The organism is Parabacteroides goldsteinii (assembly GCF_020091425.1).
Lineage (GTDB): Bacteria > Bacteroidota > Bacteroidia > Bacteroidales > Tannerellaceae > Parabacteroides > Parabacteroides goldsteinii.
Genome location: NZ_CP081906.1, coordinates 5,536,455 through 5,767,140, shown reverse-complemented (window position 1 = coordinate 5,767,140; position 230,686 = coordinate 5,536,455). Strand labels below are relative to the sequence as shown.

General features: G+C 43.8%; 152 protein-coding genes, 1 tRNA gene and 3 pseudogenes (1 of these 156 running past the window's edge). 58 read left to right on the top strand and 98 right to left on the bottom strand.

Annotated features, from left to right (window positions below; translation table 11 throughout):
* Positions 1 to 57: 57 nt before the first annotated feature.
* From K6V26_RS23755 to K6V26_RS23735, 5 genes are all read left to right on the top strand, one after another.
* Positions 58 to 1,188: a hypothetical protein gene (locus K6V26_RS23755; RefSeq protein ID WP_224264063.1), complete on the top strand. Its 1,131-nt coding sequence runs from the start codon at positions 58 to 60 to the stop codon at positions 1,186 to 1,188.
* 9 nt (positions 1,189 to 1,197) lie between these two features.
* The gene (locus K6V26_RS23750; protein ID WP_010801012.1) at positions 1,198 to 3,063 is read left to right on the top strand and encodes a DNA topoisomerase IV subunit B; all 1,866 of its coding nucleotides are present in this window, start codon (positions 1,198 to 1,200) and stop codon (positions 3,061 to 3,063) included.
* A gap of 23 nt (positions 3,064 to 3,086) precedes the next feature.
* The gene (coaD, locus tag K6V26_RS23745) at positions 3,087 to 3,548 is read left to right on the top strand and encodes a pantetheine-phosphate adenylyltransferase (protein WP_129698056.1); all 462 of its coding nucleotides are present in this window, start codon (positions 3,087 to 3,089) and stop codon (positions 3,546 to 3,548) included.
* Between the two features lie 23 nt (positions 3,549 to 3,571).
* Positions 3,572 to 5,161, top strand: coding sequence for a S41 family peptidase (locus K6V26_RS23740; protein WP_129698057.1), 1,590 nt, complete (start codon positions 3,572 to 3,574; stop codon positions 5,159 to 5,161).
* A gap of 252 nt (positions 5,162 to 5,413) precedes the next feature.
* Positions 5,414 to 6,229, top strand: a complete 816-nt coding sequence (locus K6V26_RS23735; protein ID WP_224264062.1) for a permease — start codon at positions 5,414 to 5,416, stop codon at positions 6,227 to 6,229.
* Between the two features lie 7 nt (positions 6,230 to 6,236).
* Here the strand turns inward: K6V26_RS23735 and K6V26_RS23730 are convergent, their stop codons facing one another.
* Positions 6,237 to 7,013 carry a nitrilase-related carbon-nitrogen hydrolase gene (locus K6V26_RS23730; protein WP_224264061.1) on the bottom strand — a complete coding sequence of 259 codons (777 nt, stop codon included), beginning with the start codon at positions 7,011 to 7,013 and terminating at the stop codon, positions 6,237 to 6,239.
* A 146-nt stretch (positions 7,014 to 7,159) separates the two neighbouring features.
* Here K6V26_RS23730 and K6V26_RS23725 point away from each other — a divergent pair, with 146 nt between their 5' ends.
* Positions 7,160 to 7,798, top strand: coding sequence for an HAD family hydrolase (locus tag K6V26_RS23725; RefSeq protein ID WP_224264060.1), 639 nt, complete (start codon positions 7,160 to 7,162; stop codon positions 7,796 to 7,798).
* 499 nt (positions 7,799 to 8,297) lie between these two features.
* Here K6V26_RS23725 and K6V26_RS23720 read toward each other — a convergent pair whose 3' ends face one another.
* A complete protein-coding gene (locus K6V26_RS23720) occupies positions 8,298 to 8,846 on the bottom strand; it encodes a hypothetical protein (protein WP_224264059.1) in 549 nt (182 codons plus the stop codon).
* An 822-nt stretch (positions 8,847 to 9,668) separates the two neighbouring features.
* Between K6V26_RS23720 and K6V26_RS23715 the strand changes: the two genes are divergently transcribed.
* From K6V26_RS23715 to K6V26_RS23695, 5 genes are all read left to right on the top strand, one after another.
* Positions 9,669 to 11,042 carry an IPT/TIG domain-containing protein gene (locus K6V26_RS23715; protein ID WP_009860192.1) on the top strand — a complete coding sequence of 458 codons (1,374 nt, stop codon included), beginning with the start codon at positions 9,669 to 9,671 and terminating at the stop codon, positions 11,040 to 11,042.
* Between the two features lie 22 nt (positions 11,043 to 11,064).
* On the top strand, positions 11,065 to 14,148 hold the full coding sequence (locus K6V26_RS23710) for a SusC/RagA family TonB-linked outer membrane protein (RefSeq protein ID WP_009860193.1): 3,084 nt from the start codon (positions 11,065 to 11,067) through the stop codon (positions 14,146 to 14,148).
* Positions 14,149 to 14,159: 11 nt separating this feature from the next.
* Positions 14,160 to 16,181, top strand: a complete 2,022-nt coding sequence (locus K6V26_RS23705; protein WP_224264058.1) for a RagB/SusD family nutrient uptake outer membrane protein — start codon at positions 14,160 to 14,162, stop codon at positions 16,179 to 16,181.
* 38 nt (positions 16,182 to 16,219) lie between these two features.
* The gene (locus K6V26_RS23700) at positions 16,220 to 17,101 is read left to right on the top strand and encodes a BT_3987 domain-containing protein (protein WP_009860195.1); all 882 of its coding nucleotides are present in this window, start codon (positions 16,220 to 16,222) and stop codon (positions 17,099 to 17,101) included.
* A 137-nt stretch (positions 17,102 to 17,238) separates the two neighbouring features.
* Positions 17,239 to 19,827 (top strand): hypothetical protein, encoded by a 2,589-nt coding sequence (locus K6V26_RS23695; protein ID WP_224264057.1) that lies wholly within the window; start codon positions 17,239 to 17,241, stop codon positions 19,825 to 19,827.
* Here the strand turns inward: K6V26_RS23695 and K6V26_RS23690 are convergent, their stop codons facing one another.
* The 5 genes from K6V26_RS23690 to K6V26_RS23670 all read right to left on the bottom strand — a co-directional run bounded on the left by K6V26_RS23690 (position 19,828) and on the right by K6V26_RS23670 (position 24,556).
* Entirely contained in the window at positions 19,828 to 20,919 is a 1,092-nt protein-coding gene (locus K6V26_RS23690) for a tyrosine-protein phosphatase (RefSeq protein WP_048314327.1), read from the bottom strand.
* Positions 20,920 to 21,130: 211 nt separating this feature from the next.
* A complete protein-coding gene (locus K6V26_RS23685) occupies positions 21,131 to 22,018 on the bottom strand; it encodes a HEPN domain-containing protein (protein ID WP_048314325.1) in 888 nt (295 codons plus the stop codon).
* Positions 22,019 to 22,075: 57 nt separating this feature from the next.
* The gene (locus tag K6V26_RS23680) at positions 22,076 to 23,242 is read right to left on the bottom strand and encodes a type II toxin-antitoxin system HipA family toxin (protein ID WP_010801024.1); all 1,167 of its coding nucleotides are present in this window, start codon (positions 23,240 to 23,242) and stop codon (positions 22,076 to 22,078) included.
* Positions 23,220 to 23,555: a helix-turn-helix domain-containing protein gene (locus tag K6V26_RS23675; protein WP_010801025.1), complete on the bottom strand. Its 336-nt coding sequence runs from the start codon at positions 23,553 to 23,555 to the stop codon at positions 23,220 to 23,222. Before K6V26_RS23675 ends, K6V26_RS23680 begins: the two co-directional genes overlap by 23 nt.
* A 107-nt stretch (positions 23,556 to 23,662) precedes the next feature.
* Positions 23,663 to 24,556: a HEPN domain-containing protein gene (locus K6V26_RS23670; RefSeq protein WP_224264056.1), complete on the bottom strand. Its 894-nt coding sequence runs from the start codon at positions 24,554 to 24,556 to the stop codon at positions 23,663 to 23,665.
* A gap of 367 nt (positions 24,557 to 24,923) precedes the next feature.
* Here K6V26_RS23670 and K6V26_RS23665 point away from each other — a divergent pair, with 367 nt between their 5' ends.
* From K6V26_RS23665 to K6V26_RS23655, 3 genes and pseudogenes are all read left to right on the top strand, one after another.
* Complete coding sequence (locus K6V26_RS23665; protein WP_224264055.1) at positions 24,924 to 25,130, top strand: hypothetical protein; 207 nt, start codon at positions 24,924 to 24,926, stop codon at positions 25,128 to 25,130.
* A gap of 953 nt (positions 25,131 to 26,083) precedes the next feature.
* A complete protein-coding gene (locus K6V26_RS23660) occupies positions 26,084 to 26,650 on the top strand; it encodes a GNAT family N-acetyltransferase (RefSeq protein WP_224264054.1) in 567 nt (188 codons plus the stop codon).
* A gap of 317 nt (positions 26,651 to 26,967) precedes the next feature.
* Positions 26,968 to 27,276, top strand: a pseudogene (locus K6V26_RS23655) (hypothetical protein); the annotation flags it as partial.
* Between the two features lie 89 nt (positions 27,277 to 27,365).
* Here the strand turns inward: K6V26_RS23655 and K6V26_RS23650 are convergent.
* Both K6V26_RS23650 and K6V26_RS23645 read right to left on the bottom strand, forming a co-directional pair.
* Positions 27,366 to 27,758 carry an ASCH domain-containing protein gene (locus tag K6V26_RS23650; protein WP_010801029.1) on the bottom strand — a complete coding sequence of 131 codons (393 nt, stop codon included), beginning with the start codon at positions 27,756 to 27,758 and terminating at the stop codon, positions 27,366 to 27,368.
* A gap of 152 nt (positions 27,759 to 27,910) precedes the next feature.
* Positions 27,911 to 28,489 (bottom strand): Crp/Fnr family transcriptional regulator, encoded by a 579-nt coding sequence (locus K6V26_RS23645; protein ID WP_010801030.1) that lies wholly within the window; start codon positions 28,487 to 28,489, stop codon positions 27,911 to 27,913.
* 411 nt (positions 28,490 to 28,900) lie between these two features.
* Here K6V26_RS23645 and K6V26_RS23640 point away from each other — a divergent pair, with 411 nt between their 5' ends.
* The 4 genes from K6V26_RS23640 (at position 28,901) to K6V26_RS23625 (ending at position 31,397) form a co-directional block, all read left to right on the top strand.
* Positions 28,901 to 29,470, top strand: coding sequence for a Crp/Fnr family transcriptional regulator (locus tag K6V26_RS23640; RefSeq protein ID WP_224264053.1), 570 nt, complete (start codon positions 28,901 to 28,903; stop codon positions 29,468 to 29,470).
* 95 nt (positions 29,471 to 29,565) lie between these two features.
* Positions 29,566 to 29,961 (top strand): hypothetical protein, encoded by a 396-nt coding sequence (locus K6V26_RS23635; protein ID WP_129698065.1) that lies wholly within the window; start codon positions 29,566 to 29,568, stop codon positions 29,959 to 29,961.
* A gap of 280 nt (positions 29,962 to 30,241) precedes the next feature.
* Positions 30,242 to 30,757: a helix-turn-helix transcriptional regulator gene (locus K6V26_RS23630; protein WP_121719534.1), complete on the top strand. Its 516-nt coding sequence runs from the start codon at positions 30,242 to 30,244 to the stop codon at positions 30,755 to 30,757.
* Positions 30,747 to 31,397, top strand: coding sequence for a nucleotidyl transferase AbiEii/AbiGii toxin family protein (locus K6V26_RS23625; RefSeq protein ID WP_010801033.1), 651 nt, complete (start codon positions 30,747 to 30,749; stop codon positions 31,395 to 31,397). The genes K6V26_RS23630 and K6V26_RS23625 overlap by 11 nt, the downstream gene beginning before the upstream one ends.
* A 58-nt stretch (positions 31,398 to 31,455) precedes the next feature.
* Here K6V26_RS23625 and K6V26_RS23620 read toward each other — a convergent pair.
* The 4 genes from K6V26_RS23620 to K6V26_RS23605 form a co-directional block, all read right to left on the bottom strand.
* A tRNA-Leu gene (locus K6V26_RS23620) sits at positions 31,456 to 31,537 on the bottom strand.
* A gap of 34 nt (positions 31,538 to 31,571) precedes the next feature.
* Entirely contained in the window at positions 31,572 to 32,630 is a 1,059-nt protein-coding gene (locus K6V26_RS23615; protein ID WP_010801034.1) for a S41 family peptidase, read from the bottom strand.
* Between the two features lie 10 nt (positions 32,631 to 32,640).
* A complete protein-coding gene (locus tag K6V26_RS23610) occupies positions 32,641 to 33,510 on the bottom strand; it encodes a DUF3316 domain-containing protein (RefSeq protein WP_009860206.1) in 870 nt (289 codons plus the stop codon).
* 3 nt (positions 33,511 to 33,513) lie between these two features.
* Complete coding sequence (locus K6V26_RS23605; RefSeq protein WP_009860207.1) at positions 33,514 to 36,237, bottom strand: DNA gyrase/topoisomerase IV subunit A; 2,724 nt, start codon at positions 36,235 to 36,237, stop codon at positions 33,514 to 33,516.
* A gap of 158 nt (positions 36,238 to 36,395) precedes the next feature.
* On the opposite strand from K6V26_RS23605, the gene ilvA reads away from it, so the two are divergent.
* Positions 36,396 to 37,595: a threonine ammonia-lyase gene (gene ilvA, locus K6V26_RS23600; RefSeq protein ID WP_009860208.1), complete on the top strand. Its 1,200-nt coding sequence runs from the start codon at positions 36,396 to 36,398 to the stop codon at positions 37,593 to 37,595.
* A gap of 114 nt (positions 37,596 to 37,709) precedes the next feature.
* Here the strand turns inward: ilvA and K6V26_RS23595 are convergent, their stop codons facing one another.
* Positions 37,710 to 39,428 (bottom strand): RagB/SusD family nutrient uptake outer membrane protein, encoded by a 1,719-nt coding sequence (locus tag K6V26_RS23595; protein ID WP_224264052.1) that lies wholly within the window; start codon positions 39,426 to 39,428, stop codon positions 37,710 to 37,712.
* A gap of 13 nt (positions 39,429 to 39,441) precedes the next feature.
* A complete protein-coding gene (locus tag K6V26_RS23590; protein ID WP_224264051.1) occupies positions 39,442 to 42,486 on the bottom strand; it encodes a SusC/RagA family TonB-linked outer membrane protein in 3,045 nt (1,014 codons plus the stop codon).
* Positions 42,487 to 42,723: 237 nt separating this feature from the next.
* Between K6V26_RS23590 and K6V26_RS23585 the strand changes: the two genes are divergently transcribed.
* Complete coding sequence (locus tag K6V26_RS23585; RefSeq protein WP_010801037.1) at positions 42,724 to 43,107, top strand: helix-turn-helix domain-containing protein; 384 nt, start codon at positions 42,724 to 42,726, stop codon at positions 43,105 to 43,107.
* Positions 43,108 to 43,320: 213 nt separating this feature from the next.
* On the opposite strand, the gene K6V26_RS23580 is transcribed toward K6V26_RS23585, so the two are convergent.
* The 4 genes from K6V26_RS23580 to K6V26_RS23565 form a co-directional block, all read right to left on the bottom strand.
* Positions 43,321 to 43,488 (bottom strand): hypothetical protein, encoded by a 168-nt coding sequence (locus K6V26_RS23580; RefSeq protein WP_010801038.1) that lies wholly within the window; start codon positions 43,486 to 43,488, stop codon positions 43,321 to 43,323.
* A complete protein-coding gene (locus K6V26_RS23575) occupies positions 43,485 to 46,646 on the bottom strand; it encodes a GH92 family glycosyl hydrolase (protein ID WP_224264050.1) in 3,162 nt (1,053 codons plus the stop codon). The genes K6V26_RS23580 and K6V26_RS23575 overlap by 4 nt, the downstream gene beginning before the upstream one ends.
* Positions 46,647 to 46,875: 229 nt before the next feature.
* A complete protein-coding gene (locus K6V26_RS23570) occupies positions 46,876 to 49,197 on the bottom strand; it encodes a TonB-dependent receptor (RefSeq protein WP_046145962.1) in 2,322 nt (773 codons plus the stop codon).
* A 174-nt stretch (positions 49,198 to 49,371) separates the two neighbouring features.
* Positions 49,372 to 51,255, bottom strand: a complete 1,884-nt coding sequence (locus tag K6V26_RS23565) for a hypothetical protein (RefSeq protein WP_224264049.1) — start codon at positions 51,253 to 51,255, stop codon at positions 49,372 to 49,374.
* Between the two features lie 186 nt (positions 51,256 to 51,441).
* Between K6V26_RS23565 and K6V26_RS23560 the strand changes: the two genes are divergently transcribed.
* The gene (locus tag K6V26_RS23560; protein ID WP_224264048.1) at positions 51,442 to 52,749 is read left to right on the top strand and encodes an ATP-binding protein; all 1,308 of its coding nucleotides are present in this window, start codon (positions 51,442 to 51,444) and stop codon (positions 52,747 to 52,749) included.
* 44 nt (positions 52,750 to 52,793) lie between these two features.
* On the opposite strand, the gene K6V26_RS23555 is transcribed toward K6V26_RS23560, so the two are convergent.
* Entirely contained in the window at positions 52,794 to 53,390 is a 597-nt protein-coding gene (locus tag K6V26_RS23555; RefSeq protein WP_224264047.1) for an HU family DNA-binding protein, read from the bottom strand.
* 509 nt (positions 53,391 to 53,899) lie between these two features.
* Between K6V26_RS23555 and K6V26_RS23550 the strand changes: the two genes are divergently transcribed.
* On the top strand, positions 53,900 to 55,135 hold the full coding sequence (locus tag K6V26_RS23550) for a site-specific integrase (RefSeq protein ID WP_224264046.1): 1,236 nt from the start codon (positions 53,900 to 53,902) through the stop codon (positions 55,133 to 55,135).
* A 12-nt stretch (positions 55,136 to 55,147) separates the two neighbouring features.
* Positions 55,148 to 55,510, top strand: a complete 363-nt coding sequence (locus K6V26_RS23545; protein ID WP_224264045.1) for a RhuM protein — start codon at positions 55,148 to 55,150, stop codon at positions 55,508 to 55,510.
* Positions 55,511 to 55,617: 107 nt separating this feature from the next.
* Here K6V26_RS23545 and K6V26_RS23540 read toward each other — a convergent pair whose 3' ends face one another.
* The 3 genes from K6V26_RS23540 to K6V26_RS23530 are packed head-to-tail and all read right to left on the bottom strand — an operon-like array spanning position 55,618 to position 57,316.
* Positions 55,618 to 56,631 carry a DUF2971 domain-containing protein gene (locus K6V26_RS23540; RefSeq protein WP_138298249.1) on the bottom strand — a complete coding sequence of 338 codons (1,014 nt, stop codon included), beginning with the start codon at positions 56,629 to 56,631 and terminating at the stop codon, positions 55,618 to 55,620.
* A gap of 55 nt (positions 56,632 to 56,686) precedes the next feature.
* Positions 56,687 to 56,992 carry a helix-turn-helix domain-containing protein gene (locus K6V26_RS23535; protein WP_195203166.1) on the bottom strand — a complete coding sequence of 102 codons (306 nt, stop codon included), beginning with the start codon at positions 56,990 to 56,992 and terminating at the stop codon, positions 56,687 to 56,689.
* Positions 56,993 to 57,022: 30 nt separating this feature from the next.
* Positions 57,023 to 57,316: a helix-turn-helix domain-containing protein gene (locus K6V26_RS23530; protein ID WP_074855532.1), complete on the bottom strand. Its 294-nt coding sequence runs from the start codon at positions 57,314 to 57,316 to the stop codon at positions 57,023 to 57,025.
* A 209-nt stretch (positions 57,317 to 57,525) separates the two neighbouring features.
* Between K6V26_RS23530 and K6V26_RS23525 the strand changes: the two genes are divergently transcribed.
* From K6V26_RS23525 to istB, 8 genes and pseudogenes are all read left to right on the top strand, one after another.
* Positions 57,526 to 57,885, top strand: a complete 360-nt coding sequence (locus K6V26_RS23525) for a helix-turn-helix domain-containing protein (protein WP_394373104.1) — start codon at positions 57,526 to 57,528, stop codon at positions 57,883 to 57,885.
* Positions 57,886 to 57,888: 3 nt separating this feature from the next.
* A complete protein-coding gene (locus K6V26_RS23520) occupies positions 57,889 to 58,239 on the top strand; it encodes a helix-turn-helix domain-containing protein (protein ID WP_195203164.1) in 351 nt (116 codons plus the stop codon).
* A 20-nt stretch (positions 58,240 to 58,259) separates the two neighbouring features.
* A complete protein-coding gene (locus K6V26_RS23515; protein ID WP_224264044.1) occupies positions 58,260 to 59,828 on the top strand; it encodes a DUF3945 domain-containing protein in 1,569 nt (522 codons plus the stop codon).
* 62 nt (positions 59,829 to 59,890) lie between these two features.
* A complete protein-coding gene (locus K6V26_RS23510) occupies positions 59,891 to 61,981 on the top strand; it encodes a type IA DNA topoisomerase (protein ID WP_224264043.1) in 2,091 nt (696 codons plus the stop codon).
* A gap of 166 nt (positions 61,982 to 62,147) precedes the next feature.
* Entirely contained in the window at positions 62,148 to 62,600 is a 453-nt protein-coding gene (locus K6V26_RS23505; RefSeq protein ID WP_224265872.1) for a DUF1896 family protein, read from the top strand.
* A pseudogene (locus K6V26_RS23500) lies at positions 62,590 to 64,383 on the top strand (N-6 DNA methylase); the annotation flags it as partial. The gene K6V26_RS23505 and the pseudogene K6V26_RS23500, both read left to right, overlap by 11 nt.
* 154 nt (positions 64,384 to 64,537) lie before the next feature.
* On the top strand, positions 64,538 to 66,070 hold the full coding sequence (gene istA, locus K6V26_RS23495; RefSeq protein WP_224263457.1) for an IS21 family transposase: 1,533 nt from the start codon (positions 64,538 to 64,540) through the stop codon (positions 66,068 to 66,070).
* Complete coding sequence (gene istB / locus K6V26_RS23490; RefSeq protein ID WP_224263458.1) at positions 66,067 to 66,858, top strand: IS21-like element helper ATPase IstB; 792 nt, start codon at positions 66,067 to 66,069, stop codon at positions 66,856 to 66,858. The genes istA and istB overlap by 4 nt, the downstream gene beginning before the upstream one ends.
* A 62-nt stretch (positions 66,859 to 66,920) precedes the next feature.
* Here istB and K6V26_RS23485 read toward each other — a convergent pair.
* From K6V26_RS23485 to K6V26_RS23460, 6 genes and pseudogenes are all read right to left on the bottom strand, one after another.
* A pseudogene (locus tag K6V26_RS23485) lies at positions 66,921 to 67,235 on the bottom strand (PcfK-like family protein); the annotation flags it as partial.
* Positions 67,236 to 67,239: 4 nt separating this feature from the next.
* A complete protein-coding gene (locus tag K6V26_RS23480) occupies positions 67,240 to 67,497 on the bottom strand; it encodes a DUF6926 domain-containing protein (RefSeq protein ID WP_224264042.1) in 258 nt (85 codons plus the stop codon).
* Between the two features lie 11 nt (positions 67,498 to 67,508).
* Positions 67,509 to 67,724 carry a hypothetical protein gene (locus tag K6V26_RS23475; protein ID WP_224264041.1) on the bottom strand — a complete coding sequence of 72 codons (216 nt, stop codon included), beginning with the start codon at positions 67,722 to 67,724 and terminating at the stop codon, positions 67,509 to 67,511.
* A gap of 7 nt (positions 67,725 to 67,731) precedes the next feature.
* Positions 67,732 to 68,067, bottom strand: a complete 336-nt coding sequence (locus K6V26_RS23470) for a molybdenum ABC transporter ATP-binding protein (RefSeq protein ID WP_224264040.1) — start codon at positions 68,065 to 68,067, stop codon at positions 67,732 to 67,734.
* A 1,051-nt stretch (positions 68,068 to 69,118) separates the two neighbouring features.
* The gene (locus K6V26_RS23465; protein ID WP_009860298.1) at positions 69,119 to 70,555 is read right to left on the bottom strand and encodes a Gfo/Idh/MocA family oxidoreductase; all 1,437 of its coding nucleotides are present in this window, start codon (positions 70,553 to 70,555) and stop codon (positions 69,119 to 69,121) included.
* Positions 70,556 to 70,680: 125 nt separating this feature from the next.
* Entirely contained in the window at positions 70,681 to 71,235 is a 555-nt protein-coding gene (locus tag K6V26_RS23460) for an NAD(P)H-dependent oxidoreductase (RefSeq protein WP_009860299.1), read from the bottom strand.
* A 568-nt stretch (positions 71,236 to 71,803) separates the two neighbouring features.
* Between K6V26_RS23460 and K6V26_RS23455 the strand changes: the two genes are divergently transcribed.
* The 4 genes from K6V26_RS23455 (at position 71,804) to K6V26_RS23440 (ending at position 79,089) form a co-directional block, all read left to right on the top strand.
* A complete protein-coding gene (locus K6V26_RS23455) occupies positions 71,804 to 75,094 on the top strand; it encodes a SusC/RagA family TonB-linked outer membrane protein (protein WP_224264039.1) in 3,291 nt (1,096 codons plus the stop codon).
* Positions 75,095 to 75,117: 23 nt separating this feature from the next.
* The gene (locus K6V26_RS23450) at positions 75,118 to 76,782 is read left to right on the top strand and encodes a SusD/RagB family nutrient-binding outer membrane lipoprotein (RefSeq protein WP_224264038.1); all 1,665 of its coding nucleotides are present in this window, start codon (positions 75,118 to 75,120) and stop codon (positions 76,780 to 76,782) included.
* A gap of 155 nt (positions 76,783 to 76,937) precedes the next feature.
* The gene (locus K6V26_RS23445; RefSeq protein WP_224264037.1) at positions 76,938 to 78,482 is read left to right on the top strand and encodes a glycine--tRNA ligase; all 1,545 of its coding nucleotides are present in this window, start codon (positions 76,938 to 76,940) and stop codon (positions 78,480 to 78,482) included.
* A gap of 4 nt (positions 78,483 to 78,486) precedes the next feature.
* Positions 78,487 to 79,089 carry an FKBP-type peptidyl-prolyl cis-trans isomerase gene (locus tag K6V26_RS23440; protein WP_010801047.1) on the top strand — a complete coding sequence of 201 codons (603 nt, stop codon included), beginning with the start codon at positions 78,487 to 78,489 and terminating at the stop codon, positions 79,087 to 79,089.
* Between the two features lie 438 nt (positions 79,090 to 79,527).
* On the opposite strand, the gene K6V26_RS23435 is transcribed toward K6V26_RS23440, so the two are convergent.
* The 10 genes from K6V26_RS23435 to K6V26_RS23390 all read right to left on the bottom strand — a co-directional run bounded on the left by K6V26_RS23435 (position 79,528) and on the right by K6V26_RS23390 (position 96,702).
* Entirely contained in the window at positions 79,528 to 81,870 is a 2,343-nt protein-coding gene (locus K6V26_RS23435; protein WP_224264036.1) for an alpha-galactosidase, read from the bottom strand.
* 253 nt (positions 81,871 to 82,123) lie between these two features.
* A complete protein-coding gene (locus K6V26_RS23430; protein ID WP_224264035.1) occupies positions 82,124 to 83,701 on the bottom strand; it encodes a RagB/SusD family nutrient uptake outer membrane protein in 1,578 nt (525 codons plus the stop codon).
* A gap of 21 nt (positions 83,702 to 83,722) precedes the next feature.
* Complete coding sequence (locus K6V26_RS23425; protein WP_224264034.1) at positions 83,723 to 86,815, bottom strand: SusC/RagA family TonB-linked outer membrane protein; 3,093 nt, start codon at positions 86,813 to 86,815, stop codon at positions 83,723 to 83,725.
* Positions 86,816 to 86,836: 21 nt separating this feature from the next.
* Positions 86,837 to 88,834, bottom strand: a complete 1,998-nt coding sequence (locus K6V26_RS23420) for an alpha-galactosidase (RefSeq protein WP_224264033.1) — start codon at positions 88,832 to 88,834, stop codon at positions 86,837 to 86,839.
* A gap of 23 nt (positions 88,835 to 88,857) precedes the next feature.
* Entirely contained in the window at positions 88,858 to 91,062 is a 2,205-nt protein-coding gene (locus K6V26_RS23415) for an alpha-galactosidase (RefSeq protein WP_224264032.1), read from the bottom strand.
* Positions 91,063 to 91,240: 178 nt separating this feature from the next.
* Positions 91,241 to 92,461, bottom strand: coding sequence for a hypothetical protein (locus K6V26_RS23410; protein WP_224264031.1), 1,221 nt, complete (start codon positions 92,459 to 92,461; stop codon positions 91,241 to 91,243).
* A gap of 300 nt (positions 92,462 to 92,761) precedes the next feature.
* Positions 92,762 to 93,568, bottom strand: a complete 807-nt coding sequence (locus tag K6V26_RS23405; RefSeq protein ID WP_010801055.1) for a LytR/AlgR family response regulator transcription factor — start codon at positions 93,566 to 93,568, stop codon at positions 92,762 to 92,764.
* 2 nt (positions 93,569 to 93,570) lie between these two features.
* Positions 93,571 to 94,320: a LiaF transmembrane domain-containing protein gene (locus K6V26_RS23400; RefSeq protein ID WP_224264030.1), complete on the bottom strand. Its 750-nt coding sequence runs from the start codon at positions 94,318 to 94,320 to the stop codon at positions 93,571 to 93,573.
* A 405-nt stretch (positions 94,321 to 94,725) separates the two neighbouring features.
* Positions 94,726 to 95,310, bottom strand: a complete 585-nt coding sequence (locus tag K6V26_RS23395; RefSeq protein WP_224264029.1) for a DUF417 family protein — start codon at positions 95,308 to 95,310, stop codon at positions 94,726 to 94,728.
* A 177-nt stretch (positions 95,311 to 95,487) separates the two neighbouring features.
* Positions 95,488 to 96,702, bottom strand: coding sequence for a radical SAM protein (locus K6V26_RS23390; RefSeq protein WP_224264028.1), 1,215 nt, complete (start codon positions 96,700 to 96,702; stop codon positions 95,488 to 95,490).
* Between the two features lie 240 nt (positions 96,703 to 96,942).
* Between K6V26_RS23390 and K6V26_RS23385 the strand changes: the two genes are divergently transcribed.
* Complete coding sequence (locus tag K6V26_RS23385; RefSeq protein ID WP_009860312.1) at positions 96,943 to 97,788, top strand: helix-turn-helix domain-containing protein; 846 nt, start codon at positions 96,943 to 96,945, stop codon at positions 97,786 to 97,788.
* A 298-nt stretch (positions 97,789 to 98,086) separates the two neighbouring features.
* Here K6V26_RS23385 and K6V26_RS23380 read toward each other — a convergent pair whose 3' ends face one another.
* The 3 genes from K6V26_RS23380 to K6V26_RS23370 are packed head-to-tail and all read right to left on the bottom strand — an operon-like array spanning position 98,087 to position 101,572.
* A complete protein-coding gene (locus K6V26_RS23380) occupies positions 98,087 to 98,842 on the bottom strand; it encodes a succinate dehydrogenase/fumarate reductase iron-sulfur subunit (RefSeq protein WP_009860313.1) in 756 nt (251 codons plus the stop codon).
* A gap of 27 nt (positions 98,843 to 98,869) precedes the next feature.
* Complete coding sequence (locus K6V26_RS23375; protein ID WP_009860314.1) at positions 98,870 to 100,813, bottom strand: fumarate reductase/succinate dehydrogenase flavoprotein subunit; 1,944 nt, start codon at positions 100,811 to 100,813, stop codon at positions 98,870 to 98,872.
* Between the two features lie 33 nt (positions 100,814 to 100,846).
* Positions 100,847 to 101,572 (bottom strand): succinate dehydrogenase/fumarate reductase cytochrome b subunit, encoded by a 726-nt coding sequence (locus tag K6V26_RS23370; protein ID WP_224264027.1) that lies wholly within the window; start codon positions 101,570 to 101,572, stop codon positions 100,847 to 100,849.
* Positions 101,573 to 101,810: 238 nt separating this feature from the next.
* Here K6V26_RS23370 and K6V26_RS23365 point away from each other — a divergent pair, with 238 nt between their 5' ends.
* The gene (locus K6V26_RS23365) at positions 101,811 to 103,208 is read left to right on the top strand and encodes a phosphatase PAP2 family protein (protein ID WP_224264026.1); all 1,398 of its coding nucleotides are present in this window, start codon (positions 101,811 to 101,813) and stop codon (positions 103,206 to 103,208) included.
* A gap of 3 nt (positions 103,209 to 103,211) precedes the next feature.
* Here the strand turns inward: K6V26_RS23365 and K6V26_RS23360 are convergent, their stop codons facing one another.
* A complete protein-coding gene (locus K6V26_RS23360; protein WP_224264025.1) occupies positions 103,212 to 105,035 on the bottom strand; it encodes a heparinase II/III domain-containing protein in 1,824 nt (607 codons plus the stop codon).
* 730 nt (positions 105,036 to 105,765) lie between these two features.
* Between K6V26_RS23360 and K6V26_RS23355 the strand changes: the two genes are divergently transcribed.
* The 8 genes from K6V26_RS23355 (at position 105,766) to K6V26_RS23320 (ending at position 114,357) form a co-directional block, all read left to right on the top strand.
* Complete coding sequence (locus K6V26_RS23355) at positions 105,766 to 106,242, top strand: pyridoxamine 5'-phosphate oxidase family protein (protein WP_186957788.1); 477 nt, start codon at positions 105,766 to 105,768, stop codon at positions 106,240 to 106,242.
* A gap of 20 nt (positions 106,243 to 106,262) precedes the next feature.
* Positions 106,263 to 106,730: a hypothetical protein gene (locus K6V26_RS23350; RefSeq protein ID WP_224264024.1), complete on the top strand. Its 468-nt coding sequence runs from the start codon at positions 106,263 to 106,265 to the stop codon at positions 106,728 to 106,730.
* 59 nt (positions 106,731 to 106,789) lie between these two features.
* Positions 106,790 to 107,689, top strand: coding sequence for a serine O-acetyltransferase (locus tag K6V26_RS23345; RefSeq protein ID WP_224264023.1), 900 nt, complete (start codon positions 106,790 to 106,792; stop codon positions 107,687 to 107,689).
* Positions 107,690 to 107,714: 25 nt separating this feature from the next.
* Positions 107,715 to 109,313, top strand: a complete 1,599-nt coding sequence (locus K6V26_RS23340; protein WP_009860321.1) for a THUMP domain-containing class I SAM-dependent RNA methyltransferase — start codon at positions 107,715 to 107,717, stop codon at positions 109,311 to 109,313.
* Positions 109,297 to 111,513 (top strand): S9 family peptidase, encoded by a 2,217-nt coding sequence (locus tag K6V26_RS23335; protein WP_224264022.1) that lies wholly within the window; start codon positions 109,297 to 109,299, stop codon positions 111,511 to 111,513. The genes K6V26_RS23340 and K6V26_RS23335 overlap by 17 nt, the downstream gene beginning before the upstream one ends.
* 130 nt (positions 111,514 to 111,643) lie before the next feature.
* Positions 111,644 to 112,912 carry a phosphoribosylamine--glycine ligase gene (gene purD, locus K6V26_RS23330; RefSeq protein WP_224264021.1) on the top strand — a complete coding sequence of 423 codons (1,269 nt, stop codon included), beginning with the start codon at positions 111,644 to 111,646 and terminating at the stop codon, positions 112,910 to 112,912.
* Positions 112,913 to 113,923, top strand: a complete 1,011-nt coding sequence (locus K6V26_RS23325) for a hypothetical protein (RefSeq protein WP_224264020.1) — start codon at positions 112,913 to 112,915, stop codon at positions 113,921 to 113,923.
* The gene (locus K6V26_RS23320; protein WP_224264019.1) at positions 113,908 to 114,357 is read left to right on the top strand and encodes a YqaA family protein; all 450 of its coding nucleotides are present in this window, start codon (positions 113,908 to 113,910) and stop codon (positions 114,355 to 114,357) included. Before K6V26_RS23325 ends, K6V26_RS23320 begins: the two co-directional genes overlap by 16 nt.
* Positions 114,358 to 114,372: 15 nt before the next feature.
* Here K6V26_RS23320 and K6V26_RS23315 read toward each other — a convergent pair whose 3' ends face one another.
* From K6V26_RS23315 to K6V26_RS23255, 13 genes are all read right to left on the bottom strand, one after another.
* Positions 114,373 to 115,089 (bottom strand): DUF5036 family protein, encoded by a 717-nt coding sequence (locus tag K6V26_RS23315; RefSeq protein ID WP_009860326.1) that lies wholly within the window; start codon positions 115,087 to 115,089, stop codon positions 114,373 to 114,375.
* Between the two features lie 48 nt (positions 115,090 to 115,137).
* On the bottom strand, positions 115,138 to 116,427 hold the full coding sequence (locus K6V26_RS23310) for a S28 family serine protease (protein ID WP_009860327.1): 1,290 nt from the start codon (positions 116,425 to 116,427) through the stop codon (positions 115,138 to 115,140).
* Positions 116,428 to 116,430: 3 nt separating this feature from the next.
* Complete coding sequence (queG, locus tag K6V26_RS23305) at positions 116,431 to 117,450, bottom strand: tRNA epoxyqueuosine(34) reductase QueG (protein WP_224264018.1); 1,020 nt, start codon at positions 117,448 to 117,450, stop codon at positions 116,431 to 116,433.
* A gap of 48 nt (positions 117,451 to 117,498) precedes the next feature.
* Complete coding sequence (locus K6V26_RS23300; protein WP_009860329.1) at positions 117,499 to 118,110, bottom strand: polysaccharide deacetylase family protein; 612 nt, start codon at positions 118,108 to 118,110, stop codon at positions 117,499 to 117,501.
* A gap of 3 nt (positions 118,111 to 118,113) precedes the next feature.
* Positions 118,114 to 121,359: a DUF2723 domain-containing protein gene (locus tag K6V26_RS23295; protein WP_195438712.1), complete on the bottom strand. Its 3,246-nt coding sequence runs from the start codon at positions 121,357 to 121,359 to the stop codon at positions 118,114 to 118,116.
* A 228-nt stretch (positions 121,360 to 121,587) separates the two neighbouring features.
* Entirely contained in the window at positions 121,588 to 122,856 is a 1,269-nt protein-coding gene (locus K6V26_RS23290) for an ATP-binding protein (RefSeq protein ID WP_224264017.1), read from the bottom strand.
* 298 nt (positions 122,857 to 123,154) lie between these two features.
* Complete coding sequence (locus tag K6V26_RS23285; protein WP_224264016.1) at positions 123,155 to 123,865, bottom strand: hypothetical protein; 711 nt, start codon at positions 123,863 to 123,865, stop codon at positions 123,155 to 123,157.
* A gap of 147 nt (positions 123,866 to 124,012) precedes the next feature.
* Entirely contained in the window at positions 124,013 to 124,357 is a 345-nt protein-coding gene (locus K6V26_RS23280) for a hypothetical protein (RefSeq protein WP_009860333.1), read from the bottom strand.
* A gap of 18 nt (positions 124,358 to 124,375) precedes the next feature.
* A complete protein-coding gene (locus K6V26_RS23275) occupies positions 124,376 to 125,488 on the bottom strand; it encodes a 6-bladed beta-propeller (RefSeq protein WP_009860334.1) in 1,113 nt (370 codons plus the stop codon).
* Between the two features lie 447 nt (positions 125,489 to 125,935).
* A complete protein-coding gene (locus K6V26_RS23270; protein WP_224264015.1) occupies positions 125,936 to 126,538 on the bottom strand; it encodes a porin family protein in 603 nt (200 codons plus the stop codon).
* A gap of 56 nt (positions 126,539 to 126,594) precedes the next feature.
* Positions 126,595 to 127,242, bottom strand: coding sequence for a hypothetical protein (locus tag K6V26_RS23265; protein ID WP_224264014.1), 648 nt, complete (start codon positions 127,240 to 127,242; stop codon positions 126,595 to 126,597).
* 22 nt (positions 127,243 to 127,264) lie between these two features.
* The gene (locus K6V26_RS23260; RefSeq protein ID WP_009860338.1) at positions 127,265 to 127,678 is read right to left on the bottom strand and encodes a DUF3244 domain-containing protein; all 414 of its coding nucleotides are present in this window, start codon (positions 127,676 to 127,678) and stop codon (positions 127,265 to 127,267) included.
* 151 nt (positions 127,679 to 127,829) lie between these two features.
* Entirely contained in the window at positions 127,830 to 129,638 is a 1,809-nt protein-coding gene (locus K6V26_RS23255) for a tetratricopeptide repeat protein (protein WP_224264013.1), read from the bottom strand.
* A 237-nt stretch (positions 129,639 to 129,875) separates the two neighbouring features.
* Between K6V26_RS23255 and K6V26_RS23250 the strand changes: the two genes are divergently transcribed.
* Positions 129,876 to 130,154, top strand: a complete 279-nt coding sequence (locus K6V26_RS23250; protein ID WP_224264012.1) for a Fic family protein — start codon at positions 129,876 to 129,878, stop codon at positions 130,152 to 130,154.
* Positions 130,155 to 130,386: 232 nt separating this feature from the next.
* Here the strand turns inward: K6V26_RS23250 and K6V26_RS23245 are convergent, their stop codons facing one another.
* Positions 130,387 to 131,274 carry a Fic family protein gene (locus K6V26_RS23245; RefSeq protein ID WP_010801077.1) on the bottom strand — a complete coding sequence of 296 codons (888 nt, stop codon included), beginning with the start codon at positions 131,272 to 131,274 and terminating at the stop codon, positions 130,387 to 130,389.
* Between the two features lie 274 nt (positions 131,275 to 131,548).
* On the opposite strand from K6V26_RS23245, the gene K6V26_RS23240 reads away from it, so the two are divergent.
* The 10 genes from K6V26_RS23240 (at position 131,549) to K6V26_RS23195 (ending at position 150,115) form a co-directional block, all read left to right on the top strand.
* The gene (locus tag K6V26_RS23240; protein WP_224264011.1) at positions 131,549 to 134,362 is read left to right on the top strand and encodes a M16 family metallopeptidase; all 2,814 of its coding nucleotides are present in this window, start codon (positions 131,549 to 131,551) and stop codon (positions 134,360 to 134,362) included.
* 326 nt (positions 134,363 to 134,688) lie between these two features.
* Positions 134,689 to 135,642 (top strand): IS110 family RNA-guided transposase, encoded by a 954-nt coding sequence (locus K6V26_RS23235; RefSeq protein ID WP_010800681.1) that lies wholly within the window; start codon positions 134,689 to 134,691, stop codon positions 135,640 to 135,642.
* Entirely contained in the window at positions 135,639 to 135,947 is a 309-nt protein-coding gene (locus K6V26_RS23230) for a hypothetical protein (protein ID WP_007657317.1), read from the top strand. The genes K6V26_RS23235 and K6V26_RS23230 overlap by 4 nt, the downstream gene beginning before the upstream one ends.
* Positions 135,948 to 136,234: 287 nt before the next feature.
* Complete coding sequence (locus K6V26_RS23225) at positions 136,235 to 137,359, top strand: Fic family protein (protein ID WP_224264010.1); 1,125 nt, start codon at positions 136,235 to 136,237, stop codon at positions 137,357 to 137,359.
* The gene (locus K6V26_RS23220) at positions 137,356 to 139,110 is read left to right on the top strand and encodes a DUF6377 domain-containing protein (protein WP_394373103.1); all 1,755 of its coding nucleotides are present in this window, start codon (positions 137,356 to 137,358) and stop codon (positions 139,108 to 139,110) included. The genes K6V26_RS23225 and K6V26_RS23220 overlap by 4 nt, the downstream gene beginning before the upstream one ends.
* A 217-nt stretch (positions 139,111 to 139,327) precedes the next feature.
* Positions 139,328 to 142,543 (top strand): SusC/RagA family TonB-linked outer membrane protein, encoded by a 3,216-nt coding sequence (locus tag K6V26_RS23215; protein WP_224264008.1) that lies wholly within the window; start codon positions 139,328 to 139,330, stop codon positions 142,541 to 142,543.
* Positions 142,544 to 142,564: 21 nt separating this feature from the next.
* Positions 142,565 to 144,280 carry a RagB/SusD family nutrient uptake outer membrane protein gene (locus K6V26_RS23210; protein ID WP_224264007.1) on the top strand — a complete coding sequence of 572 codons (1,716 nt, stop codon included), beginning with the start codon at positions 142,565 to 142,567 and terminating at the stop codon, positions 144,278 to 144,280.
* Positions 144,281 to 144,361: 81 nt separating this feature from the next.
* The gene (locus K6V26_RS23205; RefSeq protein WP_224264006.1) at positions 144,362 to 146,602 is read left to right on the top strand and encodes a glycoside hydrolase family 3 N-terminal domain-containing protein; all 2,241 of its coding nucleotides are present in this window, start codon (positions 144,362 to 144,364) and stop codon (positions 146,600 to 146,602) included.
* A 5-nt stretch (positions 146,603 to 146,607) separates the two neighbouring features.
* Positions 146,608 to 147,873: a glycoside hydrolase family 5 protein gene (locus K6V26_RS23200; RefSeq protein ID WP_224264005.1), complete on the top strand. Its 1,266-nt coding sequence runs from the start codon at positions 146,608 to 146,610 to the stop codon at positions 147,871 to 147,873.
* A gap of 4 nt (positions 147,874 to 147,877) precedes the next feature.
* Complete coding sequence (locus K6V26_RS23195) at positions 147,878 to 150,115, top strand: glycoside hydrolase family 3 C-terminal domain-containing protein (RefSeq protein WP_224264004.1); 2,238 nt, start codon at positions 147,878 to 147,880, stop codon at positions 150,113 to 150,115.
* Positions 150,116 to 150,203: 88 nt separating this feature from the next.
* On the opposite strand, the gene K6V26_RS23190 is transcribed toward K6V26_RS23195, so the two are convergent.
* From K6V26_RS23190 to K6V26_RS23030, 33 genes are all read right to left on the bottom strand, one after another.
* Positions 150,204 to 152,681 (bottom strand): outer membrane protein assembly factor BamB family protein, encoded by a 2,478-nt coding sequence (locus tag K6V26_RS23190; RefSeq protein WP_224264003.1) that lies wholly within the window; start codon positions 152,679 to 152,681, stop codon positions 150,204 to 150,206.
* A 40-nt stretch (positions 152,682 to 152,721) separates the two neighbouring features.
* On the bottom strand, positions 152,722 to 153,663 hold the full coding sequence (locus K6V26_RS23185) for an endonuclease/exonuclease/phosphatase family protein (protein ID WP_009860352.1): 942 nt from the start codon (positions 153,661 to 153,663) through the stop codon (positions 152,722 to 152,724).
* A 160-nt stretch (positions 153,664 to 153,823) separates the two neighbouring features.
* Positions 153,824 to 155,611: a RagB/SusD family nutrient uptake outer membrane protein gene (locus tag K6V26_RS23180; RefSeq protein ID WP_046145926.1), complete on the bottom strand. Its 1,788-nt coding sequence runs from the start codon at positions 155,609 to 155,611 to the stop codon at positions 153,824 to 153,826.
* A gap of 19 nt (positions 155,612 to 155,630) precedes the next feature.
* Positions 155,631 to 159,095, bottom strand: coding sequence for a TonB-dependent receptor (locus K6V26_RS23175; protein WP_009860354.1), 3,465 nt, complete (start codon positions 159,093 to 159,095; stop codon positions 155,631 to 155,633).
* Between the two features lie 123 nt (positions 159,096 to 159,218).
* Complete coding sequence (locus tag K6V26_RS23170) at positions 159,219 to 160,301, bottom strand: FecR family protein (RefSeq protein ID WP_224264001.1); 1,083 nt, start codon at positions 160,299 to 160,301, stop codon at positions 159,219 to 159,221.
* A gap of 65 nt (positions 160,302 to 160,366) precedes the next feature.
* Positions 160,367 to 160,915 carry an RNA polymerase sigma factor gene (locus K6V26_RS23165; RefSeq protein ID WP_009860356.1) on the bottom strand — a complete coding sequence of 183 codons (549 nt, stop codon included), beginning with the start codon at positions 160,913 to 160,915 and terminating at the stop codon, positions 160,367 to 160,369.
* 637 nt (positions 160,916 to 161,552) lie between these two features.
* Positions 161,553 to 162,443: a YitT family protein gene (locus K6V26_RS23160; RefSeq protein WP_129697078.1), complete on the bottom strand. Its 891-nt coding sequence runs from the start codon at positions 162,441 to 162,443 to the stop codon at positions 161,553 to 161,555.
* A gap of 173 nt (positions 162,444 to 162,616) precedes the next feature.
* A complete protein-coding gene (locus K6V26_RS23155; RefSeq protein WP_224264000.1) occupies positions 162,617 to 163,759 on the bottom strand; it encodes a glycoside hydrolase family 43 protein in 1,143 nt (380 codons plus the stop codon).
* A 4-nt stretch (positions 163,760 to 163,763) separates the two neighbouring features.
* Entirely contained in the window at positions 163,764 to 164,648 is an 885-nt protein-coding gene (locus tag K6V26_RS23150) for a TIM barrel protein (RefSeq protein ID WP_009860359.1), read from the bottom strand.
* Between the two features lie 120 nt (positions 164,649 to 164,768).
* Positions 164,769 to 167,885: a glycosyl hydrolase gene (locus K6V26_RS23145; protein ID WP_224263999.1), complete on the bottom strand. Its 3,117-nt coding sequence runs from the start codon at positions 167,883 to 167,885 to the stop codon at positions 164,769 to 164,771.
* Between the two features lie 112 nt (positions 167,886 to 167,997).
* Positions 167,998 to 170,655 carry an alpha-L-rhamnosidase gene (locus K6V26_RS23140; protein WP_224263998.1) on the bottom strand — a complete coding sequence of 886 codons (2,658 nt, stop codon included), beginning with the start codon at positions 170,653 to 170,655 and terminating at the stop codon, positions 167,998 to 168,000.
* An 8-nt stretch (positions 170,656 to 170,663) separates the two neighbouring features.
* Positions 170,664 to 173,336, bottom strand: coding sequence for a glycoside hydrolase family 78 protein (locus K6V26_RS23135; protein ID WP_224263997.1), 2,673 nt, complete (start codon positions 173,334 to 173,336; stop codon positions 170,664 to 170,666).
* A gap of 51 nt (positions 173,337 to 173,387) precedes the next feature.
* Positions 173,388 to 175,940: an alpha-L-rhamnosidase-related protein gene (locus K6V26_RS23130; RefSeq protein ID WP_224263996.1), complete on the bottom strand. Its 2,553-nt coding sequence runs from the start codon at positions 175,938 to 175,940 to the stop codon at positions 173,388 to 173,390.
* 91 nt (positions 175,941 to 176,031) lie between these two features.
* A complete protein-coding gene (locus K6V26_RS23125) occupies positions 176,032 to 178,932 on the bottom strand; it encodes a glycosyl hydrolase (protein ID WP_224263995.1) in 2,901 nt (966 codons plus the stop codon).
* A gap of 76 nt (positions 178,933 to 179,008) precedes the next feature.
* Positions 179,009 to 180,553, bottom strand: coding sequence for a RagB/SusD family nutrient uptake outer membrane protein (locus K6V26_RS23120; RefSeq protein WP_224263994.1), 1,545 nt, complete (start codon positions 180,551 to 180,553; stop codon positions 179,009 to 179,011).
* A gap of 13 nt (positions 180,554 to 180,566) precedes the next feature.
* On the bottom strand, positions 180,567 to 183,620 hold the full coding sequence (locus K6V26_RS23115; RefSeq protein WP_224263993.1) for a SusC/RagA family TonB-linked outer membrane protein: 3,054 nt from the start codon (positions 183,618 to 183,620) through the stop codon (positions 180,567 to 180,569).
* Positions 183,621 to 184,283: 663 nt separating this feature from the next.
* A complete protein-coding gene (locus tag K6V26_RS23110; RefSeq protein ID WP_224263992.1) occupies positions 184,284 to 187,454 on the bottom strand; it encodes a DUF5107 domain-containing protein in 3,171 nt (1,056 codons plus the stop codon).
* Between the two features lie 246 nt (positions 187,455 to 187,700).
* Complete coding sequence (locus K6V26_RS23105) at positions 187,701 to 190,691, bottom strand: glycoside hydrolase domain-containing protein (protein ID WP_224263991.1); 2,991 nt, start codon at positions 190,689 to 190,691, stop codon at positions 187,701 to 187,703.
* Between the two features lie 19 nt (positions 190,692 to 190,710).
* The gene (locus tag K6V26_RS23100) at positions 190,711 to 191,718 is read right to left on the bottom strand and encodes a sulfotransferase family protein (protein WP_009860371.1); all 1,008 of its coding nucleotides are present in this window, start codon (positions 191,716 to 191,718) and stop codon (positions 190,711 to 190,713) included.
* Between the two features lie 4 nt (positions 191,719 to 191,722).
* Positions 191,723 to 192,901, bottom strand: a complete 1,179-nt coding sequence (gene chrA / locus K6V26_RS23095; RefSeq protein WP_009860372.1) for a chromate efflux transporter — start codon at positions 192,899 to 192,901, stop codon at positions 191,723 to 191,725.
* 1 nt (position 192,902) lies between these two features.
* Complete coding sequence (locus tag K6V26_RS23090) at positions 192,903 to 194,390, bottom strand: aryl-sulfate sulfotransferase (RefSeq protein ID WP_009860373.1); 1,488 nt, start codon at positions 194,388 to 194,390, stop codon at positions 192,903 to 192,905.
* 78 nt (positions 194,391 to 194,468) lie between these two features.
* Positions 194,469 to 196,007 carry a RagB/SusD family nutrient uptake outer membrane protein gene (locus tag K6V26_RS23085; protein ID WP_195584372.1) on the bottom strand — a complete coding sequence of 513 codons (1,539 nt, stop codon included), beginning with the start codon at positions 196,005 to 196,007 and terminating at the stop codon, positions 194,469 to 194,471.
* Positions 196,008 to 196,026: 19 nt separating this feature from the next.
* Entirely contained in the window at positions 196,027 to 199,185 is a 3,159-nt protein-coding gene (locus K6V26_RS23080; RefSeq protein ID WP_009860375.1) for a SusC/RagA family TonB-linked outer membrane protein, read from the bottom strand.
* An 898-nt stretch (positions 199,186 to 200,083) separates the two neighbouring features.
* On the bottom strand, positions 200,084 to 202,915 hold the full coding sequence (locus K6V26_RS23075) for an NPCBM/NEW2 domain-containing protein (protein WP_009860376.1): 2,832 nt from the start codon (positions 202,913 to 202,915) through the stop codon (positions 200,084 to 200,086).
* 92 nt (positions 202,916 to 203,007) lie between these two features.
* Positions 203,008 to 205,767, bottom strand: coding sequence for a GH92 family glycosyl hydrolase (locus K6V26_RS23070; protein ID WP_394373102.1), 2,760 nt, complete (start codon positions 205,765 to 205,767; stop codon positions 203,008 to 203,010).
* A gap of 438 nt (positions 205,768 to 206,205) precedes the next feature.
* Positions 206,206 to 206,712, bottom strand: a complete 507-nt coding sequence (locus K6V26_RS23065) for a glycoside hydrolase family 97 C-terminal domain-containing protein (protein WP_224263990.1) — start codon at positions 206,710 to 206,712, stop codon at positions 206,206 to 206,208.
* Positions 206,663 to 207,412: a glycoside hydrolase family 97 N-terminal domain-containing protein gene (locus tag K6V26_RS23060; protein WP_224263989.1), complete on the bottom strand. Its 750-nt coding sequence runs from the start codon at positions 207,410 to 207,412 to the stop codon at positions 206,663 to 206,665. The genes K6V26_RS23065 and K6V26_RS23060 overlap by 50 nt, the downstream gene beginning before the upstream one ends.
* Positions 207,413 to 207,721: 309 nt before the next feature.
* A complete protein-coding gene (locus K6V26_RS23055) occupies positions 207,722 to 209,299 on the bottom strand; it encodes a glycoside hydrolase (RefSeq protein ID WP_224263988.1) in 1,578 nt (525 codons plus the stop codon).
* A gap of 11 nt (positions 209,300 to 209,310) precedes the next feature.
* Positions 209,311 to 210,945, bottom strand: coding sequence for a RagB/SusD family nutrient uptake outer membrane protein (locus K6V26_RS23050; RefSeq protein WP_009860380.1), 1,635 nt, complete (start codon positions 210,943 to 210,945; stop codon positions 209,311 to 209,313).
* 11 nt (positions 210,946 to 210,956) lie between these two features.
* Positions 210,957 to 214,268, bottom strand: coding sequence for a SusC/RagA family TonB-linked outer membrane protein (locus K6V26_RS23045; protein ID WP_224263987.1), 3,312 nt, complete (start codon positions 214,266 to 214,268; stop codon positions 210,957 to 210,959).
* 254 nt (positions 214,269 to 214,522) lie between these two features.
* On the bottom strand, positions 214,523 to 215,509 hold the full coding sequence (locus K6V26_RS23040) for a FecR family protein (protein WP_224263986.1): 987 nt from the start codon (positions 215,507 to 215,509) through the stop codon (positions 214,523 to 214,525).
* Positions 215,510 to 215,649: 140 nt separating this feature from the next.
* Positions 215,650 to 216,210, bottom strand: a complete 561-nt coding sequence (locus K6V26_RS23035; protein ID WP_224263985.1) for an RNA polymerase sigma factor — start codon at positions 216,208 to 216,210, stop codon at positions 215,650 to 215,652.
* A gap of 176 nt (positions 216,211 to 216,386) precedes the next feature.
* Positions 216,387 to 217,253 carry a DNA-directed RNA polymerase subunit alpha C-terminal domain-containing protein gene (locus tag K6V26_RS23030; RefSeq protein ID WP_129697118.1) on the bottom strand — a complete coding sequence of 289 codons (867 nt, stop codon included), beginning with the start codon at positions 217,251 to 217,253 and terminating at the stop codon, positions 216,387 to 216,389.
* 600 nt (positions 217,254 to 217,853) lie between these two features.
* Here K6V26_RS23030 and K6V26_RS23025 point away from each other — a divergent pair.
* Positions 217,854 to 218,303 carry a helix-turn-helix domain-containing protein gene (locus tag K6V26_RS23025; protein ID WP_122326600.1) on the top strand — a complete coding sequence of 150 codons (450 nt, stop codon included), beginning with the start codon at positions 217,854 to 217,856 and terminating at the stop codon, positions 218,301 to 218,303.
* Positions 218,304 to 218,426: 123 nt separating this feature from the next.
* On the opposite strand, the gene K6V26_RS23020 is transcribed toward K6V26_RS23025, so the two are convergent.
* The 6 genes from K6V26_RS23020 to K6V26_RS22995 all read right to left on the bottom strand — a co-directional run bounded on the left by K6V26_RS23020 (position 218,427) and on the right by K6V26_RS22995 (position 227,868).
* The gene (locus tag K6V26_RS23020; RefSeq protein ID WP_048314097.1) at positions 218,427 to 219,533 is read right to left on the bottom strand and encodes a metallophosphoesterase; all 1,107 of its coding nucleotides are present in this window, start codon (positions 219,531 to 219,533) and stop codon (positions 218,427 to 218,429) included.
* Positions 219,534 to 219,576: 43 nt separating this feature from the next.
* On the bottom strand, positions 219,577 to 220,623 hold the full coding sequence (locus tag K6V26_RS23015) for a family 43 glycosylhydrolase (RefSeq protein WP_224263984.1): 1,047 nt from the start codon (positions 220,621 to 220,623) through the stop codon (positions 219,577 to 219,579).
* An 83-nt stretch (positions 220,624 to 220,706) separates the two neighbouring features.
* The gene (locus tag K6V26_RS23010; RefSeq protein WP_048314102.1) at positions 220,707 to 222,494 is read right to left on the bottom strand and encodes a RagB/SusD family nutrient uptake outer membrane protein; all 1,788 of its coding nucleotides are present in this window, start codon (positions 222,492 to 222,494) and stop codon (positions 220,707 to 220,709) included.
* A 17-nt stretch (positions 222,495 to 222,511) separates the two neighbouring features.
* The gene (locus K6V26_RS23005; RefSeq protein WP_224263983.1) at positions 222,512 to 226,018 is read right to left on the bottom strand and encodes a TonB-dependent receptor; all 3,507 of its coding nucleotides are present in this window, start codon (positions 226,016 to 226,018) and stop codon (positions 222,512 to 222,514) included.
* A 204-nt stretch (positions 226,019 to 226,222) separates the two neighbouring features.
* Positions 226,223 to 227,209, bottom strand: a complete 987-nt coding sequence (locus tag K6V26_RS23000) for a FecR family protein (protein WP_129697120.1) — start codon at positions 227,207 to 227,209, stop codon at positions 226,223 to 226,225.
* A 74-nt stretch (positions 227,210 to 227,283) separates the two neighbouring features.
* Positions 227,284 to 227,868, bottom strand: a complete 585-nt coding sequence (locus K6V26_RS22995) for an RNA polymerase sigma-70 factor (RefSeq protein WP_048314106.1) — start codon at positions 227,866 to 227,868, stop codon at positions 227,284 to 227,286.
* A 150-nt stretch (positions 227,869 to 228,018) separates the two neighbouring features.
* Between K6V26_RS22995 and K6V26_RS22990 the strand changes: the two genes are divergently transcribed.
* On the top strand, positions 228,019 to 228,243 hold the full coding sequence (locus tag K6V26_RS22990; protein ID WP_048314108.1) for a helix-turn-helix domain-containing protein: 225 nt from the start codon (positions 228,019 to 228,021) through the stop codon (positions 228,241 to 228,243).
* 74 nt (positions 228,244 to 228,317) lie between these two features.
* Here K6V26_RS22990 and K6V26_RS22985 read toward each other — a convergent pair whose 3' ends face one another.
* Complete coding sequence (locus tag K6V26_RS22985) at positions 228,318 to 229,169, bottom strand: sugar phosphate isomerase/epimerase family protein (RefSeq protein WP_046145894.1); 852 nt, start codon at positions 229,167 to 229,169, stop codon at positions 228,318 to 228,320.
* 16 nt (positions 229,170 to 229,185) lie between these two features.
* Positions 229,186 to 230,686, bottom strand: the 3' portion of a protein-coding gene (locus K6V26_RS22980; RefSeq protein WP_224263982.1) for a Gfo/Idh/MocA family protein. 14 nt of this gene lie beyond the right edge of the window; the window shows 1,501 of its 1,515 coding nt (coding positions 15–1,515); its start codon lies beyond the right edge, outside the window — the gene reads right to left on this strand; the stop codon is at positions 229,186 to 229,188.

The following is a 230,686-nucleotide window of genomic DNA, read 5'->3' as shown; positions in this document are numbered from 1 at the left end:
AAAAGGTCGATGTAACGAATTTATTATGTAAATTTGCCGTTCTAATAAAAATAACCAATGGGTGTAGTAATTAAAGAAGTTACCAGCAAAAAAGAACTGAAGAAATTCGTTAAGTTCAATATTGATTTATATAAAGACAACCCCTACCATATACCGGGATTGATCGAGGAGGAGATGGTTACACTGGACAAGAAGAAGAATCCGGCATTCGAAGTTTGCGATGCCATCTATTTTCTTGCCTACAAAGACGGTAAAATCGTCGGCCGTATTGCCGGAATGATTAACCGCCGTAGTAACGAAGTGTGGAACCAACAGCGCGCCCGCTTCGGTTTTCTGGATTTCATCGATGACGCAGAAGTCGTAGACGCTTTGTTCAACGCCGTTGAAAAATGGGCTAAAGAACAAGGAATGAAAGAGATTCACGGCCCGCTGGGATTTACGGATATGGATCATGAAGGTATGCTGATCGAAGGATTCGACCAACTCGGAACCATGGCCGCCATCTATAACTTCCCTTATTACCCGCAGCATCTGGAACGTATAGGATACGAAAAAGATCAGGATTGGCACGAATTTAAAATATATATCCCGGAAGGTGTACCCGACAAACACCTGCGCATCGGAGAAATAGTAAAAAAGAAATATGGCCTTAAAACGATGAAGTTCAAAAAGACGAAAGAGATATGGCCGTATGCACAAAAGATTTTTGAAACACTGAACGAAGCGTATGCACCATTATATGGTTTTGCTCCACTGACCCAGAAGCAGATCGACTATTATGTAAAAATGTATATCCCGATGATCCGTCTGGATCTGGTGACTCTTATCATCAGAGAAGAGGATGACACCGTAGTCGGTTTCGGAATCTCATTACCCAGCCTTTCACATGCCATGCAAAAGGCAAAAGGACATTTATTTCCTTTCGGCTGGATACATCTGCTGAAAGCATTGAAAACAAAGCCCAAAGTAATCGACTTGTATCTGACGGGAGTATTGCCTGAATATCAGAACAAAGGGGTAAACGCATTGCTGTTCAACGACCTTATTCCCGTATATATCGGTCTGGGTGTCGAATATGCCGAAAGTAATCCGGAATTGGCAAGCAACAATGCCGTACAGGCCCAATGGGACTATTTCAAACGTGAACATCACAAAACAAGAAGAGCATTTATCAAAAAATTAAAATAAGGATTTTCTATGGAAGAACTGAATTCAACAATGCAACAACCGACAGCGTATAATGACGACGATATCAAGACGCTGGACTGGATGGAACATATCCGCCGGCGCCCTGGTATGTATATTGGTAAACTGGGAGATGGTAGCTATGCGGATGATGGGATCTATGTATTGCTGAAAGAAGTACTCGATAACTCCATCGACGAATACATGATGGGGTATGGCAAAACTATAGAAGTGACCGTCGAAGAAGGAACTGTTTCCGTCAGGGACTATGGTCGTGGCGTTCCGCTGGGAAAGGTGGTCGACGTATCCAGTAAAATGAACACTGGTGCCAAGTACGACAGCAAGGCTTTTAAAAAGTCTGTCGGACTGAACGGTGTCGGTATCAAGGCTGTGAATGCCCTGAGCAGTTATTTCCTGATTACCAGCTTCCGCGAAGGAGAGTGTAAACGGGTCGAATACAGCAAAGCCATCATTACAGAGGAGTCTGGAATCCAACCGACTGACGAAGCAAACGGAACACTTATCTATTTCATTCCGGACAAGGAAATCTTTAAAGAATATCAATACAAGGACGAATTCATAGAAAGCCTTTTGAAGAATTACGTCTTTCTGAATTCGGGCCTGACCATTATGTTCAACGGCAAGAAATTCCATTCACGCAACGGACTGGTCGACCTGTTGAACGAAAATATGACCACCGAGCCCTTATATCCGATCATTCATCTGAACGGAGAAGATATCGAAGTGGTTATCACACACAGTAACCAATACGGTGAAGAATATTATTCGTTCGTAAACGGACAATACACGACTCAGGGCGGAACGCATCTTTCCGCTTTCCGCGAAACGCTGGGACGTGTCATCAAAGAATATTATAATAAAAACTTCGAATATTCGGACATCCGTGCCGGTATCGTTGCCGCCATCAGTATTAAGGTGGAAGAGCCTGTGTTCGAGAGCCAGACAAAAACCAAGCTGGGTTCGAAAGATGTCGGTCCCGAAGGTCCTACCGTGGCAAAATTCGTCGGCGACTTTATCAAGAAAGAACTCGACAACTACCTGCATAAGAACACAGATACTTCGGAAGCCCTGCTTCGCAAGATCCTTGAATCGGAAAAGGAACGTAAAGCGATTGCCGGTGTAACGAAACTGGCCCGTGAACGAGCTAAGAAGGCGAACCTGCATAACAAGAAACTCCGTGACTGCCGCATCCACCTCAACGATGCCAAAGGCGACCGGACAGAAGAAAGTTGTATCTTCATCACCGAGGGTGACTCGGCCAGTGGATCGATCACCAAAAGCCGTGACCCGAACTTTCAGGCTGTTTTCAGTCTACGCGGTAAACCGCTTAACAGCTACGGCCTGACTAAAAAGATCGTTTACGAAAATGAAGAATTCAACCTACTGCAAGCCGCCCTCAATATTGAAGACGGACTGGACGGTCTGCGGTATAATAAAGTTATTATCGCTACCGATGCCGACGTCGACGGTATGCATATCCGGTTACTGCTGATCACGTTCTTCTTGCAGTTCTTCCCCGACCTGATCAAACGGAATCATGTCTATATCCTGCAAACCCCGCTTTTCCGTGTACGCAACAAACAAAAAACGTATTATTGCTACACCGAAGAAGAACGTCTGGCTGCAATCCAGGCAGTAGGAAAGAATCCGGAGATCACCCGATTCAAAGGTCTGGGAGAAATTTCACCGGACGAGTTCAGAAACTTTATCGGCAAGGACATGCGTCTGGACCCGGTAACGATGAAAAAAGAAGACCTGGTTAAAGATATGCTCGAATTCTATATGGGTAAAAACACCATGGAAAGACAGAACTTTATTATTGACAATCTGGTTGTAGAAGAAGACGTTGTCAATTGAAAATTAAATATTGAACATTGAAAATGAAAAAGCGTATCGCTTTGTTCCCCGGAACGTTCGATCCTTTTACGATCGGACACCAATCGTTGGTAAGCCGTGGGCTAGCCCTGGTTGACGAGATCATCATTTCTATCGGTATTAACGATAAGAAGCAGACTTACTTCACACTTGAAAAACGCTTGGAAGCGATCCGGTGTCTTTATAAAGACGAACCACGGGTAAAAGTGATGTCGTATAACTCACTGACTGTCGATTTTGCAGAAGAAGTCGGTGCCGAATTCATTATGCGCGGTATCCGTACCGTCAACGATTTCGAGTATGAAAAAAGTATTGCCGACGTCAACCGGAAGTTGAGCGGCATTGAGACATTCATTCTTTTTACAGAACCCGAACATACACACATCAGTTCCAGTATTGTACGTGAATTGTTGCGGTATGGCAAAGATATTTCTCCCTTCGTTCCGAAGGGAACCAATTTATATTGACTATTTACGAAACAAAAATTAAAATGAAACGAATCGTAGTATCCCTGCTCGTTGCAATGATTGCCATCACAACGGCTGTGGCCCAGAAACCGAATCAGGATGCCCGCAAATTATCCATGGCTTTATATGCCATCTCGAATCTATATGTAGATCCGGTGGATGATTCCAAGCTGGTAGAAGATGCGATCACCGGTATACTGGAAAAGCTGGACCCACATTCAAACTATATGGATCCGGAAGAGACAAAAGAGATGACCGAACCTTTGCAAGGCAACTTCGACGGTATCGGTATCCAGTTCAATATGCTGACCGATACCTTATATGTCATTCAGGTAATTCCCGGCGGTCCGTCCGAAAAGGTCGGCCTGATGGCTGGCGACCGTATCATCATGGTCGACGACACCCTGATAGCCGGTGTAAAAATGAAGACGACCGACATTATGAAACGTCTGCGTGGTCCGAAAGGAACTGAAGTAAACATCAAGGTATTGCGAAATAAGAATCCGGAACTGATCGAATTTAAGATCATCCGCGGAAAGATACCTGTTACCAGCCTGGACGCCGCTTATATGGCAGACAAACAGACCGGCTACATCAAACTGAACCGTTTTGCCGCTTCATCAGCCGATGAGTTCCGCGACGCACTTGCCAAGTTGCAAAAACAAGGTATGAAAAACCTGATCCTCGACCTGCAAGGTAATGGGGGCGGTTATCTAAATATTGCCATCGAACTGGCAGACGAGTTCCTCGATAAAGACAAACTGATCGTGTATACCGAAGGTAACAAACAACCGCGCGACGAAGCCAAATCGACAGCCAAAGGCAATTTTGAAGAAGGCCGTCTGGTCGTTATGGTAGACGAATCATCTGCCTCTGCCAGCGAAATCCTTTCGGGTGCCGTACAGGATTGGGATCGTGGTGTCGTAGTAGGACGCCGTACATTCGGTAAAGGTCTGGTCCAGAAACCAATTCCGATGCCGGACGGTTCTATGATCCGTCTGACAGTAGCCCGTTATTATACGCCTACCGGACGTAGTATCCAGAAACATTACGAAAACGGTAAACTGGAAGATTACCAGCACGACCTGATCGACCGTTATAATCGCGGCGAGCTAATGAGTGCCGACAGCATCCATTTCCCGGATTCTATGAAATACAACACACTGGAAACCAAACGTATCGTTTACGGCGGTGGCGGTATCATGCCGGACGTTTTCATCCCAGTAGACACAACCCGTTATACGGATTATCACCGTAACTTGGTTGCATCCGGTCTTGTAAACCGTGTTTCCATGAGTTACCTGGACCGTAACCGTGCGGCAATGAACAAGAAATATCCGAAATTCAGCCAGTATAAAAAAGACTTTGTTGTCCCCGAAGAAACTCTTCAGGAGTTAATTAATCTGGGTAAAGAAGATAAGATCGAGTATAAAGAAGAAGAATACAACCGTTCAAAACCGCTTATCGCCTTACAGATAAAGGCTTTGATAGCCCGTGACCTGTATGATATGGCAGAATATTTCCAGGTAATCAATGATGATAATGCCAGCTTCAAAGAAGCACTCCGCATTATTAATGATGAAGAAGTCTATAATAAAGAATTGGGTAGGTAACACGTACATTCATATATATAAGAAGAGGTGGAACATTGGCTTGAAGCCTTTGCACCACCTCTTCCATTTTTTACCAGCCCGAAAAAAAGCCAGGAAACACCTCAAAAAAGTCAGGTCTTTACATTTCAAAACATAGGACCTTTATCTGACACTCACCACTTCACCACGTAAATACTTATATTTTTTCCAACAGATGCAACTATCCAAATTACTATCGCATCATATTTATAAAACTATAAACAACTAATTATTATGAAACTATTCATCCATACCCTTGTCTCGACAGCTCTGATTGCTGTAAGTTTTTGTCTGTTTTCCTGTGATGACAATACCGAAGGTTTCGGTTCGACAGGGAGAGACGGTCTCCCCAGTGCATTCAAAACAGAAAATCAAACAACCCATCTATCGTATTCCGGTAACCGGTTGCTGCAAATGATGAACCAAGACGGTTTCACCACTACTTTCAACTACGAAGGCAATGAACTTCGCGGTATCTCCTACGCTCCTCCTGCTGATCCCAATATAGCGGACGGACACGGCTATACAGGTTTCGAAAAGGAAGAAAATAAAATCATTGTAAATCAAAGTGGAGAACCAAGCATGGATATTTCCTATAATCAGGAAATTGAACTGGATGGAAACGGATTTCCTACAAAAATAACAGATCTGGGTGCATTTCAAATAACTAGCGAAGGGTATAAGAAAGTATGGGATGGAAAATATTACTATGCCTTAACTTTCGAGCCATCTACGAAAAACCTGTTAAAACTCGAAAAGTTCAGCCTCGAAGATTCGACACTTATCACAACCTCTAGTTTTCAATACAGCAACCAACCCGGTTCAATGAGCCAAGTGGAATTACCGTTATGGTTCTTCAGTTATCATTCACTTACATCAGGAATATCTTCCCGCCAGTACCTCAATTATCGGAACACACTTATGGAAGAAACCGTAACAGATGGAAAAACCGGCAACACCCATACGACTTATTACAAATATACTTATAATAAGAACGCATATCCGGTAGCTGTTGATAATGGAGAAGAAAAAATGGATATAAGATATTGACTGGTAATTATAAATCTACAATCAGTATATCATCTTTGTAGGCTTCACATTCCCCGACAATCTTCCCTTCGGGAGACAAGAGGTAAGAATCGCCTGCATAGATGATACCTCCCAGATCAGTCCCGGCACAATTGACTGCGATAACATTGGCCTGATTCTCTATAGCCCGTTCACGAAGAAGCCGGTTCCAATCATCACGCCGGGACTCCGGCCAGTTGGCTATATAAATAGCTGTATCATAGCGGTCTTCATTCCGACTCCAATCCGGGAAACGGAGATCGTAACAGATATAAGTAGCCAAACGGTGTCCTTTCCAGTTCAGGACCAACTGTTTTTCTCCCGGAGAAAAACTTCCTTTCTTAAAACAGTTATGTTTGTCATAATATTCATAATGTCCATCAGGAAAGACAGCAAGTAAGCGATTATAAAATTTCCCTTCTTCTTTATATATTGTAGAGCCGATTATCAAGGCTCCGCTACCAGCCGCCCATTCCTTCATTTTCTCAATGACAACCGGATAATAACCCGCTATTTCATCTTTCGTCTGTACAGCGACTTCCTTATCCTTCTTTTTCATTTCGCATCCGGAAACAAACAACTCGGGAAACACAATCATATCACATCCCCGGCATTTCTCTACCCGCTTCTGAAAAGCTTCAAGGTTTGCATCAACATCTCCCCATGCAAGATGTGCCTGCACCAAGGCGACCCGACAGGTTTCTTTCGTTTGTGCCTGAACGGCCGTATTAACCAATAAAATAAGAACAGCCAGCAGATATTTCATACATTCACAGGATTAAGAGACGGGCGCAAATATAAAAATAATGTACCACAACGCGACCGACACAGCCGGATTATATAAGAAATCTGCCTATCTTTGTCTACTATCTTTCTCCAAAGAAGACGAGTAAAAACACTTAAACTAAAAAAATGATTTTATCAGAAACAGAAACTTTAATCTGGGATTGGAACGGAACGTTATTAGACGATGTAGAAGTAAACGTCAAGGTTATCAACGAAATACTCTCAAAAAGGAATTTACCCCTACTGGATATAAATACCTATAAAGAGATATTCTGCTTCCCCGTCAAACAGTTCCATATCCGGATAGGTATCGACTTCGAAAAAGAGTCAATCGAAAAGATATCCGCAGAATATATGGAACGTTATAAAAACTACGAGAAAGATATAAAGCTGCATGCTGATGTCCCTTTTATCCTGGATGCGATCAATGCAAAAGGCATCAGCCAATATATTCTATCTGCTGCCGGGACAAACGATCTATTGCGCATGCTTGACCGTTTCCACCTGACGGATAAATTCAAAGGAATATACGGTTCAGATAACATCTGCGCTACCGGAAAAATCGGGATCGGCCAAAGACTGATAAAAGAAAACTTCCTAAATCCGGAAAAAGCGCTCATAATAGGAGATACATTACACGATGCGGAAGTGGCAAAAGCTTTGGGAATAAACTGTATTCTGTATTCGGGAGGACATAATAACTATAATCTCTTAACAAAAAAATCCAAGGTCATCAGAAATCTAAAAGACATCCTACCTCATTGAATAGCATGCAGAAAATCCAGCCCATAGCAATGTAATTTTCAAAGCTCACCTTTCAGGCGTCAGTCGTAATCTCCCATTGAAAGATAAACGGTCCGACTGAAAGGTGATATAACCGGACTTAGATTCCGCCAGATAGTTATCCGTTTGCCAATCAATAGTTATCCATTCTCCAACCAATAGTTATCCATTTGCCTGCAGGTAATTATCCTGCTCGTAAAACATAGGTGTTTCGGAATGTTAAGTCAGGACCTTTGACGACAAAACATATATGCTTTGCTGGAAGTTATTTTACCTCGAATTTCCGTATACACCTTTTCACGGTTTCATCCCTTCAGCCGGATAGATTGAAAAAACAGGCCATCCCGAACAACTGAAAGCTGAAAGCAGTAGTCTGAAATGACATAGAGAACAGCCCAGACATACAAACTGATTTCAGCTATATAGTATTAATTCTAAAAAACAATTGTATTTGATCCCGAAATAGTTGTTCTAATTTGTGTTAGAATTCCGAATACCCCACAGTAGTCTTTGTAGTACTGGACCATAAGGTATTGATAAAAACATTTTCGTAAATGACCCCGAGTGTGTCGGAAACTACACAGACAGTCTTATAAATAGTACCATCGCATGTCCATTCCAATTCCACTTCTTCCAGTCCAAGACGCAACCGCAACATTTGATCCAAATACGTCTTTACTTTTTTCCTCATATTTTCTGCCTCTTCCTTGTCGATAGAAGAGAATTCTTTTAAACTCTTCAATGTCGTTTTTCCACTTTCTACAAAGGGATAGCCTGTACCATCAAGTATCGCAAGCTTTACTCTCTCCAGATCCTCTTCCGTAGATATTTTGCCGATGTATTTATAGCCTGTAAGGATATACCCTAGATGAAATTCAGCAGTATTTTTCTTCATCGTATCCAGATGTTGTTTCCATAAAACGGAATCGGCCGGTTGGCCACCGGAGAGATAGGGCGTAGCTCCACACAAAAAGGATGCGCCCATGAACAAGCAAAAAAAGAGACTGATAATAATTGCTTTTGTCTTCATGATGTTAGAGTATATAAAAAGTATGTCATGCACAAATGTAACAAGATTACAGACTAATAAGCAAAACGCCCCTGTGTTTTAATTAATTTTAATTAATTTATTTAAGAAATGAAAGCAAATATAGGAAATGACAGCATTGAGGCTCTCTTTTAGTATGTAGTTAAAAGTAACAATACAAACAACGCACCAGACATTTTACGAATAAACGATTAAATAACAAGGATTATATAAACAAAAAAATAAAATTTAAAGGAACAGGTCATTCTTCATACCCAATTCAAATTAAGTAAAAACTGAGACAAATTAATTTGATACAGCATAATTCTTATTGATAACAACACCATAGTCTTCGTAGAACTATGGCATTATTTCTCATATTATTTAATTAATAATACAAAATAACAAGCTTTTTAAAGGCATAAAAATGGACAATATTACTACAATGATGGACAATATTTCGATTTTTCATAAATAAATGAAATAAATTGCCATTTATGTCTCCCAATTCTTCGCCTAATGCCATAGTTCTACGAAGACTACAGCATTAAAGTTAACGTATACTAATTACAAACCAGAAAGACTACAGTCTTTCACAAATAACATTATAACATGACCTGAAATACCCTTAGTCGCATTATTCAATTACATACTCTAAGAGAATGTGTAATCTTTATTTGTTAAATTAGATCTAATATGATCCTCTTTTGCTATACCATGCAAAAGCCTGCTTACATACAATCATCATTATTCAGTTGCAAATGAATAATTACTGATTGTACTAACGATACTTTGCACCTAGTATTAAACATAGTACATTAGACAATGAAAACCTCAAAAATTAATGTAACCTTATTCTATCTATTTACCGCATTTCTTTTCATAGGAGGACTTACAGCTTGTAATGATGACAACAGTTCTTCTGAAGATAATCCGTATTCCCCTGATAAACCGTTGGTTGTATCAAGCATAGGTCCCGAAAAAGGAGGAATAGGAACCCGTGTAGTGGTGAGTGGCTCCAACTTCGGAAATGATATATCCAAAGTAAAATTGTTTTTCAATCAAAAAGAGGCCTTGATCCTTAAAGTACAAAACAACGCTATCTATGCCATGGTCCCCAAACAACCCGGAGAACATTCTACCATCAAAGTAGCAGTAGAAGATGGAGTAAATTCAGACGGATCACCCAAATACAGGGAAGAAACGCTTAAAGATAAATTATTTAAATACAACATTAAAGCCACCGTTACTACTGTAGCCGGACAATTAGACGTGAAAACGGCTAAAGACGGCCCAGCTTTGGAAGGTTCATTCGGACGTCCCGTCATGCTGGCTGTCGATGATGAAGGGACTGTATTGATTGCTGACGATGGAGGCAAGATGGTTAGGATGCTTTCCATCCAGGACAACAAACTCAGCACTGTACTTTCCGGGATGCATGAGCCCTGGCAATGTTCATTCAATCTGGACTTTACAAATTATTATGTACTGGAAAGACGTACATCCATGCGCCCGCTTCTTTTCTACGGATTGTATAAATCGAGCAACTGGCAGGAAGCTGAAGCTTATTATGATCAAAAAAATGACAAAGGTGACTACATCGCCGGAGCCATGGATTATTTTGGGCTGGCTGCCGACAATGACTATGTTTTCCTGTTATCCTCTTCAGGTAAACGCCTGATCCGTGTAAGCATTGCAACAAAAAAGGTAGAGCTGATCGGAGAGAATCTGAATATGGATTCATGGGCACACATCGCCTATAATAAGAAAAACGGATATCTCTATATCACTTCCGAAGCCTGGGGACGCCTCTATCGCCTGAATCCTTATCATACTCCTGCCGGACATTCTACTCCATGGATTACACAAAACGAGATAGAACATATCGTTGGAACAGGTAAAGGCGCGGCTAAAGAAGGAAACGGAAAAGCCGCACAACTCGGAGAGATCGAAGGAATGGCCGCCGACCAGGAAGGGAACGTCTATCTGGCAGACTACACCAACCATGTCATCTGGAAAGTAGATGAGGAGTTCAATGCAACCATCTTCGCCGGAGTTCCGGGAGAATCCGGATATAAAGACGGTAAACCCCAGGAAGCACTTTTCAATAAACCTTACGATGTAGCAGCTACCCCCGACGGTATCCTATATGTGGCCGACACCTACAATTATTTGATCCGTTGTATAGCTATTCAATAACCATAGATTAAAATACATAAAAATGAAAAAATATATAGCATTGATCGTCTTGTTTTTGACGATGCTGCCGGCTTTTGCCTCAGCGCAAAAAACAATTAATATTCAGGGAGTAGTCACCGACTCTAATAATGAGACTCAGATCGGTGTAAACATATATCCGCGAAACGACCAGTCGCATGGAACCGTTACAGATATAGACGGCAAATACACCATTCAGGTCAAACCTGGCACAACGCTCGTTTTTTCTTATATCGGATTCAAAACACAAGAGATCAAAATCGGCACGGCCAAGGAACAAACAATCAATGTGGTACTGGATGCCGATGCACAGCAACTGGAAGAAGTCAGTATCGTAGGATATAGCACACAACGAAAAGTCAGCGTAGTCGGAGCCATTACAAGTATTAAACCGACGACATTGAATGTGGGCGGTGTAACTTCAGTCAGTAATGCGCTAGCCGGACGTGTAGCGGGGCTGATCGGCGTTCAGCAGAGTGGCGAACCGGGCAGCGATGTATCCGAATTTTGGATCCGGGGTATCAGTACATTCGGAGCCAATAGCAGTGCCTTAATACTGATAGACGGGATAGACCGCGGAAGTTCCAGCCTGAACGAACTGGCTCCCGAAGATATCGAGAGTTTCTCCGTTCTGAAAGATGCAACAGCAACTGCCGTATATGGTGCCAAAGGTGCGAATGGTGTGGTACTGATCAATACCAAACGCGGTGTTGAAGGAAAAGTTTCGATCAACGGCAGTGTTAAGACGATGATAGAAACACTACCCAGACTTCCCAACTATCTCAGAGCTTACGACTATGCCAGACTAGCCAACGAAGCCAAAGTAGTGAGAGGCGATAAATCGGTTTATTCTCCCGAGATTTTCGATATTATAAAATACAACATGGATCCTGACCTCTATCCGGATGTTAGCTGGCAGGATGAGATATTGAAAAAACGGACACTGGGTGTACAGGGCAATATCAATATTTCCGGCGGTAGCAAACTGGCCCGTTATTATATGAGTGCCTTTTACCGGACCAACGATGCCATTTACAAACAAACCGGCATGGAACGTTATCACTCGAATGTAAGACGTAATCAATATACTTTCAGAAGCAACATCGATGTCGATCTGACCAAAAGTACACTGATTAGTTTACTCTTATCCGCCAAATTGGTTGATATGAACCGTCCGGGCATGGGCACGACCAAAGAGATATGGGGTGCACAAGCATCCTTAACCCCGTTGACTGTTCCGGTACGCTATTCGAACGGACAGCTTCCCGCTTACGGAAAAGGAGACATGACCTCTCCTTCCGTATTGCTAAATGAAACCGGCTTCCTCACCGACCGTGATAATTCTATAGAATCTTTATTGAAAATAGAACAATCGCTAGATTTTATCACGAAAGGCTTAAAAGCGACGGCATCTCTGTCGTTCGACAACTACAACAATCATCTTACCAGCCGTACCAAAATGCCGGATCTGTATAAAGCGACTGACCGCAACTGGAATACCGGGGAACTGATGACACTCAAAACTGTTGTTGCCGAGCCAATGACTTTCAAAAGTACTTCGTACGGTATCCGTACGATTTATGTCGAAGGTAAAGTGGAATACAACCGGTTATTTGCCGAAAAGCACCGTATCGGAGGACTGTTCCTCTACAATCAAAAGGACTACCAACGCACGGATGCAGACGGTGAACTGGCATCTATCCCGCATCGTAATCAAGGGATAGCCGGACGCCTTACTTATTCTTATAATGATATCTACTTTATAGAAGGTAACTTCGGATATAATGGTTCCGAAAATTTCCCGAAAGGAGAACGCTTCGGATTTTTCCCCTCAGCCGCTTTGGGGTATGTTATTTCCAACTATCCGCTGGTGAAAAAGAAATTACCGTTCATCACGACCCTAAAACTCCGCTATTCATACGGTTTGGTAGGAAACGACCAGATCAGTAACGATGTCCGTTTTCCTTATCTTACAACCGTAAATATGAGTGCACCCGGATATGTCTTCGGCGACCAGTACCAAAATTCGGGAGGTGGAGTAACCGATGCCGTACTGGGTTCCACCGGCCTTGTCTGGGAAAAAGCGATCAAACAGAATTTCGGTATCGACCTTACCCTTTGGGAAGCGCTTGACATCACGGTAGATGCTTTTATCGACAAACGAAATAATATCTTCATGGAACGTGCCACACTGCCCGGAACCATCGGCGTAGGAACAAAACCCTGGGGAAACGTGGGCAAGATGAAGAGCTGGGGAGCAGACGGTACAGCTTCTTATACCCATCGTTTTGGTAATGTAGACGTTGAATTACGCGGAAACTTCACACTGACAAGAGATAAGATCATCGATTACGACGAGGTACCTCCCCGCTACCCTTATCTGGCTAAAAAAGGAACCAGTTATGGTGTGACCCGTGGTTTAATCGCTCTGGGACTCTTCAAAGATGAAGAGGATGTTAAAAACAGTCCTACCCAATTCGGCAAAGTTCTTCCAGGAGACATTAAGTATCAGGACATAAATGGCGATGGCCGTATCGACGATTATGATATTGCTCCTATCGGTAATTCCAACATACCAAAAGTTCAATACGGATTTGCGACCAGTGCCAAATGGAAAGGTTTCGACATCAGTGTATTTTTCAGAGGTGCAGCACAGGTTGATTATTTCATGGGAGGAAACGGATATTACCCGTTTGCCGGAGGTGTGACCGGCAACGTTCTTTCCATCGTGAACGATCAGAAAAATCGCTGGACACCGGCTTCTTACTCAGGAGACCCGTCGACGGAGAACCCTAACGCCCGTTTCCCCCGTCTTACCTACGGAGAAAATGTAAACAACAACCGGCCCTCTTCTTTCTGGCTTGCCGATGCAGGATATCTCCGTTTAAAAACTCTTGAAATAGGATATACGATCCCTAAAAAAATATTGTCGAAAATAAACATGAGCAATTTACGTATATCTGTGCTCGGAGATAATTTATGTGTCTGGGATAAAGTAAAATTATGGGATCCCGAACAAGCAAGCGACAACGGTGCCGTTTATCCTATTACCCGTTCTTATTCAATGGTCTTACAAGTCTCATTTTAATTCATCGAATCATGACAAGCAAAAAAATAAAAACAAGTCTATTTGCCTTCTTATTCGTTATCCTCAACAGTGCAGGAATTACCTTCCAATCGTGTAACTTTTTGGATATAGATCCGTATGTAGCCGATCTGTTCACCCTTGACACTGTGTTTGCAAAAAAAGAATATACACAGAAGTATCTGAATAACGTATATAGTTACCTGGTCGACTACGGTTCGCCAAGCGCATGGACAGACAATGCGCAACCTTGGGTGCTTATCAGCGATGAAGGTGTAGCAGGCTACAAGAGAAACAGACACAACTACAATTATTTCTGTAACAATGAAATGAAAGCGGAAGATCTGGACCACTTCGACTATTGGAATTATTTTTATGAAGGAATCCGCAAAGCCAATACTTTTATTCAAAGAGTAAATGAATGTCAGGAAGTAAGCGCTTTACAACGATCGGAATGGATCGGACAGGCGACATTCGTTAAAGCGATGATCTATTTTGAACTGATGCTGGCCTATGGTCCCGTCCCCATTGTTCCTGATACGCCTGTCGACTTCGACACTCCTATCGACCAGATGATGGTCGAACGCAACACATGGGATGAATGCAGCGATTATGTATCAGCCTTGCTGGAAGAAGCAATCAAACTATTACCCACACAGGTCAGGGATAATTCGGAAATCGGCCAGGCAGTAAAGAATTCTGCACTGGCAGTACTGTCACGCCTGACGCTTTATACGGCCAGCCCGCTTTATAACGGTGAAAATTCAGAATTCAGCGATTTTATAAACAATGAGGGGGTACCTTATCTCAATCCGGTAAAAGATATAAAAAAATGGGCTATCGCTGCTGCCAATGCTAAACGATTGGTCGATATCAAACCCAACGATCTCTATACTGTTCCCAAAATGGAGAATACTCCGACTTTCCCTGTACCGGCAGCCGAACAAGGTGATTTCCCGGATGGCGTAGGAGGCATCGATCCTTACCATTCTTACATAGATATGTTCAATGGCGAATGTGTATTAGCATCATCTAACCGGGAGATACTTTTTAGCCGCCAAAGTACGGGAATCAACGGCATGAATAAATATGCCGCCCCGGGTGTACTGAATGCATGGAATGTATTCTTTGTACCGCAATCACTGGTCGATGCTTACTACATGGCTGACGGACGTACCATCAATAATGCAAGTGAAGCCTATCCTTATGAAGAAGGTTACACAAATACGGATCTGGTATTTTCCGGAGAGAAAAACAGTAATGGTTTTACGCTGCTGAGCGGAACTCATAAATGGTATGCGAATCGTGAAATGCGCTTTTATGCAACGATTGCCTTCAATAACTCCTACTTCCCCTCCACCTCAACTCCTCCCGACAAAGTGGACCAGCAGGATGGCAAAGTGGCCAAATATTTCAGCGACTCAAAAAGTGGACGGGACTATGCCCTGAACCGTCCCCAAGGCGAAGCCGAAGAATACCCGATGACCGGATATCTCTGCCGGAAATTCCTTCATTACGAAGATTCATGGATCAGCGGCGGAAGGCAGAAAACCAAATATTGTCCGGCCTACCGTATGGCCGAAGTATATTTAAATTATGTAGAGGCGATGAATGAACTGGATCAGGCATATACCATCAACGACATTACAGTGACACGCAACACAGGCGAAATGAAACGTTGTTTCAACCTGATCCGTTACCGGGCCGGATTACCGGGCATCACCGACGCCGATGTTGCCAATGTAGAAAGAATGAGGGAGTTGATTGCACGGGAACGTCAGATCGAATTTGCCTGGGAAGGACGTAGATATCATGACCTGCGACGTACTAAAAAAGCAATTATCTACGAGAACGCACCGGTTATGGGATGTGATGTAAGCGCAACAGAAGCAGAAAAGGATAAATTCTACAACATTATCCAGGTAAAAGAAAGAGACTGGATCTACAAGGTCTTTACCCGCAGACAGACTTTCTTCCCCATACCTAAAAGTGAAGTGGATAAAAATCCTAATCTGGACCAGATGCCCGGATTTTAATAATATGTTTTTAGACAAATACATTAATACAGTTTATTATGAAACCAGATAAATTAAAGCTCATATTATTTTCCCTGTCAGCCTTCATATTTTGGAGTTGTTCAAGTGAACCGGCTGATTTTGGTGAACAATATAAAAAAACACTCTATATCGTAAACAGCCGTGATATGCTCTACGTGGGTGAACATGCTTACGGAAGTGAAAACAATTCCATGTCATTTTCAATTTATTGCGCCTCCTCCGAACCTATCAAGTCCGACCTGACGGTTCAACTGGCAATCAACCCGAATGCGCTTGACTCACTCAATAAAAAAAGTGCATTGGGGAATCCTTTATATATCGACAAAAAACTATTGCCGGAAGCGAATTACACATCGACAGATTTATCGGTAACCATTCCGGCAAATGCTCAATACGGAGTACTTCATATCCCCTTAAAACCACAAGGGCTTGATCCCGACATCTCGTATGCCCTACCTCTCACAATCGTCTCAAACAGCGAAGGGTATGATGTGAACGAAGAATTGAAAACAATGGTTTACGAAGTTAAAATGGTCAACGGATTCTCTGGAAATTATGCGGGTAGTTCTATTGAGTTACCTAAAACAATCCGTTCGGTACAGCCAACCTTGAAAGCCATGTCTTCCAATTCTGTACGGATGCCTATCCATTCATTGTCCGGAGAAGCCAAATACATAAAAACCAATTTTATGCTTCTCACTATCGGTGCGGATAGCACATCTGTTACTATAAAACCCTGGCTGGATGCCCAAATAACTGATCTGGGTAAAAGTACTTACGATAAAACAAGACAAAGTTTCTATCTAAGATACAGTTACACAGATGCAGACGGCAAAACATTCGATATAGAAGAGAAAATAACGAATCTCGACGCTCCTGTAATCGATACGGAGGAATAAGGAAGATTGAAGAAAAAGGGCACATGCTATTCCGAAAAAGCATGCGCCCTTTCTAAAAAAAGCCTGCATCCCTTTGCAACATTTTTATTTATCTGTAACTTCGTATATTCTTCCATATAAGGGAAGTACGAAGTCGCATGAAAACACATTACAACGTTATCAACTATATTTTTCTCTTACTATTTTGCCTTAAAGCATCGGGGCAGGAACCGGACAGTGTACTCAATAAACTAACCCAGTTTATTCGTGCGACCGATCAGTTTTCCCAATATATTCCCCACGAAAAAGTCTACCTGCATTTCGATAACACCAGTTACTATCAGGGCGATAATATTTGGTTTACATGTTACGTCGTAACCTCCGAATTGCACCAGGCAACCGAACTGAGCAAAACCCTGTATGTCGAACTGCTCAATCCCGGAGGAGAAATAGTGGACAAGCGTGTCTTGAAAATAGAAGACGGCCGGTGCCATGGTGATTTCACGCTAGGCCAGCTTCCCTTCTATTCCGGATTTTATGAAGTCCGTGCCTACACGAAATATATGTTGAACTTCGGCGAAGACGTTATCTTCTCCCGGCTACTGCCCGTATTTAACAAGCCCAAAGAAGAGGGAAACTTCGAAGAGAAAAACATGCTGAAATACGGATACGGCAAATACCCGAAGAAACGGGAGAAGCCTCAAAAAGACAAGAAAGTAACCTTGAAACTCTATCCGGAAGGAGGAAACCTGATCCACGGCATCACTTCACGGATTGCATTCGAAATAACCGATGCATTCGGTAACCCACTGGAAGCCTCCGGAAAGATCATCAATGAAGACAAAGAAGATATCTCCACCTTTTCAACAGTTCACGAAGGACGAGGTTTCTTCGACTATACACCTGACGAAAGCAAACGAAAAGCAATAGTCGACTACAACGGCAAACAATACCAGTTTGATATGCCCAAGCCATTACCACAAGGATTCACCTTCCATGTGGACAACCTGTCTTCTCCTGACAGTCTCGAAATCTCCTTACAGAAAAATAAATATACTCCCGCCGAGAAACTGGGCCTGGTTTTTATCAGCAGAGGACAACTACATGGCTACAGCCTTATTAATGTCATCCATAATGAAACAATCCGGTTTAAAGTAGATAAAACAAACTTCCCGGCAGGTGTTGCACAAGCCATATTATTCAATTCCGATGGAGAAATACTTTGCGACCGCCTCCTATTCAACAACAAAGACAACCAATTTAGTATTCAGTCAAAAACCTCGAAAGAGACATACGAGCCTTACGAAGCAGTCGATATGGAATTTACCCTAACCGACCGGGAAGCCAATCCCGTACAAACGCCATTCTCCTTATCGGTGAGAGACGGCATGAACGAAGTTGCGTGGAATCATACTATCCTGACCGATCTACTGCTGATGTCCGAAATCAAAGGGTACGTCCGCAACCCGTCTTACTATTTCGAAGCGGACGACTCTACCCATCGCTCAGCTCTCGACCTTCTTATGATGGTGCAAGGCTGGCACCGTTATTCCTGGAAGCAGATGGCAGGTATAGAACCATTCGACTTGAAATACAGGCCGGAACAAGGTATCGAAATGCACGGCCAGGTAGTTTCATTTGTCAGGAAAATACCCAAACCGAATGTCACCGTCTCTTCCTTCCTGCTCAAAAGGGGCGAAGAGGAAAAGCCCGGCAATGCGTTCGATGTATTTGTTACAGACAGCCTGGGACGTTTCGCTTTCCGTACAGATATTACCGGGAAATGGAATATGATACTGGCTGTAAGCGAAAAAGGGAAAAAGAAAGACCACCGGATCATACTGGACAGGCTTTTCACTCCGGAACCTAAGAGATACCGCTATGCCGAGATGCAAGTGAACATCGCCGATAGAGCGGAAGGAGATAAAGAAGAAAAAACTGAGCCGGAAGATGTTCCCAATATTCAGGAACCGGAAGAAGATATCAACGCCCTGCTGACTTCTTACGAAGATTCATTGGCCAAAGTGGGAAACAAAGAAAAAATCCTCCGCCTGGATGAAGTAACCGTTACCGCTAAAAAGAGATCACGTGAAAAGGATATCTACAACAACCGATCGAAATCTATCGCCTATTATGACGTTCAGTCAGAATGGGATGATATCACGGACCAGGGCAAATACATCGGAAAAGATATCCATGAACTGATGATTAATATGAATAATAATTTCAGAAAAGCCTTCTCCAGACAGGACGAATATCTGCAATACAAAGGCAGAATGCCTCTTTTTGTAATCAACTATGAACCGACGATGGCTACTGAAATGGATTACAACAAATACAAACTGATCCGGCTCGAAGCCATCAAGTCTATCTACATCAACGAGGATATCTCCACTATGTGTAAATATGCAGATCCAAGAATATCTCCGCTGGAAATAGATAAGATATATGGTTGTGTCGTTTTTGTTGAAACATACCCGGAAGACAAGATTCCGACAGATGCAGGTAAAGGGGTACGAAAAACCTGGCTGGAAGGTTACAGCCAGGTCAAAGAATTTTATAGTCCCGATTATTCAGTGCTTCCTCCCGAACCGGATTACCGACGCACTTTATACTGGAATCCCTCCGTTACTCCGGATGAAAAAGGCAAAGCCAGTATCCGGTTCTACAATAACAGCAGATGCCGGAAGTTCAAGGTAAGTGCCGAGACAATTACAGCAGATGGAATAATCGGGGTTTACAAGTAATCAATACAAGTATAACTGTTTCATCTTCTGGATATCGACTCCTAACGTTTCTGTCAGGAACTTAGTCATGGAGCCATACTTTTCGTCTATCTTATCATAGGCGGCATTCAGATATTTTTCATCGACAGTTACTAACGGGGCGATCTGAGGATAATATTTCAAATACGAATCATATTTACCCTTAATATATTCTTTACTAAGCAAATAATCCTTCATAATCGTCGCCTTATCCACATCGAGAGCCGACAGGATAAGCATGGTCGCAACCCCGGTACGATCTTTACCAGCTGAACAATGATAACTTAACGGTAAAGAATTTTCATCCTGAAGATATTTAAAGAACTCTTTGTATTTGGCCACATAATCATCATAACTGATCATTTCGATATACCCGTCAATCATGATCTGTGCAGTTTCTTCCTCACTAAGTCCCTTAGATATACTTCCGATAATTTCATCAGAAAATATATTACCGGCATTGATCTCTAAATTATAAGGATTCTTTACAGTAGAAGGCAATTTATCCGGAGCAGCCGGCATCATACCGCCAAATCCACCTTCTTTTTCTGTTGCAGTACGAAAATCGACAACGGTTTTCAGTCCCGTACTTGCCAGATATGTCAGGTCGGCATCAGTCATCTTATTCATTTCGTCCGTACGGAACAATTTTCCCCAACGAACAAACTTCCCCTCTTTATTTTTTATACCGCCCAAATCTCTGAAGTTATACGCAGTGACCGGCAACAATCTTTCTGCTAATAAAGCCTGACCTTCAGCCGTCTTAAACAAGAATACGGATCTTTTTCCGGCATCAACGCTCAAATCGAAAGAGCCTTTTCCGTCACCGGTCAGACAAGGTGTATTCATATCGATATCTTCAGCTGTAGAACCGGCATATAATTCCCAGGCTTTATCGGTATCCACACTCAGCACAGCCTTTTTCGTCTCTTTATCACGGGTAATCCCAGCATCTCCGCTTATATCCTTACCCGAATATCCAACAGTCGTTTTCTCATCATCGTCCCCACAAGAAACAAATACTCCGGAGGCACAAAATAGTAGCAATAAACAGCTAAACAAATTCTTCTTCATAACACGCTTTTACTCATTAATAAATATTTTAAAAGGCGCGCAAGATACAGGTTTAAAACCAATTACACAAAAACAGAACCGGTTTTAGCCCTATAAATGAAATTTAGAATATCGTTTATTTATTTTGGAATATAAAAAAAGGTAACCTCGTTTGTCATCTTATTTTATCAATGCAAAGCATTCATTAAATTGCAATATAATTGATTTCTGGTCAATCAGTATTTCCATATTCCTTAATTTTCTCCTCACAAATCCGCATTGTAATATCTCGAAGCATTTCCACCTTTGGTATAAGTGCATCAATATCTTCTTTTGTGACTACAAAATGAGGATTATAGCGGGCATCCACATAGGCAGCTTTTAATAGTTTAAAAAATCGTTTCTCTTCGGAGGTGTTTTGAGGAAATACATTATTCAGATCATCGGAATAACGTCTTACAGAAGATATTAATTTGGAAAGGTTATGCTGTTTACTGTTTCGTAGTGTATGTGTTAAACGGATAGCATAGTAATAATTTTCACAGGATTGATGAAGAAAAAAAGATGCCTCTTTATAATCTGTCTCTTTGTCAGCCATTATTGCATACTTTAAAAAGTTATTTGCTCTCACACACTTTTCATCAAAATACTCTTGTGCCTGCTCTCTGATCTCTTCAAAGTTTAATTTCCGACGACGAGATAATTTATATCTCCCACTATCATAAAGAATAATTCCTTCCTGCTTTATTTGTGTATAGAAATACCGCCCCTCTTCAATGAACTTATTAAGCTGCTTAATATCATCATTGATAAACTCAACAGGGGTATCGCGGTCAAAATCTTTTCCGGCAAAGAAGATATCTTCTACGTTATCCAAGATGGTTTCCGCTTTTTTACTGTTTATTCCGCTTGTTATCACGTAAATGTCATAATCTGATATTTTAACGGTAGGAATACCGCCGTCTTCAATCCGTATACTACGGCGAACATAATTGCCCCTCGCATAACTTCCATACAGAATAATAAACTCCGTCTGAGGTAAGCGACGAAGTATCTCCGTTACAAGAAAATTCAGTTCTTCCTGTTTGTCTTTAGGCAGATAAGCGATCGAGTCTTTCATTATGCTTGATTATGTACAACGTTAAAATACAAAAGTACATTATTATGTGAACAACTGCTACTTATTGGATCTTTCTTTGAATCTGTCGGCAAGAATTTCTTTGCAGACTTCTTTAAGCTGACCGATAATCTCTTGTCCTTTTTTACGGGAAATACGGATACCCTCGCCCACGACAAGCATGTCTTCAATAGTTGGATTTCCGCTGCCGTTAGCAGTTGTAGCGTGTTCACCATTATAACCGCCACTACATCTTGTCAAATCGTAGGCTGGTGCCAATTCCCATTGGGCGTTCCTATAATAAAAACTGAAGTTTTTAGCATGGTCGTCTTTGTTTTCAGCCAGTATATTAAAGACCATTCTTCGGAACATTTCTTCCACCTGAACAGGGTCTTGCGTGATGACTCCGGTTAAAGCCAATAAATTCTCATAAGTCAATGCCGGATAATGGATAGATTGGTTAAGTAAAGCTCCGGCTGTTGCAGTGTGTAAACGTTGACCATCTTCTATATCAAATCGTTTTGTAGCAAAATATTTATTTTCAATAAGTTTAAAGTCAGGCACATTGATACCTGATGCACGAGCAGCTTTATTATATTGATATTCCATTTTACCCATATCTTTCGGATCATTGATATGACGGAATTTCAATATCCAATCTCCTTCCTCATCTTTATAAAGTGATTTTGGGCGACAGCCACCTGAATTACCACTATTAAAATAAAGAACATCGACATCCTTATCCGTTTTCTCGGCAAGCACCTCGAGAGCTAAATTTTGCATATAATCTAATTCCGGTAGACCTTTTGGCTCACCGATATATAATTCAGGCACATACGATAAGGCCCCCATTCCGGAAGCGCCAACAATACTTAAACGTTGCACAGGAGTCAAGCTTGTATCATCTATCCCCTCTTTTTGCAATATTCTGTTTAAAAGATAACGCCCGTACCCGTCAGGCAGGCTGTCTTCAAAAATTCCAAAATTGCCATAGAAAGGTTCTATGGGGGCAATAAACAAACCTTCTTTCAAGTCTAATTGCCTTGGAGCAATAGAAAAACCGGACTTTAGCCATTCTTTATCATATTCAAAAGCACACCTTTGAGTAGGAGTCATAGCAAGTTCACCCACCTTTTTGTCTCCATAGAATACAGACACTTTATTTATCTGTCTGATTTTCTCCAAAGACCTTATCTTCCTGGTTTCACTCTTTTTCTTTCCTGACATTACGGCTTCCTCTTTTCCTGTTTAAATTCCTGTTTATCTCATCCAGTTCAGCCATTGTGTTGTATAATGGTTCTGACAATAATTGTTTCAAATCATTGGTATATCCCAACGCTTTTGCCAATGCAACAAAAGAAACTAAAGATATGACATGCTTCGTTTCAAATTTCGCGATTGTAGCAGCAGGAACCTTACTCAAATCTGCCAAAGCATCTCGTGAGAGGCCTTTTTCCAAACGTCTCTTCTGACAGTTTTGTGCCAGAACCTTCATTATGGCTTCTGTCTTATCTTCGTCGAATGTATATAATAAAGTCATACTATAGTAGCAATAAACGGCTTAATCAATATTATTGTATTAGTTACAAAGATAATATTTATTTCCAGTAAATACAAAAAGGACAACTATCGAAAGTGTCGATGTATCTATATACCACTCTGCTCCCCATACTCCTTAATTTTCGCCTCACAAATCCGCTTCGTTATATCCCTAAGCAATTCGACTTTTGGGATAAGCGCATCGATATCCTCTTTAGTCACGACGAAGTGAGGATTATACCGGGCATCCACATAAGCGGCTTTTAATAGTTTAAAAAGTCGTTTCTCTTCAAGTGTGTTTTGAGGGAATACAGTACTCAGATCATCGGAATAGCGCCTGGTGGTAGAAGATAATTTGGATAGATTATGTTGTTTGTTATTTCGCAAAGTAAATGTCAATCGGATAGCATAGTAATAATTTTCACAGGATTGATGAAGATAAAAAGATGCCATTTGATACCTATCTCTTTCTTTATTTGTTATGGCATCATCAAAAAAGAAATTTCCTTTTTCAAACTTCTCATTAAAATAGTCCTGTGCCTGTTTCTTTATCTCATCAAAATTGAGTTTTCTCCTACGAGACAATTTGTATTTTCCACTATTATAAAGTATTACTCCTTCCTGCTTTATTTGTGTATGGAAATACCGGCCCTCTTCAATAAACTTATTAAGCTGCTTAATATCATCGTTGATAAACTCGACCGGAGTGTCGCGGTCAAAATCTTTTCCGGCAAAGAAGATATCTTCTACGTTATCCAGAATGGTTTCTGCCTTTTTGCTGTTTATTCCGTTTGTTATCACGTAGATGTCATAATCTGAGATTTTAACGGTAGGAATACCGCCGTCTTCAATTCGTATGCTACGGCGAACATAATTACCCCTCGCATAACTTCCATACAGAATAATAAACTCCGTCTGAGGTAAGCGACGAAGTATCTCCGTTACAAGAAAATTCAGTTCTTCCTGTTTGTCTTTGGGCAGATAAGCGATTGAATCTTTCATTATGCTTGATTATGTACAACGTTAAAATACAAAAGTACAAAAAAAGCAGAATTGCCTTTAGCTTTTTGATTCTAAATCATATATTTACACAACGTTCCTGTTTTTATTTGTTTTGTTTGATAGTACAGAATGAATAAGTCTATATAATACAGGCAATTAAAATATCATAGTATTAATATAAGCTCGATTCCTCCGAATCAGGCTTAGAAAGGAACGTATTCATATGGACAATAATAATATAACTGGAATAAAAGGCTATTACTATCTGCTACAACAAATTACTTCTTTATTAAATCTGTCATTACCAGAAATCAGACAGAAATATATAAACTATCCATATTGCTTAATTGACTATTTCGAAAAAAATGTGGAAGAAAAATCGATCGAGATACGATTTGACCAGGAAGCATTTACGATGACTTGTCTTTTCAGCAACGAAGGTAAATGTGAGTTTGTTTATTTATTCCCTGATAAAAATGAGTATGTAAAGGGATTCATCTCTTATCTAGAGATAACCCAAAACTACGACTATTTAATGAATAGATTAGATGGGCGATACCAGGTTGTTACATAAAAGCGAAGGCAATAGAACATCTATCCAATAATATTTGTCTGATGTTTTATAATTAACCGGTAGTCCCTAAACCATAAGAAGACTATAGCAAAAGCCTTTTTATACTTTCTTACAGGCACGGATTATACGGATTTGACAAATTGCTTATTTATCTAAACAATGAAATCTGTATAATCCGTACTTGAATTATATTATTATGAAGAACTCACGAATATCAAACTGTCAATTCAACCCTCCTATGGAAAGGCTGCACGGGAGAGAATCAAGACCTGCTACCTTTTACATCACTGTCAGCAACTTAAGAAATAACATATCATCTTGCCTGAAGCAAACAAAACAGCATTATGCTGCCCATATCAAATAAAACAAAACAATCGACCAAATATTTATTGTATACACTACATATTGTCAATCCACTTACAACACTCATCTGCCTTGTTATAGAACACAAAAAGTGTTATTCAACATGCTTTTATACTACAAAATAGCTTCAAAAGAGGCCATAATCAACACTTATTAACAAAGAATTTCCCTTTAAATAAATCCCTATCTCATTTAAAATGAAAAAAAATTCGTTTTAAACGAGATGGAAAATCCTTTTAAACGAATTGCAAAAGTCATATACCTAAAGGGGATTGTTAAATATTGTATTCAACACTCTTCTATAACACTAATTTGACATAACATACAAGTTACTAAAAGAGCTATAATGAAATCTTTTTATTCAAAAGAAAAGCAATATTACCTCATTTTGTCAAATTCCATAATTTCACTTCAAAAGTTCGTGTTGTCATCTTATCATTTCACGTAATATCCCACTTTAACACATTGCATTAAAGGATAAAACAGCTGTTTTCCAAATATTTACTATCTTTGGAGATGAGTAAAAATTGTATTCTTAGAAAATACAATTGCCACAATGGAGTCTTAAATCAAATAAAAAGAAAAGACATATGCTTGAATCCAAAAACGTTGATAGAGCAGGTACTACTTTCGGCAATATTCTGACCGACAGGTTGATTATACGGTTAGCAAACCCGGATGATGCGGAAGAAATATACGCTTACCGCTCTGATACTATTGAAAACCAATATCAGGGCTGGTTCCCCGAATCTGTGGAGGAAGTTCGTAATTATATAACCAATATGCCGATGACTATAGATATAGCCGACATATGCTTTCAATTTGCCATTCTTACCAAGAATGAAAACCGTCTGATCGGAGATTTGGGAATAATCTTCACAGGACACGAAAGAATGCAGGTAGAGATCGGTTGTACGTTGAATAAAACTTTTCAAGGTAAAGGATATGCCACCGAAGCATTAACGGCAATGGTAAACTATTTTTTCACAATCCTAAAGAAACATCGTATTGTAGCATCTATTGATCCAAGAAACACCGCCTCTATCCGACTTATCGAACGACTGGGATTTAGGAAAGAAGCTCATTTCAAAGAGAGTTATTTCCTTCGTGGCGAATGGGTAGACGATATAATTTATGCTATGCTCGATAAGGATTAGGGTAACAAATGAATACTTACACTTTTTCCAATGCTGCGATCATATTTTTCTTCGCTTATATGTATCTCTATATTCCCGGAGCAATTGATTGACCATAGCATCACCACCTTCAAATGTTCTCATCCGCTTCAACATGCGGGCTACACAATCATAAGCAGAGGAATGAGTTATTAAAGCCTCTTCCTCTACATAGTCATGGTAAATATCCAATATCTCTTTTTCGAAATGTGGCTTTAGAGAAAATTCTCGAACGAGCCAAGTATTTTAAAGAAAAGCTAAAGGTATTGTTTCCGGCTGATACGCAGCAAACGGAAAGGGCAGGAATAATCATTTGCCTTACGTCGTTAGTCCTGAATATTCGTTTTGCGGAATGGATGCAGCAGTTACAAGACAATGATATGAAATACCGTTATCTCCTGATGAAATGAAAAGCGGACGGGAAAAGCCTTGATTTGCTGGAGATGAATTTTAACCGGAAACGGGATAATGTATTTATTCAAAGCGTAACAGATACGGTTATAGATTTTGAATATCGTAGCAGGTTGTCATCTTCAGGCAGCACCTTGAAGAGGTGGTTTATCAAGTTGCCGTTTAAACTGCTCGGGATATTTTATTTGCTATTCTAAAATGTGTATTTCATTATTTATTAGTCCTATTGCTTCATCAATGAGATACCAATAAGACATTTTCACTTATATTTCAGTGAGAAAGTAGTTTATTCTTGTGTCTTGGGTACAACAACAGTAAACCATTCACAAAGCAACCTTGTTTCTCCTGTGAGTTTTAACCCAATTTTCTTTAATATAGAAGAATAGTATTCTGTATGAATTCTTTTCCAATTTTCTAAACTTACATCTCCTTCTTCTATTGAAAATTTTTCTGTAATACTTTCGAATTTTACAATTTCAATTTTAGTAATTTGTATTATACAGATTTCTTTATTGTGTGAATCAAGTATAGAAGCAAATTCATTTACTTTTATTATATCTTTGTATTCATTGTAGTGATAATCATATAAAGATGAAGTCGCTGTTTTTTTTCCTGATAATACTTTCATTGCTAATTCATCAGCATTACATCCAAACTGAATTTTATGTTTTATATCCATTTTAATTGTGTTCTTAGTTGATTGATATTAAAAATCGCAGATAATCTAATCAGTATACAACCTGTGTTATAGTTCATTTGCAGTTAGCAGAAGGCGTTATATAATAAAGATGCAAAGTAAGGCAGAATGCAGTAAAAAAGTCTTGAAAAAATTCAAGACTCTTTTAATAATATTTTTTTTCGGATATGGCTGACGGTCTCAGGAGTAACACCAATAAAAGACGCAATTTCTTTTAGAGAGACTTCTTCTTTCAAATTGGGACACCGCTGCATTAACGTTATGTACCTCTGTTCTGGAGAATCACAATATGCCTGCAGCATTCGTTTGTATGCCATTTTAAACATAGACTCTGCTACATTACGCCCCAATCTCTGTGTATCTGCGTTCATTTCTAAGAAATCAATTAATTCTTTATATGTTAGTTGATAAACTACACAATCTGTAATGGCTTGAATGCTTACAAGTGCTGGTTCTCTATGGATAAAAGAAGCATAATCACAAACAAATTCTTTCTCGAACGAAAAACAGACAATACGTTCATTTCCAGCTTCATTCATGTAAGTATATCGAAATGAACCATTTTCTATCCATCCAGCAATTAGAGATGGAAAATTTTGTTGCAAGAAGTATTCCTTTTTTGTGTATTCAACTCTTTTGCCTTTTTCTAAGAAAAACTCTTTGAGAATTGTGTAACTATTTAAATGTGATATTGATAAATTGACCTCTGACATAGTATTTCTTTTTGCCTGATGCACAAAGATATAAAGAATATCCTATAAAAGCCTCTTTTTTAGAACAAGTGCGTACATTCCTTTTTCCTAAAACATCTTTTTTAATTTAGAATTATCCAAATCATTTATATGGGATTAAAAATTTCATTTCTATATTGACTTTGTTTACTTCAAAATTAGAAAAAACATATAAAGCAAAGTTCAAAAATTGTTGAATACTCGTTCCACATCCCCATGAACAAGAAAGATGTTTCGAATTTTCCATTGGTGAATTGTTCGATCTACCTTTTATTCCCAATAGTACCAACCCCAAAGAGGAGGAGTTCAGAAAAAGGTAACCACTTCTTTGTGTATGTTCAAAATAATTACCGCCTAAAAATCATATCTTTGCAAATATAAGCGGATTATAAGATGGTGAACTTCAATGAATACATAAATGAGATTGATTTCTCAGAATTCAAAAAGTACTTTTTAGAAAAGGGAAAGTCAATCGAGATTAAAAAGAAGGATTATTTTGTTAGACAAAATGAGCCATGTAAATATGTGGGATTTGTCGAAAGTGGCATTTTTAGATATACTCGTATTGATAATGCTGGTAACGAACCTATTGTCGGTTATAGTTTTACCGAAGATTTTGTGTGTGATTACCCATCACTGATTAAGCACATGGGGTCATTAACCAATATTCAAGCTGTTACAGATTGTTCTGTGTACGTGTTATCTATGAAAGAACTGAATGATTTTTGGGAAACAAGCATAAATACTCAACGTTTTGGTAGATTGGTAGCAGAAGAAATTTTTGTAGAAATGTATCAACGGCTACTTGGCTTTTACTGCGACACAGCAGAGCAGCGTTATGTTGCGCTACTAAAGCGCTGCACAAACCTCCCCCAGCATATTACTTTAAAAGAGATAGCCTCGTTTCTTGGTGTGACACCTGAAACCGTCAGCCATATACGAAGAAAACTACGGCAAAAATGAAAGTCTTGAAGTATTTCAAGGCTTTTTTTATTCATGTTCTCCAACTTTGCACGTATTATTATTCCCTGAATTATTATCAATTAAAATATAGTTATATGAAAAATTTATTCAGAACATTTGTAATACTGTTTTTGGCAATCGTATCCACTTCTTGCAGTAATGATAATGATGATTTTAGATTTGACTCTGAATCATTGAAACAGACGACATGGGAGGGAGTTAATCTCGTAACCGATGGAGATAAAACTATAAGGACAATTAACGTAGAGATGCAATTCTTTGATACACAGAATGGTCAATATATTCTTAGGGAAGACGGATTCGGAGCTGAGGTATATAAGTTTAACTATTCCATTGAAGGTAAAATTATGAATATAGAGGACGGACCTCTTTTTAGTAAACGTACTATGTTAGAATTTGCTAAAGATAGGATGGTATTAGAAGCACTTAGTTCATACAAGTCGACACTTACCTTAAATCGACGATATTAACGAAACTGTTTATCACCAATTATTACTGACATTTGATAATTAAAGGAAATTATAAGCAAGGGGGGACTTATTCTCAAATTGGAGTGAAGTACCCCTTTGCTTGTTTTCAGAAGTTCGTAAAATTGGGGTTCAGGAAAGAAGCACTATTTCCTTCGTGGCGAATGGGTAGACGATATAATTTATGCCATGCTCGATAAGGATTGGGGTAATTGAGTAGGGGGAGCTAAATAAATATCCACATATTGTATTTCTAAACAAATTTGTTTATTTTTGTAGTGATATGAAAGATCAATTAGAAATATTGAAAGGTGTTCACCCTGGCTTATTTTTAAGCAGGGAGTTACGAAATCGTCAATTAAGAAGTGGTGCATTTGCAGAATCCATAGGAGTTCATCCTCAAACGTTAAGTGCCATCATTAAGGGACGAAGAAATATGAACATACCTTTGTCTCTAAAGATCGAGAGATCACTCCATTTAGACGAAGGACTACTAATGACCTTACAGGTTTATTATGATATTGAATTGGAAAAGAAGAAAGAAGCTCAATCATATCATCCTGATCTTTCTATATATCGTAAGATCTTGTTTTGGGATACAGACTTTGATAAATTAGATTGGAACACCAATAAACGGTATATCATTAATCGTATTTTTGAACGGGGAAATGAAAAAGAAATACTTGAAACAATTCGTTTCTATGGTAAAGACACAATCCTGTCGTTGCTGGACTTAAATAATAAGTATGCAGTCAATCTAAAATCTAACATTCAAAAATATCTGAATTATGCCAACTAAACTCAAATATCAAACAGTAACGCCATTACTAAAAAAGGTATTGACACAATTAATGTCCAATGACCTTTTTCACCCCTTCCAGCTTGTAGGTGGAACATCATTGAGTTTACAGTTAGGACACCGTATCTCTGATGATATAGATTTATTTACTGATTACGAGTATGATTCTATTGATTTTAGGGTTATTCAAGACTGGCTAAGAACTCAATTTGCATACTGTAACGGAGATTGTGGTGAAATTGTTGGTTTCGGATGTTCCTATATAATAGGTGACTCTGTTGACGATTCTGTCAAACTCGATCTATTTTATACAGATCCTTTTATTCGTCCTGCAAAAGTCATTGATAATATACGTCTAACGTCTTTTGAGGATATTATAGCCATGAAACTAGATGTAATCGGGCGTGGTGGACGAAAGAAAGACTTTTGGGATATTCACGAATTACATAATACATATTCGATAACTGAAATGTTAAACTTATATGTAGAACGTTTTCCTTACAATCATACGAAAGAAGAAATTATTCAAGGTTTCACTAATTTTGATATTGCAGATTCCGACCCCAATCCCAAATGCTTAAAAAAGAAGAACTGGCAACTGATAAAATTAGATTTCATTGATTGGCTAAAACAAACCTAGCAACCAGCATAAAACAAAAAATCCCTCTAAGAACATCTTAGAAGGATTTTACATTTTGTGCGGCTGAAGGGACTCGAACCCCCACGCCGTGAAGCACCAGATCCTAAGTCTGGCGTGGCTACCAATTACACCACAGCCGCATTTGGTTTGCGGTGCAAAGGTAAATCTTTTTTATTAATCTGCAAGTATTTCGGGGGAGATTTTATTTATATCAGGCTCTGACAGTTCTGAGCCGGACAAAAGGCGCGAGATAGCAGCTTCTATAATAGTGTCTTTTCCTTTCTGCATATCTTCTTTGGTCATGGCTACTTCCTGATCCGGGTCAATGCCAAACTCTGTATGTTTCTTGTCTGCATCAAGGATCGGGCAAGCGGAAAAACGGACACTCCACCCTATGGGTAACTCCGTTGTAAAAGGGAAACCGCTACCACCTCCGGTACGGTCACCCATAATCATTACGTGGGGTAATAAACGCATCGTACTCACAAAATTATTCGTGGCACTGTAACAATGACGGTTCGTCAAAACGATAACCGGTTTCTGCCAGCGAAGCCGGTCGGACGGAGAAAGATATAAAGGATAAGGAGTGGAAAAGTCATTATGCCCATTCCCTTTTTTATACATGACATAGCCGGTCAATATCTTTTCTTCCAGGAAACGTTGGGTGATCCGGTCCGAATTTGACATCGCACCTCCCCCGTTATTTCGTACGTCAAAGATGATACCTTTACAGTCTTTGAAATGCAGGAACATATTATCCAGATTACTTTCGCCTACCCCGCTGGAGAAATTACCATAGTAAACATAACCCACCTGGTTATCAGACAGACATTTATATTTCAGTCCACCGGCAATTTTATAATCTGTCCCCAGATAATTCTTCTGTATGTCCGAATCGAAATTAGCCGGATAATCCTCATACCAAGCCCAGTAACGGGCCACATCGAATGAAGAAAACAGATTCGTATGCCCGTCCTTCAGTTCCGCCAGCATTTTACCCAATACATCAAACAGGTCGTACTGGCTCATCTTATCATCGATCTGAACACTGTAACGGTCGTGCACTTCATCCCAATCGATATTCTTAAATTCGAAGAAACAATAATTCTCATCCAGAATCCGCCAAAGCGCCTCAAAGTTATCCCTGGGAGACGGATTATACTTATCCGCCTTCTCGCAAGCCGAAAGAAGGATACCCGTCAGGAATAAATAATATAGAATATGTAATTTCATTTTTTCGCTTTCAATAGTAGGCACTGCTGTACTTATGCCTCTGTTTCAGGCGTTTCCCTCCAAAGGAATAAAATTCCTTCACCAGGCCGATCATAAAGGAGTTGGATAAAACATGCGTCTTAATCCCGTTCACATCTGTCCGGTACATGCTGTTCAGATAGCCGGCCCTCACCGTAAAATTTGCTATCGGAAAGTCGAAAGTGAAATAATTCCTCATGGCAAATTTATTATGAAGCGAACTGAACTTTATCACACCGCTACGGTCTCCCTGGCTGAGATAATAATAAGGTTGACCTTTATGGATGGCAAACAGGGCACCGATAAACGGTATTTCCATCTGGTAACGGAAAGTCACCGGATAATTCCCGAACTTAAAACCATAAATCCCCATCGCCGAGAAGTTCAAATCCAGATCAGCCTTGCCCGAAGCCGGATTGTTCGTGTTACGAGTATTATAAATAAAACCACCCGACAAACGACCTGAAAGGCCTGTCAGAACTTTCAGATTCGGCAACAGGTTGGTAAATCGGTAGTGATATCCAAGCGAATAGTCCACAAAACCCACATAATCGGTTGCCACGTCCGCAGCATTCCGGGTAGATGCAAACTCGACATTGAGAAACTGCTGGCGCGATACCTTATAATCCGCCAGCCGGACAATCTTCATCCGTTCATTCTGTATCCGTACACCCCATCCCGTATATTTCGTTTCTATTCCGGGAGTCAGGTAGGTATCCATGACATTGTAACCGCCTATTCCTATCATCGTCGCCTCATTGACCGATCGCGGAATTTCGTCTTCCACATTTTTGTCTGTCTGAGCCGCAAGCGGAAACACCAGACAAAACGACAAAATCATCAGAGAGGCCAACGTCTTCATAGGCTATTCATCAAACAGCTTCATCTGCCCGGTTATTTCGTCTATAATATCCGAATCACTCTCTGTTTGCCCGGTATCGTCATTATCCGGATTACCTTCTCCACTCGTATCTCCCGGCTGTTCCGCAGGAGCGAAGCGGGTTGGTTCAAGCTCGTTGACTGTTTCCACCTCAAAGGTAGAGATACGTTTGCCTTTCGCTTTGAAGCCTTTCACTGCGATAAACTCTTCCGCGTCCAGCACAAGAGGCTCGCGGAAAGCGTCATGACCACCGAATACCACCTCAATACGGGGATAAACCTCATCGGTAAGCAACATCAGGCGGCTCTTCGGATTCTCACCCAGGAAGTTCTGCTTCTTGCTACCGGCTTCCAGCACGAAACGTTTCAGATACGGATATTTCTGGTCGGCATCATATAAAGCGGCCGTCCAGACTTTATTCGAGTTAAATTTCTCTATAATCTGTATATTGTCGTCGTAGTGATTGCTCAGATCAAAGTTCGTCGTATAGAAATCGCCGTTGCGTAAAACTACCAGGATCAGGTCATCGCTCTGGAATTCGCCCAGTTCGTCACCGCGACCGTCATAGTTCAGGCGCAGCACATCCCAGTCGAACCAAACCTGGCGTCCTCCCAACGTAGAACTACCCTTCTGTTTCAGGCTGATCTTATGCACATCCGCCTTTGTCAGGATATTTCCCATCGAGCCACGTCCCTTAATGGCGATCTCGCTGAAATCTTTTTCAAACACAAGCAGTTTCTGGCGGGGTTTCGGTTTAAGGATCACCTTGACCGTTTCAGCTTCCCCATTGGGATTCGCACTGAAATATAACACCCGTGAGCCCTCCGTTCCTTTCGTCACGTCATACTCCTTATCACGTGTCACACCGGTGACGGCAAAACGTTTGATGTAGTTATAACCGACTTTTCCATCACGGTAAATAACATTGTAAATAGTACGGGTATCGTTACGTTTGAATACATTCACATACAAAACATCTTTCCCGACAAACATTTTATCGCTGACCTTCACGATCTTATACGTTCCGTTACGATAGAACAGAATGATATCGTCTATATCCGAACAGTTACAAACATATTCATCTTTCTTGAGGCTCATTCCCATGAAACCTTCCGCACGGTTGATATAGAGCTTTTCGTTTGCTTCCACCACCTTCGTTGCTTCGATCGTGTCGAAGTTACGGACTTCGGTCATACGCGGATAATTCTTGCCATATTTTTCCTTCAACATGGTAAACCAGTTGATCGTATAGTCTACGATATTATCCAGATGATGATTGATGCGCTCGATCTCTTCGCGAATCTGGGCAATCAATGCATTGCTCTTTTCCGAGTTGAATTTAAGGATACGTCCCATCTTGATCTCCATCAGTTTGAGGATATCTTCGCGGGTTACTTCACGGATAAAATCAGGCTTGAACGGAGTCAGGCGCAGGTCGATATGAGCCACGGCCTCATCCATATCCTTCGAGTTTTCAAACTCTGCATCCTTATAAATACGTTCTTCAATAAATATCTTTTCGAGGGAAGCGAAAAAGAGAGTTTCTTCCTGCTCGGCTTTCTGTATCTGTAATTCGGTACGCAACAGATGCAGCGTATCATCTGTCGAATGGCGCAACACATCGCTCACTTTGAGGAAGTGAGGTTTGTTGTCCATGATCACACAACAGTTGGGCGAAATGCTGATCTCACAATCTGTAAAGGCATACAAGGCATCGATCGTTTTGTCTGACGATACGCCCGGAGCCAGATGCACCAGGATTTCTACATCTTTCGCCGTATTGTCATCGACTTTCCGGATTTTGATCTTTCCCTTGTCGTTTGCTTTCAAGATGGATTCGATCACGGAAGAAGTCGTTCTTCCGTATGGAATTTCGCTGATTACCAATGTCTTGTTATCCAGCTTGGTTATTTTAGCACGGACTTTTACCGAACCGCCGCGCTCACCGTCATTATATTTAGAGACATCGACATAACCTCCTGTCTGAAAATCAGGATATAAAGCGAAGTCTTCCCCCTTCAGGTAAGCTATCGAAGCGTCCAGTAACTCGTTAAAATTATGAGGAAGTATTTTAGAAGAAAGACCTACGGCAATACCTTCCACTCCCTGTGCCAGCAGCAAAGGGAATTTCACCGGCAAAGTAACCGGTTCTTTATTACGCCCGTCATAAGATAGCTGCCAAAGGGTAGTCTTCGGATTAAAGACTGTTTCAAGAGCAAATTTGGAAAGACGTGCTTCGATATAACGGGGAGCAGCGGCACCGTCACCGGTAAGGATATTACCCCAGTTTCCCTGGCAATCGATCAACAGGTCTTTCTGTCCCAACTGTACCAGCGCATCCCCGATAGAAGCATCTCCATGAGGGTGAAACTGCATGGTATGCCCCACGATATTGGCGACCTTATTATACCGTCCGTCATCCAAACGCCTCATCGAGTGCAAAATACGACGCTGAACCGGTTTCAGACCGTCATTGATATGCGGCACTGCACGTTCCAGGATCACGTACGAAGCGTAATCCAAAAACCAATCCTGATACATCCCCGACAGATGATAGGATACGCGGCCTTCTCCCTTCCCGGGTATTTTATATTCCGAATGTGTAGTAGAATCAGATTGCTCACCATTTTCCTGTGAGTCTGTATTTGTCTGTTCTATTTCCTCGTTCTCGTTTTCTTCTGTGAAATCTTCAATATCCTCTGGTTTCATATACTTATATGGTGCTCTATCTTCTTTTTCAGCCTCTGCCGGAAAGTAAATTCCAGCGTGTAAATATACGAAATATTGGCGAGATAATAAAAAAGCATTATTGTTTCGGTGAGATATCTGAATTCTCCCTATATTTGTCTCCTCAAAAATTTAGCGTAATGCTCACACTCGATAAGATTTATCAGGCATCTTTTGCCTTGAAAACAGTTATCCGTCGCACCGACCTGATCAGTGCGCCCAACATCAATCCGGATTCTCATATCTATCTGAAACCGGAGAACTTACAGATTACTGGATCATTCAAAGTCCGCGGTGCCTGCTTCAAAATCGCCCAACTGACAGAAGAAGAGAAGGCCAAAGGCGTCGTAGCCTGTTCCGCCGGTAATCATGCACAGGGTGTCGCCCTGGCTGCCACCACCCATGGCATCAAGTCACTGATCTGCCTGCCGGACAATGCACCGATCTCCAAGATAGAGGCTACCAAATGGTACGGTGCCGATGTTTGCTTGGTCGAAGGCGTGTACGACGACGCTTATCAGAAAGCCCTGAAGCTGAGAGATGAAAAAGGATATACGTTCGTTCATCCTTTTGATGACGAAGACGTTATTGCCGGACAAGGGACTATCGGACTGGAATTATTGGAACAGTTGCCCGACCTGGATGCCGTAATCGTTCCGATAGGCGGAGGGGGACTTATCTCCGGCGTCGCCTTTGCAATCAAACATCTGAATCCGAATGTAAAAATATACGGCGTACAGGCCAGCGGTGCACCAAGCATGCTGAATTCTATCGAGCACAATAAAATCGAACGGATGGGATTCGTCCGTACCATTGCCGACGGTATAGCCGTAAAAGAACCGGGTGAACATACATTTGAATATTGTAAAAAGTATGTGGATGAAATCGTTACAGTCAACGACGATGAGATTTCGACCGCTATCCTGGCTCTGATCGAACAGCACAAATTAATCGCCGAGGGAGCAGGGGCGGTAGCCGTAGCGGCAGCCATGTTCAATAAAGTTCCCATAAAAGGTAAAAAAGCGATCTGCCTGGTATCGGGAGGAAATATCGACGTAACGATCCTCTCTCGCGTTATCGGACGGGGCTTGCAGAAATCCGGCCGATCCTACACCATGACGATCGAACTGGTCGACAAACCCGGACAGTTACAGCACGTTTCTGAAATTATTGCCCGCACCGGAGCCAATGTGGTATCCGTCCATCACGAACGAGTTAGCCATACCGCCGACATCAACGGCTGCTATCTCCGTCTGGAAATGGAAACACGTAACCAGGAACATATCGACCAAATACAATATACGCTGACGGCAGCGGGGTATAAGATTATTCCGGGATAACGTTAAGAGGCTGTCACAAAGACCTGAATCAAAGAAACAGATAACTTTTGACAGCCTCAAAACACGAAAAACTATATTTAATTAAAACACAACATTCTTTCGAATCTTTTCTTATTACTCACCATAGCCAGGATTTTGCTTGATCAGGTTATTAGCACCGATAATACTGTAATGTATCGGGAAGCGATTCAGATTTTTATTATTGGTTGCCTGATGATCCCACCAGCTTTCCGTCACATAAGCATCCCAGCGAACCAAATCAGTACGTCTCCGTCCTTCACCCAGAAATTCCAGTTGCCATTCATCCAACATACGATATTTATCCAAATTGGCAGACGTGACAGGATCAGGATCGTTCCCGCCCTCAAAATAACGCTTCCGGACAGTATTGATCAGATCAGCGGCTCCCTCTTTGTCACCGGCACGCATCTTACACTCGGCCAACGTATAATAAATCTCAGCCAAGCGGATGACAGGAACATCCGGATCAAACTTACGTTTCATCTCATCCTGGTTGGGACGTGGACTGAATTTTACCAGCCGGACACAAGAGTTTTCTTCCGCCATGCCCACATTAGACGGGAGCGATTCGAGATCCGGATACTTCGCATCTTTACCCACTTTGGCAAAATAAGCGACCTGATCGACTACCGTAATTACTTCCCCTTTATATTCACGGCTTCCCGTACAAGTCCATTCCGGATGAATCGGATTAACTAACTTGCCAACAATGAACATGCCTCGATATTTACCGCTTCCTTCATATACATACGGTTGTTTGCGTACATCCCGATCGTGAAATTTTCCATAAGCACCTCCGAGTTTATACGGATACTTCTTACCTGTCGGATCCAGACTCGGTATCAATCCTATTCCATTGTTGGATCCGGAACCTTCCAAACCACCCAGATAATTTTTGTAATTATAAGGGACAGACCAATCCCAATAGCCGGCATCCGTCTCCAGTTTTGCATTCTGGCTCGGGATAGACCAGATCAGTTCCGGGCAGGCTTCATTGTCGAAACCAAAAATATTCGTCCAGTCGGAAGCCAACGCATACTGCCCATATTTCCCATCGATGATATCTTTACAGATACCGGCAGCTTCAGCAAACATCTCTTTACCGATATAAGATTTTGCATTGAAATAAAGACGCACTTTCAACGCAGCGGCGACAGCTCTGTTGATACTTCCGGTCTCTTGCGCTCCCAATCCCTCCTTTAGCGGAAGTTCGGGAATAGCCTCCGTCAATAAAGAATCGATAAAATTAAATGTTTCCAAATCAGTCGACCGCCCTTTGATATCACTTTGCGTCGTCGTATAGAGCGGAACACCGCCAAACAGATCAAGCCCGTCCAAATAAAGCGAAGCCACCAACACTTTCTGCTGGTTCAGCATCGACTCGCGTGTCCCGTCGGCAAAACCCAAAGCATCGAAATCGATTTTAGCCAAATCCTCCAAAGCATCCCAGGCCAAAGCTACCCCCATGGAAAAGCCATACCATCCGTTGTTGACAAATGCCATATCTTCGGTATAAGCATGATGATGCACTTTCTGGTAATAGGCTCCGTCATACCAGTCGCTGCCACGGGTTGGCAGGCAAAATTCATCTGTGCCAATTTCCTGCAAAGCCCAACGATCATTATTGGACCCGACAAACCAACGCCAATGTGTAAACGGACGGTTAAAGCGCTGCCACACGGCATCCTGAGAGGTATAAAACGTTTCAGGAACCGACTGCGAATAAAATGTCGGATCTATATCACAAGACGTAACAGCCAACAGGCTTATGATTCCTGATAAAAACAAATGGATTATATTTCTTTTTTTCATCTTACAATCTGTTTTAGAAGTTAAACTGCATGCCTAATGTATATGTGCGAACCATCGGATAAAAGCGTTCCGTATCCCAAAACTTCTCAGTACCCTGATCCCAGCCGGTAATGTTTACCTCCGGATTCATTCCACTGTAACCGGTAATCGTACAGACATTGCCGACTGTGCCGTAGATACGTATCCGATCGATCAGATTCTTCGTATACTTCTTCATCGGCAACGTATAACCCAACGTAATAGCGTCGATCTTCAGGAAAGTACCGTCTTCCAGATAATAATCGCAAATCTGCTTTTCCCCTTTGATATGACTGAACTTGCCGTAAGCGTCTTTCAACACATTGAAATTACCTTGTCCCTGTATACCATAGTACATATTAATTGTGTTATAGACATCGAAGTCTATCCAGCTACGGAGGTTGACACCCAGATCAAAATTCCTGTAAGTAAATGTATGACTCCAGCCGACAATCAACTTTGGGGTATAGTTTCCGACATAACGTTTGTCATTCTCAGTCTTATCCTTTGCAGGAATCACATTGTTGTCTTTGTCGTACAACAAAAAATTGCCCTCATCATCGAAACCGGCAAACTTCCAGATATAAAAAGAACCGATCGTCGATCCCTCTTCCATGCGTGCCGCATCACCCGGTGAACCCGGGGCAACGAAACCGTTACCGTTTTTATAAGTATTATTTCCCCAAAGCGTAGCAATCTTGCCCGAATTATGGCTAAGATTTAAGTTGGAAGACCAAACAAAATCCTTTGTGCGGATGATATCTCCTCCGACTTCAAACTCCCATCCCTTGACTTCCATACTACCGATATTCTGCCACTGCGTGTTCTGTGTATAAGGAGGCTGAGGCACGGCCACTTCATAAATCAGATTGTCGATCGTACGTTTGAAATAGTCAAATTTTCCATATAGCCGGTTGCCAAATAAAGAATAATCACCCCCTAAGTTCCATTCTTTCTTCTCTTCCCATCCTAAATTCCGGTTCACATTCTGCGTTTTACCAAAAGAATAAGCCCATTCGCCATTCGGAAGCATCCAGTATGTATCAGAGCCCAGCATATCGGCCATATAAGAGGCATCGAAATCGTTATTGCCTGTCACACCATAACCAAAACGGACCTTCAGGTCATCTACCCATTTTACCTCTTTCATAAAGTTCTCTTTAGAAATACGCCAACCGGCACTGGCAGACCAGAAATTAGCCCAACGATTGTCTGCAGAAAACTTGGAGGAACCCTCATGACGGATGGAAGCAGATAATAAGTACTTATCCCGATAAGCATAGTTAGCGCGGGCAAAGACAGAGAACAGACGTTCCGTGATATTTTTGCCGGAACTCATGCCAGCCTTACCGTCACTCAGATAACTACCTTTGCCGATATCCCAATATTTCAGACCATCGACAGAGAAATTATAGTTATCCATACCGAAATTCTCGCCGTTATGCTCGAAATAAGAATAACCGGCGGTAACATTCAAGCTATGATCTTCCTTAAAATCCTTTATATAAGAAAAATATCCCTCGGAAGTCAGATTCTCAGTCTTGCTGAATGCGAGATGCGCATGTCCTTTACGTGATTCGTTCAACTCAGAACGATGCGTCCGCGGCCAATATTGGTGCAACTCCCACTGGCGGTTTTCATATCCCAGGATCTGCTGGTAAGAGAGGCCTGGAACCGGTTTGATATTCAAATTCATATTCACCTCCGGCTTAAACCATTTGTCCACTCCGTAGTAATCCTCCAGCATAGCATCGGCCACCACGTTATAATCGAGCGATTCATTCAGCCATACATTATATCCGGTTTCATTTTCCGGATCATAAGGAGAACGTGTCGGATTATTACGCATAGCCTGCTGGAAATTTGGAAAATGGTTGTTACGTGCAGCCTGCCGATAATCGACAGCCGGATGTATCTCCAACCAATCGTCAAACAGTTTGAAATTAGCATTCACACGCCCTCCATAATCCTGACGTCCATCCTGCTTGGCCACTCCCTGGTTCTTTTCATAGAAAAAAGAAGTATAGACCTGCGCCTTTTCGGTTCCGAACTCCAATGCAAGATGATGCTTTTGCGAAAAATTACCATGATTCAGCAATTCATCCCACCAATCTGTATCCTGTCCATAATCGGTACCGATTTCATAATCTGCATATTCACGCCCGGAGAGCATTTCCGGAGCATTATATCCCTGTTTCTTCGTGAATTCGTTACTATAGGTTAGTTTCACTTTTCCATTCGTGTCCGAACCACTTTTGGTCGTAATCAGAATCACACCGGAGGCAGCCCGTGTACCGTAGATAGCTCCGGCAGAACCATCTTTCAAAATGTCGATCGACTTGATATCGTCTTGCGTCAAAGACCGGATATCACCTCCCGGAAAACCATCGATGACGATTAGCGGAGCTTTGCCGGCATTGATGGAAGTCATGCCACGTAACTGGAATGTGGTGCCTGCATTGGCACTTCCAAGATTATACATCACCAGACCACCAATTTTGCCTTGCAAAGATGTAGAAATGTCGGCACCACTGACACCAACCATCAGGTCGTCAGCTTTCAAAGAGGTGATAGCGCTGGTGACTTGCTTTTTATCCAGTGAGCCATAACCGATAACTACAACTTCTTGCAGGGTCTCGGCATCTTCTACCAATTTCACTTGAATTGAATGCTGTTTCCCTACTTTCACTTCCTGGCTTATATAACCTATATAGGATATGACCAAAGTCGAATTATCCGGGATATTTTGCAGGATAACCATTCCATTATCATCTGATATATTCCCTATTGTCGTTCCTTTTACCACAACATTTGCTCCTATGACAGGCCCGGTTTCATCGCGTACCATAACAGTCACTGTTTTTTCCGCCTGATCAGGCATCCTGTTCTCTATCCAACTTGAGGTTAACAATTCAAGATTCTCATCCATAGCAAAAACTTCTGTCGGCAAACATAAAAACAAGCCACACATAATCTTTATTGCCTGGGAAATCGAATCCTTTCTTCCCGGGAGAAAATCACAATTCTTTTTTTGTTGCATTTTCTTGTATTATTTTACAGGTTAATAATAATTTGACAAGTCATAATTTTGACACGTCTAATGCCGAAGCATAAGACTTTACGGTCTCTATACCATTCACTTCACAGGCCTATTGATCTAAATGATTTTAAGAATTATTGACTTTACAAAGTTAAATTGAAAAGAGGTTACATTATATCCACATTATTTGTTACTTTTGACCGATAAAATAAGAATATTAATCAATTATTTACGAGTATGGAAACAGATTTGAAAAAACTGGTAGGACAACGCCTTCAATTACTTCGTCTGGAAAGGAATTTGACACAAGAACAAATGAGTGAAAAACTCAATCTTTCTACGAGTGCCTATTGCAAAATTGAATATGGCGAAACCGACCTCACCCTTACTCGTCTGAACAAAATAGCGGATATACTCAACATGTCCGCAGTTGAACTATTCACGAGAATAGAAGGAGATACGTATAATAACTATCCTAAAGATTATGGTCGCGTATGGATTACGCGTGACAGTAGTATTGTAAATGTAGACAATAGCGATGACCTCCGCGAATTGGTTAAATCTAATTCCCGTCTTATCGATGTTCTTTTGAAAAGGATTGAAGAGCTTGAAAAGAAATAAAGGTGTTTACTTGCTCCTATTCAGGACAACCACACCAAAATAACTTGTTTCAGATTTTGTCAGAAGCGAACTATCTTGTCCCCGTGCTTGACACGGGGTCGCAGAAGAACCGGCTGTATCAAAAAATACATACAGGATACGGTTTGTGCCTTTGCGATCCCGTGTCAAGCACGGGATCGGGATAGCTCAATTATTTCTAGATTGGAACATCCTTTAGCTACAGTTGCTTTGTTTACTATTGAGGACTCGCTTTTCACGTGCTGCACGAATTTTCACACCGACACGAAGAGATTCCAATTCTCTTTCAAGCTCATTGCGCTCCGGTGTCCCTATTTCACCATAATAACGATCTTTTATCTGATCTAATGATGTTACGTTCATTTCTTTGCCTCCTTTCCCATCTCAACTACAATCTTTCCCCCTTTCAACACTTCATCCTGTGGTATTTTAAAACCATCGACTGGCTTTCCATTCAAAGTCACTGATTGAATGTATTTATTTTCCTTAGATGCACCGGGAGCTTCGATCACAAAAGTTTTTCCCCGACCATACTTACCGTCCAGGCGGATCGTTATTTTCGGATAACGGGGGGATGCCAGTTCATAGAAAGGCTTTTCCGAACAACCGCCCTCCATCTGAAACAGACCGATGGCACTCATAACAAACCAACTACTCATCTGCCCCAGATCCTCATCACCCGGATAAGCGTCATAAGGGGTAGTCCCGTAATACTGTTCCTGTATAGCACGTATCCATTTCTGTGTCAGATGGGGAGCACCTGCCCAATTGAAAAGATAAGCCACTTCCATAGATGTCTCGTTGCCATGATTAATCGGAAAGGCCGAAAAATTATCGCCGGCCGCATTGAAATTGGCATGCGACGACTGCTCCATCGCCTTATCCAGGCGGCTTATAAAGCGTTCTTTACCGACCTCACGAATTAACTTTTCGGGGTTATGAGGAACAAACCAGGAATAATTGAAAGCATTCCCTTCCGTAAATCCGGGAGTATGATACGGATCGAAAGGTTCCACCCAGTTTCCATGTTCATCTTTGGGCCGCATAAAACCGGACTCAGGATCAAACAAGTTACACCAATTGTTCGAACGTTTATCAAATAATTTAAAATCATCGGTCTTCCCCAGGATCTTAGCCATCTGCCCCAGGCACCAGTCATCATAAGCATATTCCATCGTATTAGAAACCGTCCCTTTTCCTGCAGGAATATACCCATACTTCATATAGGGAACTAAATTCTCAACACCAACAGTTCCACCGCCTTCGTATTTCTGAGGAGGTGTCGTCATCATCTTTTTCAAACCATCATACGCAATATTCAAGTCAAAATCACGTATACCACTTTGCCAGGCTCCCAGAATCTGAGAGATCGGATGCATGGCAACCATAACACCGGTATGTTCGATTCCGGCAGGGTCCGTATTGAACCATCCGCTATTCTGGTAAAGCTGAATAGCCGAACGTGCCCATTGGCTGGATATTTCAGGAGCCATCAGATTAAATAACTGCTGATTATTCCAGAACGTATTCCAATATTCACCGCTCACGATACAATCGTCCGGTTTCTCCAACTGCCTGATCCGCTCGTCTTCATCTACAAAACGACCATCCACATCGCTCCAGGTTGCTTTAGCTGCCAAGGCACGATAAAGATTCGTATAGAATTTTTTCTTTTGCAGGTAATCATCTGTTTCAATCGCTATCCTGCCCAGATATTCATCCCAGACGGAACGGGCATTATCCACGACTTTCTCAAAATCCCAACCAAACGGATCAGCCAGTTCCTGTTTCAGGTTATTTCGTGCCCCAGCCATATCAACCAGAGAGACACCCGAACGGACAAGAATCTCTTCATTCTCCTTCGTCTTATAATTTAGGAATATACCGACATCACCTTTGCCATCTATCTGCGTGATATTCTGTTTTATTTCAGCAGGAGTCTCAAACTCGTGATTCCTGTTCCATCCAGGGATATAACCGGTTACCGGTTTAACACCTTCGTTCACCCATCCCCCCATCGAATCAAAAGGCTTACTAAATTGAAGGACAAAATATAACGTATAGTTCTGCTCCAACGTATAACCGGTAAAAGCATTATAATAAGTCGCATACCCTTCTATCTCAGTATCATTTACTTTCGTGATATGCGCATTCACCAGATTATGCGGATACTCGTTGGGAGTAAACATATCGATCAGAATCCGGGCATCTTCCCTGGCCGGGAAAATATACCGTTGCAGGGCTGCACGACGCGTTGCCGTAATCTCCGCTTTGATCTTTGTGTCGGTCATATAAACGGAATATCTGCCTATTTCAGCTTTTTCGGAAGCCTTATCGATACGCGAACGATAACCTTCGTCGGGAAAATCCTCCCGTCCAGGATTTACTTTCAGTTCCCCGCAGGTAGGCTGCATCAGGAATCCGGTCATGGTCCAGTCGCTGAAATGATTGAAGCCCATGATATTTTCAATCGTATATTCATATCCGGCTTTCCATATCTCATCCTGGTTATCAGGGGCGATCTGCACCATACTCAGCGGGAGACTCGGTCCGGGTTTGAACATCCAGCGTGAATTACCGGTACCCATCAGCAGGTCGACATCATCCGAATAAGAATGAAGAGGCTGCCGGCTACGGGTAATTTCTCCTTTATAAACAATCTCCTTGCCATCCTGAATCGTGAACTGCAAAGTTTCCTGTTTGTCATTGGTCTTGGCAGCAGGCATCCATATCTCCTGGATACTCTCGCCCGTTTCAATCACACGCGAAACCGGCTGGCATCCCTCTATCCGGAATGTCAGTTCCCGGGAATGGTCAAACTGGTCCATATCCACCAGGACCGGTTGCATACGTTCCCCGTTTTCTTTCCGGTATTCGAACGGAGCTGCTTTGACAGAACGTATCAGGGAAGAAGAGGCTTTCCCCAGCCGGATGCCGGCCGGTGTTTCCAAACGGATACAATCGAAAATCGCCCAGGTTCCTTTGATTGTTCCCAACTGGATTTTATTCATCCCGGCAGTAAGCCACGCAGCAGGAAACTGTATTTTTATTTCTTTCGCCTTTCCGGTCTCCTTGTTCGTAAGTAACTCTCCTGAGTTTTCTCCGTTCAACTCTTCCTCAAACCGGTTACCGTTTATCTCCACCCGTATCTTCACAGGATAGCTGTTATGCGCCCCGGTAAAGAAAAAAGTCAGGGAACATTCTCCCTGCGCAGAGACCTTATCCAGATTAAAAAACACAGCAGGGAAATGGCGGGGATGAAACCCGGCCCAATATCCGCCGCCAGCCCAGCTATCCAGCGGTCCCGGCAAAACATAAGGCCAGTGCTTACCGGCCGACGAATAACCGACATAAAAAGATTTCTCCCCTCCGAAATTAGCCAAAAAACTATTATAGTTATCGGGATACAAAGCAAACTCGGCAGCTGAATTATCCTGCTTGCCTATTTCAAAAAGGATCTTGTTCCCTGCGTACGTACCGGAAGACAGTAGAATAAAAAGAAGAAAGAATAGATGTTTCATTTTAATTAATCAAATTAGCATACAAAAATAAAAGAATCCATGGACAATCTATTTATACATTTTTTCTATTGAGTTATATTATCTTACGTTTAAAGGAGAGTCATAATTGAGAAAACGTACAAATACTCAATGGCGATGGCGGGCCAACCTGCACCTGCGGGGCGAACAGGTTTTGCAGATGTAACTGATACGAACAGGAATAACAGCCGGCAAGCTGTCAGACAATCATTTATTTGCCGGCATTCATTATTCCCGAATCATTATCCTGGTTATATATCTTCTTCCCGTCACTCTGGTATTTGCGACCGAACCGGAAATTCCAAGCAAAGGTCAGGAAAAAGGCATGAGAGCTTTCATTGATATAATTCTCCTTGTACGAGGAAACATACTTATTCCAGTTTTCATAAATCCGTTTATAGTTATTGGCAAAAGGATTGATCATACCGGCTCCGACTGAGAACTGTTTATAATTATACCGGACCATCAGCATATGAAGATTCTCTCCGCTCGACATTTTCTCTCCCCAGAAACTATTCCGGCGGTTGTAAATACTGAACATAGCCGTCAAATGTTTATACTGCCCCATTATCTCTGCACGATAATACCAGTTCGTATAGGTATGCCGGTAATCTTTCCCATCACTCCAGTAACGGTTCACGCCTCCGCTAAGAGAAAATTGCAGGATATTCCATAACATACCGGCCCGCAGGTTCAACTCGCCATTCAAGGACTGAAAACCATCCTGATTTTCATAAGTATGAATAAACATGCCATCCTCAATAAAAGTAGATTCCATTATCGCTTTCGGAGCATTCCGATAACGGGAAGACAAGCCGACAGAGACTTTCCCCTTCCGGTATTCCATATATAAATCGGCCTGGTAACGGTTGTACGGATTCAGGTCCGGATTTCCCCGCTGTATCTGCATCGAATCGATCAGTTGCTCGACAGCACTCAACTCCGACAGTGCCGGCGGATTGTTCGTCAGGCTGCCATTCAGGCGCGCATAGAAATTATCAGAGAAAGCATAACGGAAAGAAAAACGAGGCCAGAACGTATAGGTCTGATAACCATCTTCCCCTTCCTGTTTCAGCCATGAACGGGTAACACCCACACCCAACGAATAATTGAGCTTTTGCCATTTGCCCTGAAACTCGGTATATAAATAGGTATCCGACTGTTTCATCTCCGTTTTATATGTCATATTTCCATCATAGGTATTCTCCGAAAAGGCTTGTGAATGTTTCAGTCCTGCACTTAACCGGCCTTTTTCAAAACCTTTTTCATAAATACCTTCACCAATCACGGAATATTTATTCCCTTTTACACCGGAGTAGATATCAGTCAGTAACAGATCGTTCTGCTTTTCCTGATAAGTACGCTTGGAGTCGGTGTAGATATATGTTCCGACCAGGTTGAGCGCCAGAAACTGTTTGTGCTTCAGGTTCTGCTGATAATATAAATCGACATACGGACGATGTGTTTTTTTATCATTGTTGTCCCGCATATCCGTTACATGGTCCGGATACTCGACATTATACAACTCACTTCTGTAATCCGTATGCGGTTGCAGATACCCCCAGTAACCCAGCTTTGCATTCAGCAGGTATTTATCCGGTTCTTGATAATTATAGGTGAAAGAACCGCCATGATTCAGCTCCTGAAAATGTCCGGGCTGCCCTTTTTCATACCGGTGCAGGGAGGTACCATCTTCAAAGAGGAAAGATTCTTCATTCGTGCGCCAGCATTTGTAAAAGTCACGCGGACTGGCATAATAACTCAGACCAAACTCCGATTTCTTATGATTCAGTTTGGCTGATATTTCATCATTATGGAATACTACATGCGGGGAATTCATCATATCCAGGCTAACGGAGCCACCTGTTTCGTACCGGCGGGTGATATAATTCAATACGGCTTCGGCATCTCCGTAACGCAGGCCGGGATTCTCCAGATATTCAATACGTATGATATCGTTCGGCTGTAATGCGGAAATATCCTTTGCATCCACTTTCGCTCCATTCAGACAAAGCTGTACAGAGCCGCCACCGGAAACACTGATATCCCTTGTCATCGGATTCACCTGAATGCGCGGTAACATCAGGGCCTGAAGCAAATTCACCCCATTTGTAGAGGCTGCCAGCTGTTGTTTATTGGGAAATACGATCTTACGGTCCGCCCGGTTGACAATATTGGCGGCTGTAACTGTCACCTCATCGAGTTGTTCCGCAGCTTCATTCAATGTTAGTTTTCCCAAATCAACTGACTTGGAAAGACCATTCAGATCGGTTATATTATCTGTATACCCAATAGCGGAAATAATCAGACGATAACTGCCTGTTTCTATTTTTTCCAACTGAAAACGTCCCTTCGTATCAGTCGATACACCTGTGACAAAAGTTGAATCGAGCGTTTGCAACACGACATTGGCAAATTCAACAGAGGCATCCGTACTTCCATCTGTCACCATTCCGGAGATCTTTATCTTTTGCGCATAACATAGACTGACTGACAGAACAGCACCTAAAATAAATAGATATATTCTTTTCATATAACATAGAATTTGAGTGATTATCTGAAGGCAAAGGTAGAGCCTCCACAGTAGACAACCTTGAATTCCATATGGACAAAGAATACCGGATACCTGTACAATGACGCACAGCTAAACTGCTAATAAACAATCAAATAAAAGAATCTATATTTTTCAAGTGGACAAATCACCTCATCAAAATCCCCACAGATAGACATCGGCCGGCTGATTCTTCCCGATCAACTCGTTTTTTCCCTGATTAATCCGTTCCTTTATACGCTGTTTCCGTTTGGTGACAGAAGAGGGAGCAATACTATACAACCGGGCAATAGCCGAAGTGGACAGTTGTAATTTAATCAGGCAGCAGCACTGAATATCTTCCTCCGTCAGCAACGGGAAAGAAGCACGAAGCCGCCCGGTGTAATTATTAAATATCTTATCTATCAATTTATAAATGACAGGCCAGTCTATATCCGACAGATTATGGACCTCTCCTTGATACAAACGTTCCAACTCTTTATATTGCAAGATAACCTGAAGAGACAATTGTTTCGTGCTGGTTGTAAGCGCTTGGTTTTGTATGACCATCCGCTCATACGAATCCATTTCAACGTTTTTTTCCGGGATATTCTGAGCATATCGGGCCATTTCCTGTTGCAGCTGCTTCTTTTCCCGGTTCAATAGCTCATTCTCCTGACGAATCCGTTCAATTTCAGAGAGCTGGTCGTTCAATTGCTGTTCGGCTATTTCCTCCTGCTCCGACTGGCGGGCTGACAATTGTTCGATCGCCTCCTCATTTTGCCGGATCAGCTGTTCCTTTTCGCTTAATGCAATTTGATGCAGTCGCATCTGCTCTCTCATCTGCCGGATAAAACGTTCCTTCTTCAACAATTTACGTTGGTATAAATAAGCCAGGAAGAAAATCAGGCAAGCGGCTGCCGACAGAATATAAAGAGCCAGGCGGTGGTTCCGGTCTTTTTGAATCTTCAGATTCAGATTCCTCCGTTCCAGTTGGTTCTGTACAAACAACCGCTCTTTTTCTATTGCCACATTCCTTCTTTCCACCGATGCCACCTTTTCACAAAAATCATAGACAGCAATGATATTCAGAGCATTATTCTTCTTTACATCATAAACACTACGAAGCAGTTTCTCCACATAAAAAAAAGAGGTACGATATCCGTTCCCGTAATAATCCCGGGGGATTAAATCGCAACAATGTTCCAATTGTTTCAGGTAAACCTCCGCAGAATCCAATTTCCCCAGATTTAACCAAAGACATACATAAGTAGCAGTCTTTACAATACTATCATGCAGATGTTTCGGAGGATATTCCTGATCTAACTTCCTCATCAGCGGCAAAGCCTTTTCACTCTGATGGAAAGCATTCAAACCATCTATATAATTACGGAGAATCGAACTGTTATCAACTCGCAGCTCTTCCGCCAGTTTTAGTGCCCGTATCATATAATGCTCCATTGAATCCGGTTCCTGCCGGGAAGCATAATAACAACCGAGACCATACAAACAATGAATCATCTGCAACGAATCTAAAGCATAATAATCGAATATAATGTGCTTAACGTCTTCAGGTACCAGAGAAAGATTCCCCGGAAGCAGATCATGATAACCCAGAGTCGAAGCAAGCTCCACCAGCAAAGTGGTATCTTTATTGTTTGCTGCAATCTGTATTCCTTTTGAAATAAACTCTTTAGCCTCTTCCCTTTTATCTCCCGAATAGTTCACCTGCATAGCAGCTAACATATATGCTTCTGTCAGACGAGGGGATTGTTGTTGCTCATAACAACGAAGTGTATAATGAATCAGCGAATCATTCACCATATTCCGTCCCTGTCGTTGATGCAGCCGGGTGATCCACCAGCCATATTCCGCCCGAAGGCTATCCGAGAGTTCGGATGGAACGACCTGCTCTTCCAGTATCATCGCCAGGCTGTCCGGATTTTCCCGCAGCAGACGTTCAGCCAAACCTTCATCCGGAAAGAAAGCCTCCTGCCGTCCCCACTGACAGGAAGGTAAAAGGAGAGTAAAGAACAAGATCAGACAGCAAATGTATTTCATAAGAGCGTTATTATAAAGGCTACAAAGATAATGATAATACCCCGGCAAAAGAAGCCTGTAAATAAAGTCTGATCGGTTTACTTCAAAAACATCATTATAATTATTTCATAACAAGCATATTATAACTACATTTGCATTATTGTAGCGAAAGTTACAGTAATATTGACTACAATAGAAGGATAGCTTATGAAATTTTACAATAGAAATAAAGAATTACAATTACTACATGACTGGGAAGAGTTGTCTGCCGAAGCAGCACAAATGACAATTGTAATCGGGCGCCGGCGTGTCGGAAAGACTACATTGATTAAGAAAGCTTTCGAAAACAAAAAGATGATTTACTTCTTCTGTACTAAAAAGAATGAAGTACTTCTCTGCGAAGAATTTGTAGCAATTGCCAAAGACATATTAGGTACAGATATCCTTGAATACCGTAACTTCCGGGATTTATTCCGATATCTGATGCGCATATCAACTGAACAAAACTTTACATTGGTAATAGATGAATTTCAGGAATTCTATTATATTAATCCCGCCATTTACAGCGAAATGCAAAATGTATGGGATGAAATGAAAGATCACGCAAAAATAAACTTAGTACTTTACGGCTCGATCTATTCACTCATGAAACGCATATTCGAAAACTCCCGGGAACCACTATTCCAACGAGCCGATCATCGCATTGTGTTACGCCCATTCACAGTAGATGTGATAAAAGATATCATAAGAGATCATTTCCCATCTTTCACTCCGGAAGATTTACTGGCTTTTTATACAGTAACCGGAGGTGTTGCACGGTATATAGAACTATTAATCAAGAGCAAAGCTTTTACAAAAGAGAAAATACTGGATACTATTTTCAGCGAAAACTCTTTCTTTTTAGAGGAAGGAAAAAATGTTCTCATAGAAGAATTTGGAAAGGATTATACTGTTTATTTCTCTATTCTTTCCCTAATAGCCTCTTCTAAAACATCCCGGCCGGAAATCGAAGGCGAATTAGGTGTTTCAGTCGGTCCCCAATTAAAAACATTGGAAGAAGACTTTAATGTCATTACCCGTACCAGTCCAATATTTTCAAAGCCGAATACCCGGCAGATCCGTTATTATATTGATGACAATTTCCTGAACTTCTGGTTTCGCTTTATTTACAAATACAGAAGCGCAGTAGAAATATCCAATCTGGGATTCATTCGACAGGTGGTAGAAAGAGATTACAACACATATATAGGACGAATACTTGAAAAATATTTCCGAGACCAGCTAATCTTATCCAAAGAATGGTCTGCTATCGGTTCTTATTGGGAAAACGGAAATAAAAACGAAATAGATATCGTTGCCGTAGACGAATTCAATAAGAGAATGGTCATCGGTGAAGTAAAACACAATCCTAACGAGATCAACTTAGGGACATTAGAATATAAAGCCAAAAATATTGCTGCAAGCCATAAAAAGTACACAATAGAATATAAAGGTTTTTCTCCTGATGACATGTAAGGTAAGTCTGCTCCCGGGAAAACATGCGAAGGGAAAAAAGTACTTTACTCTTTCGCGGCCAACACATAAACCCTGTGCGTTTTATATCCCATCTTACGGATGATACCTTCTTCCAAAAACTGTTTCAGTTCTTTACCTGCCCGGTAACGAGTGCAATTATTCAACTCGGCATAATCCGATTCATTGATGCTTTCATGCTTGCGAATATATTCCAACATCTTTTCCTTCCGGGTTTCGATGGGTTCGGAAGAAACATTTGCCCTTTTTACTTTCTTAGGACGTTCTTCTTTAACCATCTCCTTCAAACGGTTGGAACAGCGAAAATTCACCCCGTCGACAGAAACACTAAACCTGATTTTTCCGTTTTCCTCAGAAATTTTCCGGGTACGCAACGCCGGGGAGAAATGTCCGATCCCCTCCAACTCGATACTATATCCGTAGCCAAGTTCTCTACCCATATATACGGTCAATGCTTCCAGCACACCTTTTATATCGGCCGAATTAACCGTGCAAGCATCCGAGAGATCTCTGCATATCTCTTCAAGACCTTTTGTTCCTCTCGAAACAAGACGTGCATGTTCTAAGTTATCTTTACTCCCTTTAGGCCGGGGAGTCTTATAAACACTGAATTTGATACTCATGGGAATTTGATTTAAAAGGTTACGTACGGTATTTTTCGGGATGCCATACTGTACTAAATTTTATGCCTTACTAACTTATTGCCGACAGCCATCAGTAATATAACTGATAGCTGTCCGTAAAATTACTGATGGCTATCGATAATCTTATCGAAACCAATCGACAATCAGTTTGTTGCGGTACAAAGTTACTACAAAAAAGTGGAATACGGAAGAATGAAGTAATAGAATTGATTTACAGCGGTTTCATTTAAGCTGCCGATTATCTCCAACGCCACCACAATCCTTGCCGAAGCCAAGTCAAGACGCCGCTACGTTACTTGTTCGTAACCACGCCAAATAGATGATGAAATGGGTACGAATGACAAAACAAGGCATTGTGATATAGTGAGTTACTGACAACTCACGCGACAAATCCGGTTACGGAAAAAGATTGCGCCGTTCCTCCGTGTTTTGCGTACCGACGAAGGATTCTTCACCGACTAATTTTGAACCTAAAAAAATTAAGGACGATGAAGAGTACATTTTCAGTAATCTACTACCTCAAACGTCAGGTAGTGAAAAAGGACGGGACAGTGCCCGTCATGGGACGCATCACGGTGGACGGCAGCCAGACGCAGTTCAGCTGCAAACTGACCGTCGATCCCAAACTGTGGGACACCAAAGGGGGACGTGTCACGGGCAGAAGCACGGCGGCACTCGAAACGAACCGTATGCTCGACAAGATGCGCGTGCGCATCAACAGGCATTATCAGGAAATCATGGAGCGTGACAACTTCGTCACTGCGGAAAAGGTGAAAAACGCCTTTCTCGGACTGGAACACCGCTACCACACGCTGTTGCAGGTGTTCCGGCAGCACAACGAGGACTATGCCAAGCAGGTGGAGGCAGGCATGAAAGCCAAAGGCACGCTCTTGAAGTACAAGACCGTTTACAAGCACCTGCAAGAGTTCATCGCCATCCGTTACCACGTGAAGGACATCGCCCTGAAAGAGCTTACACCCGCTTTCATTTCCGATTTTGAAATGTTCCTGCGCACGGACAAACACTGCTGCACCAACACCGTGTGGCTGTATGTCTGCCCACTTCGGACAATGGTGTTCATCGCCATCAACAACGAATGGCTCACGCGCGACCCGTTCCGCGAGTATGAAATCAAGAAGGAGGAAACGACCCGCAGCTTCCTGACGAAAGATGAAATCCGCCTGCTGATAGAAGGCAAGCTGAAGAATGCGAAGCAAGAACTGTATCGTGATTTATACCTGTTCTGTGCCTTCACCGGCTTGTCGTTCGCCGATATGCGCAACCTGACGGAAGAGAATATCCGTACCTACTTTGACGAACACGAATGGATAAACATCAACCGCCAGAAGACGGGTGTGGTGTCCAACATCCGTATGCTTGACATAGCGAAGCGCATCATCTACAAATACCGTGGGCTGTGCGAAAACGGCAGGATTTTCCCTGTACCCCACTACAACACGTGTCTTGCCGGAATCCGTGCCGTCGCCAAGCGTTGCGGTATCACCAAGCATATTACATGGCATCAAAGCCGCCACACGGCAGCCACGACGGTGTTCCTCTCCAACGGCGTACCCATCGAAACGGTCAGTTCCATGCTGGGACACAAAAGCATAAAGACAACGCAGATATACGCGAAAATAACCAAAGAGAAGCTCAATCAAGACATGGAGAACCTTGCCGCAAGATTGAACCAAATCGAGGAATTTGCAGGTTGCACCATCTAAAACAGAGAAGCCATGAAACGTGACATAATCATTATAGAGAATAAGACCGTCAGCGTAACCGGTAACGAGGTATGGATGACCGCCGGAGAAATCGCCGGACTGTTCCACACGGGTGTCCCGGCAGTGAACGCTGCCATCAAAGCTGTCCGCAAGACGGACGTACTGAGCGATTACGAGGTATGCCGCTACATTCAGCTTGAAAACGGTCTGTATGCGGATGTTTACTCGCTTGAGATAATCATCCCCGTCACCTTCCGGCTGAGCACATACCATGCCCATCTTTTCCGCCGCTGGCTGATGGACAAGGCACTCGCAAAAGACAAGCATACCGCCTACATGGTATTCGTACATAGCGGAAAAGGCGGTTACTGCTGAAAAGACGATGACAATCAATTAAAAACGGACAACCATCAAGCTGTCCGTTTTAACTTTAAGATAGTCAATTTGGAATATACAAATTATGTGCTAAAGAATATGAGGTATCAAAATTGAGATGGCTTATATAACATCTCATACTTTAACGAGCCACAATCAATGTACATATCATATTCCGCAATTCCTTTTTCTTGTGCTATATAATGCAAAATTTTCTTGTGGATGTTTGAAATTCTCTCTCCATAATAGATTGCTTTAGGAACAATTTTCAGGCTTGTTGCACGAGAATGTGCGGCAGGTTGTTTCTCTGAATGAATAATACGCCATTCATTTTCATATTCCCACTGTGTGGATTTGTGAATAGCCATTTTCAAATGTGATAGTGAATCTATATTTTTAACATCCAGCCCCAAACTCTTTGCTATATACCATTGAATAAAGTTATTTGCATCAAAACGGTCATTATCATATATAACAGGCAAAATACAACAATTCATTTCTCCTTGTTCCAATAAGAACCTTAAATCATATTCCAATGCAAACCCTTCATGATTTTGGGCATAGTGGCTCCACATTATAACAGAATCAATGCTTTCACTTAAACATGCTATTGTAGATACGACCTTTAATGTATCCCCCATTTTTAATAGGATTTCTTTCAATATGTTTTCCATTGCAACACTAAAAAGAGCTAATGTCAATGGATTTATACCATTACACGATATTACCTGTTCTTTTAAACCTGCCAAATTGTTTCTTCCAAAAAATTGGATTACACTTGGAGGAAAATCGAAATCTTTAGCTTCAAGTATCTGTTTGAATTGTTCAAGAAATTCTTCTGTACAACAAGCTCTCATTTGCTCTTGAATATTATCCAAACTATAATAAACAAGAGTGTCATAGGGATCATTAAACTTATCAGCAGTAACAGCATAAACCAGATCCTTGTCAAAAGCATCAAGGTTTAATGTTGAACAACTCCTATATCTATACAGTTTTTGTGGCAACATTGACATCAATGCTGTACTTATAGGATATATTCGGGATTTTATATCCTCTTGCTCAATTCCTTCAGGAATTATTGTGGATTCTAACAATTTTGCAAATTCACTCCGAAGCATAATGGTATTTCGTTTTAACTACAAAGGTACGCTTTTATTCCGAAATGCCGGAACATTATTCCATCGGCTTGCGGTAATTCGTCTCCAGCAGTTCACGTAATCCCGATTCGGGGTAAAGCACTTTTCCTCCTAAAAGGATAAAGGGCAACACCCTGTTGTTGCGGTATTCCTGCAAGGTACGGCGGCTCACACGGAGCAAGTCCGCCACCTCCCTGTCCGTCAGGTAACGTTCCCCGTCCAGCGGCGGACGGTAGTTTTCCAAAAATGCGGAGAGCCATTTAGAGCCTTTGCGCATATTCTGCACCACGGTGGCAACCGGTTCGTCCTCCAGTGTAAAAACATCGTTGTTCTCGTTCATCATAACTTCGGATTCAGTGGGTGAATAATAAGATTACCTGCCGCCGGGATAGAGCGTGCCGATAAGCGGAATCAGCCTTCTGACCTCTTCCGGCTTGTAATAGAACCTGCGGTTTATCTGCGAGTAGCCGATAAGCCGCCTGTCGCGCAAGGTCTGCAACGTGCGCGGGCTGATTCTCAACTGCCCACAGACTTCCTCGCCCGTGAGCCACCTTTCCAACCGCCCTCCGTCGCTCTTGCGCCTCAGGGCGGCAACCTTCTCCGAGAGGGCGTTGAAGGACGCCACCATCATCTCGAAGGTCTTTTTCTCGATAGATACAATTTCCATATTCAAAACATTTTTAGAGTTTACCGCAAAGGTAACGCCGTCCGCATGAATCCATATCGTTTCCCGCTGAAAGGCTGTATGTTGCGCCGTCTGTCCGGGTTACGGAGCCATTCCCAATAAAAATCTTACGTGAGACACGTAGTGAGCTGTTAAAGCCCCTTTTGTTTATTGCCGAATTTTGCCGCAGAAACCAAAAGAAAGGACTGAATATGAAAGTAATAACGATGGAAAGTTCCGCTTTCACCGCATTGACGGAACAGATAGCCGAAATAGCGGCACACGTGCGTGCCGTTTCCGGCGAAAGGAAGGAAAAATCCGCAGACAGGTTGCTCACCACCCGTGAGGCGGCGCACCTGTTGAATGTGAGTTGCCGCACCCTCCAGCGTATGCGTAGCGAACATCGTATCGGCTATGTAGTGCTGCGCGGCAAGTGCCGCTACCGCCAGTCTGAAATCGACCGCCTGCTTGCGGACTGCACCGTCATGGAAGACGCGGCGACACCGACGGAACTGAAACGGAACCACACGCTACGCATGGGCGGCGGCAAATCCAAAGGAAGGAGGACGTGACGTATGGAACTGCTTACCCGAAACAATTTCGAGAGCTGGATGCAGAAACTGATGGAACGGATCGACCGTCAGGACGAACTGCTGCTTTCCTTACAGCCGTCCGGCAAAGCCCCGAACCCGATGGAACGTATCAGGATGTTCGACAACCAAGACCTCTGTATGCTGCTCCAGATAAGCAAGCGTACCCTGCAACGCTACCGCAGCATCGGCGCGTTGCCGTACAAGACGCTCGGCAAAAAGACCTATTACAGCGAGGAGGACGTGCTGACGTTCCTTTCCGGACACGTAAAGGACTTCAAAAAAGAAGATATCGCCTTCTACAAGGCTCGTATCCATAATTTCTTTCAAAAATAACCCATTAAAACATTTTTCAAATGGCAAAGAAAACAACTGAAAAGGACGTGCTGATAGTCCGTGACGAAAAGACGGGCGAAATCAGCGTGGTAGCCGGGCTGGATGCCGACGGCTCTCCCAAGCGTACCCCCGCGAAAGCGGAGAACGCGCAGAGTTTCCTGCAATTCGACCGCCACGGCGACGTGTTGGACAACTTCTTCAAAAACTTCTTCCGGCAGTGCAAGGAACCCAGCCGCTTCGGTTTCTACCGTGTCGCGGCAGACCAAGCCGACAAACTGCTGGAGGTGATGAAAGACTTGCTGAAAGACCCTGAAGCCAACAAGGAACTGCTCGCACCCCACAAAGTGGACACCTCCGGCTACGAAAAGCAGGTAAAGGAAGAACAGACTACCGAAAAGACGGAACAAACGGAGCATAAACAGGAAGAAATGGAAAAGAAACAGGAACAGAATCAGGAAAGCCCACAGCAAGCACAGGGCAGACGGGGCTACCAGCCCATCGACGAGAACAAAATCAACTGGCAGGAGCTGGAAGAGAAATGGGGCGTGAAACGTGACGACCTTGAAAAGTCCGGCGACTTGACCAAGATGCTCAACTACGGCAAGTCCGATTTGGTGAAGGTGTCGCCCAAGTTCGGCGGCGAGGCTTTCGAGCTGGATGCCCGCCTCTCTTTCAAGAAAGACGGTGAAGGCAATATCAGCCTCGTGCCGCACTTCATCCGCAAGGAACAGAAACTCGACGAGTACAAGGAACACAAGTTTTCGGACGAAGACCGTAAGAACCTGCGCGAAACTGGCAACCTCGGCAGGGTCGTGGACCTCGTGGACAAAGAAACAGGTGAAATCATCCCCTCGTTCATCAGCATAGACCGCAAGACGAATGAAATCACGGACATTCCAGCAAACAAGGTGCGCATACCGGAGCGCATCGGAAAGACGGAAATCACTAAGCAGGAACAGGATATGCTGCGTGCCGGGCTGCCCGTGCGCGACAAGCTCATCGAGCGCAATGACGGCAGGAAGTTCGTCACAACCCTGCAAGTGAACGTCGAGCAGCGAGGCGTGGAGTTCGTACCGGGAACCGGCAGGTCGCCCCGTACCGCCCAGACGCAGGAAGCCAAGAACAATCCCACGCAGGGACAGGCGCAAGGCATGGAAAATTCCGCAGCCCCACAGAAAGAGCAACGCCGCAACACGTGGACGAACGCCGACGGCAGCATCCGCCCCATCAGCAAATGGAGTGGTGTGAACTTCACCGGACAACAGAAAGCCGACTACGCTGCTGGTAAGGCGATAAAGCTGGAGAATGTAACGGACAAGCAAGGCTTCCACGCCACGATGTACATCAAGTTCAACCCGGAGAAGGGACGTCCGTACCGCTACGACACCAACCCCGACAACGCACAGAAGGTAGCCCCCTCCAACGAAAGCCGCACACAGGTGGCGGTGAACAGCGAGGGCAAGACCAACGAGGCGACCAAGAACCTGAAAGAGCCGTTGCAGAAGGGACAGACCGCTCCGAAGGACGACAAGCAGCAACAGCAGCAGGAGAAACCACAGAAGAAAAACAACAAGGGCATGAAGATGTAATCTCCCGTGTCCACCACTAAATCCAAAATAGAATCCAAAGTATCACTAAAAAGCAAGAAAACATGAAGACAATCATTGCAGAAAAGCCATCCGTGGCACGTGAAATCGCCCGCATCGTGGGCGCGACAAAAAGAGAGGAAGGATATTTTGAGGGAGGCGGCTATGCCGTGACATGGGCATTCGGACACCTCGTCCAGCTTGCCATGCCTGACGGATACGGCATACGCGGTTTCGTCCGTGATAACCTGCCCGTCATCCCCGGAACCTTCACGCTCATTCCCCGTCAGGAAAAGACGGAGAAGGGCTACAAACCCGACAGCGGCGTGGTGTCGCAGATAAAAATCATCGCCCGTCTTTTCAAAGAAAGCGAGCAGATCATCGTGGCGACCGATGCAGGGCGTGAGGGCGAGCTTATCTTCCGATACCTCTACCATTATATCGGATGCACCACGCCTTTCGTGCGCCTTTGGATAAGCTCGCTTACCGACAAGGCTATCCGGGAGGGTCTGCGTAACCTCGAAGAAGGAAGCAAGTATGATAACCTCTACCTTGCCGCCAAAGCGCGGAGCGAATCCGACTGGCTTGTGGGTATCAACGGCACTCATGCGCTCTCCATCGCTGCCGGACACGGCACTTACTCCGTCGGACGAGTGCAGACGCCCACGCTGGCGATGGTGTGCGCACGTTACTGGGAGAACCGCCGTTTCACGGTTGAACCGTTCTGGCAGCTTCATATCGCCGCAGACGGAGGCGACGGCGAAGTGGTGAAATTCTCGTCCTCCGAGAAATGGAAAGAGAAAGAGCCGGCGACGGAACTATATAATAAGGTAAAGGAAGCAGGTACAGCCACAGTCACGAAAGCCGAACGCAAGGAGAAGATAGAAGACACTCCGCTCCTGTACGACCTGACCACGCTCCAGAAGGAAGCCAACGCCAAGCACGGCTTCACGGCGGAACAGACGCTTGAAATCGCGCAGAAGCTCTACGAGAAGAAACTCATCACCTATCCGAGAACCGGAAGCCGCTACATTCCCGAAGACGTGTTCGCGGAAATCCCCAAACTCCTTGCCTTTATCGGCAATCTGCCCGAATGGAAAGGCAAAGTCAATCCGAAAGATATGCCTACACGCCGCAGCGTGGACGGTGGCAAGGTAACGGACCACCATGCCCTGCTCGTCACGGGCGAGAAACCGCTGTTCCTCTCCAAAGAGGACAATATCATCTATCAGATGATTGCCGGACGCATGATCGAGGCTTTCTCTGAAAAATGCGTCAAAGACACCGCCACCGTCACGGCAGAGTGTGCCGGAGTAGAGTTCGTGGCAAAAGGCAGCATCATCAGGCAAGCTGGGTGGCGTGCCGTCTATGGCGAGGAAGAAAAAGAGGAAACCATCATCCCCGGCTGGCAGGAAGGCGATACGCTGACACTGAAAGCTGCCTCCATCACGGAGGGCAAGACCAAGCCCAAACCGCTGCATACCGAAGCGACCCTGCTGTCCGCTATGGAAACGGCTGGCAAGGAGATAGAGGACGATGCGCTGCGTCAGGCATTAAAGGATTGTGGCATCGGAACGCCCGCCACCCGTGCCACCATCATCGAAACGCTCTTCAAACGCGGTTACATGGAACGTTGCAAGAAGTCGCTCGTACCCACCGAAAAAGGGCTTGCCCTCTACTCGGTCGTGAAGACAATGCGCATCGCCGATGTTGCCATGACGGGCGAATGGGAGAAGGAACTGGCACGCATCGAGCGCGGGGAACTGCCCGCCGAAACCTTCCGCAAGGAGATAGAGGCGTACACAAAGGAGATTACCTCCGAGCTGCTCTCGTGCGACAAGCTGTTCGCCCGCAGAGATTCCGGCTGCAAGTGTCCCAAGTGCGGGACGGGCAGTATGCAGTTCTACGGCAAGGTAGTCCGCTGCGACAACGCGGAGTGCGGGCTGCCCGTGTTCCGCCTGAAGGCAAACCGTACCCTCACCGATGACGAGATTAAAGACCTGCTCACCGACGGACACACGAAGCTGCTCAAAGGCTTCAAGAGCAAGCAGGGCAAGAGTTTCGATGCCGTGGTTGCCTTTGACGGGGACTACAACACGACTTTCGTGTTCCCCGAAAGGAAAACGACCAAGAAATTTTCAGGACGGAAGAAATAGTGTTAACTTTGCCACTGATTCAGAGTAATGAACTGTTCTTCGATACCGGATTACACTCATACTTTGGATTTAGTGGTGGCACTCGGAGGGATACCGAGTGCCTTTTCTTTCTCCTTTCAGACAGTTATCCCAGTCATTATCTACCAATCCACTAAATTCCAAAGTAATGAACAACAAGAAGAAAAACGAAGGACAGACCGACTTTTCCTACTACGATCTGTACCTGCTGGACTATCTCCGAACAAACGGGTTTGAACAGGCGACCGACGAAGCCTTCATCCGTGAACGCGCCGACCGTGCCGCAGGAACGTATGAACGGGCAATGCTTGAAGGCTATCCTGCTTCTGGTGCGCAGGAACTGGCGATGCGCACGCTGCTGGAGGGGCTTCGCTACTCCAAGTACGCCATCCTGCGCGAAGTCGTGGAAAACGAGTTTGCCGACGATGTGCCGGAAGCGGAGCGTGAATCCTTTACCCGGAAACTGCTTCCGCTTGTCGGAAACGTATTCTCCATTTATGACCTTGCGGACGACAATTTCGCCCTGTCGCCCGATTACGACCTGCTCTATACGGAGCTGACGGGGGCTGTCGTCCTTTATATAGAGGAATATGGCGTTTAACCGTAAACAAAGGTTGCGGGACAACATCGAGGCGATACGGACGGCATTCGTCCTTGACAAGGAACAGAGAACGGCGACAACCGAGGAACAGGCGATACTCCGGAAGTATTGCGGTTTCGGCGGCTTGAAATGTATTCTGAACCCTGCAAGGGAATTGACGGATGCCGTCCACTGGGCGAAATCCGACCTCGAACTGTTTGCCCCTACCGTGGAACTGCACAGGCTGATACGGGAGAACAGCCGGAACGACTTGGAGTACAAACGGTTTGTGGATTCGCTGAAAGCGTCCGTGCTGACAGCCTTCTACACACCGAAAGAGATAACAGACACCATAGCCGATGTGCTGGCGGATTACGGTGTCCGCCCGTCGCGTGTGCTGGAGCCGTCGGCCGGTGTCGGCGTTTTCGTGGACGCCGTGCTGCGGAACAGTCCCGACGCGGATGTGATGGCGTTTGAAAAAGACCTCCTCACGGGTACTATCCTGCAACAGCTCCACCCCGACAAAAAGATGCGCATAGACGGTTTTGAGAAAATCGAAAAGCCGTTCAACAACTATTTCGACTTGGCGGTGTCCAACATCCCTTTCGGTGACATAGCCGTGTTTGACGCTGAATTTCAAAGGAGCGAATCTTTCGGCAGACGCTCGGCACAGAAAGCCATCCACAACTATTTTTTCCTGAAAGGGCTGGACACGGTGCGCGAAGGCGGCATCGTGGCTTTCATCACGTCGCAGGGAGTACTGAACAGTGCCAAGACCTCCGTGCGCAACGAACTTTTCAGTCAGGCGAATCTGGTATCGGCAATCCGCCTGCCCAACAACCTGTTTTCGGACAATGCGGGGACAGAGGTGGGCAGCGACCTGATAATCCTGCAAAAGAACCTGCACAAGACAGAACTGTCGCAGGATGAACGGCTGCTGACCGTGATACAGACGGATACGAAGACAAACCTGACGGACAACGCCTATTTCATCCATCATCCCGAACGCGTCGTGCATACATCCGCAAAACTCGATACCGACCCTTACGGCAAGCCCGCTATGGTTTATCTGCACGAGGGGAAAACCGCAGGTATCGCGGAGGACTTGCGACGTATGCTTGACGAGGACTGCCACATGAGGCTTGTCATGCGCCTGTATTCGGGCGCAATCGGGCAAGCGAGGGAGCAAAAAGCGGTTGCCGTTGAAGTAAAAACGGAACAGCCTGCCATGAAGCCGGAAGCAACAATTACGGCACGGACGGAAGAAGCCCAAGCCGAAAAACCGCAACCCATAGCCGAAAAGCCAGAGATTGAGCCACGCCAAACGAATCATTCAAATGCCGTTCAGCTCACTCTACTTGACCTTTGGGGGATGCCCATAGAAGAACCTGCCAAAAAGAAAAAGGCAACCAAAAAGGAAAACAAGGCAAAGCGTTTGCCATCCAAACCGAAGCCGCAGGTTATGGCTGCACCTCCTGTTGAATCCATCAAGCCTGCAACCGAAAGCAAGGAGGCAAAGCCGGAAAATGCAGGGAAGCAAGGCGACCCAGAAGATATTTATGCCACTTTGGACTGGGAAACCAATCCGCCCATCAACGGCTTCTATGAAACGATGATGAGCCTGACACCGGAACGGCGCAAGGCTCTACGGCTTGAAGCGGAACGGCACAGACAGGAACAGCAGAAAAAATCGGGGGTCAAGGACACGATGAATCCTGCCTTTGTGCCTTCGTCGGATAACAAACCGGAGCAAAAGGAAGCAGCACAACAACCCGAAGCACAGCCGGAGGCAACTCCCGTTCCTGTTACGGACAATAGTTGTAATCGGTAACTTTGTCTCGTCAAAAATCGGAAAAGTAAAATCGACATGATTCTAAAAAAAATAGCATTGTAATTTTGTGGTGCGAACTACTAATTACAATGCTATGACCGAGACTTCCCAATTAAAGAAGTATCTGATGTGGTACAAAGTTAACGAATTATTTTCAGATGGCCTAAATAAGACACAAATAGGTCAATCCTTAGGTCTTCACCGTCAAACGGTGGCCAAGTATCTGTCCATGACAGAAGAAGAGTTCATTTCCAGCCAGAGCTATGACCGTCATTACGGTCATAAACTTGACGGCTATGAATCTTATGTAGTCAATGAGTTGCGCAAGTGGCCTTTTTTGTCCGCTCCGCAACTCCATGACCGCTTGAAAGAGCATTTTTCGGATCTTCCCTGCGTAACCCCCAAAACGGTCTTCAACTTCGTCAACCGGTTGCGTTTAACGCACCATCTTCCCAAGGAGTTTGAAAAGAGTTACCGCCCCTACGAGAAGCAACCCGAGACTCCCTATGGCGAATACGCCCAATGCGACTTCGGTGAACGGTGGATGAAGACACTTCAGGGACAGTCTTTAAAAGTGTATTTCTTTGCGATGTGTCTGAGCCGCAGCAGGTATAAGTTCGTCTACTTTAGCCGTACACCGTTTACCACCGCTCTTGCTGTTTATGCCCATGAACTGGCTTTCGAGTTCTTCGGGGGAGTACCCCGAAAAATAGTTTATGACCAGGACAAGGTGTTTCTTGTCAATGAAAACCTTGGTGACCTGGTGCTTACCCGCGTTTTCCGCACCCTTGTCCGTGAACATGGCTTTGAACCCGTGTTCTGTCGCAAATCCGATCCCCAGAGCAAAGGTAAGATAGAGAATGTCGTCAAATATGTGAAATACAACTTCCTTCGCGGCCGCGAGTTGGTTGACATGGACCTGCTCAACAAGGAAGTCCTTGGCTGGTTGGAACGCACGGCCAACGGCACGGAACATCACGGCATACGTCGTGTCCCGTCTGAGGAGTTTGAGACGGAAAAAGGACACCTCATGCCTTATAAGGGAGTCCCGACTGTTCCTTGCGAAACCCTCTTGCCGCATCACGTGCGAAAGGACAACGTGATAACCTACCGGGGCAATTATTACAGCGTTCCCACAGGCACCTACCACGGCCATCAGACGCTGGTCTATATCGAAGAAAAAGAAGGCCGGCTATATATCTACAGCCATGAGACAGGCAAAACCCTTGCCGTTCACAAAATAAGCGGAGATAAGGGGCGTCTGGTAAGCAATACCTCCCACCGGCGTGACCGCGAAGCCTCGCTGGATGATTATGAGGCTTTTGTACGCAAAGAACTTCCCGCAAGCACGGTGATTGATACATATTTATTACAACTACGTGTGCATAAGGCCCGTAATTACCGCGACAACCTCCAGTTTATAGTCCGGCGCCACGCGGCATACTCGGACATCACGCTTACCGAAGCTTTTGACGAGTGCCTTAAAGCAGGTGTCTTCAACGGATGCAGCCTGATGGAGGTAGCCGAGACCCTCAGGATCCGTAAAGGAGAACCCCCCATTGAGGTCCGGACGGAAACCGAGCCGGTTCCCGGGGCTGATACATCCGCCATGATCCCCGAGAAAACAGACATATCCACCTTTAACACCCTTTTCGTATGATAACAAACGAACAAATCAAAAACCTGTGCTCGCGTCTGCGCCTGTACGCTCTGCCACGCCTGCTGGAATCAGAAGCTCATCTGGCGCAGGAGCAGGGAAAAAACCATGTCGAGTTCCTGCATGACCTGCTCTCCCGCGAGGTTCAGGAAAGAGACAGCAAGGACTTCCAACGGCGGCTGAAAGCGGCGGCCTTGCCGGCAAGACACGACCTCGACCTTTTCGACCACAACTACTCGCAAGGTATAACCGCACCAAGATTGCGTGAACTGCGCCGGCTGGGGTGGCTCGAACAGAATTACAACCTGATACTCATGGGACCTTCCGGAACAGGTAAGACCTTTATCGCCGCAGGACTTGTGTACGAAGCTGTGGGGCAGGGATACAAGGCGTATATGGTCACGATGGAGGATGTCATAAACACCATCAAGATGAAAACGCTGATGCCTTCGGCCATGAGCGCATACAACCGTCTGCTCAAAGCCGACTTGGTAGCCATCGATGACATAATGCTCTTCCCGGTGAAAAAAGAGGATGCCGCAGGATTCTTCAATCTGATCAACACGCTTCACGAGAAAGCCTCACTGATAATTACCACGAACAAGGCACCCACCGAATGGGCCAAAACGCTGGATGACGAAGTGCTGGCTTCAGCAATACTGGACAGGCTGTTATATCACTGCGAGGTCATAAAACTCACCGGGCAAAGCTACCGGATGGGAAACCGAAAATCCATTTTTGAAGAGGAAAAAGACACATCTTTGGCTGGGGGTACCCCCAGCCAAAGATGACCGACATTAAAATGTAATCAATAGTATAAACTGATAGTCTCTATTATTAGATGGTGATTTAACTTTACCGAAAAATGACGATTTAAAATTTGCTTATTACAGGTGAGTTCCACCACATGGTTCACGGCTACATGACACTGGATAGGCTTGCCCACCTCTATCTCGTTCTCGTCATAGTAGTGTACGGCTTGTCCGTATATTTCCCCGTCCGTGAAGCCGTTGCAACCGCTTTTCTGCACATAGTTCAGAATGTAGGTCACACAATCGTCTATGTTCTTGGCAGGGTTACGGTAGTTCTTGGCAAAGAGCGCATCTTCCGCTGCACGTTGCTCCAAATACATCTGTATCGTTCTCTTGAAATGGTCTGTCGTTTTCATATCGCTATATTTTTGATGGGTTGTCATTCAAATAAAGTATGTCGCAGTCCTCCACTTCGGCAGGAAGTCCGAAAAGCGGATAGCGTGAAAAGTATGGTTGTGCGTTTCCTTCCTCATCTGTAATGGGTGAAATGATTTGTACCTGCCAATCATTCATCCATTTATCAATCAAGAGGATTTCATTGTCCGTCAATCCTGTTGCGTCCCCATTTATGAGGTAACATAAACTCCATGTAGGCATTTTTTCCGTTGTCTTGTTCATGTCGGTAAGGATTAAAGGGTGAATAACCAAAGGATGAAGCCGAAGAAGGCGATAGTGGAAAAGATTGCCACGATTATGCCTATCGCCACTCGGAACATTCCGTTTACTATCTCTCTGACGATGCCCCAAAGGATGCCGGATACCCAAAGGGCGGTGCGCATGGTTAGGGCGCATATCGCAAGCCCTATGTATTGGACCACTTGTCTGAAGTCTGCCGTTGCTGTCATATCCTCGCTATTTATCAAGTTCTACAATGTTGTCTATCCTGCCGTATAGGTATCTGCGAAGCCCTGTCTTGTCCGTTGCCTTGTATTCCGCCCAATGTCCGTATTGGCACACGAGGAATGTGCGGAGTACATCGGAAAAGTCAAACCTCCAGCCTTGCAAGGGGACTGCGCTCTTGAAATAGGTATTGCTGTTCACGTTGCGTGTAAGCCAATCCTTTTCCTCTCGGTTCATTCGTTCCCCGTTGTTCAGTTTCTCACGGAGATTATAAACTTTGCTGCCTTTCAGTGCTTCCAATGTCGGCACTTCCCAAGTCACAAATTTTGTTGCCATCGTTGTTTCCATATCCGTTCTGTTTTTGATTTTTTATTTTTAATGCGGATTCAAGAGCTGAGGGAGTTGAGTTTCAAACTATCTTATCTGCCTCTCGTTTATCCGACATTTTTTTAATGCGTCTTTCTGTCGCATCGGTCGTTTTCGTTTCGGGTGCTTAAAAAGGTAGGGATTAGGGAATGCAAGGTTTTTCGGGAAAAATACTACCCGCAGGGCTGGAGATTTTTCCCGAAAACAGGAGGCTTGACCTTGCTTTCCCGTCAAATCCCGGAGTTACCTTTGCGCCCAGAACGGAAATGACTGCCTGATGCGGCCCACTGAAAGGCGCGAAAATGGAGGTAAACGGAAGTAGAGGCAGATTAGACTGAAAACTTCAAAAGAGAAATCCGTGAAAAAAGGAAGTCCCCAACAAAAAAAGGACATAGCCGGTAGCGTGAAACCGGGCAAACCACCTGCAAGGAAGTATGGTTTTATCTGTCCGGCCGGACGTGTCGGGGCGGGCAGATAAAATCATTCTTCCCGGTTTGCCTGCTGTGGGTGACGGCTTGTTCCATTTATGGACAAGCGGTCATATACGGCTTTACGCTTCCGGCTCAAAAGAACAGCGAAAAAGAAAAATCATCTGAAAAGCCGTAAAAGCACCTCTTTGGCATAAGCACAAAAGAAATGGGCTTTTCCTCATCAGTCTAAACTGTTGCTTAAACGTGAGGCAAAGCCCTTTTCTCCGCTTATGCAGTAGTCGGCACACGTTCGTTCAAAATCCTTTTGGGCGATGGTGTACCGACGAATAAAGCCGCTTTTACGGAAAAACTTGTATGAGATAGAAAAAATCAGGGAGATTCATATCAAAATCTCCCGTTTTATTGTTACTTTTGCATACGAAGAGTTCTTTGAAGGTTACGCAACGCGCAGAAGAATAATGCAGCAGATAACTAACTAAATCGTAACCTATTACTATCATGAGTGATTAGCATACGCTCATTTCCAATAAAATACACTCTTTTCGTAACTTCATTATACAAATATACGAAGGAAAGGGATAAATTATTCTATATAACCAACACTATACATTATAATACTCTTCCCATCCTTTGCGTGGCGGCTGTCCGCTCAGCATCTGGTTGGCGAAGCTGTCGTTGACGATCTCTTTGGTGGTGCGGTCGAGAACTAACTTACGGTTCAGGCGCTGTGCTAATACACCCAGGCAGAATACCTGGCTCAGCGGACCGGCGATAGAGAACGGTGAACGGGGCTTTTCCTTGCCCTGGCAAGCCAACAGGAAGTTCGCGTAATGGTTGGAAGGACTCTTCTGGTATTCGGGAAGGGTTGGATTCATTTCCTTGGCAATCTTATCCGGGATGACAGACAATGTACTTCCATGAGAACCTCCTTTGAATGTCAGCGTCTTCGTATAAATTTCCTTACCCGGATTCAGTTTCATCAATTGCAGTTTGCCACCGGCTACAGTCGGAATATTCGGATCGACATCCGAAGAACCGAAGTTTTCAGGAACAGGAGGGATATTATCCAGACCATCGTACCAGGTAACATCTATTCCCGGCATATCGCCTCTTTCGGGGAATTTGAACAGGATAGTCGACGACATCGGGAAGAAGAATTTATTATGATCTTTCAGATACAACGGGTTGATCTCTGTAGGCAATCCCATATCCAGGAATTCGTGTGCCGTATCCAGAATATGTGCACCCCAGTCACCCAGCGCGCCCATACCGAAGTCATACCAACAACGCCATTGTCCCATATGATAATCATGGTTATAGTCATGATGCTGCACTACCCCCAGCCAGGTATCCCAATCCATTGTTTCAGGAATCGGTTCTCCCATCGGCATATGCTTGATATTCGGATTCCATCCGTGCCAACGACGCGGAGAGTTCATATGAGCGGTGATAGCTGTTACATCCTTTATCAGACCAGCTTCTTTCCATGCCTTGAACTGGAAATAATTGGCTTCGGAATGTCCCTGGTTACCCATCTGTGTGACCACGCCATATTTCTTTTCACCGCGCATCATCAGTTCTATTTCCTGGAAAGTACGCGCCATCGGTTTTTCAACATATACATGTTTGCCGTGGGCCATTGCCTCGATTGTGATCGGGAAATGGGCATGGTCGGGAACCCCCACCGTCACAGCATCGATCTTATCCGCCATCTGATCGAACATCTTACGGAAATCCTGATAACGGGGAACTTTCGGGAACATGGAGATCAGTTCCTGCGTATGCTTCGCCCCCATATCCACATCGCAAAGGGCTACAACATTACACAATCCGGTCTTATACAATTCCTTGGCAATTTCACCACCCCGGTTACCAATGCCAATAAATGCGATATTAACTTTCTCGTTCGCACTAACGAACGGTACACCCGGCATTGCACCAGCCTTCGAAGGGATCCAAAACGAAGGTATTGCAGTAGCTGCCGATAATGCCAATGCCCGTTTCAGGAACGAGCGACGTGAGATGTCTTCTGATTTCATGGTATTCTATTTAGATAATTAATATTGTCTGCGCAAACATTAAAAACATCAACTTCGCAAAAATAGATATTTTTTGTTGATTTGAAAGGAATTAAGGCAGAAAGTTCATTAATTATCCGAAAACTTTACCAGGCATTATTCACCGTATGATCAGCCAGTACCGTTTCCACCATCTTTCTGTAAACCTCGACACCCGTTGCTATATTCCTGGAAGCATCGGCACTTCCCATGCCATAAACCACCAATGGCGTCTGCCAGGTCATTCCGGCATGTATTGCACATCCCTGATAAGGACGCAGAAGTTCATCCATCGTGAAACAATTCCTGCCTCCGCTACGGTAAGCGGCATACTCCGAACCTGTTGTAGTGACGATCTGCAACGGCTTGCCGGCTACAGCTGGTGTCTTTGCCAGGGAAGTAAAGACCTCGTCCAGCCATCTTTTCAACAACGAAGGTGCTGACATCCAGTGGAAAGGAAATTGAAAGACCACCATGGAAGCATCGGATATAATCGTGCTCCACACATTTACATCAAAAGACTGATCCTGATATTCATACAGATCGTATACCATCACGCCATCGATATCTTTTACCGCATCGGCTAAAGCCTTGTTAGCCTGTGATTCTTTCAGATTGGGATGAGCCAAAAGAACTACTACTTTTTTTGAAACGTCATTCATATTATTGTGTTTTATAATGTAAAATCGTATTAAAACATAAGCTTTCACAAAGCTAAACAAATCCATGAAAATACATCAGGGAGATTTAGATTAAAATTACCAGCATTATCTAAATAACAATTGATTACATAAAAAAGCATTTCAGCAGGAGAGAAAAATAGCAGACAATAGAATATTTAACATATCGAAACATTCAAAAAAGACTCGATACTGTAAATTAAAAATTAAGGCAAACAAATGAACTATAAATATATAGTCAGCATTTTAATGATATTGTTCTAGTAGAACTAATTCATAATATCTATCAAAAAATAGATTAGCAGTTAACATCTCATTTCTGACCTCATTTTTTTATAATTAATTACAACTAATTTGTGACAAAATTAACCCTTTTAGCGCACACAAGCTGGCGGTTAACTAATTTAAAATAGATTTATCCTATTTTAAGCAATTCATCATACTTTCTTTTTGACATAATTCCATAGTTCTACTAGAACTATGATAATAATTTAATTGATGCTGAAACACATTATACACACATCTATTTTTACTTATAAATCAAACGCTTATGTCTAAAAAATTGAAATTTCCAAGCTTGATTTTGCTTGCCGGTGCATTAGCATCTCCGATAGGAGTCTACGCCGACGTATTGCCCGACAGGCAAAGTGTAAACATTTCCCAACAGAGTGGGAAAGTAACCGGAGTCGTAGAAGACGCATTAGGTCCGGTAATTGGAGCTTCTGTGGTAATCAAAGGCACCACTAATGGTATTATGACTGATCTTGACGGTAAATTTACACTGGATAACGTCAAAAAAGGTCAAGTCCTACAAATCTCTTTTGTCGGATACAAAACAAAAGAAATCGCCTACACGGGACAAACGACAATGAAAATTCTTCTGGAAGAAGATTCACAAGCCCTGGATGAAGTTGTGGTAACAGCCCTGGGTATGTCGCGTGACAAAAAATCACTGGGTTACGCCATGACAGAACTGAAAGGAGATGAAATCGCCAAAGTAAACTCTCCTAACCCGATCAATGGTTTGCAAGGTAAGGTTGCCGGTGTACAGATTAACATGGGTAACTCCGGTCCGCAATCTTCACAACGCATCATCATCCGTGGTAATACTTCTTTGGGCGGCAACAACCAGCCGATTTTCGTTATCGACGGTATTATCATCGACAATGAAGTAACAAAAACGGGAGCAGGACAAGACTGGGGTAATGACCTGAAGAACCTGAATGCCGATGACTTCGAATCAATGTCCGTATTGAAAGGTGCTGCCGCAACCGCTTTGTACGGTTCACGTGCTGCCAATGGTGTGATCTTGATCACGACCAAAAAAGGTCGCAAAGGAGAAGGTATAGGCGTTTCCGTTTCGCATACGCAGCAGTGGGAAAAGATCTATGCCACACCCGATTTACAGAATGAATTCGGTTCGGGTTCATCGCCGGTATGGGCATTGAATGACGACGGGTCTGAAAACCGATACACCTCGGCCGGCCGTAGCTTCGGACCTCGTTTCGACGGTAAGCCGTTCTATGTAGACGGACAGGAAATGATCTATTCTGCCAAAGACAATAACCTGAAGAATCTTTACCAGACAGGTCATTATATGAATACCAACGTGGCCCTGCAAGGTGGTTCCGAAAAAAGTGCTTTCCGCTTTTCTTATTCAAATCTGCAATCGGAAGGTCTGACATTCAATAACGAATTCAATCGTAATTCATTCAGCTTAAACGCATCACACGATATCAGTTCCCGCCTGAAAGCGGAAGGAGGATTCTCGTACATCGAGTCGACAGCACAGAACCCAACAAGACAGGGAGGTTCGGGATCTCCGATCTACGACTTCATGTACAGCATCGCTCGTGAATATGATACGGACTACTGGTTGAATAACAAAAATTATATCAGTCCGGCCGGCGACGGTTACAACTCACAGGATCCGTATGGTTATTCCAAAACAATTTATGACTATCTGGAAAACATCTATACACAGGACGAAATGAGTGTACGCGCATACTTGAACCTGGATCTGAAGCTATTGGACTGGTTGTCTTTGAAAGTGAAAGGTGATATCTATAAACTCTACACCACCAACGAATCGAAAGTAATGGCTACAGGTGCCAGCAACTACGACGGTGCGGCATACAAGATTCATGAAAACAAGAAAGACCAGTACAAAATCACCGGTATGCTGACAGCCAACCATTCGTTCGATGACTTTAATATCAGCGGTAGCGTGGCTGTTGAACAATGGGATACGAAGAGTGGCTACCATAAAACCGACTCAAAGAACGGTTTGCGTGTGCCCGGCTTGTTCGACATGACAAACTCGGTCGAAAGAGCGACCACCGAAGTAAGGTACAATACAAGCAGAAAGCGTATCAACTCTATCTATGCTTTTGCCAATATGGACTACAAGGGTGTTTACTTCCTGGATATCACCGGACGTAACGACTGGTCGTCTGCTCTGATCTACGAAAACGGAACAGGAAATACCTCCTATTTCTACCCTTCTGTAGGTGCTTCCTGGTTGTTTGCCGAAGGCTTGCGCGATGCAATTCCCGAATTTATCTCTTTCGGTAAGCTGAGAGCATCTTACGCTATCGTAGGTAACGACTGTGCCCCTTACCTGACAACAGGTACCGGCTATTATGCATTCGATAATACGTTCGACAACCAGATTAACGGCGGTACGTATCCGTATTATAAATTTGACAAAGATGAATTGCCCAACCTGAATCTGAAGCCGGAGAAACAGCATTCAATCGAGATCGGTCTGGATATGCGTTTCCTGAAAAACCGTCTCGGCTTCGACTTTGCGTGGTATAAGACAAATACGAAGAACCAGATCCTGGCATTGCCGATCGCCTCTGAATCCGGTGTTTCAAAACGTTGGATCAATGCCGGTGATATCCAGAATAAAGGTATCGAGTTATTGATCACCGGTACTCCGATCGAAACGAAGGACTGGCGCTGGGATTTGTCTTTCAACCTGACACGCAACAGAAACAAGATCGTTTCTTTGTTTGAAGGCGTTGAGAAATATCAACTAGTAGGAGGAGGTACAGATACACAGGCATGGGCTACCGTAGGTGGTGCTTATGGTGACATCTATACATCTTATGCTTATACACTCAATGATAAAGGAGAAAAGCTGTTGAATGCAGACGGTTCTTATCCGCGTTCGAACAAAAGTGAAAAAATCGGTTCTTTGCAGCCGAAGTTCTTGTGGGGTGCCAATACATCGGTAAGCTGGAAAGGCATCACGTTGAATGCCGTCATCGATGCCCGTTTCGGAGGAGACATCTTCTCGGCAAGTTATTACTATGGAATGAACTCCGGTAACATCAAGTCTTCACTGGCCGGTCGCGATACACAATATGGCGGTCTGCCTCGTACATTGGCTGACGGAAGAACCGTTAACGACGGTGTCATTCCGGAAGGCGTATTTATGCCCGGCACAGAGATTAAAGGGGTAGACGTTTCCGGCATGAGTTATCAGGCAGCTTACGAACAAGGTTTAGTCGAGCCGCTGTCAGCTTACAAATATTACGACAATGTATACAGCTGGTCAGGCGGTATACGTTCGGAAGGTATCCACAAATGTTCCTGGGTCGCCTTGCGCGAACTTTCAGTACATTGGCAGTTACCTAAAAAATGGGTGAACAAAGCCTACATCCAGAATGCAAGCGTCGGTCTGATGGCCCGTAACCTGGGATTCCTGTACAACAGTCTGCCGGATAATATCCACCCGGAAGGACTGAACACATCTTACAGTTCTGAATACATGGAAAGTGGTGGTGCCGTGTTCTCACGCAACATTGGTTTCAGCGTGAATGTTTCGTTCTAATAACTTATATACAATAAAACAAGATGAAAAAAATTAAATATTATATTTTCGGAGCATTGGCTTCCATGGTTGCACTGACCTCCTGCGATGCCGATTTCGTCGAAATCAACAAGAACCCTGATACAGTCTACGAGGTTGACCCGGAAGTATTCCTCTATCAGATTGAAAATGTAATGTGCAACGCCGGCGAAACATGGGCCGATTCATACGCTTGTCGCCTGAGATGGATGCAGTATTGTGCCGGAATCTGGGGATATAGCACAACCAACTTCACCGAATGTGCCGGTTGGGCCGGAACATTATACAGCAACTATGTAAATGCCGGTAAGTATGCCCGCCATATTCCTTATTACGTTAAGACCAATATGCCGGAACAGGAAGCTGCTTACAGCGACTTAACCGAGGTCGCCCGCATCCTGCTGATTACAAAAGGTATCCAGGCTTCCGACACATATGGTTCTTTGGTTTACACCGACGGTTGGGGTACACGCAACGGCAATGTGGAAATTCTTGAACCGGCTTTCCAAACCCAGGAAGAGTTGTTTACAATCTGGAACCAGGAGCTGAAAGAAGCTGCCAATAAACTGGCAACGTCTACCAATCAGGTAACTTTCAAAAATTATGACCTGGCTTATAGCGGCGATATGTCGAAATGGGTGAAGGCTGCCAATGCCGTTCGTCTGCGTATTGCCCTGAGATTGTTGAAACAAAAACCGGAAGAAGCGAAAGCCATTGCTCGCGAAGTGCTGTCTTCAGGCAACATATTCAGTAGTATCGACGATAGCTTTATCCTTTATTTCGATAACCACTGGACCACATTGGGCGACTGGCATTCTGTGATTGACATGGACCGTGCATCTTCTGCTTTCATGGCTTACTTACTGAAGTATAACGACCCGAGAAAACGCCTGTTTTTCCAGATCAACAATTTGACTCCGGAGAATGTAGCCGAGTTCAATGCCAAAGAGACAACCACTCCTGCGCAAGTCATCCCGACCCATCTGGGACGTTGGTGCGGAGGTAGCGTAAGCTATGATAAATGGGCTACCGACTCTTGCCGTACATCACGTTATCTGGACGACATCGACATGCGTCCGATGAACAGACCTCAGACTCGTCTGTGGAAAGGTGCACAAGACAATGGTAGTGCCGGCGGCTGGATTCCTTTGGTAACATATGCTGATTTCTGTTTCATGGCTTCCGAATTTACACTGGAAGGCGTTGCCAACGGCAAAACGGCTCAGGAATGGTATGAAGAAGGAGTAAAATCGTCTTTGAGACAATGGAGTAAAATTGCAGATTATTGTAAAATCAATGACTACGAAGCTGTCACAGAAGCTGAAATCGACGCATTCCTGGCACAGGATGGTATCGCCTGGAACAGTGCCATAGCCAAAGAGCAGATTTACTGCCAGACTTGGGTAGAACATTTCAAAAACAACAATGAATCATGGGCTATGTACAAACGTACCAATTATCCGAGTACAACATCCACGTTGGTTACCTGGGAACCGATCAATGTATACGGAGAATTGCAGCAAGTACCACGCCGTAAAAAATTCACCATGCCGGCTGAAGGTTCTGCCAACTATGCAAATCAGGTAAAACGCCTTGAAGACATGCAAAAAGAATCGAACTTCGGTCGTTTGGACAGCGAGTTCGGCCGTATCTGGTGGGACAAAGAATAAACCCAAAACTAATTTTTCAATATAATTTTTGATGGTGAAGGGTGGCCGTGACGGTCACCCTTCTTTTGTATGTATTAACGAATAAGCCGCTGGAAATGCTGTAACTTACAGAAAAAATCATTTACTTTGCAGGTTGATAATAATTACATATAGTTATGGCACAAGAAGATGTTTTCAAGAAATTAGTTTCACACTGCAAAGAATACGGATTTGTATTTCCCTCTTCAGAAATATATGACGGTTTGGGAGCAGTATATGATTACGGACAGTATGGCGTAGAGCTGAAAAACAATATAAAGAAATACTGGTGGGACAGCATGACGCTGCTTCATGAAAATGTGGTAGGTATCGACTCCGCTATTTTTATGCATCCGACCATCTGGAAAGCATCCGGCCATGTGGACGCGTTCAACGACCCTTTGATTGACAACAAGGATTCAAAGAAGCGGTATCGCGCCGACGTACTGATCGAAGATTACCTGGCTAAGATCGACGAGAAAATACAGAAAGAAGTAGACAAAGCCGCTAAAAAATTCGGCGAAGCATTCGACGAAACACAATTCCGTGCTACCAACGGCCGCGTGTTGGAACACCAGGCTAAACGCGACGAGATACATACCCGTTTCGCTAAAGCACTGAACGATTCCAACTTCGAAGACCTCCGTCAGATCATTGTCGACTGCGAAATAGCATGTCCGATCTCCGGAACACGCAACTGGACGGAAGTTCGCCAGTTCAACCTGATGTTCTCCACAGAAATGGGTTCTACCGCCGATGGTGCTTCCAAGATATATCTGCGTCCGGAAACGGCACAGGGTATTTTCGTTAACTTCCTCAACGTACAGAAGACCGGCCGTATGAAGATTCCTTTCGGTATCGCTCAGATCGGTAAAGCGTTCCGTAACGAGATCGTTGCCCGTCAGTTCATCTTCCGTATGCGTGAGTTCGAACAGATGGAAATGCAGTTCTTCGTTCGTCCGGGAGAAGAAATGGAATGGTTCAAGATGTGGAAGTCTACCCGCTTGAAATGGCATAAGGCTATGGGATTAGGTGACCAAAAGTATCGTTACCACGATCACGAAAAGCTCGCCCACTATGCCAATGCCGCTACCGACATCGAATATGAAATGCCGTTCGGTTTCAAGGAAGTGGAAGGTATCCATAGCCGTACAGACTTCGACCTGAGCCAGCACGAAAAGTTCTCAGGAAAGAAAATACAATATTTCGATCCGGAATTAAATAAAAGCTATACTCCGTACGTTATTGAAACATCTATCGGTGTTGACCGCGTATTCCTGAGCGTTATGGCAGGTTCATACTGCGAAGAGACACTTGAAAACGGTGAAACACGCGTTGTTTTGAAATTGCCGGCAGCCCTGGCTCCTATCAAACTCGCCGTATTGCCACTGGTGAAAAAAGACGGGCTTCCTGAAAAGGCTGAAGAGATCGTCAACATGCTGAAGTTCGACTTCCGTTGCCAGTATGATGAAAAAGATTCTATCGGTAAACGTTACCGCCGTCAGGATGCTATTGGAACTCCGTACTGTATTACAGTTGACCATGATACTTTGAAGGATAATTGTGTAACGATCCGTTTCCGTGACACCATGGAACAGGAACGTGTAAGCATCGACAAGCTGCACGATATTATCTCTGAAAAGGTAAGCCTGAAGACTTTATTAAAAAAGATAACTGAATAATTAAATGAAGAAGTACCTGCAATTCGCGTTGATGATTTTTTGTATGTCTGCCGTCTTTACTTCCTGTAAAGATGACGATGATAGTGATGATGTAGCCGTTGAAGCCTACAAGCTGGAAAACGAACAGGCTTTCGCGGCGAAGGCTAATGACCCGGATTTCTTTAAGGTAAGCATACAGGGAGCCGGAGAAGATTTCATTTATGCTAAAAGGCTCAAAGAAGCAGATAAACCTGAAATTCCAATCTATTACAACAGTCGTGTCACTGTTTATTACAAAGGATGGTTCCCTAACAGCGAGGATGGTGAATATTTCGATAAGAAAGAATTAGAAGACGGATCACCTTCCGAATGGGCTGTCAGTACAGCCTCTTCAAACTACAATAGTTACTATGGAACAGGAATTCCCAGTCCCATATCAGGATGGACTATCGCTCTGCAAAATATGAAAGTAGGCGAGAAATGGGAAGTCTGGATTCCTCAAAGACTAGGTTATGGTTCGGTTGACAAAAAAGACAGCGCCGGGAATGTTACTATCCCTGCCTACTCTACTTTAGTTTTTGAAATTGAAGTAGTAGAGCGGACAGCCGAAGTTGCCGGTACAACTTAATCCGTTCTTATATAAAAGAAAAGGGAACATCAATCGACCTGATGTTCCCTTTTTTATTGTCTGTTAGTTTGTATAATAAGGCTCGCATAAAGCAAACCCCTATAAACAATTAAAGCCTGTCTCACGACAAGCCCTAACCAAACTTTGTTAACCTTAAATCTAATACTATTATGAAAAAACCACAGTACAAAGATAAGGTTGTAGAGGCCTTTTGTCAAGCCTTTTCAGACTAATAAACGTTAAGCAAAACACTTGTTCCAGTCAAATTTTGTTACTGAACACAAAACTATATAGATTACAGCCAAATTCTACTAAAATTAACAGCCGGAGAGTAACTTTTCCCCTCTGGAGAGGGGGCAGGGGGTGTGTTATCATTCCGCCTTATAGCTAGCTTTAACACACCCCTTAATCCCCTCTCCTGAGGGGAAACAGATACCATTATTTCACGAACTTCAAACATTCTGACTCCTGCACGGAAGTGACTGCCTGAACAAGAAACATGCCTTTTGGCAAATCAGCAATATTTATATCATAGCGGGCCTGCGGATATAAAGCCGGAAGTTGCTTTACCAATGTTCCCTGCGCCGAGTAAATGAAAAGCCCTTTCAAAGTCTCTTCACTCTGAATGAACAAATGATCATCCTTCACCCAGCCTGTAATCTTTTTATCCGGTGCAGTAAGACCAGATATTCCGGTACCGGTACCTTTCTTCTCTATCTTATATAGTTTCACGCCATACTTGGGTAAGGATACAGGGATTTCTTCACCTTGCAATGATACATCCTGCCCGGTCCACAATTCCTTAATTCCTTTTACATCGGAAGAAGCGATTCCCAGTCTCGACAATTTTATATTTTCCGAGAAGGCCAGGTCTTTATAGTTGAAAGCCGCAACATACAGATAATCTTCCGTATCCAGCATAAAGAGATTCTCGCCGCGGTTACGTCCCCAACTATTCTTTCCCGAAGCCTTTGCCCCTTCTACCGGATAAAAAGATTTACCGATACGGGCAACTTCGTTTACTTCCGCATTCGTTGCAAACTTTTCTGCTTTCTGTCGGGCTGCCAATTCCCCGACACATGTTCCCTTCTGGCTGAAGTTATCACCCAGGATATATGTTCCGGTAATCACACCGGAGGTAATACGCATACGGTTCTCATCCTCGTTATAATCGTCTCTATGAAGCACCAGGTGGTCGGCATCATTAAAGTTATACACCTTGTCGAGCCACCAACCATAAGAAAGGCCGTTCATAACATATTCCGTATCCTCTTTGGCTCCCCAAGCATCACAACTGATACGACGGGAATTGCCGTATTGAGCCGGAAATGCAGGCGCAATGGATAGAGCCATAAACAGATCGTCTCCGCACAATTCCGTCAGATATTTCATTCCGCTGTTGTAAGCCTGAACGCCAGTCGTTACATTCTTATCATAATAAGAGTCCGCTTCAAGGATCGCATTATTCAGGAAATCGAACTTGATATATTTATAACCTAAATCTTTAAAGCGGTTGATGAAATAACTCATCCGCTGGCGGGTTCCGGGATGCGTGGGGTCCAGGGCACGGGAAGCGATCTTTTTAGGCTGTCCGTTTACATATAAATAGGCTTCCCCGTATTTATAGTTACTTCCTTCCATCGTGCGGCTGCCGTTTTCCCCCCAGTCGGAGAAAGGAGCCCAGTAAATGCCGGGAACCTGCCCGTTGGCAACACATCGTTCGGCAAATGATTTCAACTGGGTATCGGTCAGATTATCCCAATAAGAATCGAGGATGACATAAGCCGTACCGTCATTGGTAAAATTGTTCGGTTGCAGGTTCGTACTGATATAATCAGAGACATCCAGCACACCTTCGTAGTTTAGCTTCTCAGCCATGGCGCCCCAGCTGTTCCAACCGAAGATATTGCCTTTCGACCATTTACGGGGAGGCGCGATCAAGGCATTGGCCTCGCCATAGGCTTCCAGCCCTTCGCGCCAATCGTCGAACATACCGATTAAAAGCTTCGGTGATTTCAGTTTAGTGCCGGAAATGCTGCCGTGGGCTTTTGCTCCGGTAGCATCTATATCGTGGGTCACGCGATGGCTTATGCCGCCAAAACATTCGAGACGGTTTACCTTCTGGTTGCCGGAAGTGGAATAACGGACTCCGGTCTTCCAGGTATCGTGTTCTACCGAGCCGATTACCAACCCTTCGCGGGTATCACCACAGTAGAAAGAAGTAACCTCGAACGACACGGAGTCGACCGACAAGGCCAGGGAGGAATAGCCTATCCAGGCATCATTATCGAAGGGGACGGATAACACACGGTTGGAGGTATTCGTATTCAGGAAAGAGTTGACTGTTTCGGTAACAACCGGAGCGATATAATTACTCGACGTACCGGCTTCTGAAAGGATAAAAGCCTCTGTCAGGAAATAGCTTTTATCAGGATAGAAATAAAACAGCTGTTGCAAGGAAGGTGCTCCCTCCTGTCCGGCATAGGTAAATGTATATTTATGGCCGGCACCGAAAACGTCATCGACAGCTTCTTCCGAGAAGGTCGGCTGCCCGTATTCCGTACTGCGCAGCAGTTGGTCTTTATCTTTGGCCTGGACGAAGACACCCGCCAGGATTGTTTTTCCTTTATGGATAAAATCACAGGTTTTCGTATCGTTGTTATAAACGATCTTCCAGTCACCGGAAGTTATCGTCTGCTGATCAGCCGCAAACGTCTCCCTCCCGATAAACAGGCAGACAAGACAAAAGAGCAGGGTAATTCTTTGTAAATTCTTTTTCATGATCCTTGTATATTAGCTTAATTCGGTTAGTAAATAAAACACCGGGCAAAGACATGCCTCCCCGGTGTTTTTCTTCTTACAATCTTTTTGCCATTATCGACTAGTGCTTAGTCGATTACAGTTCCCTCGTAGTTCCCTGTTTTGGAAACTCCCGTTTCCTGCGGAGGAAACTGTAATTTCCTGCCTGGGGAACTGTAGTTTCCTAAGGAGGAAACTATAGTTTCTTCCTTAGGAAACGGGGGCAGCCCTACTACTATCTGTAACCCGGGTTCTGATCGTCTTGCGTCATGTCCGGATTCTGTTCGATCTCTTCGTTAGGTATCGGATAACGGACATTATAATCCTGTATCGTACCCGAACGTTTTGCCCATTTATTGCGTTCCTTAATATACTCGACAAACTTGCCTGTACGGATCAGGTCGGCACGGCGCCAGTTCTCACCCAGAAACTCACGGATACGTTCATCCAATATCTTTGTACGGAAAACATCTTGCGACATGCCTGCATCCCATTTCTTATCAGCCGGGATACTAAAGCCCCACGCACGGTTACGCACTTCGTTTACCTTTTCGACAGCCTGCCCGGTTTGTCCCAATTCATTCAGACATTCAGCATAACTGAGAAGCACATCGGCATAACGGATAACCGGGATATTCTTACCCGAGTTCCACATATTATTGATACCCAGTCCGGAATGCTGGTCGGTACGGAAATCTTCATATTTCTTTACATGCGGTTTCAACTCGTCATGGTCTTCACCCAGGTCTTCCCAGGCAACACATTCATAGTTGGGAACTTCGCCATAATAAGTGAAATCGTAGCGGATACTTTCTTCTTTACGAACATCGCCGTCTTCCCAAATACCGCCGTTCTCTACGGTTTCATAAGCATATTCAGTAACAACTACATGGTCGTAGCCAGCAAAATAACAACCATCGGTCCACCAGTTCTGTGCTACACGCGAACCGATCTGAAACTGAATCTGATTACGGTTCGGGTTATTGTTGAACTGAAATTCGTAGATAGACTCGGCTGTATTCGGTTTTTCGTAATTCCACAGATCGGCATAAGGAACCAGTTGGTATCCCATACCTATTACCGCTTCAAAGCATTCCTTTGCCTTATTGAAGTCACGGAGCCCTGTTTCAACCGGGGCAGACATATAGGCTTTACCCAGCATAGTGTAACCGGCACCGGAAGTAGCACGACCGGCGGTATTGGTTTTCGGAGCATACTTAGCAGCCTTTTCCAGGTCGTTGATAATGAATTGCCATACATCGGTCAGCGGCTGCCGGCCATAACCCGTTTCATCCAGCTTATCCAGGTCGATGATAGGAATTTCACCCCAGTACATAGCCAGTTCATAATCGACGAAACCACGGACGAAACAGGCTTCACCCAAAAGTCCGGCTTCTTTCGATCCCTCAACCAGTTCAGGAGTATCCAATGCACGGATAATCTTGGCAGCGGCAGTAACAATTGGGAAACGTTTGTTCCACTGATCTTTTACCTTACTATGCAATGAATTCATATTAGCATCGTAACGGTCCATTGCCGCGCCTTCACCGCCTCCTTTATTCTGAAGGGCTCCACGTTGGATTTCATCGGTACCGGTCATCAGGAACCAGGCCCGTTCATCCTGGCGGGTGTTATCACGCCAGGTATTGTATATACCTTTCAGATTCAGTTCGATAAACTCGACATCTGAATAGATCTGCTCTTCTGTCAGTGCTTTCTTGTTCTCCTGTGTCAGGAAATCGGAACAAGATGTGGTGATCCCGGCTGTAAGCGCCAAAGCCAGTAATCCGATTAAATTATATCTCTTTTTCATAATTGCTTCCTATTTATTCCATTAAAAACTAAAGTTTAAACCTAACACATACATCTTTGTCGGAGGATAACCGTAGTCGCCTGTTTCAGGATCGAACCCCTTGTATTTGGTGATACAGAACAAGTTGGATGCAGTGAAGTAAACACGCAGGTTTTCTACTTTGATCTGGCTCAACAAAGGCTTCGGGAATGAATAAGCCAATGTCAGGGTAGACAAACGCAGATAAGATGCATTCTGGATCGTGTAATCCATATCCGACGGGTTGTAACGGTTGTAGCCGCTGCTGGTATTGGCGATCACGCGGGGAACGGAGGCTCCTGTATTTTCCGGTGTCCAACGATTCAGCAAATCTTCGGAAGCCATGCTTGTACCTGTACTGTTAATCAATGTTTCATAATAAGAACTGATCTTCTTCGCCCCATAAGAATAATTGAAAACAGCATTCAGGGTGATACCTTTATAGTTGAAGTCTGTTGCAAATCCACCGTAGAATTTCGGGTCTTTCTTACCCACCACTACACGGTCAAGCTGGTCGACTACGCCGTCGGGCACACCGTCAGGACCGGAAACATCCAATGGGAACAAGTCACCCAAGCTGACATGTTTACCGTTGAAATCCAGATTTTCCCATTGGCTACGGTTCGACTCATTAGCAATACCGCCTGTTTTATAAGTATAAATGTTATTCAGCGATTCGCCCAGGAAGATGTTCTTCTCACGGTCGGAACCGTTCAGGATTTCCTTTACATCGCCATACAGTTTCGAAACCTCGTTCTTGTCAAAGGAGATGTTAGCATTTACATTCCAGGTAAAGTCTCTTGTCTGTATCGGGGTTGCGTTGATAGTCGCTTCGAAACCTTTATTCTTCACAGAACCGATATTCTCCCATGTTTCACTGTAACCGGAAGTCAACGGCAATGAATGTTTCATCAGCAAGTTATCGTTCTTGATAAAGAACCCGTCCAGAGAAACGTTCAAACGATCGTTCAGAAATGCCATATCGACACCGATATTCGTTTGTTTCTGTTTTTCCCAAGTGATGGCAGGCGTACCTCTCAAACCACTGGTCGCGTAAGAAGCCTCACCGTTGCTGACAGAAGAGAAATAAAGCGTACGATACGCATAGTTTTCGATATCCTGGTTACCAACCACACCGTAACCGACACGCATTTTCAAACGGTCAAAGATTGTCTGGTCTTCCATAAACGCTTCATTCGTCACATCCCATGCAGCAGAGAAAGAAGGCAGGACACCCCAACGGTGGCCTTCGGCAAACTTGGAAGAACCGTCGTAACGGGCCGTTGCCGTCAGGTAATAACGCAGGTCATAATTGTAGTTCACTCTACCCAAAACAGAAACGAGGGTATTGCCCTTGAAATCTGAATCAAGTTCTTTTTTATCGTTGGCGGCAGCACCTTTCAGGTCGTTCCACAACAGGTCGTCGCTGGCGAAACGGTCGCCCTGCGCTTTTGTATAGTTTTCGGTATTCTTAGTCGTACTCGTACCGAACAGAAAGTTCATGCGGTGTTTGTTGATCGTCTTATCGTAAGTGATCGTGTTATCCCACTGCCAGTTCAGCTGTGACCATCTTTCATGTTTTGCTCTTGCATCACCGTTATAATGGCGGATCGCTTCCTGGATGTAGCTCGGTGTATATTCGAACCATGTCTGTGAAGAAACGTCCAGCGCGAAAGTTGAACGGATATTCAGTCCTTCAATCGGATTGATGTTGATGTAATTGGATGAAAGGAAACGGTTACGGGCACGTTCACGGGCTACTTCCTGCGAGTTGAACGGGTTATAATCGTTGTTGTTTCCTTCATTGTGGACACGGTAATACAGTGTCAGATAATCCCAGGTATAGCGGGTCGACGGATCGCGGAACGGTTCCGGATTCAGCAACGGGTTTGCATTCAGCGCCTTGTCGTACACGTCGTCTGTCGGCAAATTGTTTTCCGTACGTGAGAAAGAAGAGTTCGTACCGATCTTCAACCACGGTTTGATCATCGATTCCGCATTGACACGACCGGAATATTTCTTTTCTTTCGAATCACCGATCAATCCATCGATATTGGCGTAATCGAAACTGATATAAACGTTGTTCTTTTCCGTTGCATTGGAAAAACTTACGGAATGGTTCTGCTGGAAACCGCTGCTGATCACTTCGTCGAGCCAGTTGTAGCTTTTGCCCGAACGATACGTTTCAAATTCAGCATCGGAGAAAGCCGTATTGGTTTTCATCAGCGTATTGTCGATATAATCCTGGCGGTTTGCCGTTGGATTATCATGCATGTAACCATTGGCAAAAGCATCCACACGCAGGTCGAACAACTGCTGTGCATTCAGTGTCTTCGGACGCTGGGTGATTTTAGAGAAACCTACCCATCCGTCATAGGTTACGCGTCCTTCGCCAATCTTACCTTTCTTGGTCGTGATAAGAACTACACCGTTAGCACCACGCGAACCGTAAAGAGCCGTAGCCGAGGCATCTTTCAATACCTGTACCGAAGCGACATCGTTTACATTGATCGCATTAAAACCACCATAACCATTGCCCATCACCAAACCATCGACAACGTAGATGGGGTCCGAGCCTGAGTTAATCGTATTCACACCACGGATCTTGATGCTGGAATCGTCGCCCGGACGGGTTCCCTTAGTGATCAAGACACCGGCAACACGTCCCTGAAGGGCCTCGTTGACGGTTGTTACCGGTCTTTCCTCCAACACCTTGGCGTCAACATGGGAGATAGCACCGGTCAGGTCGCTTTTCTTCATGGAAGCACCTACAATCACAACTTCGTCGATAGATTGCGAGTCTTCCGAAAGAGTTACGTTAATAACATTCTGGTTTCCAACTTTTACTTCTTTGGTGTCATATCCGATATAGCTGATCACCAGTGTGGCGCCCGGTGTTGCAGAGATGGAATATTTTCCATCCATATCCGATATAGTCCCTTGCGTTGTTCCCTTGAGAACAACGCTCGCTCCCGGGAGCGACTCCGACGTTTTAGCGTCGGTGATTGTACCTGTTATCGTTATGCCCTGTGCGAAAACGGTACCGCAGCATAACACAAGCATCATCAAAATACTAAAAAGCTTGATCTGTTTCATAATTGATAAATTTAAGAACATTTAGTTGTTTCTGATTTTATAAAGCAACGCATCCTTGGCAGGGACCGTCACAGTTAGTTTTTCCTTTACCGGTTGTTCATTTCCACTCCAGAGCTCTTTGGCCTGATAGTTTGCCGCAGGGTCAAGTCCCATACGTTCCAGTGAAATAGTGGCATTCATCTCATCTTCCGAATAATTAAAGATAGCAAAATAAGATGTACCATCTGCATCATGATGAATAAATTGATGTTCCGATTTTTCACCGTTTCCTTCTACCGGAGAGAAAGAAACCCCTTTGGCTACGGCATTCACATCCGGGTTCGTCAGGAATTTCAAGGCACGATCCTTGTCGATCTGTTTGCCGCCTTTGCTGAAATCGTCGCCAACGATATAAAGTCCGGTAATGGCGCCGGAAGTGATACGGGCACGGTTTTCGCCTTCGGTAGCTTCGCGCAACACCAGGTGGTCGGCATCATTATACTGATACACCTCATCCTGCCACCATCCGTAAGAAAGGGCATTCAGCGTATACTCGGTATCCTTGATCTTGTTCCAGGCATCACAGGCGATACGGCGTGAGTTGGCATAATGGGCCGGGAATACAGGCGAGATGGATAAGTTAAGATACATATCACCGAAATACTTATTCAGCAACTGCATACCGTAATTATATCCCTGGATACCTGTACGGATTTCCGGGTTATACCATTTGTCGGCTTCCATCGCACCATGCGTCATAAAGTCCATCTTTACATACTTGAAACCGCAACGGCGGAAAAGATCGGATGTTTTCTTCATCATCTCCTCAATAGCCGGATGGGTCGGGTCGATGGCATAAGCACCGTCCAGTTCCTGCGGCTGGCCATTGGCGTAGAGGTAGACATCCTGGAATTTATAGTCAGGAGCGTCTTTAATCGTCCGTTCGGGGTGTTTTCCCCAATCGGTGAAAGGCGTCCAGTATACACCTGGAATCTGGCCGTTGGCAGTACAATGATTCACGAAGTCCTTCAACTCTTCTTCCGTGAAACTGTTCCAGCCTGAATCGAGGCCGATCGTCACATTCCCGTCTGTATTGACGAAATAGTTATTTTGCAGGTTTTCTTTGAAGAAGTCGGACACTTCAATTGCATTCTGATGATTCAGCCTGAACTGTAACGCGCCCCAGCTGTTCCAGCCAAAGGTAACGGCACCTGGCCATCTTTTTACAGGGGCAACCACCGCATTCGCTTTTCCATACTCTTCCAGTCCGGCACGCCAGTCGTTGAAGATACCGAAAAATACCTTAGGAGACTTTACCATTTTTCCTTTTAAAGCACCGTGTGCCTTAGAGTCGCGTGTCAACGAATCGGCAACGCCGCCGAAGCAAACCAATGAACCGATATTATTACGGTCGCCTTTCCCCATATCGATACCGGTCTTCCAGTCGGAGTGTTCCACTGAACCGATGACAAAACCTTTACGGTCGTCGTTGTTGAAGACAGTCGCTACTTCATAGCTACGTAATTGATCGAAAGTGAGCGGATGAGACTGATAACGTATCCAGCAATCGTTATCGAAAGGCTGGAATAACGCGCGATTATCACCTTCAGTCAACACGGCCGGCATGCGGTCGATAGTAACCGGGGCCATATAATTCGATTCAACGTCAGCGGCTCCTCCCTGAAGAGTAAATTCCGTCAGCAGATAATCTTTCTCCGGATAGATGTAGAAAGATTGTACAAGCGTAGGCAGGTTGCTATCCGTGTAGGTCACCTGCAACAATGAACCCTGACCGAAAGCATCGCTGATAGCGGTGACTTTCGAACTGCTCTTTTTGTAGTCACGGGTCGTGACCAACTTATTACCCAACTTGTAGGAGGCATAAACCCCATCGGAAAGAAGCTGGTTCTCCTTCTCGATACGGTGGCCTTTCTGCACCTGGTCATAGCTAACCGTCCACTTTCCCGAAGAAACGGATGATTCGCCGCAGGATACAAGCAGGGCGAGCAATAGCAGCAGATTTAAATTGATGAGTTTCATGTATTGATAATTTATAGATAGTTTCATTGTTCCGTTATCAACAGAACGGTACTTTCATAAGTATTCCCTATCGTCAGGCTGATTCCGGCTTTCATCAGATAATCACCGGGGAAAACCTGACCGTCGCCATAGAAGGTGCTGTTCCCGGCTTTGTTCAACTCTGTGATCTTATACATTTTAGCCGGGTCCAGTCCTTTCAATCTGGTCTCAAAGAATGTTGTACGTCCGTGGTATTTCAGGCTATAAGCAAAAAACACCGATTCCTTTTTATCCTTAGATATATACATATGTGAAGCCCAGCCGGTTCCGTCGTAAGGAGATTTCAGGCGATAGAGGTCTCCAAACTGTACGATCGGGCGGATACGTTTATAATTCTTTATAGCTTGCTCAGCGAAAGGTAGTTCGTCGCCGGTCAAGTCTTTGGGTTGCAGCTCCATGCCCAGGCGGCCTGTCATAGCCACATCAAAACGGAACTTCAGCGGCGCCATCATACCCGTCTGATGATTCGGAGTAGTCGAAACATGGGCGGCCGTAGCCTTTGCCGGGAAGAAAAGATTTGTGCTGTATTGGATGAATATACGGTCAAGCGAATTGGTGTTATCGCTAGCCCAGAACTCGTCATGATATTTCAATGCACCGAAGTCGAGACGGCCGCCACCCGAAGAACACAACTGAATAAGAACATCCGGGTGTTTTGCACGAATCCGTTCGTAAACACTGTACAAGCCCTTTGTATAGTCAATCCAGAAATGAGTCTGATTTTCTTTGGACAGATATTCGGAACCGAAATTGTCCACATGACGGTTTGCATCCCATTTTATATAAGAGATATCAGGAGACAAAGCGATCACTTCATCAAACGTCTTTACAACAAAGTCCTGTACCTCCGGATTACTCAAATCGAGTAACCACTGGTTACGCATCGGGATTATATCACGTTTACCGCTCTTGACGATCCATTCCGGATGCTTCTCTGCCAGTTCACTCTTGGGACTTACCATTTCAGGCTCAATCCAGATACCGAACTTCAATCCTTTACTTACCGCATGCTTCGCCAGATAATCGATTCCGCGTGGCAGTTTTTTCCTGTTCACCTGCCAATCGCCCAAACCAACCTTATCCGAATTGCGGGGATATTTATTTCCGAACCATCCGTCATCGAGTACGAACATTTCAACGCCGAAAGCAGCAGCGTCATCGATCATATCCGTAATCGTTTTTTCATTAAAATCGAAATAAGCGCCTTCCCAGCTATTCAGGACGATAGGCAATTCCTGATCTCCATGGGCCGATGCATAGTTACGCGACCAGTCGTGGAGGTTTCTCGATACCTGTCCCTTACCGGTAGAACTATATGTCCAGACCATTTCCGGAGTCTGCAACGTTTTACCCGGTTCCAGATTATAAGTAGAGGCAAAATCATTCATCCCGCTCATGACATGCAACAAACCGCATTCGTCTATCTCAAAGGAAGACAGATAGTTACCCGACCAGGCCAGGGAGCCGGCATACACTTCGCCCATGTCTTCATTGGCAGGGCCATTCAGGGAAAGCAGGAAAGAAGAGTTTTCAGACTGGGTAGTACGTATCCCCTTCTTGGATTCCACCCGTTTCACACCCGGTGTCAGTTGTTCTTCTACCAGTTGCATTTCGGAAGCCCAGGCCCCGTGGAAATGGGTCAGATAATAAGAATCTGCATGAAGGGGAAGATAAGCGGAGGCAATATTCTCGACAGCCAGCTTGTTTTTCTCCTGATGGGATATGGAGACTGACTGGCAGATTACATTTTCTTTCTGATAAGCCGTGAAGTTCAGGTTAACGAAAACCGGATACAAAGGATCTTTCAATTGTATCACTGTTTCTATTCTATTATTATCTATATTCTTTACCTGATGAGCTGCATATATTAATTCGGTTGTCTGAACGCCGTCGTCATGGGTCAGTTTCAATGCCGGATTCAGGAAGAAACGTCCTCCGTAAGCCGGATAGATTACCGGAGCATAACCGATTCCGTTATCCGGTTGTTCTTTATACTTCTTATGAAGGAAAGGGGAAACGTCCTGGAATTTATCGCCAAAATAGTTATACACTACTTTCTTATCCGGAGAGATCGAAAAGACCATACTCAGATCGTTTGTAGAGACGGTAATTATCCCTGTATCTTTATCCTGTGAGGAAACGGTTACGCACCCCAGCAGCAGGGCAACAGTTAACAATAGTGCTTTCATGTCTATCAAATTTATTTTACTTATTCAAGGTTGATGGTGCAAACTAAATCAATAAACAATAGCACAAAAAGCACGAACTCGCCAATTATTTGTAATTATGCGCTTAATTCATAGAGGTTTAATAAAAATGCAACATTTACGTCATTTTTTGACGCATCTGTTACAAAGGGATGATCGATCACTGATCCTTTTCTCGAGAGGCTATCAGGTCAGCTAGCCTTCTGGTCAAATAGGTTAATATATAAGTATCCACATTATCGACCGTCAAAGGCGGGTCTGCCGTCCAGAAATTTTGTTCTCCTGTTTCATCCAATGCCCTTTTAGCTTTATATAACAGATCATATTCTTGCAACAGAGGCAGCCTGGAAGATTGATAGAGACTGGCCAGACATTGTATAATCTCCAAAACAGACCTTCGTTCTTCCTGTTCTTCCAGTATAAGGAATATCAAATAATTATTTAATGCAGTCTCTTTAGAGAAATACAAATTAAACTCCAGGAAAATCACCTCCACTCTTTTCTTCAATTCTTTTTGAGGGAGAGTCAGAGATGCTTGTTCAGCCATAATTTTCATATTATCACTCACAAATCCGGCATCAAGCATCAGGTTAGCCCAATTCAGAAACCTTTGGTCTATTTTTTGACCGAAAATAAACAGTGCCTGTATTTCCAGTGTTTCAGGAACTTTCAAAGTTATATCCTGCGCCTTGAAGAGTGTTCCGGGGCGAAGGGAAAAACGTTTCATCACATAAATCAACTGATCAATATCTTCACGCAAATCCAGTTTCTGAAACATTTTAAACGACATTCCCAAACATGCCATATCTGGCTCAATCACGAAAAGAGACTTGCCTTTCAGATAAGCAATTATATCTTCGGCATGTATCAGCTCCTTTTCTATCGGTACATAGAAAGGAACGGATATGAAAATCAAAGACACATTACGCCCTTTGGGATTCATTTGCCGCAAAACTTCCGTTCTAAACAGAAAATGGTCCTTCCTGCATTCCAACTGCAACCGTCCGGTTTGATTGATAGGACCATCCCATTCGTAACGCATCAAAACCGTCTGCATTAGTTCCCTCAACTTTTTGGGTTTTCTGTAATTGTTGATGAAAGTCAATAACAATGTCAAAGGCAAAATAAAGAGGAAAGGGATAAAAGAAACAGCCAATAATAATCCGCTATCTATATTTCCGGATAAAAGACCTGTTATTAATAAAATGATTACACAAGGTATACACAACAAAAGAACTAATGACAAAGAATAAACCAACCAACCTTTAATGGTTTTGAATTCAAGCAAATTCAATTCATCCATATTACCTTTCAAAAGAGAAAGATATTTTATAATATCAGCAAGTGATATTTTATCTTCATGCAGTCCTATATATTCCATAGCTTGCAAAGATAACACCTCAAAATCAAAGATTCATACAAAATGATGAGAAAAGAACCCCCTATAAACAATTAAAGCCTGTCTCACGACAAGCCCTAACCAACTTTGTTAACCTTAAATCTAATACTATTATGAAAAAACCACAGTAGAAAGATAAGCCTGAAACAAGCGTTTGTCAAGTCTTTTACAGACAATATATGTTAAGCCTTTCGGGCATTGTAGCTAAAAATTGTTTCCGAACACAAAACTTTATACAATACAGACAAAAACTGCTAATTTTAACAGTTAAAACAGCCAAATCTATAGAGAAAGACGTTCTTTAAGCAACTTGTATCCGGTCAGGCTGGCACGCAGACAGACACCTGTTTTAAGACGAACCTGGTAACTTTCCTTGCCGAACAGTTCCACACGCATGATCTGTTCGCTATTAACGATACAGGAACGGTGAATACGGATAAACAGGTTTGCCGGCAGATGCGATTCAAAATATTTCATTGTCTGATCTTTTATATACTGTCCGTCGGTCGTGAAGAGTGCCACATAGTCACCGCTGGCCTGGATATAAAGTAACTCCTCCAGGTGGATAAGATGGATACGGCTGCCATCCTTCACAGAGATGCGATCCAGTATTGCTTCCTCTTCCGGTGACGATACGCCTGTTTCCGCCGGAGCATTTTCTTCTTTTCTCTGTTCCTCCTGTATCTCCATCTGCAACTCCTTCCAACGGATATAATACCACTGGGCCAAAATAATCCATCCCAGCAAACCCAACAAAATACGGAACGGAATGGTAGATGCAAACCAATCCATCCTATCCGGATAAACCAGCGCCCCGGCCATATATCCTCCGGTAACGGATATGATAAGGACGCCAACAGCCAATGCAATCTGGGCCTGTAATGGCCGCAATATGCCTGTTACATACCAGAACAGGAAACCGGAGACACAGAATATACCGACCGAAACCAGACTATCCAACCATGCGACAAGCCATCCCGTATGTCCGTAATAATAGAGGAGCAAGGCGCTTATGCTGCAACTGACCACAGCCAAAGCCACACCAGCCATTCTACACAGGACAGAATTTATAAACGGATGTGTCTGCATAATCAACTCTTAAATTCAATGCCACCGAACATAACAATTCCCCGTACAACCAGTATATGTTCTTTATCCATTTCCATAGAGGCATTAAAACGTTTATCCTCGCATGCCCCCATGATCGGACTGCCATGAAAATTGACCGCCCAATCCCCAGGAAGATAGATTTCCACACCGGCAAACTTACAATCGATATCAATATAGGTTTTAGCACTATCCAGCTTCGTCTTCCGCAAATCCAGGACCGTTCCCCCAAACACAGTTCTAATCCTGGCTCCTTTAAATACCGGATCTAAAATAAGTTGTTCCACATAGCCAAATGTATTATCCGATTCCACATATCCGTCCGTATTAATAAAATCACTTTTTACTTTACCGGCAACGGCATCTCCCCGGATATCTTCTCCACCGGTATCCTCTCTCCGGCTATTGTAATGATAGGAGTTCTTTTTACGCGGTTCGAAGATCAGCATTAAACCGACAATGACAAAAGCAGCCGGCCAATAGACCTGCAACCAATCGCTATCCATCCACCCCAGTCGTGGCAGTAAAAATGCCGCACCAACCAAAAAGGTAATCAAACCGCCTATATAATGTCTCCGGGAAATACTCCCTATACCTATATACATTACAAGCATCTGCCAGGATACAATGATATGAAAAAGATCATCCGTGATCATGCCTGTGTTCCTCATGATCCATACGACCCCCACTACAATAAACGGGATGGCCCAAAATAAGTTTTTCCTAAGATTCATACGATATACAGTTTAATTGTTTGAGAGCAAAAGTATGCTCCTGTCAGCCTTCCGGCAATAGAAATACGTCCTATTACAGTCAAATATCGGTGAATTGCCGAATATTACCGATAAAAAAGGGAGTTATTTTTCAGAGAATGCCATATTTAAAAGAAAAAAGGCTTGCATTTCCGAATGCAAACCCCTATAAACAATTAAAGCCTGTCTCACGACAAGCCCTAACCAACTTTGTTAACCTTAAATCTAATACTATTATGAAAAAACCACGATGCAAATATACTGCTTAATCCAAACCTGTCAAGAGGTTTTATGCTAAATGGTGTTTCATACACTATAAGAAAAGCTAACAAGGTTCAATATGTTTGTTTTTTGCTTCCAAAGTGTTAAAATAAACACTTTTTGTTCCTATTTCTTCTTTAATATACGTTGTGCACAGTCGGACAATACCACGATCGCTCCGGCTATGATTGCCGTATCTTTTATTACCAGCCGACCTGCTCCGGTCAGTAAGGGGAAACCATGTTCTCCGCTTCCCAAATCGGACACCCACACTTCAGGTGTTGTCACCAGGAATGAAAGCGTACCCAATGTCATTATGATCGCCAGTCCGGAACCTATCAAGCCAATTTTCGGAGAAAAGATACCCAGGAAAGTCAGGATACCGATCGCCATGATCATAATGCCTAGTCCATGTGAAAAAATATAGGTATTGTTTTCTACATGCCACTGATGCTTGGCTTCATTGAATTCACCTTCTTTCAACTTATATTCTTTGTATTCCGGTGCACTCTTTGCATAGAAAAAGCTCATAAACGGACTGTTTGCCACAAAAGGAACGATCCCTTCCGCTTCATAATTATAGAATTTCAGCCCGCCGATCCATACGAATATAATCAGGATAGCTACGCGGATCAGGTTAATACCCAGTTTCTGTGAAGAAGCTGCAATGTTCAGAAATGTGTCGAATAAATCTTTTAATTTAGTAGTCATGTCTTTCTTTGTTTATCAGTTTAACTTATGATGCAAAGGTCCGACATTTTTCCCCTATGGGAAATGGCAATTCTACCGGATAATTTGACAATTATTCCCTTAAACACAATAAAGCCGGTTAACAGAGGTATATTTCCCGTCAACCGGCTTTATAAATGATCCGTTATCGGAACTATTTTAATTACGAACCCCCAGCTCCACCAGTTTCTGTTCGTCCAAGGCATATTTGCGTTCGATGCTCTGCAAAAGCTCTTCACTGATATTCAGAGGACGGTTCAGCTTCTTCATCTCCCGGTATCCTTTATAGACCTGCGTGATCATCTTGCGGGGATTGAAAACAAGCGATGAAGTGATCCAACACCCATGCGTACACCAGCAGTTAGCCTTGTCACCATGACCGATAGCGGCAATCTCCTGTTTCATGGCATCGCTCTCCATAATCTTTGCGATATTGCAATCATAATCCTTTACATTACCGAGCGGTTCGCGAAGTTCACAGGCACGGAAACGACCGTCATAGTCTATTACCAGTGTTGTTTCGCCGGCCGTACAATCCATACCCCAGGGGGTCGGATGATCGATATTGGTCGCACGTACATTATATAATGTACGTATGAAACCCAGGTAGAAGAAACGGGCGATAGGTTTTCTGAATCCACCGGTTTCCTCCGCCATACGCTCCCCATATACATTATAAATAGGAACAACCTTATCCTGCAAGGCGCGTAGAGTAGGCTCGGTAAGAACCTTCACTCCGTCGTCGCGGGTCATACCGCGTGCAGCTTCGATAATATGATTGGAGAGATGAAAACGTCCGAGCATCCATATCATCAGATCCTCGACCTCATTCTCGTTATATTTGGTGATTACGGTGGCCAGGTTTTTCAACACCCTGCCGTCGTCAGCAAAGTTTTTTTCAATCAGCTTCAGTGTCCCCATCGCTTTGTAGAAATTGCCGGGAACGCCGCGCTGTATATCATGCGTATCACCGAAACCGTCCAAAGAAAGGCTCAGGTTGATATTCAGTTCCGGACAATTCCGGCGGATCTGTTTTACCCAGGCGACGATCCGGTCAGGCTTCAATCCGTTGGTAGGGATATTCACGTCCTTTATCTCGTTATTCTTGTAGAACATCTCTATAATTTCAGGTAACTCCTCACGCAGTGTCGGTTCACCGCCGGATACCCACAAACGGTTGAACTGCCCGGCTGTTTCGGAGATTGTCTTGATTTCTTCAAAAGTCAGGTCTTTCTCCTTTTTATCCATGTCTTCTGCATAGAAACACATTTTACATTTAGCATTACACCGTCCTGTGACAAACAGGAAAACAGATTCTAATTTTCTGTTTGTGCTCATTGTCCTGAAAGAGCTCTTTGTTCTTTTCGTACTCATTGTTATTATCGATTAGATTTCTCTATTAGTATTAGCTCCCATATCTTATTTAGCAGATAGACAAATATATACCATCCCAACAAATCTATCAGCAAGACTTGAAAACATTCGCAAATTTCAACTATTATACAGCACAAAACAATCTCCATTTGTGGGATTCGATGTTCTATATTTAAGATTATCGACTAACTTGTCTCAAAAAAACTATCTTTGTACATTCAATTAAGTGTATATAAAAGTATGGAAGACAATATTCCTAAATTCGACCTCCCCGTAGATTTTATTGTAGGAAACAGTATTACAGGTGAAATACTGAACCAGTACGGACGTTTCCCGTGCAAGATCAAGGCTGGCATATTCGTGCTTTGCGTACAAGGGACAGTCCACGCGACTGTAAACTTAACTGAGTTTACCATCCGGAAGAACGACTTTATCACCTTACCCCCGGGTTGCTTCATTCAGATACATGAGGTTTCCGATGATGTAAAACTGTGTTTTGCAGGCTTTTCTTCCGTATTCGTCAGCCATATCAATTATATAAAGACGATTACGAACTATCTGCCTGTCATATTCGACAGTCCGATCATGCCTCTGCCGGAACATATATCCTTACTCTACCAACAGGCTTTCGACTTGCTGATCAATGCTTATTCCATGCCTAAAACCATCGAGAACAAGGAGATTATCAAGGCAATCTTTACTATCTTCATGCAAGGGGTTATTGAATTATACAGGAATCATACGCCATATAGCAATGCTCCCATGACGCGTAACATGGAAATATGCCGGGAGTTCGTACAACTGGCGATGGAAAACTACACGAAAGAGCATAGCGTGTCTTATTACGCCAAAAGGCTCAACATCACCTTGCAGCATTTCTGTTATGTGATAAAAAAGGTCAGCGGACGGACTGCATTGGATATCCTGAGCAATATCATCATTATGGATGCCAAAGCGCAGCTTAAATCGACCGATATGCCGGTCAAGAAAATTGCATTCGCCCTGGGTTTCGACAACCTTTCGTTCTTCAACAAATATTTCCGGCAACATGTAGGAATGACCCCGCAGGAATACAGGGAGAGCTAAAAAAAGGGATATGCCGGACGCAAACCCCTATAAACAATTAAAGCCTGTCTCACGACAAGCCCTAACCAACTTTGTTAACCTTAAATCTAATACTATTATGAAAAAACCACAGTACAAAGATACAGGTATTCTCCAACTTGTCAATAGTTAAAATGCTAATTAGTGTTGTATAGCATATAAGAAACACTAACAACATTCAAGATGTTTATCTATGACTTCAGAAATGTTAAAATAGGGGCAAAAAAGAAGAGGCGCTGCCATAAGCAACGCCTCTCCGGACATACATATATAATGTATATTAGTCTTGCAATTTAGCACAAATGAACTCGCGGTTCAAACGAGCGATGTTGCTGACAGAGATGTTCTTCGGACATTCCATTTCGCAAGCACGCGTGTTGGTACAGTTACCGAAGCCCAGTTCGTCCATCTTGGCAACCATTGCTTTCGCACGACGAGCAGCTTCTACCTTACCCTGAGGCAACAGAGCCAACTGGCTAACCTTTGCAGAAACGAACAACATAGCCGAACCGTTCTTACAAGCAGCAGCACAAGCACCGCAACCGATACATGCAGCAGCATCCATAGCCATTTCAGCATCTGCACGAGGAATAGCGATTGAATTGGCATCAGGTACACCACCTGTGTTCACTGATACGAAACCACCTGCCTGGATAATTTTATCGTAAGCATAACGGTCTACCATCAAGTCGCGGATTACCGGGAAACCGGCAGAACGCCACGGTTCGATTGTAATAGTTTCGCCATCATTGAAGCGACGCATATAAAGCTGGCAAGTAGTTGCGCCGGTTGCAGGTCCGTGCGGATGTCCGTTTACATACAAAGAACACATACCGCAGATACCTTCACGACAGTCGTGATCGAATACGATCGGCTCTTTACCTTCACTGACCAAACGTTCATTCAAAATGTCTAACATTTCCAGGAAAGAAACACTCTGATTGATTTTGTCTATTTGGTAAGTCTCAAATTGTCCTTTATCTTTCGGACTTTTCTGACGCCAAACTTTAAGTGTTACTTTTATATCTTTATCCATGATTCTAATTTTTGTGATTGATGATTATTACTTCTTGTAGTTACGTGTTTGAGGAACAACGAACTGATAGTTCAAATCTTCCTTCAGCATAACCGGGTCTTTGTCTTCACCCTGGTATTCCCAACAAGATACGTACATGAACTTATCGTCATGACGCAGGGCTTCGCCTTCCTCGGTCTGGTGCTCTGTACGGAAGTGTCCTCCACAAGATTCGGCACGGTCCAATGCATCGTGTGCCATCAATGTACCAATCTCAATAAAGTCAGCCAAACGCAATGCCTTATCCAACTCTACGTTCAGGTTATCGGCTTCACCCGGAATATATACATTACTCCAGAACTCTTTCTTCAGCTCTTTCAACATCTGGATCGCTTCCTGCAAACCTTTTGCATCACGTGCCATACCTACATGTTCCCACATGATATGACCCAGTTTCTTATGGATAGAATCTACCGACTCTTTACCCTTGATACTCATCAATTTCTTGATGCGGTCTTTGATACCCTTTTCAGCTTCTGCAAACTCAGGCAGGTCGGTGCTGAAACGCGGAACCTGGATCTGGTCTGACAGATAGTTCTGGATTGTATAAGGCAATACAAAGTAGCCATCGGCCAATCCCTGCATCAACGCAGAAGCACCCAGACGGTTAGCTCCGTGGTCAGAGAAGTTAGCTTCACCGATAGCGAACAGACCCGGAATAGAAGTCATCAATTCATAGTCAACCCACAGACCACCCATCGAGTAGTGCAATGCAGGATAAATCATCATCGGAGTTTCGTATGGATCGTCGTTGGTAATTTCTTCGTACATGTCGAACAAGTTACCATATTTAGCTTTTACAACATCTTTACCCAGACGGTTGATAGCGTCGGAGAAGTCGAGGAACACGGCCAGACCTGTGTTGTTCACACCGAAACCGGCGTCGCAACGTTCTTTAGCGGCACGTGAAGCCACGTCACGCGGAACCAGGTTACCGAATGCCGGATAACGGCGTTCCAGATAGTAGTCGCGATCTGCTTCAGGAATATCTTTACCTTTCTTTGTTCCGGCCTGTAATGCTTTTGCATCTTCCAGTTTCTTCGGAACCCAGATACGACCGTCGTTACGCAATGATTCAGACATCAAAGTCAGCTTAGACTGATAGTCGCCTTTCACCGGTACACAAGTCGGGTGGATCTGCACCATACAAGGGTTAGCGAAGTAAGCACCTTTCTTGTAGCACTGCCATGCAGCAGAACCGTTGGAAGCCATTGCGTTAGTAGACAGGAAGAAAGTATTTACATAACCCCCTGTTGCCACCACTACTGCGTGAGCAGAGAAACGTTCGATCTGACCTGTGATCAGGTTACGTGCGATGATACCGCGGGCACGGCCATCCACCTTCACAACGTCCAGCATTTCGTGGCGGGTATACATCTTTACTTTGTTCAAACCGATCATACGGCTCAAAGCAGAGTAAGCACCCAGCAACAACTGCTGTCCGGTCTGACCGCGGGCATAGAACGTACGGGATACCTGAGCACCACCGAATGAACGGTTATCCAGCAGACCACCGTATTCGCGGGCGAAAGGAACACCCTGTGCTACGCACTGGTCGATAATAGAGTTGGAAACTTCAGCCAGACGATAAACGTTTGCTTCGCGGGCACGATAGTCACCACCTTTGATTGTATCGTAGAACAGACGGTAAACAGAGTCACCATCATTCTGATAATTCTTTGCAGCATTGATACCACCCTGTGCGGCGATTGAGTGTGCGCGACGGGGAGAATCCTGGATACAGAAGTTCAATACGTTGAATCCCATTTCTGCCAGAGAGGCAGCAGCAGAAGCACCGGCCAGACCAGTACCAACTACAATCACGTCCAGACGACGTTTGTTTGCGGGGTTCACCAGTTTCTGATGATCTTTATAATTTTTCCACTTCTCAGCCAACGGGCCCTGAGGGATTTTAGAATCTATTTGAGTCATAATGATTTATTTTCAATATTGTTACACCTTAAATTAATGTCCTGCACAAACAGCTACATAGTCACCACCTACACCATTCAGGTAGAAAACGATAGTAATGATAGCAAACACTACGCAAATAACGGTTGCTACAATCTTGGAAATGCAGATCCAACGGTTCATCCAGATCGTGTTATTCCAACCGATAGTCTGAATAGCGCTCCAGAACCCGTGAGTCAGGTGGAACCACAAAGCTACGTACCATACCAGATACAGCACTGTATTCAGGATATTACCCTGGAAATAGTAGTTGATAAACGCTGCACCGTCCTGAGGAGATACGGTTGTTGTTCCGTCGCAAAGTGTTACCATGTGATTGCCAAGGAGTTCGGCGAACATCATCTTATACCAGAACTGGCTGAAGTGCAACACCATGAACAGGATAATGATAATACCCAGTACCAGCATGTTCTGAGATGCCCATTCCACCCCTTTCGGACGAGCGTTAATTGCATAACGGTCGTTACCGCGAGCCTTACGGTTTTGCAGTGTAAGGAGAACAGCATACACAAAGTGAATCACAACGCCTGCTGCCAGCACCAATGTTGCTGCCACGGCATACCAATTTGCTCCCAACAATGAACAAATCATGTTATAGGCTTCTCCCGAGAAAGCAGCCGCCACATTCATTGACAAGTGGAACAATAAGAACAAAACAAGAAAAAGGCCTGATACACTCATTATCAGCTTCTTCCCGATAGAAGAATTAAGTAACCACATAAGATAATAATTTAAGTTATTTAATTGTTTTTAGAAATTCATATCAATATACTCAATTATCAGGCAAAGGTATGCTAAATACACGTATCACGCAAACGATTAAAGAAATATTTCGTCAATCAAACCTATACATTTCAGGAGGGACAAACGGTAAATCCTATTCAATAAATAAATTAACAAAAATGTAACCAGTACTAACCGGCATTTTTATATCTTCGTGGCATAATCAGGGGATCGTATGTTACAACGTAAAATGCTGAGCTTCTTATTTATGATGATTTTTATACCGTCTGTTCGTGCTCAGTGGAAAGATAGTACGAGATTCATAAATAAAGAACATGAATTTGAAACCACTTACAACAAAATATCAGAGAATAAGGTATACCAGATGCTGCGTGTCCCTGTTCCTCTTTTCGCCATTTCAGCCATAACATATGGGCAGGGTGATAAATTCCGGACATTGCGCAATACGCATACGCCCAACTTCCATTACAGATACGATGATTTTCTGCAATATACTCCGTTGCTTGCTGTTTACGGGATGAAACTCGGCGGTGTGGAAAGTCGTAGTTCATGGCCCCGGATGATCGTATCGAACGCTTTTTCGGCAACAATCATGGCCGCTACCGTCAACAGCATGAAATATACGATCAAACGGGAACGCCCCGACGGCTCAAAGAACAACTCATTCCCTTCGGGACACACGGCAACCGCTTTCATGGCTGCTACCATCATGCACCGGGAATATGGTCTGACCCGCAGCCCGTTATATAGTATCGGGGGATATACAGTCGCCACAGCCACCGCTTTCAGCCGGCAACTGAACAACCGCCACTGGCTGAGCGACGTACTGGCCGGGGCCGGTATCGGCATTTTATCCACAGAGTTAGGGTATTTTCTGGCAGACCTGATCTTCAAGGACAAAGGATTGAATCTCCCTGACAAGCTCAAGGAGTCTGCCCCCAAAGGAGGACGCCCTTCTTTCCTGGAGTTCGCCGTAGGATACAGTATCATCAACGGAAGTATCGAGGTAGGTAAAAATATACGTCTGAGCTCGCCGGGAGCAACCAATGTCAGCGTAAAAGGCGGTTACTTCTTCAATCCCTATTTCGGTATCGGCGGCGAAATAACAGCGCTGGCAAGTCCGATGGCATTCGACATGTCGCTTTATACAGGAACAACCCCTTCAACCAAATATGACATCACCCGCGTCCATGCCGATCCGACCGGTGTTTTTACTTTTACGGCAGGGCCTTATTTCTCGTTACCTGTAGCCAGTAAATTGCTTTTAGGAACAAAGTTCCAGGCCGGATATTCCTATCTGGTGAAAAATGAAGTGGAAATGGACTTACAGGAAAAGCAGGCCCCATACGGAACCATAAATAATATTGCTTTTATGAAAGGCAACGGCAGCAGCAACTACGTTTTACGCACAGGCATTTCAGCGACCGGGATTGTCAGCCGCAACCTGGGTATCCGCATGTTCGTAGATTACGATTATACGTTCCTGAAAGCACCTTACGAAATCTTAACCAGCCTCAGAGACAGCCAACCAGTCTACGGCGAGAGCCATTTAAGCAAGCACAAAATACACTACTTTACGATTGGCGCAACCGTAACGGCACTGTTCTGGTAATCATCAGTTGACAGCAGGAACCAGCCGGACTTTAATATCGCTCTCCTGCCCGCTTTCCAGACTCACATCGAAAACGATACGGCAGGTTCCCTCATTGGAAGCATCATAGCTATTCTTCGATACATTATCAAGGACGGACACAGATGTTACGGACGGACTATCGACGATCAGTTGCATACATTTGCCGTCTTTTGTCAGTTCCACCATATGACTGTCCAATACACGGGGAATGGCCCCGGTTTCAATCGTCCATCTGACAGTTGCCGGCTGACTGCCAGCTTTTACACGATCAATCACCGACAGATATTTTTCATTGATCAGAGCGACTTCACGGACAGCATTTTCCAATTCTCCGCCGAACAAGTCCGTCATATTCAGAGAGGCTCCGAGTTTATGCGCTTCCGAAAAGATATTTGTCACAGGTACAAAACCTTTTACATCATGGTATTTACCATTTACAGTCAGTGTATTATGCGCCAGGTTATTATAACGGAACACATTCCAGCGCTGCCCGTTCTGCGACATATTCCATAAATCTACATTTTCCTTTTCCAGCGAATAATATTCCTGCATCCCCAGGTCCTGCACCCAGCGAACACCCAAAGCGTCGAAAACGAACGATCCGGCATCCATATGGGCATGGCTGGTCGAAGCCGTTCCGCCTTTTATTCCCAGATAGAAACCTTCTCCATTCTCCCATCCCGTACGGACCAGCACGACAGGCGTCTGTCCGTTAGCCGCCCACAATTTCATGGAAGGAGGCGCCAGTTCATTCATTTTATATTGTGAACCATAAATCGGTATCAACGGAAGGAAACGGCTCTCCTCATCCGAAAAGGACAACTCCGCCCGACTCAACATATCCTTTTCATTCCAAAGCAGTGTAGGGTCTTGCAGCTTGTCGGCAAACCAGTACATAGCCGGCAAAGCAAAGACACTCTCACGGGAATCGCTGAAGTTAAAGCATTTACCGGTCGTTCCGGTCATAAACTGCATAAAACGGGCAGAAGCCAGAAAACCTTCAGCCGAAGAGAGACCGCCGTCAGTCCCCAAGGCAGATTCCAACGCTGCATTCAAAAGAACCTGGAAGGTAGTCCCGTATCCCCAATAATTATATCCTTCGGGATAAGCGCCATCGGGACCATAGCCTTTCAAAGTCAGGCCGACTGTAGACAAAGCACGTTCAATGATTTCACGGGCCTCTTCCGGATGATCTTCCAACACAGCCAGCGCACCGTAAACCAGTCCGGCATTACAGACCTGGTTCCAGTTATTGGTCGCCCTCAGAAACCAGTTATATTTTTTATCCCTCGACGGGGCAAAACCTTTATTCAGAATCGCCTCCTGCACCAGCCTCCGGGCATCCGGAGATAACCGATCGAACAACCAGTCATAACCGATTGCAACGGCCATAGTCATTTCGCCCGTATCCAGAAAATGGGACGGGTTCCAATCGGTAAACGAACACACGGCAATCATCTCCTGCTCTGCCCGCAAACGATACTTATCCTCTCCTGTCATCCGGTAAGCATATGAAAGATAGAAGATACGCCGCAAGGCTTCACGCGATACGGCCAGCAACCGTTTCCCTTCCTTTTTATATGCCAGCACAGGCGTCGTGATCAGATCGTCGCATTGCCCAAGTAGATAGTTATGCAACCGGAGCATTTCCGGATTAAGAGCCAGATCGGATTTAATCTTTTGCTCCTCTCCTTTCTTTACCAGCAACCGGGGATGAGAAGGATAAGAATCAAAGCGTATTCCCTGTGAATACCCCGAAACGAACAGGGAAAAGCAAAACACAACAAGCAGGATAGTTTTATTCATACAGGTATTATATTTAATTGGAGTTACAAATATAGGAAATCGCTTGAAAAAGTGTGTTCTTATCCGGATTCCTTTTAACAGACAAGAAAATACCATTTTGCTGCAATTTTCGACAATAGCAGATCATTTTGTGTATTTTTTCCGCATATACATATCTGCTATATTTCACAAAACAGTAGAAATAGAAGATCCAAAAACACAATATTTAACACTTAGCGTATTCATATAGATTTTCACTCTTCATTTTAAACAAATTGTAATCTCGTTTAAAACGAATTTTTTTTCATTTTAAATGAAATAGAGATTTATTGCAGATGAAAAATTTGTTAATTCTGTCCAAAAAAGTTATTTCAAACAGGCTTTTGGGCCTCAAATTACATGCTAAACAACACATTTTATCTCCAGAACGAGTAAATATCCAGACCAAACCCGAACAGCACATTCATATATTTCAAATATATTTTACGACATTTATCAACAACTACCACACATCATCAAACATAAAGCCACATTTATTAATCAACAATTAAAATAAAGACATTCGCAATCATTCCGTAGAGCGAATAAAAACAACAAACCCGATTTAGGACACGTACAGCTCACTGACAGAAGGACTATTTGACATTTTGACACATTGACGAAAACAGTACATATATAATAAAGTCGCAAAAGTAAGTCCGAGAAGTTGAACTTTTTTACTATGTTTGCAAAAGCATAATTAAAAATAGTAATGAAGACACTGGTACACACAGAGAAAGAACATATCGAGGAGATTATCCGTAGTTGCGATGTCTGTTTCGTCGGACTGGCTGATACGGATGGTACGCCTTACGTTATACCTATGAACTTTGGCTATCGGAACGGTGTTATCTATTTACATTCAGCGCAGGAAGGCCGAAGTATCTCAATCCTGGAACGTAACCCGAAGGTTTGCATCACCTTCAGCACCGACCATGATCTGGTATTCCAGCATCCCGAAGTGGCTTGCAGTTACCGTATGCGTTCTAAAAGCGTTATCGCATGGGGCGAAGTGCGGTTTGAAGAAGACTTCGACAAGAAAACGGAAGCGCTGGATATAATTATGAAACAGTATTCGGACAAGGAATTCCGTTATTCCGACCCGGCTGTGAAAAACGTAAAAATATGGCTGGTAGACCTCGATGAAGTAACATGCAAAGAGTTCGGGGCACCGCACAAGAAATACTAAACATTTAAGAGAGTGAATATATGAAAAATCTGTTAGCAATATTTTTAATGGTGTTCCTGTTCGCTTCATGCGAAGGACCGATGGGCCCTCCGGGACAAGATGGCGGTATTACCGAATGGTGGATAAAGGAGGATATAAAAGTCAAATCGAGTGATTGGGAATTGGTCTACAACGAGAATAAGGATCCGATTTATATCTATGAATACAGGATTGACGATCAGGATATGAGCTTGTATACAGATACTTATCGCAAGGGGTTAATAACGACCTATATGTATTTGGATTTTGATGATGATGCAGAAGCACAAACAGCACTGCCAAATTCCGTACACCGAAGAGATGCAAAAGATAACAGCATCTTATGGACAGAAACCTATTCATGTGATTACACCCGTGACGGTTTCCTCATCTTCAAGGTGACATTCTCCGATTTCTTTACTGATCAACGGCCGCCGGAAACGCACTTCAAAGCAGTTTTAACCTATTAAAAAGTACACATATATCAGATATTTAATGTACTTTTGCCCAAAATAAGACTTTCAAAATAATGGGATTGCAAAAGCATAGCAAGGTATTGAATGAAACAGTAGAAAAGCTGTCGGACGAATGTTCATACAAACAACTGTTTCATGCCTACCGCGATGAAGAGGCATTGCCTTCAGGTGAAGTACTGGAGGAGATCATTGACTTGTGTCGTGCAATCCTGTTTCCAGGCTATTACGGGAATGCGCGAATCAGTACGCAAACGATCCGTTTCCATACCGGGGTCAATATTGAAAAGTTGCACGAGCTGCTCAGCCGTCAAATCTATGCGGGCCTTTGCCTGGCCGACACCAACTGTACTTCCTGTGCGGAAGAGCTGATCTTCAGCCAGGCAAAAAAACTTTCCGAAGCGTTCATTTCCACACTGCCGGAAATGCGCTGTCTGCTTGCCACCGATGCCGAAGCCGCCTACAACGGTGATCCGGCAGCACAAAACATCAATGAAGTTATCTTCTGTTACCCGGGCTTCCGGGCAATAGGCAATTATCGTATAGCGCACCAACTTTATAAGCTGGGCGTTCCTTTTATACCCCGGATGATCACCGAAATGGCTCATTCCGAAACCGGTATCGACATTCATCCGGGAGCTCAGATAGGACATTATTTCTCTATCGACCACGGTACGGGTACCGTGATCGGCGAAACCAGTGTGATCGGGAATAACGTACGCATCTTCCAGGGTGTCAGCCTTGCCGGAGAAAAGCTGCCGCCCGATGAGAACGGGAACGCGATCCGCGGTATCCCCCGCCATCCCATCCTGGAAGACAATGTGACCGTCTACTCCAACGCGACGCTATTGGGGAAAATACGCGTCGGCAAAGGCGCCACGATATGTGGCAACGTCTGGATCACCGGAGATGTTCCCCCCGGTGCTGTCATTACACAAAATAAAGTAACTAAATAAATATCTTTTCTTACAACGCACGCAAATGAATAACGAGACATTTGAAATGGTGGCCAAAACCCTGTACGGGTTAGAAGAAATACTGGCCGGTGAGTTATTAGCTATAGGCGCCAACGATATAGAAATTGGCCGCCGGATGGTATCCTTCACAGGAGATAAAGAAGTGCTTTACAGAGCCAACTTCTGTTGCCGCACCGCCTTACGCATCCTGAAACCGATCTATCATTTCAAGGCAAAAGATGCCGATACGGTTTATAAGGAAGTGAAAAAGGTCGTATGGGAAAACTATATGTCACTGGACAAGACGTTCGCGATCGACTCCGTGATCTATTCAGAAGATTTCAATCACTCTAAATTCGTGGCTTACCGTACAAAAGATGCGATCGTTGACTACTTTATGGAGAAGCACAACAAACGTCCTTCCGTACGTGTGAACAATCCCGACTTATACATCAATATACATATCTCGCACAACGACTGTACCTTGTCTATCGACAGTTCGGGCGAGAGCCTTCACAAACGCGGATACCGCGTGGAACAGACCGAAGCGCCGCTGAACGAAGTGCTGGCTGCCGGTATGATCCTGAAGACAGGCTGGAAAGGCGAATCCAATTTCGTCGACCCGATGTGCGGTTCCGGTACGCTGCTGATCGAAGCGGCTATGATCGCCCTGAACATCGCCCCGGGTATCCACCGCAAGGAGTTCGCTTTCGAGAAATGGATCGACTTCGACCAGGAACTGTTCGACCGCATCTATAACGACGAAAGCCAGGAACGCGAGTTCACTTTCAAATGCTACGGTTCGGATATCAATCCGGCTGCTATCGAGATCGCCCAGAAGAATATCCGTAGCGCAGGCCTGGCCAAATATGTCGAACTGAAAACGATGCCTTTCCAGCAATATACGGAAGCACCACAACCGGGTATCCTGGTAACCAACCCGCCTTATGGCGAACGTATCTCCTCCCGCGACCTGCTGGGACTTTATAATATGATCGGCGAACGCGTCAAACATGTGTTTACCGGATATAAAGTATGGATACTCAGCTACAAAGACGAATGTTTCGACAAGATCGGCCTGCGTCCCAGCGAACGGATGAAGCTGATCAACGGCTCGCTCGACTGCGAATACCGTTGCTACGAAATATTTGAAGGAAAGAACAAAGACTATAAGAAAGCATTGAACGAGGAAGGCGCGGAAAGAACGGAAGATTCCGCCTCACGCCCAAGGCCCTCGTTCCCAGAAAAAAGATATGACACCCGTCCTGCTGGTCGCCCGAACTTCAAGACCGACCGCATGGACCGCCCCGACCGTCGTTTTGCCGCCGCTCACAGTGAAGACGAAAACGAACGTACATCCGCAGCACCGGGAAAACGTTTCTTCGGTGAAGAACGCGGTGACGGCCGTCCTGCCCGCAAACAGTTCGGAGGCGAACGTGGTGAACGCCCGGTTCGCCCGATTCTGCACAAAGCCGGCGAAAAACGCCCCGTCAAAATGCGTTACAAAGACGAAGACGACAGGTTCTCTAAAAACAGAAAGAACTTCGGAGACAGAAAACGCGGAGAAGGCCGTCCATTCAAGAAACCATTCAGAAGAGAAGACAACGATGACTTTGAAGATTAAACACTTCCTGGTTCTTTGCGTGTTCGCTTTATCTACAACTATGACGCTGATGGCACAGGACAAACAACTCACATTACACGACCTGCTTCCGGGAGGGAAGACACACAATAAATTCGTCCCGGCCAGTCTCAAACAGCTGCAATGGTGTGGGGACACTTACCTGTATGTCAAAGGAGACAGCATGATAAGCGGCGTACCTGAAAAGAAAGAGCAGGTTGCCTTTACACGCAGCCGACTCAATGAGGCGCTTTCGGCAGTCGGACTTCCGACGGTAGGCAGCCTGCCCGGATTTTCGGTTCCCTATAAGGACCAGCCGGTACTGGCTTTTACCAGTAAAGGCCACCGCCTGCATTACAATTTTGCCGAAAACAAGATAATTGGCAATTATCAGCTGGACAGCAAAGGATCGAACTATAACTTCTGTCCGGCCAATAACTGCCTGGCATTCACGGTGGGGAACAACATACAGATTCTTTCACCGGAGAATCAGACAAGCATTGTTACACGTGAAACAAAAGACGGAATCGTATGCGGACAAGCAGTCCATCAACGTGAATTCGGCATCAGCAAAGGACTGTTCTGGTCACCGGCAGGCTCCGCCCTGGCTTTCTACCGGATGGACGAGAGCATGGTCACAGACTATCCTATCGTCAATATCGATGCCCGTTGCGCAAAAGCCGAACCGGTTAAATATCCGATGGCCGGCATGAAGAGCCATGAGGTGACAGTCGGTGTGTATAATCTCTCGACAGGCGAAACCGTTTGGCTGGAAACCGGAACCCCGAAAGAAAAGTTCCTTACCAACATCGCCTGGAGCCCGGATGAAAAGAGCATCTATATTGCCGAACTGAACCGCGAACAGAATGAGATGAACCTGGTTCGCTATTCTGCCCTGACCGGCAAGAAAGAAGCCGTCCTTTTCACAGAAACGAACGAGCATTACGTTGAACCGCAATATCCGGTACTCTTCCTCCCGAACGATCCCGGCAAATTCATCTGGCAAAGCCAGAAAGACGGATACAACCACCTGTATCTGTATGACACCACCGGTAAACAGCTGAAACAACTGACACAGGGAGAATGGGTAGTCACCCAGGTAATCGGTTTCGACGCCAAAGGCGAGAACCTGTTTATCACTTCCACCCAGCCACATATACGGAGTTCGTTCAATTACGGCACTCCGATGAATGTAAACGGCTGGAAGCTGAATCTGAAGAAGGGGGAGACATCCCTGCTGACTCCGAATGCCGCCCTAGAAAGTGTGCATAACCTTTCGGTCAGCGCCTCCGGCAAATATGCGATCGACAGTTACGACGCTCCGAAAATCCCGCGCATCATCAACCTGATCCGGACCAAAGACGGCAAGGAGATCAAAAACCTCCTGACCGCCCGGGACCCGTACAAAGGCTACACACTGCCGGAAATAGAAGCAGGTACCATAAAATCTGCCGACGGCAAGACCGACCTGCATTTCCGCCTGGTCAAACCTGTCGGATTGGATGAGAACAAGAAATACCCGACCATCGTCTACGTCTACGGCGGCCCCCACTCACAACTGGTAACGGGTGGCTGGCAGAACGGTGTAAGAGGCTGGGATATCTATATGGCACAACGCGGCTACGTGGTTTTCACGGTCGACAACCGCGGCACGTCCAACCGGGGATTCGCTTTCGAAAGCGTGATCCACCGCAACTTGGGTGTCAACGAGATGGCCGACCAGATGAAAGGTGTGGAATATCTGAAATCACTTCCTTACGTGGATGCCGACCGTATCGGTGTGCACGGGTGGAGCTACGGCGGCTTCATGACGACCAACCTGATCCTGACGCATCCCGACGTCTTCAAAGTCGGTGTTGCCGGCGGCCCGGTGATCGACTGGAGCAACTACGAGATCATGTACGGCGAACGTTATATGGATCGTCCGCAGGATAATCCGGAAGGGTATAAGAACGCCAACCTGAAACTGAAGGCAGGCAACCTGAAAGGCCATCTCCTCCAGATACACGGCGACATCGACCCGGTAGTGGTATGGCAACATAGCCTGGGCTTCCTGAAAGCCTGCGTGGATGCAGATACCTATCCCGATTATTTCGTCTACCCCCGCCACGAGCACAACGTGACAGGCAAAGACCGCCCGCATCTCTACGAGAAGATAACACGGTATTTCGATGACTACTTGAAAAATACGAACAAAGAGTAACAGTTTCCCCTCTTGAGAGGGGATAAGGGGTGTGTTAAAGCTAGTTATAAGGCGGGACAATGACACACCCCCTACCCCCTCTCAAGAGGGGAAACTGTTACCATCAGATAATATAATAAACGATAACGATATGAACATTCTATTATTAGGCTCCGGCGGCCGCGAACATGCAATAGCCTGGAAGATTTCCCAAAGTCCGAAAGTGGATAAGTTATTCATTGCCCCCGGCAACGCAGGTACTGCACAGGTGGGAACCAATGCATATATCAAGGCGGACGATTTCGCCGCCATCAAAGACTTTGTACTGGCTAACGATGTGAACATGGTTGTTGTCGGTCCGGAAGACCCGCTGGTAAAAGGTGTTTACGACTTCTTCAAAAACGACGCCTCGCTATCCGGCATCCCCGTGATCGGCCCGTCCAAAGCCGGAGCGCAACTGGAAGGCAGCAAAGACTTTGCCAAAGCATTCATGATGCGCCATAACATACCGACCGCCCGTTACAAGAGCATCACAGCCGAAAATATCGCCGAAGGATACGCCTTCCTCGAATCGCTGCCTGCCCCTTACGTGCTGAAAGCCGACGGACTGGCTGCCGGAAAAGGCGTACTCATCCTCGAAACGCTGGAAGAAGCGAAAAAAGAACTGGGCGACATGCTGAACGGTATGTTCGGCGATGCCAGCAAGACAGTGGTTATCGAAGAGTTCCTGACAGGTATCGAATGTTCGGTATTCGTCATGACCGACGGTACGAACTACAAAGTGCTCCCCGTAGCCAAAGACTACAAACGGATCGGCGAAGGCAATACCGGCCTGAACACCGGCGGTATGGGTGCCGTTTCCCCTGTTCCATTTGCCGACGAGGGGTATATGGCCAAAGTGGAAACACAGATCATCCGTCCGACCATCGAAGGTCTGAAAGCGGAAGGTATCGACTATAAAGGCTTCATCTTCCTGGGCCTTATCAATGAGAACGATCCCAAGGTGATCGAATACAACTGCCGTATGGGCGACCCGGAAACGGAAGTGGTCATGCTCCGCATCCAGAGCGACCTGGTAGACCTGCTGGAAGGCGTGGCCGAAGGCAACCTCGACAAGCGTACCCTGACAATAGACCCGCGTGCAGCCGTTACGGTCATGCTGGTAAGCGGCGGTTATCCCGAAGCCTACGAAAAAGGCAAACTGATCTACGGATTGAACGACATCACCTCCGACAACATTATCTTCCACGCCGGCACCGTCTCCGCCAGCGACCGGATCATGACCAACGGCGGACGTGTCATCGCTGTCAGCTCTTACGGAGCCAATAAGGAAGAAGCCCTGGCCAAATCATTCGCCGGAGCAAAAACCATCATGTTCGACAAGAAATATTTCCGAAGCGACATCGGGTTCGATTTGTAAATGAACAATACATACAGCTATTCTCGCAGACACACCATTTCGGGACCGGCAACTTTTGCCTGTACCCTGATGGCCTGTGTCGCCTGCTGGATCGTGAGTTACCTGAACTCGGTCGGCTATCCGGTGTATGGAGAAGTGACGGCACCGCCCCTATGGAATGCTATCTGTCAGGTATTGCCCGGCAAGGCTTTCACCTATGCCATCGGCATGCTGCTGATGTTCGGGGGCGCCTTCCTGCTCCACCGTGCCAACTATATCCTGGTGCTGATCCGCGAGAAGACGTTGTTGCCTTTCCTGTTTTATGTACTGTTCATCAGTACCAACCCGGATTTCCTGCCACTGAAATCCACCTCAGTCGGCGTATTCTGCCTGATTCTGGCCATCTATCAGCTATTCACCTCTTACCACGACCCCGGTGCTAAGAGCAAAGCCTACAATGCCTCTCTGCTGATCGGGATCGGAAGCCTGCTATGGGTACATATCCTCTGGTTCATTCCTCTGTTCTGGATAGGGATGTATAACTTCAGGAGCTTGAGTATCCGTACCTTTCTAGCCTCCCTGCTCGGTGTAGGTACCGTCTACTGGTTCCTGCTGGGTTGGTGTATCTGGTTCCGCGACTTCACGCCGTTCACGATTCCGTTCGCCACGCTGTTCAAGATACGCATCCTGGCCGCTGCCGGCATCGGGTTGCTCGACTGGGTCGGCATCATCGCCATCGCCATACTGACGGCTGTATCCGCTATCAACATCATCACGCACGAATACGAAGATGTGCTGCGCACACGCCAGTTCCTGTCCTTCCTGATCTGTATGTCGGTGTGGGCCTTTGCGCTCTATTTTCTGTACGAGCAGGCATCGGAAGAGTTTCTGGAGACAGCCTGTATCCCCTCTGCCATACTGATCGCCCATTTCTTCACCGTCATGCGGGGTAAGATCGTTTTCTGGACCTTCTATTCCACCATTGTTCTATTTATCGCTCTCTTGTTTCTACGCTTATGGAATTTCTTATAGAATACGGATATATCGGGGTGTTCATCGCCTCTTTCCTCGCAGCGACGATCCTGCCTTTCAGCAGTGAAGTCGTCCTGACCGGTGTTTTACTGGCTGGTTCTGCCTACTGGCCCTGCATGGTCGCTGCCACACTGGGCAACTTCCTGGGCGGCATGAGTTGTTACTGGCTCGGCATGCTGGGAAAAGTGGAATGGATCGAGAAATACCTCAAACTGGATGCCAAAAAGCTGCAAAAGGTACAGGACTGGATTGCCGGTAAAGGTTCCTGGATGGGTTTCTTCGTCTTCCTCCCCGGCATCGGCGACCTTATCGCGGTAGCGCTCGGTTTCCTGCGCGCCAACGTCTGGATCGTCGCCATCTCCATGTTCCTGGGCAAAGCCATCCGCTATTGGGTATGGATGGAGTTTGTATATAAGGTGCAGGGAATGTTTTAAACTTTCTTTCCCTTATTATACTACCTGAATGATGACTTCCGTAAAGATACTACCGCGGCGCACATAGATGGAGTATTCTTTCGAATCGGTCCAATAATAATAGGTAACAGTCAATTTACCACCATCGGTCGTTATCTCGAATCCATTGGATGTTGAGTATAAGAACTCGACATCTTTCGGAAAATCCATTTCCACCACATCACCGCTGTTACTCACCTCACCGATCACGCTGCCGTATTCCGGCAAGCCTTGCGGATCGGGATAGACGGGGGCATATTTGACTACGGCTCCCACATTGACTGCCGTTCCCGTATTCGCTATATCCTTCACGATTTCAGATTCAACATAAAACTGGTAATAAGAGGCTTCGAGAGCAATCGCTGGTTTTCCGGAAGGAAATTCGAGTATCGAATTGCGATTGAAGGCCTGATAAAGGCATCCCGGCAACACGGCCGCCTTCCGCACGAGTCCGTCTCCGACCCTGGGAGGAACAACCTTTCCAATCCCGTTTGCACCACCGAGTTCCACAAGCAGGCACGACGAGCCGCTGAAATTGTTTTCATCCGTGATATAAATGTCCGAATTGCCCAGATACGTTTTTCCGTTATCCTCATTGAGCATATTCAATGTGGTGACATCCTCCAATTCTACTGAATCATCATCGGAACAAGATGTTGCGAAAAATACATTCGCAACAAACAGAAGTTGAAATAATAGCTTCTTTTTCATCATTTCTTAATTAATAGTTTTACAATAGGAAACACACACAAAGTGTTTATGTTATTCCGCCAGCCACTGATTCAGCTGCGTCAAGATCTTTTCCTTGATGTCTTCAGGCATATTACCGATGCGGGCACGATGGCTACCGCGGGGCTGGAAGTAGACCTGTTCATTCTTCTTTCCTTTGAAAACCGGAGCATGGGCGGCACTCCACGGGTCGATTTCACCGTAAATAAAGATCATCTTCGGATCATTGTCCTTCAGAAAATCATAAATCTTATGATAAAGGGCAGGGCGGAACTCGACCTTGCCAACCAGCTCTTTGGGCAACATGATGCGGTTCAGATAACCTTTACTGCTGTCGATAGTCAGGTATTTACGGAACGGCTTCGTGTCATATCCGTAATAACCCAGTTCACGGGCGGCCTGAACAAAGAAAGAAATATTCGGTTGGTTCTCCGCAAAATAGTCAGGACTACTGATATCCATCAGGTGTTTGAACAGCGTCGGGGTATCGGAATGGAGAGAAGGAATAACAGATACGGACGTTCCCCACTGCCATAAGGCAAAGGGATACTCCAGCACGCAATAATCGAGTACTTCGGGCATCGGAATACGGTATTCCAGGTTCTTTTCTTTGGAAAAAGCCTCCAGCAAAGGAAGAATCTCTTCTTTGCGTTTCAAGACCTCCTTTTGGAACGCTTCTATCTTGCGGCGCTCCTGTTTCGTACCGACCTTACGCAGGAACGGTTCGTGGCGACCGTCTTCAACGCCTTTGCACAGCGGGCCGACGTAAGGGACGGAGATATCCACATCGTCCGGGAAAAAGGCACGGTAAAGCATGGTCGTCTGGCCACCTTTGCTGATACCGGTGCTGATCCATTTGCCGGTATAAAGCTGCTTGAAAGTCTGGTTGACATTATGCAGGTCGTAAGCGGAATTTTCGGCAGTCAGATAATCCCAGTTACAGGGTTCGGGTGTGGATTCCAGGAAATAACGATACTCCACAAAGACCAGGTTGGCATTCAGCAGCTTGGTCAGTTCCTCCTCGTATTTGGGATTCAGGGCATAAGCGCCGCCATATCCTTCGGTGACAATAACGGTCGGACGGTCGAAACCGACATGGCCAACAACAACGCGCTGCGTGAAAGTGCCGGCCTCCGGATTCTTAGGGTCGACAAGCTGGGTGATACGTACAAGATACTTTTCGGGATAAACGTCCGATTCCAGTTGTTCGACACTGGTGATCCCTTTCAGGGCGGCAAGCTTCTCCTTCAGTTCGCCCGGCGCGGCAAAGGCAGCCAGGGTACAGAGAAAAGAGAGAAGCAGAAGATTGAATGTTCTTCTCATGGCTTATTCTTTTTTGTTATTTATTGTTCTTATCAGTCCTTCATATTTGGCTCGTTTCACAGCCGACCCCGCAAAGATACGATTATAATCGTCGCGGGTAAAGCAGCGAAGGTCTTCTTTTTTCAAAGACAGGAAAGCCGGGGAAGGAGAAAAAGCCGCTTCACGGGTAGGACTGGCAAAGCGGTTCCAGGGACAGACCTCCTGGCAGGTGTCGCAACCGTAGAGGCGGTCACCCAGGCGGGAAGCCTGTTCGGAAGGGATATCGCCTTTATGCTCGATCGTAAGGTAAGAAATGCACTTGTTTGCGTTCAGGTAGCCGGGACGTTCCAGGGCACCTGTCGGACAGGAATCGAGGCAACGGCGGCAAGCACCGCAACGGTTCTTCTGAGGGGTGTCGTAATCCAGTTCCAGGGTGGTGACGATCTCTCCGAGAAAGAAAAAGGAACCTTTGCCGGAGATGATCAGGTTGGTATTCTTCCCGATCCAGCCAAGGCCGGCTTTCCAGGCCCAGTAACGTTCCAGGATGGGAGCGGAGTCGGTGAAGAGGCGGGCGGCAGGAAGGGTGGAGTCAGCCTGTCCCCGTGCTTGACACGGGGCCGCCGAGGAACTGGTCTCCTCATTTTCCGGTCGAAGCGGCCTGCTCACTTGCGGCCCCGTGTCAAGCACGGGGACAAGGCTTGTTATGTACTCCCAGAGCTGCCGGAGTTTGTCTTTCACAACGATATGATAGTCCTTTCCATAAGCATAATAGGAAATGCGCGGGGAACCGGGAAATTGCTTCTGTGGCGGATAGTAATTAAGAGCCACGGAAATAACGGAACGGGCACCTTCCACCAGCCCTGCAGGATCAAGCCGGATATCACGGTAGTTCTCCATATATTTCATGCCGGCATGACATCCTTCGGCTATCCACCGGTCAAAAAACAAAGCTTCGGTGTCTGCGGAAGCCACTTCAGCTATTCCGCAGGCATCGAAGCCTAATTCCTTCGCTTTGTTCTTTATTAATATGGATAAACTATGCATCTCAACTAAATGGGAACCTCAACATTCTGTCATGACGGGCTTGACAGATTATTCAAACACCTTAAACACATACCCTTCCTGCTGCAACCACTCGATAGCGCGGGGCATGGCTTCGCGCATGTTCGTTTCGGCTTTCAGGGAGTCGTGGAAGACAATAACGGAGCCGTTACGGGTATAGTTCTTTACCACATTGAAGACACCGTTCGGGGTCATGTGAGGACTGTAATCGCGGGTCACCACGTCCCACATGATGATCTTGTACTTCCGGCGCAAGGCGACAACCTGCGGAAAACGCATATGCCCGTGGGGAGGACGATATAAATCGCTCTGAATATATTCGGCAGCCTTCTCTATGTTATCCAGATAATTCTTCGTCCAGTATTGAAGTCCCTGGATATGATTGTAAGTATGGTTCCCTACCCGGTGGCCGCGGTCGAGCACCATCTGGTAGATATCCGGATGTTTGCGGACATTATCTCCTACACAGAAGAAGGTAGCCTTCACTCCATATTTGTCGAGTATATCCAAAACCCAAGGGGTAACCTCGGGAATAGGGCCGTCGTCGAAGGTGAGATATACACACTTCTCCTTGGCCGGTATCCGCCAGATTACCCCTGGGAACAGGACCCTGTAGAACCAGGGCGGTTGTTCTATAAACATACGTTATTTATTTCCACGCACCGAACCCCAAGCCATCCGGTAGTTGTCAAACTCTTCCTGATACTTAGCAGCGAATTCGGGATTATAATGTTTGCTGACCGTCAGCACTTGATTCATGACAGCCAGGTTATGTTCCAACTCTCTCGTTACAGAAGCCAGTTGAGAAGGTCTCAGACGGAAGAACCAGTCGATATTACGCATTGCATTCTCTGCAATTCCGGTAAAGACCTCTTCTGCCTTTTCATCCTGGTCGAGCGCATAATACAATTCGCCTGTCGTAAGAGCGGTATAATCCAACGGAACATTCTCCGGCGGCAGTACTTCCATACATTTGTTCAGTACATTCAGCGCTTTTTCACTCTTACCTTCCTTCAACAGGTCTTCAGCCAACTTATTGAACAATGCCATACGGTAGCTCTTGCACATACGCATCACGTTTTCATCGATGTAAACGCCCGGTTTGTCTACGCCACCCCATTTGAACTTGTTCATCACGTTGTCGTACATCTTTTCCGTGTTGGTGCCTTTGTTCGCCTGCTTCGGAACGATCTGGTAAGCCAGACCGGTCTGTTCGAAGTAACCGTCCAGACCGACAAACTGGTCAGGATTTACGGTGATCGCATAATAAATAGGACGTTCCCAGTTATTGGTCTGCAACATATCCAAGATCATCAGTTCCTGTTTGCCCAAAGCAGTCTTGCCTTTCAGGCTGATTGTCATTTCCTTCAATAAACCGGTCGAATCAGTAGCCAGGCCTTTAGCAACGGCTGTCGCCGAATCCACCTTATAAACAAGCGTTTCCGAAGGGATATAGTCGAGTTCCTGATTGAAACCAGGTATCTTCTTGAATTTCGGATCATTGCTACGTACAAAGTTCAGCCCGGTACTCAGGTCGATAGGTTTATCCATCATCGGGACAATATAGGCAGCATCACGCGTACCCTGTATGTAATCGGCACGGTCCCATGAAATAGGCAGCGGAGCCGATTCGTACGCCTGTTTCTTCATCTGGTCGATATACCAGTCTGTCTGCAAATAACTGGTGTTACATACGCGGACATCGGTACGGATACCCTCCACTTCCTGCGCATACCACAACGGGAAAGTATCGTTATCGCCATTGGTAAAGATCACGGCATTCGGTTCGCACGATTCCAGGTAGTTAGCACCGAAATCACGGCAGACATAACGTCCCGAGCGATCATGGTCGTCCCAGTTCTGCCCCGCCATCTGGATAGGCACGAACAGGCACAGTACTGTCGCAACAGAACCTGCCACCACCGGAGACAACTTGCCGTACTTCTGCATCAGCTTCGCCAGGGCCGCGACACCGAACCCGATCCAGATACAGAAGGCATAGAAGGAGCCTGCATACGCATAGTCTCGTTCACGCGGTTGATAGGGCGTCTGGTTCAGATAGAGCACGATAGCGATACCTGTCATGAAGAACAGGAAGAAAGTGATCCAGAAACTCTGGATACCACGCTGTCCGGAATAAGCCTGGTACAAAAGTCCCAGGATACCGAGCAGGAGCGGCAACATATAATATACATTATGTCCTTTATTGTCAGCTATATCGGAAGGCATGTTGTCCTGCGGACCTACAAGCACCTCGTCGATTGCCTTGATACCGGTAATCCAGTTACCGTTCATCACTTCACCATTTCCCTGGATATCATTCTGACGGCCGGAGAAGTTCCACATAAAGTAACGCCAGTACATGAAGTTCAGCTGATAGGCAAAGAAGTAACGCAGGTTTTCGGCAAACGTCGGCTTCATCACCGTCACGTTCTCACCGCAACGGTTGAACTTCACAGGTTCTCCCTTGAACTGCGACCATTCCTTATAAGCTCCCACATGCGCATCCACATTGCTGTACATACGTGGGAAAAGCATATTCAGTTCGTCTACATATTCATATTCCACATCGTGGCGCGAAACAAAATATTTGTCTTTTTCACTCGGATCTTTCTTGATGACGCGGCTCCATACAGCTTCACCTTCCTTGGTTACAGGAGCACAGTTACCGCCCTGGTTCTCACGCTGTACTTCCGAAGCAAACGTCTGTCCGTACAACAACGGTGTTTTACCATATTGTTCACGAGCCAGATAAGAACGCAAAGTGAAAATATCGCTCGGAGCATTCTGGTTCATCGGCGTATCGGCCGTCGCACGAATCATCGTCAGCGCATAAGAAGAATAACCGACAACGATCACCATCAGGCAAACCAATACGGTATTCAGCATCTTGATATTCACCTTCTTGCTCATAAACAAATAAGCAGTCAGGGCACCTGTCAGAATAACCGCCAGCACATAGCCGCTTCCGATAAACGGCACACCCACCAATACGATAGACAGGATAAACGCCACCTTCATGCGCACCGGATTAATTTCATCGCGCATCGTTTCCCAGATAGACCAGATCAGCACGGCGGCCAATACAATCACATAGGCAAATACACCTGAATTGTAAGGCATTCCCAACACATTGACAAACAACAGTTCGAAATAACCGCAGACTTCAACCAGTCCCTGTACGACACCATACATCATCAGTCCGACGATCGCGAACGAAACCAACAACGCATAAATAGTTCCCTTCATCGTAGGATTCGGGAATTTCTTATAGTAATAAACCAGCACGATAGCCGGGATACAAAGCAAGTTCAACAGGTGGACACCGATACTCAACCCCATCAGATAAGCGATCAGTACGATCCATCGGTCGGCATGCGGACGGTCAGCCGCCTCTTCCCACTTCAGGATCAGCCAGAAAACCAATGCAGTAAACAGAGAAGAATAAGCATATACTTCACCTTCCACGGCACTGAACCAGAATGTATCGCTAAATGTATAGGCCAATGCTCCTACCAGACCGCTACCCATAATTGTGATCATCTGACCCAATGAGATTTCACTCTCATCGTCCACCATGATCTTACGGGCCAGGTGTGTGATACTCCAGAACAGGAACAGGATCGTCAGCCCGCTAAAGAGTGCCGACATCGAATTGACCATTTTAGCCACTGAGGAAGCATCGGATGCAAGCTGCGTGAACAGGTTGGCCGTCAACATAAAGAACGGTGCTCCGGGCGGATGCCCAACTTCCAGTTTAAAAGCAGAAGAGATGAACTCACCACAATCCCAGAAACTGGCAGTGGGTTCGATAGTCATCAAATAAACGGTTGAAGCGATCAGAAAAACGATCCATCCCAACACGTTGTTGATTAGTTTATACTTTCTCATGTTTGTATAAAGTGTGATAATTAGTTGTCAAATTACGCCATCCTCACACGGACAGTCGGCCGCAAAGGTAAGCATTTACGTTTAATACCAACGCCTTAATACTCCATAAATTGTATTGAAGAGATTAGAATTATATTAAAAAAAGTCTGATTTTTAGCTGACTGAAGATGACAATAATATGACACGGATGTCATATAGCAAAAACCGCCTTTTCATCGGTTACTTTGATCAGATTACCTCTGCCAGTTTCCAGGCTTGAATATGTTTTATGCCCTTATGGGAAGGATACGAAATCTCATCAAAAGAAACTACATACTTATCATAATTATCCTGAATTGCTTCCAAAGGCGCATATTCACGACGGACCGTTTGCTCATCTGACAACAAGTAGGTACTTTGCAAATAAAGAATATGATCCCCTTTCATAGCGACAAAATCAACTTCTTTATCCCGCATAGCACCGACATACACATCATATCCGGAACGCCGCAATTGTAAATAGACAAGATTTTCCAGCTTATAACCGATTCCGTAGGCAAAACCCGGATAAAGATAATTTTTATAAGCAAGGTCATTAATGTAATATTTGTAATTGCCGGAAATCGTCCCCTTTCCTCTTATATCATAACGTTCAACTTTATGAATAAGAAACGTATCTTCTATATAGCCAATATAGTTAGAAATAGTATCATAGGTTGTTTTCCGCTTCTTGCTTTTAAAGAAATTCAAAATATTGGTTATCGAAATCAGGTTAGAGGCATTGTTCACAAGATATATAAAAATATCTTCCAATAACTTAGGGTCCTTTATGCTATTTCGTTGTATAATATCCCTTAATAATACGGTATCTTTAATTGCCGCAACATAATTACGCCTCGTCTCATTGTTAGGTAAGATAAATAATTCAGGTAACGCCCCACTTTCCATATAGTCTAAATAACTTTGCCTGTGATCGTCTTTTCCGGTTATCCCGATATATTCCTGATAACTAAACGGAAATATCTCAAAATTCACATATCGTCCGGACAAAAGAGTGGCAAGTTCTCCTGATAACATCTTTGAATTAGAACCACTTATAAAGATTTCATAATTATCAGCAAAATTCTGAGAATAAGAATTCACAAAATGCTCCCATCCTGTAACATTTTGTATCTCATCAATAAACAACCAGACTTTTCCTACAGGTTTTAATGCTTTTTTATATTGTTTCAACAAGATTTCCAGATCATGATAATCTTTTACGCAATCAAAATCCGTAAACTCTTTATTGATATAAAATATATTCTGAGGATTAATACCGTCCTGAACCAATCTGTAAGCAATTTGCCTAAGTATATAGCTTTTACCAGCACGACGTTGACCGACAAGCACTTTGACTAACCTGTTTCCTATATAATCAAAAATTTTATCTGTATAACCAACCCGTATAAAACCTAATTCAGGAACATTCCCATTCCAAAAATTATACTTTGCCAACAATGCAAAATTTTCTTCCATACTCGAAAATATTTCTTCAAATGTAAGAATATTCTTCCACACTCGAAAATTTCGCACTACTAAAATCACATTTTCGGTCTTACTCTTTTAATTAGACTATTTTATAAATCCTTTTTCTTCAAAAAATCCGATAAAAGGTTTTATCCGTTTGCTATAAACAGGTCGTTCAATTATCTTCATAATTTTATAAGTCATAACTTATAAACATCAGAAAATATCATCCTGTATAAGTTATGTTTGATAACCTAATAATGATACAAACACATATTCTATTACAAAGACCGGGGTGAGTGCGATTTTATCGCGATTGGAAAGAGACATATCCGCGAGCTCCATTGCTTAAACCATTCGCACTGAAACTCCATTGAGTATTATTCCCATTGGGGTTGTTGGCATGCCACCAGTTTGTAAGTGTCGTACCGACTGTACCCACCCAATAAATATAATCCTGATCATTACTTAGCTTCCCGGTACTGCAATCAAAAGTCAACACATAGGGAGAATTCCGACCCGGAGAAATGGAAATATCTGTCCTTACCCGAGTTCCTCCGGTGAAAGAGGCACTTCCTCGCTCTTCGGAATCAATAACCATAGAAGCATCGGCCCGCGTGGCTATCAGACCCGGATCATTCGAACCAATCTCATATGCAAGGTTAAAAGCTGTTTTCTTAACCAGGACGCCCTGGCGTTCCGTAACCATCAGAACCTGCGAACATTGGTAATCGTTCAATGCTTTTTTCGTTTGTAGATTTATACTATGCAAATCACCTTTTAGTCGTGCAATATGTCCCGGATAAATTCTCAACGGATCGGTAACCTCTTTAGTTGCACTAAGCTCAAACTCATCATATTCATTCACGATTATATAAGGACGTAGCAATGCATAAGTCTCATCATAACTCCTCGAAGAGTACATCTTTTCATCGTCATCATATGCGCATGAACCTAAAACAGTACCTACCGTAACCAACAAAAGCAATAAACGAAATTTTAAATTCAGAGTATCCATAATCGTATTTTCTTAAATTAATACTTTTCTTACTTCCACCCACAAACCTTATCTTTCATTCGTTCCGGAGCAAAGATACACCAATGTTAGAATTCCCGGACAGATAATGCCCGAATTATGAGAGCGTTTCGTATTTTTAAGAGATTCTCATTCGCAAAGATCCGGAAATATCCGCCCTTTGAAACCGTTTGATATCGGAGCCAGAACATGAAGGGCCGTTTCTCCTTTTCTTTTACTGATCAAACTCTTATCCGAAGCAAAGATGAATATACTTTTTCCCGTTTGGTTTTTAAGAAGCCGGACAACAAGTTCTTTCCCGCCATCTTCCTCATTCTTCACATACAACAGATAGTATTCGTCCGTCTTTTCTTTTTTGATAAGATCGCCTTTGATAGCTATCGGATACAATGTTTTCTCATAAAAAGCCTTACAGTCAGGTTCATCCCCCGTAAAACCTTGCATTAAAATAAATAACAACAGTAATAGTTTCATATCAACAACAGTTTATAATTAGAACTTCTTAAAAGTAGCAAACATCAGCACCGGATTATTATCTTCCGGCAATTGAACAGCCTTTTCACCGGACATCGAATTGTATTCTACAGGAGATAAAGGAATGACAAACTGATTTCCGACACAACACATAGAAAATTTCTCATACTGGTATTTCTCGTCCTTCATCCCCTGTTGCAGAAACCGATGACCGGTTTCCTTATCTATCAGCAGATAGTACTTGTTCTCCCCATACATAAATTCACCATAAATATGTGATCCGGATTCCAACATATTGAAGTAGTGAACAAAATTCGCATTGTTTAATTTATTCATAAACTCAATAGCATCTTTCCATTCAGTATCTATAAATTCCTGGCTAACCCATTTATCCCCAAAATCAAACGTATAACGAGGCTTTAGCTCCGACGACTCAATAGTGTATACAGTAGGACTATATAAGGGTATAAACAAAATCTCACCGTTTACATCCTGAAGAGTAACACGCGAAGAAAAACAAATGCTCAAAGGTTTATCATAAGGCATAAATTTACTGATCTCACCAGTAAAGTCCTCTTGATTTACTGATAAATTATATTGCCATTCCTTTTCATAAAAAGAACGCTCAAAATCGTATGCATATTTATCTCTATCTACCTGGCAAAAGCGTATGGGTGAAGGAGATACCGGCAGTTTCGTTTCTCCCGTAAAGTGGCCATCCAAATCAAAAGAAACAACTTTCACCTGCATAGCATCCAGGATTTTAATTTTCTCCTCAAACTTATCGATGGCAATATCGGCCATCTGTGCATATTCTCCCGGTCCATTGCCAGCAGCCTGTATCTTAGAATAATATCGACCATCCTCTGTAAAAATAAAAACCGTATTGGTCAACTCGTCCACAACAATATATTTCCCATTATGATATAAGACCCGACTGATCCGACCGATTTCACATTCATCGGTTGTTTCCAAAGGAATATAAGCGACACTGTCGAACATCGAACTAAAGCCTTTTTTCTCCGCCTCATCCACATTAATAACATAGACATGCTCTTCATTCTCATTCTGGGATAAACCGCACGAAAAAAGCAGACAAAGGTTTAACAAGATTAATACAGTTTTTCCCATAAATACGGAGATCTATTAATTATTAAGACCTGCAATATAGCAATTATTTTTTCTCCTGCGTCAAAAGACTTCAAGCTTTTTATAATTATCCCCAAAAATTCCAAAGGCGCATATTACTGTTGGAATTGTTGGTATACCAATCTAATTGAATCAGTAACCAATGGCCGTTTAAAACCTCTCCATTCTCAATAATTAAAACTTTTTCCTCAATACGATACTCGAAGGTACTCTCAGTCGGTTGATCCATAGTTTTCCATTTCAGACCATATCTTCCCTTGGTTTCTGATTCAAAGATTTACTTTATCTTTCAATTAAAATATAATTTAAATCACTCTTTCAAATGTGTTTTTATTTAGAAATAAATTGAGTAACTCAGCAGTAAGAATATTCTAGGAATCTAATTTTATCAGGTAACAAAACAGAATATTAATCTAAATAGGTTCTAAATTACAACACAAATAAGTATCCTACAGAGAATTCGATAGTACGTTTATTCATTCCTTTAATACTTTTATAACTATTAATAAGTCCCCAACAATATCTTAAATCAAAATCCAAACACCGTTTATAATTAAAACCTAATCCTAGAAGAATTCCGAAATCCAAATTATTCTTATGTCCAAAAGGTTTTTTATACTCTTTTACTTTATTATATTTTATAAACTCAGAAAAACAATATTGGATCATAAAACCTGAATGCAAATTCAAACCATTTCTAAAAGGATAACACTTTACAACTACAGGAAAATTTATGTTGTTAGAATTTACATTCATGTCATATGACTCTTCATAATTATAAATTATATCTTTTTCCTTGAATCCCTCCCTTGAATACAACAATTCCCCTTGAATACCCAATAAAGTATTTATTTGATAATTAGTTATTAGCCCCAATTTGAAACCATTTTTATAAGAAGAGTTTTCCAAATTATATGGATAATTTATTACATTAGACCAATTCGATGCGGCTTTAACACCTAAATACCACTGTGAAAAAGCATAATTAAGAGAAAAAAGCGAACAAATAAATACTAAAACAATCTTTCTCATATACATATTAATTAACACAAGGTGAGCTCAATAATTAAACTCACCTTATTAAGTCTTTATTGAAATATCCCAAGAAGATAGTTCCACTCAAGATTTTCGGGATTAATAGGAGACCATCGATTTATACTTCTTCCACTAATATCATATTTAACATGGGTCAAATTAGTTTTTAACGTTACAATACCATTTTCTTCATCAAGTAAATAACCTCTTATAGGATCTACAGAACCAGGCTTATATCCACACTTTGGAGAGTCAGTTTTTCTTGCAATCTGATCAGAATTAATACGAAAAGATATTGTCGCTTCACAAAAATCTACAATATAAACCATATCTGGGCTAATACCCATCTCTAGAGCATCTTTTGAATAAAATTTAGTTTTTACATTTTCTTTTCCTGATCTAGGTTTCAATGTATCATATTTATACAGAGTTTTTGTTGCAGCTCTAGACATAATTACATTTTCAGAATTTTCATTTTCACGTGCTATAGGTTCTGCCATAAAACGATACATATCTTCCAAAGTCCAATAGAATATTCCCACTGTATCTAAAGATAAATAATCAATAGATAAACAAGATTCCTTGTCGGTTAAAACATCAGACATTTCCATTAAATTACCCTTGTCAATATTCATTGACGAGTCATCATTATCACAAGAAATTAAAACAGCAAAAAATAATAAAAAAGAAAAATACTTCATAATATTTATTTTTAACATTAAATTAAAACATTGATAATAAGTGTGCAATATCTCCTATATAAAAAAATCCATTTAAACAATCTCCCCACTGATTCCTCAAATCTACAGAATAGCAACCTTCTTCAAACTCAGTTAAATCAATCGTAACATAGTCTGTCTTCAATGCAGGAACAGTCTCCTCATAAACTACTTCATCCTCTTTCGATATACATATTGTTATATCGGAACGTTGAGTACTACTATGAATGGATAAGATACCCTCATTAACAAAAACGGAGATTGGAATTGAAGAAGAAATGGAACGAGCACCTTCTTTCCAATTACCACAAATAGGGATACTTCTATTTCCCTCCGCCGATACACTCTGCAATAATAGACTACTGAAAACAAATAATGTACACATTACCCAAGCAAGCTTTTTTTGAGCCTTTACCATAACGATAATTTTAATAATTTCTACTCTGCAAAGGTATGAGGTTTATATATAATACCAATGGATAGCAAGTGGACAGTCAAGAACGCCCTAAGGATTGATAATAAACACTTTTAAAGAATGAGTCAAAGGTAGAATGTGGACAGCCTGTTTCTCAGTATTTCCAAAGGTAAGCTTCAATGGACATTTCACCCTCTAACGGAGTCTTCAGATGTTGATTGATCCGTTCTTTCAAACGTTGCTTGCGTTTAGTAACAGAAGAGGGAGCAACGGCAGTCAATCTAGCCATAGTAGAATTATTCAATTGCAATTTTATCAAGCAACAAATCCATAGATCACTATCCGTTAATGAAAAATCTTTCTTCAAACGATCAATCAGATTTGGATAAACAATATTCATTGAATCAAAAATTTCAGGCCATCGGGATTCCTCGATATATTTCGGATCAGACTTAAGGCTATTAAGTATCTCTATATGGTTAATCAATTGAATACAAAGATATTTTTCACGGTCATGCAATTCCGTATTTTCCAAAACAACATGTCCATAAGTTTCCAATTCTCGTCCTTTCTCCCACAAATCCGTTTTGAATTTTTCTATATCTCCTTCTAAGCGTCTATTCTGAGATTGTAATGAAGCACTATCTTTATGAAGTTGTTCGATCTCCAAGATCTTATTATTCAAATCAGCCTCTAAATCAGAATTATTTTGTACTTGTAAAGACAATGACTCTATCTGGTGTTGATTTTGACTAATAATAGCATTATTTTCATTAATGCGAGTCATATGAGAATCTAATTCTTTTTTTATATACTCTATTTCATGTATTCTATTTACCAGTTTTCTGCGATAAACATATACTATTATAATAATTAAAAACAATAATATTGATAAAACAGACCAGCCTAAAATTTCGTTACTTCTCTTTGCTATTTCTAATTGATTATTTTTATTTTGCAATTTCTCCTTATCATACTTTGCTTGAATTTCTGCAATCTTTGTACAACGATTGATATTTTCAATGGAATCGTTATAAGTCCAATATTGCTCATTATACTTTATAGCATCCTCATATTTCCCCAAATCTCTATACAAATAATATAATATTTGAATAGCATTACACTTTGTATAAATATTTGTAGTATTCAATGCCTTCTCCAGATAAAAATAAGCAGAATCGGATTGTCCCATAAAATAATAGGTTTCCCCGATTCCTAAATATGTTTGTGACAAAGCAAAAGTATTACGTATCTCTTCTATCTCCTTTGATTTCTTAAGATAATACATAGAAGAATCAAGTATAGATAAAACTCTGTACACTGTCGATATTTCCCCATAAGCCAATGTCAAAGCTTTTAAACTTTCCGACTGTTCTGCAACACTAATCGCTTTTTTATAGTAATCCAATCCCTTTGGCAAATCATTACCTAGCGCAGAAACACGCCCTAGATAAGAATAAGAATAGGAAATTAGAGCACTATCTTTTAATTGGTTTGAATAATCATACGCATTCTTATAAGCCTCCAATGCCAAATCGGTCAAACCCCGATAAGCATATAACGTACCTAATTGCGAATTGATCAAATACAACAATGTATAATCCGTCGTATTCTTCGCCACATCCCTAGCCCGTAAATAATAATCAGTTGCCTCTTCCGCATTATTCATATCATGGTTAACCCGTCCTTCATAATATAACGCTGTCGCTTTCCTCACCGGATCATCCTGTTTTTCAAAATAAGTCAGTGCAATATTGATCAAAGAATCAGAAGTATGCTTTACATAGTTTTTATCACGTGCCTGAGTAATCAACAAACACCACGTAGCATATTGAAATTTATCTGACGGAGAGGGTACTTCCATTGAATCCAATACCACCAGAGCACTGCTCGGGCAACGTTGCATAAGCGACTCTGCATAAGACAGTTCCGGCAATAACTCTTTTGGTTGTTCAGTACACATCGCGAAAGAGAACAGACAGAATATTATGTAAGATAGGTATCTCATCGCTGCATGGCATAATTGTTATAGCCTCAAAGATAATGAAACAATTCAATCCAAGGCTATTAATAATCAATTTTTTTATACGAAAAGGCGTTGAACCGGATATGAGTTTCTTAGTTTTGTTTTTCAGGAATCTGATGATGGGAGAAAATAACGAATTGAAAAATAGAATTATGATTATCAATCCCTCTCAGCATGTTGACCGAACAAGCACCGAACAAGCTAACCGAACAACTTAACACACAAATTTCAGTAATCGTAAAAGCTATTGGAACAGAACAACATTCTTTAAAAACATTAATGGAGAAAATGAAATTAAAGCATCGTCCCACTTTTATTGCTAATTATCTGACACCGGCTATTCAAGGGGGCTTTGTTACTCCTCTTTATCCTAATAACTCCAAGCATCCTCGACAAAAGTACCTGTTAACGGCGAAGGGGCTGGCTGTTTTTAATTCAAACAAAACAACATAAATCGCAACTAATCGTAATTCTTATAAAAGATTCCCTCCATTATCAAAATGTCACTACTCTACCAGATAAATCGGATTAATATACCGGGTAAATAAAAATACCCCAGCGGGTAATATTTTTTAACATATCAATCCGTTTACAAAACACTTAAATAATAATCATATTGTCATTTGTAAGAAATATAGCGAAAAGGGACTTTACGCCATCCGGTATTCCATAAAATATTCGAATCTCAATACTTAATCCTATACTTATCCAATACCTCTTTATAATTATCCTGCGCAGTCAAACAAGTATCCCGCAAATAGTCTTTGATATGATTCCACTGTTGTAATCCCCGATAATAGAACATTTTCAACTCTTCGGTGATAATAAAGGGGACATATCCGTTTGCAAGGCATTCTTTAAACAGGATCAGGCGACCGACACGTCCATTACCATCCTGAAAAGGGTGAATCGCCTCAAAACAATAGTGCCAGTCCAAAATGTCATCAAAAGATTTCTGTTTTTTCGAATTATAGGCTTTCAGCAGTGCCTTCATCTCCTTATGAACGTTCTCCGGCAGTGTTGTATCAGCACCGCCAACCTCATTTGGCAAACGTTTATAATCGCCTACGGCAAACCAATCTTTCCGGCTATCCGATGTGCCGGATTTCAGAATATTGTGCAATTCTTTAATGAAAGTCTCAGATAAATTCTCCTCAGCCCTGTCAAGGATAAGATCAATACACCGAAAATGATTGGTGGCCTCGATAATATCGTCCACATTGATGCTTTCATCAGTTACTCCGATGGTATTGGTCTCAAAAATATAACGGGTTTGGTCATGAGTCAGACGACTGCCTTCGATGTGATTCGAGTTATATGTAAGATCGATCTGCGTTTTGTGATAGATACCGCCTTTCAATTTCATCTGCTTTTGTTCGCGCAACACGGCAAGCAAAGGCATAATCTTCACTTTCGACTTTTTCTGTGAAGGCAATTCCGCATCTTCCGGTATGTTCCATGTCTTGCCAGTAAGGAATGCACCCTCGATTTTTCCGATAGCGCAATAATTACGTGCCGTACGCTCTGAAACACCGTACTTTCCTGCAAATTCTCCGACTGAAATATATTTCATATTCAAATTCTATCGGCAAGTTTTACACCGATTTTCACTTCAAAGATAGCACATCTTGCCGATATCGGCAAGATATAGAAATAAAGTATAGTATAAATATTCCATAATTATACCTACCCTGAGTACAATTCCTGCTATTGCATCGTATATTTGCCCTCAACCTTTTTTCCTGCCGATAATTGTCGACAGGCAATTCCGTCGGCAGGAAAACGGGAAGGCTACGTGCTGTTTTTTCAGGTACACCAGTATAAAACAAAATAAATAAATATCCCAAATGAGACAAAAAAGATTTTTAAGTTTATTCCTGTTGAGCTTCTTCTGCCTTTTCCAGCTGGCTGCCCAGCAACAGGAATTGCAACCGTTACCTATCGACCCGCAGGTTCGTTATGGAAAGTTGCCGAACGGATTAACCTATTACATCCGTCATAATGAACAACCGAAAGAACGGGCTGACTTTTATATCGCCCAAAACGTAGGCTCCATGCTGGAAGAAGAGAACCAGCGCGGACTGGCACACTTCCTGGAACATATGGCCTTCAACGGCTCGAAAAACTTCCCGGACAAAGGAATGGACGAATTTACCCAAAGCATCGGCATGCGTATGGGTGAAAATTTCAATGCCTATACCAGTTTCGACGAAACGGTCTATATGATCATGAATGCCCCGGTGACACGCGAAAGCGTGGTCGATTCCTGCCTGCTGATCCTGCATGACTGGTCTGGCTTCATCACGCTTGCCGATTCTGCGATCGACAAGGAACGCGGCGTGATCCGCGAGGAATGGCGCACACGTCAGGACGCACAGGCCCGCATATGGGAACAACAGCTTCCGAAAATCTATCCGGACAGCCGTTATGCCCACCGGATGCCGATCGGCACAATCGACGTGATCGACAATTTCAAACCGGATGAACTGCGCGATTATTATCACAAATGGTACCGCCCCGACCTGCAGGCGATCATCATTGTAGGCGACATCAATGTCGACCAGGTAGAAACAGCCGTCAAACGGATTTTTGCCGACATCCCGGCACCGGTAAACGCGGCTCCGCGACCTCTGTTTGAAGTGCCCGACAATGACATGCCGCTGATCTCCGTGGCTACGGACAAAGAGGCTTCGAACACGATCCTGTCCATCTCCTATAAACACGACAAGATGCCGCAGGATATGTACGGAACGATTGCCGGATTGGTGAAAGATTATATCCAGAGCGTAGCAGCCACGATGATGAACGAACGCTTCAACGAGATGGTACAGAAAGCAAATCCTCCGTTCGTTGCCGCCCAGGCTTCCGACGGCGATTTTATGATCTCGAAAACGAAAGGTGCCTGGTCGGTAGCCGCACTGGTGAAAGATAACGAAGTGGATTCGGCCATGAATGCGCTGGTAACGGAGACGCAACGTGTGAAACAATTCGGTTTCACCCCGTCGGAATACGATCGCGCCCGCATCAATGTGTTGAAACAATATGAATCCCTTTACAACGACCGCGACAAACAAAGAAACAGCACATTCACCAAGGAATACGTACGTCACTTTACCGAAGGCGGTTACATCCCCGGAATCGAAACAGAATACGCCCTGATCAGCCAGGTTGCACAGGCTGTACCGGTAGAACAGGTCAACAAGTATATCCAGGATATGATCGGCGATACCAACATCGTGATCAGCCTGACCGGTCCGGAAAAGGAAGGCCTCTCCTATCCTACCGACGAAGAACTGCTCCGCGACTTTATGAAAGCACAGCAGATCCCTGTCGAACCTTACCGGGAGACCTTATCGGACGAACCGTTGATCCCCTCATTGCCGGCACCCGGCAAGATCACGGAAAGCAAGGAAGATCCGCTCTTCGGCGCTACCGTCCTGACATTGAGCAACGGCATCAAAGTCGTGTTGAAACACACGGACTTCAAAAAGGATGAAATACAAATGACGGCTACCAGCCCGGGAGGAAGCACACTGTTCGGCAACAAAGACATCGACAATCTGAAAGTGTTCAATGAGGTAATCGAACTGGGCGGCCTGGGCAATTTCTCGGCTACCGATCTGGGCAAGATGCTGGCCGGAAAGAAAGTATCCTGCTCCACTTCCCTGGGACTGGACAGCGAAAATGTGAACGGCTCCTCCACCCCGTCCGACCTGAAGACCTTGTTCGAACTGATCTACCTCAGCTTCACTGCTCCGCGCATGGACGAAGAAGCTTACGCTTCCTTCGAAAACCGTATGAAAGCGCAACTGAAGAACCTGGAACTGAATCCGATGGTTGCCTTCAGCGACTCGCTGACGAAAGCCATTTACAACAACAATCCGCGTGCGATGCGCATCGATCCGGCCGATTTCAAGAATATCAGCTATCCGCGTATCATGGAAATGTATAAGGAACGTTTCGGCGACGCCTCCGGTTTCGTCTTTACCTTCGTAGGAAACATCGACACCGACAGTATCCGTCCGCTGGTAGAACAATACCTGGCTACATTACCTGCAAACGGCAAGATAGAGCAGGGCAACCCGAAAGAAGTACCCGCCATCCGCAAAGGCGACTATGTAAACCGTTTCAAACGCCAGATGGAGACGCCGAAAGCCTCCGTCGTGAATTTCTATTCCGGGCAAATGGACTATAACCTGGAAAATATCGTTACAGCCACCATGTTGAAGCAGGTACTCGACCTTGTTTACACCGAAAAGGTCCGCGAAGACGAAGGCGGAACGTACGGCGTACAGACATCCGCCCGCATCTCTTCCTTCCCGGAAGGACAAACATTCCTGCAAGCCTATTTCGACACCGACCCGGATAAACGGGAAAAGATGAACACGATTGTCCGCAACGAATTGAAACGCATCTCCGACATCGGTCCGACCCCGGAAGATTTCAAAAAGACGCAGGACAACATCCTGAAACGTCACGCAGAAAGCCTTCAGGAGAACGGTTACTGGTTAAACACGCTGGATAACTATTATTACAAAGGCTTCGACGGCTCGACCAAATACGTCGAAACAGTCAACAGCATCACTCCTGCCAAAATACAGGCCTTCGCCAAAAAGTTACTCAGCCAGGGAAACAGTATCGAGGTGGTGATGGAGCCATAAAACGATAATAACATATACGCCAAATTTAAAATATGACAAAACTCGTATGAGATACTATCTTATTTTAAATTTGGCGATTTTATTGGAATATCACTCGGCTTATTTTACTTTTGTACCGAAAACTAAAATAACGTATTAGCTTATTTTACTTTTGTACCGAAAATTAAAATAACGCATCAGCTTATTTCAATTAGATGGTAAATCCTAAAATTAGTTTATTCCCCCGATATTATCATGAAACATCCATGAAATAAATTTCGTCCAAGAGCATGTAAATAGGGGGGTATTGTTTACTTTAGTGTCATTCACTCGAAAAAACGAATGCAATGAAAACAGTACCTTTTGAACAAGTCATCCTCCGGGGTTGTGGAATAGATGTCCACAAGGACATGGTAGTTGCTACGATAAGTGGCGAAGGTCTCAAAACTGAAACCCGCAGTTACAAGACCTTCAGTAGTTCTTTGACAGAATTAAAAGAATGGTTATTATCCAGTGGCATTACGCATGTAGCCATGGAAAGTACCGGTGTTTACTGGAAGCCGGTCTATAAGATTCTTGAATGTCCTGATATGAAAGTCTGGATCGTGAACGCACGGCACATCAAGTATGTTCCCGGGCACAAAACGGATAAAAAGGATAGTGCCTGGATTTGCAAACTGCTTTTAGCAGGTTTGTTGAAACCGAGTTATATCCCGGAGCGTGAACAACGTGAGCTTCGTGATTTAACCCGTTACCGTAACAAGTTGATCCAGCATGTATCTTCTGAGAAAAACCGTATTGTTCGTATCCTGGAAGATTGTAACATCAAACTTTCCAGCGTGGTGTGCAGCCTGGACGGAGTCGTGGCGAACAAGCTGATAGATATGTTGATCGATAAGGGTCATGTAACAATGGATGACATAACTTGCATCTATCATAAAAAACTTGAAGCCAGTCCGGAACTTCTTTATCAGGCTTGTGAAGGCTTTATAGAACCGCATCACATCTATATGTTGCAGACCATCCGTAAAGATATGGAACAGACGAAAGCCATCATAGCTGACCTTACCTGCCGTATAAAAGAGGTTTTATCTCCTTATGAGAATGTGATGGAACTCTTGCAGAAGATCCCCGGACTTAGCCGGAAAACGGTTGAAGACCTGATAGCAGAGATAGGTGTGGATATGGAAGCCTTTCCAACCGAAAAGCACCTGGCTTCGTGGGCCGGTGTCTGTCCTGGCAATAACGAGAGCGCAGGTAAAAAAAAAGTGGTAGAACCACCCATGGCAACAAACAGTTGAAAGCCGTAATCACGGAGGCTGCGTGGGCAGCCACCCGTACCAAGAACACCTTTTACAGTGCACGTTATCACCGTTTAGCCGCCCGTCGAGGGAAAAAGAGGGCTTTAGTAGCAGTAGGACACTCGATCCTGAAATCGGTATGGCATGTACTGAAAGAGGCTTGTGAGTATAAGGAACTCGGTGCGGAATATCTCAACCAAAGGATGGAGCAGAAACGGAAAAATTACTTGAAGAAAGAGCTGGAAGCACTTGGCTATAAAGTTAAAATCAGCCGTGATGATGGTCCAATCCCAGAAGTAGGTTAAAAACATAGAGAAGGTCGATTTTTACTGGCTTGTTGTCGTAAGAAACAGCAAGAGGTCGCTCATGAAACTGATCTCAACTGCTAAGCGGTCAAGACTGCGAGTCCTTTAACGCGTGTATGAAATTTTTTTTCTTAGCTGTTGTAAAATTATAAAATGCCCAAAGATAATAGCCAACCGCATTTGTATCTATACAAGTGCTCTCTTTTGTTTTGTCTGAACTCTAAAAAAATCAATTTATTAATGGTTTAAACGGCTCTCTTGAGATAGGGAGCGCAATTTATTTACATATGAAAAACTTTAAATCAGGCACATACATAAACCAAGGTTACTACAAGAGTTTTCAACCGAACTTAATTAACAACCCTTGGGTAATTGAAAACATGGAGATAGTAACATTGTTAAGCAAAGCGGACAGAATGCTTGGCAGACTAGACATGTATTCAGAACATATACCCAATATCGATCTTTTCATTAGCATGCACATAATGAAAGAAGCGACTCAATCTTCTAAGATAGAAGGTACTCAAACAAATATGGAAGAAGTACTCATGTCTAAAGAAGATTTGCCATTGGATAAAAGAGACGATTGGACCGAAGTTCATAACTATATATCTGCGATGAATGAAGCTATTAAAATGCTCGAGACATTGCCTTTTTCTGCAAGGCTTATAAGAAATGTACATAAAGTATTACTTGCCGGGGTCAGAGGTGAATATAAACAACCAGGAGAATTTCGGAAAAGTCAAAACTGGATTGGAGGTTCATCTATTAACGATGCCATTTTTGTTCCTCCGGTTTGTACTTCAATTCCAGAGTTAATGGAAGATATAGAGAAATTTGTACATAATAATTCTATTTTCTTCCCTGAACTATTAAAGATAGCCCTGATACATTATCAGTTTGAAACGATCCACCCTTTTTTAGATGGTAATGGTCGAACAGGAAGATTACTAATTACCCTGTACCTTGTAAGTAAAGGTATATTAAAACGTCCTATTTTATATTTATCCGATTATCTGGAAAGGCATAGAAGTTCATATTATTCTAATCTGATGAAAGTTAGATTTGAAAATGATATCGAAGGTTGGCTTAAATTCTTCCTCCAGGGAGTTATTGAAACAGCAGAAAACGGAGTAAAAACATTTGAGGAAATATTACTTCTACAAAAAGAATATGAAGAGTGTATAAAACAATTAGGCAGCCGATCAGCCAACGCTTTAAAAGTAATAACCGAACTGTATAAAAAACCGATTATAGATGCAGCCCAGGTTTCAACTATAACAGGTATAAGTCAGGCATCCTCTTACAAACTTATTGAAGAATTAGAGAAGCTTGATGTTTTAAAAGAGATTACAGGTGGGAAACGTGGACGAATCTATATCTTAAAAAAATATGTAGAGATATTCAGATGATATTTTTTATCTTTGTTCCTGTGAACCTTAAATTGAATAAAATGTACATACGAGTAATTCTCTATCTGTTGCCATTTCTGATACTATCCGGAAATATATCCGGACAAACTATTTCTGCTGAGACTGAAAAAATGCTGGCCAGCCTCGACTCGTTGTTGGCTAAAAATGAGACTTTTGTCATTGCCAAGGAAAAAAGAATCGAGGACCTGAGGAAAATGGAACAGAAAGTTGCAACAGAGGAAGAGCAATACTGGATGAACAAACTGTTTTATGAAGAATATATGGTCTATGACAGCGACTCTGCATTTAGTTATATCCATAAAAATCTAGAAATAGCACAACGACTGAACAATCCCCAATGGGTTGCACAGTGGAAGATCGAACAGTCGTTCATCCTGACAGCCACCGGTTTTCTGAAAGAGGGACTGGATGCCCTGAATGAAATAAACCCCGAAAACCTGTCGCCTTATTACAGAACGGACTACTATGGACAAATGATGTATCTTTACTCTCATTACGGGCAATATTCCGGTGAAAACACCGCTCAAAGTACCTTCTACTATGCGAAAGAACAAACCTATCGGGATTCGATCTTCGCCAGTATTCCTGACAACCATCCATATGGTTTATGGTACAAAGGCTGGCAATACAACAAGACTCCACAAGCTGCAGAAGTAAAAGAGCAATTGAAAGAAGAACTTGCTTCCGCCTCCTTCGATTCCAGGAAAGACGCCATGAATGCTTATATCCTGGCAATCATGTATAGGGACGAAGGTAACGAAGATGAATATTTTCGTTACCTCATTTTATCAGCCATGGCTGATATACGGTCGGCCAACCACGATATCGCTTCGCTGGAAGAACTCGGAAAAACCTTGTATGAAAGAGGTTACATCGACCAGGCATATTCTTATCTGAACTACTGCCTGGGATGTGCACAACTCTATAAAAACAGGATACGTATGGTCGGCATTTCGTCCGCACTGGACGCCATTCACAAGACATACGAACAAAGAAACAAAAAGCAGGAAGCCGACTTGCGCCGGTATCTGTTCATCGTCAGCACCTTGTCGCTGGTCCTGCTGGCAGCACTGTTCTTTATCGGACTACAGATAAAACGGCTGAAAGAGTCCCGCAGAAAACTGAACGATGCCAACCAGACCCTGAACAAGCATGTAAGCGAACTGGAAAAAGCGCATACGCAACTGGCAGAAGTAAACAGCCAGCTCCAGTCACTGAACGAACAATTACTCGACACGAACTCCAAGCTGACGGAATCCAACTATGTAAAGGAAGAATATATCGGTTACGTCTTCAACATCTGTTCCAGCTATATCAGTAAACTGGACGAATACCGAAAAAATATCAACCGGAAAATCAGGACCGGTATGGTCGACGAAGTCAAAAAGATGACAGACTCCTCCACGCTGGCTGCCAACGAACTAAAAGAGTTTTACAGTAATTTCGATGCCATCTTCCTGCATATCTATCCTGACTTTGTCTCGGATTTTAATGCTCTATTACAACCCGACAAACAAATCATACCCAAAGAGGGAGAACTGCTGAACACCGAACTTCGTATCTACGCTCTGGTACGCCTCGGCATCAGCGATAGCGTGAAGATTGCCGAGTTCCTGCACTGCTCCCCTCAGACGGTCTACAATAATCGGCTGAAAACGCGCAGCAAAGCAATCGTTCCTAAAGAACATTTTGCAGATATTGTGAAATCTTTAGGGAAAATAGAGCGTTGAAACCACTCGAAAAAGCCTCCCAGACTACATTCGGAAACTTACTTTTTACGTATCAAACCACATATTCAAACCACTATATATCAACAATATAACAATTTTATAGATTTACCGATCCGGTTTACCAGTCCATTGGCACCGGTTATTCGCGCTATACTTTTGCAAGTACAAAAAGTGTAGAACAAATTAGTACGTTAACTTTAAAAAATGTATTCGTCTTATGAAAAACATTTTATTAAAAAAGAGGCTTCTTAAAGGTATGATACCTTTGTTGTGCCTATTGTTATTTCCAACATTTGTGTTTGCCCAAAAACTGACAGTCAGTGGACAGGTCAAAGACGCCCTCGGCGAACCGGTCATCGGCGCTAATGTAGTAGTAAAAGGAACCACCAACGGGGCCATGACGGACCTGGACGGTATGTTCACCATCAATGAGGTAGAAAAAGGCTCTACCATCGTCGTTTCTTTTATCGGTTATTTACCCCAATCCATCGTTGTCTCAGGCAATGCGCCATTATCCGTTACGCTGGCGGAAGACAACCAGGCGCTGGATGAAGTGGTCGTTATCGGTTACGGTGTGCAGAAAAAGAGTGTGGTAACGGCCTCCATCGCCAAAGTAGGTGCGGACGAATTGGCCCAGACAGCTCCCGTCCGTGTCGATAATGCGTTGAAAGGTCTGGCAGCCGGTGTACAGGTGACCACACAGAACGGCCAACCGGGTACAGGTTCAGTTATCCGTGTACGCGGAACAGGCACCATCAACACCGCCGACCCTCTTTATATCGTAGACGGCATGCCCATCAACGGAGGTATCGACAACATCAATCCGGCCGACATTGCTTCTATCGAAGTATTGAAAGATGCCGCTTCGGCAGCTGTGTACGGTTCACGTGCCGCCAACGGGGTCGTTTTGGTTACGACCAAGCAAGGGGCCATCGGCAAAGTGAAAGTGTCTTACGACTTCTCTTATGGCTGGCAATCCGCCTGGAAAAAACGCAGTATGCTGAATGCGTCCGAATACGCGACCCTGATGAACGAAGCACAGCAGTATTCCAACGGCACCGACCGTTTTTCAAACACTAATCTGGGTGTAGGCACCGACTGGCAGGATGTATTGTTTAACGACGGCGCTCCCGTACAGAACCATCAGTTAAGCATCAGCGGGGCAAACGAGAAAGTAAGTTACTATTTCTCCGCCGGTTATTATAACCAGGAAGGTATTATCGGTGGAAATTACGACCGTTCCAACTACGAACGCCTTTCATTCCGCAGTAACACCCTTTATACCTTATTCGACGAAACGAAGAACCGCAGCTGGTTAAGAAAAATGACCGTCGGTGTCAATATGTCTTATTCCCGTATAAACAATATAGGGGTAAGCGCCGGTAACCTGACCGGTTCCCCGCTGGGAGATGCTCTTTTCCTGGACCCGACAATGGAAGTCTATGCACAGGATGAGGACCACGTAAACGGCTATACGGCAGATATCCGCAGCAAGTACGGCGACCCTGTACGCGACCAGCTCACCGGACAGGTATTGCAGATTCCGGAAAACTTCAACGAAATTACGAATCCGCTGGGCCGCATGTCCGCACAGCCCGGAAGAAAAAACAATTCAGACAAAGTCATTGCCAACCTGACGGCCGAACTCGGTATCTGGGATAACCTGAAATATAAGTTCTCCTGGGGCTCCGACCTTGCACTCTGGGGATATGACGAATGGAACCACCCTTATTATCTGGGCAGAAACTGCAACCAATCCATTGCAGACGGACGTTCCAGCGTGATGTCCGAAATGAATCGCGGCTATACCTGGCAGATTGAAAATGTGTTGACTTACGACAAAACAATCAGCCAGCATACTTTCAACGTGGTATTAGGACAATCTGCCGAACGCAACACAGGCCGTCGCCTGTACGGTATGGCAAAAGATTTGATTGCCTACATGGGTGATAAGGCCAATATAGACTTTACGACCTCCCTTCCGAACAACGGAAACCGGAATACCGAAGGAGGATTAACCGACCCGCACTCGCTGGCTTCTTACTTCGGACGTTTAAGCTACAACTTCGCCGAACGTTATATGTTGCAGCTCACCGTACGCCGCGACGGTTCATCACGCTTCGGTGAAAATAACAAGTGGGGTACTTTCCCTTCCGTTTCTTTAGGATGGAATTTAACGAACGAATCGTTTATGGAAAAACGCCCGGACTGGCTGACCAGTACGAAAATACGCCTTTCATGGGGTAAGAACGGTAACGAGGCTATCGGTAACTTCCGCTACACGGCGAATGTATCGATGAATAATAACTATCCTTTCGGCGCTTACGGCAGAGGCCAACAAATCGTAATGGGTTCCAAACCTTCCGGCACTCCTAATGCCGATTTGATGTGGGAAGAATCAGAACAGTATGATGCCGGTATCGATTTCGGCTTCCTGGGCAACGCATTGACCTTCACGGTCGATTACTACCAGAAGAAGACCAACGGTATGCTGAAAGAAATGGCCATACCGAACTATCTGGGCGAATCCAAGCCCTGGGGGAATGTCGGTTCGATGAAAAACGAAGGGGTTGAATTTGAAGTCGGTTATAAATATAGCCACAAGGACTTCCGTTTCGGCGTCAACGCCAACCTCTCTTATTTGAAAAACAAATTGGTAGACTTAGGCACAGCCGACGGTTTCGAGATGATGGACCAGGTACATATCCTGGGAAATGTCGGCCGTGCGGAGAACGGTATGCCTTATCCTTACTTCTACGGTTACAAGACTGCCGGTATCTTCCAGAATCAGGCGGAAATCGACGCTTATACAAACAGCAAGGGAGAGAAATTACAGCCGCTTGCCGTTCCCGGAGATGTGAAATTCGTAGACTTTGACAATGACGGTACAATCGACGATAAAGATAAAACCATGATTGGTAAAGGTACTCCGGACTGGACTTTCGGTCTGAACCTGACGGCCGCTTATAAAGACATTGACTTTTCAGTCTTGTTTTCCGGTTCATTGGGACAGGACATTATGGACGTAACCCGCCGCCTGGATGTGTCTTCCGTAAATGTGCCCCAGGAGTTTATGAAACGCTGGCATGGAGAAGGTACTTCCAACACAATGCCCCGCTTCTGTTACCCGGGTGACGATATGAACGGTAACTGGAAGAAAGTATCCGATTTATACGTCCACAACGGTAGTTTCGCCCGCATTAAAAATATGCAGATAGGTTACACCTTGCCGAAGAACCTGACACGCAAATTCTTTGTCGACAGACTTCGTCTCTATGTCGCCGCCGAGAACTTGCTGACACTGACCTCCTATAAGGGTCTTGACCCGGAAATAAATGCGACAGACGTAGCCGGAGATAAATCAAACGGCATCGACCGCGGCTATTATCCGCAGGCACGTACATTCACAGTCGGCTTAAATCTTAATTTCTAATCACTTAATAACGGAATAGATATGAAAAAGAATAGACTATATACTTTCGCCGCAGCCATACTACTTGCATCAGGACTTGTTTCGTGCGGCGACAGTTTCTTAACCGAAGAACCGGCAAGCAGTGTGCCCATCACAGGGTATTATACTGACAATGCCAAAATGATAGAAGCCATGGCAGCCGCTTACGACCCGATGCAGTGGTTCGATTACTATAACGGCTGGTTCCCTCTGAACCTCGCCTGGGATGCTGCAAGCGATGATATTTACCCGGGTGGCAGCGACACGTCCGACCAGGGTTATCTTCACGAAATCTCCTGGTATGGCTGTAGCCCTACCAATGACATAAAAGGAGCATGGACCGTTGCCTACTCCGGCATCAACCGCTCCATCCGCTTAATGGACAATGCTGAAGAGGCAAACATCTCCGAAGCAGATAAAAAGTCTTACAACGCAGAAGGACGGGTATTGCGCGACTGGTATTACCTGGTATTGTGGAAAACCTGGGGGAATGTTCCATTTTATACGGAGAACCTGACTTTCCCGTATATCGCAGAACAGTTAAAAGCAGACGAAGTATACAATAACATGGTAACCGACCTGGAAGAGGTGCTGGATTCCAAAATTCTTCCGATGAAACGTGAACTCACATGGGCCGGACGAATGACTCAGGCAGCCGCTGCCATGATCTATGCCGATTATGTCATGTACCAGAAAGACGAAAGCCGTTACTCCAAAGCGTTGGGTTATGTAAAAGAGGTTATCGCTTCGGGACAATATAAACTGGTTACAGACTACGACGACCTGTTCACTTATGCTACGGAATGGTCCGATGAAATCATCCTCGATATCAACTACATCTCTGCCGGTGGTAAACGCGGCTGGGGCAATGCTGGGGCCTGTGGGGGTACTGTAATCCCTGCTATGATTGGTGTAGACGGTTTGACTTACGTCGGCGGTCAGGAAACGGGACATGGCCCGTATACCGAATTTGAAGGTGGCTGGGGTTTCTGTGTGATTACTCGGGATGCATATGAAGCCTTCGAACCGGGAGATATCCGTCGGGATGTAGCAGTCCTGAACCTGGATACGTACCAGGAGGAAATGATGAACAGGGGAATCGCCGTGAATTATACGGGACGTTACCAGAACACCGGTTATTTCCTGCGCAAATATCTGGGCCGTCCGGGCGGTAAGGCCGACCAGGCTGGCGATGCGGACCTGAACTGGGAAAACAACTTCCACCTGTATCGTTATGCAGAAACTCTGCTGGTTGCAGCAGAACTGGCATGGCGCACCAATTCGGGAGAAGCACAAGGTTATTTCGACCAGGTACGCGAACGTGCCGGTCTGAGTCCCAAAGCAATTTCCGAAGAAGCCATCATGCAGGAACGCCGGGTAGAATTACTGGGTGAAGGAAAACGTTATTTCGACCTGGTTCGTTTCGATAAAGCCGCTGAAGTCCTGAAACCGGGTGGCGGTGCTATTTATGTGACAAAGGATGCCCACCGTTTTGTCTGTACGGATGGTACCGTTACGCAGGACAAACCGAAAGGCGAAGTTAAAACCAATGCAGACGGAAAACCTCTCAACCTCGTTATCAACGGCGAACTGAAATGGACAGGGAAAGGAGCTGCTATTCCGCAACGTCCGCAGTGGACCGAGAACAAAAAGTATCTTCCGATTCCCCAGATTGAAATTGAATCATCTCATGGAGCTACTGTTCAGAATCCATATTAATTGATTATTAAATAGGGGATATCCAAAGAATGAAATAAGCTGTTTCATCCCGGAGGATATCCCTGTTTATCTTACTATGCCATGAAAATAAAACGATTATCTGTCTACCTGCTGCTTTTGCCATTCTTATCGTGCGCAGAACCCCAGGGAACCCAAGAAGGAGATATTGAAAGCCGGGTGAATACCTTGTTAGGACAAATGAGCTTGCAGGAGAAGATTGGCCAAATGAACCAATTAAGCCCTTTCGGCGGCCTGGAAGAAATGGCCGGGTTAATCCGGGAAGGGAATGTCGGTTCGCTGTTGAACCTGACCGAACCGGAGCTGGTAAACAAAGCGCAAAGAATAGCCGTAGAAGAATCCCGCCTGGGTATTCCCCTACTTATGTCGCGCGACGTCATCCACGGTTATAAAACCATCTTCCCCATCCCGTTGGGACAGGCGGCGACTTTCAACCCGCAACTGGTGGAAGACGGTGCCCGTGTGGCGGCTGTCGAAGCATCGGCCGACGGCATCCGCTGGACCTTTGCCCCGATGATCGATATATCGCGCGACCCACGGTGGGGACGCATCGCCGAGAGCTGCGGTGAAGACCCGTATCTGAGCTCCGTGATGGGGGTAGCCATGGTGAAAGGTTTCCAAGGTGATTCCCTGAACAATCCGACGGCTGTTGCAGCCTGTGCCAAACACTTTGTAGGCTACGGTGCATCGGAAGGAGGACGCGATTACAATTCCACCTTTATTCCCGAACGCCAGCTGCGCAACGTCTATTTTCCTCCGTTCGAAGCAGCCGCCAAAGCCGGATGCGCCACGTTCATGACTTCTTTCAATGATAACGACGGAATTCCCTCGACAGGTAACAGTTTCATCCTGAAAGATGTGCTGCGCGGCGAATGGAATTACGACGGACTGGTGGTAACAGACTGGGCATCCTCTGCCGAAATGATTTCCCACGGTTTCTGCAAAGACGAGAAAGAGGCAGCCATGAAATCCGTGAATGCCGGCATCGACATGGAAATGGTAAGCGGCACGTTTATCCGTAACCTGGAAGAACTTGTCAAGGAGAAGAAAGTATCAGAAGCAGCGATTGATGAAGCAGTCCGTAACATCCTCCGCCTTAAATTCCGCCTGGGACTGTTTGATAATCCATATACAGACACAGACCAACAAGTAAAATATGCGCCCACCCACCTGGCAAAAGCCAAAGAGGCGGCAGAACAATCGGTTATCTTATTAAAGAACGACCGCGAAACCTTACCTTTTACCGATAAGATACGTACCCTTGCCGTAATAGGCCCGTTGGCTGACGCCGCCCACGACCAGATGGGAACCTGGGTATTCGACGGAGAAAAAGCACATACGCAAACGGTTCTGACCGCTTTGAAAGAGATGTATGGCGATAAAGTACGAATCATCTACGAACCCGGATTAGGTTATAGCCGCGACAAGCATACAGCCGGCATCGCCAAAGCCGTGAATGCCGCTATGCATGCCGATGCCGTACTGGTATGCGCCGGAGAAGAATCTATCCTCTCAGGCGAAGCGCACTCCTTAGCCGACCTGCATTTGCAGGGAGCACAGAGTGAACTGATAGCCTCCCTGGCAAAGATAGGGAAACCGCTTGTGACGGTGGTTATGGCAGGCCGTCCGCTGACAATCGGGCAGGAAATCGAACAGTCCGACGCCGTTCTCTACGCTTTCCATCCGGGAACAATGGGCGGACCGGCCCTTGCCGACCTGCTCTTCGGAAAAGCGGTACCAAGCGGAAAAACACCCGTTACCTTCCCGAAGATGGTAGGCCAGATACCTGTTTACTATGCACATAACAATACGGGCCGCCCTGCCTCCCGCCAGGAAACGTTGATAGACAATATCCCGCAGGAAGCCGGGCAGACCTCCCTGGGCTGTACTTCCTTCTACATGGATGCCGGTTTCGACCCTTTGTTCCCGTTCGGTTACGGATTGTCTTACACCACCTTCGGCTATGACAACCTGCAATTGGCAACGAATCAGTTGGCTGTCGACGGAACACTGGAAATCAGCTTCGACCTGACAAACACCGGTAAGTATGAAGGCACGGAAATCGTGCAACTGTACGTACAGGACAAAGCCGGTTCCATCACCCGCCCGGTCAAAGAGTTGAAAGGCTTCCGGCGGATTCCTCTGAAGCAGGGTGAGACAAAGACAGTCTCTTTCTCACTCCCCGTCGAAGAACTGGCCTTTTGGAACATCGACCGGCAAAGAGTAGTCGAACCGGGCGAATTTAACCTCTGGGTCGGCCCTAACAGCGCCGAAGGATTACAAACAACATTCACAGTAAAATAACAGACATGAAAAAGAATATCTATTTAATACTCATGCTCCTGCTGGTATCCGTTACCGGATGCCGGCAGCACACCGGCACTACAGATGCGGATACGGCCGACCTGCCGCCGGAAGCATTCATGCGTATCTCCGGCACCGACCTGATTACCCCCAAAGGGCAGAAGTTCTTTATCAAAGGGACGAACCTCGGCAACTGGCTGAACCCGGAAGGGTATATGTTTGGCTTCAACAAGACAAATTCGCCGGGACGTATCAACCAGATGCTCTGCGAACTGGTCGGCCCTGACTTCACAGCCGAGTTCTGGAAAGCGTTCAAAGATAACTATATTACCCGCGACGATATACGGTTCATTGCGGCGACCGGGGCTAATACCATCCGTCTTCCCTTCCATTATAAACTCTTCACCGACGAGGATTATATGGGATTGACGGCCGATCAGGACGGTTTCGCCCGCATAGACAGTGTAGTCGGCTGGTGCCGCGAGACAGGCCTCTACCTGATTCTCGATATGCACGACGCTCCGGGTGGACAGACCGGTGACAACATCGACGACAGCTACGGGTATCCCTGGCTATTCGAGAGCGAAGTCAGCCAGCAGCTATTCTGTGACATCTGGAAAAAGATTGCAGGCTATTATAAGAACGAGCCGGTTATCCTCGGCTACGAACTGGCAAATGAGCCTATCGCGCCCTATTTCAGCAATATGGAAGAGTTGAACGGCAAGCTGGAATCGTTGTATAAACGAGCCACAGCCGCCATCCGCGAGGCAGACACCAACCATATCATCCTGCTGGGCGGCGCGCAGTGGAACGGTAACTTCCGTCCGTTCACCGACTCCACCTTCGACGATAAAATCATGTACACCTGCCACCGTTACGGAGGCGATGCCTCCAAAGCAGCCATTCAGGAGATTATCGACTTCCGCGACCGGGTGAACCTCCCCATGTATATGGGTGAAATCGGACACAATACAGAAGCTTGGCAGAATGCTTTCTGCCATGTGATGGAAGAGAACAATATCGGCTGGACGTTCTGGCCGTACAAGAAAATCGACAAATCCTCCTTTGTCGGCATCAAAGCACCGGCCGGCTGGGACACTGTCGTTGCCTTCTCCGAAGCTCCCCGGGGTACATACCAGGAAATCCGTGATGCCCGGCCGGACCAGGAAACAGCCAAAGCTGCTTTAACGGAGTTTATCGAGAACAGCCGTATACAGCAATGCGTCATACAAAACGAATATATCCGCTCACTAGGTTTAAAGACACAATAACAATATGAAACTGATTAAATACATCGCTTGCAGCCTGTTGTTGCTGCCCGGTTTCGGGCAGGCACAGCAAGAAGTCCCCACTTATCTGGACAGTAGCAAACCCATTGAAGAACGTGTGGAAGATGCCTTGTCGCGCCTCACGCTGGAAGAAAAGGTAGCACTGACACATGCCCAGTCCAAGTTTTGTTCGCCGGGCGTCGCACGCCTGGGCATTCCTGAATTCTGGATGACCGACGGTCCCCACGGCATTCGTCCCGAAGTCTTATGGGATGAATGGGAGCAGGCGGGATGGACCAACGACTCCTGCGTAGCCTTCCCGGCTCTGACCTGCCTGGCTGCCAGCTGGGACCCGGAGATAGCCAGGCTTTATGGCAAAAGCATCGGTGAAGAAGCCCGCTACCGGAATAAAACGGTCTTGCTGGGCCCCGGTGTAAACATCTACCGTTCGCCACTGAACGGCCGCAATTTCGAGTATATGGGTGAAGACCCTTATCTGGCCGGAAAGATGGTAGTCCCCTATGTGCAAGGCGTCCAGCAGAACGGTGTAGCAGCCTGTGTGAAACATTATGCACTCAACAACCAGGAAGTAAACCGCCATACGACCAACGTCATCGTAGACGACCGTGCCCTCTATGAAATCTACCTGCCCGCCTTCAAAGCGGCCGTTCAGGAAGGAAATGCCTGGGCCATCATGGGTTCCTACAACCTATACAAGAATCAGCACGGTTGCCATAACCAGTATCTCCTGAACGATATACTGAAAGGTGAATGGGGTTTCGACGGCGTTGTCGTCTCCGACTGGGGAGGCGTTCATAACACGCAGGAAGCCATCACCAACGGACTCGATATGGAGTTCGGAAGCTGGACCAACGGATTGTCCAACGGAGCAAGCAATGCTTACGACAATTATTACCTGGCAGACCCTTACCTGAAACTGATTCGTGAAGGCAAAGTCGGAACAAAAGAACTGGACGACAAGGTAAGACGCATCCTGCGCCTCGCCCACCGCACTACGATGGATAGAAACCGCCCGTACGGCTCACTCTGCTCGGAAGCTCATTTTACCGCAGCCCGCCGCATCGGCGAAGAGGGCATCGTGTTGTTGCAGAACCGGAATAACCTGCTCCCTATCGACCTGAACCAGGCAAAAAGAATAGCCGTCATCGGCGAGAATGCCATCAAGATGATGACTGTAGGCGGCGGTTCTTCTTCCCTGAAAGTAAAATACGAACTCTCCCCGCTGGACGGCATCCGGAAACGGGTGGGCGACCAGGCGGAAGTCATTTATGCACGTGGCTATGTAGGCGACCCGAGCGGTGAATACAATGGTGTGAAATCCGGCCAGGACCTGGAGGACAGCCGTTCGCCGGAAGAATTGATAGCCGAAGCCGTTGCCGTTGCCAAAGAGGCCGATTACGTCATCTTTATCGGCGGCCTGAATAAGAGCGCGCATCAGGACTGCGAGGATGCAGACCGTAAGGAACTCGGTCTGTCTTACGGCCAGGATAAGGTAATAACCGCCCTGGCAAAGGCTAACAAGAACCTGATTGTAGTAAATATCTCAGGCAATGCCATCGCTATGCCGTGGGTGAAAGAAGTCCCGGCCATCGTGCAGGCATGGTATCTGGGGTCGGAAGCAGGCAGTGCCATTGCTTCGGTATTGACGGGCGATGTCAATCCGTCCGGCAAGTTACCGTTCACTTTCCCTGCTTCTTTGCAGGATGTAGGTGCGCATAAGCTGGGCGAATATCCGGGTACTCCCTGCAACGATGGCAGCCCTATCGTGGATCAGAAGTACAACGAAGGAATCTTCGTCGGCTATCGCTGGGTGGACAAGGAAAAGACAAAACCGCTGTTCTCCTTCGGTCATGGCCTGAGCTACACTACTTTTGCCTACGGGAAGGCCGTAGCCGACAAGAAAGTGATGGGACAGGATGAAATGCTTACCATTACCCTGCCCGTCACCAATACAGGCAGTCGCGAAGGTTCGGAAGTAATACAGCTATATATCAGTGACCTGAAATCATCCCTGCCCCGTCCTGTAAAGGAACTGAAAGGCTTCAGCAAGGTAAAACTGGCTCCGGGAGAGACCCGGGAGGTAACCTTTACCATCGGAAAAGAGGCATTGAGTTTCTTCGATGACACCCGCCATGAATGGATTGCCGAACCGGGTAAGTTTGAAGCATTAGTCGGTGCCTCCTCTACAGATATTCGCAATAGAGTAGCTTTTGAATTGAAATAACCAAGCCCCCTTTTCCCTAAATTATAAAGGAGCGCAAAAAACTCTGCGCTCCTTTATTGATGATATAGCTTCTCTTGTCAGAAAAAATTTATTCGGAGGCAACAAACGTATACACGTTTCCTCCGAAATCGACCGCAATCAACGTATTCCCCGAAACGGCTACCGAACCGAATACCGGAGCGCCTGTCGCATGCTTCCAGGCAAACCTTCCGGTCTCCTTATTCACGCCGTAGATAGTACCGTCGGAAGCTCCGACATAAACCGTATTGCCTGATAAGACAGGACTGGTTTCAATGGTTGCAGATACTTTACGGGAGTAAGGGGAAGTATATACCAATGCATCTCCGGTATTAAACTTCCATTTAATCTCTAGTGTTTCGCTATCCAATGCGACCAAACCGTCTTTTGCGGAGCCGAAGATAATCTCCTTATCAGTCAGTAACGGCGTTGAAGTTACATCGACACTGAAAGGCAGTTCCTTGCGAACAATCACACGGCCTGTATTGGCATCGAGGATAAAGAAAGATTTGTCGGAGATAAGGTAGAGCAGGTCACCATGAACGGCTGCCGATGCGCCACGGTTGCGCAGACCGTTAGTGTCGGCCGTCCATTTCAAGGCGCCGGTCTTCAGGTCGTTGCCGTAGAGGGCACGCCATTGGGAAGAGGCGATCAGCATATTCTTTCCTACGGAGAAGGTGGTGGTGGTGCCTTCGCCCTGCCCCCAGTCTTTATTGCGCCAGATCTCACGTCCGTCTTTAGTGTCGATGGCACAAAGACCTTTGCCTGTCCCGGCATACACAACACCGTCGGAGGCAACCAGACCTTCGATCAAAGAAGGCAGGCCGGCTACCGGCAGTTGTTTCTCCCAGCTTAATTTACCGCTTTGGGCATCTACGGCATACAGATATCCCTGGGCGTCTTGTGCCAACACACGACCATTGTCAATGGCGATAGTGTTTTTGATGGAATTACGTGTCTGGTATTTCCAAAGCAACTCGCCCGTTTGTCCGTTCAGGGCATAAATATGAGCATCACCTTGCAGGTTCTCATCGACAGAGGCAACATAAATCATACCGTTGTAAACCAATGGGGAAGTCATATAGATATTGGCTCCAATATTCTTCACCCAGGCCATTTCGAGAGGCGGGTTTACGCTCGAAGAAGCAGTTGCAACATGTTCGGGAGTTCCTAACAGGTTATTCCAGTCGGCTGACAAATCCGGTTTTACATTTGTTGGCTGGTAGGTGAATACCGTTTCGGTTTCCGCCACTTCGCCATTGTTGAAGAGTGCTCTTACTTTCAGGGTAGCCATCTTCCCACGTTGAGCAGCCGTAAAGGGTACTTCGGAGTTCCAGCACCAGTCCGTAGCCTGGCTCAACTTACGATTGCTGACAAATGTCTTTCCATCTATCTGACAAGAATAAGAGACCTCTTTCACAGGAGAGACGGATGAATAAACGTTCACCGTCACAGGCACGGCTCCGGAAGCCAGCACGGGAACTTGCCCTTCGGCCGGAGTAGAGATTTGGATGCTTTTATCAAGATAAGTGTAACGCAATTCAGAGGTGAAATCGCCTTTCCTGTCTACATGCATAACGCGGAAAGCGCTGGTAGAATGGTCGATACCTCCCTTGTCCAGGGTAGCAGTAGAGACAGAGTAGACGTTACCCTGTTTCTTTATGTAATTGATATGCCAGTGACCGTATACCCAGGCTTTCAGGTTATGGTCATTCAAGTTAATTTGTTCCTGGTCGTTGATACCGAAGATAAACTGGTCGCCGTAAGTCAGCAAGTCATGATTGAATACGACAATGGGCTTGCCTTGCGGGATTTGCGCCAGATCGTTCTTCAGCCAGCGATAGACATCTTCCTTCGTATAGCCCGGCTGATAATCGCCGCCCGCCATCGGAGTCACAATATAATGCACGCTACCGGCATCAAATGAATAAAAGACCGGACCGTAGATGCTTTCGAACAGTTCCTCACCGTATTTTCCTTTTACCAGGTCGTGATTGCCGACACAGTAGAAGATAGGGCAGTTCATATTGGCCGTATTCATCAATTTGATATGGGCTTTCAGACCGTTCTCATAACAGATATCGCCGGTATGGATAATAAAGGCGGCCTCCTCGTTGGAGGTATAATCGCGTACGTTGGATACCCAGTCACCATGATTGTCGGTGTTGAATATCTCCGTATCGGCGATATGCACATATTTATGACTGCCGTCGGATTTTATACCTCCGCTATAGGGTTGCAGCCCGAAATCGTACGAGATTTGGTCGCCGTCGATGCGGTGATAATGCTTATTGTTTGTTTTATAGCCGGAAGGGGTGGTAATAAAGATGAAGCGTTCCCGTTCGTGGCCGGGCAGGGTGAAAGAGCCGTCGCCAGCCGTCTTTACAACGTTCAGACCGTCAGAAACGAGAACACCTGCCATAGCTTTCTCGCCTTTATCAAATACTCCATTGTTGTTTTTATCGACAAAGACATGCCCAGTGTAGGCTGCATTGGCAAAAGAAGCGATGCCGCTCAGCAGGGCGATGCTCAAGATTGTTTTCTTCATGTTATTAATGTGTTTATTTAGAATATCAGTAGTAAGTTTTCTATTTTCTAATCGTAAAGGTTGTCAGCACAAACCCGTGATCAGAAGCATAAAAGAAGTCTTCCCCTTTGAAAGAAAATGTTTCACCCAGAATATTGTCATAGCATTGGGACTCTACTGCCTGTATCGTCTTTCCTTGGTAATAAATGAAGTCGATACGATCCTGGCGATTGACTGTTTCCAGCGAATCGGCATCCGTCAACCAGGTCGTCCCGATATTCTTCACCGGGTCGGGATTAATCTCACGGAAGCTATCCTTGAAGTTAGCAGCCTGCATTTCTTTGGAGACAGTCCAGTTCACGACGGCACCACCGTGATTATACATATCTTTGGTCGCCTCTGTCCAGTCCAGATGCGAGTGGCTGTTGAAATCGCCGCCCATGACGATAGGGATACTATCTGATTCGGCAATCATTGGTTTCAAAGCCCCGAGTATCTTTCGGATTTCTTCATCGCGTGTTCCGGCATCATCCCAAGCCAATATTTCTTCTTCTGATTTATCGGTCGGAACAAGGCGCATATCCGGCAAATAGTGAATCCAAGTATCGAACAGACGGACAGGAGTCCCGTCCATATCAATCTCTACACCTCCAAAATTGAAGGTATCTATCACATCCGGAAATGTATATTTCTTTATGATCGGATAACGGCTGAAGATACAAAGATTACTGGATATCAAATAATAATCATAACCGAGCGAATCAGCAATCATAGGAGCGGCTCCATATGTTTCCACCATCAAGATGACATCAGCCTGACTTTTTTTCAGGATACCGATCGTCCCATCACAGGCTTGCTGTCCATAAGCTTTGGAATGCCCTGCATGCCAAACGTTCCAGGCAAGGACAGTGAGTTGTTGTTCTTTTTTCTGTTCAGAGCAAGAAATAAAAACACTCAAAACAAGTACTACCAAGGTAATACTAACAAAACTTTGTGTTTTCATGTATATAATTTATCAATATTAAATGTAATTCAACCGCAAAGATAGAAAGATAAAAATGATTCAAAAATATATCCCAAAAGTTCACACCTAAAATAAAAGATGTAACTTTTGAGATATATAATATTCATTTCCTACTCAAAGAGTAAAAAAGCGCTCCCGACTATTTAGTCCAAAATTTATTCTGAATTAAGTTTTTGTTCAGTACGATATCTTTTGTTGATATCGGACTATAATAATACTTCGGTTCAATAAAATTCCATTTATTAACCTGAGAAATCAAACGAATATATCCTTTATCTCCACCAGTCAGTTCAAATGTATTTCCTGCCAAAATCTCTATATTCAATTTATATTTTTCCTTATCTGCCTGTGGAATAGCATCGGCATCTGCCTGTGTTGCCACAACTGCATAATCAGGTTGTCCGTCACCGGTCAAGTCAATATAGCCTAATTTACCGATATACATACCCTCCGGAGCTTTTTCCATTAACTTACCAGCACCCCAACGCATTAAATCCGCATAACGGAATCCTTCGCAAGCCAATTCAATACGTCTTTCACGTCTAACTTCCAAAATTGCACCTTTTTGTGCAGAAGTAACATTCGGATAACGATTAGCCTGAACCGGATCGACATTTGCCATCCAATCTGCCAAAGTAGCCCGAGGCACACCGGCACGATCTCTAATTAAATTAATACTCAAATCAATATCCTCCTGAGTTAATTCTCCTAACTCAGCTTTCGCTTCTGCATACATCAATAAGACCTCTGCATACCGGATCAATGGCAAGTCTGTATAGGCTTTACCCCATTCTGTCTGATCGAATGTCAGCGGAGAATATTTTACCTGCGGATAACCACCGATCGTTATTTTCTGACGATGAGGCTCTGTTTCACCCGGACGCATAAAACCTGGCATCATGAAAGTTTGTCCCAGGCGGGGATCTCTGTTTTCAAAGATCTCAAGAAATGTTTTCTTATCATAACCAGGCACATCCTGAAATCTTTTTGTCTTACCATCTTCAATTACATAATAATCTTCCATTAAGTCGCGTGACAAGCCGGTTGTCCAATCAAACCGGGCACCGGCACCATGCTTACGTCCTAATTCATTACTGTAATCTTCAAAAATGATCATCTCCTTATTAGAAGAAAGATCCTGACTATTAAACAAAGCCTCATACGCGCCTTCACCGGTAGACAGCTCATAATTACCTGTATTCATAATCGCTTTACAAGCATCAGCAGCCACTTTAAAGAAACGATCAGCATCATTCAGTCCTAATTCCGAATGATATTTGCGCCAACAACCTTCTGACAAGGCGATACGTGCCTGCATAGCCAATGCACCACTTCTATACCAACGTGTTCGTGCACCACTTTCATCCTTCATATGAGTTACAGCGAAATCCAGATCGGCCATGATGGAATCAACAACCAACGCACGCGGATCCTGCGGTTTAAATAATTCTTCCGTATCCGTAGTCTGCAAATCACGACTATACCAAGGTACATCCGAATAAGACAATACTTTATCATAATATAACTTTGCTCTGAACATACGAGCCAAGCCGATATAGTGATTAATTTCCGCCATATCACCTTCTGCTTTATCTGCTCTTGCCAGCATAAAATTGACATTGCGAATACTACCCCATCCCCATACACTTGCATTATCAGGATTCAGCTCTCCTCTCATCTTAGAATAGATACTTGCCTCCTCTACATATATCACATTATCGGATGCGACATCCCAATAATCGGAAGTAACATATCCGTACATATTATTTGTATAGATTTCCAAATCACCAGCCGACTTGAAAAAACCTTCTTCCGTAATGGAAGTCTCGGAATATTTGTCCATAAACGAATCGTTACATCCGCTTAACCCTAAAATGCCAACGAATCCTATCGCAGCTATTTTCATAATATTTTTATTAATAGTCATAACTTTCAGCAATTAAAAATTAGAACGTAACATTTAAACCAAACGAATAAGAACGTTGCAACGGATACATTTGGCCACCCAAACATTCCGGATCCAGTTTATAATGCTTATACAAACCTGTTATTTCACACAAGTTGTCACCAGAGAAGAAAAGACGTAAACGTTGGATATTTGCTTTATCTGTCCACTGTTTTGGCAGTGTATATCCGAATGTCAAGTTCTTCAAGCGAGCATAAGTCGCATTTTGCAAATAACGGGTCTGAGTAAGAGCAGCTTCTGCTCCACCTTCCGCAACATACGATTTAAAACGCGGGAAATAAGCATCCTGACTTGGGTTTTCTTCTGTCCAGCGATCATAATAGTTACCATAAGTAATATTAGTCCAAGGTTGTGCATAGATACCCCAGAAATACAAGTCCCCACTCGGACTGTAATTCTTTTTCAAAACTCCCTGTACAAACAGACTCAAGTCAAAACCATTCCAATCTGCATTCATATTGAACCCGAAACCATAACGGGCACGACTATTACCGATAATCTTATAATCACCATGGTCATCAATTGTCCAAGCGCCTTTATCAATTTTGCCGTCACCGTTTAAATCCTTAAATTTCAAATCGCCCGGTGCAATCGGTCGTGTACCGATATAAGAAGCGACCTGTGTCTGGTCGGCATGGTTATCAATATCTTCCTGAGAAGTAAAGAAACCTTCTGTTTCCAACCCCCAGATAGATCCCATTTCCCAGCCTTCATAATAACTATCCAAAGACCCTGTATCATTCGAGAACTTAGTGATCCAAGAACGACTATCACCGATATTGAAGCTTAATCCGTAATTCAACGTTTTCCCTGCCAGCTTCACATTATCACGCCAGCTAACCGTTAAATCCCAACCGGTTGTTTTCAAGTCTGCCGCATTTTCCAAAGGTTCACTAGTTCCTAAAACATTAGGTAACTCTGCACCACCTGTCAACATATCTTTTGTACGACGAATATATCCATCGACAGTGGCAGTCAAACGGTTATCTAAGAAATTAATATCCATTCCCCAGTCGGCAGTCGTCACTTTTTCCCAAGTTAAGTTACCAGCAACCAGTCCCGGTGCAGAAACACCTATCGGTTGTTTACCATCTAAAATTTGAGATATCTTTCCGGAACCCATAGTAGCCAGATAAGCATAATAGTTCTCTTTCAAATCCTGATTACCCAAACTACCATAAGAGAATCTGAGTTTCAAGAAATTAACAACATCTCGTACCGGTTCGAAAAAGTTTTCCTCCGAAAGTACCCAAGCCACAGAACCGGAAGGGTTGAATGCATACCGATCATCATGTGGGAAACGTGATGTTCCATCATAACGACCATTAAATGCCAAGATATACTTATTGTTATAAATATAATTCAAACGGCCGAATACACTACGCATAGAAAGTGAATAGATTCGTTGTCCGACATTCATATCACCCGAAGCCAATCCCAATGTAGGCAAAGAAGATGAAATCAATTCTTTACGGCTCGCAGAGGTATAATTATCCCGCCAATCTTCCTGGTTGAAACCAACCATCGCCGTGAAATCATGTTTGTCATTAAACAACTTGTGGAAAGTAGCATATGCATCAAATGTAAGTGTACGCGCATTGGTATGGTTCAAGTAAGCCTGAGATACCGGGTCTTGCTGAGCAGCCGGTCTATCCGGACCATCATAGTAATCGACAGGCAAAGAATATCCCTCTTCAGCATTTTTATTCGTTGAATAGTTAAACGAACCATTTACAAAAAGAACATCCTTGATAATATCGATCTTTGTTGTAAATTGTGTCGAGAAAGTTGTCTTCTGCTGATTCCAACGACCTCCGTCTACCAAACGCCCGAATACGCTACTACCAGCCTTTGTCCAAGAACCATCCGGATTATAAGTCACATCCAACGGATTGATACGGTTTACTTCCCAATAATAAGAATCTCCCAGATAGTTTGGAGAATCATAGTCTGAATTTACAAAGCTGGTATTATTACCCAACGTCCACCAGTCAGTCAATTTAAAATCCAATTTGGAACGAAGGTTATAACGGTTATATTTATCAGTTCCGTACTTCACCATACCATCCTGAAAATTGTAATTGGCAGAAAAATAATAATTTAAACGATCTGTCTTACCTGAAACATCGACCGTGTGATTGGTAGAAAATGCCAAATTCTTATAAGCCTCATCAAACCAATCTGTACTACCAAAATAAGAATAAGTACCATCCTGATTTAGATAATAAGGAGAAGTGCTCGGATCTTCCGAAACTTTCTTGGCATATGCCAATTGTTCTTCATTGTATAAGTTATACCAAGGGTAAGACATCGTATTACGGGTGGAAGCTACGATATAAGGATCAGTAATTACATCTGCCATCCCCGTTAACCTACGCATTGCAAAATTATTATTATAATTAATTGTCAACTTTTCCTGTCCTGCCGTCTTAGTCGTAACCAAAATCACACCGAATGCAGCACGCGAACCGTAGATAGCAGCCGACGCAGCATCTTTTAAAACGGAAATACTACCGATATCGGTAGGGTTCATTCTGTTTAACTCTTCAGCTGAAGAAACGACACCGTCTATCACAACCAACGGATTACCACCGTTGATAGAAGTCGTACCACGAATATTAAAGCTAGGTGAATCTGTTGCTTGTCCACTACCGATCGAAACAGTCAAGTTAGCAACCGATCCCTGCAAAGCCTGTCCAACGGTCAGAACCGGACGGTTTTCCAATACTTTTTTCGGCACTGTAGCTACAGCTCCGGACAGGTCCGCTTTCTTCTGTGTACCATAACCGATAACTACCACTTCATCCAAAGCCTCGCTATCTTCACTCAAAATCACATTTACTGCAGTTTTACCATTTAAAGCGATTTCCTGCGTTTTATATCCAATATAAGAAACACTAATAACTGCATTCGGAGCGACATCCGATAGAGAGAAATTACCATTGGCATCCGTTATATTCCCCATGGTAGTTCCTTTTACCATCACATTTACCCCAATCAACGGTTCGCCGGTAGCATCTTTTACATTACCTGTTACGGTGATTTTCTTTTCCTGCTGGGGAGCAACGACTGCTACCTGCTTTTTGTTTGTTTCATTCTTGCGAACGATGATTTGGCGGTCATTGATGATATACTCAATGTCCGTTCCTTCAAACATCTTTTTCAATATGGCTTCAACAGTCTGATTATTGACATCCACATTCACCTTTTTATTCAGATTGATGTTTGAACCATGGTACACAAAAATAAATTCACTGTTCTTTTCGATGTAAGAAAATACATCTTTTACAGTCCGGTTATTCATGCGGACAGTCAACGTGGTTTGTTCCGCATAAGTAGAAGCTGCGTAGATAGCAGATCCTCCATAACTTACCAGACATAAGGCTAAACATGCACTTTTAAGAAAATGAGTCGATTTTCGACTGAATTCTTCATTCTTTTTCATACATTTGTAACGTTTTTTCTTTGATACATAAATTAATAGATTAAACAAGAAACTTTAGAACCGAGTGATATGGCCGTATCGTTCGGTTCTTTTTTTTAACTCTAGGGCTTTTACATAGGCATTTTATTTTGATATTATTATATTATTATTTGCATCTGTCTTATACTGAAGGAACATTGACTGGCAAATGATATTGATTACATCTTCCATATTTTCCCGCAAATCCAACTTTCCGGAAATAGGAATATTTCCAATCTCTTCATTATACCAAATGTTACGACCGTAATAACGGGATAACCGATCCAGTGTCTCTCCAACCTTCCGGCCGTTCAACATCATCATATTATCCTTCCAACAGATATATTCAAAAACATCTACCTCCTTTATATCCGTACCTTTATCATTTACTTTAATCATCTGATTGGGAGAGAGTACTGATCTATTATTCTTTCCGGAATTAACCTCCACACTACCGTTAACCAACACAACAGAAGTGAAAGCATCTTCTTTATATGCACAAACATTAAACTGCGTACCGAGTACCTTTACTTCAAACCTGTTGGTTTTGACAATAAAAGGACGAGAAGGGTCTTTCTCTACTTCCAGAAAGACCTCACCTTCTACAAGTATTTCTCTCTTATCTTTTTTAAAGACAGCCGGATAAAAAACACGTGTTCCGGCATTGACATACATTTTCGTTCCATCCGAAAAAGTAATGTCCGCCCGCCGGCCCTTTGGCACGATAATCTGATTGATTTCCTCTTTTTTCTCTTTCTTCTCTTCTGTTATTTCCTTTTTTACGACATGCTGCTCCGCATTCGATTTTCCATCCATATCATATTTGATCGATGATTCATCTTTCAATTGCATCTTATCATCGCTTTCGATCAAAACAATCTCATCGTCGGCCAAAGACGATGTGTTGTTTTCAAGCAAGGCAAGCGACATAGAAGTATCACTCTTCGTATCCATCCAAAAATAAAGACCTACAGAAAGAAGTACAGCTATTGAAGCTGCCACAGATAATATATAACGGGAACGTAATCTGAATAAAGTGCGTGGCTGAGTCGTCCGGACTTCAATCTCCTTCCACGATGCCAGTGCCTCCAGCAAGTTATCAGACTCTGCATCATGAACTTTCCGGAGTAGGTCTTTCCCGGCCTGCTCAAATGATCTTTTATTTAATATGTTTTGCTTTTTATCCACAAGTAACCTCTTTTATCCCTATTACGGGAGAGGTCTCATTTGGTACTCACTTTTTTTGAATAAAATCAATCTTTTTTCAGATATAATTTCTTAAGACTGGATAAAGATCTGAATAACAGATTTTTACTGGATTGATAATTTATACCCATTATCTCCGCTATTTCTTCATGCTTCAGTCCATTTACATAATATAAATAGATAATTTCCTGCTGATGGGAGGACAGCAGAGAAAAAACCTGCATGAGATGTCTGGCACGGTCATCTGCTTCCGAATCGTCGAAAGAGAGTAAAGGGAATAACTCGTCTGTTATAAATACTTCTTCATACAAGGTGATATCATCAGTCGGTTTTTCCTTTTCCAATGCATCATACAGCTTGTTACGTAAGGCTTTGATCAGATACCCTTTCACATTTGGAGTTGGAGAAAGAGAGGGATAGTTCTGAATCAGTTTAATGAAAATATCCTGAATGCAATCTTTTACCAGATCTTTATCGGAAACCAGTTTGGAGCCATAATTATACAACAAAGAATAAAAGCGACAATAGATTTCCTTGAAAGCCTCCTTATCCCCTGTCAAACATGATTCCCATAATTTCTCATCGGATATTTGCATATAAACAATTGCTTATAATTTTGTTATAGCGTCTCAACTATAATTGGTGCGCAAAAATAGATACATAGTATTTCACTCATATTACATCAAAATTAAGTAAGCATTAGTATTAAGATTGTATCATTCATAAACCCATAAATAGTATTTATCTTAAAACATATATCTATCTCTTAAAAGAGTTAGGAAATAGTTCTGTTAGGACTAAATCCCTTGCGCATGCAAATATAGTTCATTTTTATTATAATAGGTTAAATAGACAGGAAGAATGAATGTTTTAAGAAACATCTGTTAATAGCTGGAGAGCTATAAGCGCTCAAAATCATTGTTTGTTAGTAAAAACTAACGATATATGCCTCAGTTCTAACAGAACTAAGGTGAAATTTTAAATATAATTGATTTAGATTGCGTACTAACAGAAATAACATCCGGTTCTATAAATAATTTTCTGCCTTACTAATCTGTTTACGAAAGCTATCGGTAATATAATCGATAACTATCAGTAATATTGTCGACAGCTATAAATAATATTACCGATAGCCATCGACAACCAGTTAGTAAGGCAGAAAATTATATACAAGACGGTATCTGAATAGAAGCCGAACCCTTATAAATAAATCTATATAGCTATTATATGGAATTATTTTACTTTAATATGGTCGAACCCTTCGCCATACACACCGATGACGGCACTCTGAGAGACAAATGCTTCCGGGTCTATATCTTTAATCAAGCGGAAAATAGTTGTCGACTCACGCTTCTTGGCCAATACGAACATCATCTTCACTCCCAACCCGGTGTACATTCCGGTCCCGTCTATCACCGTCACACCACGGTGGAGATCTTTATTGATGCGATGTCCAATTTCTTCATATCTCTTGGAAATAATAAAGAACTGTACAGACTGGCGGGCACTGTTTACCACCTGGTCAAGCACAAAGCTGGATATATAAAGTGTGGCAAAACCATAAACGACCTTTTCCCAATCATGCAGTACAAAATAACTGGAAGAAATGATAATCATATCCGTCATCAGAATAACACGTCCTAAAGTAATATCCCTGTATTTATTTATAATAGCAGCGATGATATCCGTTCCTCCCGAGCTGCCGTTGGCCGAAAAAGCGATACCAATACCACTTCCGCAGAAAGAAGCACCGATGACACAAGCCATAAACGGTTGGTCTTGCAACAAATGCAGATTAGATGTAGCACTCTGAATAATGGGAAGGATAGTGGTCATCACCAGTACGGCAAAAATAGTTTTCACACTGAACTTCCATCCCAGAACAATAAGAGAAGCGATCAGCAACCCGCCGTTAATTGCAAAGTACGTATACTGCACATTTATTCCGGTCGCCCAATACACGATAGAGGCGATACCAGGCACCCCTCCGGTAGTAATATCATTAGGCAAAAGGAAAACAGTCCACCCAATAGCATAGAAAAGCATGCCAAGAGCGATCATTAAATAATCGTGCATCTCTCTCAGCATTAACTGCCTTGAGGTAATTGATAATGTTGGTTTCATTTTAAATGTTTATTATATATCCATATTATAAAGATCACCTATCTGCCAAAAAAATTGCAGCCCCGCAAAAACGAAGCTGCAAAATTAATGAAGATTAAATCAATTTAGCGGTATGATTTCGATGAATTTACAAAAACATATTGTTAAATTTCAAATACAACAGGACAACGACATCAATAACTCCATTTATCCTGCCATTCGATGATCGGCTGATCTCCTTTAAAACGGATCGGAAGCCAGATGTAACGCCCGTCGATTGCATTCTCGGGCGTCCAGCGGTCACCCATATAGATGAACTGTCCGGGCTTACCGGGAGCCGGCAATACATAGGTACTCTGGGAATGGAAAGAAAGGTCGGAGCCTTCACCGACAAACGGATTCTCCAATTCTTCCCAAGGCCCCCAGATAGAAGGTGCGACAGCCGAACGACCGGCATTCGGGGCCCAACCTGTACAACCGGACATGATCAGATAATATTTTCCGTCACGTTTGAACATCGCCGGTGCTTCCATGAAACGTCCGGGGAAAAAGCGGGCATACGTACCGGAATAATTAGTATAATCGTCCGTCAACAGGGAGATATGCAATGTGCTGTTCTCTTCCGAAGAATAAATGTGATAAGCCTTGCCGTCGTCATCAACAAAAAGGTTCATATCACGCGCCATCTGTCCGCCTTCCATATCACGGCCCAGCAGATTCAGACTGTCCGGGTGAGCCGGCAGACTACCGCCGGTAAACTGGCTTTTATCCGATACAGGAATAGCCTGTTTATGAATATCCTGCACATTTGTCGGCCAGGAACCGGCATTCGGACGCACGGCACGAAGAAATTTATAAGGACCTGCCACCTTATCGCTTACGGCAATACCGCTGAGCGCACCGGAATATCCTGCCCCTTTAGGCTCCAGGTGGAACCACATCACATAGTTGTTATTCTTTTTATTATAAATTACTTTAGGGCGTTCCAGGATACATCCTTTCGCTATGCTATGTGTAGAATCGTCGGTCACAACCGATAAGGCAACGCCTTCGTCTTTCCAGTTATATAAATCTTTGGAAGAGTAACAATGGACTCCCACCAGCGCATTATTTCCGGCAGTTCCTTCCGTTTTATGCTCGCCGAACCAATAATAAGTATCGCCGTCATGCAGGATTCCTCCGCCATGCGCATTGATATGCACACCGTTATTATCCGGCCATAGTTCGCCCGGGGTAAATGCACCGCCAGCCTGTTCCGAGCCGGACTTTCCTTTACATCCTGCAAAAGCAACAGCAAACAAAAGGAAACAGAGTTGTATAATTCTTGTCTTCTTCATATGGCTAGACATCACAAATACGAATACATTTCTCCAGGGAAGCTATCTTATCCTGCTGACGGGGAACAAACTCCTGCCCTACAAATCCTTTATACCCGGTTTCTACCAACGCTTTCATAATTGCCGGGTAATAAAGTTCCTGGGTTTCGTCAATTTCCGCCCGTCCGGGATTACCGCCTGTATGGATATGAGAGAAGTATTCATGATACTTTCGGATATTTTCGATGATATTTCCTTCCATGATCTGCATATGATAAATATCATACAAAAGCTTAAAGTTTGGTGATCCGACACGGCGACATAATTCTACCCCCCAAACAGTATGGTCGCATTGATAATCTTTATGGCCTACACTGTTCAACAACTCCATCGTCAGGACCACATTATGTTTTTCCGCCAGCGGCATCAGACGTTTCAATCCTTTCTCACAGTTTTCCCATCCCTGAAGATCAGTCAGTCCATTCCGCTTTCCGGAGAAGCAGATCAAATTCGTCAATCCGGCTGCCGCCACCTGGGGTATTACCGCTTCATAACTGGCAACCAGTTCGTCGTGCAATTTAGGATCGTTAAATCCACGATCGATACCCAAACCGGCCCCTTGGCACATAGCGACAGTCAGGCCGTGTTTTTGTACAACCGGCCAGTCTTTCGGGTCGAGCAATTCGATCGATTCGATTCCTATATTTTTACATATCCCACAAAATTCTTCCAACGGATAGTCACCGAAACACCATTTACTAACGGAATGGCGTACATTACCCTTCAACGGTTCCTTTGTTTCTGCTTTTTTCTTTTTAGCGGGATTTGCTGCTTCCAAACCTGATACGGCAAGTGCTGCCCCGCCTACTAATGCGGTCTTAATGGCTGTTCTTCTTGAGATGTTTTCCATGTTATTCAGAATTGATAATTAATTAGATGGTACAAATATAAAGAAAATGAATCATTATCAAACACAAAAAAGCTCCGATACCCCTAAAGGATACCGAAGCCTTTTTATGTCAATAGTTTTTTAATGTACCAAATCGAAATCAGTCATCAAACCATAATCCAGCATCTGATATTCACTACCTGGAATCTGCTTGTCTATGTTTTTCCAATGCCACGGAGAAGCCAGACCCGGGGCCGGATGACGATAATGCGGACCTAACAGGTTCTTATGGCTACCGATCACCCGGACATCTACTTTATTTTTACCCTCTTTCAGATAAGGGGTTATATCCAGACGATACGGATCATAAGCGATTATTCCGGCTTTCTGATCATTCACATACACTTCAGCCAAAGTACCTTTCCAGTCATTCAACTGAACGGCATACGGGGTTGAAAGAGATTTCACCTCATATTCTTTGGAATAGCTTACTCCCCAGGAATAGAACGGTTGTTTCTGTGCCTTCCAGCTACCTAACGTAAGATTCTTAACCGGAGCACTGATACTCCATCCTATTTGTTCAGGAATAACAGCAAAATCACCCACTATATAAACCGGCTCTATCTCTGCAAAAATACTCATCGGACTCACACTCAGTTCTACGGTATTTATTCCTGTTGTCACCTGGCCGCCTATCGAATAGACGCCAAAGGAGCGGTCCAGCCACCATTCTCCCGGTATCGGTTTCACCTGTTCGCCGTTGATTTTAACAGTAAACAATTCGGGACGTTCCGCTACCAGTTTCATGTTTGAATAATCGAACTTGTCATTTACTTTAAAGCGGTAAGTCGTTGTGAAACCTCCGGTTTTAAACGTATCCCGGTCTAAAATATTCCGTTTATACTGTACCGAAGTATTCCAGGGATTGCCATTCGTAAAACCATATTCGCGGAAAGCGATATCGGCAGCCTGCGCAAAATAGACATTCTTTGTTGTTTTCCCGTTTACACTCACATCACAGAAATCGACATTCAATGCATTATCCTTCAAACGAGTAACCTGAACCGGACTAATAGCCTGAACCGGGGTAGAGCCGGCAACAGCCGGTATTTCCGGATAAGATTTCAATGAACCTTTCGAACTATATAACAATAAACTTCCAGCCGGTTCCAAATGGAACTTCATCGTCAATTTGCCATCCGCCTTTGTCGATGGGTACGTATAAATATTTCCACTCATGGCATCCATTTGCACTGCCGATTTCCCGTTAACGGTAACCGTACCGTCAACAGCCTCATCCATGGAAGAATTAACCAGGAACAATAATTCCCCGTCGGTAAACTGACGACGTTGATGGTATAAGTTACCTCCGCTAAATGAGAACCGGCAATCTGCATTCGAAAATGTGTCCCGGATAACCTCGTTCGTCAACCGGGGAACAGACGTTACAGACTGACCGCCAAGCAGAGTCTTCCAGGCTGTATTTTCTGCTCCGTCAACCAGCGTCGGAGAAGAAAAAGTTACCACACGGCCACCTTGTTGTACAAAATTCTGCAATAAATCAAATGTCGGCTTGTTCAATGTCTCCATCATCGGAGGTAATACAACGGTCGTATAAGCGACCTTACCTACAACGAACTTGCCATCGGCAACAGCCCCATGATCTTTTATGATATTCTCAGAACCAAGGTCATATTCTACCTGCCCTTTTTCCAGAGTCGTTATAAAGTCCTGGAAAGCCTGGCCTACTTCCATCAGTTTCGGGCTACTCTTGGTATGTGAATAATAACTCCATAAAGTTGCATTCGGCTCTATGACCAATATATCATTCTGCTGGACACCTTTACTCATCAACAATGACAGGCGGGCAAAATAATCATTCTGCGACTTATAATCGGCCCACCAGGGTGAATGATAAGTAAATACCGGCGGATAGTCGTATTTACGGGCACCGGTCAGTGTCATATGTGCCAGATGCTGGTTCATAAAGTTCACACCCAGGACATATTCCCAGTCACCAAGCCGTTTGAAATCCTTGAAAGTTTCATCCCAGCCTCCGCCACCATATGTTTCACTCAATGTACGGGAATATCCCATCTGGTTAGCCACACTACGCAACTCTTTTACCGAACGGACATTACCAAACTGTGCGACAGGACTTTTCTCATCAAACTGATTGAACAGCATATCAATCGCCGGCGTCTGATGCCAGGCATACATAGCCATATTATCCGGTCCGTCATTCATGTAAGGCCAACCATGTTCCCAATAATGGCCGGTCCATTCCAGCTTGTTTTCCTCGCAATACTGGTGGAAAGGCTTTGACCAACGGTCGATAAACAACTGCAACAAAGTCTCCATATAGTTATGGCGTACCTTCTTCCAATCACCTGTTTCTTCCTCCAGCAACGGTAATAACGGTTTCAGGTCATATCCCCACTTCTGCAGAAAGACTTCAAATAAATCCGGTGTCCATCGTAATCCGCCCGGACTGCTGATGTTCGGTTCATCAGAAAAGATACCTTTGATAGATGAGCCGAAATCCTCTTTGAACTTTTTCTCATATCCATTCTTCATCGTTACTTCCAGGAACTTTTCCGTTACTCCCGGAACCAACAGGTCTACATATGAATAACCTCCGTACCAGTCAGACTTACCCATATAAGTTTTCTTATACAGGTAATATTCGCCTTTAGTTCCTTTATAGTCAGCTATTTGGTCTGTAATATCTTTCCAGGCATCGTTTTCCTTTTTTAAACACATGTAATAAGGGGCTGTATCCTCCGGCAGTAATTCGGCCTTTGTCAAAGCCAATCCCTGACCCTGATTATAAGACTCAGGCATTTCCTGTGGCACATGCCCACCGGCAAATCCGCTTGGATAGGAGTTCTCATCATAAATCCAGACATTCATACCTATCTCTTTTCCGAACTCTACCGCATGTTTATAAAGAGAGAACCATTCATCTCCCAGATATTCTGTAATCATACCCGGACGGGGATGAATGAAAAGACCTCCGAAACCGGCCTCTTTCAGCTCGCGCATCGTACGCTCTACTTCGGCCTCGGTCACTTTACTATTCCAGACTGCCAGCGGGGCACTTCTAAAATCAGCAGACGGATCCTTAAAATCCTTTTCTATAGTGGCAAAAGAATCCTGGGTTTGCACGCTGGTATCCTGACAGCTAACCAGACCAAATGATAGGGCACTTCCTGCAATAACACCGGATAAGTATTTTACAATGTTTTGTGCTTTCATATACTTAAAGATTTATTAGTTTGTACAAAAGAATAGATTAAACCTTTCTTTTAAATTATAAAATTGACAATTTAGTTGATAAAAATGATATTTCACTACTGCCTGTCATTCCCTACAGAACACATGTAATCCGATAATCCCCTGATTGCATTTCCAACTGATCCAATTTGTCCGACTTTACATCATTAATCGAAACACTTTTAGCTTTGACAGGTAACAAAACCGTAGCTTTACAGCCAACAGGAATACTCAAATCCAGGGTAAAAGATACGTCCGTCTTTTCCCATTTTACATCTAACATTCCGAAAGGAGTTTCTTTCGCTGCTTTCACCCATGAAATACCTTTTACCAATTGAGGCTGAATAAATACATGCTTGTATCCCGGATTCGCTTCGTCTGGGTTGATACCTCCCAAAGCCTGGTAAAACCAGGAGCCGATACCGTTATAACAGTTGTGGATATGGCTACGCTCTCCGTTCCAGTGCTCCCAGGTCGTAGTCGCTCCATTATCCAGCATATACAAATAGCCCGGATACTCTCTCTTCTTCAACATTCCATAGATAAAATCGGCCTGTTTATTCTTCACAGCCCATTCGGTTATTACAGGAATCCCCACCAGCCCTGTTGCCAGATGTCCGTTAAAACGGTCTTTCGTAACACGATACAGGGTATTTCTGACATCAGACTGTTCATCTTCCGGTGTTGCACCGACCAGCATCGGATAGATTAAATCGATCTGCGTACCTGTAGCATAACTCTTCTGCCCGGGATCATAAAACGTTTTATGGATAAGCGTATTCAGGTCTTTATATTTAGCCGCATACGCCTGTTTATCCTGTTCCTTTCCCAATACATTCGCTATCTTACACATCGTTTGATAGCAAACCGATATATAGCAATTATCTACGACATCTACCGATAAAGGATTTGTTTGGTCGATCCCGGTCGGAGTAGCCCAATCACCTAGATACCAATTTCGGTAATCGGTGTTCGGCCATGTTTTCAGCAGACCGTTCACGGTATATTTATCCACATACTCCAGCCATTTTTGCATATAAGGATAATAACGTTCTATCAAACGACTGTCTCCATAATTTACATAAGTAGCCCAGGAAGCTGTAATGATAAATCCGCACCAGTACGGACCTCCTCCTGCCATATAAGGATTAGGGGCCGTATGAGGCATACCTCCGTCTTCTCTCATGCAATCCGCCCATGCCTGCATCCAGTTCATGTATAAAGGAGTAAGGTTATACATTGTCTGAACGGTCTGCGTCGAAGCATTCCCGTCGCCACCATACCCCAATCGTTCGATCTGGGGGCAGTCTACCATATAACCACCTAACGTCAAACAACGGAGTGTATAGTGGATCATATCGTGAATTGCATTTAAGTCCTCATCCGAACAACTAAAAGAAGCACTTCCTTTATAATCTGTATGGATCAAGCAAGCTGTTATATCGGTTAGGGCCGGAGCCTCACTCAGATTCGTCAGTTTCAGATACCGATAGGCCTGGTAATTGAACTTATTAACGAAGCTCTCCCCTGCTTTACCGGAAGCGATATAATAATCTTCATAAAGTCTGTCTCTGAACTGCCCCTCTTCGTTCAAAAAATCACAATAGCTAATCCGTATCTTCTGACCGGAAGCCAATGCCGGAAACTTAATTTTCGTCCACCCCGTAAAGTTCGTTCCCATATCGAAGATCCAGGCTGTGTCACCGGATGCCTGGCATGATACCGGATGGAACTCTTTCTGAATCCGGTTCAACTCAGCCATTTGCGGTGTAGCCTTATGGACCGGTATCGAAGCTACTTTCACTTTTTCCCATTCAACGCTGTTCAATGTAGAAGCAGTTAAATCCGGAAGCAGTTCGGAAGCCGTTACAACCTCACCGCCAAACTGATGCGGTCTCCAGTTTCCAGTCGAGACATAACCGCTTTTACGAGCCAGCCAGGAATCATCCGTAACCAGAACCGTAGTCCAACCTCCTTCGTCTCTGCTTTCCAGTTGGGCGCGGACAAACGGACCACCTTCCACTACACCCGGAAGGCCGTCGCGGTACCACCCTTTACCCAACCAGAGAACAATCTCATTATTACCTTTCCGGACAAGTTCGGAAATATCATAAGTAACGATCAGGGAACGTTTATCGAACTGGGAGACAGCCGGTACCAATACAGCATCGCCAACATGTTTTCCATTGACATATACCTCATGATACCCCAACGAATTCACATGGAGTAACATCTTTTCTCCAGGCGTATTACATTGGAATGTTTTTCGGAATAGCGGCGATTCCATTTGACCTTCGGCCTGGTTCATGCCGATATATCGGGCAGTCCAATCTTCCGGATGCAACAATCCCACTCCAAAACAAGCAGGTTCACTCCATGCGGACACATTCCCTTCTCCGTCCCAGACGCGCACTTTCCAATAAGAAAAGCTCCTGGAACTTAAAGGACTTCCCTGGTATAAAACCCCATTGGATTTGTCCGACTCCTTCTTTCCCGAATTCCACAGGTCTGCTTTTCCTTCCGACAAATACTTTTTATCCGAAGCGACCAGTATCTGATAAGCTGTTTGTTCGGCACCTTGTTCCTTTGAATTTAACACCCAACTGAAGTGAGGAGAAGTATTGTCGATTCCCAACGGCTCATTTAGGTTTTCACACTGCAAACCATCGACCTCCAACGACGAACGGGTACTGCACGAAACGACTAACAGCGAGATAAATGCAAATAATACTTTTAAAGAAATTCCTTTCATATCCGTAATTATTTATTTACCTCAAATTTATAAGTACCTGCAATCAACTCTTTAGGAGTATTTTCCCCTTCCAGATGCAATGTAGCCGTTGCACCGGGAGGCACAGTTACTTTATAAATAATTTTATCACCCACTCTTTCCCAAGCTGATTTTATCAACCCGTAAGGAGAATTATAAGAAGCTTTTACATAGGTTAGTTCTTCTACAAAATGAGGTTTTAGGATCACATTCTTAAAACCAGGATTCTGCGGATCGACATTAATCCCCGCCAAGGCCTTATAGAACCATGCTCCAATTTCACCATACATGATATGATTCTGTGAATATCCCCAGGCAAGGCCGTTGTAATCCCAGTTTTCGTAAAGAGTTGTTGCTCCCTGGCGCAACCAGTTTCCCCATGAAGGATAATCCTGTTGGGTTACCATACGGAATGCCTGCTCTACATTTCCTGTTTCCGTCAATGCGTTGAGGATCGTTTTACATCCCATAATGCCGACATCCAGATGATCCTTGTCCGTCTTTACCCGTTTGGTCAACTGTTCCGCAACCTTTTCTTTACAGTCTTCCGGGACTATACCCCAATATAAAGGCATACTAAGCTCCGTTTGATAGCCGTTGGCATAAATACCGGTTTCCCTGTTCAGGAACTTTTCATTAATCGCATTCTTTATCTTTTCGGCTGCCGCTTTATAATGTTCATGATCCTTTTCGAAACCAAACAATTTGGCCGTACGGGAAACGATGTCTGCATTTTTGTAATGATAAATAGAAGCTGTCAGTTCCTTATCTGCAACCGACTTATGAGGGACCCAGTCACCCAGACAGTGATCTCCGATCAACCCTTCCGGATACTTATTCAGCCAATAATCCGTATGCATCTTCATTGCTTCATAATTATCTTTCAAGCAAGTCGGATCACCGTAAAACTCATACAAGGTCCAAGGAATAATGGTCATCGAGCAAGTCCAGTCAGCGATATCGCCTCCCCAGCCTCCGGAAGGAATGATACAGCGTAACCGTCCTCCGTCATACATATTATCCCGATGGTCTGCCATCCATTTTTCATACAGGGTAATTGCATCAAAACTATACAAGCCCGTTTCAATAGCCAGATGGGCGTCACCCGTCCAGCCATTTTTCTCACGATGAGGACAATCGGTCGGATATCCGACCAGATTCGACAGATACGAGTAGTTGGTCGCTTTCAATAATCTGTTAACAAACGTATCAGAACACTCAAAAGAACCGTTTACCGGAGTATCCGTGTGTATAAAATAAGAAGTAAGATTTTCTGTCGACAGATGCAAAGGCTTATCCGAAGATATCTCTGCATATTGGAACCCTTTATAATTAAAACGGGGCATATATTCATTCGTATTGCCATCCAATATCAATATATCCGTCTGGAACAGCTCGTCTTCCGGATGAACGCCATACTTCAACGGTTCATTTACATTTTGATAAAACAGGGTGTTATTATCGTCGAATAATCGTTTTCTACGGGAATCCAGTTGTTCGCCATGACGTACTTTTACCTTTGTGCCGGGTATGCCTTTCGCAGTGAACTTCGTAATACCTGACCAATTCTGCCCAAAATCACATAAATAGAGCGTATCGCTTATTTTCTTCAGATCGACCGGTTTGCAATATTCCGTGATACGGATCGGATGCATCGCCTGAGAGGTTATATTCGTACAAGGGATAGCAACCTCTGTCGCATTCTTCCAGGATGAATCGTCATAAGATACGGTATTCCAACCCGGTAATTCCTTTCTGAAATCATAATTTTCAGCCACATAAATAGCATTGAATGTAATGGGACCGCCTTTCACCTTGAAGCTTTCATCGGATGCCAGAATCTCTTTTGTCCCGTCCGTATATGTTATATACAAATTCAGACAGAAAGAAGGACGCTTACGCCATGGAGCTTTATCAAAGGACCATTCGGCAACCGGCTGATGGTTATACCAGCCATTCCCGAGAATTACACCCACTGCATTATCTCCTTTACTCAAAAGATCAGTGACATCATACGTAACATACAATAACCGCTTGTCATAATCGGTAAAAGCGGGGTCTAAAAAGTGATCACCGACCTTATGCCCGTTAATGGATAATTCATATAATCCGGCTGCCACTATGTACGCTCTTGCCGATTGGACGTTCTTGTCTAATCTAATAGCTTTCCGGAAATAGGGAGTCTCACGGGACTCTATATCCTGTCCATCTGAAATAAATCTTCCCTTCCAGTTTGAAGGCGTCAACATACCTGTTTCAAAAGAAGAAATTACTTTCCGGGATTCCTGCTTGTCTTTGTCCCAAACAGTAACACTCCAATAATATTTCGTAAAAGGCTCCAAGGCTTTCCCTTTATAACCAGCCATCGTTTTTCCGTCTGCCTTTTTCTCCTGCCACAAGATCTTCTTTCCTTTGGACAAAGCGACAGAATCTTTTCCTACAGTGATCCTGTAGGCGGTTTGAACGGCTCCGCCCCTGCTATCTTCCAGATGCCACGAAAAACGCGGAGCCTGGCGGTCGATACCTAACGGAGCAACCAAATGCTCGCATTTCAAATCTGTAGGCACACACTCTCCGGCTTTCTCCTGCGCCTTTAGTCCACAGATGTTTACAGAACATAAAAACACCATAACCATCCCCCTAATAATCTTATCCTTTTTCATCTCCTAATGAATTTAGTTAACAAACTATTCTCTATCATGCAAAGATACGTATCAAGTATATTTCAAATGGAGTTCGTATTTTTCCTGACCTTCCATCTTATATACTTTGATTCCATTTTTCTCAGTCCGTAAGAACGGTAATTTGATTTCTTCCCGTGCATCCAGCCATAATTCGACAGACACTGTATCCGGGATCCTCAACCGAAGGGTCCGTTTTCCTTTTTTTCCCTGCGAATAAAAATGTACCGCTCCTTTTGCTGTGTATACATCAAAATCTACTTTCTCCAGGCTACCTGGTTGCGGCTCTATTTTTATTTTATCTGATCCTCCCTTTATCGGGTAAATACCGGCTATCCCCTGGCTGAGCGCAATCAAAGGATGCATGGCACAATGACTCCACTGAGAACCTTCATCTGGATAAGCAGTCCAAAACTCCTGCAATGTGTTATTTTCCCAAACAGAGCTCATTCGTCCCCATTTCGTTCTCAAGTCAGATAGAACAGATTCAATCTTCCTGTATTTAACCAATGCCCACAGACGCCACACGGCATTACACGGATATGATATACCTAACTCAGCAGGAGTCTGTTCCAATATTTCCAATGACTTATCTATAGAATTACCCGGACACAGATCATAGATCAATGCCGTAGCCAAAGAACGGTCACAATAACGTATCTCTCCTTCTTCCTTTATCCAGGGCAGATTATTCACATAAACTTTCCGTTCCTCATCCCAAAACTTACGGATACATCCCTGAAGTATCCTACTACCATAAGCGTCAACTCTATCAGCTTCATCCTTATCTCCAAACAAACGGCACAAAGGAGCCAAAGCATTCCTGCACATTGCTGTAATATAAAGATTTAACGCCAATTGTTTATGGCTGTTCTTTTTATATGCCTCATGATCGATGTAAACCGAACACATTCCTAAGTTTTCTGCCGGCACCAATTGCTCTTCTTCATTTGTCAGCGAACAGAGAAAAACAAAAAACTTAAGAAGTCTCGGATAGACTTCTTCCAATCCCTTTAAATCACCGGTATACATGTAATAATGATAAGCATCGAAACAAAATCCGATACTATGATCCAGAATAGGGCCCCAACCGGTCAATTGCATCTGCCGTTCCATCGTACGTGCCAACCGGTCCCAGGCAGGCCAACTATCCATAAAGTATCCGTCTATGGAAGATCCCTGGCTGAATGTATTTATATACCGGAAAGGAAGCAAACAATCTCCCATTGTCTGAAAAACAGCATGTAACTGATGGCTACCATCTCCGCTGTATTGTTGCCTTTCCCGCGCCATTCCATCAACCAATGTTTCCTGAGCACAGTTGTATAATGTATTTACTGCAGCATTCACAACCTTTTGAATAGTATCGTCTGCTATAAATATAGCAGGTTCTTTTTGCCAGGGATATACTCTACGGCGCATACCGACCGAAGATATCCTGACCGGACGATTAAAGTTACGAATATGTAACTGAAGCCATCTGAAACTCTCGAAATCAAATGTTTCAAATGTATTAACCCCTTCTTTACAAACAAACCGGGTCCAGGAGTTAAAATGAGAATTTATAATAGCGGGACCTCCGAGCCGATGTGCTTCATGTACCAACAATTCCACAACAGTTCCTTCCGGAGCGTCAATAGTAAAATAAGGCCACCCGACACCTTGTTCACTAAAAGAAAAGGTCAGTGCTGCTGCATTGTCTCCATTCGGCTCCACCAGCCACTCGTCTTCAGACTGCCCGACAACCGGTTGGTATATAACATCGAAAGCATCGCTGACCAACATATCAAAATAATCTTCTGCCGGTCTTTTCCAGTGAATCCACTTGGATTCTTCCAATTTAGGTTGGGTCACCGAATATTCCCGCATCAAAGGAATACTCCTCCGACGTATCTCCGACACGTTCCTATCCCCGAATATCTCCCAGGCATATTCCGGGACCCCATTACAGACGGACGGATAACGCCCGTCATCACTCGCAACCAACGCTTTTACCCAATCTGCATTCTGTATAAAGTCAGGCGTATCCCATCCATACGGATAAAGCCGGGCATCAAAAGTTTCCTGTAAAGAACGCAAAAACCATCGTTTATATTTTCCGGGTTGCCAACTACGAGATAAATAGCTGAACCACGAGTCGTCCGTCAATATTTTTTGTTCATCGATATCCAGATTCATAATAAATCCGGGCTTTCCCATCGGAGAAGTTCCATCACCGGTTCCAAAATAACATACTTCGACGGCTATCGTATTTTTTCCTTCGACCAAATATCCAGCCAGATCCAGCGGATCGGCTTCCTGCCAGCGGGGATCAGACGGAGCAGGTCCCCATTGCACTCTTTTCCCGTTCACAAACAAACGATATCTGCTGTCCGCCAGTATCCATCCATCCGCTTTTGACGGTTTTTCTTTCAGTATGACATCTTTCCGGAATAAAATAAAAGTGTTTTGCAGTGTCCGGTCGGCCGGATACCAGATCCATTTCGCAGGAGACAGATCCAAAGCTCCATTCCGGTCTTCCTTCGCAAAGGAAGACATACTCACGAAAAATAAAAGTGTTATAAATAATACCTTATGAATTGTCATACTACAAAATCATTTTATCTGGATGAAACAAATATCTACAACTTATCTAACTTTTATAAAAGGACTATAAACACATGAGAATCTACTCACACTATAATCCGCGCAATATATTAACCGGCCCAAGTAAACCAGAGTCAGTCAACGGGGTACTTCCTCTCAACATATCGAAACGGAAAACATCATGTGTTTTTGTAAAACGCTTCTCTACCGGCAATTTCCAGTCTCCAATCACCCGGTTCGCCCATAGATTGACAATATCAATCTCCAAAACATTCCCTGTATCCTTTATACAATCCGTAATATCGACACGCCAAGGAGAGCACCACAAAACACCCAGTTCCTTACCATTTAAACGAACAGCCGCCACATGCTTGACATCACCCAAATCGAGAACAAGCCTTTCACCTGCGTGAGAAAACTTTTTCTGCACATTCCCCATGTCAAATACCTTCCGATAAGTAGCTTTACCCGAATAATACTTAATCCCTTCTTCCTGACTATCGATCCAGTTAGAAAGCTTATCAAAACGTACTTCACCGGGACCACCCCAGTCTTTGTCAAATAAAACATGCCATGAGTCGCTTAGCTCTTTGATCTTCTCATATTTCAAGAAATTAGGAACTCCTTTGCCGGAACTATTCTTAGAAATAGATTTGCGGAAAACAATAAAACAAGAGCTATACGGCGCCAATTCCAACGACAAATCGGTAAGTCCACCTTTCTGTTCAAAAGAACCTGCATCTCTCATCTTACCCGTTACCGGATCCCATATCTCCGGTTGTTTCCCAGCAACTCTAAAAGAAAAATCTCCAATTTCGGTACTTCCTGTACGATTAATCACAAAATAAATTTCGGACTGTCCATCCACCCGATGGATATAATCAAACTTTTCAGGTTCATGCTCCTGACCTGTATAAGAAAAATCAGGTTGTATGCCATCTGCAAGCAAAACTTCACGGGCTGTCTTCCCCCAGATGATACGTCCTTTACCAAACTTCCGTTCCGTACGAGTATTCCCATCCAGGTCACCCCAAATTTCTGTGGCGATCTCCTGCACCTCTCTGTCACAATCCGGATATCCGTTCAGTTCCGCCGACCTTTTAGGAGGTGCCCCGACTACAGTAGCCCCATCACTGATCAATTGCCGAAGTTTCTTGATTACCGCCAAAGACATGGCATCCGAAGGATCGGATAAAACCTTCAACTGTTGATAATGCCCTACTGCCTCACATATCTCTTCTACAGGAGAAACACAATTCTGAAGATATAAAAGACGATAACTCATACCATCAGGTAATACGATCCTTCCATCTTTGACGGACATACGTGTCAGTAGTACTTCTGCATTCGTATAATCACAGTCATAGCCTACCCCGAGAGTCGGCACAACATATTTAGGCGGAACCAGTACCGGCGGTCGTTCACCTAAAAAGAAACAAACATCGCCCACAAACTTGCCCTGCTGCAATAAAGACTGGCAACGAGACAAATAAGAAAAAAAGGCAGAAGACTGCTCCCACCAGGTTATGTTAGGAGTAAAATGCTGACCGGCACAAAATTCAAACCCGGGCTTCCCATCTTCCGGAGGCTGACAAGTTGCCTGATGTAACATAAAACGGTTTATACCTTCACAAAAAGCATCATTCGCATAGGGTTTTAAATCATAGGGGCCCAATGACCAGTGTGTACGGTCCTGTTCCATCTGTGTGAAAGCTTCCGCCTGCGCTTCACGCCGGCCATATATATGTGCAGCCGAAGCTGTTTGTTTCAAATTAAGTCTGGCACTTTTACGCGAATTCATTCCGTCTTCAGGTAATTTGTAATGTACCCAGAATTCGCCTGCCGGAATATCACAACGCCCCAAGTTTTTTAGTGCATCCTGGGGAGGTGTATCATTCGGTCCTCCGGCCTCATTACCTACATCCATACCATTTTCATGACATAATTCATAGAAATGTCCATAAAAATTCTCTGCGACACAATCTTGTATTGTTCTGTCAAAATCATCCCGGAAACGAGCCGAAAATACAGAATCATTCACTGTATATCCTGCCAATATAGCCATATATGGCTTTAAATCATATCCTCGGAAACGCCGGAATTGTTCCGGGAAGTCCTGAGTCCATGTAAGTTTTCCGCATTCCCAGCTATCTGACCACAAATAAGCCAATTTACCGCCGGCCTGCCGAGTCTCTTCGATAACCAATTTACCTAGATGGTCAAAATGATCATCCAAAGCAACCGTACTCAAATAATCTATTTCATATCCGTCTCCTCCTTCAAATGTATCGCCTTTAGGATATGCATGCCATTTACTCCAGGGATGTCCTGTCAATGTATATCCCGTTCGTAAAATAAGCCAGTCGCCTTCCGGAATATCCCAATGCAATCTCCCGTCAGAACTTATACAGTCCGTGATATCTATAGCTGTTTCCGGATGCACTGTTTTAGTTTGGCGTTCTATTTTAAATGCCTGAACCCATACATCATGGTAATAATTATCGACAGTTTCAGGTTGAGGAAATTCTTTAGAAAACGTTACAGGTCCGGTAACGATCTGTTCACTCTGAACTACTTTCTTCATCGCTTTATCCGGCGTAATCCAAGGTCCCATCATGGTCCAGCCTCCCGCCAGGTTAAATCCTATTTCAATATTCAAACGTTTAGCTTCCCGGATTGCATGCCGGTAAAGAGCACGCCACTCAGGACTCAGCCATTCAACACCTAATAATGCCTCTTTTCCGGCATATCCACCTGTACATATCAGATTAACGCCACTAATCCCTTTTGCTTTAAACTCTTCCAGGTCACGGGTTATAGAACCTTTATTCACACGATTATAGAGCCACCACCAATAGACCCTTGGCTTTGCATGATCCGGCGGTGAGACAAACAGATCACTAAGGTCACCTACTCTCTGACCTGCAACCGAATTGCAGCAAAGAAATATGACCAGTAAAAAGAAGATAAACCTTAATCCTGTATGTTTCATGGTATTTTTCTAATAAAAATATTAACAAAACAAGGAGATTGTTCTTTGTAACAATCTCCTCACTACTATCTATTTATCAATATCCCGGATTCTGTTCCAGCAAATAATTGATCTGTCTTTCTCTTAACGGGAAAGCGAATACCAAACGGTTTCCCGTTACCTCAAATGCAGAAGGAAGAATCCACTGATACTTTGCCTTCATCGTCTTTCCAAATTCGGTCATTGTTTCTATGGCTTTACCCGTACGGACCAAATCTGTCCAACGATGGTTTTCAAAGGCCAGTTCATGGCGCATTTCATCAGCCACATCCTCTGCCGTAACACTGGTCAGCGATTTCAATCCGGCACGGGTTCTTACCTCGTTAATATAAGGCAAAGCCTCTGCATTCCGATTTTGTGCTACCAAGTTTTCTGCCAGCAACAACAATGCCCCCGCATAACGGTAAACCGGGAAGTTATCTCCAGCACGCCCAGCATACTGATAAGGAGGATGATAATACTTCCGGATGAAATAGTAGAAATTTTTTCCAGTTGTCGGAGTAAAATCCGATACCGCCTTGACCGCTTCGCAAGTAAACTGTTCAGCGTCATCTGTCTTACCTTCTGCTACAGCAATGGAAGCATCCAAACGCTTGTCACCCGGTTCGTAAGACTGGATCATCTCTTCCGTAGGAACGCACCAGCCACCGCTTGTACCTGCATAGTTCGAAAAAGTGATACCCATCAGGAAGTCATTATTACTACATTTTGGAATCAAACGCCAAGGAATATCATTATGTACACCTGCATTGGAACCATCTTCGAGATACTGCACTTCAAAAATAGACTCTTTCGAGTTTTTATTGGCTGGATTAAATACAGCTTCATAGCTATCCAAAAGACCGTAGTTCATCTGCGTGATATCTTTCAAATCCTGTTCAGCCGCTTTGTAATCACGAGTAGGCTGTGACATATAACAATAAGCACGCAACATTTTAGCAGCTCCCATCGTTGCCCGGCCACTCTGCGGGAAAGTGTTTGCAACCGGCAATCCCAAAGAGATTGCTTCCGAAACATCAGTAAGTATTTGTTTATAAACATCTTCTACCGGAGATTTAGCTGCAAAAGCTTCCGCTTCGGTAGTCACTTCCTGCAACATAAGAGGAACACCGCCCCAATGTTGTACCAAATCGAAATAATAGAACGCTCTCAGGAACAAAGCTTCTGCCCTTACCGCTTTCTTTTCTTCTTCCGTCAATTCGGAAGCATCCAGTCTACCTAAAATCGTATTTACTCTGGCAATGCTGGAATAAACACCGTTATAACGGTCCGGACTCCAACCAACAGTTTCGTCATCTAAAAACAAAGCCAGTTTTTCTGTCGAGTTATAAGGACCTCTATCGCCACTATAGTAGGTATAAAATGTATTGTCTGAACGCATCTCATCCATAAATATGCCACTCAAGGCAATATTTCTCAAACCAGTATACGAAGCAACTGTAGCTTGTTCAAAATGATCTGCAGTTTTATAAAATGTTTCCGTCGTAATAGTTGTCTCAGGAGTCAGATTCAAGAAAGAGTCACTGCAAGAAGAAAGAGACAACACACTTGCCGCAAAAATATATATATTCAACTTTTTCATATTCTCATGCTCTTTAAAATTTAACATTCAAGCCAATTGTATAAATTCTGGCAACAGGATATGTTGTATGATCCACTCCCTGATATAATCCGCTGGTGTTCTTGTTTACCTCCGGATTCATACCCGGATAAGAACCTACGGTAAACAGATTTTGAGCACTTCCATAAACACGTATTCCCTTGATATAAGGATTTGATTTCATCGGAATCGTATATCCCAATGTGATATTCTTTAACGTTATGTAATTATTCTTGAATACCCAACGAGAATTGGTATATCGGAATAACTCGGTCGTACCCGTTCTTGTCCTCGGAATATAACCATTACCTGGATTATCTTCTGATCGCCAACGTTCTGCGACTTCCTTACGAACATTAAATACTCCGTCTATATTTTCCGTCCATTCATAAGTTCCGTCTATAATGTCTCCACCTAATGAACCGGTAAATACAATACTTGCGTCAAAATCTTTCCATGAGAAAGTATTAGTCATACCAAAAATACAATCCGGATTCGGATCACCAATAAAAGTACGGTCATTATTATCGATAACATTATCGCCATTCAAGTCCTTCATACGAACAGTACCGACCATAGAAGAGGCATGTTTAGGTCCGGCTTCATATTCTTCCTGAGTCATGAAAACGCCATCATAGACGTAGCCGTAGAACAGACCTAATGGTTTACCGACTTCCGTACGGTTGTAATCTTCCTGATTGTTATTACCGCCAATCGGCGTATTGTTCGTACCCAGCTTCATTGCTTTATTACGGTTAAATGTCAAATTCAAGCTGGTATTCCATTTAAACTTGCCTGTCATATTCTTCGTTTCCAAGCCAACTTCATGTCCCCAGAATCTGAATTCACCAATATTGGATTGGATGTTTTCGAATCCGGAAGAATAAGGAATATCAATCTGATACAACAAACCATCCGTTTTCTTCCAATAGTAGTCATAAACCAAGAATACACGGTCATTGAATAATCCTAAATCCACACCGAAGTCGAGCTGTTTGGTTGTTTCCCAGGTAAGGTCCGCATTACCGATACCACTTGTTCCACGTCCGGCAGAAATTCCGTTATTGAAGACATAGTTGTAAGTTCCGATCGTAGCCAAATGATTATAGTTACCGATATTATAGTTACCTACGATACCATAACTTCCACGTAATTTTAAATAGCTCAACCTATCGAATCTCTCCATGAAGCTTTCATCCGAAGTAATCCAACCGGCAGAAACAGAGGGGAAATTAGCCCACTTCGCATTCATACCAAAACGAGAACAACCATCCCGACGGAAAGATACAGACAGTAAGTATTTACCCATATAATCATAATTGGCACGTGCCAGATAAGAGATCATTGTCCATGAACTTCTATCACCTTCACCGACCTTTGTTGTGGCGGCATTGAACCAACCCACTTCATCATCAGGATAATCTGATGCATTGATTTTTGCATTTTCAGAGGTCGTCTTCTGAGTTGAATATCCGAGCAAAAGATCAACATTATGCTTATCCGCAAATGTCTTATTGTAGGTCAACATATTCTCGATCAACCAATTCACATATTTACTGGTACCATAAGAACCGACAGCCGGTTGAGGAGGAGCAGTGAACATGGCACCATTTGCAATAGAAGGAACCCATGATTCGGTTTGATCCGATCCCAAATCAGCATTTGCGCTGATACGATATTTCAATCCGTCTATAATTTTGACATCTGCATAGGTATTAAGAGTACCTCTCATTCTCTTTTTCGGATCGTCGCGTTCATTCAGCACGAGATAGAAGTTCGGATTGGCAAACATACCCGGTTGTGAATAAGATATCGGATATGTCCCGTCATCATTCTTGTATTTCAACTGTGGATCCATCAAGAAGGCAGAACCAATTATATTACGTCCGCCGCCCAATCCGGGAATAATCTGCCCGCTCATATAAGAACCTGATAAATTCAAGCCAAACGTTACACGGTCCGAAGCTTCATAGACATTATTGGCACGTGCCGAGAAGCGTTCCGAATAGGTATTGATAATAACACCATCCTGCTTATTGTAGTTCAGGTTCACAGCCGATTTCACTTTTGTAGTTCCTGACTGCAAACTCAGGTTATAATTCTGCGTCAATGCAGTCTGCAAAAGTACATCGTACCAGTCCGTACCATTCTGCAATGAAGAAGGATTCTGATAACATTCGGGAACTCCTCCGGTATAGCCTTCATACTTAGCCTGGTCTTCATAATACTCTTTTTTGAACTGGGCAAATTCCTGTGCATTCATTACATCGGGACGTCCTCTTTTTGATACTTGTGTTGCACCGAAATAAGCACTGAACTCGACATCAGTTTTTCCTTCTTTTGCTCTTTTAGTCGTTACCAAGATAACACCGTTGGCAGCCCTGGAACCATACAAAGAGGTAGAAGCAGCATCTTTAAGGATTGTAATATTTTCGATTTCTTCAGGACTTATCGACTCCAGTCCTGTACCTTCATTCGGAGTGATCGGGAATCCATCTATTACTACAAGAGGGCTGTTACCGCCATTCACTGAAGCAGCGCCACGGATACGGATAGCCATACCACCACCGGGTTCACCGTTTGCCTGTGTAATCTGTACTCCGGAGAATTTCCCCTGCATTTTCTGACTGATATTCGGAACTGGGATATCTTCCAGCTCCTCATTATTCAATTTGCTCATGGAACCAGTTACCGCACGGGCTTTCTGAGTACCATAGGCCACAACAACAACCTCATCCAGAGCTTCTGAATCTTCCGAGAGCTTTACTGCAAAAGTAGTTTGATTACCAACCACGATGTTTTGTGTATTATAACCAAGATAAGAAATTTGTAGTGTTGCATTACGGGAAATATCCAAAGAAAATCGTCCGTCTGCATCTGTAACAGTTCCGTTTGTTGTCCCCTTCTCCAAGACATTGGCACCGATAACCGGTACTCCCTCTTTGTCTGTTACAACACCCGTAATTTTCTTTTGTTGCTGACTAATTGTTATTGACACATCCTTCAAATTGGAGTCATTAGCCGCATATACATTTGCTCCTGAGAGCATGCTTAAAAGTAATAATGGAAGTGTGGACTTTAATATAGGAGTATATTTACCCCCCCCCCCGTTAAACATTTTTTCATACTTATTTCACATTTGTTATGTTATTAAGAATAGAGTATTTTATCAGTCTTACCTGATATGTTTAAGATTATCAAAATTGTACTTTGTATAAATTTGATACTAGTGCTTTCAATTACAATTAGGGCATAGGCATATTACATTTAAAGTTAAACATGATAGATTCTTTGTATTATATGGCCAGTATATTTACAACAACAAAAGTATTCACTCGAAAATAAATATTGTTTAGAAAAATGACTTTAAATGTTATAAAAATGACAGAATGGTTCTTTTTGTACAAAACGCCCTATACACTTAAGTTTTATAGACAATAAAAGACTTTTATAAAGGACAATAAATAACATATATTTACACACAAATAAAGATAGCCTGCCGGTATCGTTAGATGGGATACCTACTATATTGATACCCATACAATAGACATAGGTATGCTTACACAGACTATGTACCAACCCGGATTCAAACGGGCACAATGCAATTATCCCCATCGGTCAACAGATCGGTCACGTCGTATGTATAATATCCCAACACCTCGCATTCCGGCATAGCTGTAGTTGCAAAGAAGGTGAATGGCTTTTATATTCATTAGTCTGCCGTAGAAAACAGGCGGACGATCAGATCGAAATTGGAATCGCGGAAAGAAGTTTCCCACGGGGTCGTATCCGCTTGTTCATTGCGGGACTTGAGCATTCCGGAGGCTTTTTCCATCTCGCCGCGGTAAACGGCTGCACACCACTGGGTAATCCGGTTTTCAGGGAAATCCGTTTCCCAGGAGGCAACCATACGGTCCGCTTCCACTTCTTTTCCCAGCTCACGCAAGGCCAGTGCAGTCAGGAGATTGCCGGAACCAAACCGGGAACGTGACGTTTTATATCCGGCCACAGATGACAAGAGTGTCGCTGCTTTTTGATTATCCCCCTGCCCCGTCAAGGCTTTTGCTTCCAGATAATCTTCCAGACGGCTATCGATCATATCGTCATAAGGTTTGCCTACTCCCAGGTTTTCGGGCCATTCCTTTGAGGCTTCCACATTTCGCATGACCTGCCTGTAGTTTTTCCGGCTCAGCTGTTCCATTGCCTGGTAGAGGTTAGCGGCACGATAAACGGCACGTCCGGCATACGAGCCTTCATTCGGAAGGACCTGCATCTTGTTCAGTAAGGAAATGCAAGGCTGGTACTGGCCTGTTTCACATAAAGCCTTTGCATATTTCAGGCCGATATAATAATTAGACGGATATTTCTTTATGTACTTCTTTCCGGTCTCTACAGCCTGCTGCCATTGGTTGTTCGCAGTATAATGATTTATCAATGCAAACCCTGTACGCCATGACATTCCGACCTGCTCCGCTTTCAGCAAGTCTACCAACCGCTCTTCACCACTCTTCAAAGAAGCACGGCTCAGATAGAAGGGGGCATAACCGGTCTCCCCGCAATCATTGAACAAAGACAATGCTTTCTCCCTGTTTTGATTTGCCCAGTAGATCAAGCCTTTATAATAACTGATCTTCCAGTCGGGACGCACGGTTGCGGCCCATTCCAACGCTTTCAAAGAGCCGGGGCGGAAAGGGAAGACCATCTCCGGAGAAGCTTCATTAGCACGTTGCAGCACGCGAAGGCTTTCATCGTCATTGCCTGTCCGGTGCAACAGGTAAGCCTGTTTGTAGAGGGCAACCGGATAGTTGCCGGCACAGGACAAGAGAGACAAAGCTTCTTCTGTGCAACCGACCGACTCATACCATTCAGCCAGCTCCATATAAGTTTCAAAAGGAAGTTCGTTGCGTATCAATGACTGAAAATCATCTATCGGATGCCCGGAGCCGTCGCCCTGATAGAGTTGTTCAAAACGTGCTGCATGGTACAACGGAAGCTCTTCCAGCAACGGATCGATAAGCGCTTTTGCTTCCGGCAACCGGGCTGTCTTACGATAGACTACCATTAATACCTGATCCGCACTCAGGTTGCGTTTATTAAACTCTTTGCTCTTCAACGCATATTGTTCCGCCTTTGTCCAGTTACGGTCGACCAGATACATCTCCGCCAGCTTCTCATAAGCAGCACTGCGCACGGAGGGGGAATAAGACGCTACCGAGAAACCGTCTTTGGCATCCGTGTTATTTCCTAAAGCCATATTACACAAGCCATACAAATAATTGGTTTCACCCTGATACGTATTGATGCCAAGTGCCGTCCGGCAATGCACCAATGCCTCTTCATAACGTCCCTGACGGTAATACAAAGAAGCCAGGCTTGTCAGTGCCGGAAGGAAATAAGGGTCTGCTTTCAGAGAGGCAGCCAGATACCTCTCCGCTTTGTCATAGACCTTCTGATTCATCCATTGTTCACCCTGCGTATAAAGACCATATACCGAGTTCCAGTCGAAATCGGCAGGCAATTGTTTCGGGCGACTGGTGATGTTATCCGAAGGTACCTCCGAATAAACCAGCAGATCTTCGCCAACAACCACTTTCAGGTTTCCCCGGGCTACAGCCCCATTCAACGGAATGGAATCTTTCCAGGTCTCCAATACGCCACAGGCCAATGGGAAAGAATGTACTTCCTTTCCATCGCCGTCATACAACTTTAAGGTCGTGGAAAGTTGCTGTAATGGGGAGAAATATAATTTCAGATAACCATCCTCACGCAATACATTCAATGCCCCGACACGGCCGGCTTTCGACACGCCTTTGATCCCCTTTACCGGGAACCAGTATTCCGTCCAACGGTCTGTCGTCTGAGGGCCGAAAGCGGTATGCTTATAAGGAGTAAAACCACTGTTGGAAGCAGGCTGGTTATACATACGGCCGGATTGCAATTCGATGTACTGCCCGTCGGTATCGGTTAACAGATCTTCCCAGATACCACCTTCACGGGACAGGCCCCAAAGGAAAATCTTCATCCCCAGTTTCTCATCATAATCCGCATGATGGATAGATCCGAAATCATCATCGTGCCAGTAAGCGCCATAGAAGTCATTGTATTTGCCCAGTACATGATAAGACTTCGAGTTTCCGAAATCATTCTTTTCATACCAGGAAATATCGCGTCCCTGTTCGTCGAGCGGGAACGAATGGAGTTCGCCGCCATGGCCGATATAGTTCGTGCCGGGATAACAGAACTGTGCATTTCCGGCCGCCCGATAACCGGCATTCATCCACTGGTAATAAGGCTGATCGATGGAAGATCCGTTATGCCAGGTTGTCGTGGTAGTAAAATAAGCCTTGTCTTTCGGCAGATTCACTTCCACAGTCCAAAACGTACGGGTCACCAGGTCGTAGGAAGAGACGTAGCAGCTTACACTGCCATCGTTCTTCTGTTGCGTCAGGTAATCGACAGGTGTGCTGGAGGTCGGCGCATGGCCTATTATACCGAAATTAAATTCGATACCGCCCGAAGTCCAGGGTCCGCGCATGGCAATATCACGGAACTTCACCACATGGTTATTATAGATAAACTCCTTTCCGGAGGTCTTATCCACGGCTCCCCATATCTTCCCTCCGATCTCCGGGAAAAGGGTCAGGCGGATATAGTCGTTTTCAAGCGTAACGACTTTCCACTCCTTGTCTATTCCTTTGGCAGAGAATCCGTCGAAACGGAAATAGGGATAAAACAAGTCGGAAGGATCGGCCACCGGATCGGGGTCGGAGAACGGGTAGGTTTTTACTGTTTGCAACGTTTCCGTTACAACCGCCTGCTGCTGTGCTGATAATGGTTGCAACATAATTATTGCAACTAAAAGAAGGATTATATTACTTTTCATATAATGATATTTAGGCTAATAATACTGTTGAAATGCCGGAAACAATGTTTCTGACCACTTGACGCAGGGTCGAAATGAAATTCACAATGTTTCTGGCAGGTTCACCCAGGGGCGAAATCAAATTTACAATGTTTCTGGCATATTTACTCAGGGTTGAAATGGAATTTACAATGTTTCCGGCAGGTTTACTCACGGTTGAAGTGGGAGAAACATTGTTTCCGGCACTTCAACCGTAAATCACCTCAGCTATTTTTGTTGCACACTAATCAGTAACCCTTTTCCTTTAGGGACAGTGATCTCATCTCCCGGTTTCCAGGTTGTTTCCGGCTGGAAATTCTCTATTTCCGGTGCATACAATGTTACTTTCGACGGATCCAGGCCAAGCGCCGTCCAATCCACGGAAAGAGTCACTTTAGCATCCGTATCTTCCCAGGTTGCCAGCGAGATCAATGTTTTTTCTCCTGTATGGCGGTAGATAGTTGCCAATGTCTTTTCGCTGTTTGTCTTTACCGGATTATCTTTCACCCAGTAGCCGATCATTTCGCTGTGCTGCATACCGAATGAATCCCATAATTTCCACAACGGACCGTTATCTACACGCGGACTGCGGCCGGTCATGCCATACAACATGCCCCGCCACGGATTACCGCCGCCTTCCAGCATTTCCCCCATCAGTCCGTAAGGAATACCTGAAACCTCGATCAGCCAGAACTCGGGAGGAAAATCATAATTGAAATACTCGCCGAACCACAGGCGGTCGAGATACGGGAAATGTTCGAGATAAAGGTTCGCACTGTTGGCAAAGCCGTCGCGCTCATTATACTGGTTTGCCGAATGCAGGTCAATCATCGCGCCCGGATTCGTGCGGTTCATGATCTTTCGGATACGCTTCATCGTCATGCGATCGAATGCCAGGTCATCGATATACAAGCCATCGATACCCACGTTCTTTACCAGCCAGTCGAGGCCTTCCAGATAATAATTATGCCAGCGGGAAACGCCGCTGTTTACGATTGCCGCATCTTTCAGGTGGGGCACAAACCAGGCGCCGATGTAGTTCTGGTCCAAATGTTCCTGCAACCAGGAGAAACCGCCGCCGGGACCTTCCGAGAAAATCTCATTCCCCAGGCTCCGCAAAGCGAACATCTCCACACAACTGTTGGACAGTTCGCGAACCGTATTATAAATCTTCACCTTCATATCCCGGGCATGCGCTCCGTCGATATAAGCCTTCATCTCTTTCGTCCGCAGGAACGGATAATTGATAAACGGGTTAATACCTGTCGCGTGATGGATATTGAGCACGTTGGCGCCCAGCTTCTCCACCTTGTCGATAAAGTCATAACTATGATAATAACGCTCGCGCCATTGCTTATCGGTATCGATCGGACGGAACGGGGTGATGGCAATATTGAAATAATAATACAGTCTGTCTCCCTTCTTCACCTCCCGCTTCCCGGAATAGGCATTGATCCGTGTACCGTCGGCAGCCTTGTTGATATCGATGCCGCCGTTTCCGTTATTGCACCAGGAAACGGGCATATGCAGCGGTTTCTGGTGATAGAAATTCGTATTCAACGGACGTTCATATGTATTGTCGTAGAAACGGATCTGGAGGCCGGCATTGACATCGCCTACCCAGGGGCCATCCTGGTTTTTCTCCACGTTCCATTTCCAGCGGAGGTCTTTCGGGCAATAACCGCCTTTCTCTCCCAGTCCCATCATATAACGTCCTATGCCGGGTGCCAGATGCGTACGCAGTCCTATATCTTCCACGGAAGCATCTTCGCGGGCAATGAGCGTCACTTTATATTCGATATTCCCATCCGATTCCATCTCTCCTTCCAGATCCATCAGGAAACTGCTGTTCTGGTTCAAAGCCTTCCAGGCGATAGCTCCCTGTTTGTGCTTTGTGATCTCAAAGTTCAGATTCTCCCAGGCACCGCCATCCGCTGCCAGTTCCATCGGAGCAGACAAGACAGACCGTCCGTCGGTTCCGATTCCCGTCATCGTTTCCTTAAAATAACTGGTAATGCCGGCAGGTAATCCCAAGGACGAAAGCGTAACCTCACGCCCCAGGCAACCGATTGTCTTATCTTTCATCACCAGCGGCGTATAAGGAGCGATCACCTCGTCATCAAAACCTATCTGCGAATTGAGCCACCGCAGACGGGAATGGCGCCAGGGCTCGTTATCACCGTGGTTCGCTATTACATTTTCAGATACACGCAAGGAGACCTGCACCGTTTTACTTTCCGCATTGGCAGCAGAGACCGTCACCGTCCCCTGATAGGTTCCCGAAGAAAGATGCTCCGGCAGTTGTGTACCGATCCATAAAGCCTGTACCTTACCCTGTTCGACGGAGCAGTTCTTCTTAAATACGGTTCCCGTCACATCCGTCCCTTCCGTATTGAAACAGGTAAACGAAGAGGCGGGTATCTGCTCGCCGGTCACAGCATTAGACAGAGCCGAAAAGTCCACATGCAGATTCTCCACATCCGTACGGGCCGCCCATACGCCCAGCTGGAATACATAATATTCGCCTTTATCGGCCTCTCCCGTAAAGGTATCGTGCCGGTCATCGGCAATCCACTTATAAGGGATATCGGTCGTCATGCGAATCGGATATTTCCGGTCCTCGGTAAACAAAATATAATTCTCGGAAGGACGTTTTTGCAACAGGCTGGCAGTCTCGTCGGCCGTCGCGATCACCTCCATCGGATAAAAGCTATTCAACAGGTCGATCGCCTGAAACTGCACAATCCGGGCAGCCGGAAGCGAAGGAGTTTTCTTGCCCGACAATTTATTTTTCTTTACCCAGTCGGCCGAAGCGGTATTCTCGAAAGGAGGATAATTGACAGTCGGATAATAACGGCTACCGCTCATCACATTTTTCAGGTAATAGATGTAATACTCTCCCGGAACAGTCTGCGGCTGGAAAACCACTTCCCCTCTCTCCCGGTTCACAGTGAAACGACATACATTGGTAATCCGTTTTCCGGTCGTCGCATCCACTACGATCAGATTCTTATCTTCCGGATTCAGGTCACGGCGGCGCCATTCGATAGTAGCCAGTACCGCATCTGCCGGTTTCTCTACAAAGACAACCACCCGGTGATTACCCAGCGAGTCGGCATCCCAGTTTCCCAATCCGTACAATTTGTCGGCAGGCACGGTCTGAGCGTGTAAGTTACTGAAAGTAAACAAACAAAATAGAGTAAATAGCATTTGCTTCATACGCATTAGTATTTAACGATTAATATTGTTTAATTCGATTGATCAATTCATCCTGCGGACGCCTTTTCTCCAAATCAGCCGGATCAGCCTGCTGAATGAAAGCATTCTTTAAGCGAATATTTTCTTCATTAAACAGAACCATCTCCCTGTCAGAAAAGCTATCTCTCAGTAGATCTGGGGGAGTACATAAAGAATACCCTAATTGCAGCAAAAGGTCTCCTGCTACGGATTCAAAGATAGCAATATCTTCCGAAGATAGTTCATGTAGAAACTTATTCGTATTATTTTTTAGGATCGGTTTGGTTACATTCGACCACATCTTACCAGCTACGGCTGTATTTTTAGACTCCCGGCTCTTATAGTATTCCATTACCCGATTGGAATATGGAACATGCAAAAATTCACAAAGGCTACATACCATTTCTTCCGGGTTGGCAATCAGCGTTTCGTAATTCAGCATAAAGAAATGATCTTCTGCAGTTTTCTCTTTTAAGCGAAGTGCTGCTTCCTGATCCTTCCTCCAGTTCTGAGCCAGCGCATAAATATGTTTTTCTCCTACAATCGCCTTTTTAAAAGAGAGAGCAACATCACGTCCGTCACGATAGAGATAGATGTAATAAGGTTGAATACCCGTAGACTCGATCCCTTCAGCATAAAACATATTCTTCATGCTCTTACAAAGCCAAAAAGAAGTTCCGGTTTGACGGGCGGCTGTTTCATAGATCACACGGAACAGTTCATATATTGTCTGTTGTTTGCAGGCGGCCAGTATTTCGTCAGTTCGAATGCTTATACCCTCCCAAGGCACAGGATTTACTGTGACCAGTTGACAAACGTCCGTTGCCAGTCGATAGAAATTCGATCGATCCGCCAGATCACCATATTTGGGTAATAAAGGTAGAAAACGCTGAAGAATATGCGGCGGATGTGGAGCGACAATCTGTTCTATACCATCCAGCATCACACGCAGCAGATTGGAACCGGATCGCTGCGTTCCAATCATTTGTATTCCTTGTATTGTATTCATAGGATTAGAATAAGATAAAACCCGCCACACCTGCTCCAAGGATCAGGTAGATCGGGCTAATTGTGTATTTAAATGAGATAAAGAATGTAACAACAAAAATAGCCGCAGCAGCAACCGACAGCGTAATGGTCTGCCCGATCGTTATCGCCGAAGCAAAGATCATTCCGATAACAGCCGCCCGGATACCTTTCATCGCCGCTTTTACTACAGAAGAATGATTTAACACTTCTACAAAACGGGACAACAAAACTGTCAAGGCAGCCGGTGGAGTAAATATGGCAACAGTAGCCAGCAAAGCCCCCAATACCCCGGCCACTTTATAGCCAATAAAGGCTGCCGTAATAAAAATAGGCCCGGGAGTGATCTGCCCGATAGCAATCCCATCCGCAAACTCAGCCGAAGTAAGCCATTTCAGATTCTCCACGAACAATTCATGTAATGCCGGAATAACGACATAACCTCCGCCAAACAGGGTAAGACTTATTCCGGAGAAAGTAGATAAAATCTGAATATCTTTCGGAGCTTCCAGGCTTTGCCCCCCCCATAACAACGTGCAAAGCAATAACAACAACACTATACCGGATACGATCAGTTGTTTTCTGCCTATAAAATTCTTACCGGTAGATATCGTATCTGTCCCGGCAGGCTGACGGAACAGGAAAGCGCCGGCTACTCCACTACCTACAAGCAATAAGAATGTAACCGTAAAGCCTCCGATAAAGATCAGTAATAAAGCAGCCAGCAGACAAATGACCCATTGTATAGGAACTTTCACGGTCTTGCGCGTCATCCCGATTGCTACCGTAACGATCAGGGCCGTGATAGCCGGTGTAATCCCGCTGAATATATTTTTAACCGCCGGAATATTACCATAGGAAAAATACAACCAGGAGAGAAGGATCACCAACAAAAAGGAAGGAATAATGATCCCGATAAAAGCGACAATCGCTCCGGAAACTCCCCTCAGGCGGTACCCGACATAAGCGATCGTATTAACCGCTACAGGCCCCGGTAATACGGACGTCAACAAAATGCCATCCAGCAAATCTTCTTCTTTCAACTTCTTGTCTACTTCTACTAACTGCTTTTGGACAATAGCAATAAGCGACATATATCCACCAAATGCCGTAGCTCCTAATTTAAGGAACGTAAGAAATATATAGAGAAGTGAAGCCTGCCCCATTTTACTTAATTTCTTTAAAATATTTATCCCAGGTTTCCATTGGTACGTATATCGCTCGATAAGGTGCATAATACATGACACTTTCCCAAAGGACCTTACCTTGTTTGTCGGTTACCATGATCGAACCAGTCTTCGAACTGGTCTGTAACAAATTCCCATTCGGCAACAAATAAGCATTTCCCATGCGGGAAGTATATTTGTCAGGAGGTAAAACGGCATTTATAACCGTTTCTGCTGTCATGTTCTTTTCATCCAATTTAAAGGATTTTGCTCCAGAACGTTTGTTATATAAACCGTTATCAAAAAGCATCAAATCTCCATATTCGGTTATATATGGAGAATGCTGGAAAGAGAAATATGCGGTAGTATCCATTTCAAAGTCTCCATTCCGACCGAATTTCCAAAGTAATTCGCCACTTTGGCGGTCGATCTTCCAGATCTGATCTTCAATCGGATTGGATAACAGATAATTTCCATCCTCATCAAAACATAAACCATTCATATGAAAACGATCGTACCGGTATTCATCAATATAAGGATCATTAGCAACATTCCAGACATCCCATGCCGACCAAGTTTCCAAAACGTTGCCGAGGGTGTCTATGACCATGATTCCGTCTCCACCTAGCGTATCAGTCACCATTTTTCCATTCACAGGTATTTCTCCCACCTTTTTAGGACGATATAAAGTATGAATATGATGATTTTCATCCATTAATATATCATGATGAATTACTTGATAATCTTTTTCTTCGTACATTTTATTAAGATCGACACGCCACATGGTTTCACCGGTTAACGAAACCTCTGCCAAAGCAGTCCCTCCGGCAAATCCAATTGATCCCCGGCGCATCGGTTTCTTATGTTCATCCTTCTGCACTTGTTCGGGAGTCATTGTATAATCATCAATAAAGTCTTTGACAAACGGTCGTAGCATAGCCAAAAAAGTACCTCTAGGCGTAATAGAAGCTACACGTACTCCAATATCATCCACCTGCCAAACCCAACGTACTTCACCCTCATTATCGATCAATGCCATGTAGCCTGGCAAACGGCCAAAACAAACTAATATCATTCCATCTCCCAAAGCAGTTGTGTCATGCGGATGCTGCTCATTAAACCAATGATTAACCAACCAAGAAGACTGCTCACGGGTTTTAAAAGTCAATTCTTTTGATTTTTGTTTAAACAAATTATCTATAATAACACGATATGTATATTCAGTATTGGCCTTTAAAAGTAATAAATCAATATGATGAAGCGTGTCTGCATGGGAAGTCCGGGTACGATACGATTTCCCTGTCTTCTTTTCCGTATATTCAATATATACCGGAGCCGATTTTGCCAACAAAATATCGACCTTATTATACATTGCCGTGTTATTGGGAGAAGTTAAAGTAATAGATTTCAATGTATTCTTATCCATCCAACAAAAAAACACCAACACGACACAGACTATAACACCAATCATTACAATCAAACGCTTCATATCCATTTTAACTATTAAATTAAATAAAAAGAGGATGTGCAACAACCCCTTGCCTGCAACACATCCCCTCTCAATTACTTATTTCGGTAACCGTGAAGGATTCTCAGCTGCCAAATTCGGATTCAATTGTGCATCGTTCAATGGATACGGGAAATGCCGCAAATCAGAAGTTACATTTGTCGGTTGGGCGATACCCAACTTCTTTAAATGTGCATTTACGACTTCCTCATATTTTCCAAAACGAATCAAGTCTGCGCGACGCTGGAATTCAAACACAAGTTCATAACCACGTTCTTTAAGAATAGCATCATTCATCGCTTCTTTTGTTGAAGGAGCCGGGAAACGATTATGCTTTCCATATTCCGGAGCACCGGCACGAGCACGAATTTGATTCAAATAAGGAAGAGCCGCAGCCGGACCGTTCAAATTATTCTCGATTTCCGCCTTGCAAAGAATAACATCCGACAAGCGGAAAATACAAATCGTACGTCCGTCATAATAAGCGTCCGAAATCATATCGTACGTATATTTCATGGTAGCTACATTCTGCATATACTTGGTCGTATCATTCGGAACAACCGTTACCCCCTCTTCCGGAACCATGTAATGGAAACCGTAATCAGATTGATCATCACGTTTTGCATCTCCCGTATAATCATAATAAAAGAACTCACGGCGTGGATCTTCTTTGTCATAACTACGCCAAAACGGAAGGGATACGCCATAATATTGCCAACGCCCCGGTACTTCCGGATGATCCGAGGGACCAAAGTGACAGGCAATCTCGGCAGCATTATTTCCCGTTTCATGCAATAAAGCAAAAATCATCTCCTTTCCATATTTGTTGTTTTCCGACCATACATATTTGAAATCACTTTCCAACTCATACTGGCCACTGTTCAACACCATGTCGATATACGTTTTCGCATTGGCATAATCATGGTTACGCAAGTAGATCTTTCCTAGCAACGTAGCTGCGGCTCCACTCGTGGCACGAGCCAGATCCTGGCCACTCCAGCTAGCCGGCAAAAGGTTGATACATTCTTTCAAATCAGAAATCAATGTCGCTTCAATTTCGGCTACCGGAGTCAATGCCGCATCATTCATGGTAAACGGATTCTTCACCAACGAAGTGATAAAAGGAACTGCCCCCCATGCATCTGTCAAATCACGATAAGCCATTGCCCGCAAGAATTTAGCCTGTCCCTTCACCAGGTTCTTCTTTTCTTCCGACATATTAACAGCATCTACATTATCCAGAATCGTATTGGCATTCGATACCACATTATACATATCCCTCCAGTTGTTGCTGAAATAGCGGTTGCTGGCATCATACGTCATATTGCTCAGTTTAGTCGGGTCGCCGGCAGCAGTAGAATAACCTATATCGGTAGCGTAGTCGGTAATCATAATCATATACCCCCCGTAATATAACCAAGCATCCCCCGGATAAGGATTCATATCCGAATACAATCCCACTACGGCTGCTTCAATATCCGATTCCGTACTATAAGCATTTGCTGTTGTCAGATTACTATATATTTCCGGATCCAGATCAGTACAAGCCGAAACCAATCCCATCGTAACCAGACCTAATAAATATTTCTTATAACTCATTTCTAAATTCTCCTTTCCATTAGAATGTAATATTCAAACCTACCGTATAAGTACGCATAGCAGGATAAGCATTGAAATCCATACCTGCACCAGCATTCGCCGTTTGTTGGCTGCCACCAGACTTTGCAGCTTCATTTGCTTTCGTATCCACTTCAGGATCCCAACCGGAATAACCTGTGATTGTAAACAGGTTTTCAGCTGAGAAATAAACCCGGCAAGAACTTACCACCTTTTTAAACGGAATCGTATAACCCAATGTCAGATTCTTCAGACGAAGGAATGAAGCGTCCTCGATAAAATGGTCGTTCACATATCCACCATACTGCGAATAGTAGAAACCGTTACGCGGAATATCCGTATTCGTGTTCGAAGGCGTCCAACGATTCAAAGCGTCTGTTGTACGTTTCCACTCCAAGTTCATACGTGTCATGTTCAACAAATCGTTACCGATAGATCCTTGGAAGAAAATTGACAAATCAAATCCTTTCCAGGCAAAATTGTTGGTCAAACCAAAAATCAAATCCGGATTGGCATTGCCTATAATTGTACGGTCATCTGCATCGATTTTACCATCATTATTCACATCCTCGAATTTCGGATCACCTGGTTTTGAATTAGGCTGTGGAGCATACGATTCACCTTCTTGCAATACACCTATATACTTCCAGCCATACAAAGAGCCCAATGGTTCTCCCTCGCGTACAATCGCGTAAGCATTTTCCGATACAGTACCAACCGGTTTAGCAGAAGTAATACGTATGTCGCCACTACTACCCAAGTCCAATACCTTGTTTCGATTGAGTGCCAAATTAAACTTGGTATCCCAAACGAAATCACCAGTTAAGTTATGAGAAGTAATGTCCAATTCAAAACCACGATTCGAAATTTCACCTACATTCTGCTGACCGGAAGTAAAGCCGGTATAATAAGGCAAGGAAACTTTCAGTAACAAATCTTTTGTCTTTTTCCAGTAACCATCCAACGTAACAGACAAACGGTTATTAAAAAATCCCATATCGAAACCGACATTATACTGAGTAGTCGTTTCCCATTTCAAACTGGCGTTCTCAGGACTGCTTTGACTAAGATGCGTACCCGGTATATTGCTTGAACCGTCCAATGTGACATGGTTGGTAGAAACCAATGCATAGGAAGCATAATCTCCAATACGTTCGTTACCCGTAACACCGTAACCGGCACGTACTTTCAAGTTGCTGAAAACACCCCAATTCTTTACAAAATCTTCTTCGCTGGCACGCCAAGCCAAAGAACCCGACGGGAATGTTCCCCAATGGTTGTTCGCTCCAAATCGGGAAGAACCATCCCGACGAACCGTTACCGTTGCCAAATACTTATCATTGAACGTATAATTCACACGACCGAAGAATGAGGCCAACAAATTTTCTGTCTTGGAAGAAGAGACCCCTTTAATGGAAGCTGCTCCCAAATTGTTCCATTCGAATAAATCGGTAGAGAAACCTTTTCCGTTTGCTGAACGAGATTCTGCACTGTACTTCTCATACGAATATCCCAACATCACATTCAAGTCATGCATATTGTTGAAAGTCTTCATATAATTTAAAATGCCTTCAAATACCTGCCGGGTTGCCCTGAAATCATACGTAGAAGCAATACCACCTTCTATTTCTCCTGCATAAGTAGTAGATTTCGGCAAATAAGATCCTTTGAAATTATGCAACAATTCGACACCGGCTGTAGCTTTGGCTGTAAATCCCTCAAACGGATGAACTTCAAGGAAAGCTGTCCCGTTGAACTTGTCATTTACCACCTCTTTTTTACGCTCCAGCAAATTGGCTAACGGATTATCCCCACGACCTCCCGGAACGCGCCCATACGTGCCATCTTCATTGTAAGGCTTTACTGTCGGATCATAACCCATCACACTCAACATGACGTTCTCACCCAAAATATTTCCGCTATAGGTTTGAGCGTTCGAACGCTCGCGATGGGCATACATCGTAGCACCAGCTTTTATGAAATCGTTGATAGTTTGGTCTACATTCACACGTCCGGAAATACGGTTAAAATCCGTATTCTTCAAAACACCCTCTTGCTTATAATATCCCAAACTGGTCAATACCTTTGTCTTTTCAGAACCTCCACGGAACTGAATATTATGATCCTGTACCAAAGCCAGGCGTGTACAGACATCCAGCCAATCGGTATCTACGGTAGACTGCAACTGAGACGGCGTATAAGCTCCGTTCGGATTACCTTCCTGACCGTCGATCTCCTGATACAAAGCGTTTTGCAAGTTCATATAATCCTTTGCATTGATAAACTCAAACGGATTATCCACCTTCTGGGTTCCCAAATACCCACTGTAAGAAATTTTGTTTTCGCCAGCTTTTCCTCGTTTCGTTGTAATCAATACGACCCCGTTCGCTCCACGTGCTCCATAAATAGCCGTGGCCGACGCATCTTTCAGGATCTGCATGGATTCAATATCATTCGGGTTCAGGTTCAAGCCTTCGGAAGAAGGGAAACCATCCACCACATAGAGCGGTTCGTTGGTAGACGAGATTGAGTTGTTACCACGAACACGTACCGAAATAGTACCACCCGGGGCTTTAGAACTCTGTGAAACCTGTACACCTGCCGTTTTACCTTGCAACGCCTGGGCTGCGTTACTCACCGTACCGCCCAGTACCATGTCATCTGCTGATACAGTAGAAACAGCGCCGGTTAGGTCTTTCTTCTTTACATAACCATAACCAATGGCAACGACCTCATTCAGACCAATTGCCTCTTCAGCCAAACTGACATTCACCACAGGCTGGCTACCTACCTTAACTTCTTTCGTAGTATAACCAATAAAAGAAATAACCAGAGTTGCATTATTAGGTACATCCAGAGTATACTTACCGTCCATATCGGTAACTGTACCATTTGTGGTTCCTTTCTGTACAACATTGGCACCAGGTATGGGTCCTCCGGCATTGTCCGTTACTACACCCGACACCTTTTTAGCCTGTTGAGTGATCATAACACTTTCATTCTTTGCTTTCGTTGCATCCACTCCATTTGGAATAGCATACGAAGAAACGAGGGAAGATAAACATAATCCAGCTATAAGACCGGACCTTGAAAACACCTTCCGCGTCTGAGAATCCACTGCTTTTGCAGCAAGATTGTCTTTCAGTAAAGCGTTGTTCATAAACTTGAATTATTAGATTTATATCTGCATTACAATTGCATCACTCTTTACAGCAAACTTGTCAGAATACCAACAATTAACCTGAGTTCGATAAGAACTCTTTCAAAACAGAGAAAACTTAAAAAGAGAAATATGTAAAAAAGGCTTTAGAAGACTCCTGCTCATAAAGATTTGAGTGAAAAGAGTGTTAAATTCTTATTTTTTTTAATATAAGAAACCTGTGTTAGCGTATTTTTTATATATTTGCCAAAAAAATGAAAGAGTTCTTATCGGACTAAATCAGTTGCTTAAGAAAGGTTATAACGAGTTCCTAGCCTAATATTCAAATAACAGATTGAAATAAAGTACGTTTTACACAAATAGAATATTCGCCTACTTAACCTTAAAATACGTTTATTGATCTATTTTGCATAAAACAGGACGTTCCTAATTAAAACGAACCATCCTTCTCCTAAAATTCAAAACACTAACATCTTTCGTACAAACAAAACCATTCATTGTATACATTATAAATGAGCATCAGAAACTATCAAACACAGAATATTTTCTTTATAGTACTCTATACTTTGCCCAGCTATACTTACTTTTTTCACGCAAACAACTAATACATCCTCTTCAGCCCCCCATTTTATACCCTTTTACACCTGGGTTTGAACGATGCTAAGACCCGGGTCTCAACACACTTTACACCCGAATTTCTAAAAATGGAACTGGCTACTCTATTGATAATAAGCCCTATAGCCAGGCGATTTTGTCTGACTGTTTTGTGGTAGTATGATAATAAAAAAGAACTATCACACTAACTATCACAGCCTGCATATATTGAAATTCAATATATATAAACCATGAATGATAGTATGACAGTTCTATTAAATAATGTGGAAGTAAAAAGTTCTTTTTATTTTTCCACCACCAGCCATGTATTTCCGCGGGCAGGAATAGTCACCTTGATGTCTACCGTATAGTCTCTGTTCAGCTTATAGGTAACCGGAGCGTTCTCTTTCTCCCTAATCTTCGCTACATCGGAGATACCAGTATAATACAACGGTAGTTTGACCGTACGAGTAATGGCCTTGTCGGTCGGGTTGAACAGCAGGGCAAAACCTTTCTCCTTGCCGTCCGGATCGACATGCATGAAACCATCCCAGTCGCGTCCATCGGCACGGCGCAGGTGGATCAGTTCGCTGTTCAGGATAGTCCGGTATTTCTTGTACCAGTCGATCACCTCTACTACGGCTGCTTTCGTTTCCGGTGTATCATACAGACGCGGACCGCGGTAACAAGCCTGTACTCCTGCACCGTAATTCTGGATCATGTGCGCCTTATAGTCAGGGATATGATCTTTCAAAGGTTCGAGCGTAGCAGCAGCCCCACCGCCATGATATTGGGTAAGCGGAACGAATGTCCAGCACATACCCGGCAGGCGTTCCCACAAGCCATCGTACATCACCTGGCGTCCCAGCACCAACTGCCGTTCGCGGGGAAGCGACCAGTTTACTTCACGGTAACCGATACCGACTTTCGTACCACCATTCAACATATAACCGAAATCGGGTATATTGGTATAAATGCCATTCTCACACATCCATTGGTACAGGTTCACAATCTGCTGGCGTTGTTTCCACTGGGAGTCTTTCAAACCCTTATGATGGGCATGGCTGGTCGAAGCACAAACATTGCCCGGATACGAACCGTCGTTCTCAAAGACTGTCATTCCTGTCTTCTCGTAGAAAAAACGTATCTTGCGGAAATAATCGTATCCCCATTCACTGGAGAGGCAGGGAGAACTGCCGAAGATCATACCGCCGCGCTTTCCTGTTTCGGGATTGATCACGTCGACCTCATCGCTAATCCAGCGGCTGGACAACAGGGAATAACCGCCCAATTCAATGCCCTTGGAGTTGGCATATTCGGTGAACTCCTTGAATTTAGCTATATTCGCTTCACTTTCATCCTCCATATTCAACCCAGAGCCGAAGCTGAGGATCACCATCTCATAACCGGTTTCCGCACACTGGTCGATAGCCGTCTTCACCACCTTCGGATCGGAAGATACACAATGCAGGAAGATCGGATTTTCAGTCGTCCACGGGGCGATCTTACGATACATCCGTTTCAGGAAAAGCCCTTTCCGGTCACGGTCATCGCTGTCGAAAGGCATCAGCCAGGTACGGAAGCTACTGAACTTAGCACCGTCAGGGATATCTTCGTCCGGCCCCATCGGCAGTTTTACCTCCAGCAGGCAAGGAGTAAGCAGCGGATAATTACATTGTGATGTATAACGTGGATCGATATTCCAGAATTCCGTGCGGTCGGTCTCCCGTTCGGTAAAGCCGAGAAACGCCCAGTCGCTCTCGACATGGACATTCGGTTTCAGGAACTGCTCCGGCCTTTTGGCTTCCACCGGTGATTCCGGTTCTGCCATCGCCAGTTGCTCCAGGGTAAATTCATCCAGCGTAATTCCCATACCGCTCTTATTCTCGATCTCCATCCATTTACTGATACAGGGAATACCGTCATAGAGGGCATAATTCAGTTTCACCTTCACGCCTTTCAGGTAATCCGGTCCTTCCAGATAGAAAGAAAGTACCTTCCCTGTCGTTTCGCCCGGCTTCACCAGCGACCAGCGTTTGTTCGCCCAAGCGATACGGGGAGCCAGTTCAGTAATATCGAACCCGGTCACACGAAACGAATTCGGAAGGATCGTCAGGCTGTCGACCCATTTATATTGTGTATAACCATATTCAAACTGCCCGTCGAGGCCACCAAGCGTATACACTTTATCATCGATTTTCAGAACACCTTCGTTACTGACGGCACGCAGCATACTTTCCCCCGTCATCTGGTTAACCAGGTCGACGGTCGCCAGATTCGGATAGATACGGAAGATACGGCTTACCAGTCCATTGGAAAGGACAATATCTTTGCCGTTATGCGTCTGATACACGCCGGCCTTCACCCCTTTGGCATCGAGCAGCCAGTCCGACTCCGGACGCGCCACCGGCAAATCGATGGCAGGCAGAGCAGCGACCTTACTGCGCAACGCCCTTTCCACCTCAGCAGGCATTGTCTCGATAGCCCCTTTATAATCGGCATTCACCAGCGAAGGCTTAATCTCATTATAAGAAAAAACTGGTTCGATCCAATCGGCATGATCACCGCTTACGCCGTCGCCTCCATCTTCAACGACCAGTTCCAGTACGTCGACCCCTGAAACATCGAGCGACACCTCACGAGCTTTCTCGCCTCCACGGACCATACCGCTGTTATACAACTCCTTTCCGTCACCCACCAGGCGAAAGACAACGCTTCCCTTATCAAAGGAGCCATCACCGTCACCTACTCCGACAAACTGCTTCTTTCCTCCGGTACCGTCGGTCCGGTAAAACAGCATCGTTCCGTCCGTCATCGGTATCTTACTGAAATCATCTTTTTTATAATCCAGCGAACGGTCGTTCACACCCACCTTGCAGGTAAACAACCCGGTATTCTTCCGCAGACTCAGCTTGATCTTGCTGTTTGCCTGTACGCCTACCCCTTGTCCAAAATGCTCACCGCCCACCGTCAGTTTCTCACCGGTAACAGCCGCGTTCTTCATCGGCGAACCATACTGCTGGTAGGCCAGGGATAAATCCATATCCGGCAGGGATATTTTATTCTGGGCACTGATATCCCAGCTTGAAAAGAAAAATCCTCCCATAAGGAGAAATAAAGAGATCGTCTTTTTCATGTTAGTCAGAAATTAGAATATATATAAGTCCTCAAAGATACTTAAAACATCTCCGGAGACTGTATTAGTAACATATAACATCAAATCATCGCCTATTTTCCCCAGGCTTTATTCGGGGTATCCCCCATCCATAACTCCAACAAGCCTCCGTCCGAAAAGACTGTATGAGGTATCCGGAAAGAGTTGTATTCTTTTCCGTTAAGCCGTGCACGCTGGATATAACAATTGGCTGCCGAGTTATTGTAAGTCTTTATTTTAAAGGTTTTCCCCTTGTAATAATCAGTATCCAGCGAAATAGTCACCTCGTCGAACACCGGACTTGTTATATCGTATTGCGGATCACGGGAAGAACCGCCGTCCAAGGCAAACAACCCGATCGCCATCAATGAGCTCACGCCGCCCATCTGCCCCTGGTCCTCATCATGCCCGCCATATCCCCTGTCGGGAGTAACCGCCCCGTAAGCCTGTTCCTTCACACGGCGCACCCAGTATTGAGTCAGCCAGGGTTTCCCGGCATGCGAAAAGACATGGGCATTCGAACAGCCGGGCTGATTCGCATAACTGACATAACCACTGCCGTATCCATAGACAAAATCTGTTGACTCCGACTGCTTGAAAGCAAAATCCAACTTACTGCAAAGACTGTCATTTCCTCCCATCAACCTTACCAACACAGGGATATCGTGCGAAAGTCCGAACGTCGCCTGCCAAGCGTTGGCCTCTACATATCCGTTACCGCTCAACGGATCGGTATGTACCCATTCACCGTTTGCCTTCTTCGGCAGGATCAGTCCCAGTTCTTTATTAAAAGAAGCAGGCCAGCCTGTAGCCCGTTTATGGAAATAGTTATAATCGCTTTTCTTTCCCATTTTAGCTGCCATTTCAGCCAAAGCCCAATCTTCAAACGCCCACTGGATGGTCAGTCCTGCGTTACCGGGACAATAACCGTTACGAACATAGAAGTCAAGTTCCTTATCCATTCCCAATGCCAGCATTCCTCCTTTGGAATGATTCCGTTTCATCGCCTTGAACGCTTTTTGCTGATCCCACTTCCTGGTCAGTCCTTTTTGGAAAGCACTCGTGATAAGTGAAGTTGCCGGACATCCCGTCATGATATACGAATAACCACCGGCACAAGGTCCGCGGGGAAGCAGATTTCCATTCACATCGTATTCCAGCAAAGAAGCCGCAAAATCATCCAATACCGAAGGATAAGCCAATCCCCAGAGCGTATTCAGGTTCCATTGTGTCAACCAAAACGCATCGGAGTTATACATATGATGTTTCACCTTCCCTTCCCGGTCCTTAGCCAGTTGCCTTACATGGAAACGAATATTTTTCGTCTGTGCCCCTACCCGGGTACCATCCGTATAATCCGGATATTCACCGTTATAATCATCCAGCTTATGCCTTCCCAGTAAAGAATGCCACAAATCGGTATAGAACTTCATTTGTTGGTCATGGCTTCCTCCTTTCACATCGATCCGTCCCAACCATTCATTCCATTCCTGCTGTGACTCCTGCCGTACCCGGTTAAAATCCCAGTGGCTGCAATCCTGCTCCAGATTCTCCCAGGCATTGTCCGTACTAACATAAGAGATAGCCACCTTCATCTGTACCTGTTCGCCCGGTTGTACCTGATAATTCGCTTTCACACCTGAAGTGGGAGCATCATGGTAACTCATCCCCTGGTTTCTCGGAATACTTTCCCCGGCTCCCTGCAACTCGCTGATATCTTTGAACTGCTCCGATCCGACCCAGCCGTCCAACGACTTGAAAGGAGTATCGAATGTAACGGCAAAATAAATCCTGACCACATCGGGACCGCCCCACAAGCGTCCGGTCGTATCGAAATAGCCTTCCACACCTTCATTTCCCTTTTTATAAACATGGGCATTTACCATTGTCGAAGTGCCGACATAACCACCCAGGTTCAGCAAAATATCAGCCGGATTTTCCTCCGTATACGTAAACCGGTAGAAGCTGACGCGATCGGTAGCTGTCTGCTCCACCCACATTTTATAAGTATCCAGAAACAACCTGTGATAACCCGGTTGTACAATCTCTCCCTGATGCAGGAAAGAAGATTTCCAGGACTGTTCTCCTCCCGTCGGGTCCACCTCGCCCGTCACCGGCATCACCGTCAACCCGGACAGCATCCAGCAATGGATCTGCGGGAACCCCAGCACTTCCGTCGAATTATAATTATACCCGCCTCCATACTGATTCTTGTTTCTTGTCAGAGGCGCCGCCCCTATCATCCCATAAGGTTGATTCCCTGTGATAAAGAAAAAATACCGTCCGCGGGCAGTCTCGATATAAGGATTTACCCAGGATACATGATCCGTATAATCATCGGGAGAAGGAAACACCTCAATCTCCGAAAGCCCTACCTGCGTACCGGCGGCATCGGTCACCTCGAACCGTACCCACTCGACCTTCCGCGACTCAAACTCAATCTCTTTGGGAGTCCCGTCATTAGCCATTCCCCAGACATTGATCGTACTACCATCACTGAAATGCAATACGCCTCCGGCTACATGTGCCTCCATGGCCGGACGGTCATACAGAATAATTTTATTGATATTCACGGGGCGTTCCCAGTCTAACTGTATCCAGGGATAATCGATCTGTCCCCAGAAAGTCTCCGTACTTTTAGATACCCCTTCCCCTTTTCCCGGTACCCGTATCAGGCCATCGGTCGCCTTTGCCGCATCGTGACCGGCATCAATCGAAGAGGAAGCCGATACACGTGCTTGCGGGGCAATATTATAAGGCGTAGCCCAACTAATAGCCGGATAACTCCCCAGCAACATCAACAAAAAGGAGAATAAATTTATTATTTTCTTCATATGGAAGCACTTTATAATCCAATACAAATATAAGTCGTTATCGCCTTAAAATCAACAAAATACACGTTTATTTTCGAAGAAAATTATTGTCCTGTAAGGCTTGGGACACCCTGTGGGACAACAAACTAAACAATAAGCTTATTCCCCTACCTCTTATGAATAAGCCCATTAACTCATCCTTCAAAACAACTCCGATAACATCACTGGGACAACCGCATGGACACCCTCTTTAATATATAAATAATATATATATAAAACTGTTTTTTTTAATTTGAAAAAAGCAACACTACTGTGCCAACCCACTTGACACTATAGTGCTACTTACCATAGCACTATAGTCATACAACCAATAGGACTATAGTTTGACCAAAAAACCCCCATTTCATCGAGGATTTTTCTTATTTTATGACGAAATCCGTACCTGTTGAGACCTGTATTTTAATACCTGCTAATACGAGCCACGAAGCCACCGCCCGACATCAATTCTTCTTTAAGCCGCTGGCCGGAACGAACCTTACTATCCTTAACCTCAATCAACTTCCGGTTTCCGGGAGTATCCGATGCCATTTCCATCTTATATTTCCCTTTAGGCAGGAAATCCAGTTTTATATCGAGCATTTTCGGTTCTTCCCCGTTGAGCACCGTCAGATACCACACATCTCCTTTTCTACGTGCCAAAGCAGCCAGTTTCCGGATCTCGCTTTCGGGCAATACAATCGTTTCATCCCAAGTTACAGGGACACTTTCTATAAACGAGCGGCCCGGTGACGACAACATGTCTTCCATATCCGCTGCAAAGATCAACATCGGCGAAATAAACATATAGATAGACGACAACTGATGCGCGAAAGTCACCGAAGGATGACAAAAAGCACGGAAATTCACCGGCGTATAATCAGCTGGACCGACCAGCCAACGGGTAAAAGGCAATACGGTATTCTTCATGCCAGTATTTCGTAGGCGGAAGGCCGGTAACTATCCCTGTTTCCACATGTCCCTTATTCTCCACATATCCGAACCGGACACAGTTCGGAGCCGTCCCCAGCAAGACAGCTCCATGATAATTAAACAGATTGGCTTCCGTTATCGCCGCATAAATCCCATTCGGCAGACGAAAGGTCGCAGGCGGAGCCAGCAATTCACCTTCTATATGATCGGTCTCCCGTTCCTGATATTCTTGTAGCCAGCCATATTGGAAAGGGCCACTGGCATACCAGGCTTTAGTTTGCGATGGAAAGATAAATGAGGTCTCTTCCCCATAAATACATACAGGTCCATCTGCCGGAACGCGGTAACGCAGGGCAATCCCGTCAGGAAATATCCGGGCATCCAAAAAGAAACGGCTACCATCGACTTGTTGGAACTCATAGACCAAGGTATTGTTCTCCTTTTTCTCCTTGCTCAACTGTTGAGCATCTTTTCCTAACAAACGGTGATCAACATTCAAACCTAAAGGTGCTTCCCGGATAACTGAATTTTCCTCATAAGAGACATCCAGCACCAATTGTTTATCGACATTCGCCTCTATTTTCAACTTTACCGGGGTAGCACCGGTAACAGCGTCTACCGCCTCTCCTTTCGCCACCAGACTTATATTCAATAAGAACAGAGTTATGGCTAAAAATTTCGTTATACGATTATTCATCTTAAGTTATATTAGACTTCAAAACATTGAAATGGTAAAAATAAGAAACAAATCCAATAGGTACTTTTATAAAATACGGGTATTATTTTGCAAAATCCGAGATTAAGGAAAGAAAACTATCCGCACCTCATAAAGATAGCGGATGCGATTAAATAAGCAACGGAAATGATAGAATATTCTGTTTTCTTGTGTTTTACTAAAAAAATTATCCTTACTTTGCCATGACAAATTAACCACTATAAAGAGAGGTTCCGCACGTCTTCAAAAAATCAGTCCTGCGAAAGACTTCGGCAGGACTGAACTTTTCAACTAGATTACAACTGTAACCACAGCCTTCGGGGCAATTATCAATTCCGATAATTTATGTTCTCCCATATATTCCAGATTTTTATCCATATCAGTAACATACATTTTCCCTTTGGTTGAATTACCACATCTAATCTTCACTTCTTTCTGCTTATCCTCATAATTGATAAAGACCAACACTACCTTTTCCCCATCCGTATAAGCAGAACTCATTAACGAAGTTGCCGCCTCCAGTTCAGAAATTTCCGGTTTTCTATCCAACGAAATCCTCCACATCCCCGGACGAATAAACAGACTAAAATTACCTGTCGCCCACAGCATCTTCGTAGGACTTACAATTCCGTCATATTTCAAACTTTCGGCTGTTGAATGCTCTTTAGGCTTCAACTGGATAGGAACATCTTCACCCAAAGAAACAGCAGTCCACCACTGCCATGCCGATGCATTGGCTACCGCCAAATCAGTATGGATAATCCGTGCAACATATAATCCCAGATTCAGACTTTTGGCAGGGGAAGGTTCACCGGATATTTCATCATTTTTCTCCAAAATACAATATTCCGAAGCCCAGAACTTAGTACCATTATCAGCCGCCGACAGAGCCCCACGTATTTTCTGTCTCAATCCAACCAATGTTTTCGCCGGGTAAGCACTCCAATAATCATGGGCAGAAACACAGTTATACACATTGGGCATCCCCATAATATTGTACTGTCCTTTACGAGTAAAAAACTCTTCTATGATATTATCCGGCATTGTCAGACTGGTGTCGCAGTCGAACAAATACTTCATATCAGCCGCCTCTCCAAACACAATTTTCGATGAAACACCATGTCTGGTTAATGCTTTATCCAACTCTCCGACAAGCATATATGCATCTTGATTGGTTGCAAAACTACCTTCCTGCCACTTATTTTCTCCCCAATCAATCTGAGGTTCATTTATAGGACTTATATACCTGACATTAAAACCTTCATCAATGAAATGCCTGGTTGTTAACGCCAGAAAATCGGCAAAATCATCGAATTTGTCATGCTGCAAATTAATCCTCTTCTTATCCGACGCCAATGTCGAACCACTTCGCGTCATAAAATAAGGAGCCGAATTGGTAAAAAACAGAAAGTCATCGACCCCTCTTTCTTTTGCCGCCTTCATAAACCACTGCTGGCCGGCCTGCTTACTAAAATCATACGAGCCATCCGGTGATAAAAAACACTCTGTACGATTCCAGGTGCTCGTGACTTCTTTATTTTCCCGGTTTTCAAAACTCCCGGCACCAATATTCACCCTCCAGTTACTCAGACCTATACCGATCGGATTTCCGTTGGTATCCATCTTCGTACTAAAAAGCAGGTCAGCAATCCTTTCGCGTTTTTCCACCGGCCAATACCGACCGACAAAAGCGATCCTCCAGGCATCCGATGCCCCGAAATTATCGATCACCTGATATTTTATATCTTTCCTTACCTGAAACATCACCGGTTTCTCTTTCTTTTGCGTAACTCCGGCAAAAAGGTTCGGAATAATACAGGCAGAAAGAAACAGCAAACCTAGATATCTTTTTAATAATCCATATACCATAATCATTCCTTTTATTCAAAATTTGTTTGAACCAGATTCGGATTTCGGTCTAGTTCCGATTGTGGTATAGGAAGATAAGTATTTTTGAAGGAACGTATTTCCAATACGACTTTATTCTCCTCTCCAGTTTTGATAACAGCCCGTTCTTCCTGAGGAATATTCGTATCCATAATGACTGTACCATAGTTAGTTGCATAAATAGGTCCGTTAAGTACTTCTTTTGCAATACCCCATCGTACGATATCACTACGTCTTAATCCTTCGAATGCAAACTCAACGCGTCTCTCACGCCTTAACAACTCACGCAAGGTTGCCTGTGTCGAATATTTATTTCTGTCTACCATCGGCATCCCGGCACGTTTCCGCACCTCATCCATCAAATTGCAGGCTTCATCAAGATCTCTGTTGAGCTCGATCAATGCTTCTGCCTTTGATAAAAGCACCTCGGCATAACGAAAAACAATAAAATCGAGTCCTGTATTGTTGATATCCGAATATTGCGTAAGAGGCGACATATATTTACAGCATGTATATCCCGATTGTGAAGCATTACGTGAATCATTTGCATTATCCTTGTTCGGTTTCCCGTCTATAGTCCTATCGAGTGTATTATATATTCTGTAAACGCCGTTAGGATTCACCCAATCTGCTCCGGAGTACAAAACTGTTGCATAAAAACGGGGATCTCTATTCTTATAAGGATGAACCGGGTCATATTCTCCGTTTTTTTCAGCTTCTTCGATCGTCAGACCGGAAGATGTTTCATAAGCGTCGACCAAGCTTTGTATAGGAACAAATGCCGACCATCCCCCGTCGTTCGCATTACAAAATTCAATAATTGTCTGATTCTTATAATCATTCTCCACCTTTTTAGCAGCCAGGATAATCTCGCAATTATCTTCATTCGCTTCTTTAAACAAATCAGCATAAGGAGTCGTTCCGGCAGTAAACAAATTATAAACCCCCAGTTTCTCTATTTCATCGGCTGCTGCAATCGCTTCTTCATACTGCTTGTAATACAAACACATTCTCATTTTAAGTGCCAATGCCGCCCCTCTTGTGATACGACCAGACTCTTTAGGTGTAACATCCAAGTTTCCATCTGCCGAAAGCTCATTCAATTCATCCAATATAAATTTAACTATATCAGTTTCGGGCGATGCCGGTATTTTGGATTCTTCCAATGTAGATATAACTTCTGTTACCAAAGGAATATCTCCATAGGCTGTCGCCATCATATAATATCTCCAGGCACGAAGAAAGCGAACCTCATTCCTCAGTTGTTTCAGCCTGTTCGGATCTTTAAACGGAACTTCGGTGTTTTCGGTAAGAGCCAAGAAATTATTACAACGAGTGATCAAAGTATAATCAAACCATCCGATTCCTGGATTTGAATGCGTCGCTTTTCCGTTGGCATAAGCAGACCAATTCGTATTGATGGCACAATAGCCATTATCACTAAACACATCATTATAAACAGTAAACGTCTGATCCACATAGCCATCATAACAACCGACCACTAACATTTCAATATCTTTTTCTGTTTTCGGGAAAGTAGCAGTCGATAAAGAATCTTTAGGTGCACGATCCAGAGAACAAGAAGTAACCAGAATACCTATAATGAATAAAAATAATATCTTTTTCATACGATTAATCTTTATAAAGTGATAGAAATTCCAACCGAATTAGTTGTTATATGCGGATAATATGCTCCCCAACCGCTCGGAGCCTCAGGATCGATTCCTTCCGGACATTTTTTTATTGTCAGCAGATTTTGTCCGCTGTAATAAATACGGACAGAAGTTATCTTCATATTAGTACACCATGTCTTAGGGAATGTAAAGCCTACCTGTACATCCTTCAATCTCAGATAATTCGTATTGACCAGCCAGAAATCAGAAGTTGTCACTTCCGGCATATTATAAGTTCTGAATTTGGATGCACGCGGCATTTTATTCGTCGGATTTTCAGGAGTCCACCTATCCAACCACAACTTAGAAGGATGACCTGAATCACCGTTAAATTCACCGTACATTTCATCCGTAAAATAACGGGCAACGCCTGCCGCCCCTTGGAAGAATAAAGAGGCATCAAATAACTTCCATTTAGCCCCCAGATTAATACCAAATGTAAACTTAGGATTTTCTGAGTTCAGAATAATCTTATCCTTTTCATCGATGACATTATCCTTATTCCTATCGACCAGCTTAATGTCTCCTGGTATCAGACGTGCATTGTCAATCATCGTATATTTAGGAGCCTTATCTATCTCTTCCTGACTCTGGAAAATTCCGTCAGACTGGTAACCGTAGAATGCCTGATACGGGCGACCAACCATTGTTATGGTGCGGCTACCTTTCTGGTCGTCGAGGTCTCCCAGTGACAATACTTTGTTTTTATTATAGGCAAAATTCACACCGGCATTAAAAGCCACCTGACTAATCTGCTTATTATAATTCAGAGAGGCCTCAATACCTTTATTGCTCATCTCACCGATATTGTCATAATATCCTCCGTAACCAAAGGTAGTAGGAACATTAACCTGCATCAAAATACCCGTCGTTTTACGATTATACCAATCAAGAGTCATCGACAACGAATTCAGTACAGTCATATCCAAACCAACTCCCCAGGTATAGGTTGTCTCCCATGACAAGTCATTTATTTTATTATTTGTCTGTGCTGCTCCAGTATTGATTACATTACCAAAAGGATATTTAGGAGATGTAGAATATGTATTAATATACGGATAATAATCATTCGGAATTTCCTGATTTCCTAATACACCCCAGGAAGCTCTGACTTTCATATCATCAACAAAAGTACGTGTACCAGCCATAAAATCCTCATTAGATAAACGCCAGGCTCCGGAGAAAGAAGGGAACCATCCCCATCTATATCCTTTAGCAAAACGGGAAGAACCATCCCCTCTGATATTACCTTCGAACAAATATTTATTATCAAAATTATATTTAGCTCTTGCAAAGAATGAATTCATGGCAAGTTCACGGGTATATCCGCTATTAGTCATTCCGACAACCGAACCTCCGTTCAGGTCGGTTACATCCGAAGAAGGAAAGTCTTTCCTGTAGGCCTTCGTTTCCTTGTATTTATACAATTCCGAATGGAAACCAGCCAATAGATTAACCGTATGCTTTTCTATAAATGTCTTATCGTAAGTCAACATAGCATCTGCTTGTGTACGGTTATTCGTATAATAAGATTGTGTATACTGGGTAGGTCCGTCATATTTGGCTTCATTATATTGAATTTCTTTTCTATACAAATTATAATCCTGGTTCTGTACATAATATGAACCGTTCACTCTGGCTACCAATCCATCCAGAATATCATAAGAAAATTCCGCAAAAGCTGTAATATAGTCATTCTGTCTTTCACCTTTTGCCCCCGAATCCTGGAAAGCAATCGGGTTACCATCACTGATTGTTCCATATGTACCATCTTCATTCTTATAGGGAACCATTGGAGATATTCTATTTACTTGGCGGTAAGTCTGTTCGCTTGTTCCCGAATCCCAGGATATCGGGTTTGTAGGCTCCTGAATCAAAGAATTGACATAATCCAGATTTATTTTGGATTTTAACCGCTCTGTAATTTTCATATCCAAGTTTACACGCAGGTTGAACTGCCTGTTTGCTGCATTTTTCACTATACCTTCCTGTTTAGAATATCCCAGCGAAGTACGGTAATTTACCCATTCGGTACCTCCACCGACACTTACATTATGCCGGTTGGTAAATCCAGAACCCACAAAGAAAAGTTTATTCCAATCTGTATTTGGATGTCCGTACGGATCGGTTCCATTTGCATACAAGTCGATATCGGTCTGAGAATAAGGCATACGCTTTGTAGCCTGTTCCGGGGTAGCACCTTCGGATATAGCACCCCAATATTCTGCTTCATTAGTCAACTGAGCTAATTCTGCCGAACTGGTACGCGGCATCAATTCCGAAGGGGAAGACCATCCGAAAAGAGCGTTGTAATTGATCTTGGGAGCCCCCTGTTTTCCCCGCTTCGTGGTAATAAGAATTACCCCGTTAGCAGCTTTAGAGCCATATATAGCAGCTGAAGCAGCATCCTTCAAGACAGATATACTCTCGATATCCTGTGTATCCACTATATTCATATCTCCTTCGATTCCATCAATCAATACCATCGGTGTCGATACATTGAAAGAGCCGACACCACGAATAAGTATTTTGCCGGCATCCATACCCGGTTGTCCTCCACTATTTGTAACAGTCATACCCGGAACCAGGCCCTGTAATCCCTGAGAGACATTGGATATTGCACGATTAGCCAAAGATTCTGAATTTACGGTAGCCACCGATCCTGTCAGGTTTACTTTTTTCTGGCTGCCGTATCCGACAACGACTACCTCATCCAACGCCTGAGTATCTTCCTCCAAAATGACAGTCAATACTGTATTGTTCCCCACTTTTACTTCTTTAGGACGATAACCGATATAAGAAATCTCAAGAGTCGAACCTTCCGGCACTTCTATATCAAAATTACCATCCAGATCAGAAATTACTCCATTTACGGTTCCTATCTGAACAATATTTGCTCCTATAACAGGTTCGCCATTCGCATCTGTTACGGAACCTTTCACTGACTTATTTTTACCTGTACTCGTATTTTGAGGCTCAGACTCGGCAAGAACTACCTGAGTATCCCCTTTTATAGTATAAGAAACAGGAATCTGCCCCACAATCTGTCCCATCACGGCTTCAATACCCTGATCGTTCACTTCAACGGTAATTGGAGTAGTCATACCAGGAAGTCCTTTCTTATAGAAAAAGCGGTATTTGCTCACCTTTTCAATTTGCTTCACCACTTCCGAAGCGGGTTTGTCTTTGATATGTATGGTTATCTGAGCGTGGATCCCCGTCAATGGGAAGGTTAACAAGATTGTCAGAAAAACCATCTGTTTAAATAAATGCTTCATGTTACTCATTTTTCTTTTAATTAGAAATAAGATGTAGATAAAATAAATGTTTGTAACTTTGTAAGCAGAAGAGTCCCGTTAACAACGGCCGGTCTCCTACATCGGCTGTATCAACATAAGGGATATCTGCAAAAACAGTAATGAGGAGGTAGCTCGAAGGAGTTACCTCTTTTTGTTAATTTTTTATTCCTTTCTCATAGGCGTTGTATTAGATTAGACATATTCGTTTTATTTTTCCGTACGGTTAACTCCTGCTAAGGAACCCTCTTTCTCAAAAATACGGTATCTCCTTTATTTTCATATACAACCGGAGTTGTCAGGTTAATAATGTCGATAAAGTTTTCAAGGTTGTTATTTCGAATGGTTCCTATGTAACATACTTTTTTCAAAGATTCGTCTTCTATACATATTGTTGTATTATACAGGCGACTCATAATATGGGTTATCTCCTCCAAAGACTCACCGTCAAATGTGATCTCATTTTTTCTCCAAAGAGCTATATTCTGCATACTCTCATCTTTGTACCGGGAAAAACTTCGGTTCAATAAATCGACCTTAACCGACTCATGCGGCTTGAGGATTGCCACATGACGATCATAGCTTACCCTGACAGAACCGGAAAATAACGATGCAATAATTTTATTATCATTCTGATACGCATTAACATTGAATGAAGTTCCCAAAGCTTCGACCTGCATACCTTTTGCTTCTACAATAAAACGTTTATCCGGATTTTTGGCCACTTCAAAATAGGCCTCTCCTACTAATGTTACGTTACGCTCTTTCAAGCCATAATCTGCCGGATAACTAATTTTTGTATCGGAGTTCAGCCACACTTTCGTACTATCAGGCAAAGTAATGAATGCCCGTTGCCCTTTTTCTGCCAATACCATGAAATTCTGTGTCGACAGTTGCTTTTGTTTATCGATCATACGGTAATTAACCAGGCCTAAAACAATGATAATACAAGCTACCGCAATCTGTTGCCAAACCTTCCATGAAAAACGTGAACGTAATAAAATAGTTTTAGTTTTCTTCTCATCCAACTCCCGGCTCAGCCTGCGGTACATACGTTCCTGTACGTCCCTGGGCATCTCATCCGGACTTTCTTTCCATGCTGTCTCAAAAAGCATGAAGAATTCCTCTTTGGATGCGCACTGCCGGAACCATTCCATCAACTGCCGGTTTTCTTCTTCGGTAGTCGTACCTGCTATCAGACGGTGAAGTAATTCTATTCTCATTATTAATCCGTTTATATATTATAGTGGGATAAATATACCTACTACTTAGTCAAAAGATAAAACAGGCTCATTTTTAACTTTAGTTCACAAACAAGTTCTACTTAAAGACAAGGAATATCCAGAAAAGAGGGAAGTCGGTTTTATAAGGAAAGATAGATAAGGATAAAAGCGACCGCTTTATTTCCAAGCACTTTACGAAGTTCTTTCAGGGCCTGATAGATATGTGCTTCTACCGTACGTTCAGACAAGGATAGTTTTTTCGCAATTTCTGCATGCGACAAGTTTTCAAAACGGCTCATGATAAAAACTTTCCGCCGCATTTCCGGAAAGGAAGAGATGACATTGAAAATATATTCTCGTAAGGAGTCGGCTTCAATCACATCTTCTTCCGAGCTGGAAACCAGTTTCGCATCCCTGATTTCTTCCACCGGAAGGTTTCTATGAAGGGCTTCTTCCACATATTTATAGGCTAAATTACGGGCGATGGTCGAGATATAGGCTTCAAAGTTAAGCTCAGGTAATATATTTCCACGCTTTTCCCAAATAGTCAGGAAGAGTTCCTGAACGACATCTTCAGCCAAATCTGCGTCATTCAGCAAATACAGAACGGTGTTGTATACCTTCGGACTGTACCGCCAATAGACAGTATTAAAAGCATCCCTGTCTCCCTCCTTCAGACGATATAAAAGTTCACTATCCATGTTTATACTGTAATTCTCCTCATTTAATAGCTGTCAGGTTAACAATTCGGCAAAAGATAATTATTTTTCACCTAGCAACATATCCTAATTCCGATACAAATATAAACCTATTATTATTATTACAAATAATATTTGCCAATACATGAACCACAAAGTTATAAACAACCGGATCACAATTATTTCTTGGAAACCGTCACATATCGTAAAAGTTCGCAATGCCCGCTGACATCCATTATTCCTTTTTTAAACAATTCGCTTTTCAACCTCTTAAACGAGACTTCTCCAAAGTTATGTAATGTTTTCAACCTTTCCATCTCTTCATTTTCTAAAATATATCTCACTAAATCTTCCAACGTATCTATATGATTATCTCTTAAGGCATTATAGGTCCTTGTATCCAAATCAAGAGAGACAGTCAATGGCTTCTTCAGCAAAAGTTGCTGGTTCTCTAATGAAATCTTTTCCCCGGCAAACTTCATTCGCAAGTCTTGCTCAGACTGCAGTTTCTTTATTCTGGCATTCAATGATATTATCTTCGATTTCAGTTCCCAGATTTCCTTATCTTTCTTTTCGCTCTCATCCAGATAACTCCTAATAAATCCGGTCTGAATACCGATATCCACCAAGGCTTCCTGAAATATGATCTTTACTTTGCGTTGTGTAATTTTCAGATGTTTTGCCACCTTTTTAATACTTATATGGGTTGCCAACGCATGGAATACGAATTTTTTATTCTCAGAGTTAAGCAAGTTGCGCATTTCCGTTATAATAAACAGATATTCCGGAGTGAGCTTTTTAAATGATTCATATACAACATCTTTTTCGGTCACATATTTTTTGGGGGGTACAGGTTGTGGCTGTGCTTCTACGTGTTGTTGCTCAGGCACGGAAGGTTGTTCTTCGGGCGTTGGAGAGACAATAAGAACTTCTTCCTGCAACGTTGCGTCAGGAGCTGTAAATGCGTTATTTACAAGACAAAGCTTCTGTTCTCGGGTAAAAAGAAGTTTTGCATAATCGCGTAATCTAGTTAACATACTCATCATAACATAAATAGTTTAGTTAAGTCAAAATATAAAGAATGTGATATTACTATCTCAGCCGAAATTAGAACCGGGGATAATTTATGCAAACTGAAATAAAACTTTAAAATACCTTTTTTCCATAATTATAACGGAAGGAAGTCAACGCCATGGCTTCTAAAACATTCCCCACAGGAACAAAGGTAACAGATATGATTAAAAAAACAACAGATTACGGTAAGAAAATCAATGCTAAAGATTAAAACTGCCCTATCCTCGCGAACCAGACAGCTATTTACATATTTGAATATATTGTATATTATTTCAAATATGAATAGTTGGGAGCTTATAAAAAAGCCCTAACCCCCTTTTAATGTTTACCAATCCTATCTCCTTTCGCATCTTCTACATATATGAATCCAAAACCTGTTATTTTCTTTTTACAAAGAAAGCCAGAATATCCCATGCCCCAATATTCATGGCCAAGTAAAATACATAAACATCTGAATATTTTACATAACATGGAGGAAAAGAAAAAAGCAGGACAGATTGTTATTTCCCATATGATAAGTAAGGACTTTATCGTTTTGTCCTTATATTTGTCTCAAATAAAATAAGTTCGATATGGAAAGAGAAACAGAAGAGAAAACCGGAAAGAACGTTCACCAAGGTGCGAATGTCCGCAGATTACGTAATATAATGGGTGTCAAACAAAGCTCATTGGCGGAAATGCTCGGTACCACGCAGCAAAAGGTTTCACGCATCGAAAGCCAACGGGTGATCGAACAAAATATGTTGATCCAAATCGCGAATATCCTCCATGTTTCTCCCAAGATTATTGAAGAACTGGATGAAAATCCGCTGTCAGTTGTTATTGAAAATAATAATTTTGAAAGCGGAAGCTATAATACAGGAATAATAGAAAATGATCAATACAATCAAAATACTATCCATCCTCTGGATAAAATCATGGAATTGAACAAACAGGCCACCGACCTTTTTGAACGCATGCTGGCTGTTGAAAAAGAAAAGTCCGCCTTGCTGGAACAATTGTTGAAGGAAAAAGGGAAATAATATATAACTCAGATCAGGCAGATGACCGCAGATAATTAATTTATTATCAATACATATATCTGTAGTGATCTACCTGATTTATCTTATCTGTATTAATCAGTACCAACCTCCTTTTCGAATATTTTACTTATCACTCGGCTTCGGTATTTCCAGGCTGAATTGGTCATAAGATTCCGTGCGATGGGCCAGATGCCTGGTCAAAGCAGATATTCCGAACAAAGGAGAATAAGTTTTCACTTTTATTGTTTTGCCGTCAGGCATAAACTCCAGGATTCGCAACCAGCCATCACCTCCATTACCTTCGGGGCCACCCCCAACGTACTGCACATTAAACATCATCTGATGCACATCCTCACCCGCAGCGTTCTTATCTACCCGGTAACCGACATTATCTTCATATTTGCCGTTTCCATTACCCGTATGTCCACAGATCAGGAGTAATATATTCGAAGAAGGACGGATCAGCTTTTCCCATATCTGCTTCCCTGCATTTTTAGGTGTGATAGCATAATTTTCATGATCACGTACTTTCCCTCTTTCCGGAGCAGTACCAGGATCCATATAACCGTGTGTCATAAATATCACCCGGCTGTCTTTATACCTATCACTAGAAGCCAGTTTCTTAGCCCACTCCAACACTTCATCGCGGGGAGCAAATTCACTTGTGATGACTAATAATTTCCCCCAATTAGGATCGTTGAACTCGAATGCGGCATTTTCCAGCGACGGTATATTATTTCTGTTGGGAAGAGCGCTGACACAAATATCCCTCCAGGCTGAATTTCTCTCAAAAGGGAAATATTCAGGGAAACGGGTCATACCGTTTTCTGAATGCTGAAAGCCGTATTCATGATTACCCGGAGAAATAATATATGTAATTTTATTGTCCAACCGTTTGAAGGCATTGGACCCGGCTTCCCACATTTCCCGACTTGTCTGATTGAGCATCTTACGGTTACGTACGATATTCTCATTCTGTTCCACCACATCACCAGTGCAAAGCACCGCTTTTATCTTCAAGTTATCGATGTTATCGGCTATCCATGCCGTACACAAATCGAATAAAGGCTGATTGATATCATATTTTGTATATCCCTGTGGATCTCCCAGCAAGATCATTGAAAATGAATTGGGGTTTTCCAGATGTTGCTGGTCTGCCCGATCCTGGGCAGAAAGGGAAAATATCTCTCCTATAACCAAGCCTATTACAATCAGTAATTTAGTTTTCATACACTTTTCTTAAAATTTAAACAATAGTATTTCTCACATATTTCTATTCAAAGACAGGAGCTTCCGCAGAAATAGAAGCGGTATTGCCTTTCATATACGGCCCCCAATCATTCCAATAAACCCTGTCGAGCATTAACAATCGACCAGCAGTGTCATCAAACTTTTGATAAGCATGGTAGATCATCCAGTCATTGCCTTCGTCGTCCTGGACAAATTCAGCATTATGTCCTGTTCCACTCCATATATTATTACCCTGTAACAATAAATCTCCAGCTCCGTTAAGCATAGACTCACCGTCCTGTGTTACATAAGGACCCAGCACATTCTCCGACCTACCGAAGATCAAATGATAGGTACTGGATTTTCCTTCGCAACAAGTTCCGGCAGAACCTATCAGATAAAAATATCCACCATGTTGTGCGATATAGGAACCTTCCATTTGATTACCGGCCAGTTGCACTTTTCGGCTTCCATCCTTTACAGCCAACCCGTCATCGGTCAGTTCAACGGCATAGATGCCATAAAAACTACCCCAGACTAAATATTTATGCCCATTGTCTTCGATGTAGAACTGATCTATCGAATTATTTACGCCTTGCGAAGTATAATCTAACACTTTACCATGATCAGTAAATGGCCCTTCGGGTTTATCTGCTGTTGCAACTCCGATCGCTGAATCATAAGTTCCCGCCCAAACACCCATAGAGTAATAGAGAACATATTTCCCGCCGATATAATTTATATCCGGCGCCCATAGTTTTGCATTCGGGACCCATGTCGGATGATTATCATTATCAAAAACAGTACCTACATAATCCCAATGAACTAAATCTTTCGACTTATGTATGGGAATATAACGAATATCACCCGGCAAATTATTCTGTGTAGTATACACATAAAAATAACCGTTGCTAGCCCTGATAACCGACGGATCGGGACAATTCTCATTTATAACGGGATTTTCATAGGTAACAGAAGCCGGAAGGTCTTCATCCTCTTTTTCACTCTCTTTTTTATCGTTACCGCTATCGCATCCGCAGGATAGCAGAACTAAAAAGATAATATTAAAATATAAGAATATTCTTTTCATATCGAACTCTATCTATAAAAGAGGGGAAATACAGGAAACGTATCTCTCTTATATTTCCCCTTGAACCATAATCATTTTAATAATTAATCATTCCAACCGGCATTTTGTACCAAGTTCGAATTCTTTTCGCGTTCAGAAGCAGGTATAGGCCAGGTCCAGCATTGATCGCCCAACCAATACCAGGTATAGGTAGTGGTTCCCCATATTTGTGACAAACCGTTCTTATTATTACGGAACTTCTTGTCTTTCCATGTTTTCCAGCGAAGTTCATTCCAATACATCACATTTTCACCTCCGAGTTCCCAATAATACTCATTACGGATTCGTTCGCGCATATCATCTTTACCTTTCACCGTTGTAGGCGTATTACTATTCAGTAATTGAGCTCCACAACGTGAACGGATCTTATTTATTTGTTCTACCGCCTTATCGGTTTCACCCATCTCATTTAAAGCCTCAGCATACCCAAGCAATACCTGCGCATAACGGATCAGATGAACATCCAGATCATACGTATCACGATACGGCCATTCATTTCCTTCGGGAACAAATTTCCTCCACAAATAATAGAAATAATTATTTGCATCCGTACGAATATCGAAAGGCTCACGACCATCGAATCCACGATACGGCCAGCGTAACGTATAAGTATGTTCCGTTCCTCCGGATGAACCTAAATAGGTCGCATACGGGGTAATGACAGTCATCATAAGCCGTGGATCACGATCTTCATAGGCTTTACGAATACGGGCTTCATTACCATCAGGCAGATATTTACCCATATCGGCACCATAAGTAGTCATTTGAGCAATTTCAGAATCGGTCATACCGTCACGAAGAAAGAATACGGAACGTTGTACCGGAGTCATCGAATTATATCCGGGACAATAATTATCCCAATTAAATGTACTGCCATCCTTTACTTCATAAGACTCGACGAAATGAGGATTGGGTAAATAATTATTCCACATCGAACCTCCCGTACAACGATTACCATAATTAACGTTCAATGGATTTGCAACAGAGTATTGTTCACACTGAATAGAAAATACCATCTCGTCGCATTGTTCATTTGTTGTTTTAAGCATGTTTTTAAAAGCAATAGCACCTCCCGTTGTAAAAAGCGAATAACCGCAATTACCGACAGCCTCAAAGTCGCGGGCTGCGTCCTGCCATTTCTCCAACCACAAATAGACCTGTCCGCGGAAAGCATAAGCAGCTCCTTTAGTCACATGGCCGTAGTTTGCATCCGAAGCCTTATATTTATCCGGTAAATCCGTTTCCGAGATCACATCTGTCAGATCTTTCACCACCTGATCCCAGATCTCCGCTTCGCTGGCACGAGGAGTCTTTGCCTGTTCTTCATTGACAATCGGTTCCGTAATGAGGGGAACGCCTTTGAAAAGGATATTCAAGCGATTATATGCCCAGGCACGCAAGAATTTACACTCGGCAATATAACGTGCCTTGTCGGAATCACTCATATCAGGTACATCGTTAATATTAGATATGACATCGTTTGCACGATTGATCATTGTATAGCAACGAGTATAAATACTACTGAATTGGCCACTGGAAGGTGTAGCAGTTCCTCTCACAATAGCATTCTGTGATATCCAGTTCAAGTCAATATCCATAACGGAAGAATAGGCATCCCATATACGTTCGGCATTATTGGCATAACCGGCACAATACCAGCCGACAAAAGTATTGTAGACACCGGCCACGGCTTGTTCAGCCAGAATCGAGCTCGTCCAGATATTCGAACTGCTAACTGCATTACGGGGAGCCGTATCCAGAAAATCAGCACCACACCCCATCAATGTAAATGTAGAAATCAATCCTAATAAAATATGTTTCATCTTTTTCATAATTCTTTTCCCTTCAATTAAAATGTAACATTCAGACCAAATGCAAACTGGCGGTAAGTCAAATAACCAATCGAAGAACGCATTTCCGGATCAATGCCCGGATAACCGGTAATAGTCAGCAGATTCTCACCCGAGAAAAAAACACGGGCATTCTGTATATAAGCTTTTTGAACAAGATGCTTAGGAATGGTGTATCCAAAAGTCAGGTTCTTGAGTTTCAAAAAATCACCTTTATACAACCACTTCGTATTCGTCGATTCACTCTGGCTACTTCCGGAATTGTTACTCAAACGAGGATTCTCCGAATGCAGGTTCGTACGAGGATCAGTCAGGTTATCCGGATCATAAAAATAATGATCGTCAGCAACGTCACGACCTATAGCATACCCCTTAATAGTCGTACTGGCATTATGACCGGTACGGTAGAAATAGAGTTTATTTCCTGCAACACCATACCAGTTCATCGACAAATCGAATCCCTTCCAACTTGCGGTTAATTGTGCACCGAAATTCCATTTAGGCATGGAAGAACTACCGACAAAATCATTGTCATACGTATTACCATAAATACCGTCATTATTAAGATCAGCATAAATATAGTCACCATACCAGATACCCGATTTACCTACTGCCTGGTTCGGATAAAATTTATAGCCTTCATCTATCATGGCATTCAACCATTTCATATCATCTTCCGTACGAATCATACCCATTTTAGGGCCGCCTACCGGATTGACAGAACCATCCTGATTGAAATAAGTCTGGTTTCCTTGATAAGGTTGCAGCATATAATATTCATTGATCATATGGCCTTCCAATACACGATTTGTCCCACCTGTAGAAACATCCCCCAGATTAGTCACATACGTCTTTCCATTTTCATCTGTTTCCCAGCCACGGACAAGTTTACCTTTATATTTACTGACTTCATTCTTATTATACGAGAAATTCCCACTGATACTATAATGGAAATCATGGATCTGGTCACTCCAGGTCAACTGAACTTCCAGTCCCTTATTCGTCACTTCGGCAATATTCTGACGGGCCGCCGTTATATTACCGTATATCATCATAATGGATGGCCTATAAAGAATACCTGATGTCTCTCTGTTATAATAATCTACTGTTCCTGACAATCTATTATTCAATATACCAAAATCAAAGCCGACGTCCGTTGTTGTAGATTTCTCCCATTGCAGGGTGACATTGGCTTGGGCAGTAGGCGCAAGACCTAAATTAGTATTACTGTTAAACGGATAATTTACCAATCCGTATGTTTGTTGCCATTCGTAATTACCAATGCTGTTATTTCCCAGTTTACCCCAGGATGCACGTAATTTGAGATTGTCGAGCCACTCTCTGGTATTTGCCATAAACGCCTCTTCCGAAATCCTCCAACCGGCTGATGCAGCCGGGAAAGTACCCCAACGATTTTCAGGAGCAAATTTCGAAGAGCCATCCCTGCGAATATCTACTTCAAACAAATAGCGCTGATCATAAGCGTAAGTGGCTCTCCCGAACCAGGAGCGGGAAGTATATTCGTTATTGGCCCCATAAGAGGATTTAAATTCAGTCCCTACATCAATATCATCAATGTTAGGATCTATCAGTCCTTGCATTGTCACATTCGAAGTCCGCGTCCAGGTACGTTCTTCCTCAAACCCGGCCAGAACAGAAACATCATGTTTGCCAAAACTCTGATTATAATTAAAAATATGATTAAACTTCCAATAATTATCGCGGTTATATGTTTGTCCGGTCGTTGCCGTTTTTAGGTCAATGGCATTTGCTGTAATTTCATTCAGGCTAAAACTCCATTTAGGAAAAGCATTCGATGCATATTTGCCATCATAAATGTAATGTTTGTACCAGAATCCAAAATCATAGCTGAAATGTTTCAGGAATTTTATTGAAGTATAGAAGTTGGTAAATATCTGCGTATATTTCATATCACCATGTTCATGATTCATATCCCACAACGGATTATGTGATTGGGGATCTTCTTCATTCGATTCCGGAGCCCCATACTTTCCATCATAATACGGATAAGTGCCCGGAACAACTTTTGTCATATCAATGCCGGTTAAAGAACCAGTAGACACACGGTCACGATCGGTATTATACCCCCATATACGGCTACCGACACGTAGCCATTTGGCTATGTCTGCATAGATATTACTACGGACAAAGAAACGTTTGAAACCCGAATTCTTCAATATACCCGGGTTATCGGTATATCCAAAAGAAAAATTATATCCGGACTTGTCGCTCGAACCCGATACTTGTACCGTATATTCCTGCATCCAATTACTGTCATAGATAGCATCGTACCAATCGGTATTCGGATAAGCCACATAATTAGGATACCCGGACTCGGCAATACCGTTCGGATCTTTTGCCTTCTCGCGCCATAAATTGATCGTTTCATCGGTGAAAGCAGACGAACGTCCCAAATTCGTATAAGACTCATTGATCAATTCCATGTAATCAGCATAGTTGTTCACGAGCTTCGGAACCCTCATCGGAGAGTTCAAAGACAATTTGGAAGAAACATCTATACTCACTTTATCTTTCTTTCCCGCAGTTTTTGTCGTGATCAAAATTACACCATTAGCTCCGCGGTTACCATAAATAGCACAGGAAGCTGCATCTTTCAAAACAGATATCGATTCAATATCAATCGGATTTACATTACTAAGGGATTGCTCCATGCCATCGACCAATATCAACGGATTTGAATCATTCAGGGTACCTACACCACGAATATTCATAGAATAGCTCTCGCCATAAGGATTACCTGACCCCTGCATTACCTGCAAACCCGGCGCCACACCTCCCAAAGCCTGGGTTGCATCAACTAAAGGGCGGGACGCCGCTGATTTCGAATAATTCACCGATGATACGGAACCTGTCAGATTTACCTTCTTTTGTGTACCGTATCCTACAACTACCACCTCTTCCAGCGATTGGGTATCTTCTGTCAGGATTATATCGAGTACAGAATGGTTTTTTATCGCGATCTCTTCTTTATTGTACCCGATATAAGATACGATCAACAGGGAATTGGCAGGAACAGATAGAGAATATCTACCGTTCATATCCGTAATGGTTCCATTGGTCGTACTCCCTTTTTCCACGATATTGGCACCCGGAATCGGTTCCCCGTCCTTATCGGTTACCATACCGGTAATTTTCCGGGTTTGCTGTACCACCTGAACACCATTTACTTTATATAAAGCAATATGTTTATCATTGATAACATAATAAATATTCTCTTTAGCAAACAATTCATCCAGTACTTCAGTCACCGTTTTATTCTTAAAATGGACCGATACTTTCCGGGTGGCATTGATTTGCCTCAGGTTATAAGTAAAATAAAAATCACATTTCTGCTCAATCATAGAAAGGACATCCTGCACGGTGGTGTTTTCCATATTCAACGACAATTTCACCGATTGTGAGTAGCTCAGGCTGGCGAATGTCTGCAAGGTTCCCAGTAATATGAATAATACAATACATCTCATAATATTCAGACTTTTTCGAAGCCATGACGATTTACGCATACGACATGGCATGCTTTTCACATTAAAATCCATACATTTGTAAATGATTAGTTAGTAATAAATTTAGGTCTTCTCTAATGCGTTACTCGCTAAATCCGAACCGGGGATGTTTGCGGCATCTTCGGTTCTTCATTTTTTTACATTCAGGTTTACTTCATAGGCAGATCATTTTAACGGTTTGTAAATCTCTATTTGTGTCCCCCGGATCTTATAATCCAGTTTACGTGTCTCTTTCAATAATGTCAACACCTGGTCGATAGTCGCACTTTCTTTAAAACGACAGGTGAATATTTCCGAGGAAAGTTCCCGGTCCCGGATATCGATATGTACATCAAACTTCCGCTCCAGATCATGCGTTATTTCATCCAGGCGCTTATTCTGATAAGCAGCTTCACCCAATATCCATGATTTGACCACATCCGTATTGATATCTTTATCGACCGCTAACCCGTATTCCTTCGAATAAGAAACCTGCTGATTGGGCTTCATGGTGACCTTTTGCTCGTCATCGTCGGTAATAACTTCAACTTTTCCTTCTGCTAAAGTCACAAAGGAGGTCTCTTCTTTATAAGCCTTTACGTTGAACTTGGTACCCAATACCTTAATGCGAAGCAAGTCAACATGAACAGTAAAAGGTGATTGGGGATTGTGGGCAACTTCGAAGAATCCCTCTCCTTCCAGTCTGACATCGCGCTCTTCCGAGGAAAACTGCGCCGGATAAACAAACTTACTATTAGAATTAAGCCAAACTTTTGTCCCGTCGGAAAGAGTTAAAGCAACACGTTGTCCTCTGGGAACCTCTACAATATTTGTCAAACCGGTGTCCTTATCAAGCAGGAAAAACAGATTCGTACCCAATAGCCCGATCAATACGATAGCTGCAGCATATTTGATCCATGAGGGGAGAACAACCGAACGACGGACTTTTTTTCCTGTCCCGGTATCCTGAAGACCGGATATAAAGCGACTGTACGCATCTTCTATTTCCTTCTTATCCGAAAAACGCAGTTCATCTTTCAGACTCCAGATACGTTCCATCTCGAAAAGCCAATCCGCATTCGCTTTATCCTCTGCCACCCATTCATCCACTTTCCGGATCTCATCCGAGGTACAGCGACGGGTCAGAAATCGTATTAATAGTTCTTCGCTCATTCTCCTTTATTATTTGTTTGTATAAAGAAGACAACCGGGAGAAACGGAACTACGTAGTAAAAAGCAGAAAAAAACTAATTCAAATGATAAAAGGCTATATATAAGATCAAAAGATCACGCAGGTCTTTCCGCAGAAAGAGAATGGCATTCCTGATATGTGTTTCTACAGTACGGTGCGAAATACACATTACTTCGGCTATTTCTTTATGGGGCAGGTCATGGTAATAACAAAGGCGGAATGCTTCCGCTGTTTTGGGTGGTAATTTCATGACCGATGTTTCTATCAGCTCACGAAGATCATGGTCGATCACTTGTTTCAAGACATCGTTCGTATCTGTTTTATCATTGAGAAAAGCGATACGGGCTTCAGCGATTCGTATCCTGGCTTCATACTCTTCCACGACCATCTGATGTTTCAGGTAATTCAGGCATCTGTTCTGCAACCACTTAAATAAGAATGACCGTATATTATCGGCATCGATCATTTTCTTTTGCTCCCAATAAGACGTAAAGACATCCTGCACCAGATCTTTTGCGACCTGCTCATTTACAAAGCGACAAGCCAAAGCCATCATCTTGGGATAGAAACACTCGAAAAAAGACTTGAAAGCGGCACGATCCCCCTCTTTTACTTTTTGTATATCTACAGGTAATTGCATAACATGTGATTCTTCGTTCGCAAAATAAGTATTTATATTTAATTTATACTTATGATTCCAACATTATTATTCATAGATACAAATATAATAAGAATACATATACGCTTAGCTATTATCTAAAAGAAATCTTTCTTTATCTAAAAAAAGAAAATGACGGAAATAGAAGACTTCGTAATACAGAGAGTAAAACAGCTACGAATTGAAAAAGGGATGTCACAAAGGGTATTTGCTGATAATATAAATCTTAGCCAAGGTTTTATCCGCGATTGTGAAAGTCCCCACAAAAGAGCAAAATATAATATAAATCACCTAAATGAAATTGCAAAAGTATTCGAATGTAGCTTCAGTTACTTTTTTCCGGATAAACCTTTCTAATGAACCGGATCATAGAAAAAGGGTGATCGATTCATCGAAACACCCTTTCTGCTAATTGTCCGTGATCAAACGAATCATTCAGTCAGTTCATTGAAATACCGGATGCACTCTTTTATGTCCGGTACGGAATTTTCCCAGTTGTATTCGTATTCAATAGAGAAAACACCTTTAAAATGCTGCCGTTTCAACTCATGCAACATTCCTTTCACGTCGAGGATACCGGTTCCCCAGATTACGTCGTGTTGCTCTTTTTCTCCTTCCTGTTTTGCTGCAATGTCTTTGAAATGGAGAGAAATGAGGCGTCCTTCGAGTTTTTTCAGGCAATCCAGCTGGTTCAGACCCTCACGACGCCAATGGCCGACGTCCGCACAGGAACCGATCAGCTTGCTACGGCCGGCGATCGCTTGCAACAGATTATCCGGATTCCAATAGTCGGATGGTTGCGGGTGGTTGTGCACAGAGATTTTTATGCCGTACTGCTCAGCCAGTTTTTCTACGAGGTCCCAGTCGTTTAAGGCAGGCTCGCAGGTGATAAACTCCATGTCCATATCTTTTGCAAATCTGAACATCTTCTCCCAGTCTTCCGACTTATCGGCCACATACACACCCGTAGCTATAATTTTTATACCTTTGGAAGCAGCCAATTCTTTCAGCTCTTTCCGGGTCTGGGTATCCAGGTCGAAACCAAAGACTTTATCGCCCCATTTTCCGCCCAGCTTATGGCCCGGATATACTTCTATATACTTCACTCCCAGTTCCTGAGTTTTATCCAACGCTTCCGTCAACGGAAAGAGATGGAATGTATAAGACTGTATGGCTATCCTCCAATCTTGTTTTTCCGCTTTCGCCTGTTTGCAGGCAGACAAAAAGCATGCAAACAACAAAAGACAAACAACGGGGAATAATACTTTCTTTATTTGTTTCATAACATTATTCTATTAACTATTCAGGCATATCGGGTAACGAGAAGCCATTTTCGTAGGTATGCCTGATCCATTCGGATGCCATATCTGCCGCACTGAAGTCGGCATAACGTCGGTCGAAACGGGGATCTCCGTCAATTACCTTGAAATCGTCTACCGTTACAATCTTTATCTTATCATTGGGGGAAATATTCGTAAAACGCATATTTTCGCCATCCCATTGGAGTTCACGATGGAGACCGTATAAACCGGAGAGACGGACAGCCAGAACGCCCATCACAACCATCTCATTGAAAGGTCCGGAGAACTGGAAGTTGGACGATGCCTCCGTTCTACTACCCGCCGGTTCCTTACACGCACGAATCCAGTCCTGTTCATGTGCATTCGTATTCCAGATATCGCCGTTACCTCCTTTGACACGAGATATAGTCGGTTTAGGCTGGTTGAAATTCTCCATGGCAGAGAACGGCAACAAAGTAGGATTCATACCATAACAACCGGTCATGATCTTCCCTTTCGTTCCGACGAAGATAATGCCTCCGTTCTCATCTCCCATCATCTCCCCGTCTTTCAACTCTTCCGGCCGAGGCGGCATCAGGCCACCGTCATACCAATATACTTTCACCTCCGGCATCTTCACGTTGCCTTTTGACGGACGTGCCGGGAAGGTATAAGTCACCACCTGGGCATGAGGAGGAGAATACAGGTTACTAAGGGTAGAGCTGCCGATCACACTTGTCGGATACTTCAGGTCGAGCGCCCAATAAAGCGGGTCCATGATATGACAGGCCATATCGCCCAGTGCACCGGTACCGAAATCCCACCAACCACGCCAGTTCCAGGGAGTATAAACGGGATTGTACGGACGTTTCCGGGCAGGGCCGATAAACAGGTCCCAATCCAGCGTCTTCGGACATTTCACGACCGTTTTCGGTTCCTGCAAACCCTGCGGCCAGATAGGACGATCGGTCCAGCAATGTACCTCATACACATCTCCTATTATACCGGATTGTATCCATTCCGCCACCTGGCGGCACCAGTCGAAAGAGTTGCCCTGGTTACCCATTTGTGTCGCCACCTTATATTTTTTAGCCAGACGGGTAAGCAGACGGGATTCGTAAACAGAATGTGTAAGCGGTTTCTGGGTATAACAATGCTTGCCCAGCGTAATTGCATGGGCGGTCACACCGGCATGGGTATGGTCCGGGGTAGCCACCATTACAGCATCGATTGAACTGCCGATCTCATCAAACATCACTCTCCAGTCTTTGAACCTGCGGGCATTAGGATAATCCTTAAAGGTCTTATCCGCATAGTGCCAGTCCACATCACATAGGGCAACGATATTCTCCGTGCTCATGTTCGCCAGGTTACGGCGTCCCATTCCACCGACTCCGATCCCGGCAATATTCAGTTTATCACTCGGTGCTGTAAACCCGAAAGAACGCCCCAGTACATGTCCGGGAACGATGGTAAGACCGGCGGCGGCAAAGGCCCCGGTCTTGATAAATGTTCTTCTT

Bases quoted from the DNA above. Each gene is read 5' to 3' on its own strand.
- K6V26_RS23130 (WP_224263996.1), bottom strand. From the start codon at position 175,940: ATGACAATTCATAAGGTATTATTTATAACACTTTTATTTTTCGTGAGT.
- K6V26_RS23320 (WP_224264019.1), top strand. From the start codon at position 113,908: ATGGAATTTCTTATAGAATACGGATATATCGGGGTGTTCATCGCCTCT.
- K6V26_RS23065 (WP_224263990.1), bottom strand. From the start codon at position 206,712: ATGAAGAATACCGTATTGCCTTTTACCCGTTGGCTGGTCGGTCCAGCT.
- K6V26_RS23120 (WP_224263994.1), bottom strand. From the start codon at position 180,553: ATGAAAAAGTTGAATATATATATTTTTGCGGCAAGTGTGTTGTCTCTT.
- K6V26_RS23360 (WP_224264025.1), bottom strand. From the start codon at position 105,035: ATGAATAAAACTATCCTGCTTGTTGTGTTTTGCTTTTCCCTGTTCGTT.
- K6V26_RS23480 (WP_224264042.1), bottom strand. From the start codon at position 67,497: ATGAACAAGACAACGGAAAAAATGCCTACATGGAGTTTATGTTACCTC.
- K6V26_RS23225 (WP_224264010.1), top strand. From the start codon at position 136,235: ATGAAAAACTTTAAATCAGGCACATACATAAACCAAGGTTACTACAAG.
- K6V26_RS23080 (WP_009860375.1), bottom strand. From the start codon at position 199,185: ATGAACAACGCTTTACTGAAAGACAATCTTGCTGCAAAAGCAGTGGAT.
- K6V26_RS23355 (WP_186957788.1), top strand. From the start codon at position 105,766: ATGAAGACACTGGTACACACAGAGAAAGAACATATCGAGGAGATTATC.
- K6V26_RS23610 (WP_009860206.1), bottom strand. From the start codon at position 33,510: ATGAAGACGTTGGCCTCTCTGATGATTTTGTCGTTTTGTCTGGTGTTT.
- K6V26_RS23425 (WP_224264034.1), bottom strand. From the start codon at position 86,815: ATGAAACAGATCAAGCTTTTTAGTATTTTGATGATGCTTGTGTTATGC.
- K6V26_RS23605 (WP_009860207.1), bottom strand. From the start codon at position 36,237: ATGAAACCAGAGGATATTGAAGATTTCACAGAAGAAAACGAGAACGAG.
- K6V26_RS23260 (WP_009860338.1), bottom strand. From the start codon at position 127,678: ATGGTAAAGGCTCAAAAAAAGCTTGCTTGGGTAATGTGTACATTATTT.
- K6V26_RS23215 (WP_224264008.1), top strand. From the start codon at position 139,328: ATGAAAAACATTTTATTAAAAAAGAGGCTTCTTAAAGGTATGATACCT.
- K6V26_RS23420 (WP_224264033.1), bottom strand. From the start codon at position 88,834: ATGAAACTCATCAATTTAAATCTGCTGCTATTGCTCGCCCTGCTTGTA.
- K6V26_RS23675 (WP_010801025.1), bottom strand. From the start codon at position 23,555: ATGACTTTATTATATACATTCGACGAAGATAAGACAGAAGCCATAATG.
- K6V26_RS23365 (WP_224264026.1), top strand. From the start codon at position 101,811: ATGTTACAACGTAAAATGCTGAGCTTCTTATTTATGATGATTTTTATA.
- K6V26_RS23740 (WP_129698057.1), top strand. From the start codon at position 3,572: ATGAAACGAATCGTAGTATCCCTGCTCGTTGCAATGATTGCCATCACA.
- K6V26_RS23710 (WP_009860193.1), top strand. From the start codon at position 11,065: ATGAAAAAATATATAGCATTGATCGTCTTGTTTTTGACGATGCTGCCG.
- K6V26_RS23005 (WP_224263983.1), bottom strand. From the start codon at position 226,018: ATGAGATGTATTGTATTATTCATATTACTGGGAACCTTGCAGACATTC.
- K6V26_RS23590 (WP_224264051.1), bottom strand. From the start codon at position 42,486: ATGCAACAAAAAAAGAATTGTGATTTTCTCCCGGGAAGAAAGGATTCG.
- K6V26_RS23085 (WP_195584372.1), bottom strand. From the start codon at position 196,007: ATGAGTTATAAGAAATATTTATTAGGTCTGGTTACGATGGGATTGGTT.
- K6V26_RS23325 (WP_224264020.1), top strand. From the start codon at position 112,913: ATGAACAATACATACAGCTATTCTCGCAGACACACCATTTCGGGACCG.
- K6V26_RS22990 (WP_048314108.1), top strand. From the start codon at position 228,019: ATGACGGAAATAGAAGACTTCGTAATACAGAGAGTAAAACAGCTACGA.
- K6V26_RS23735 (WP_224264062.1), top strand. From the start codon at position 5,414: ATGAAACTATTCATCCATACCCTTGTCTCGACAGCTCTGATTGCTGTA.
- K6V26_RS23050 (WP_009860380.1), bottom strand. From the start codon at position 210,945: ATGAAAAAGATATTATTTTTATTCATTATAGGTATTCTGGTTACTTCT.
- K6V26_RS23055 (WP_224263988.1), bottom strand. From the start codon at position 209,299: ATGGTATATGGATTATTAAAAAGATATCTAGGTTTGCTGTTTCTTTCT.
- K6V26_RS23570 (WP_046145962.1), bottom strand. From the start codon at position 49,197: ATGAAAAGAATATATCTATTTATTTTAGGTGCTGTTCTGTCAGTCAGT.
- K6V26_RS23150 (WP_009860359.1), bottom strand. From the start codon at position 164,648: ATGGAAAACATCTCAAGAAGAACAGCCATTAAGACCGCATTAGTAGGC.
- K6V26_RS23585 (WP_010801037.1), top strand. From the start codon at position 42,724: ATGGAAACAGATTTGAAAAAACTGGTAGGACAACGCCTTCAATTACTT.
- K6V26_RS23560 (WP_224264048.1), top strand. From the start codon at position 51,442: ATGAAATTTTACAATAGAAATAAAGAATTACAATTACTACATGACTGG.
- K6V26_RS23415 (WP_224264032.1), bottom strand. From the start codon at position 91,062: ATGAAAGCACTATTGTTAACTGTTGCCCTGCTGCTGGGGTGCGTAACC.
- K6V26_RS23435 (WP_224264036.1), bottom strand. From the start codon at position 81,870: ATGAAAAAGAATTTACAAAGAATTACCCTGCTCTTTTGTCTTGTCTGC.
- K6V26_RS23315 (WP_009860326.1), bottom strand. From the start codon at position 115,089: ATGATGAAAAAGAAGCTATTATTTCAACTTCTGTTTGTTGCGAATGTA.
- K6V26_RS23310 (WP_009860327.1), bottom strand. From the start codon at position 116,427: ATGAGAAGAACATTCAATCTTCTGCTTCTCTCTTTTCTCTGTACCCTG.
- K6V26_RS23375 (WP_009860314.1), bottom strand. From the start codon at position 100,813: ATGACTCAAATAGATTCTAAAATCCCTCAGGGCCCGTTGGCTGAGAAG.
- K6V26_RS23040 (WP_224263986.1), bottom strand. From the start codon at position 215,509: ATGAGAATAGAATTACTTCACCGTCTGATAGCAGGTACGACTACCGAA.
- K6V26_RS23335 (WP_224264022.1), top strand. From the start codon at position 109,297: ATGACTTTGAAGATTAAACACTTCCTGGTTCTTTGCGTGTTCGCTTTA.
- K6V26_RS23390 (WP_224264028.1), bottom strand. From the start codon at position 96,702: ATGAGTACGAAAAGAACAAAGAGCTCTTTCAGGACAATGAGCACAAAC.
- K6V26_RS23545 (WP_224264045.1), top strand. From the start codon at position 55,148: ATGAAACGTGACATAATCATTATAGAGAATAAGACCGTCAGCGTAACC.
- K6V26_RS23650 (WP_010801029.1), bottom strand. From the start codon at position 27,758: ATGGATATAAAACATAAAATTCAGTTTGGATGTAATGCTGATGAATTA.
- K6V26_RS23470 (WP_224264040.1), bottom strand. From the start codon at position 68,067: ATGGAAACAACGATGGCAACAAAATTTGTGACTTGGGAAGTGCCGACA.
- K6V26_RS23730 (WP_224264061.1), bottom strand. From the start codon at position 7,013: ATGAAATATCTGCTGGCTGTTCTTATTTTATTGGTTAATACGGCCGTT.
- K6V26_RS23370 (WP_224264027.1), bottom strand. From the start codon at position 101,572: ATGTGGTTACTTAATTCTTCTATCGGGAAGAAGCTGATAATGAGTGTA.
- K6V26_RS23340 (WP_009860321.1), top strand. From the start codon at position 107,715: ATGAATAACGAGACATTTGAAATGGTGGCCAAAACCCTGTACGGGTTA.
- K6V26_RS23580 (WP_010801038.1), bottom strand. From the start codon at position 43,488: ATGAACGTAACATCATTAGATCAGATAAAAGATCGTTATTATGGTGAA.
- K6V26_RS23595 (WP_224264052.1), bottom strand. From the start codon at position 39,428: ATGAAAAAAAGAAATATAATCCATTTGTTTTTATCAGGAATCATAAGC.
- K6V26_RS23630 (WP_121719534.1), top strand. From the start codon at position 30,242: ATGAAAGATCAATTAGAAATATTGAAAGGTGTTCACCCTGGCTTATTT.
- K6V26_RS23030 (WP_129697118.1), bottom strand. From the start codon at position 217,253: ATGATGAGTATGTTAACTAGATTACGCGATTATGCAAAACTTCTTTTT.
- K6V26_RS23190 (WP_224264003.1), bottom strand. From the start codon at position 152,681: ATGAAGAAAACAATCTTGAGCATCGCCCTGCTGAGCGGCATCGCTTCT.
- K6V26_RS23565 (WP_224264049.1), bottom strand. From the start codon at position 51,255: ATGAAATACATTTGCTGTCTGATCTTGTTCTTTACTCTCCTTTTACCT.
- K6V26_RS23690 (WP_048314327.1), bottom strand. From the start codon at position 20,919: ATGAAGAAGAATTTGTTTAGCTGTTTATTGCTACTATTTTGTGCCTCC.
- K6V26_RS23090 (WP_009860373.1), bottom strand. From the start codon at position 194,390: ATGAAGCGTTTGATTGTAATGATTGGTGTTATAGTCTGTGTCGTGTTG.
- K6V26_RS23430 (WP_224264035.1), bottom strand. From the start codon at position 83,701: ATGAAAAAGAGATATAATTTAATCGGATTACTGGCTTTGGCGCTTACA.
- K6V26_RS23020 (WP_048314097.1), bottom strand. From the start codon at position 219,533: ATGAAAACTAAATTACTGATTGTAATAGGCTTGGTTATAGGAGAGATA.
- K6V26_RS23180 (WP_046145926.1), bottom strand. From the start codon at position 155,611: ATGACTATTAATAAAAATATTATGAAAATAGCTGCGATAGGATTCGTT.
- K6V26_RS23135 (WP_224263997.1), bottom strand. From the start codon at position 173,336: ATGAAAAAGGATAAGATTATTAGGGGGATGGTTATGGTGTTTTTATGT.
- ilvA (WP_009860208.1), top strand. From the start codon at position 36,396: ATGCTCACACTCGATAAGATTTATCAGGCATCTTTTGCCTTGAAAACA.
- K6V26_RS23075 (WP_009860376.1), bottom strand. From the start codon at position 202,915: ATGAAAAAGACGATCTCTTTATTTCTCCTTATGGGAGGATTTTTCTTT.
- K6V26_RS23635 (WP_129698065.1), top strand. From the start codon at position 29,566: ATGAAAAATTTATTCAGAACATTTGTAATACTGTTTTTGGCAATCGTA.
- K6V26_RS23210 (WP_224264007.1), top strand. From the start codon at position 142,565: ATGAAAAAGAATAGACTATATACTTTCGCCGCAGCCATACTACTTGCA.
- K6V26_RS23685 (WP_048314325.1), bottom strand. From the start codon at position 22,018: ATGAAAGACTCGATCGCTTATCTGCCTAAAGACAAACAGGAAGAACTG.
- K6V26_RS23705 (WP_224264058.1), top strand. From the start codon at position 14,160: ATGACAAGCAAAAAAATAAAAACAAGTCTATTTGCCTTCTTATTCGTT.
- K6V26_RS23575 (WP_224264050.1), bottom strand. From the start codon at position 46,646: ATGAAACATCTATTCTTTCTTCTTTTTATTCTACTGTCTTCCGGTACG.
- K6V26_RS23460 (WP_009860299.1), bottom strand. From the start codon at position 71,235: ATGAATGACGTTTCAAAAAAAGTAGTAGTTCTTTTGGCTCATCCCAAT.
- K6V26_RS23720 (WP_224264059.1), bottom strand. From the start codon at position 8,846: ATGAAGACAAAAGCAATTATTATCAGTCTCTTTTTTTGCTTGTTCATG.
- K6V26_RS23100 (WP_009860371.1), bottom strand. From the start codon at position 191,718: ATGAATACAATACAAGGAATACAAATGATTGGAACGCAGCGATCCGGT.
- K6V26_RS23510 (WP_224264043.1), top strand. From the start codon at position 59,891: ATGAAGACAATCATTGCAGAAAAGCCATCCGTGGCACGTGAAATCGCC.
- istB (WP_224263458.1), top strand. From the start codon at position 66,067: ATGATAACAAACGAACAAATCAAAAACCTGTGCTCGCGTCTGCGCCTG.
- K6V26_RS23275 (WP_009860334.1), bottom strand. From the start codon at position 125,488: ATGGGAAAAACTGTATTAATCTTGTTAAACCTTTGTCTGCTTTTTTCG.
- K6V26_RS23535 (WP_195203166.1), bottom strand. From the start codon at position 56,992: ATGATGAACGAGAACAACGATGTTTTTACACTGGAGGACGAACCGGTT.
- K6V26_RS23465 (WP_009860298.1), bottom strand. From the start codon at position 70,555: ATGAAATCAGAAGACATCTCACGTCGCTCGTTCCTGAAACGGGCATTG.
- K6V26_RS23405 (WP_010801055.1), bottom strand. From the start codon at position 93,568: ATGCAGACACATCCGTTTATAAATTCTGTCCTGTGTAGAATGGCTGGT.
- K6V26_RS23245 (WP_010801077.1), bottom strand. From the start codon at position 131,274: ATGAAATATATTTCAGTCGGAGAATTTGCAGGAAAGTACGGTGTTTCA.
- K6V26_RS23045 (WP_224263987.1), bottom strand. From the start codon at position 214,268: ATGAAGCATTTATTTAAACAGATGGTTTTTCTGACAATCTTGTTAACC.
- K6V26_RS23475 (WP_224264041.1), bottom strand. From the start codon at position 67,724: ATGACAGCAACGGCAGACTTCAGACAAGTGGTCCAATACATAGGGCTT.
- K6V26_RS23200 (WP_224264005.1), top strand. From the start codon at position 146,608: ATGAAAAAGAATATCTATTTAATACTCATGCTCCTGCTGGTATCCGTT.
- K6V26_RS23265 (WP_224264014.1), bottom strand. From the start codon at position 127,242: ATGAAGTATTTTTCTTTTTTATTATTTTTTGCTGTTTTAATTTCTTGT.
- K6V26_RS23295 (WP_195438712.1), bottom strand. From the start codon at position 121,359: ATGAGAAAGTATAAACTAATCAACAACGTGTTGGGATGGATCGTTTTT.
- istA (WP_224263457.1), top strand. From the start codon at position 64,538: ATGTGGTACAAAGTTAACGAATTATTTTCAGATGGCCTAAATAAGACA.
- K6V26_RS23640 (WP_224264053.1), top strand. From the start codon at position 28,901: ATGGTGAACTTCAATGAATACATAAATGAGATTGATTTCTCAGAATTC.
- K6V26_RS23440 (WP_010801047.1), top strand. From the start codon at position 78,487: ATGAAGAAGTACCTGCAATTCGCGTTGATGATTTTTTGTATGTCTGCC.
- K6V26_RS23145 (WP_224263999.1), bottom strand. From the start codon at position 167,885: ATGAAAGCACAAAACATTGTAAAATACTTATCCGGTGTTATTGCAGGA.
- K6V26_RS23195 (WP_224264004.1), top strand. From the start codon at position 147,878: ATGAAACTGATTAAATACATCGCTTGCAGCCTGTTGTTGCTGCCCGGT.
- K6V26_RS23525 (WP_394373104.1), top strand. From the start codon at position 57,526: ATGAAAGTAATAACGATGGAAAGTTCCGCTTTCACCGCATTGACGGAA.
- K6V26_RS23555 (WP_224264047.1), bottom strand. From the start codon at position 53,390: ATGAGTATCAAATTCAGTGTTTATAAGACTCCCCGGCCTAAAGGGAGT.
- K6V26_RS23270 (WP_224264015.1), bottom strand. From the start codon at position 126,538: ATGAGAAAGATTGTTTTAGTATTTATTTGTTCGCTTTTTTCTCTTAAT.
- K6V26_RS23625 (WP_010801033.1), top strand. From the start codon at position 30,747: ATGCCAACTAAACTCAAATATCAAACAGTAACGCCATTACTAAAAAAG.
- K6V26_RS23715 (WP_009860192.1), top strand. From the start codon at position 9,669: ATGAAAACCTCAAAAATTAATGTAACCTTATTCTATCTATTTACCGCA.
- K6V26_RS23380 (WP_009860313.1), bottom strand. From the start codon at position 98,842: ATGGATAAAGATATAAAAGTAACACTTAAAGTTTGGCGTCAGAAAAGT.
- K6V26_RS23025 (WP_122326600.1), top strand. From the start codon at position 217,854: ATGGAAAGAGAAACAGAAGAGAAAACCGGAAAGAACGTTCACCAAGGT.
- K6V26_RS22985 (WP_046145894.1), bottom strand. From the start codon at position 229,169: ATGAAACAAATAAAGAAAGTATTATTCCCCGTTGTTTGTCTTTTGTTG.
- K6V26_RS23155 (WP_224264000.1), bottom strand. From the start codon at position 163,759: ATGAAGAAGACAAGAATTATACAACTCTGTTTCCTTTTGTTTGCTGTT.
- K6V26_RS23105 (WP_224263991.1), bottom strand. From the start codon at position 190,691: ATGAAGCAAATGCTATTTACTCTATTTTGTTTGTTTACTTTCAGTAAC.
- K6V26_RS23410 (WP_224264031.1), bottom strand. From the start codon at position 92,461: ATGGAATATATAGGACTGCATGAAGATAAAATATCACTTGCTGATATT.
- K6V26_RS23695 (WP_224264057.1), top strand. From the start codon at position 17,239: ATGAAAACACATTACAACGTTATCAACTATATTTTTCTCTTACTATTT.
- K6V26_RS23035 (WP_224263985.1), bottom strand. From the start codon at position 216,210: ATGGATAGTGAACTTTTATATCGTCTGAAGGAGGGAGACAGGGATGCT.
- K6V26_RS23015 (WP_224263984.1), bottom strand. From the start codon at position 220,623: ATGAAAAGAATATTCTTATATTTTAATATTATCTTTTTAGTTCTGCTA.
- K6V26_RS23530 (WP_074855532.1), bottom strand. From the start codon at position 57,316: ATGGAAATTGTATCTATCGAGAAAAAGACCTTCGAGATGATGGTGGCG.
- purD (WP_224264021.1), top strand. From the start codon at position 111,644: ATGAACATTCTATTATTAGGCTCCGGCGGCCGCGAACATGCAATAGCC.
- coaD (WP_129698056.1), top strand. From the start codon at position 3,087: ATGAAAAAGCGTATCGCTTTGTTCCCCGGAACGTTCGATCCTTTTACG.
- K6V26_RS23160 (WP_129697078.1), bottom strand. From the start codon at position 162,443: ATGAAACCAACATTATCAATTACCTCAAGGCAGTTAATGCTGAGAGAG.
- K6V26_RS22995 (WP_048314106.1), bottom strand. From the start codon at position 227,868: ATGCAATTACCTGTAGATATACAAAAAGTAAAAGAGGGGGATCGTGCC.
- K6V26_RS23725 (WP_224264060.1), top strand. From the start codon at position 7,160: ATGATTTTATCAGAAACAGAAACTTTAATCTGGGATTGGAACGGAACG.
- K6V26_RS23385 (WP_009860312.1), top strand. From the start codon at position 96,943: ATGGAAGACAATATTCCTAAATTCGACCTCCCCGTAGATTTTATTGTA.
- K6V26_RS23670 (WP_224264056.1), bottom strand. From the start codon at position 24,556: ATGAAAGATTCAATCGCTTATCTGCCCAAAGACAAACAGGAAGAACTG.
- K6V26_RS23445 (WP_224264037.1), top strand. From the start codon at position 76,938: ATGGCACAAGAAGATGTTTTCAAGAAATTAGTTTCACACTGCAAAGAA.
- K6V26_RS23205 (WP_224264006.1), top strand. From the start codon at position 144,362: ATGAAAATAAAACGATTATCTGTCTACCTGCTGCTTTTGCCATTCTTA.
- K6V26_RS23700 (WP_009860195.1), top strand. From the start codon at position 16,220: ATGAAACCAGATAAATTAAAGCTCATATTATTTTCCCTGTCAGCCTTC.
- K6V26_RS23165 (WP_009860356.1), bottom strand. From the start codon at position 160,915: ATGCAAATATCCGATGAGAAATTATGGGAATCATGTTTGACAGGGGAT.
- K6V26_RS23240 (WP_224264011.1), top strand. From the start codon at position 131,549: ATGAGACAAAAAAGATTTTTAAGTTTATTCCTGTTGAGCTTCTTCTGC.
- K6V26_RS23540 (WP_138298249.1), bottom strand. From the start codon at position 56,631: ATGCTTCGGAGTGAATTTGCAAAATTGTTAGAATCCACAATAATTCCT.
- K6V26_RS23660 (WP_224264054.1), top strand. From the start codon at position 26,084: ATGCTTGAATCCAAAAACGTTGATAGAGCAGGTACTACTTTCGGCAAT.
- K6V26_RS23350 (WP_224264024.1), top strand. From the start codon at position 106,263: ATGAAAAATCTGTTAGCAATATTTTTAATGGTGTTCCTGTTCGCTTCA.
- K6V26_RS23755 (WP_224264063.1), top strand. From the start codon at position 58: ATGGGTGTAGTAATTAAAGAAGTTACCAGCAAAAAAGAACTGAAGAAA.
- K6V26_RS23125 (WP_224263995.1), bottom strand. From the start codon at position 178,932: ATGAAACATACAGGATTAAGGTTTATCTTCTTTTTACTGGTCATATTT.
- K6V26_RS23680 (WP_010801024.1), bottom strand. From the start codon at position 23,242: ATGTCAGGAAAGAAAAAGAGTGAAACCAGGAAGATAAGGTCTTTGGAG.
- K6V26_RS23280 (WP_009860333.1), bottom strand. From the start codon at position 124,357: ATGAAACTATTACTGTTGTTATTTATTTTAATGCAAGGTTTTACGGGG.
- chrA (WP_009860372.1), bottom strand. From the start codon at position 192,901: ATGGGGCAGGCTTCACTTCTCTATATATTTCTTACGTTCCTTAAATTA.
- K6V26_RS23290 (WP_224264017.1), bottom strand. From the start codon at position 122,856: ATGGAAGAAAATTTTGCATTGTTGGCAAAGTATAATTTTTGGAATGGG.
- K6V26_RS23615 (WP_010801034.1), bottom strand. From the start codon at position 32,630: ATGAAATTACATATTCTATATTATTTATTCCTGACGGGTATCCTTCTT.
- K6V26_RS23395 (WP_224264029.1), bottom strand. From the start codon at position 95,310: ATGACTACTAAATTAAAAGATTTATTCGACACATTTCTGAACATTGCA.
- K6V26_RS23115 (WP_224263993.1), bottom strand. From the start codon at position 183,620: ATGCTCTCAGGAGCAAATGTATATGCGGCTAATGACTCCAATTTGAAG.
- K6V26_RS23010 (WP_048314102.1), bottom strand. From the start codon at position 222,494: ATGAAAAAGATGAAACATATTTTATTAGGATTGATTTCTACATTTACA.
- K6V26_RS23285 (WP_224264016.1), bottom strand. From the start codon at position 123,865: ATGGATACTCTGAATTTAAAATTTCGTTTATTGCTTTTGTTGGTTACG.
- K6V26_RS23110 (WP_224263992.1), bottom strand. From the start codon at position 187,454: ATGAAAAGTAATATAATCCTTCTTTTAGTTGCAATAATTATGTTGCAA.
- K6V26_RS23070 (WP_394373102.1), bottom strand. From the start codon at position 205,767: ATGAAGAAAATAATAAATTTATTCTCCTTTTTGTTGATGTTGCTGGGG.
- K6V26_RS23515 (WP_224264044.1), top strand. From the start codon at position 58,260: ATGGCAAAGAAAACAACTGAAAAGGACGTGCTGATAGTCCGTGACGAA.
- K6V26_RS23235 (WP_010800681.1), top strand. From the start codon at position 134,689: ATGAAAACAGTACCTTTTGAACAAGTCATCCTCCGGGGTTGTGGAATA.
- K6V26_RS23750 (WP_010801012.1), top strand. From the start codon at position 1,198: ATGGAAGAACTGAATTCAACAATGCAACAACCGACAGCGTATAATGAC.
- K6V26_RS23450 (WP_224264038.1), top strand. From the start codon at position 75,118: ATGAAAAAAATTAAATATTATATTTTCGGAGCATTGGCTTCCATGGTT.
- K6V26_RS23345 (WP_224264023.1), top strand. From the start codon at position 106,790: ATGGGATTGCAAAAGCATAGCAAGGTATTGAATGAAACAGTAGAAAAG.
- K6V26_RS23250 (WP_224264012.1), top strand. From the start codon at position 129,876: ATGTTGACCGAACAAGCACCGAACAAGCTAACCGAACAACTTAACACA.
- K6V26_RS23060 (WP_224263989.1), bottom strand. From the start codon at position 207,412: ATGAATAATCGTATAACGAAATTTTTAGCCATAACTCTGTTCTTATTG.
- K6V26_RS23000 (WP_129697120.1), bottom strand. From the start codon at position 227,209: ATGAGCGAAGAACTATTAATACGATTTCTGACCCGTCGCTGTACCTCG.
- K6V26_RS23400 (WP_224264030.1), bottom strand. From the start codon at position 94,320: ATGAATCTTAGGAAAAACTTATTTTGGGCCATCCCGTTTATTGTAGTG.
- K6V26_RS23645 (WP_010801030.1), bottom strand. From the start codon at position 28,489: ATGTCAGAGGTCAATTTATCAATATCACATTTAAATAGTTACACAATT.
- K6V26_RS23175 (WP_009860354.1), bottom strand. From the start codon at position 159,095: ATGAAAAAGAATGAAGAATTCAGTCGAAAATCGACTCATTTTCTTAAA.
- K6V26_RS23255 (WP_224264013.1), bottom strand. From the start codon at position 129,638: ATGTGTACTGAACAACCAAAAGAGTTATTGCCGGAACTGTCTTATGCA.
- K6V26_RS23455 (WP_224264039.1), top strand. From the start codon at position 71,804: ATGTCTAAAAAATTGAAATTTCCAAGCTTGATTTTGCTTGCCGGTGCA.
- K6V26_RS23505 (WP_224265872.1), top strand. From the start codon at position 62,148: ATGAACAACAAGAAGAAAAACGAAGGACAGACCGACTTTTCCTACTAC.
- K6V26_RS23550 (WP_224264046.1), top strand. From the start codon at position 53,900: ATGAAGAGTACATTTTCAGTAATCTACTACCTCAAACGTCAGGTAGTG.
- K6V26_RS23220 (WP_394373103.1), top strand. From the start codon at position 137,356: ATGATATTTTTTATCTTTGTTCCTGTGAACCTTAAATTGAATAAAATG.
- queG (WP_224264018.1), bottom strand. From the start codon at position 117,450: ATGCATAGTTTATCCATATTAATAAAGAACAAAGCGAAGGAATTAGGC.
- K6V26_RS23140 (WP_224263998.1), bottom strand. From the start codon at position 170,655: ATGAAAGGAATTTCTTTAAAAGTATTATTTGCATTTATCTCGCTGTTA.
- K6V26_RS23185 (WP_009860352.1), bottom strand. From the start codon at position 153,663: ATGAAAACACAAAGTTTTGTTAGTATTACCTTGGTAGTACTTGTTTTG.
- K6V26_RS23300 (WP_009860329.1), bottom strand. From the start codon at position 118,110: ATGTTTATAGAACAACCGCCCTGGTTCTACAGGGTCCTGTTCCCAGGG.
- K6V26_RS23520 (WP_195203164.1), top strand. From the start codon at position 57,889: ATGGAACTGCTTACCCGAAACAATTTCGAGAGCTGGATGCAGAAACTG.